This window comes from Larkinella terrae (genome assembly GCF_009668025.1).
GTDB classification, from domain to species: Bacteria; Bacteroidota; Bacteroidia; order Cytophagales; family Spirosomataceae; genus Larkinella; species Larkinella terrae.
In genome coordinates, this window is sequence record NZ_WJXZ01000014.1 from 1,075,846 (window position 1) to 1,306,531 (window position 230,686).

At 52.2% G+C, this 230,686-nt stretch carries 181 protein-coding genes, 2 tRNA genes and 1 pseudogene (1 of these 184 cut by a window edge); 97 read left to right on the top strand and 87 right to left on the bottom strand.

From position 1 onward, the window contains the following. Positions 1–100: 100 nt before the first annotated feature. Together GJJ30_RS26105 and GJJ30_RS26110 are read right to left on the bottom strand one after the other, a co-directional pair. Positions 101–1,663, bottom strand: coding sequence for a sensor histidine kinase (locus tag GJJ30_RS26105; RefSeq protein WP_229313420.1), 1,563 nt, complete (start codon positions 1,661–1,663; stop codon positions 101–103). Positions 1,664–2,076: 413 nt separating this feature from the next. Continuing rightward, positions 2,077–2,466 carry a response regulator gene (locus GJJ30_RS26110; protein WP_205880619.1) on the bottom strand — a complete coding sequence of 130 codons (390 nt, stop codon included), beginning with the start codon at positions 2,464–2,466 and terminating at the stop codon, positions 2,077–2,079. Positions 2,467–2,979: 513 nt separating this feature from the next. Between GJJ30_RS26110 and GJJ30_RS26115 the strand changes: the two genes are divergently transcribed. Both GJJ30_RS26115 and GJJ30_RS26120 read left to right on the top strand, forming a co-directional pair. After that, complete coding sequence (locus tag GJJ30_RS26115) at positions 2,980–3,807, top strand: universal stress protein (protein WP_154178107.1); 828 nt, start codon at positions 2,980–2,982, stop codon at positions 3,805–3,807. Positions 3,808–3,840: 33 nt separating this feature from the next. Then, the gene (locus tag GJJ30_RS26120) at positions 3,841–4,596 is read left to right on the top strand and encodes an SDR family NAD(P)-dependent oxidoreductase (protein WP_154178108.1); all 756 of its coding nucleotides are present in this window, start codon (positions 3,841–3,843) and stop codon (positions 4,594–4,596) included. A gap of 227 nt (positions 4,597–4,823) precedes the next feature. On the opposite strand, the gene GJJ30_RS26125 is transcribed toward GJJ30_RS26120, so the two are convergent. From GJJ30_RS26125 to GJJ30_RS26145, 5 genes are read right to left on the bottom strand one after another with little or no spacing between them, the layout of a single operon-like run. After that, positions 4,824–5,387 carry a YceI family protein gene (locus GJJ30_RS26125; RefSeq protein WP_154178109.1) on the bottom strand — a complete coding sequence of 188 codons (564 nt, stop codon included), beginning with the start codon at positions 5,385–5,387 and terminating at the stop codon, positions 4,824–4,826. A gap of 4 nt (positions 5,388–5,391) precedes the next feature. Further along, positions 5,392–6,069, bottom strand: a complete 678-nt coding sequence (locus tag GJJ30_RS26130; protein WP_229313422.1) for a hypothetical protein — start codon at positions 6,067–6,069, stop codon at positions 5,392–5,394. A gap of 16 nt (positions 6,070–6,085) precedes the next feature. Beyond that, complete coding sequence (locus GJJ30_RS26135) at positions 6,086–6,520, bottom strand: Rieske (2Fe-2S) protein (protein WP_154178110.1); 435 nt, start codon at positions 6,518–6,520, stop codon at positions 6,086–6,088. A gap of 17 nt (positions 6,521–6,537) precedes the next feature. After that, complete coding sequence (locus GJJ30_RS26140) at positions 6,538–7,824, bottom strand: dihydrolipoyllysine-residue succinyltransferase component of 2-oxoglutarate dehydrogenase complex (protein WP_154178111.1); 1,287 nt, start codon at positions 7,822–7,824, stop codon at positions 6,538–6,540. A 27-nt stretch (positions 7,825–7,851) separates the two neighbouring features. Continuing rightward, positions 7,852–8,379, bottom strand: coding sequence for an RNA polymerase sigma factor (locus GJJ30_RS26145; RefSeq protein ID WP_154178112.1), 528 nt, complete (start codon positions 8,377–8,379; stop codon positions 7,852–7,854). Between the two features lie 1,040 nt (positions 8,380–9,419). Here GJJ30_RS26145 and GJJ30_RS26150 point away from each other — a divergent pair. From GJJ30_RS26150 to GJJ30_RS26165, 4 genes are all read left to right on the top strand, one after another. Then, positions 9,420–13,826 (top strand): CusA/CzcA family heavy metal efflux RND transporter, encoded by a 4,407-nt coding sequence (locus GJJ30_RS26150; protein WP_154178113.1) that lies wholly within the window; start codon positions 9,420–9,422, stop codon positions 13,824–13,826. Positions 13,827–13,834: 8 nt separating this feature from the next. Continuing rightward, a complete protein-coding gene (locus GJJ30_RS26155; RefSeq protein WP_154178114.1) occupies positions 13,835–15,037 on the top strand; it encodes an efflux RND transporter periplasmic adaptor subunit in 1,203 nt (400 codons plus the stop codon). 7 nt (positions 15,038–15,044) lie between these two features. Next, positions 15,045–15,755: a VIT1/CCC1 transporter family protein gene (locus GJJ30_RS26160; RefSeq protein ID WP_154178115.1), complete on the top strand. Its 711-nt coding sequence runs from the start codon at positions 15,045–15,047 to the stop codon at positions 15,753–15,755. A 286-nt stretch (positions 15,756–16,041) separates the two neighbouring features. Continuing rightward, positions 16,042–16,374 carry a hypothetical protein gene (locus GJJ30_RS26165; RefSeq protein WP_154178116.1) on the top strand — a complete coding sequence of 111 codons (333 nt, stop codon included), beginning with the start codon at positions 16,042–16,044 and terminating at the stop codon, positions 16,372–16,374. A gap of 158 nt (positions 16,375–16,532) precedes the next feature. Here the strand turns inward: GJJ30_RS26165 and GJJ30_RS26170 are convergent, their stop codons facing one another. The 6 genes from GJJ30_RS26170 to rpoN form a co-directional block, all read right to left on the bottom strand. Then, a complete protein-coding gene (locus GJJ30_RS26170; protein ID WP_154178117.1) occupies positions 16,533–16,877 on the bottom strand; it encodes an LPXTG cell wall anchor domain-containing protein in 345 nt (114 codons plus the stop codon). Positions 16,878–17,037: 160 nt separating this feature from the next. Further along, the gene (locus GJJ30_RS26175; RefSeq protein WP_154178118.1) at positions 17,038–17,502 is read right to left on the bottom strand and encodes a hypothetical protein; all 465 of its coding nucleotides are present in this window, start codon (positions 17,500–17,502) and stop codon (positions 17,038–17,040) included. 495 nt (positions 17,503–17,997) lie between these two features. After that, a tRNA-Arg gene (locus GJJ30_RS26180) sits at positions 17,998–18,071 on the bottom strand. 72 nt (positions 18,072–18,143) lie between these two features. Then, positions 18,144–18,938 carry an enoyl-CoA hydratase/isomerase family protein gene (locus tag GJJ30_RS26185; RefSeq protein ID WP_154178119.1) on the bottom strand — a complete coding sequence of 265 codons (795 nt, stop codon included), beginning with the start codon at positions 18,936–18,938 and terminating at the stop codon, positions 18,144–18,146. Between the two features lie 91 nt (positions 18,939–19,029). Further along, the gene (locus tag GJJ30_RS26190) at positions 19,030–19,719 is read right to left on the bottom strand and encodes a hypothetical protein (RefSeq protein ID WP_229313426.1); all 690 of its coding nucleotides are present in this window, start codon (positions 19,717–19,719) and stop codon (positions 19,030–19,032) included. A gap of 64 nt (positions 19,720–19,783) precedes the next feature. Next, entirely contained in the window at positions 19,784–21,238 is a 1,455-nt protein-coding gene (gene rpoN / locus GJJ30_RS26195) for an RNA polymerase factor sigma-54 (RefSeq protein ID WP_154178120.1), read from the bottom strand. A 256-nt stretch (positions 21,239–21,494) separates the two neighbouring features. Here rpoN and asnS point away from each other — a divergent pair, with 256 nt between their 5' ends. Beyond that, positions 21,495–22,949: an asparagine--tRNA ligase gene (gene asnS / locus GJJ30_RS26200; RefSeq protein ID WP_154178121.1), complete on the top strand. Its 1,455-nt coding sequence runs from the start codon at positions 21,495–21,497 to the stop codon at positions 22,947–22,949. Between the two features lie 147 nt (positions 22,950–23,096). On the opposite strand, the gene GJJ30_RS26205 is transcribed toward asnS, so the two are convergent. Beyond that, positions 23,097–23,606 carry a hypothetical protein gene (locus GJJ30_RS26205; protein WP_154178122.1) on the bottom strand — a complete coding sequence of 170 codons (510 nt, stop codon included), beginning with the start codon at positions 23,604–23,606 and terminating at the stop codon, positions 23,097–23,099. A 179-nt stretch (positions 23,607–23,785) separates the two neighbouring features. Continuing rightward, entirely contained in the window at positions 23,786–24,304 is a 519-nt protein-coding gene (locus GJJ30_RS26210) for a hypothetical protein (RefSeq protein WP_154178123.1), read from the bottom strand. Between the two features lie 183 nt (positions 24,305–24,487). Here GJJ30_RS26210 and GJJ30_RS26215 point away from each other — a divergent pair, with 183 nt between their 5' ends. Further along, entirely contained in the window at positions 24,488–25,687 is a 1,200-nt protein-coding gene (locus GJJ30_RS26215; RefSeq protein WP_154178124.1) for a cytochrome-c peroxidase, read from the top strand. Positions 25,688–25,729: 42 nt separating this feature from the next. Here GJJ30_RS26215 and GJJ30_RS26220 read toward each other — a convergent pair whose 3' ends face one another. After that, a complete protein-coding gene (locus tag GJJ30_RS26220) occupies positions 25,730–27,643 on the bottom strand; it encodes a S9 family peptidase (protein WP_154178125.1) in 1,914 nt (637 codons plus the stop codon). A 297-nt stretch (positions 27,644–27,940) separates the two neighbouring features. On the opposite strand from GJJ30_RS26220, the gene GJJ30_RS26225 reads away from it, so the two are divergent. The 3 genes from GJJ30_RS26225 (at position 27,941) to GJJ30_RS26235 (ending at position 32,629) form a co-directional block, all read left to right on the top strand. Then, the gene (locus GJJ30_RS26225; RefSeq protein WP_154178126.1) at positions 27,941–29,158 is read left to right on the top strand and encodes a carboxypeptidase-like regulatory domain-containing protein; all 1,218 of its coding nucleotides are present in this window, start codon (positions 27,941–27,943) and stop codon (positions 29,156–29,158) included. Between the two features lie 108 nt (positions 29,159–29,266). Beyond that, on the top strand, positions 29,267–31,399 hold the full coding sequence (gene recQ, locus GJJ30_RS26230) for a DNA helicase RecQ (protein ID WP_154178127.1): 2,133 nt from the start codon (positions 29,267–29,269) through the stop codon (positions 31,397–31,399). Between the two features lie 147 nt (positions 31,400–31,546). Further along, positions 31,547–32,629: a lytic transglycosylase domain-containing protein gene (locus GJJ30_RS26235; protein WP_154178128.1), complete on the top strand. Its 1,083-nt coding sequence runs from the start codon at positions 31,547–31,549 to the stop codon at positions 32,627–32,629. Positions 32,630–32,796: 167 nt separating this feature from the next. On the opposite strand, the gene GJJ30_RS26240 is transcribed toward GJJ30_RS26235, so the two are convergent. Together GJJ30_RS26240 and GJJ30_RS26245 are read right to left on the bottom strand one after the other, a co-directional pair. After that, entirely contained in the window at positions 32,797–33,561 is a 765-nt protein-coding gene (locus GJJ30_RS26240) for a creatininase family protein (protein WP_154178129.1), read from the bottom strand. A 215-nt stretch (positions 33,562–33,776) separates the two neighbouring features. Then, positions 33,777–34,166, bottom strand: a complete 390-nt coding sequence (locus tag GJJ30_RS26245) for a hypothetical protein (protein ID WP_154178130.1) — start codon at positions 34,164–34,166, stop codon at positions 33,777–33,779. A 132-nt stretch (positions 34,167–34,298) separates the two neighbouring features. On the opposite strand from GJJ30_RS26245, the gene GJJ30_RS26250 reads away from it, so the two are divergent. The 3 genes from GJJ30_RS26250 to GJJ30_RS26260 all read left to right on the top strand — a co-directional run bounded on the left by GJJ30_RS26250 (position 34,299) and on the right by GJJ30_RS26260 (position 37,871). Continuing rightward, a complete protein-coding gene (locus GJJ30_RS26250; protein ID WP_154178131.1) occupies positions 34,299–35,669 on the top strand; it encodes a cytochrome ubiquinol oxidase subunit I in 1,371 nt (456 codons plus the stop codon). Between the two features lie 105 nt (positions 35,670–35,774). After that, the gene (gene cydB / locus GJJ30_RS26255; RefSeq protein ID WP_154178132.1) at positions 35,775–36,809 is read left to right on the top strand and encodes a cytochrome d ubiquinol oxidase subunit II; all 1,035 of its coding nucleotides are present in this window, start codon (positions 35,775–35,777) and stop codon (positions 36,807–36,809) included. Positions 36,810–37,010: 201 nt separating this feature from the next. Beyond that, positions 37,011–37,871, top strand: coding sequence for a hypothetical protein (locus tag GJJ30_RS26260; protein ID WP_154178133.1), 861 nt, complete (start codon positions 37,011–37,013; stop codon positions 37,869–37,871). Between the two features lie 125 nt (positions 37,872–37,996). Here the strand turns inward: GJJ30_RS26260 and nfi are convergent, their stop codons facing one another. After that, positions 37,997–38,689, bottom strand: a complete 693-nt coding sequence (gene nfi, locus GJJ30_RS26265; RefSeq protein WP_154178749.1) for a deoxyribonuclease V — start codon at positions 38,687–38,689, stop codon at positions 37,997–37,999. A gap of 133 nt (positions 38,690–38,822) precedes the next feature. On the opposite strand from nfi, the gene GJJ30_RS26270 reads away from it, so the two are divergent. After that, positions 38,823–39,536 carry a hypothetical protein gene (locus GJJ30_RS26270; RefSeq protein ID WP_154178134.1) on the top strand — a complete coding sequence of 238 codons (714 nt, stop codon included), beginning with the start codon at positions 38,823–38,825 and terminating at the stop codon, positions 39,534–39,536. Positions 39,537–39,747: 211 nt separating this feature from the next. On the opposite strand, the gene GJJ30_RS26275 is transcribed toward GJJ30_RS26270, so the two are convergent. The 4 genes from GJJ30_RS26275 to GJJ30_RS26290 all read right to left on the bottom strand — a co-directional run bounded on the left by GJJ30_RS26275 (position 39,748) and on the right by GJJ30_RS26290 (position 45,939). Continuing rightward, positions 39,748–41,130, bottom strand: a complete 1,383-nt coding sequence (locus GJJ30_RS26275) for a serine hydrolase (RefSeq protein WP_154178135.1) — start codon at positions 41,128–41,130, stop codon at positions 39,748–39,750. A gap of 73 nt (positions 41,131–41,203) precedes the next feature. After that, entirely contained in the window at positions 41,204–44,158 is a 2,955-nt protein-coding gene (locus tag GJJ30_RS26280) for a M1 family metallopeptidase (RefSeq protein ID WP_154178136.1), read from the bottom strand. A 106-nt stretch (positions 44,159–44,264) separates the two neighbouring features. After that, entirely contained in the window at positions 44,265–45,407 is a 1,143-nt protein-coding gene (locus tag GJJ30_RS26285) for a helix-turn-helix domain-containing protein (protein WP_154178137.1), read from the bottom strand. A gap of 118 nt (positions 45,408–45,525) precedes the next feature. After that, positions 45,526–45,939 (bottom strand): hypothetical protein, encoded by a 414-nt coding sequence (locus GJJ30_RS26290; RefSeq protein WP_154178138.1) that lies wholly within the window; start codon positions 45,937–45,939, stop codon positions 45,526–45,528. Positions 45,940–46,267: 328 nt separating this feature from the next. Here GJJ30_RS26290 and GJJ30_RS26295 point away from each other — a divergent pair, with 328 nt between their 5' ends. The 4 genes from GJJ30_RS26295 to GJJ30_RS26310 all read left to right on the top strand — a co-directional run bounded on the left by GJJ30_RS26295 (position 46,268) and on the right by GJJ30_RS26310 (position 51,832). Then, positions 46,268–48,766, top strand: coding sequence for a DUF2339 domain-containing protein (locus tag GJJ30_RS26295; RefSeq protein ID WP_154178139.1), 2,499 nt, complete (start codon positions 46,268–46,270; stop codon positions 48,764–48,766). Positions 48,767–48,842: 76 nt separating this feature from the next. Further along, positions 48,843–50,048 (top strand): hypothetical protein, encoded by a 1,206-nt coding sequence (locus tag GJJ30_RS26300; RefSeq protein ID WP_154178140.1) that lies wholly within the window; start codon positions 48,843–48,845, stop codon positions 50,046–50,048. Between the two features lie 99 nt (positions 50,049–50,147). Further along, the gene (locus GJJ30_RS26305) at positions 50,148–50,942 is read left to right on the top strand and encodes a sialate O-acetylesterase (protein WP_154178141.1); all 795 of its coding nucleotides are present in this window, start codon (positions 50,148–50,150) and stop codon (positions 50,940–50,942) included. Positions 50,943–50,965: 23 nt separating this feature from the next. Continuing rightward, positions 50,966–51,832, top strand: a complete 867-nt coding sequence (locus tag GJJ30_RS26310) for a CE1 family esterase (RefSeq protein ID WP_154178142.1) — start codon at positions 50,966–50,968, stop codon at positions 51,830–51,832. 9 nt (positions 51,833–51,841) lie between these two features. Here the strand turns inward: GJJ30_RS26310 and GJJ30_RS26315 are convergent, their stop codons facing one another. Next, positions 51,842–52,243, bottom strand: coding sequence for a type II toxin-antitoxin system VapC family toxin (locus GJJ30_RS26315; RefSeq protein ID WP_154178143.1), 402 nt, complete (start codon positions 52,241–52,243; stop codon positions 51,842–51,844). Then, a complete protein-coding gene (locus GJJ30_RS26320; protein ID WP_154178144.1) occupies positions 52,240–52,470 on the bottom strand; it encodes a type II toxin-antitoxin system Phd/YefM family antitoxin in 231 nt (76 codons plus the stop codon). Before GJJ30_RS26320 ends, GJJ30_RS26315 begins: the two co-directional genes overlap by 4 nt. 153 nt (positions 52,471–52,623) lie before the next feature. Here GJJ30_RS26320 and GJJ30_RS26325 point away from each other — a divergent pair, with 153 nt between their 5' ends. From GJJ30_RS26325 to GJJ30_RS26335, 3 genes are all read left to right on the top strand, one after another. Further along, complete coding sequence (locus tag GJJ30_RS26325; RefSeq protein ID WP_310588392.1) at positions 52,624–53,643, top strand: bile acid:sodium symporter family protein; 1,020 nt, start codon at positions 52,624–52,626, stop codon at positions 53,641–53,643. A gap of 194 nt (positions 53,644–53,837) precedes the next feature. Then, the gene (locus GJJ30_RS26330; RefSeq protein WP_154178145.1) at positions 53,838–54,296 is read left to right on the top strand and encodes a type II toxin-antitoxin system VapC family toxin; all 459 of its coding nucleotides are present in this window, start codon (positions 53,838–53,840) and stop codon (positions 54,294–54,296) included. 38 nt (positions 54,297–54,334) lie between these two features. After that, positions 54,335–56,032: an arylsulfatase gene (locus GJJ30_RS26335; protein WP_154178146.1), complete on the top strand. Its 1,698-nt coding sequence runs from the start codon at positions 54,335–54,337 to the stop codon at positions 56,030–56,032. A gap of 111 nt (positions 56,033–56,143) precedes the next feature. Here the strand turns inward: GJJ30_RS26335 and GJJ30_RS26340 are convergent, their stop codons facing one another. Then, positions 56,144–56,581, bottom strand: a complete 438-nt coding sequence (locus GJJ30_RS26340; RefSeq protein WP_154178147.1) for a carboxymuconolactone decarboxylase family protein — start codon at positions 56,579–56,581, stop codon at positions 56,144–56,146. 95 nt (positions 56,582–56,676) lie between these two features. On the opposite strand from GJJ30_RS26340, the gene pdxR reads away from it, so the two are divergent. Continuing rightward, the gene (gene pdxR, locus GJJ30_RS26345) at positions 56,677–58,158 is read left to right on the top strand and encodes a MocR-like pyridoxine biosynthesis transcription factor PdxR (RefSeq protein ID WP_154178148.1); all 1,482 of its coding nucleotides are present in this window, start codon (positions 56,677–56,679) and stop codon (positions 58,156–58,158) included. Between the two features lie 165 nt (positions 58,159–58,323). After that, positions 58,324–59,556 carry a lytic transglycosylase domain-containing protein gene (locus tag GJJ30_RS26350; protein ID WP_170299281.1) on the top strand — a complete coding sequence of 411 codons (1,233 nt, stop codon included), beginning with the start codon at positions 58,324–58,326 and terminating at the stop codon, positions 59,554–59,556. On the opposite strand, the gene GJJ30_RS26355 is transcribed toward GJJ30_RS26350, so the two are convergent. The 3 genes from GJJ30_RS26355 to GJJ30_RS26365 form a co-directional block, all read right to left on the bottom strand. Beyond that, the gene (locus GJJ30_RS26355; protein ID WP_154178150.1) at positions 59,557–60,594 is read right to left on the bottom strand and encodes a DUF4249 domain-containing protein; all 1,038 of its coding nucleotides are present in this window, start codon (positions 60,592–60,594) and stop codon (positions 59,557–59,559) included. Then, a complete protein-coding gene (locus GJJ30_RS26360) occupies positions 60,594–62,951 on the bottom strand; it encodes a TonB-dependent receptor (RefSeq protein WP_154178151.1) in 2,358 nt (785 codons plus the stop codon). The genes GJJ30_RS26355 and GJJ30_RS26360 overlap by 1 nt, the downstream gene beginning before the upstream one ends. A gap of 92 nt (positions 62,952–63,043) precedes the next feature. Beyond that, a complete protein-coding gene (locus GJJ30_RS26365) occupies positions 63,044–64,366 on the bottom strand; it encodes a cryptochrome/photolyase family protein (protein ID WP_154178152.1) in 1,323 nt (440 codons plus the stop codon). Between the two features lie 183 nt (positions 64,367–64,549). On the opposite strand from GJJ30_RS26365, the gene GJJ30_RS26370 reads away from it, so the two are divergent. Both GJJ30_RS26370 and GJJ30_RS26375 read left to right on the top strand, forming a co-directional pair. Then, positions 64,550–65,632 carry a complex I subunit 1/NuoH family protein gene (locus GJJ30_RS26370; RefSeq protein ID WP_154178153.1) on the top strand — a complete coding sequence of 361 codons (1,083 nt, stop codon included), beginning with the start codon at positions 64,550–64,552 and terminating at the stop codon, positions 65,630–65,632. A gap of 56 nt (positions 65,633–65,688) precedes the next feature. Beyond that, positions 65,689–66,960 carry a DEAD/DEAH box helicase gene (locus tag GJJ30_RS26375; RefSeq protein ID WP_154178154.1) on the top strand — a complete coding sequence of 424 codons (1,272 nt, stop codon included), beginning with the start codon at positions 65,689–65,691 and terminating at the stop codon, positions 66,958–66,960. Here GJJ30_RS26375 and GJJ30_RS26380 read toward each other — a convergent pair. Continuing rightward, entirely contained in the window at positions 66,957–67,892 is a 936-nt protein-coding gene (locus GJJ30_RS26380) for a hydrogen peroxide-inducible genes activator (RefSeq protein ID WP_154178155.1), read from the bottom strand. The two genes, GJJ30_RS26375 and GJJ30_RS26380, sit on opposite strands and share 4 nt — an antisense overlap. A 250-nt stretch (positions 67,893–68,142) precedes the next feature. Here GJJ30_RS26380 and hemH point away from each other — a divergent pair, with 250 nt between their 5' ends. Beyond that, positions 68,143–69,210, top strand: coding sequence for a ferrochelatase (gene hemH, locus GJJ30_RS26385; protein WP_154178156.1), 1,068 nt, complete (start codon positions 68,143–68,145; stop codon positions 69,208–69,210). A 304-nt stretch (positions 69,211–69,514) separates the two neighbouring features. Here hemH and GJJ30_RS26390 read toward each other — a convergent pair whose 3' ends face one another. The 11 genes from GJJ30_RS26390 to GJJ30_RS26435 all read right to left on the bottom strand — a co-directional run bounded on the left by GJJ30_RS26390 (position 69,515) and on the right by GJJ30_RS26435 (position 81,518). Continuing rightward, complete coding sequence (locus tag GJJ30_RS26390; protein WP_154178157.1) at positions 69,515–70,021, bottom strand: OsmC family protein; 507 nt, start codon at positions 70,019–70,021, stop codon at positions 69,515–69,517. 33 nt (positions 70,022–70,054) lie between these two features. Then, a complete protein-coding gene (locus tag GJJ30_RS26395; RefSeq protein WP_154178158.1) occupies positions 70,055–70,327 on the bottom strand; it encodes a DUF4242 domain-containing protein in 273 nt (90 codons plus the stop codon). A 208-nt stretch (positions 70,328–70,535) separates the two neighbouring features. Continuing rightward, positions 70,536–70,670 carry a hypothetical protein gene (locus GJJ30_RS32555; protein WP_262885389.1) on the bottom strand — a complete coding sequence of 45 codons (135 nt, stop codon included), beginning with the start codon at positions 70,668–70,670 and terminating at the stop codon, positions 70,536–70,538. Between the two features lie 33 nt (positions 70,671–70,703). Further along, entirely contained in the window at positions 70,704–71,039 is a 336-nt protein-coding gene (locus GJJ30_RS26400; RefSeq protein ID WP_154178159.1) for a hypothetical protein, read from the bottom strand. 274 nt (positions 71,040–71,313) lie between these two features. Further along, entirely contained in the window at positions 71,314–71,952 is a 639-nt protein-coding gene (locus GJJ30_RS26405) for a response regulator (protein ID WP_154178160.1), read from the bottom strand. A 205-nt stretch (positions 71,953–72,157) separates the two neighbouring features. Next, the gene (locus tag GJJ30_RS26410; RefSeq protein ID WP_154178161.1) at positions 72,158–73,162 is read right to left on the bottom strand and encodes a c-type cytochrome; all 1,005 of its coding nucleotides are present in this window, start codon (positions 73,160–73,162) and stop codon (positions 72,158–72,160) included. Between the two features lie 187 nt (positions 73,163–73,349). Beyond that, positions 73,350–73,940: a carboxymuconolactone decarboxylase family protein gene (locus GJJ30_RS26415; protein ID WP_154178162.1), complete on the bottom strand. Its 591-nt coding sequence runs from the start codon at positions 73,938–73,940 to the stop codon at positions 73,350–73,352. Positions 73,941–74,042: 102 nt separating this feature from the next. Continuing rightward, complete coding sequence (locus GJJ30_RS26420; protein WP_154178163.1) at positions 74,043–74,597, bottom strand: peroxiredoxin; 555 nt, start codon at positions 74,595–74,597, stop codon at positions 74,043–74,045. Positions 74,598–75,443: 846 nt separating this feature from the next. Further along, positions 75,444–77,726, bottom strand: a complete 2,283-nt coding sequence (locus GJJ30_RS26425; protein ID WP_154178164.1) for an FAD-dependent oxidoreductase — start codon at positions 77,724–77,726, stop codon at positions 75,444–75,446. Continuing rightward, on the bottom strand, positions 77,701–79,752 hold the full coding sequence (locus GJJ30_RS26430) for a glycoside hydrolase family 2 protein (RefSeq protein WP_154178165.1): 2,052 nt from the start codon (positions 79,750–79,752) through the stop codon (positions 77,701–77,703). The genes GJJ30_RS26425 and GJJ30_RS26430 overlap by 26 nt, the downstream gene beginning before the upstream one ends. A gap of 32 nt (positions 79,753–79,784) precedes the next feature. Then, entirely contained in the window at positions 79,785–81,518 is a 1,734-nt protein-coding gene (locus tag GJJ30_RS26435) for a sodium:solute symporter family protein (RefSeq protein WP_154178166.1), read from the bottom strand. 32 nt (positions 81,519–81,550) lie between these two features. Here GJJ30_RS26435 and GJJ30_RS26440 point away from each other — a divergent pair, with 32 nt between their 5' ends. Continuing rightward, entirely contained in the window at positions 81,551–81,991 is a 441-nt protein-coding gene (locus GJJ30_RS26440) for a DUF6934 family protein (RefSeq protein WP_154178167.1), read from the top strand. A 30-nt stretch (positions 81,992–82,021) separates the two neighbouring features. Beyond that, entirely contained in the window at positions 82,022–82,174 is a 153-nt protein-coding gene (locus GJJ30_RS26445) for a hypothetical protein (protein WP_154178168.1), read from the top strand. Between the two features lie 24 nt (positions 82,175–82,198). Here the strand turns inward: GJJ30_RS26445 and GJJ30_RS26450 are convergent, their stop codons facing one another. From GJJ30_RS26450 to GJJ30_RS26470, 5 genes are all read right to left on the bottom strand, one after another. Next, positions 82,199–84,712 (bottom strand): glycerophosphoryl diester phosphodiesterase, encoded by a 2,514-nt coding sequence (locus GJJ30_RS26450; RefSeq protein ID WP_154178169.1) that lies wholly within the window; start codon positions 84,710–84,712, stop codon positions 82,199–82,201. Positions 84,713–84,800: 88 nt separating this feature from the next. Continuing rightward, positions 84,801–86,603 carry an FAD-dependent oxidoreductase gene (locus GJJ30_RS26455; RefSeq protein WP_154178170.1) on the bottom strand — a complete coding sequence of 601 codons (1,803 nt, stop codon included), beginning with the start codon at positions 86,601–86,603 and terminating at the stop codon, positions 84,801–84,803. A gap of 48 nt (positions 86,604–86,651) precedes the next feature. Next, positions 86,652–87,773 carry a hypothetical protein gene (locus GJJ30_RS26460; protein WP_154178171.1) on the bottom strand — a complete coding sequence of 374 codons (1,122 nt, stop codon included), beginning with the start codon at positions 87,771–87,773 and terminating at the stop codon, positions 86,652–86,654. A 99-nt stretch (positions 87,774–87,872) separates the two neighbouring features. Beyond that, positions 87,873–89,348 (bottom strand): RagB/SusD family nutrient uptake outer membrane protein, encoded by a 1,476-nt coding sequence (locus tag GJJ30_RS26465; protein ID WP_154178172.1) that lies wholly within the window; start codon positions 89,346–89,348, stop codon positions 87,873–87,875. An 83-nt stretch (positions 89,349–89,431) separates the two neighbouring features. Continuing rightward, positions 89,432–92,491, bottom strand: a complete 3,060-nt coding sequence (locus GJJ30_RS26470; protein ID WP_154178173.1) for a SusC/RagA family TonB-linked outer membrane protein — start codon at positions 92,489–92,491, stop codon at positions 89,432–89,434. 325 nt (positions 92,492–92,816) lie between these two features. On the opposite strand from GJJ30_RS26470, the gene GJJ30_RS26475 reads away from it, so the two are divergent. From GJJ30_RS26475 to GJJ30_RS26490, 4 genes are all read left to right on the top strand, one after another. Further along, positions 92,817–93,872 carry a LacI family DNA-binding transcriptional regulator gene (locus tag GJJ30_RS26475; protein ID WP_154178174.1) on the top strand — a complete coding sequence of 352 codons (1,056 nt, stop codon included), beginning with the start codon at positions 92,817–92,819 and terminating at the stop codon, positions 93,870–93,872. Positions 93,873–94,404: 532 nt separating this feature from the next. Then, positions 94,405–97,662: a SusC/RagA family TonB-linked outer membrane protein gene (locus GJJ30_RS26480; protein WP_229313430.1), complete on the top strand. Its 3,258-nt coding sequence runs from the start codon at positions 94,405–94,407 to the stop codon at positions 97,660–97,662. Positions 97,663–97,755: 93 nt separating this feature from the next. Further along, complete coding sequence (locus GJJ30_RS26485; protein ID WP_154178176.1) at positions 97,756–99,237, top strand: SusD/RagB family nutrient-binding outer membrane lipoprotein; 1,482 nt, start codon at positions 97,756–97,758, stop codon at positions 99,235–99,237. An 88-nt stretch (positions 99,238–99,325) separates the two neighbouring features. Next, positions 99,326–99,892 carry a phosphonate degradation HD-domain oxygenase gene (locus tag GJJ30_RS26490; protein ID WP_154178177.1) on the top strand — a complete coding sequence of 189 codons (567 nt, stop codon included), beginning with the start codon at positions 99,326–99,328 and terminating at the stop codon, positions 99,890–99,892. Between the two features lie 105 nt (positions 99,893–99,997). Here GJJ30_RS26490 and GJJ30_RS26495 read toward each other — a convergent pair whose 3' ends face one another. Next, a complete protein-coding gene (locus tag GJJ30_RS26495; RefSeq protein WP_229313432.1) occupies positions 99,998–101,050 on the bottom strand; it encodes a hypothetical protein in 1,053 nt (350 codons plus the stop codon). A gap of 311 nt (positions 101,051–101,361) precedes the next feature. Here GJJ30_RS26495 and GJJ30_RS26500 point away from each other — a divergent pair, with 311 nt between their 5' ends. Beyond that, positions 101,362–101,751, top strand: coding sequence for a BlaI/MecI/CopY family transcriptional regulator (locus GJJ30_RS26500; RefSeq protein WP_154178178.1), 390 nt, complete (start codon positions 101,362–101,364; stop codon positions 101,749–101,751). Then, a complete protein-coding gene (locus tag GJJ30_RS26505) occupies positions 101,741–103,174 on the top strand; it encodes a M56 family metallopeptidase (protein ID WP_154178179.1) in 1,434 nt (477 codons plus the stop codon). Before GJJ30_RS26500 ends, GJJ30_RS26505 begins: the two co-directional genes overlap by 11 nt. Positions 103,175–103,318: 144 nt before the next feature. Here the strand turns inward: GJJ30_RS26505 and GJJ30_RS26510 are convergent, their stop codons facing one another. Continuing rightward, the gene (locus tag GJJ30_RS26510; RefSeq protein ID WP_154178180.1) at positions 103,319–104,188 is read right to left on the bottom strand and encodes a DMT family transporter; all 870 of its coding nucleotides are present in this window, start codon (positions 104,186–104,188) and stop codon (positions 103,319–103,321) included. A 199-nt stretch (positions 104,189–104,387) separates the two neighbouring features. On the opposite strand from GJJ30_RS26510, the gene GJJ30_RS26515 reads away from it, so the two are divergent. Beyond that, a complete protein-coding gene (locus tag GJJ30_RS26515; protein ID WP_154178181.1) occupies positions 104,388–105,266 on the top strand; it encodes an SDR family oxidoreductase in 879 nt (292 codons plus the stop codon). A gap of 88 nt (positions 105,267–105,354) precedes the next feature. Here GJJ30_RS26515 and GJJ30_RS26520 read toward each other — a convergent pair whose 3' ends face one another. Both GJJ30_RS26520 and GJJ30_RS26525 read right to left on the bottom strand, forming a co-directional pair. Continuing rightward, positions 105,355–106,965 carry a carbohydrate-binding domain-containing protein gene (locus GJJ30_RS26520; protein WP_205880620.1) on the bottom strand — a complete coding sequence of 537 codons (1,611 nt, stop codon included), beginning with the start codon at positions 106,963–106,965 and terminating at the stop codon, positions 105,355–105,357. A 212-nt stretch (positions 106,966–107,177) separates the two neighbouring features. Then, on the bottom strand, positions 107,178–107,846 hold the full coding sequence (locus tag GJJ30_RS26525; protein WP_154178182.1) for an FAD-binding oxidoreductase: 669 nt from the start codon (positions 107,844–107,846) through the stop codon (positions 107,178–107,180). 105 nt (positions 107,847–107,951) lie between these two features. Here GJJ30_RS26525 and GJJ30_RS26530 point away from each other — a divergent pair, with 105 nt between their 5' ends. Then, positions 107,952–108,557 (top strand): YbhB/YbcL family Raf kinase inhibitor-like protein, encoded by a 606-nt coding sequence (locus GJJ30_RS26530; protein ID WP_154178183.1) that lies wholly within the window; start codon positions 107,952–107,954, stop codon positions 108,555–108,557. Positions 108,558–108,655: 98 nt separating this feature from the next. Here the strand turns inward: GJJ30_RS26530 and GJJ30_RS26535 are convergent, their stop codons facing one another. From GJJ30_RS26535 to GJJ30_RS26545, 3 genes are all read right to left on the bottom strand, one after another. Then, positions 108,656–108,970, bottom strand: coding sequence for a nucleotidyltransferase domain-containing protein (locus GJJ30_RS26535; protein WP_154178184.1), 315 nt, complete (start codon positions 108,968–108,970; stop codon positions 108,656–108,658). A 5-nt stretch (positions 108,971–108,975) separates the two neighbouring features. Further along, positions 108,976–109,398: a nucleotidyltransferase substrate binding protein gene (locus GJJ30_RS26540; RefSeq protein WP_154178185.1), complete on the bottom strand. Its 423-nt coding sequence runs from the start codon at positions 109,396–109,398 to the stop codon at positions 108,976–108,978. Between the two features lie 126 nt (positions 109,399–109,524). Then, a complete protein-coding gene (locus GJJ30_RS26545) occupies positions 109,525–110,802 on the bottom strand; it encodes a PQQ-dependent sugar dehydrogenase (RefSeq protein ID WP_229313532.1) in 1,278 nt (425 codons plus the stop codon). 289 nt (positions 110,803–111,091) lie between these two features. On the opposite strand from GJJ30_RS26545, the gene GJJ30_RS26550 reads away from it, so the two are divergent. The 4 genes and pseudogenes from GJJ30_RS26550 to GJJ30_RS32620 all read left to right on the top strand — a co-directional run bounded on the left by GJJ30_RS26550 (position 111,092) and on the right by GJJ30_RS32620 (position 116,599). Further along, on the top strand, positions 111,092–112,852 hold the full coding sequence (locus GJJ30_RS26550) for a PA14 domain-containing protein (RefSeq protein ID WP_154178187.1): 1,761 nt from the start codon (positions 111,092–111,094) through the stop codon (positions 112,850–112,852). 5 nt (positions 112,853–112,857) lie between these two features. After that, a pseudogene (locus GJJ30_RS26555) lies at positions 112,858–113,195 on the top strand (tRNA-binding protein). Positions 113,196–113,206: 11 nt separating this feature from the next. Beyond that, positions 113,207–115,207 carry a plastocyanin/azurin family copper-binding protein gene (locus GJJ30_RS26560; RefSeq protein WP_154178188.1) on the top strand — a complete coding sequence of 667 codons (2,001 nt, stop codon included), beginning with the start codon at positions 113,207–113,209 and terminating at the stop codon, positions 115,205–115,207. A 591-nt stretch (positions 115,208–115,798) separates the two neighbouring features. Continuing rightward, the gene (locus GJJ30_RS32620) at positions 115,799–116,599 is read left to right on the top strand and encodes a sensor histidine kinase (RefSeq protein ID WP_205880621.1); all 801 of its coding nucleotides are present in this window, start codon (positions 115,799–115,801) and stop codon (positions 116,597–116,599) included. A gap of 114 nt (positions 116,600–116,713) precedes the next feature. Here the strand turns inward: GJJ30_RS32620 and GJJ30_RS26570 are convergent, their stop codons facing one another. Next, positions 116,714–117,358 (bottom strand): NAD(P)-dependent oxidoreductase, encoded by a 645-nt coding sequence (locus GJJ30_RS26570; protein ID WP_154178190.1) that lies wholly within the window; start codon positions 117,356–117,358, stop codon positions 116,714–116,716. Between the two features lie 75 nt (positions 117,359–117,433). Continuing rightward, positions 117,434–117,844, bottom strand: a complete 411-nt coding sequence (locus tag GJJ30_RS26575; protein ID WP_154178191.1) for an Rrf2 family transcriptional regulator — start codon at positions 117,842–117,844, stop codon at positions 117,434–117,436. A 137-nt stretch (positions 117,845–117,981) separates the two neighbouring features. On the opposite strand from GJJ30_RS26575, the gene GJJ30_RS26580 reads away from it, so the two are divergent. From GJJ30_RS26580 to GJJ30_RS26595, 4 genes are all read left to right on the top strand, one after another. Beyond that, complete coding sequence (locus tag GJJ30_RS26580; protein ID WP_154178192.1) at positions 117,982–118,503, top strand: hypothetical protein; 522 nt, start codon at positions 117,982–117,984, stop codon at positions 118,501–118,503. Next, positions 118,500–118,802: a hypothetical protein gene (locus tag GJJ30_RS26585; protein WP_154178193.1), complete on the top strand. Its 303-nt coding sequence runs from the start codon at positions 118,500–118,502 to the stop codon at positions 118,800–118,802. Before GJJ30_RS26580 ends, GJJ30_RS26585 begins: the two co-directional genes overlap by 4 nt. A 21-nt stretch (positions 118,803–118,823) precedes the next feature. Next, complete coding sequence (locus tag GJJ30_RS26590) at positions 118,824–120,188, top strand: M28 family metallopeptidase (RefSeq protein WP_154178194.1); 1,365 nt, start codon at positions 118,824–118,826, stop codon at positions 120,186–120,188. A 216-nt stretch (positions 120,189–120,404) separates the two neighbouring features. Continuing rightward, positions 120,405–120,872, top strand: a complete 468-nt coding sequence (locus GJJ30_RS26595) for a lipocalin family protein (protein ID WP_154178195.1) — start codon at positions 120,405–120,407, stop codon at positions 120,870–120,872. Between the two features lie 149 nt (positions 120,873–121,021). On the opposite strand, the gene GJJ30_RS26600 is transcribed toward GJJ30_RS26595, so the two are convergent. After that, positions 121,022–124,651 (bottom strand): ABC transporter permease/M1 family aminopeptidase, encoded by a 3,630-nt coding sequence (locus tag GJJ30_RS26600; protein WP_154178196.1) that lies wholly within the window; start codon positions 124,649–124,651, stop codon positions 121,022–121,024. Positions 124,652–124,736: 85 nt separating this feature from the next. Next, positions 124,737–125,639, bottom strand: coding sequence for an ABC transporter ATP-binding protein (locus tag GJJ30_RS26605; RefSeq protein ID WP_154178197.1), 903 nt, complete (start codon positions 125,637–125,639; stop codon positions 124,737–124,739). 402 nt (positions 125,640–126,041) lie between these two features. Between GJJ30_RS26605 and GJJ30_RS26610 the strand changes: the two genes are divergently transcribed. The 3 genes from GJJ30_RS26610 to GJJ30_RS26620 all read left to right on the top strand — a co-directional run bounded on the left by GJJ30_RS26610 (position 126,042) and on the right by GJJ30_RS26620 (position 129,933). Continuing rightward, on the top strand, positions 126,042–127,220 hold the full coding sequence (locus tag GJJ30_RS26610) for a pyridoxal phosphate-dependent aminotransferase (protein ID WP_154178198.1): 1,179 nt from the start codon (positions 126,042–126,044) through the stop codon (positions 127,218–127,220). Positions 127,221–127,309: 89 nt separating this feature from the next. Next, positions 127,310–128,872, top strand: coding sequence for a flavin monoamine oxidase family protein (locus tag GJJ30_RS26615; protein WP_154178199.1), 1,563 nt, complete (start codon positions 127,310–127,312; stop codon positions 128,870–128,872). A 68-nt stretch (positions 128,873–128,940) separates the two neighbouring features. Further along, on the top strand, positions 128,941–129,933 hold the full coding sequence (locus tag GJJ30_RS26620) for a Hint domain-containing protein (protein ID WP_154178200.1): 993 nt from the start codon (positions 128,941–128,943) through the stop codon (positions 129,931–129,933). A gap of 103 nt (positions 129,934–130,036) precedes the next feature. Here the strand turns inward: GJJ30_RS26620 and GJJ30_RS26625 are convergent, their stop codons facing one another. Continuing rightward, positions 130,037–130,804 (bottom strand): SDR family oxidoreductase, encoded by a 768-nt coding sequence (locus tag GJJ30_RS26625; protein WP_154178201.1) that lies wholly within the window; start codon positions 130,802–130,804, stop codon positions 130,037–130,039. A gap of 590 nt (positions 130,805–131,394) precedes the next feature. Between GJJ30_RS26625 and GJJ30_RS26630 the strand changes: the two genes are divergently transcribed. The 6 genes from GJJ30_RS26630 to GJJ30_RS26655 all read left to right on the top strand — a co-directional run bounded on the left by GJJ30_RS26630 (position 131,395) and on the right by GJJ30_RS26655 (position 141,323). Beyond that, the gene (locus GJJ30_RS26630; RefSeq protein ID WP_154178202.1) at positions 131,395–132,021 is read left to right on the top strand and encodes an RNA polymerase sigma factor; all 627 of its coding nucleotides are present in this window, start codon (positions 131,395–131,397) and stop codon (positions 132,019–132,021) included. Positions 132,022–132,095: 74 nt separating this feature from the next. Beyond that, positions 132,096–133,205, top strand: a complete 1,110-nt coding sequence (locus GJJ30_RS26635) for a FecR family protein (protein WP_154178203.1) — start codon at positions 132,096–132,098, stop codon at positions 133,203–133,205. Between the two features lie 131 nt (positions 133,206–133,336). Beyond that, positions 133,337–136,681: a TonB-dependent receptor gene (locus GJJ30_RS26640; RefSeq protein ID WP_229313434.1), complete on the top strand. Its 3,345-nt coding sequence runs from the start codon at positions 133,337–133,339 to the stop codon at positions 136,679–136,681. Between the two features lie 145 nt (positions 136,682–136,826). Continuing rightward, complete coding sequence (locus tag GJJ30_RS26645; protein WP_229313436.1) at positions 136,827–138,245, top strand: RagB/SusD family nutrient uptake outer membrane protein; 1,419 nt, start codon at positions 136,827–136,829, stop codon at positions 138,243–138,245. Positions 138,246–138,450: 205 nt separating this feature from the next. Further along, positions 138,451–139,920: an FAD-dependent oxidoreductase gene (locus GJJ30_RS26650; RefSeq protein ID WP_229313438.1), complete on the top strand. Its 1,470-nt coding sequence runs from the start codon at positions 138,451–138,453 to the stop codon at positions 139,918–139,920. Continuing rightward, positions 139,917–141,323: a sialate O-acetylesterase gene (locus GJJ30_RS26655; RefSeq protein ID WP_154178205.1), complete on the top strand. Its 1,407-nt coding sequence runs from the start codon at positions 139,917–139,919 to the stop codon at positions 141,321–141,323. The genes GJJ30_RS26650 and GJJ30_RS26655 overlap by 4 nt, the downstream gene beginning before the upstream one ends. Before the next feature lie 3 nt (positions 141,324–141,326). On the opposite strand, the gene GJJ30_RS26660 is transcribed toward GJJ30_RS26655, so the two are convergent. Continuing rightward, positions 141,327–143,999, bottom strand: a complete 2,673-nt coding sequence (locus tag GJJ30_RS26660) for an ABC transporter permease (RefSeq protein WP_170299283.1) — start codon at positions 143,997–143,999, stop codon at positions 141,327–141,329. Between the two features lie 293 nt (positions 144,000–144,292). On the opposite strand from GJJ30_RS26660, the gene GJJ30_RS26665 reads away from it, so the two are divergent. The 8 genes from GJJ30_RS26665 (at position 144,293) to GJJ30_RS26700 (ending at position 155,593) form a co-directional block, all read left to right on the top strand. Further along, on the top strand, positions 144,293–145,006 hold the full coding sequence (locus GJJ30_RS26665; protein WP_229313440.1) for an RNA polymerase sigma-70 factor: 714 nt from the start codon (positions 144,293–144,295) through the stop codon (positions 145,004–145,006). Positions 145,007–145,110: 104 nt separating this feature from the next. After that, on the top strand, positions 145,111–146,106 hold the full coding sequence (locus GJJ30_RS26670) for a FecR family protein (RefSeq protein ID WP_154178206.1): 996 nt from the start codon (positions 145,111–145,113) through the stop codon (positions 146,104–146,106). Positions 146,107–146,130: 24 nt separating this feature from the next. Then, positions 146,131–149,574, top strand: coding sequence for a SusC/RagA family TonB-linked outer membrane protein (locus GJJ30_RS26675; RefSeq protein WP_229313442.1), 3,444 nt, complete (start codon positions 146,131–146,133; stop codon positions 149,572–149,574). Positions 149,575–149,593: 19 nt separating this feature from the next. Continuing rightward, on the top strand, positions 149,594–151,090 hold the full coding sequence (locus GJJ30_RS26680; RefSeq protein WP_154178207.1) for a RagB/SusD family nutrient uptake outer membrane protein: 1,497 nt from the start codon (positions 149,594–149,596) through the stop codon (positions 151,088–151,090). Next, positions 151,087–152,403: a hypothetical protein gene (locus GJJ30_RS26685; RefSeq protein WP_154178208.1), complete on the top strand. Its 1,317-nt coding sequence runs from the start codon at positions 151,087–151,089 to the stop codon at positions 152,401–152,403. Before GJJ30_RS26680 ends, GJJ30_RS26685 begins: the two co-directional genes overlap by 4 nt. Positions 152,404–152,417: 14 nt before the next feature. Beyond that, a complete protein-coding gene (locus GJJ30_RS26690) occupies positions 152,418–153,761 on the top strand; it encodes a hypothetical protein (RefSeq protein WP_154178209.1) in 1,344 nt (447 codons plus the stop codon). 121 nt (positions 153,762–153,882) lie between these two features. Then, on the top strand, positions 153,883–154,458 hold the full coding sequence (locus tag GJJ30_RS26695) for an RNA polymerase sigma-70 factor (protein ID WP_154178210.1): 576 nt from the start codon (positions 153,883–153,885) through the stop codon (positions 154,456–154,458). An 85-nt stretch (positions 154,459–154,543) separates the two neighbouring features. Then, on the top strand, positions 154,544–155,593 hold the full coding sequence (locus GJJ30_RS26700; protein ID WP_154178211.1) for a FecR family protein: 1,050 nt from the start codon (positions 154,544–154,546) through the stop codon (positions 155,591–155,593). A gap of 17 nt (positions 155,594–155,610) precedes the next feature. On the opposite strand, the gene GJJ30_RS32225 is transcribed toward GJJ30_RS26700, so the two are convergent. Next, positions 155,611–155,766 (bottom strand): hypothetical protein, encoded by a 156-nt coding sequence (locus tag GJJ30_RS32225; RefSeq protein ID WP_154178212.1) that lies wholly within the window; start codon positions 155,764–155,766, stop codon positions 155,611–155,613. Positions 155,767–155,871: 105 nt separating this feature from the next. Here GJJ30_RS32225 and GJJ30_RS26710 point away from each other — a divergent pair, with 105 nt between their 5' ends. The 7 genes from GJJ30_RS26710 to GJJ30_RS26740 all read left to right on the top strand — a co-directional run bounded on the left by GJJ30_RS26710 (position 155,872) and on the right by GJJ30_RS26740 (position 168,576). After that, entirely contained in the window at positions 155,872–159,177 is a 3,306-nt protein-coding gene (locus GJJ30_RS26710) for a TonB-dependent receptor (protein ID WP_154178213.1), read from the top strand. Between the two features lie 94 nt (positions 159,178–159,271). After that, positions 159,272–160,708, top strand: coding sequence for a RagB/SusD family nutrient uptake outer membrane protein (locus GJJ30_RS26715; protein WP_154178214.1), 1,437 nt, complete (start codon positions 159,272–159,274; stop codon positions 160,706–160,708). 13 nt (positions 160,709–160,721) lie between these two features. Further along, positions 160,722–162,104: an FAD-dependent oxidoreductase gene (locus GJJ30_RS26720; protein WP_154178215.1), complete on the top strand. Its 1,383-nt coding sequence runs from the start codon at positions 160,722–160,724 to the stop codon at positions 162,102–162,104. A 129-nt stretch (positions 162,105–162,233) separates the two neighbouring features. Beyond that, positions 162,234–163,364: a hypothetical protein gene (locus tag GJJ30_RS26725; protein ID WP_154178216.1), complete on the top strand. Its 1,131-nt coding sequence runs from the start codon at positions 162,234–162,236 to the stop codon at positions 163,362–163,364. 12 nt (positions 163,365–163,376) lie between these two features. After that, positions 163,377–164,372 (top strand): FAD:protein FMN transferase, encoded by a 996-nt coding sequence (locus GJJ30_RS26730; protein ID WP_154178217.1) that lies wholly within the window; start codon positions 163,377–163,379, stop codon positions 164,370–164,372. A 142-nt stretch (positions 164,373–164,514) separates the two neighbouring features. Further along, positions 164,515–167,622, top strand: a complete 3,108-nt coding sequence (locus tag GJJ30_RS26735) for a PVC-type heme-binding CxxCH protein (protein ID WP_154178218.1) — start codon at positions 164,515–164,517, stop codon at positions 167,620–167,622. A gap of 18 nt (positions 167,623–167,640) precedes the next feature. Continuing rightward, complete coding sequence (locus tag GJJ30_RS26740) at positions 167,641–168,576, top strand: hydroxypyruvate isomerase family protein (RefSeq protein ID WP_310588423.1); 936 nt, start codon at positions 167,641–167,643, stop codon at positions 168,574–168,576. Between the two features lie 110 nt (positions 168,577–168,686). Here the strand turns inward: GJJ30_RS26740 and GJJ30_RS26745 are convergent, their stop codons facing one another. The 3 genes from GJJ30_RS26745 to GJJ30_RS26755 form a co-directional block, all read right to left on the bottom strand. Continuing rightward, on the bottom strand, positions 168,687–168,998 hold the full coding sequence (locus tag GJJ30_RS26745; protein WP_154178220.1) for an isoamylase early set domain-containing protein: 312 nt from the start codon (positions 168,996–168,998) through the stop codon (positions 168,687–168,689). Between the two features lie 252 nt (positions 168,999–169,250). Continuing rightward, positions 169,251–171,545, bottom strand: a complete 2,295-nt coding sequence (locus GJJ30_RS26750) for a TonB-dependent receptor (RefSeq protein ID WP_154178221.1) — start codon at positions 171,543–171,545, stop codon at positions 169,251–169,253. A gap of 126 nt (positions 171,546–171,671) precedes the next feature. Then, a complete protein-coding gene (locus GJJ30_RS26755) occupies positions 171,672–172,037 on the bottom strand; it encodes a DUF8478 family putative metalloprotein (RefSeq protein WP_154178222.1) in 366 nt (121 codons plus the stop codon). A 284-nt stretch (positions 172,038–172,321) separates the two neighbouring features. On the opposite strand from GJJ30_RS26755, the gene GJJ30_RS26760 reads away from it, so the two are divergent. Together GJJ30_RS26760 and GJJ30_RS26765 are read left to right on the top strand one after the other, a co-directional pair. Continuing rightward, complete coding sequence (locus tag GJJ30_RS26760) at positions 172,322–173,515, top strand: Gfo/Idh/MocA family protein (RefSeq protein WP_154178223.1); 1,194 nt, start codon at positions 172,322–172,324, stop codon at positions 173,513–173,515. A gap of 27 nt (positions 173,516–173,542) precedes the next feature. Further along, positions 173,543–175,198, top strand: a complete 1,656-nt coding sequence (locus tag GJJ30_RS26765; RefSeq protein ID WP_154178224.1) for a sensor histidine kinase — start codon at positions 173,543–173,545, stop codon at positions 175,196–175,198. 2 nt (positions 175,199–175,200) lie between these two features. On the opposite strand, the gene GJJ30_RS26770 is transcribed toward GJJ30_RS26765, so the two are convergent. Then, entirely contained in the window at positions 175,201–175,932 is a 732-nt protein-coding gene (locus tag GJJ30_RS26770) for a GntR family transcriptional regulator (protein ID WP_154178225.1), read from the bottom strand. 130 nt (positions 175,933–176,062) lie between these two features. Between GJJ30_RS26770 and GJJ30_RS26775 the strand changes: the two genes are divergently transcribed. The 9 genes from GJJ30_RS26775 to GJJ30_RS26820 all read left to right on the top strand — a co-directional run bounded on the left by GJJ30_RS26775 (position 176,063) and on the right by GJJ30_RS26820 (position 185,416). Beyond that, positions 176,063–176,854: an SDR family NAD(P)-dependent oxidoreductase gene (locus GJJ30_RS26775; protein WP_154178226.1), complete on the top strand. Its 792-nt coding sequence runs from the start codon at positions 176,063–176,065 to the stop codon at positions 176,852–176,854. A gap of 99 nt (positions 176,855–176,953) precedes the next feature. Continuing rightward, positions 176,954–177,844 (top strand): ROK family protein, encoded by an 891-nt coding sequence (locus tag GJJ30_RS26780; protein WP_154178227.1) that lies wholly within the window; start codon positions 176,954–176,956, stop codon positions 177,842–177,844. A 9-nt stretch (positions 177,845–177,853) separates the two neighbouring features. Next, positions 177,854–178,645 carry a sugar isomerase domain-containing protein gene (locus tag GJJ30_RS26785; RefSeq protein WP_154178228.1) on the top strand — a complete coding sequence of 264 codons (792 nt, stop codon included), beginning with the start codon at positions 177,854–177,856 and terminating at the stop codon, positions 178,643–178,645. A gap of 3 nt (positions 178,646–178,648) precedes the next feature. Beyond that, positions 178,649–179,995 (top strand): FAD-dependent oxidoreductase, encoded by a 1,347-nt coding sequence (locus tag GJJ30_RS26790; RefSeq protein WP_154178229.1) that lies wholly within the window; start codon positions 178,649–178,651, stop codon positions 179,993–179,995. A gap of 157 nt (positions 179,996–180,152) precedes the next feature. Then, complete coding sequence (locus tag GJJ30_RS26795) at positions 180,153–181,124, top strand: phosphotriesterase family protein (RefSeq protein WP_310588395.1); 972 nt, start codon at positions 180,153–180,155, stop codon at positions 181,122–181,124. Continuing rightward, on the top strand, positions 181,091–182,116 hold the full coding sequence (locus GJJ30_RS26800) for a methionine synthase (protein WP_154178230.1): 1,026 nt from the start codon (positions 181,091–181,093) through the stop codon (positions 182,114–182,116). Before GJJ30_RS26795 ends, GJJ30_RS26800 begins: the two co-directional genes overlap by 34 nt. Before the next feature lie 16 nt (positions 182,117–182,132). Beyond that, positions 182,133–183,008, top strand: coding sequence for an MBL fold metallo-hydrolase (locus GJJ30_RS26805; RefSeq protein ID WP_154178231.1), 876 nt, complete (start codon positions 182,133–182,135; stop codon positions 183,006–183,008). A 57-nt stretch (positions 183,009–183,065) separates the two neighbouring features. Next, positions 183,066–184,250 (top strand): FG-GAP repeat domain-containing protein, encoded by a 1,185-nt coding sequence (locus GJJ30_RS26810; protein WP_154178232.1) that lies wholly within the window; start codon positions 183,066–183,068, stop codon positions 184,248–184,250. A 221-nt stretch (positions 184,251–184,471) separates the two neighbouring features. Further along, positions 184,472–185,416: a bifunctional helix-turn-helix transcriptional regulator/GNAT family N-acetyltransferase gene (locus tag GJJ30_RS26820; protein ID WP_154178233.1), complete on the top strand. Its 945-nt coding sequence runs from the start codon at positions 184,472–184,474 to the stop codon at positions 185,414–185,416. A 7-nt stretch (positions 185,417–185,423) separates the two neighbouring features. Here the strand turns inward: GJJ30_RS26820 and GJJ30_RS26825 are convergent, their stop codons facing one another. The 3 genes from GJJ30_RS26825 to GJJ30_RS26835 are packed head-to-tail and all read right to left on the bottom strand — an operon-like array spanning position 185,424 to position 186,628. After that, positions 185,424–185,768: a hypothetical protein gene (locus GJJ30_RS26825; protein ID WP_154178234.1), complete on the bottom strand. Its 345-nt coding sequence runs from the start codon at positions 185,766–185,768 to the stop codon at positions 185,424–185,426. Position 185,769: 1 nt separating this feature from the next. Next, entirely contained in the window at positions 185,770–186,105 is a 336-nt protein-coding gene (locus GJJ30_RS26830; protein ID WP_154178235.1) for a hypothetical protein, read from the bottom strand. A gap of 28 nt (positions 186,106–186,133) precedes the next feature. After that, positions 186,134–186,628 (bottom strand): hypothetical protein, encoded by a 495-nt coding sequence (locus GJJ30_RS26835; protein ID WP_154178236.1) that lies wholly within the window; start codon positions 186,626–186,628, stop codon positions 186,134–186,136. 104 nt (positions 186,629–186,732) lie between these two features. Between GJJ30_RS26835 and arfB the strand changes: the two genes are divergently transcribed. Together arfB and GJJ30_RS26845 are read left to right on the top strand one after the other, a co-directional pair. Further along, positions 186,733–187,260 (top strand): alternative ribosome rescue aminoacyl-tRNA hydrolase ArfB, encoded by a 528-nt coding sequence (gene arfB, locus GJJ30_RS26840; RefSeq protein ID WP_310588396.1) that lies wholly within the window; start codon positions 186,733–186,735, stop codon positions 187,258–187,260. A 5-nt stretch (positions 187,261–187,265) separates the two neighbouring features. Further along, a complete protein-coding gene (locus GJJ30_RS26845) occupies positions 187,266–188,654 on the top strand; it encodes an FAD-binding oxidoreductase (protein ID WP_154178237.1) in 1,389 nt (462 codons plus the stop codon). 48 nt (positions 188,655–188,702) lie between these two features. On the opposite strand, the gene GJJ30_RS26850 is transcribed toward GJJ30_RS26845, so the two are convergent. The 6 genes from GJJ30_RS26850 to GJJ30_RS26875 all read right to left on the bottom strand — a co-directional run bounded on the left by GJJ30_RS26850 (position 188,703) and on the right by GJJ30_RS26875 (position 194,074). After that, positions 188,703–189,734: a DUF3500 domain-containing protein gene (locus GJJ30_RS26850; RefSeq protein WP_229313444.1), complete on the bottom strand. Its 1,032-nt coding sequence runs from the start codon at positions 189,732–189,734 to the stop codon at positions 188,703–188,705. Between the two features lie 155 nt (positions 189,735–189,889). Beyond that, complete coding sequence (locus GJJ30_RS26855; protein ID WP_154178238.1) at positions 189,890–190,588, bottom strand: hypothetical protein; 699 nt, start codon at positions 190,586–190,588, stop codon at positions 189,890–189,892. Next, a complete protein-coding gene (locus tag GJJ30_RS26860; protein WP_229313445.1) occupies positions 190,588–191,133 on the bottom strand; it encodes a hypothetical protein in 546 nt (181 codons plus the stop codon). Before GJJ30_RS26860 ends, GJJ30_RS26855 begins: the two co-directional genes overlap by 1 nt. A gap of 124 nt (positions 191,134–191,257) precedes the next feature. Then, entirely contained in the window at positions 191,258–191,881 is a 624-nt protein-coding gene (locus GJJ30_RS26865; RefSeq protein ID WP_154178239.1) for a PDDEXK family nuclease, read from the bottom strand. Positions 191,882–191,933: 52 nt separating this feature from the next. Then, entirely contained in the window at positions 191,934–192,752 is an 819-nt protein-coding gene (rlmB, locus tag GJJ30_RS26870; protein WP_154178240.1) for a 23S rRNA (guanosine(2251)-2'-O)-methyltransferase RlmB, read from the bottom strand. Further along, positions 192,725–194,074: a GWxTD domain-containing protein gene (locus GJJ30_RS26875; RefSeq protein WP_154178241.1), complete on the bottom strand. Its 1,350-nt coding sequence runs from the start codon at positions 194,072–194,074 to the stop codon at positions 192,725–192,727. Before GJJ30_RS26875 ends, rlmB begins: the two co-directional genes overlap by 28 nt. 215 nt (positions 194,075–194,289) lie before the next feature. Between GJJ30_RS26875 and GJJ30_RS26880 the strand changes: the two genes are divergently transcribed. Beyond that, positions 194,290–195,057, top strand: coding sequence for a class I SAM-dependent methyltransferase (locus tag GJJ30_RS26880; RefSeq protein WP_154178242.1), 768 nt, complete (start codon positions 194,290–194,292; stop codon positions 195,055–195,057). A gap of 221 nt (positions 195,058–195,278) precedes the next feature. On the opposite strand, the gene GJJ30_RS26885 is transcribed toward GJJ30_RS26880, so the two are convergent. Then, entirely contained in the window at positions 195,279–196,163 is an 885-nt protein-coding gene (locus tag GJJ30_RS26885) for an SDR family oxidoreductase (RefSeq protein ID WP_229313447.1), read from the bottom strand. 130 nt (positions 196,164–196,293) lie between these two features. Between GJJ30_RS26885 and GJJ30_RS26890 the strand changes: the two genes are divergently transcribed. Beyond that, positions 196,294–197,427, top strand: a complete 1,134-nt coding sequence (locus GJJ30_RS26890) for a trans-sulfuration enzyme family protein (protein ID WP_154178243.1) — start codon at positions 196,294–196,296, stop codon at positions 197,425–197,427. Here the strand turns inward: GJJ30_RS26890 and GJJ30_RS26895 are convergent. The 5 genes from GJJ30_RS26895 to GJJ30_RS26915 form a co-directional block, all read right to left on the bottom strand. Further along, positions 197,424–198,284 (bottom strand): SDR family oxidoreductase, encoded by an 861-nt coding sequence (locus GJJ30_RS26895; RefSeq protein ID WP_154178244.1) that lies wholly within the window; start codon positions 198,282–198,284, stop codon positions 197,424–197,426. The genes GJJ30_RS26890 and GJJ30_RS26895 overlap by 4 nt on opposite strands. A 161-nt stretch (positions 198,285–198,445) precedes the next feature. After that, positions 198,446–199,612, bottom strand: a complete 1,167-nt coding sequence (locus GJJ30_RS26900) for a cysteine desulfurase family protein (protein WP_154178245.1) — start codon at positions 199,610–199,612, stop codon at positions 198,446–198,448. A 190-nt stretch (positions 199,613–199,802) separates the two neighbouring features. Continuing rightward, on the bottom strand, positions 199,803–201,212 hold the full coding sequence (gene glmM, locus GJJ30_RS26905; RefSeq protein ID WP_310588397.1) for a phosphoglucosamine mutase: 1,410 nt from the start codon (positions 201,210–201,212) through the stop codon (positions 199,803–199,805). Between the two features lie 120 nt (positions 201,213–201,332). Further along, entirely contained in the window at positions 201,333–202,175 is an 843-nt protein-coding gene (locus tag GJJ30_RS26910; RefSeq protein WP_154178246.1) for a transglutaminase family protein, read from the bottom strand. 38 nt (positions 202,176–202,213) lie between these two features. Further along, entirely contained in the window at positions 202,214–202,939 is a 726-nt protein-coding gene (locus GJJ30_RS26915) for a proteasome-type protease (RefSeq protein ID WP_154178247.1), read from the bottom strand. Between the two features lie 224 nt (positions 202,940–203,163). On the opposite strand from GJJ30_RS26915, the gene GJJ30_RS26920 reads away from it, so the two are divergent. Together GJJ30_RS26920 and GJJ30_RS26925 are read left to right on the top strand one after the other, a co-directional pair. Continuing rightward, positions 203,164–203,838: an NUDIX hydrolase gene (locus GJJ30_RS26920; RefSeq protein ID WP_154178248.1), complete on the top strand. Its 675-nt coding sequence runs from the start codon at positions 203,164–203,166 to the stop codon at positions 203,836–203,838. 161 nt (positions 203,839–203,999) lie between these two features. Then, positions 204,000–204,071 (top strand) — tRNA-Arg (locus tag GJJ30_RS26925). A 149-nt stretch (positions 204,072–204,220) separates the two neighbouring features. Here the strand turns inward: GJJ30_RS26925 and GJJ30_RS26930 are convergent. Continuing rightward, positions 204,221–205,477 carry a hypothetical protein gene (locus tag GJJ30_RS26930; RefSeq protein ID WP_154178249.1) on the bottom strand — a complete coding sequence of 419 codons (1,257 nt, stop codon included), beginning with the start codon at positions 205,475–205,477 and terminating at the stop codon, positions 204,221–204,223. A gap of 1,195 nt (positions 205,478–206,672) precedes the next feature. Here GJJ30_RS26930 and GJJ30_RS26935 point away from each other — a divergent pair. The 4 genes from GJJ30_RS26935 to GJJ30_RS26950 all read left to right on the top strand — a co-directional run bounded on the left by GJJ30_RS26935 (position 206,673) and on the right by GJJ30_RS26950 (position 212,395). Further along, positions 206,673–208,067, top strand: coding sequence for a Kelch repeat-containing protein (locus GJJ30_RS26935; RefSeq protein ID WP_154178250.1), 1,395 nt, complete (start codon positions 206,673–206,675; stop codon positions 208,065–208,067). A gap of 57 nt (positions 208,068–208,124) precedes the next feature. Further along, positions 208,125–209,222, top strand: coding sequence for a DUF4249 domain-containing protein (locus GJJ30_RS26940; protein ID WP_154178251.1), 1,098 nt, complete (start codon positions 208,125–208,127; stop codon positions 209,220–209,222). Between the two features lie 17 nt (positions 209,223–209,239). After that, positions 209,240–211,612 (top strand): TonB-dependent receptor, encoded by a 2,373-nt coding sequence (locus tag GJJ30_RS26945; RefSeq protein ID WP_154178252.1) that lies wholly within the window; start codon positions 209,240–209,242, stop codon positions 211,610–211,612. Positions 211,613–211,675: 63 nt separating this feature from the next. Then, the gene (locus GJJ30_RS26950) at positions 211,676–212,395 is read left to right on the top strand and encodes a hypothetical protein (protein WP_154178253.1); all 720 of its coding nucleotides are present in this window, start codon (positions 211,676–211,678) and stop codon (positions 212,393–212,395) included. Between the two features lie 76 nt (positions 212,396–212,471). On the opposite strand, the gene GJJ30_RS26955 is transcribed toward GJJ30_RS26950, so the two are convergent. Both GJJ30_RS26955 and GJJ30_RS26960 read right to left on the bottom strand, forming a co-directional pair. Then, positions 212,472–212,792 (bottom strand): hypothetical protein, encoded by a 321-nt coding sequence (locus GJJ30_RS26955; RefSeq protein WP_154178254.1) that lies wholly within the window; start codon positions 212,790–212,792, stop codon positions 212,472–212,474. Positions 212,793–212,909: 117 nt separating this feature from the next. Further along, positions 212,910–213,377, bottom strand: a complete 468-nt coding sequence (locus GJJ30_RS26960) for a GNAT family N-acetyltransferase (RefSeq protein ID WP_154178255.1) — start codon at positions 213,375–213,377, stop codon at positions 212,910–212,912. Between the two features lie 118 nt (positions 213,378–213,495). On the opposite strand from GJJ30_RS26960, the gene GJJ30_RS26965 reads away from it, so the two are divergent. Next, positions 213,496–214,269 (top strand): MerR family transcriptional regulator, encoded by a 774-nt coding sequence (locus GJJ30_RS26965; RefSeq protein WP_154178256.1) that lies wholly within the window; start codon positions 213,496–213,498, stop codon positions 214,267–214,269. Between the two features lie 127 nt (positions 214,270–214,396). Here GJJ30_RS26965 and GJJ30_RS26970 read toward each other — a convergent pair whose 3' ends face one another. Further along, a complete protein-coding gene (locus GJJ30_RS26970) occupies positions 214,397–215,221 on the bottom strand; it encodes an alpha/beta hydrolase (RefSeq protein WP_154178257.1) in 825 nt (274 codons plus the stop codon). Positions 215,222–215,390: 169 nt separating this feature from the next. On the opposite strand from GJJ30_RS26970, the gene GJJ30_RS26975 reads away from it, so the two are divergent. Together GJJ30_RS26975 and GJJ30_RS26980 are read left to right on the top strand one after the other, a co-directional pair. Continuing rightward, positions 215,391–217,391, top strand: a complete 2,001-nt coding sequence (locus tag GJJ30_RS26975) for a S9 family peptidase (protein WP_154178258.1) — start codon at positions 215,391–215,393, stop codon at positions 217,389–217,391. Between the two features lie 161 nt (positions 217,392–217,552). Next, positions 217,553–217,957, top strand: coding sequence for a hypothetical protein (locus tag GJJ30_RS26980; RefSeq protein ID WP_154178259.1), 405 nt, complete (start codon positions 217,553–217,555; stop codon positions 217,955–217,957). On the opposite strand, the gene GJJ30_RS26985 is transcribed toward GJJ30_RS26980, so the two are convergent. From GJJ30_RS26985 to ade, 3 genes are all read right to left on the bottom strand, one after another. Continuing rightward, positions 217,951–219,222: a replication-associated recombination protein A gene (locus tag GJJ30_RS26985; RefSeq protein WP_154178260.1), complete on the bottom strand. Its 1,272-nt coding sequence runs from the start codon at positions 219,220–219,222 to the stop codon at positions 217,951–217,953. The two genes, GJJ30_RS26980 and GJJ30_RS26985, sit on opposite strands and share 7 nt — an antisense overlap. A 114-nt stretch (positions 219,223–219,336) precedes the next feature. Then, the gene (locus GJJ30_RS26990; RefSeq protein WP_124873068.1) at positions 219,337–219,927 is read right to left on the bottom strand and encodes an RNA polymerase sigma factor; all 591 of its coding nucleotides are present in this window, start codon (positions 219,925–219,927) and stop codon (positions 219,337–219,339) included. Between the two features lie 161 nt (positions 219,928–220,088). Beyond that, positions 220,089–221,738, bottom strand: coding sequence for an adenine deaminase (gene ade, locus GJJ30_RS26995; RefSeq protein ID WP_154178261.1), 1,650 nt, complete (start codon positions 221,736–221,738; stop codon positions 220,089–220,091). A gap of 124 nt (positions 221,739–221,862) precedes the next feature. Between ade and GJJ30_RS27000 the strand changes: the two genes are divergently transcribed. From GJJ30_RS27000 to GJJ30_RS27015, 4 genes are all read left to right on the top strand, one after another. Further along, a complete protein-coding gene (locus GJJ30_RS27000; RefSeq protein WP_154178262.1) occupies positions 221,863–223,530 on the top strand; it encodes a UxaA family hydrolase in 1,668 nt (555 codons plus the stop codon). A gap of 94 nt (positions 223,531–223,624) precedes the next feature. Then, positions 223,625–224,398 (top strand): SDR family NAD(P)-dependent oxidoreductase, encoded by a 774-nt coding sequence (locus GJJ30_RS27005; protein WP_154178263.1) that lies wholly within the window; start codon positions 223,625–223,627, stop codon positions 224,396–224,398. A 282-nt stretch (positions 224,399–224,680) separates the two neighbouring features. After that, positions 224,681–228,004 (top strand): SusC/RagA family TonB-linked outer membrane protein, encoded by a 3,324-nt coding sequence (locus GJJ30_RS27010; protein WP_154178264.1) that lies wholly within the window; start codon positions 224,681–224,683, stop codon positions 228,002–228,004. Between the two features lie 19 nt (positions 228,005–228,023). Next, positions 228,024–229,622: a SusD/RagB family nutrient-binding outer membrane lipoprotein gene (locus GJJ30_RS27015; protein WP_154178265.1), complete on the top strand. Its 1,599-nt coding sequence runs from the start codon at positions 228,024–228,026 to the stop codon at positions 229,620–229,622. 78 nt (positions 229,623–229,700) lie between these two features. Here the strand turns inward: GJJ30_RS27015 and GJJ30_RS27020 are convergent, their stop codons facing one another. Next, positions 229,701–230,686, bottom strand: the 3' portion of a protein-coding gene (locus GJJ30_RS27020) for an FG-GAP repeat domain-containing protein (protein WP_154178266.1). 580 nt of this gene lie beyond the right edge of the window; only the last 986 of its 1,566 coding nucleotides appear in the window; its start codon lies off the right edge, out of view — the gene reads right to left on this strand; its stop codon occupies positions 229,701–229,703.

Below are 230,686 nucleotides of genomic sequence, written 5' to 3' on the forward strand. Positions count from 1 at the left end.
CAGCGGCCGAACTCCTGACGTCCCGGGTGCACCATTGAAAACCGGAGCAATTGAACGTGCGCAAATCCCTTTGACCCGTTCGGAGAAGGAACGGCTGGTGCTAGCTCGTTGGCAGGAAAACCGAAAAGGTCGCTCCCTTTTGAAGCTGGCTGGTGGCCGTGATGGCACCGCCGTGATTGACGACGACCTTCTCGCAGATGGCTAATCCAATGCCCGTTCCGGCATATTTATTCCGATTGTGCAGACGTTGAAACACCTGAAAAATACGATCGGTGTAGTGCTGTTCAAAACCGATTCCGTTATCCGACACGTCGATGTGGTGATAATAGGCGGTTTTGCGGGCCGGGGCCACCGCCGTGGGTAACTGAACGGCGGCCACTTTTTGATACCGAACTTTAATTTCGGGCGCAACGCCATCCTTGCGAAATTTCAGCGCATTGCTGAGCAGGTTCTGAAACAATTGTCCGAGTTGCAGTGCATCGCCGGGAATCGTTGGCAGCGGGTCCGTACTCACCACCGCCCCGGCTTCCTTGATAACCAGTTCCAGATCAAACTGAACATCGTCGACTATCTCATTGAGGTTCACGGTTTTGCTGGTATCCCGCTGCGTGGAAATCCGGGAGAAGGTCAACAGATCTTGGATCAGCGTCGACATGCGGTTGGTGGCCTGCTGCATGCGGTCCAAATATTCAACGCCAGCACCGAGCTGATCTTTGTATCGCGTTTTGAGCACATCGCCGAATTGCTGCACCTTCCGGAGTGGCTCCTGCAAATCGTGGGAGGCCACGTAGGCAAATTGCTGCAAACTGTCGTTGGAACTTTTCAGTTCGTCGATCTTGCTTTCGAGCTGCAGTTGCAAGTGCCTTAACCGCGTGAAATCGGTAAAATGGAGGACGACTTCCTCATCCAGCTTGGACGTACTCATTAAATTGTACAGGTCGAGCCCGTCCTTATCGTAATGAATCTCGAAGGTGAGCGGCTCGCCGGTTGTAAAAGTAATAACCGGGTTGGTGAAGCTCTCGGTTTCGAAATAGCCGGGAAAGACCTCGCCCACCCGTTTCCCCTGCAATTGTTCAGGAGTGGCATTGGCATACGACGCGTAGGCCTGATTGGTCAGTTTAAAGCGGAAGTCAATGATCCGGCCATTCTCAAAAATAGGTTTCAGTACCTGCAGGGGTTCTTTAAAGCTGTTGATAATGGTTTGGAGATACTGGTTGCTCTCGGTCAGCTCAACGAGCTGTACGGAGTTGGTGATATCCTCCACCGAATGAATGATACCGGCTACCTGCTGATCAGGTCCCACGAACGGTTTATTAACCGGTCGCCAGGTGCGCCACTCGAGCACCCCGGTTTCGGCATTGGGCCACCGAAACCGCTGGTCGGACATGGAATGGATCTGTTTGGTGAGAAGCACCTGATCCAGCGACTGGCGGAGTTGCTCCGAACTGGACCGGTTCTGCTCGTCATCGAAGAACACGTCGAACACACTGAATCCCACCAAATTTTCCCGTTGCAGACTGAAAGCGGCCAGGTATTCGTCGGAAACGGCGGCAATGGTGTAGCTCGGCGCATCGGGTAAAAAGACCAGATGCTTGCCGGGCATGGCATTCATCACGAGTGAATAGAAGGCCAGGCTGTCAGGGCTGGTGGGTGGGATACGCATTTTTAAGCTTAATGGTCACATGGGTTCGGTCGAGCCCGCAGGAATGCCGGCGCTGTATACCCGCCATCGGGTCTAAATTAGCCACAAGATAAGTATTTAACTGAACATGATCGAGCTGTTTTCATCAGGTTTCGATTATAAAAACCGCTCTTTCACCCGTCGAAATAAGCCCGCCCGACCGGATTTACATTTTCACCGGACGAATGGAACCCGTTTTTACCAGTCTTTCGTTACTGAGCTGGTGTATAAGAGAGATCTCTTATATTTATTAGTAAATAGCCGGATGGTTTTGCCGTTCGGCTATTTTTTTGGAGCCAAAAAAGCCCGCTTGTCGGGGCGGGCAGATGAGCTGATGAGTTTGGTAGTTGTCCGTCTTTGCGTAAGTTAGCGGTTTTTTAATTGGCCATTTGGTTTCAGTCAATGACTGAAACCGGTTGCAGCAGGGTTTCAATTTTCTTTAACAGCACCGGCAATTCAAACGGCTTGACGAGGTAGGGGATGGGGTTCGATAAAACAACGACCTGTCTGGCAATTGGCAACTCCACCGCAGACATGAGCATGACCGGAATGGTTGGAGACGTTTCCTTTAGCTTCTCCAAAACATCCAATCCACTGTACATCGGCATCAGAAGGTCCAGCAGAATGAGGTCGGGGGGCTGCGGCATGGCCCGGAGCATTCGAATTGCTTCCAGGCCATTATCTGCCAGGATTACCTCGTAACCAGCCCTGTCCAACTGGATGGTTAATAATTTGCGTACGTTACGGTCGTCGTCGGCGATTAAAATTCGTTTTTTGTCAATCATTTTTCGCTCCATGTAAGGTTGTGCATGCTGAATTCAGTTTGTACGTTTTAAATGAGGAGCAGAGAAGTCTGATAAGTATAAAAGCGGTTACAAATGACATTCCAAATAAATTCGAATGCAAGGCAAAAGCCGTGGAAAAGAGAAGTTTAATCGCTTATTAATACGGTAGGAGAGCTGTAACCCGGTTTTAATGGAATTGCCCACGAGGAAGTAGGCAAAGAGCAGGCTTACAAGCAGCGGTTGTCTTCAGTCGGCTACTCAATCACCACTGGCAGCGCCAGTTCCCTTTTCTGAAATTGGAGATTTAGTCACGCAGGGGGCAGGTTTTCGGAGACGTTGAAACGGAGACTTCATTGAAAAAGGCAGTTTGATTGTCAGTGTATTTTACGTTAGTTGGACACGATCAGCTGACGTCTGCCAACTGACAATAATCAACCGGTTTTATGTGATCAGTCATTTTGAAAGGGGCGGTTTTCGACTTGCTTTGGAGCATCAAGCAAACCATCGCTCATCATGAAAACGATCCTGGTTCCCACGGATTTAAGTCCAATGACGGCCTACGCCCTTGATGTCGCCGTCGGTCTGGCTCGTATGCATCGAGCTGAAGTTGTTTTATTACATACCGTGCTTTATCAGCTTATGCCGCAACCAGCCGTTGATTATACGCCGGAAGTGTCAGCACTCTCGGCGGAGTATTATGAGGAAACCCTCAAAGAAGCGGAAGAAAGTCTCTGGAAAATGGCGGCAAATCCGAACTACGCGGGCGTAATGATCAGGACAAAATTGGGCAGCAGCTTCGACGGTTTGATTCGCATGATTAACGAGCAGCCCGCCGACCTGATCGTACTGGCTTCCAAAGGAGCGTCCGGGTTGAAGGAATGGCTGGAGGGATCTAACGCGGAATTCATCGTACGACATGCCCGCTGTCCGGTGCTGGTGGTTAAAAAACCGGTCGAACACTTTCAACCCCAGTCCATTATTTGCGGAATTGATGTAGATGACAAGCTCAAGGAACGTCATCCGCACCCGTTCCAGTTGACGGATCAGGGTTTGCAGCAGTTTGTTTATGTGCTAACCCCCAACGATCCTCGTCAACCCGACGGTATCCGGGAGTGGATGGATGAATTTGCGTTGGCAAAAGGAATGGCTCATTATCAGTTTACGATCTGGCGCGACCAATCCATCCCGACAGGAATCCTGAACTATGCCGATGAGGTAAAAGCCGACCTGATCGTACTCTACACCCATGGACACAAAGGTCTGCGCCATCTGATTCAGGGAAGTGTAGCCGAAGACGTCCTGAACCACGCTGAAGTACCCGTTCTGATTATGCGGGCTTAAATTAAATGATTGAACACCACAAATAAAATAGGTATGGAAAAGGACTTAAAAGGGAAAGTAGCGCTGGTCACCGGAGCCGCTTCGGGTATTGGCGAAGCCATCGCCTTGCTGTATGGTCAACACGGCGCCAGCGTTATGCTTTCCGATGTGAACGAAGAAAGAGGTCAACAGGTCGCCGACCAGGTGGTGGCCGAAGGCGGTATCGCCCGGTTTTTCAAAGCCGATGTCGGCGACCCCGGGCAGTGTCAGCAACTCATTGAGGAAACCGTTTCCGCTTTTGGCGGTTTGGACATGGCCTGCAACAACGCCGGAATCGGTGGCGAACTGAATCAGACCGGGGATTATTCGCTGGAAGGCTGGCAGAAGATCATCAACATAAATCTCAATAGCGTTTTTTATTGCCTGAAGTTCGAGCTGGAAGCCATGCTGAAACAAAACCGTACCGGATCGATCATTAATATGGCTTCCATTCTGGGGCAGGTCGGTACGGCGATGTCGCCGGGTTATGTCGCAGCCAAACATGGCGTGGTCGGTTTGACCCAGACCGCAGCCATTGAGTATGCGCCGAAAGGAATTCGCATCAATGCCGTCGGTCCGGCCTATATCGACACGCCCTTGTTAGGGGTATTACCGGATGAAGTGAAAGCATCGCTGATTGGACTTCATCCCATCGGTCGGCTGGGCCGGGCCGAAGAAGTTGCCGAACTGGTCATCTGGCTCTCGTCGGAAAAAGCTTCGTTCGTGACGGGTTCGTATTATCCCATTGACGGCGGTTATCTGGCCCGGTAGCCGGGCAGATCCAGTTTGTGTCGACCAACTATCCAAAAGGTTGAGCAAAGCCTTTGAAAAAATGCCGGATATTCCGGAGAAATTTCTGACAAGGAAACCGCAGCCCGAAACGGTCGCGGTTGAATAGCCAGGTATTTTTCGATTGTCGTGGTCGTCTCGTTGGGGCCCGCAGTCATGGCCGTGCCCTACCCCAACAATAGAGGTTTAGTCAAGTGGGCAACTACTAGTTACGATGATGGATTGCGGAAGATCAAGTCAAATTTTAGAGTCATGACATCCTCGACTGGCACCATCATTAAAGAGGGTCTGTCAATTAGAAAGTCGGAAAGGCTGACCGGAAAGGATCCTTCTATTCGAAATTCATTTCCGGTCTCCAGTAATTTTGCCTGACAGGTAACCGGACGCGTCACCCCGTGGAAAGTCAACTTGCCGACAATTACCAGGGCTCCCCCGGTATTTATATGAACCTCCTGCGTGGTAAAAGTAACCAGGGGGTATTTCAGTCCTTCCAATACCTCAATGGCGTGTGAATCACGGTTCGCGTTCTTCGAGTCGAAACTGGCTATTTTGATTGCCAGGGCACCGCTTTCGATTTGACGCGTATCGGGGTTGTAAATGAACGCGCCGGATACCTCGTGGCTGACTCCATCCCAGGTATGCATGGGATGCTTCATGGTGTAGGTGACGGTAGAATGTGTTTTGTCAACCACCATTTTCAGGCGGTTCGGCAGGAATGCAAACGGCATTGACTGCGTCAACAACCAGTTCGAAAGAAGCAATAGGTGAAGCATACCGTTAAAATTTAATGGCAATTATAGAGGCAGCAAAAGCGCCAAAGGTAGTGTACGCGGCCGCGCGGTGATAGGGTTTCAGTTCGGGATGAGAATCGATCATACCCGATAGAACGTTCGTCGTAATCATACCCGCAATATGCAGAACGGCCAGGTACTTATGGAGTTTGATAGAGCTGAATCCGGATCGCTCCAATACCATTTTAGGAGGAGCAGCGAGCGACAAAAGGGCCGTTGTGGTATAAGTGATATTGACGCAGGTAGCAAGGGTACTGTGTGTATTGAGCAGTTTGCCAAAGCTTTCTCCTTTTGCGTCGTATAATTTCGCTCCAACGATTCCCTGCGCAATGAAGCCAGCGAGCGTAACAAAACCCATCACCTGATGACTCACCAGCATCGTACGGCGAATCTTTAGTTCGTGCGCCCGCCCCTCTGGCGTCAAGGGGGCAACTTTCAGGTTGCGTAAAACTCCACGAGGTCCCCAGAAAAACCGCTGGGTGAAAATCATATGAGGAGGTAGCAACGCCGGGGTTTCTTTGGAATCAACCAGCTCATTCAATAAGCTATCGGCACTAGTGGCGGAGGTTGTTAGGGAGTCCGGTGTGGAGGTAGCAACCTGAGCATACCCTGATCCGCTCATTCCAAGCAGGAACACTCCGATCAAAACAAGTGATCTTTTCATTTTGAGTCCGTTGCAGTTAAGAAATCGTCAGGGTATTGCCCGCCTGGGTAACCGTATAAACGGTCAGGCCATTTCGTCCTTCCGAATTTAAGCCTTTGCCGGTCAGGTCATAACGGGCGCCATGCTCAGGACAGTAAAACTCGTCGTTTCGTAATTGAACCTTCCTTTGGCCTTCGTGGCTGCAAACGACAGTGACGGCTACATACCCCCTGGAAGTGTTGGCAACCACTACATTGTTGGTAACAATATACCCACCTTGTTTCAGTAAGCCGGCGTTGGCGGGGGCAGTTAAATCGACCGTCACCGTGCCACTAAGCGGAGCTGGGCTAACCCCGTTATTTTTACTACAGGCAGTCAGCGACTGTCCGGCGCAGTATACCGCCAGCAGGGCGGCTCCTTTGATGCCCATTGCTTTCAAAAATTCGTTACGGGAAATGGCATTCTGATTCATAGGAAATTACAGATTGATTAGAAATGGTAAAGCAAAGCGATCCGCCCGCCAAGAGCCGGGAAAGACAGGTAGTAAGGACGATAAGCTGATTGGAAATACCCTTCTGCCTGAAGGAACAACTGGTTGGAAACGGGATAGCTAACGCCCGCATTGACTTGATACACAGCCGTTAGTTCAGGATAACCATTGCCACGTACCTTCATTTCGGGCTGACCGCCGGTTTGATGATACTCGATTTGATAGGATAAGCCTTTTTGAACACCGGCCTCTGCTCCGATAAATGGTTGAAGGCGACCGGCCCAGGGATAGAATCTACCGCCAACGGTCATCTCGAGCGTATGCCAGTTATTAACTTCAACCCGGTTTATGAACGGTTGTGGGTCCGGCTGACCTGGAAAGTGGAGCATCGACCGGTGGTGATCTCCATCGGGCTCGAAGTCATAAGCCGTATTCTGGTATAAAGCGGTTGCGATCAGACTCCATTTTGAATGAAGCGCCCACTCCGCACGAAGGCCAAAACCATTGCCCTGTTGCCTTTCTAACTGGCGCGATACCGGCAATCGCTTATCACCTACCAACCCTAACATAAAGCTTCGGAGCGAAATCGATCGACGGGCAGGCTCGACGGCCGAAACCGCAGTTGTTTTTCGGGAATGAGCCGGTTGTTGGACCGGTTTATCTTCTTCCGGGCTGATGCCCGTTTTTCCAGGTTCCTGCAAACTATCAGCAGCGAGCGAGATCACCGGCCCTGAGTCAATACCTCCGGTTTCTGTACCCGTTTGATGATCCAAAGAAGCTCCGTCGGTTCCATTCCCTTTGACCAGCTTTCGTGCATCCGGCGAGTTAACGTCGGGAGACCGGTTTTCGGGAAGTCGACTAGTTCCTTTTTTGGATGGGTTTCTATTCCATTCTTTTTCAACGGAATAGGACAAGGAATGATCGTCGAATCGGGGCCGCTGCCACAGGGCATTCTTGCCTGCATGGCCAACCGGGTCCTGCTGGCGCTCAGTTGGAAGGTAAACCGTTCGGTACACGGTATCTACCCGGATGAGCTTACGTTCTGCCACGATTCGTTTATTCTCTTGAAGTTGATCCAGTTGTTGGCGGGTTTCCTGAAGTTGGTAGTAGATTACCCCCGTAATACCCAACAGCAATCCGCTAACCACTGGCAGAAGCCACGTGAGCCAACGGAGTTTCCGTTGTAGTTCATAACGCTCCAGCCGTTCTTCTACTTTAGACCACTCACGATCGGAATAGTCGGGTAGTTGCCGGGCAAACTGATCATCGAAATCAAAGTCGTTCATGGGTAAATGTCCTGCATGGAAAGCGGTTTAAAAATCACAGAGTAACTCCTGAAGCTTCTGACGGGCACGCGATAAATTGGACAGGGAGGTGCCGACGGAAATACCCAGCATTTGGGCAATCTCTTTATGATCGTATCCTTCAATGACGTAGAGATTAAAAACCGTCCGGTAGGCAGGCGGCAAGTGCTGGATAAGCCGACTGACTTCCTCCGTCGTGAATCGCCCAAACAAATCCATCTCAACTTCTACCTGTTCAGCTTCGGCTAACTCAGTCAGGATCAGGGGTGGTTGCTGGCGCAATTGATTCAGGGCCGTGTTGATCAGAATCTTTTTGAACCAGTTCACAAACGGCCATTCGGGATTGAAGGTGTCGATTTGCCGGAACACTTTCACAAATCCATCGTTGAGGACTTCCCGGGCAATTTCAACATCGGCAATGTACCGCAGGCATACGGAAAGTCCGTAGCGATAAAACGCCTGATACAATTCCCGTTGTGCCTGCCGATCCTGTTTACGACAACGACTCAAAATCTCTACTAAGCGGTGAGTATCCATACAGCATAGAATACCCGGTTTTTGTAGGGAATATTGCTTCCCGCAAGGGGAGAGTGGGGGATTTAATTATTTTTTAATTGAAACTAAAAAAGAGTGGTAATTAATTGGCTTGCAAATAATTAGACTGGTTTAAAATTGATCAGTTGTCGACTTGAAATACCATAAAAGCCATTGAGAATTCTGCGTACACCTGTTCAATCTGATGAAAGAAAGATCATTGGAATACCAATCAGATTCCTATTTGGTAAGCTTATCCCTATTCCATATCTGCTTTGTTTGTGGTTTGCTGATCGACGGTTTACCAAACCTGACCGATCAGGCGGAACTGGTAAAAATTAAGTCGGTAAGAGTGGTCTATTTCCAAATTACACCGCTTTATTGGTTGCCTCAATCTTTCTGATAAACTTTACGAAAAAGCTGGGCTAGATTCGTTTTTATGAAGGCAATTGTTGCTTTTTTGCTGACGCTCCAAGTACTGGGAAGTAGTTTAGTCCCGGGCTTTGGTATCTCCCAGTCGGTCAGGCTGGTCGATCTGGTTCAGCATTTTCAGCAACACCGGCAAACCGCCCCCGATTTGAGTTTTCTGGATTTTATGCTCATGCATTATGGAGCCAACTCCGAGCACCAGAAGCATCCAAATCATAGCCACCATAATCTTCCAGCGGTCGGCCATGCTACTCCTGCATTTACGGCTCCTTTCATTGTTTTGCTGTCATTAGCTGCCCAAGCGGTCTTATTGCCGGCGAAAACAGCCTGTTTTCGTTACGCTAATCATTACTCATTCCTCTGTGTATTTTCGCTGATTAATCCGCCCCGACCCTAGTTGGGGTGGGCTGGTTGGCCGAATTGTGCCCTTACGGGTAGCAATACATCTGTCTTCTTTTCCGTTTTCTGGTGCTTTTGCCGGTTGTTTTTGGTTAATCGGCTGCATTACGAACCCGTTCTCCTGTGCATACGGTCTTCAGTGGAAAACCGCCGTATTGAGTGCGCACGCTTGTCATTGCCAATCATCCTAAGTTGACTTTTCGTTCCTCGCTACGATGCTGAACGCTATCATTCATTTTTCAATCCGTCATAAATTAATCATTGGCCTGTTCACCCTGGCGTTGATCGGATGGGGCCTCTGGTCAGCCTCTCAGTTGCCCATCGACGCAGTGCCCGACATCACCAACAATCAGGTGCAGGTCATCACCAGCAGTCCATCGCTGGCCGCTGAAGACATCGAACGGCTGGTTACCCTTCCCATCGAAGTGGGCTTGTCCAACATTCCGGGTCTGACCGAGATCCGCTCCTTCTCCCGCTTTGGCCTTTCGATTATAACGGTTGTGTTTACGGATGCAACGGATGTGTACTGGGCCCGTCAGCAGATCAGCGAGCGGTTACAGACGATAACGGGGCAGATTCCACCCCATGTGGGCACACCCGTTATGGCGCCGGTAACGACGGGTCTGGGTGAAATTTTCCAGTATACCGTCGTTCCCAAAAAAGGCTTTGAAAACCGCTATTCGCTGACCGACCTGCGCACCCTCCAGGACTGGACCATCAGGCGGGCGCTTTTGGGCACGCCCGGGGTTGCTGACGTAAGCGGTTTTGGCGGCTTGCTGAAGCAGTACGAAATAGCCGTTGATCCAGACCGGCTACGGAGCTTTGGAATCACCATTACTGACCTCCTGACGGCGCTTCAGCAAAATAACCAGAACACGGGTGGGGCTTACATCGATAAAAAACCGAATGCCTTCTTTATCCGCTCAGACGGCCTGATTCGATCTCCAGACGACATTGCCGACATTGTTATCCGCCTGAATGACCAGGCGTTACCCGTGCGTGTTCGTGACGTAGCACAGGTGCAAATCGGTTCAGCTGTGCGGTACGGAGCCGTTACGCGCAACGGTCAGGGGGAAACGGTGGGTGCCGTGGTGATGATGATTAAAGGCGAAAACTCATCGGCTGTCATTAAGCGGGTTAAGGAAAAGATTGCCCGGATTCAGCAGATGTTGCCTCCGGGCGTGCAGATTGTTCCATTTCTGGATCGTACTAAAATGGTCAACAGTGCCATCGGCACGGTGGAACGGAATCTGCTGGAAGGAGCTACGATAGTCATCGTCGTACTGGTCCTGCTGCTGGGAAATTTTCGAGCGGGTTTTGTCGTGGCTTCCGTCATTCCGCTGGCATTGCTGTTTGCCATCTCAATGATGAACCTTTTCGATGTGTCCGGAAACCTGATGAGCCTGGGAGCCATCGATTTCGGACTGATTGTCGACGGAGCCGTCATCATCGTCGAAGCGACGCTGCACCACATCACCCTGCGCAATCTGGATAAAACGCTCACCCAGGCTGAAATGGACGAAGAAGTGTACCAATCAGCCGGCCGCATTCGTTCCTCAGCGGCTTTCGGGGAAATCATTATTCTGATTGTCTATTTGCCGATTTTAGCCTTGTCGGGCATCGAAGGAAAAATGTTTCGACCGATGGCGCTAACGGTCGCTTTTGCCATCCTGGGTGCCTTTATTCTCTCGCTCACCTACGTGCCGATGGTTTCGGCGCTTCTGCTGAATAAAAAAATCCAGCATAAAGTCTCGTTTTCTGACCGGATTGTAAAGCGGATTCATCGTTTTTACGAACCGGTTCTACTGCGTGCGCTTCAGCACCGGCTATTGATTCTTTCGGGGGCAGTGGCGCTATTGATCGGAGCAATTTTTATGTTTTCCCGGATGGGAGGTGAATTTATTCCCCAACTTGATGAAGGCGATTTTGCCGTCGATACCCGGACCCTTACGGGTAGCTCGCTCTCCGAAACCGTCGACGCTACCCTGAAAGCCCAGCGTATTCTGCTCCGCCAGTTTCCGGAAGTTGAGCAGGTGGTGGGCAAAATCGGTTCCGGCGAAATCCCGACCGATCCGATGCCCATCGAAGCCTCGGATCTGATGGTTATTCTCAAGCCGAAAGACGATTGGACATCAGCTACCACGCGTGACGAACTGGCCGGGAAAATGGCCGAAGCACTGGCGGTGATTCCGGGCGTCACCTTCGGCTTTCAGCAGCCCGTTCAAATGCGGTTCAACGAGCTGATGACCGGAGCCCGTCAGGATGTGGCTTTAAAAATTTACGGCGACGATTTGAATCAGCTCACGCAATTGGCCGATCGGGTAGGTGGCCTGATCCGAACCATTGCGGGCGCGAAGGACTTGTACATCGAACAGGTGGGCGGGCTGTCGCAAATTCTGATCCGGCTGGATCGGGCGCAGATTGCCAAGTTTGGGCTGAACATAGCCGATATAAACCGGGTCATCAATACCGCCTTCGCCGGACAATCTGCGGGAGTGGTATTTGAAGGCGAAAAACGATTCGATCTGGTCGTTCGGTTGGCCGCCACTAAACGCCAGAGTATCCAGGACATCCGGAATGTGTACGTAGCTGTCCCGGCCGGTGTGGGCAGGCCTTCCCAACAAATTCCGTTAGGTCAGATTGCTCAGGTAAGTGTTCAGGAGACGCCTAACCAGATTCAGCGGGACGATACCCACCGGCGGATTACGCTCGGTTTCAATGTGCGGGGACGCGACGTAGAAAGTATCGTCGCGGAGTTGCAGCAGAAAGTCGGTCAGCGCATCAAATTTCCAGCCGGTTATTCGATTGCCTACGGGGGGCAATTTCAGAATCTGGTCGAAGCGAAAACACGCCTAAGCATGGCTGTCCCCATCGCCCTCGGTTTAATATTCGCTTTGCTATTCTTTACCTTCAACTCTGTTCGGCAAAGTCTTCTCATTTTCATGGCCATTCCGATGGCCGCTATCGGGGGCATAGCCGCATTACTGATCCGCGACATGCCGTTCAGTATATCGGCCGGTGTGGGCTTTATTGCCCTCTTTGGCGTCTCCGTTCTCAATGGCATCGTGCTGATCGCGGAGTTTAACCGGCTTCGGTACGAAGAGGGCTTAACCAATTTGACCGAAATTATCCGGCAGGGAACTGAAATCCGCCTTCGCCCCGTCATCATGACGGCTCTGGTCGCTTCGTTTGGGTTCATCCCGATGGCCATTTCGAACTCGGCGGGTGCCGAAGTACAGAAACCGCTGGCGACCGTTGTGATTGGAGGACTACTATCGGCCACGGTACTGACCCTTCTTATTCTTCCCATTCTGTATTCCTTAACAGAACGAAAAGCAGTGGAAAAAGAGGCCAAAACCGCCCGTAAACCGGGATTGACCCCATTGGTGAAAATCGTCAGTGGATTGGTGTTTGTATCACTGGCCGCAGGCAGTTGGGGACAGACCCCTCAACTGGTTACGTTACAGCAGGCGCTTCAGCAGGCAGCGAACCAAAATGGTCAGTTACGAACGGCCGCTCTGCGGGTAAGCCAGGAACAGGCTTTACGGCAGACCGCCTACGACGCCGGTCGGTTGTCGGCCACGCTCATGCTGGGCCAATACAACAGCCGACGATTTGATAATAACCTGGCCGTTACGCAGACCATTCCGAATCCGGCGCTGATGCGTCGGCTGGCGCAACTGAATGATCAGACAGTCAGCGCCCGTCAAGCAGAGGTAAGCGTTACACAAAATGACGTTCAGTACGGTGTAAAGTCGGTGTATTATGAGCTAAACCATCTCTACCAGAAACGCAACCTTTTCCAGCAACAGGATACGATACTTGCCGAGTTTGTGAAGGCGGCCAATTTGCGAATTAAAACCGGTGAAACCGGCGGCCTCGAAAAAGCGACTGCCGAAAGCCAATTGGCCGATCAACGGGTACGGCTAGCCCAAAATGACGCGGCCATAACGGCCAGTCGGAGCCAACTGCAGACGTTGCTCAACAGCCGGCAGCCGGTTGATGTCCCTGTTGATTCACTACCGAAACTGACAATCCGGACCGTTCTGGATAGTACCTCACTGGCCCGCAATCCCGGGCTGCGGCTATTGCAACAGCAAATACAGGTTGCCCGGCAGAGTCGGATGGTGGAACAGGCTCGATTGAAACCGGATTTTCTGGTAGGCTTATTCAGTCAGACCCTGATCGGAAACCAGTTGATTGATGGTCAGGAGTTGTATTTCGGACCTGGTTACCGGTTTAATGGAGGACAGATCGGTATAACCCTTCCCATGCTGAGGCAACCCCAGAAAGCCCGAATCCAGGCGGCCCGCGTTGGCGAACAACTGGTTCAGACGGAGCTTCAAAATCAACAATTTACGCTCGATCAGCAACTGAAACAGGCGGTTCAGCAGTATGAAAAGTACCAACAGGTACTGGCTTACTATGAAATGAATGGTCTCCCCCAGGCGGAATTCATCCGAACCATCGCCCGACGTGGTTTTAACAGTGGCGACATTGGTTACGTAGAATTTTCGCTGGCGCTGCAGCAAGCCCTGACAATCCGGTCCAATTACCTGGATCTGCTCCATCAATACAATCAATCGGTTCTCTACATCAACTACTTACTGGGTAATCCCTGAATAGATCCATGACTTACACCATGTCCAGATACAACCTGCTGATACTTCTGAGCGCTTTCGTGTTCTTAAGTTGCCATTCATCCAATGATCAGAAAGATCAATCCAGGAGTCCGGAAGTTATCCCGACAAAGGTCGATTCGGTCCCAACAGGGCCCTTCCGGGTTTCGCTTACGCAGGCGCAATACGAGGTAGCGGCTATTCAGCTGGGTCAACCTACGTTACGCACCCTTAACCAGACGCTGAAAGCCAACGGAACGATTGATGTACCCGCATCCAATCTCGTTTCCGTCGCCGTACCTTTTGGCGGTTATATCCGAACCATTGACCTGGAACCGGGCATGAAAATCCGAAAGGGGCAACCCCTGGCCCAGTTGGAAAATCCTGAATTCATTCAACTTCAGCAGGATTATCTGGATACAAAAGCCAAACTGGAATTTGCCGATCTTGAATATAATCGGCAACAGGAATTGAGCCGGGATAACGTCAATGCACTGAAGTTATTCCAGCAGGTACGATCTACACGGCAAAGTTTACAGGCTCAACTAGCGGGACTGGCTCAGCGACTGGCCATCATCCATATTGATCCGGAGAAACTCAGTCCCAATCAACTGACGCGCCTGGTAACGGTTCCTTCGCCGGTTTCGGGCTTTGTTACCAGTGTGCCGATTAATAAGGGTCGGTTCCTCAACCCGTCCGACATACTGGTCGAGATCACGAATGTCGATCACCTGCATGTGCGGCTCAGCATTTTTGAAAAAGACATCAGCCGGGTGCATACCGGGCAGGTGGTTCACTTCGGTTTGGGGGATGAAGCATCTTTGGTGCACCAGGGCAAAATTTTCCTGATTGGAAAATCCATAGCGGCCGATCGAACGCTTGCGGTTCTGGCTCACCCGGATGGCTACAGTGCCGACCTGATTCCGGGCGGATACGTCTCGGCCCTGGTCGATGTGAAAACGCAACCCCTGCCCACCTTACCCGAAACGGCCGTCGTTAGCTATAAAGGCAAGTCGCTGGTGTTTGTACTGGAGAAAAAGCAGGGCCATCCGGCTGCTTATCAATTTCGGCAGGTAGAGATAAAAACGGGTATTCAGGAAAATGGTTATGTAGCCGTTTCCATTCCCCCGAACGTCAACCCGGCCGTAACGCCGATTGTCCGGAAGGGCGCCTACAGCTTACTGGCCAAACTAAACAATAACGAAGAAGAATAAGAATAAGATGGCACATACCCCACATGGTCAACTCCACATTGAAAAGCATCTGCGGAGTTCCGCATTTATTTCAGACATCGTCATTGGCATGTCGGACGGATTAACGGTCCCCTTTGCGCTGGCAGCGGGTTTAAGCGGTGCCGTATCGAGTTCTTCCCTGATTGTTACCGCAGGTATTGCCGAGATTGTCGCCGGGGCTATTGCGATGGGATTAGGAGGTTACCTGGCTGGTCAGACCGAGGCCGATCATTATGAATCGGAACGGCGACGCGAAATTAGAGAAGTAGAAACGGTTCCCGAACGTGAAAAAGAAGAAGTACGCGACGTTTTTGCCAGCATGGGCCTTCCTGCCGATCTGCAAACCGCCATTGCCGATGAACTGGCTAAGGATAAAACGAATTGGGTGGATTTCATGATGAAATATGAACTGGGGCTTGATGAGCCGGATCCAAAGCGGGCTACCAAGAGCGCCTTAACGATTGGACTTTCCTACGTAGCTGGCGGGTTAATACCTTTATGTCCCTATTTTATCCTGAGCCATCCCCACATTGCCTTGGGTTATTCCTGTGCCTTGACGTTGTTGTGCCTGTTCATTTTTGGTTATTTCAAAAGTAAAGTAACGGGACAACCCCCGACCAGGGGTGCCATTAAGGTAACCTTGATTGGAGCGTTGGCGGCAGCGGCCGCTTTTGGTGTCGCCCGTTTCCTTAATGCCTGATCCCGAATTTTGGAAGAGAACAATTTTAAATTTGATTCTTAGTGAGGTCCTCCCGGATTTTCAGGCGGTACTGGCAAGCTATCCTGAATCTAAGAATCTGACCAACACACAAACATAAAAGGCGGCCCCGTTCCAAGTAAAGAAAGTGGCTTGGAAACACCCATCTGGCAGCCTGCAATGACTAAATCGAGTTTATTGCACTTATTTTTATAGTAATTGTACTTAATTAGTGCAATTGGCACTTGATTTGTTTATAAAAAAGGCAATAAGCTACGAAGCACAAATCATGAAACGATTCTCATCCGCAGAAGAATTAAACGACTTTTGGTGTTCTTTTACCAACTATGGATTTGTCGGTGGCAACCACATTGTCCAATGGAATCAGAACTTTGCCATTCAGGATGAAGAACGCTTTATTCGAGTTTTTAAAACGGTCCTCTGGCACGTCATGGACACCGATTTGACGGCGGATTTTAATAGTATCTTACTCTATTACAACAAGGGTGATTTGGCGTTGTATATCCGTATCGTGAATGCTTATACTGCCTGGTTTTATACGACTCTTCAAAATCTGTTAGATAAACTCAAAAAACCGGAAGTATCCCCTGATGCAACATAATCCGGCTTTTTCAGTGATTCGGCGGGTTTGGTCACTGACCTCAATCCGTTGAACCCCTTCTCGTAAACGGCCGGTCCGATCCACCGGTTGCGGGCGCCGATTTTAAAGTTTTGCCGATGGAAAAGGCGGTTTTTAACGTCTAGTGCTACAAGGATCAATCAGGCCAATCCCCGCTTCCTTCCAAAATAAATAGCCAGTGCAATCAATAAAAGTCCGGCGAATATTCCAATGCCAGGATCTATGCGGGGGCCAGTGTCGGGTTCATCTCCAATATTCCCATCGGGTGATATGGCTACGATGTGATCAATTTGAGCAATACCGACGCATTTCTTTTTTTCTCCGATACCACAGCACAAAATGCCGTTTGGATGTAGCCCTATATACTCTTGCACCGCATCAACGGTCATACCGGGGCAATCCAATGTGTACCCACTGGCTGTCGTGATTTTTGCACCGAAAGCAAGGGATGGGAACAGCAAAAGAATGAATAGTAATTTTTTCATAAAATGAGTTGATTTAAGTTAAGGGGTTAAAGACCAGGCAATCAACTGTTTAGTCAACAGTTGATTGCCTGGTGGCATAGTCTGTATATCAAACGGTAGAAATCAGAAAAACAATGACTTAATAATAGGATCGAAGCACAATCCCCGATTCACAGTCTATTCAGGGCTTCGACCTGACGCGCTTCTCCACAAACCTATCTCCTCCCCAGGTATCGGCTGCCATTTCTTTCCCGTTGCGGTCGAGCACCTTTTTGAAGCCCGAAAAAAGTAGCGTATCATCCTTTAGCTCCCAGCTCTGTACGTCAGAATAGCCGACCCAGGCCGTGTCGGAATAATAGCGAAATTTCTCGGTGTACTGATTGCCGTCCAGCGTGTAGGTACCACTTCCCGCACCATGAAAGCTTCCGTCCGGATTGTACATGATAAAGCTGAAAAAGCCATCATGAAACATCTTGAATTGTTCGGCACGTCGGGGCTTGGTGACCTTGCCATTGACCCGGTTTTCGACTAACTCCCAACTGCCTTCAATGGACGGCGGCCCGGAGCTTGCCTCGGCTGGCTGGTCTGTTTTCTGGCAGGCAGTTGCCAGGTACCCAAGAAGAATAAAGTAAAGGATAATTTTCATGATCCGGGGTTTGGTTATTCGGTAAACCTACCCAGACAAAGAAGGATTAAATTGTAAAAATGCGACATTTTTGAGCGATCAAACGAGAAGAGTTGACCGGCAGTATAACCGGGTGATCTGGGGCTATGTGATTCTTGCAGGAATGGTAACGGCGACAGTGGAGATTATGGGTCCGGTAACGGCGATAAAAGTAAAAACCACCAGCGTTACTAATCAAAAACACCTGGTTCTTCAATCGCAAGAACCTCACCAGGTATGTCAAAGTTTCAACGGGAGCGATAGCAGGATTCCGTAATTTTACAATTAGTCATTTGAAAAACAAAAAGTCGCTGCTCCCAAAATAAACCCCAATCTCTCTGCTTACCGCTTAATCTGCTGTATCAAAAAAGAAAAGTGGTAACAGGAGGATAAAAAGCCCAATTTTATGTATCAAATCTTGTATTAAACAAAAAAGCCCATTCGTTTCGGAATGGGCTAATGGATTGATTATCAATGTGCACTCGTAGGGATTCGAACCCCAAACCTCCTGATCCGTAGTCAGGTGCTCTATCCAATTGAGCTACGAATGCATTTCCCGTGTTGGGACTGCAAAAGTAAGACAAAAAAGATAAGATTCAAAAAGCCGGTCAGAAATTTATCGGTCATTTTCCCGTAAAAATGGGTTTCCGTTTCATCAGGAACGCCGTAATGCCCTCGGCCGCATCCCGCGATTGGCCCAGTTGATTCTGATACTGAGCTTCTTGCTCCAGTTGCGTCTCCAGATCGGTGTACAGTGATTGATTCAGGGCCAGTTTCATCAACCCAATGGCCTGGGTAGGTGCGGTGGCGTAATAAGCAACGGTTTCGGCCACGGCCGCATCCAATTCCTGCGCCGGAACCGAACGCGACACCAGTCCTAACCGGGTGGCTTCCGGACCATACACCCGCCGACCGGTGCTGCACAACTCAAACGCCTGCTGTGAACCCAACAGGCGGGGTAGAAAGAACGTGGAGCCCGCGTCAGGCATCAGGCCAATGCCTACAAACAACAAGGATAAATAAGCTTCGTCGGCGGCAAGCACCACATCGCAGGCCAGCGCCAGAGAACATCCGGCACCCGCAGCAACCCCGTTCAGGCGACAGATCACCGGTTTTGGCAAATTCCGAATGGCGCGGACCATCGGATGATAGGTGGTTCGCAACAGCTCGCCCATCGAAAAACCGCTGGTGTTCTGAAGCTGGCCAGCCGCTTCTTTCAAATCCGCACCGGAACAAAACGCTTTGTCGCCCATGCCCGTCAACACCACCGCCCGCACGGTTTCGTCGGCCCCGGCGGCTTCCATCGCGCGGGTAATTTCCTGAATCAGGGCTGGACTCAGGGCGTTGTGAACCTGCGGCCGATTGAGCGTAATGCGGCAAATACCGTCCGAAACCGCGTATAAGAGGTGTGCGTACATTTTGGTTTGTTGGTTAAAGTTTATGGTTGAAAAACGTATGCTGTGATTCCCGGCGTACTAAAAACCATGAACGCTGAACCATAAACTAATATCAAACCATCAACAGCACCGTTGCCAGACTGACCGCCAGACCGAGCGCCATGCCGGCCGCGATTTGCGGGGGCGTGTGGGCGTTCAGATTCAAACGGGCGGTGGCCAGCAATCCCGCCAGAACAATGATGGCGACCAGCGGATAGAGCAGACTCACTTCACCGGTTTTGATGGCGATCCCCAGCAGTGCTCCGGCAATGCCGCTGATGCCGACGCTGTGAGCGCTGATTTTCCAGAACAGACTGATCAGGCCAACCAGCGTAACCGAAACGGTGATACTGCCCAGCACAATGCCAATTTCGGGCGCCATATCGGAGAGTTCGGGCAATCGAAAGGTAAATAGTAGCGTCGTGGTCGTATAGAGCAGCGCGGTCATGAAATACGGCAGCCGCCGGTCCTGCAACTCGTTCATGTGCAGGCTGCGGACGTGCCCCGTGCGGTATAACAGGTAAATCAGAAAGGCCGGAACGAAAAACGTACTGATGCAGACCAGCATCAGCAGACTGAGTTTGAACGGGGTGCCAAACGCGCTGACGCCAATGGCGCCCGGCGCGCCAAACAGCAGGATGCTGAATAAGATGGTGGGCATCAGCAGCGGATGAAAAACCGCCGACAGGGCGCGGGAAAGCGTAATGCTCAGGTCTTCAGTTTTCGGTTTTGGCTCTTCGGTCAACCGTTCCTCGTTAATCATTCAACAAAATTAACAAAGCTTGGCGATTTGATCGCAAAAACCGCCAGCTCAAAACCGGAAACCGTTATAATTGCTTCCGCAGCCGGGCCACGGGAATGTTCAACTGCTCGCGGTATTTGGCCACGGTTCGGCGGGCAATGTTGTAACCGCGCTCGTTGAGCATCTTTTCGAGTTTATCGTCCGACAGCGGATTGCCTTTGGGCTCCTGGTCGATAAATTCCTTCAAAATGTTTTTCACTTCCCGGCTGCTGACGTCCTCACCCGAGTCGGTGGCAATCCCTTCGGAGAAAAAGTATTTGAGGGGATAAATGCCGAATTCGGTCTGTACAGCTTTGCTGTTGGCCACCCGCGAAACCGTCGACACGTCCATGTCGATCAGGTTGGCGATGTCTTTCAGAATCATCGGGTGCAGTTTGTTCTCGTCGCCCTCCAGGAAAAAGTCGTACTGAAACTTGACGATGGCGTTCATCGTCTTCAGCAACGTGGCCTGGCGCTGTTTGATGGCGTCGATAAACCACTTGGCGGCATCCAGTTTCTGTTTGACAAACGAGACGGTTTCTTTCAGCGAGCGGTTATTTTTATCGCTCTTTTCATAAGTATCCAGCATGTCGGCAAACGACCGGCTGATGCGCAGTTCCGGGGCGTTGCGCGAGTTGAGCGTGAGTTCAATTTTTCCGGCATTGTTGGTCAGGATAAAGTCCGGAATCAGGTACTGAACCGCGCCGTCTTCGCCCTCCACCGAACCCGGTTTCGGATTCAGTTTCGTAATTACCTGAACCACTTTCTTTAACTGTTCTTCGGTAATATTCAGCCGTTTCTGAATCTTGTCGTAATGCTTTTTAGAAAATTCCTCGAAGAGATCTTCAATGATGCGGATGGCGAGCGGAACGGCCGGATCGCTCGTGTCCTTCCGCTGTAATTGCAGCAGCAGACATTCCTGCAACGACCGGGCGGCAATCCCCGGAGGATCAAAGGTTTGAATCCGTTTCAGAACGGTTTCCAGTTCGTCGGTATCCGTAAAAATGCTGTGCGAAAAAGCCAGGTCGTTCACAATGGCCTGCATCGACCGCCGAATGTATCCGTCGTTTTCAATACTGCCAATGAGCTGCATGCCAATCACTTCCTGCCGGTCATCGAGGTTCAGATAACCGAATTGCTGCATCAAGGTGTCGGTCAGGGTCGAGCGGTTGGCCACCGGCATTTCCCGGTCTTCTTCGGCGTAATTGCCGTCGCCCTGCATTTTGTACCCGTTATAGTCGTCTTCGTTCAGGTAACTTCCCAGATCGACCTCGTCATTTTTCTCCTTATAATCATCGTCGTATTCGTCCGAATACGGGTCGTCGGCATTTGATTCTTCATAGTCCGTATCGAGCCCTTCTTCAAGCGCCGGGTTGATCTCTAACTCTTCTTCGATACGGGTTTCCAGTTCGGCAGTCGGAATCTGCAACAGTTTAATAAACTGAATCTGTTGCGGAGACAGTTTTTGCTGAAGAGATTGGGTAAGGCTGAGTCTTTGCATAATAACGTACTGTATTCGCGAACCATGAAATCCTGACTCGGGTACTCATGGACGCGCCCATCAAATTCTAGACCAATTTTAAAAAAAAATGTTTTACGTCCTACTTAATTTTATTTTAATCAAGCCAATATTTTGATAGTGAATGTGTTATATATTGAAGTTTCTAGTAACTGGTTTTTTGCTTCTTGGAAAAACCGCTTCATATTTCGGCGAATGACGTAACTTTACGGCCGTCTTTCACTTATTACTTTTTAGAATGAGTCTGATACCTGTCAAACAACTACTCGCGTCTGAAACGACCGGTCATATCGTCACTGTCAAAGGCTGGGTTCGCACCAAGCGCGAAAGTAAAAATGCCATTTTTATTGCCATCAACGACGGCTCTACCATCCATAACATTCAGGCCGTGGCCGAACCGGGGCAGTTTGGCGAAGACACCATCCGGCTGGTCACAACCGGAGCCTGCGTGGCCATCACCGGAACGCTGGTCGAGTCGCAGGGTTCGGGGCAGAAAGTGGAAGTGAAGGCGACAGACATTCATATTTACGGCCCCGCCGATCCGGAAAAATATCCGCTGCAACCCAAGAAACATTCCATGGAGTTTCTGCGGGAAATTGCCCACCTGCGTCCCCGGACCAACACGTTCAGTGCGGTTTTGCGGATCCGCCACGCGCTGGCCTTTGCCGTGCATAAGTACTTCAACGACAACGGTTTCTTCTACCTGCATACGCCCATCATCACGGCTTCGGATGCCGAAGGTGCGGGCGAAATGTTCCGCGTGACGACGCTGGACCTCAACAAACCGCCCCGCACGGAAGAGGGTGACATCGATTTTAAGCAGGACTTTTTCGGGCGCGAAACCAACCTGACGGTTTCGGGACAGCTCGAAGGCGAACTCGGTGCGCTGGCCTTATCAAAAATCTATACATTCGGTCCGACGTTCCGCGCCGAAAATTCCAACACCACCCGCCACTTGGCCGAGTTCTGGATGATCGAGCCCGAAATGGCCTTTTATGAGCTGGAAGACAACATGAATCTGGCTGAGGATTTTGTAAAAACCGTCATCGGTTACGCCCTGGAGCATTGCGCCGACGATCTGGCGTTTTTGCAAAACCGCCTGATCGAAGAGGAAAAATCCAAACCCCAGGCCGACCGCAGTCCGATGCCGCTGCTCGACAAGCTCGCTTTTGTGGTTAACAACGATTTTCAGCGCCTGACCTACACCGAAGCGATCAACATTCTGTTGCAATCCAAACCGCACAAGGAAAAGAAATTTCAATATCCGGTGGGCTGGGGAATCGATCTGCAATCCGAACACGAGCGGTTTCTGGTCGAGAAGCACTTCAAAAAACCGGTTATCCTCACCAATTACCCCCGCGAAATCAAGTCGTTCTACATGAAACAGGACGAGGTAAACGACTCAGCGCCGGGCCCGACGGTTCGGGCAATGGACGTTCTGTTCCCCGGAATCGGCGAAATCATCGGCGGTTCGCAGCGCGAAGAAAACTACGAAAAACTGATGGCCCGGATTCAGGAAGTCGGCATCGATCCGTCCAACCTCTGGTGGTTTCTCGAAACCCGGCAGTTCGGCTCGGCCCCGCACTCCGGTTTCGGACTGGGCTTCGAACGGCTGGTACTATTCGTCACCGGCATGGGCAACATCCGTGACGTTATTCCCTTCCCCCGAACGCCAAAAAGCGCCGAGTTTTAAGAACGGTTTACGGCATTCGGTTTACGGTTTTCAGTAGCTGACGCAAGAACTAAAAACGCGTCAGCTACTGAAAACCATAAACCGAATACCGTAAACTATTCACTTATTACTGCTCAGATACCGCTTGTTACCGGCTTTGGTGATGTATTATTTTCCTCCGCGCGGACCGGTGTAAACCGTCTCGCCATTGGGGCCTTTCTGGCTCGCATCGACGGACGCTTTGTAATCGGCAGGGGAGGCCTTGACCTCTTTCTCCGGTTTTTCAGCCTTTTCGGCTTTTTCCTTTTTCTCCGGCTTTTCTTTCTTCTCGGTTTTTTCGGCCTTTTCCGGTTTTTCGAGTTTTTCTGCTTTATCTACTTTTTCTTTTTTCTCCTTCTTCTCTTTTTTCTCCGCTTTTTCCTCATCGGTCATGGCGGCTTTTTTAGCTTTCTTCTCAGCTTTGGCGGCTGCCTTTTGCTCGTCAGTCATCGCAGCTTTGGCGGCCTTTTTCTCGGCTTTCGCTTTTTTCTCTTCCTCAGTCAGCGGAGCTTTGTCTTTTTTCTTGTCCGATTTTTCCTTCTTCGTTTTTTCTTTCTTTTCCTTGGCGTCCTGCGCGAACGAGTCGAGTGTGAAAGTCAGACCCAGCAAGAGCAGCAGAATGGAGAGCGTCTTTTTCATCTTTGGAAGCGTTATGGTGGTTAGTTGTCCTTCGGCCCAGGGTTTTGACCGAAAGAATTGGGTATTTGAAATTAATTGCTTGTCGAACGAAATTTAATCCAATATTTCCGTCCGCCAAAATAGAAGAGGGTGCAAAATCAGATTAAATTTTGCACCCTCGGATTCATCGGCCCGCCGACTTAGTTACTGCTCAAATACCGCTTGTTACCGGCTTTGGTAATGTAGTATTTTCCTCCGCGCGGACCCGAATAAACCGTTTCACCGGCGGGGCCTTTCTGGCTTTTGTCAACCGCGGCTTTGTAATCTTCCGGGACGGCTTTTACTTCTTTTTCAACTTTAGCGGTTTTGGTTTCTGATTTCGCGGTTTTGCTTTTGAACGTTCCATCCGCGTTCCGTTCGGCGGTAGCGGTTTTCGTTTCCGACTTCTCGGCTTTCTTAAAAGTACCATCCGCATTGCGGGCGACCGTAGCGGTTTTGGTCTCCGATTTTTCGGCTTTCTTGAAGGTACCGTCCGGGTTGCGGGCTGGTTGATCGGTTTTGGCTTCCTTCATGGCCGCCTTGTTGTCCGGATTATCGGCGGCTTTTTTTGCGGCTTTGGATTCTTTCTTCGCTATTTTAGCTTCCGAGGGCGTCTGTCCCGATACGCGAACAACCGTCAGCGTGAACAGAAAACAGAGAATAATGAGTGCGTTTTTCATAAGAAAGTAAATCGGTTAAGTGATGAATTGACGCTAAATTCAGGATTAATTATTATTTTTACAGTATTTAATTAGGAAAAACATAGTATTTCAGGCCACAATGACTAAAATCATCTGCTGATTATAGTAAATCCAAAAAACCGGTCGCTTTGTTTTTCAAGTCTGATTACTATTGTGATTGCAATGAAATGTTTGCGTGTGGGCGGTTTGCAATTCCTGATGCTGAGTGCGGTTTTACTGGTTCTCAGTGCCTGCGGTCCGGATCGCGATTCGCGGAAGAAAAAAGTCGAAAAAGTCTCCGAATCCATTGCGGTACTGGGCGCGTTGCCTGCATCGGCCATCGACCCACCGGATAACCCGACGAGCGCGAAAAAAGTGGAACTGGGGCGGTTTCTGTTTTACGATCCGATCCTGTCCGGAAACCGGGATGTCGCCTGCGGCACCTGCCACCAGCCGGAATTCAACTACGCCGAATTTCTGGAAACCTCCATTGGCGTCAACGGCAGCGGCCGGGACAGCAAAAGGCAGTTTCTGACGCCCAACACCATTCCATTCGTCAAACGAAATTCCCAATCCGTCCTGAATGCGGCTTTTAACGGACTGACGAACCACGGCCCCTACAACCCGGTGCTGGCCCCCATGTTCTGGGATTCGCGGGCCAAGGGGCTGGAAGAACAGGCGCTGATGCCGATCAAAACCCTGGAAGAAATGCGGGGACACGCCTTTTCCGAAGAAACCATTATCGACGAAATCATTGCCCGAATCCAGAAAATTCCCGAATACCAGACGCGGTTTGCCGAAGCGTTTACGGGCGAACCGAATCCCGTACACGCCAAAAACCTGGCCCGGGCGCTAGCGGCTTACGAACGAACCCTGATTGCAACCAACACCCGGTTTGACCAGTATATGCGGGGTGACAGCAACGCCCTGTCGGTGAGTGAAAAAGACGGTATGAATCTATTCCTGCGGACTGGCTGCGCTAAATGCCATAACGGACCCATGCTTTCGGATTTTAAACTGCATACGCTGGGCGTACCGGATACCCAAAACCGGAAGGAATCGGATACGGGCGTCAACAACACCTACGCTTTCCGGACGCCGTCGCTGCGGAACCTGCGGTATACGGCGCCGTATATGCACAGCGGAAAATTCACGACGCTGGATCAGGTGATGTTCTTTTACGAAGACCTTGCGGGCGGAAAAATTGAAAATCCGCACGTCACCGCCAGCCAGATAGACACTTTAGCGACCCAGATGAACCTGAAATTCCGGGATATTTCCGGCATCGTGGAGTTCCTGAACACGCTCAACGACGATGGTTTTGACAAAACGGTTCCGAACCGCGTCCCCAGCGGTTTGAAAGTATCGGGGAATTTGAATTGACCCTTCCAAACCGCTGACCGGTTTTAGCGAAAACCGCCCCGATTACTTCAACGTTTCCTCCAGCCACTTGAAAAATTCCCGCTGCCAGACCAGGGCGTTCTGGGCGCTCAACACCCAGTGGTTTTCGTCGGGCAGGTAGAGCAGTTTGCTTTTGATACCCCGCAACTGTGCGGCCTGAAAAGCCTGCAGACCCTGTTCGATCGGAACGCGGTAATCGCGGCCGCCCTGAATGATGAAAATCGGCGTGTCCCACTTGTCCACAAAATTGCTCGGCGACTGGCTGAAGGAGCGCTGGGCCGCCGGATTTTTCTTGTCCCAATACGGCCCGCCGAGGTCCCAGTTCACGAAAAACACCTCTTCGGTGGTGCCGTACATGCTTTTGAAATCAAAAACGCCGTCGTGCGAAATGAAGGTTTTGAACCGTTTGTTGTGAACTCCGGCCAGCGCATAAACCGAAAAACCGCCAAAGCTGGGACCCACGCAACCGCGCCGGTTTTTGTCGACATAGGGTTCTTTGGAAATGTCGTCGATCGCGCTCAGGTAGTCGTTGATGACCTGCCCGCCCCAGTCCTTGCTGACCTGTTCGTTCCATTTGGTGCCGTGCCCCGGCATGCCCCGGCGGTTCGGCGCGACGACGATGTAGCCCTGCGACGCCATCAGCTGAAAATTCCAGCGGTACGAATACATCTGGGTGAGCGCCGATTGCGGCCCGCCCTGGCAGTACAACAGCGTCGGGTACTTTTTGGAAACGTCGAAACCGGGCGGATAAATCACCCAGACGAGCATCTTCTGGTTGTCGGTGGTGGTCACAAACCGGCGCTCGGTTTTACAGATTCCGGTGGTTTTCAGCGCTTCGTCGTTCACGTGCGTCAACTGCTTCATCGAACCGTTGCCCAGATCGACCGTGTAGAGCTCCGACGGGTGGTTCATGTCGTTGCGGGCCACCACCAGCGTGTTACCCGACTGGCCAACAATCGCAGTAATGTCAAAATCGCCTTTGGTGATCTGCGTAATAACAGGCATCATTTTGGTCAGCCCCGGATACGTCACCTTAAACAGCTGAATTGTGCCGTCGATGGGCGCATTGAAAAAGAGCGAACTGCCGTCCTGGCTCCATTTAAAACCGGAAACGTGGATGTCGTCGCGTTGCTGCGTCAGGTTCAGTTTGGTGGTTCCGATCGAAACGATAAGGTCTTGTTTGTCAGCTTCGTAGCCGTCGCGTTTCATTTGCAGCCAGGCGAGTTGGCCCTTGGCGTTGTACTCCGGATTGACGTCGTAGCCTTTATTGTCTTCCGTCAGGTTTCGAGTCGTTCCGGTCGTGATGTCGTATTCGAACAGATCGGTGTTGGTACTGACCGCGTAATCCGTACCGGTTTTTTTCTTCGTGACGTAAACAATGTGTTTGCCGTCGGGATTCCAGATAAAATCCTCGTCGCCCCCGAACGGTTTTTGCGGGCAGTCAAACTTCTCGCCCGGCATGAGGTCTTTGGGCGTACCGGCTTTGCCGTTGGTCAGCGGAGCCACGAAAACGTGGTCATATTTGCCGTCTTCCCAGGTGTCCCAATGGCGGTAATTCAGCGAAGTATAGACGTAGGCATTTGATTTCTTCAGATCGGGATATTTTTCAACACCGGTAATATCCTCCAGTTTGACGGCTTCGCTGCTGATGATGTGCTTGCCGTCCGACGAGATTTTCGAATTCACCAGCAAACTGTCCGCATGGGGGATTTCGACGGCGTTTCCGCCCGCCAGCGGAATTTTGTAGGTTTTTCGGGCGCTTTTATTTTCTTCCGCATTGGGCGTGCTGACGGCGTAAACCACAAACTGTTTGTCCCTGGAAAGGCCCAGCCCCGACACCCGTCCCCACTTCCAGAGCTGTTCGGGTGAGAGCGGTTTTTGGGCTATCGAAGCCAGCGAGAGGAGCAGCATACTGCCCAGCAATCCAATTTTTTTCATGAGAATCCGGAAGAAGAATGAAGCGTTTTCAACTTCAAACATACGGATAATCCGCGATTTTTGGACGGCAATGCGTCTACCGGCTGCGGAGAGCTGCCGTTTGTCGTTCAGCGTCAAAATGGTGAGCGGGCGGGGCGGAAAAACAAATCTTGATTTGTTGTATATGCAATTAAAAACAAGCCTTATGTTTACGGATCGTTTTATGGGATAAGCGGCCGGGATTTCGTATTTTTGGTAATGGATTCCGGTTTTCCCTGACCCCACGAAGCGGTTTTTAAGTACAATATTTTACTCCGCATGAAACGGTTTTCAGGATTGTTTTTCTTCGTGCTTTCAGGGATAAACGGGGCGTTTGCGCAGGGTTATCAACAGATTAAAGGGCAGGTGACCGATCATTCGACCGGAAAACCGGTCGGGTTCGCTTACGTCAGTATCTCCGGCAAAGCCTGGGGGACGCTGGCCAATGCGGAGGGGCGGTTTTTGCTGAAATACCCGAAAATTGATGCGCAGAAAGAAATGGAGGTTTCGGCCGCCGGTTTTCAGAATGGAGTCGTCGCGTTGCGGGAGTTGAAACCGGTCGATTCAGCGGCAGTGAGTCTGGAACCCGTCGTTCGGCCGGAGTTGCCGGTTTCGTTTCGGCGGCAAACCGATGCCCGGCTGCTGGTTTTTTCGGCTCTGAAGTCCATTCCGGCCAATTTTCAGGCGACGCCGACCGTGTTGACCGGTTTTTACCGTGAAACACTTTCCACCGATACGGCCTGCTGGTATGTGCGGGAAGCAACGTTGAAAGCCGAAAAATTGCCCAACGTGCCAACGGAACTGCCGGAAAAGGTGAAACTGGTGAAAGGTCGGCAGTTGGCCCGCCATCCGCTGCCGAAGATGCTGGAAGGATACGCGTTTCCGAACGGAGCCGCCATCGTGACCCGCAGCATGGAGTTGGGCCCACCGGATTATTTCGACGGCGACAATCTGAACGACTATGCGTTTCGGCTGGATTCGCTTCTGACCGGCTGCGACAATCGGCTGGCCTACCGGCTGACCTTTGAACCGGCGAGTGGTCGGCGGGTTCGGGCGGCCCGGAAAGGAGAGATCCTGATCGATACGGCGAGTCGGGCAATAGTACGGATTGCGTATGAATTTACGCCGGAGGCTGCCGGTGAGGTGTTGAAAACCAACCTGAAATCGGTGTTTGACAACCTGACCGGACGCGCCAAAAAGGAGGTCAAGCGGGTTGCCAGCCACACCCATTACCGCCAGTTCAAAGGGAAATGGTATTTGCAGGATTCGCGCCTGGTGCTGGAAACACAGTTTACGTTTGCCAATTTATCACCGACGACGGCGTCGATCCACCTGCATTTCGGGACTACCGAATACGCCAAATCCAACGGACAGGTCGTGGCAGAAACCGAGGTGCTGTTGACAACGGAAAATCTGCCGAAGCAGCGGGTGCCTTATGATGACCGCTACTGGGGCACTGCCAACACGATTCCGGCAACGGCAGATGAAAAGCCCTGACAGCGGTCGGAGGCCCTGTCAGCGGCTGTTGTTACCTGCTATTCAATAATTCTCAACAAATTTTTGCCGCTGACAGGGCCTTTGGCCGCTGTCAGGGCGGATGATAAAATGAACGAAACAGAGATACTGCAACCGGTTGATTTTCTGAAGCAATACTACGGTTACGACCGGTTTCGGCCCATGCAGGAAACCGTCATCCGGACGCTGCTCGACGGCCGCGATTCACTCGTGCTGATGCCGACGGGTGGGGGTAAGTCGGTTTGCTTTCAGATTCCGGCGCTGATGAAACCGGGCGTTTGCATCGTGGTTTCGCCCCTGATTGCGTTGATGAAGGACCAGGTGGAAGCGCTCTTGCTGAACGGCATTCCGGCAGCTTATTTGAACAGTACGCAGGGCAGCCGCGAACAGCGCGAAATCGAGCAGGATTGCCAGGCCGGTCGGTTGAAACTGCTGTATGTTTCGCCCGAAAAACTGATGTCGGAGTCGTTTTTTGTGTTTCTCAAAACCTTGCAGATCAGCTTTTTTGCCGTCGATGAAGCGCACTGTATCTCGTCCTGGGGCCACGATTTCCGGCCGGAATACACGCAGTTGAGCATGCTGAAAACGCAGTTTGCGGACGTGCCGGTGGTGGCCCTGACCGCAACCGCCGACAAACTGACGCGTCAGGATATTGTCAGTCAACTCAATCTGCACGATCCGGCGGTTTTTGTGGCTTCGTTCAATCGCCCGAATCTGAGTCTGAAAGTGTTGCCCGGCCTCAAACGGATTCAGCAGATCGAGCGGTTTCTGGCCCTGCAACCCGACAATTCGGGGATTATCTACTGCCAGAGCCGCAAATCGACGGAAAGTCTGGCGGCTAAACTGCAGGAAAAAGGCTACCGCGCCGGTTTTTACCACGCCGGAATGAGCGCCGAAAGCCGCGCGCAGGCGCAGGAAGAATTTGTCCGCGACGACATTCGGATCATCTGTGCCACCATTGCCTTCGGGATGGGGATCGACAAATCGAACGTCCGCTGGGTGATTCATTACAACATGCCCAAGAATCTGGAAAGTTTTTACCAGGAAATCGGGCGGGCGGGGCGCGACGGTTCGGCCGCCGATACGGTTTTGTTTTACAGCTTTGCCGACGTGGCAAGCTGGAAGGAGATGCTGGCCGAAAATGCCCCGGCGAATCTGGGCCTGCAAATGGCGAAGCTGGAGCGGATTCAGCAGTACGCCGAAGCGCATTCGTGCCGGCGGCAGATTCTGCTTAGTTATTTTTCGGAAGAACTGACGGAACCCTGCGGCAACTGCGACGTTTGCCAGAGTCCGCGGGTGATGTTCGACGGAACGGTTCTGGCCCAGAAAGCCCTTTCGGCCATCGTGCGATTGAAAGAACAGGTGCCGCTCAATACGCTGATCGACGTGCTGCGCGGGTCGCGTAATCAGACAGTAATGCAGAATAATTACCACCTGATCAAAACCTACGGCGCGGGCAGCGACCTGAAGTTTGACGAATGGCGGAGTTACGTCCAGCAACTGATCAATATCGGCGTCATTGAAATTGCCTACAACGACCATTACGCCCTGCGACGCGGCATCCTGGCCGATGCGGTTTTGTTTCAGGACCGGAAAATTCAGCTGATCAAACCGGAGGATGCTGCCCAATTGAAAGCCGAGCAGAAACCGAAAACCAAAACCGAGTCGGTGCGTGACGACCTGTTCGAGCGGCTGCGGGTGTTGCGGAAACAACTGGCCGACGAACAGAATGTACCGCCGTATGTGGTTTTTACGGATTCGACGCTGGAAGAGATGAGCCGGGCGCGGCCCACAACGCCCGAAGCGTTCCGCAGCATCAGCGGGGTGGGCGAGCGGAAATTGCAATTATTCGGGAAACGATTCATGGAAGAGATTGCCACTTTTCTGACTGGTCAGGCGCGCGAAGGCACGAATCTGAAAGGTGCCACGCATTTGCTGACGTATGAAATGTACCAGCGCGGCAGCACCATTGACGAAATTGCCGAGGAACGGAAGCTGTCGTCTTCGACCATTGCGATGCATTTGATTTACCTGGCGGGCAACGGCTACGAGGTCGATCTGGCCGCGCTCGTCGACACCTCCGAACGGCTTGACATTGAGCGCGCAATTGCCCGGGTTGGCGTTGATAACAATGCCTTAAAGCCAGTTTTTGACGCCCTCAACGGCCGGTATGATTACACCAAAATCCGAATTGTAGCCGCCCTTTTGGGACGGATTCTCTGAGTGGTCTATGGCGTTAGTAGAATTGCCGTTTAGTAATTTTACCAGAACGGAAATTTGGTAAAGTCCAGAAAATCAATTAGCTTCGTAGAATTGACTTTTTATTAAACCGTGACCGTCGTGTTGACGTAAACAACAACTAAGTCTGTTTTGATAAAAGAAGCTAGTATTTTTCTGATCCTGTCAACGCTCAAACCGATCGGTTTAGCGACAGCGAAAGACGTAAAATCAAGGGAGTTTACGTCGTATTCCAACGGCACCGTCAGTGTGATGTTACCGGGAACCGCAACAATCCAAAGTTTACAGCCGGTCCAATTTTGCGGGGAGTTTGTCCCCCTCAGACAATCTAATGTTACCCGTCGCTGGGTAACGGTTTTACTACAACAATCCCGGCACCGGGATTATCTGCTCCGGCTCCGGAAACGGGCGGTTAAATTTTTTCCGGTCATTGAACCGGTTCTGGCGAGTTACAACATTCCCAGAGATTTCAAGTACCTGCCACTGGTCGAAAGCGACCTGTCGGGTACGAGCACATCCCCGAAGGGCGCCGGTGGTTACTGGCAATTGATGCCCCAAACCGCCCGCGATTTCGGTCTGGTTGTCAGACCCGGAAATGATGAGCGGAGAGACCTGTACAAATCGACGGTGGCCGCCTGCCGCTACCTGCAGGAATTGCACCGCGAGCTGGGCTCGTGGACGCTGGTGGCCGCGGCTTACAACAGCGGGGTTACCCACGTCCAAAACCGCATCGATCAGCAGGGCATTCGGAGTTATTATAACCTGCGGCTCCACCGCGAAACCAGCACGTATTTATACCGCGTTCTGGCTTATAAGGAGTTGCTGACCCGCCCGCGCATGTACAGTGATATGCTGTCGCCTGCGGTGCTGGCCGACCTGACCCGCCCGCTGCCGGGCGAACGGTTTCAGCCGGGAGTTCTGCCGTTTACCCATTCAACCGGTGAACCCGGTGTAGAACCGGAGCCTACCTGGGGACCACGCAGCCGGAATTTTCTGGAGGAAACCCTGGCGCAGATCGTCGGGGATACGGACGAAAACAGCGGAGCGTCGGATGCCGGTTCGGCCTCGATGACCTCATCGCCCGGCCAAACACCTGCCGCCATGGCCGGATTGGTTGGTCTGCGGGTGCTGCGGTTTCGCCGGACGCGGTTGTGGCAGGTTTTTCTGGCCGCCAAACGCAAGATTCAGCCCCTGTTCGACTGGGACTGGGTGTAGGATCAATCCAGATCATAAAAAAGGGGACGCTTGCGTCCCCTTTTTTATGCCCAACTGGTGAGAAAACCGGAGGTTAAAAGGCGGACTTGAGAATCCGGTTGAATTATTTTCAAGTGCGAAACGAACGCCATTTTCCTGGAAAGCCTGCGCAGACACAGAAGTACAGGTTATTCATACAAATCCTTCATATCCAGATTCGCCAGTTCCACCAGAAAACCGCTGATTTTCTGCGTCACGTCTTCAAAATACCGCTTGCCTTTTTCTGCCGTGGCCTGTTTCGGATTACCGATGCCGGTATCTTCCGTCACCTGCGACCATTTGCGCTCGGCCCATGCCCAGCCTTCACGCAGGGCCTGCACTTTCCATTTTTTGGCCGCTCCGTCACCCGCTTCTTCCAGCGGCAATACCAGATCCGGCCGGAGGTGGAGCAACAGACTGGTTTCCATTTCGTCGGCGTGGTCGCCTTTGGGTTCGTCGAAGTACTTCGATTTATCCAGCGTATGAAACCACGAGCAGGTTGTCAGTAACATATTCGGGTACTGAACGCCCAGTTCGCGCAGCATAGTTTTGAAATCGTTCCCGCCGTGGCTGTTCAGAATCAGGAGTTTGCGAATGCCCTGGCGGTTCAGTACCTCGATGATGTCGTTCAGGATCGCCTTCTGGGTGCTCGGGTACAGGTTGATGTCCAGCAAAATATCGGTCTGGCCAGTATTGACGCCGAACGGAATCGTCGGCAACACCATCACCCTGGCACCCTGTTCCCACGCCAGCCGCGCCGATTCGGCCGCAATCGTGTCCGCTTCGATTACGTCCGTGGCGTAGGGCATGTGGTAATTGTGGGCTTCGGTGGCTCCCCAGGGTAAAATGACCAGATCGATGGGTTGGTCGTGGATGTGTTTCCAGTTGGCTTCGGCAAGAATATACGGGCGCATAGGAATGAGTTGTTTCGCGGAGTTAAGTGGAGTCAAAAAGAGTTAAGCGGAGCTGTTTATTTCTCAGCTTAACTCCGCGAAATAACTCTTTTTATATCAAAGCCCGATCATCCGGTGGGTAAAAGCGCACCAATTCACCTTGTTTGTTGCGGGTATACCATTGACCTTCATACCGAAAATAACCTGGACCATTACCCAAAACCGTTTTCTCTGGTTTAGGTAATGGATTGACGGTATGACTCATATTTTTCCCTGATTTCTTTTTTGTTGGTGGCATAGCTGGTCACAATTACGGCAAAAAGTTGGGGACTGTCTGCCCTCTTTTCTAAATAAAAGACTGTGTAATAATACCGGTTTTTGTAAAACGAAATTGCATAATGTTTGTTACTTCTCGTTTTTGGGACTTTGTCAATCAAAACATTGCCTGAAAGCATACTGGCAATTTCCGAAAAACTTACATCGTGCTGGCGTTTTTCATCGTCCACTACAATCAAATTTTCATGATATTGAAACATGATATGGTCGCAATTGACTACCTGAAAAAATAGTTCCGCCCGGCCAAAAGGGGTGAAAATGGTGGTATTTTTCGGCTTGTGATTCATCATTTGTAAGACTTGTTTCCTGCTGGAAAGTCACCTGCTTTGGCGATTTGAATCATTGGTAATAAATCTTGTTCAAAACCATCTTTTCGTGTTCGGTTGCGTAGTAACTTGCCGCCATTCCCATCTCCACCGGCTATGGACAATGTTGAAATCCTTTCCCGCATTCAATTCGCCTTCACGATTGCCTTCCATTATATCTATCCGCCCCTCAGCATCGGCCTCGGCGTTTGTCTGGTTTTCATGGAAGGGCTGTATTTAAAGACAAAAAATAAAGTTTATGAAGAGCTGACCCGGTTTTGGGTCCGGATTTTTGCGCTCATTTTCGGCATCGGTGTCGCCACCGGAATCGTCATGGAGTTCGAATTCGGCACCAACTGGGCGGTTTATTCCCGTTACGTCGGTGATATTTTTGGGAGTGCGCTGGCGGCCGAAGGCATTTTCGCCTTTGCGCTCGAATCGGCTTTTCTGGGCATCCTGATTTTCGGCTGGAACCGCGTCAGCCCCCGCGTCCATTTTCTGTCGACGGTTTTGGTGGCGCTGGGCTCCATGTTCTCGGCGCTCTGGATTGTGGTCGCCAACTCCTGGCAGCAAACCCCCGCCGGTTACCGCATCGAAGGCGAAGGAATGAAAGCCCGCGCTGTGGTTACCGATTTCTGGGAAATGGTCCTGAATCCGTCGTCCATTCAGCGGTATTCGCACGTCCTGATCGGGGCGTTTCTGGCCGGTTCGTTTCTGGTTCTGAGCGTCAGCGCCTGGTATATCGTAAAGCGGAAATATGTGGTTCATTCCAAAAAAGCCTTCACGATTGCGCTTTGGGTAGCCGCCATTTCATCGCTGGGACAGTTGTTTACGGGGCATCAATCGGCTGAAGTCGTCACGAAATACCAACCCGCCAAACTGGCCGCCGTCGAAGGTCATTTTGAAACCGAACCGGCTGATTTATACCTTTTCGGTTGGGTCGATGTGAAAAAGCAGAAGGTGACGGGGGTGAAAATACCGGGCGGTTTGTCTTTTCTGGTACACCAGGATTTCAAAGAACCCATTCCCGGTTTGAACAGTTTCAAAGCCGAAAACCGCCCCGGCGCCATCAATTTTGTGTTTCAGACCTACCACCTGATGGTCGGCATCGGCATGACGCTGATCGGGTTGTGCTGGCTGGCCATCTTTCTGTTGTACCGCAAAAAACTGTTTGAAACCCGCTGGCTGATGGCGGTTTTTGTCGGCTCGGTTCTGCTGCCGCAGATTGCCAATCAGGTCGGTTGGTACACCGCCGAAGTCGGTCGTCAACCCTGGGTTGTATACGGTTTACTCCGAACGTCCGATGCGCTTTCGCAGGCCGTCAAAGCCGAACACGTCCTGATTTCGCTCATTCTGTTCACGCTGGTCTACGTCATCCTGTTCGCCCTATTCATCTACCTGTTAAACAAGAAAATCCAGCACGGGCTTGATGTTCAACCGGATGATTTGGAATCACCCCGTTCAAAATTTAATCCATCTCCCATTTAATTGGGAATGAGCGAATGAGTGATTGAGTGAATAGCTCCGCCATTTTCTGCTCCCTGAAGAGCTATTCACTCAATCACTCATTCGCTCATTTACTCACTGAAAAACATGGATACGATATTAGGTCTCGATCTCCCCACCTGGTGGTTTTTGCTGATTGGTGCGCTCATTAGTGGGTACGGCATTCTCGACGGTTTCGACCTCGGCGCGGGCGCCCTGCATTTGTTTTTCCGGAAAGAACAGAGCCGCCGGATTGTCCTGAACGCCATCGGTCCGGTTTGGGACGGCAACGAAGTCTGGCTGGTGATCGGGGCCGGAGCGCTTTTTGCGGCCTTTCCGCTGGTTTACGGCACGTTGCTGTCGGTTTTTTACCTGCCGTTTATCGTCCTGCTGGTCGCCATTATTTTCCGCGCCATTTCCATTGAATTTCGGAGCAAGGAAGAAATGAAATGGTGGCGCGCAATGTGGGATGTCTGTTATTGCCTGTCGAGCACCACCATCGCACTGCTGTTCGGGCTGGTGCTGGGCAACCTCATTCAGGGTATTCCGCTGGACAAAGACCACCAGTTTGTCGGCCGACTGCTGGATTTCTTCAACCCCTACGCGCTGCTGATTTCCGTAACGGTTTTGTCGTTGTTCATGCTGCACGGAGCCATGTACCTGGCCATGAAAACCGAAGACCGGCTCTACGCCCGCATGACAGTTTTGATCAACCAGACCAGCAAATTCTTCATCCTGTGTTTCATCACCTCCTCAATGGCGACCCTGATTTACGTGCCGCACATGGAAGCCATTTTTCACAAATACCCGGTTATGTTCGCCTTGCCGCTGACGGCGGTTCTGATCGTTCTGAACATGCGCCGGATGATCGAAAAACGGCGGTATCTGCGCGGCTTCATCTCGTCCGGCGTCACCACGGCCCTGCTGCTCATTCTTTTTGCGTCCGGTTTGTACCCCAATCTGGTGCTTTCCCGAACCGATGCGCGGGGAAACATCAGTATTTACGAAGCCGCTTCGACGGACAGTTCGCTCCGAACCATGTTGCTCTTTGCCGTGATCGGCATGCCGCTGGTGCTGACCTACACGGTTTTCGTTTTCTGGACGTTCCGGGGAAAAGTGAAGCTGGAGGAGACGAGCTATTGAAGGAATAAGTTGGCGCCTGAGATCATTCAGCCAATAAACAGGTAATGCCAAAAAAAACGGTTTAGAGAGCTATTTTATCTCTACTTTGTAAAAGTCTATGTATCATAGGTTTAAAATTTCCTGTTGAAACGTCAGGCAGATGGGTGTTAAATGGCATAGCTTTTGGTTTGTATAAACAAACTATAACATACCATACTCATTATGTCTTTTTTACGCAATTCGGTGGTGGTCTTACTTCTGACTACGCTATTCTGTTCCTGTGAAGACCATTTACCGCTTGAATCCCAGCGGCTTCGGCTCAAAAAAACGGTTGAATCGTTCGGCGGTGAAGCTACGCTTACTACTGAGTTTAACTATGACGCCAATGGTCGGCAAATAAGCCAGCAAGCTACTCCATATCCGGCTAATCCGGATTACCCTGACTTCTTCCATTTTTATTACAACGACCAAAGCCGCGTGTCCTACGCTACCGGGAAGTTAGGACCTTCTTTCCTTTTACCGGTGGAGGAACCTCAACCGAACGGTTATCGATTGGATTACCGGTATGACGGAACAGGTCGATTGGAACGAATCAACTACGCATTCACGTTTAAAAACGTTGCCACTTTGCGACCTTACCGGGTACATTATTTTGAGTACAACGCTATGAATCAAGTCGCTAAGATTATACAAAAAGAGATTAATGTTATTCCGGGGCAAGGCACCGATTACGAAAAAAAATTCACTTATGCCAACGGGAATATTACGCAAGTAGATCAGGTCATTTATGCAGTTGGCACAAAGAACGTCACATTTCGCAATCGGTTTTTGTATACGTATGATAACAAACCTAATCCATACTATGGACTGAGCGGCCTAAATGTACCTTTGGTACTGATGTTCAGCCGCAATCACTATACGAGTTATTCAAGTCAGTCCATCGGTGAAGACGGTTCGGTCGGAGTAAGTACAAATAATTCCCACGAAGTTACTTACAATGCTCAGGGCAATATCGCCAGTTGGCGGGGGTATGTCGGTAACTTTGGCTCAACTAAAATTGACTTTGAGTACGAATCATATTGAATAATCCAATGGTTGAGTCGCGGAGTCAAGCGGAGGTTTTAAAACCTTCGCTTGACTCTTTAAACGCTGCTCAAGGTCGCGAAATAAGTCAACGCTTAAGTCGTAAAAAACCGGCATACCCCGGACTAATGCCCGGCGGTCCGTTCGCCCCGGCGCAGCGCGTTGACCAGGTTGTGCGTCCGGCGCGTCGGTTCGGGAATCCGATAACCGCCATCACAGCGCAACGTCAGATCAATCGCAGTTGGTAAATCAATCAGATGCCCCGGCGACACGTAGACGGGATTCACCCGGTTTTTGGTGCGCAAAGCCACGCCGATGGTTTCGCCGTAGTGCTTCATGAGCGACCACGCGCCCCGCTCGGGAGCCGGTTCGTCGTATTTTCCCACCAGCACCGATTTGCCGCAACCGAACGTCGGGCGGTTCAGGAACAAACCGGCGTGCGACGCAATGCCGATCCGGCGCGGGTGAGCGGTGCCATGTCCATCGAACATCACCACATCGGGCTCCGTTTTCAGTTTCGACCAGGCTTCGAGCAGCGACGGAATCTCGCGAAACGACAGCAAACCGGGTACATACGGAAAGGTGGCCGAACTGATCACGCCCACTTCCTCAATCACTTCCAGCGTAGCCAGCCGCAGCACCACAATCCCGGCGTAAACCGTTTCTTCAAATTTATTAAAGGAAATGTCGCAGCCCGCAATCGTCTCGACCGGTTTGGTCAGCGGCTGAATCCGGATTTCGTGCCGCAGTTGCTGCTGAAGCGCGACGGCTTCGGTGGGGGTGACATGCCAGTCGTGAAGTTGTTGGTAGGTTGCCATCGGTTCGGTTTTGTTGCCTTCTTCTAACTCCATTTTCCACATCGAAGTTTTAAAGACCAAACCCACGCCCGGTTTTTTCTACGGCAATCTATTTTTTCGTTAGTTTTGGTCACAAACCTTCTCTTACATTCTCATGAAAAAAATCATCCTGATCCTGATCCTGTTGCCAGCGCTTTCGTTCGGGGCTTTTGCCCAAACCATGCCCTCGGCAGACGAGATTTTCGCGAAATACGTGGCGGCTATTGGTGGCAAAGATTTCCTGGCGACCATTACCGATCTGAACATCCAGATGTCGACTGAAATGCAGGGCAATTCGATGAATATCACGCTGAAACAGAAAGCACCGAATAAATATTCCCGGGTGATGCTGGCCGGTGGGATGGAGGTTTTCAAGATTACCAGCGACGGCACCAAAGTGGCAATGGGCGGTATGCGCGGAAACGGTCAGGTACTGGAAGGAAAAGACGCCCAGCAAAGCATCCTTCAGGGCACGCTCATCCCGGAATTGCACTTTGCGGAGTTAGGAGTTAAAAGCACCGTGGAAGGAATTGAAAAAGTGGATGGAAAAGATGCCTACAAAGTGAAACATACGGCCGCCGATGGCACAGCGTTGTGGACCGATTATTACGATACAACTTCCGGGCTAAAAGTTCAATCGGTTGCCATGCAGAAATCGCCCCGTGGGGAGATGCAGCAAACGACTCAATATGCTGATTATAAAGATTTTAAAGGTCTTAAGTATCCATCCACCATCTCGCAGGGAAACGGCCAGTTTCAAATGCAGATCGCGGTCGACAAAGTCAAAATCAACGACGGCATCAAGGATTCGGAATTTGTGGTTAAATAACCCTGTCAGCGGCCGAGAGGCCCTGACAGCGGTTGGATTCTAGAAACATCTGCCGAGAGGCCTGGCAGCGGTTGGATTCTGGAAACACCTGCCGAGAGGCCCTGACAGCGGTTGGATTCTGGAAACATCTGCCGAGAGGCCCTGACAGCAATTGGATTTGAACAATCAGTTTCTCCAAACCGCTGTCAGGGCCTGTCGGCCGCTGACAGGGTTAGATTCTCTTCGCGACAATGTCACCGCCCTGGTGCACAACAACTTGCGTGATCGTGCCGCTGGCATCTTTATGAAAGGTTAGCTGGGCTTCCACCGCTTTCAGGAAGAAATTGGTTTCGTTTTCGGCAAACAGCTCAAATTTCGGCTGACCGGTTACCTGCAAAAACAGTTTTCCGGCTTCGAGCGTGATCGCTAGTGTCCGCTCTGGTGCCAACTGGTATTTGCCCACGTATTGCCGGAGCACGGTTTCGCTGACCGCAACGGCTTTTCGGTTTGCCGGAAGTTGGTAGGGCACGTCGTACAGGATTTTGAGCACATCCGTAGCAATGGGATCCAGTGAGGTCAGGTCCGACACATCGTCGACGTTGCTCAGCAGAATTATCACCGCATCGTCTTCCGGAATCTGCACATAGAAAGTGCCAAAACCGTTGATATTTCCGTTCTGGAAGATGAGTTTTTTCGTGTTGTCCATCGTCGTGATTCCCCAGCCGTAACCCCAGCTACCGTTATTTGGGGGCGAAATAGCCACTTCCCAACTTTCCGGTTTCAGCATCCGGCGGTTTTGCACTACCCGCGACCAGCGGTACAGATCTCCAACTGAACTATACATCCCGCCAGCCGCGTAGGCCACCGTGGAATCCACCGGCGATTGCGGCACCAGCACCGAATCTTTCCGGAACGAATACCCGGTTGTTTTCCCACGATCTTTCAGGTTAATGAAATCAAAACCGGTTTTTGTCAACTGCAACGGTTTCAAAAACCGCTCCCGTACGACGGTTTCGAACGGTTTTCCGGTGACTTTCTCGACAATCAGGCCCAGTAGATAATACCCCGAATTGGTGTAATTCACCGCCGTTCCCGGCTTGGCCGTCAGCGGTTTATCCCGAAACTGCTCGATCATCCATTCCTTCGGAACTGGCCGGGTAACCCGGGCGCTGTCCGGGCCGTACAAAATCTTTTTGAAATCGTAAATGCCGGACGTATGCAGGAACAATTGCTCCAGCGTGATCTGGTCGCCTTGCGGATAATCCGGGAAATACTGATTCAATTTGTCGGTCAGCGACAATTTTTTCTCTTCCTGCAATTGCAGAATCACCGCGCCCGTAAACGTTTTGGTGATCGAACCGAGCTGGAAAATGCTGTTGGTATCGTTTGGAATTTGCCGGGCCACATCGTGCCAGCCGTAGCCTTTTTTCAGGAGAATTTCGCCCTTGCGGGCCACGAGGGCCGTGCCGTTGAAACGGTGAAGTTTGGCGGAAACCGTTAGATATTCATCCAGCTTGTCGGCGGTGGTTGGCGGTTTTGCGGTTGGCTGCGCAAGAAGTTGGGCAACGGTGGCAACGGTCACAAGAAGGCTCAGCGCCCAAAAACGTATTTTCATCGGGTTGTTGTTTTTGGCTCAAAACAGCACCAAAACCGGCCCCAAATCTGCTCAAATCCGGATTTGAGCGTTCTTATTGTCGGTTGCTTTGCGGTTCTTCCACTTCCACCTTGACGAAAAACCGGGTTTCGTCCACTTCAAAGTCGTCGATCTCCATATTTGGTAACGTCATCGTTTGCCAGTTCGTCGTGGGTTTGATGAGGTTAAACTGATCCGGCTTTTGGGTCACGGCAATTGGCATCCGAAAATTCGGCACGTCGGCTTTCCAGCGGTACTTGACCGCGAGCGATGAACCCTTTTGCACCAGTTGAACTTCCAGCGTCGGAATAGCGGTGCAATTCAAATATTGGTCAAAAAACCAGGTGTAATCCGTTCCCGTTTTTTCGTTGATATAACCGACAATATCCTTCGTTGTAACGGTTTGTAACCGAAACCGCTGCTGCATTCCTTTCAGGATATCCGCCCAAAGCCGGTCGTTGTTGAGCGCGTGCCGAAAGGTATACAGCATCAGCGCACCTTTGGCGTACATGTCACCGATCTCGTAGTGAATGTGATTCACATCCCGTACCCCGACAATCGGCTCTTTGCCAATCACCTGCGGACGCAGGGATGCGATGTACCCCAATTCGCCCTCTTCCAGCATGGTCGAGTCGAGGTAAAGCCCTTCCGAATAGGTCGCGAACGCTTCGTGAATCCATAGATCGGCCATGTCTCGGCAACTGAGGTTGTTACCCCACCATTCGTGCGACACCTCGTGCCAGACCAACTGCCTATGCCGCAGCGTGTCGGCCAGCGTCAACGGACCGGCACTGTCGTTCGGCATTTTCCCGAATGAAACCGCACTCTGGTGTTCCATCGGATAGAGCGATTCCATCAGTGTAAATCCGTCGCGGGGAAAGGGATACGGGCCGTAGTGCTTTTCCAGCGTTGCCAGCATCGGTTTCACACCGTTGAACACCCAGCGGAATTTCACCTGGTTATAGGGCATGCAGTAGTAATCCAGTGTCAGCGAATCCGGACCGTAGGTTTCGCGCCGGTGGGCGTAGTTGCCGATGTTCAGCGTCACGTTGTAATTGTTGATCGGGTAACTCACGTACCACTCAAATTCCGTCCAATTGTTGGGCAGGGCGGTTTTTTGCCGCAATCGCCCGTTGGCAATAGCCATCAGCCCGTTCGGCACGGTGACGCGGATGCGCAGGCTGTCGGGTTCGTCGGAGAGGTGATCTTTGTTGGGCCACCACAAACTCGCGCCCGACCCCTGACAAACCACCTGAACCCAGGGATGGCCGTCGCGGTCTTTTTCCCACAGAAAGCCGCCCATCATCGGCACCTTGAAATCCGGTACCTGCGGGATTCCCGAATATTCGATTTCCAGTTCCTGTTCGCGGCCCGGCAGGAGTTTTTCGGGAAACTGCACAAAAACCGCATCGAATTCCCGGGTGTAGACCAGCGGTTTTCCGGCGTATAAAATCCGGTGAATCAGCATGTTGACGTATAAGTCCAGTTGCAGTTTATCCAGCGGAGCCAGCACCCGAAACCGCATTTTGTTCCTGCCGCTGACGGCCTTCCTGTCGATATCTACCTTTACGGCCAGGTCATAGAATGTTACATCGTAATTGCTGCGCAAGGGCGTGAGTTTGCCCCGGAGCGTATCGGCGCGACTGAAGCCGTTCTGCCGATTGCCGACGGGTTTCGAAATCCGGTGGTGAACCCGGTTTTGCCCGGAATCCAGTTTCGCCGGGGCCGGAACCATGACCTCAGTTTTTTCAGAAACCGTATCGGTCGGCGCCCGCTGCTGGATGTTGTAGTTTTCCCAGAAATTCGGGTCGTTCTGGTTGCCAATCAGGTGCTGAAATGGACTATTGTTTTCAGCAATGTTGCCTTCGGTAAAAGGTTGAATTCCTTTTGGCCCAACCTCCGTAACGGTCAAACTGGTGGACACTTCCCAGCGTTTGTCGATCAGGTTCCGCGACGGACTATTAATACGAAAACCGTATCGCCTTTCAACGTTGCGCATATTCCAGCGGCCTTCGTGTTGGGCAAACGTAACAACTTCCTTTAAATCGGTAAATTTCAGGGTTAATTTATGGACCGCCGACGCCATCATTTTTAAGAACCAGTCGCGGTTGTTTTCCGCATCAATGGCGGCTTGCGTAGCCTGGAATTCAAACTGAACAAACGCCATCGTTTGAGCATCGATGTAGAGCTTTCCCGTACCAAACGCTTTTCTCTTCCGTTTGCCGGGTTTAAAATCGATGACATACATCAGTCGATCGCCCTTGAGGGTGCTCAGCGTTAAATCGTAATACTCATAATTCCGTTCATTAATAATATTTCGTCGATAAGAAGCCAGTTTTACTAAGTCGCAGTAAAGCAGCAGGTTCCGGGCTCCGTTGCTTAAATTGATAATGGGCGGTAATTGATGAATGGCCCGATCATATTCCTTTTTCCGGCCTTTAATCACCTTCATACCATCTTTGATTTCGGTCTGGTTATAAGCCGCTTTGTAGACGGACAACACGGCTTCGCTGGAAACCACCGGTTTATGGTCGAATTGCTGGTCTTCCCGGTAAAAAGCCGTCATCTGCACCGAGGTCGTGTCGTAATTGCGCGGAATGGCGGCCACGGCTTCCCGCAGAATATCTTCGGCGGTTTTCCGGCGGGCCTGCACCCGCACCTCATCCAGCGTCACGGCTGCGGTTTTCAGGCGAATGAGCAGGGTTTGACCAGTTACCGCCGACACCTGTTTTTTAAACGACTGATACCCGACGCTGGACACGTTCAGGCTGTCGCTCGCATACGAATCCGGCACCTTCAATACGAAGGTGCCGACCACATTGGAAACCGTACCGATGCCCCGGCCCACCACCGAGATACTCGCAAACGGCACCGGTTCGCCGGTGTCCTGATTGATAATTTTTCCGGAAAGCGTCAGGTAGTTGGTCGATTGGGCAATTGCGCAACCGGCGAAAAACGTAAAAAGAAGTCCAAAAAGGGAAAACCGGACGTGATTTGTTGAATACCGCATTGGGCCTGTTTTTGGGTCAAAACAAGTTAAAACAAAGCCCGCAATCTGCTCAAATCCGGATTTGAGAGGTAATTTAGATGCATCACAACCCCTTTGGGGTTGGTGGTCAGGCAGTTTCGCGGTTCATGTACTCCCGGGGCGAAAAACCGGTTAGCTGTTTGAAACTCCGCTGGAAGGTGGCCTGGGAGTTAAAGCCGCATTCGAACGCGATGCCGGTCAGCGTCAGGTTGGCGTAGGCCGAATCGTTCAGCCGCCGTTTCACTTCTTCCAGCCGGTACTCGTTGACGAACGCGTTGAAACTCTTGCCGAGGTGCTGATTTAACACCGCCGAAATGGTTTTGGGCGAAACCTGCAAATGCCGTCCGACTTTCTCGACGGTCAGTTCGGGGTCCAGGTAGAGCTTATCGGTTTCCATCGCTTTCCGCAAACCGCTCGACGTTTCCAGAACCAGTTCATCCGGCAAAACCGTAGCGACTGGTTTACGAACGGGTTCAGTTTGGGGAAGATCGGTGCTGCGCGCATTCAGGTAACCACCCAACCCAATCCAGTAAATCATGATTGCAATCGGGATGTAGAGCGGGTACCAGCCAAACGCGTCCAGTAGCGCATTGCTGGTTTGCGGAAGAATATACGGAATTAAATGCAGCAGCCAGATGGTTTGGAAAACCAGAAAAACCGTAATGAATTGCCGGAGCCAGCGCATTTTGGTCCGTTGCAGTTCTGTCAGTTCCGGATTCGTCTGCTGGAATCGAGACAACCAGCGATTGGTGAGAAACAGATAAATGGCGGCTGAAATCCAGCGGGGAATATCGGCGTATTTATCGTATTCGTCCATCAGCCAACCGACTTTCCGGTTATCGCTATGCTCAAAAAAGCCGAATAGAAGGCCAAACAGAAAGACCCAGGCCATCAGTTTACTGCCAAAATCGAGCACTGTGGGCCAGAAATGCCGCTTTTCCCGTTTGCCCAGCCGAAACTCGGGGTCGAGCATCGAGCGGGTATAAAAATAGACCAGCGGCCCGAACGGCATCGCGATGATCAGCGGAATGAAATCGACAAACAGGTTGATCCAGCCATTCATGATCGGAATCCCGACCGCCAGACTGGCCGACGCCAGCAAACCGACCAAAACCGCCAGCAACCGATTCGACAACCGCCGTCCTTTGGGGTTAAACCACAACAAAACCGCCAGGATAAAACCCTGCGCGGTGCCGAGTAAAAGAATCAGGTCCAGCGGTGGAATAGTCATCCGGCAAATTACCGAAAAGATTGACATCGCTCAACGGAAACTGGGCTTTCCCACAAAAAATAAACCCGCCCTCTCGTTGGAGAAGACGGGTTTGAGATGATAGCTGAACTCGTTCGGATTAGCCCCGGCGACCATACCCATTTCCACGGTCGAAGCGGTTGTTGGATTGTTGGAAGGCAATCCATTTCTGCAATTGTTTTTTGTTCAGCACATCCAGCATTTCCTGCTGTTTCTGGGCCTGCAGACGCTGATACTGCTGGGGATTCCGGCGCTGCATCGTCACCATTTCCATGTGGTCGTAGCGATCCTCAATGCGCTTCAGCTCTTTTTCCTGTTTCCGCGACAGATCGACGATGGCGTCCAGTTTATCGATTTTGATGTCTTCTTTCACATCGTCGAAGCGCGAACCGGGTTTGGTATTGTTGAACGGCGCGTTCGGACGATTGGCATTCGGATTATAGGGACGCTGAGCCAGTGAAACAGTGATGCTTAGGAAGGCTGCGGCTGCGAGGGATAAGATTGTCGTTTTCATGATTGTACGTTGTTTATTTGTGCGTTACTGATTCTTAGAGGGCGGTTTTGGTATGGCGTTTAACCGGTTTTTCCACCACTCGACCGGGAGAAGGTTTTTACCGATCAGCCGGATCATTTTACCGATTAACGCCTGCGAGTTACAAACCGGAGACGGTGATTTGTCAATCCATTTCCGCCAGTTGTCAAGTTGCAGTATTCAATCCCCGCCCCATTCGCAAACTTTACATTGAAAAGGTTTGTCTCAGGCGCGCGCTTCGTGTATCTTACCAGCGTGTACGAGTCAACCCAAACGGACTTTTGCCACCCACCTACCCGCCGACCGCTCTATGGAAGCGTTTCTGTTAGTCATCGTCATTGTCCTGATTCTGATTGGGTTTAGTCGATTCAGCGATGTCAAACAATTGGTTCTGCGACAAAACGAGGAGTTGGGTCGCCTGCGCGCCGACCTGGCCCAAATCCGCAACCTGTTCGAAACCGGCGACCGGCCCGCTTCGACCCAAAAACAGACCATTCTGGACGAGCGCGGAGCGGTGATTGAAATGGTGGACGACCCGGTTCCCCCCGTTATTGTTCCGAACAAGCCAGAACCGGTTGCTGAACCCATCGAAAGCAAACCCCCGGTATTTGATCCGGAAGGCGTGTTGCCTCCGCCGATTCCGCAGGTCAGCGAAGAGCCGGTTGCCCCGGTTTTGCCCACGCTGCCCCCGGTTTCGGCCGAACCGCAACTGTCGTTCTTTCAACGGTTTCTGCGCGACAATCCCGACCTGGAGAAATTCATCGGCGAAAACCTTATCAATAAAATCGGGATCGGAATTCTGGTGCTTGGCATTGGCTACTTCGTCAAATACGCCATCGATCAGAACTGGATCAACGAAATTGGCCGCGTGCTGATCGGTATTCTGGCGGGCGGGGCCTTGATCGGCGTGGCGCATCGGCTGCGGAATTCGTTCGGGGCCTTCAGTTCGGTGCTGGTTGGGGGCGGCCTGGCGGTTTTGTATTTCACCATCGCCATTGCGTTTCAGGATTACCACATTTTCAGCCAGACAACCGCGTTTGCGCTGATGGTTGTCATCACCGGTTTTTCGGTCTTGCTGGCAATTACCTACAACCGGGTGGAGCTGGCGGTGGTGTCGCTGGTGGGCGGTTTTGCCACGCCATTTATGGTGAGTTCCGGCGAAGGGAATTACGTCGTGCTGCTGACCTATATTCTCATGCTGGACGTCGGCATGCTGGTGCTGGCGTACTTCAAAAAGTGGAATCTCGTTCACATTGTCGCCTACGGTTTTACGGTTTTGCTCTACGGCGCCTGGCTGTCGGAGGTGGTCATCGATCATAAACTACCGGCCACGGGCGCGTTTGTTTTTGCCACGCTGTTCTACGTCGTTTTCATGGCAATGAATCTGATCAACAACCTGAAAGAAAACACCCGGTTTTCGGCACTGGAAATCAGTTTGTTGCTCAGCAGTACGGCTTTCTTTTTTGCTGCCGGAATGGTCATTCTGGAAAATAGCGATCACAAAGCGCTTCAGGGCTTATTTACAGTGACGCTGGCCGTGGTCAACTTTGGTCTGGCTACGTTCCTGTATCGTCGTGAAGCCGTCGATCGCAACCTGATTTATTTGTTGATCGGCCTGGTCATCACGTTTGTGAGTCTGGTCATACCGATTCAACTGGAAGGTAATTTCATCACGATGTTCTGGGCGCTCGAAGCCGTGTTGCTGCTGTGGCTGTCGCAGAAATCCGGTCTGAAGTTGATCTCGACGGCTTCCATTCTGGTGCTGGGACTAATGTTCGTCAGTTTAGGGATGGATTGGGCGGCTTTATACGGAGCCAATGTTGTTCCGCAGATGCCCATTCTCCTCAATAAAGCGTTCATCACCAGCGTCGTTTCCGTTGTCGGTTTGGTAGTTACGCTCCGTTTGCTGAACACCCAAACCGAGCCTTTCCGGTTCTGGGTTGGTCAACTGGAGGTGCACAACTACCGGGCGTTCGTGCGGTTTATGCTGATTCTGACGCTCTATTTGAGCGGTATTTTTGAACTGGATTACCAATCGGCAAACCGCATCGGCTTTGGCCCGAACCAGGTCATTCTGATGGGCTGTTACAACCTGGCTTTCGCGACCGGTTTGCTGTTTTGGGCGCAGCGTTTTGGCCAACGCGGTTCGATGTGGATCACCGTCGGGCTCGGTCTGGTCGGTATCATCGCGTATCTGGCCACGTTCAGCCCGGCCACGATGGAACTCTTGAACGATTATTTTCTGGGCTCCGAGCCAAGCCTGATTGGCTTTCTGGTGCATTATTTCAGTGTCGTTTTCGCGCTGCTGATTCTCTGGCTCATCGACCGCAACAAGGCCCGTCTGGAGCCGCTGCCGCCCGTTATTCTCCGCTTGTGGCCCTGGTTTATTGGTTACGTGATCGTTTACATTTCCACTTCGGAACTGTTTGCACACGTGATTTATTTCAGTTTTGCGGGATCAAAAAGCGGTGGTTTGGCGGGTCAGCCCGCGATGGAGCGTTTCGACGAAATCCTGATTCAGATCAATAAAGTCGGGTTGCCCATCCTCTGGGGCGTTTGCGCGTTCGCGTTCATGTGGGTGGGACTGAACCGCAAAAACCGCCAGCTCCGGATTCTGTCGCTCAGTCTTTTTGGCCTGACCATCGCCAAACTCTTCCTGTACGACATTCAGGGCATTTCGGAGGGCGGAAAAATTGCCGCCTTCATTTCCCTGGGCGTGCTGCTGCTGGTGATTTCGTTCATGTACCAGAAAATCAGGAAATTAATTCTTATCGACGACACGCATGCGCCCCAGGAGCCGGTTTCTTAGCGGTTACTCCCAACCCCCTAAAGGGGGCTTTTCCAGCTGGTTAAATGTCCCCTTTAGGGGGTTGGGGGTTGCATTTTTGTTTACATTCCTCTGGACTGCCAGTCGGGCGCAATCCTTCAACTTCCGGTCCAAGCTTCCGGCCGTTCAAAAAACCGGTTATTACCGCATTCTGCTTCCGCCTTCGGTCGTTGGCCAATTGAAGGCAGACCGCAGCGACATTCGGTTATTCGACGAAAAAAAACAGGAAATACCGTACATTCTGAACCGGGAACAACCAAGTCAACAGGTTCAATTCAAGGAATATGAGCTGGTTAGCAAGATAACTTCCGCCGTTTCGACCAAACTGGTTTTGCGAAACGGCAACAAAAATCCGATCAGCTCGCTCGGACTGATCATTAAAAACACGAATCTCCGCAAGAAGGCCCGGCTGAGCGGAAGCAACGACGCCCAAACCTGGTACGGCATTGAGGATAATTACCTGTTGGAACCGGTCGCCAGCACCGAAACCACTTCGGAAGCCCGAATCATCGGTTTTCCGCTGAGCGATTATCCATATTATCAACTGGAAATCAACGACTCCCTGAGCGCTCCGCTGAATATTCTCGAAGTGGGGTATTACACCACCACCGCCGAAGCGGGCCAGTATTCGGCGATTCCCGGCGTGTCGTTCTCGCAGAAAGAACTTCCGGATGGTCATAAAAGTCAGGTTAGGATCCGTTTGGCGGACTTATCCCGGCCGGATAAACTGACGATTTCGGTTGATTATCCGGTGGAATACCGCCGAAGCGTAGAACTGGCCGAACGCCGAACCTGGAAAACGAAACGCAGACGCCTGCAATCGGGATTTGAAACCCTGAAAACGTTCGAACTCAACTCCATCGACAGCTTGCACACGGTGTTGCTGCCCGATTTGCAAACGAAAGAGTTGTACCTCCTCATTGACAATCAGAATAATCGACCGTTGAAAATTGGCGCGATTCAGGCCCAGCAACTGAACACCTACGTGGTAGCGGAGTTGGAGCCGGGAAATTCCTACCATTTTGCGTTCGGCAATCCGGCGGTGGGTGCACCAACCTACGATTTGCCTTATTTTAAAAATAAAATACCAGCTAAGTTACCTGTCATTCAGGCGTATCCATTAAAAGCGGAACCGGTTTCCACGGAATCTTCTCCTTCCTTTTTTGCCGCCAATCCCTGGGTTATCTGGGTCGCTATCGGGCTGGTTCTGGTGCTGCTGAGTTATTTTTCCTACCAGATGGTTACGGATCTGAAAAACCGGTAGCTTTCGTTCTTGCGTAAGAAAAAAGACCTTGAGCCTGAAAAACGGCGGTAAAACACAGTATAATTGGGGTGGTGACGGTTTTTGCTAAAAACGAATGCTATGACTCGAGTCGTCAAAACCGCTTTTTTTGCGCTTATTGTGGGTATCACGCTGGCTTTCCGGCAAGATGTGCCGCCCCGGCTCCACTTATTTTTGCTCATCGGTCAATCCAACATGGCGGGGCGCGGTGTTCCCGAAGCGGAGGATCAGCAGCCGAACCCGCACGTCTGGATGCTCACCAAGGAGCAAACCTGGGTTCCGGCCCGCGACCCGATGCACTTTGATAAACCGGCCGTCATCGGTGTGGGGCCGGGTTTGTCGTTCGCGAAAAAACTGGCTGCGGCTTACCCAAACCTCAACATTGGTCTGGTGCCCTGCGCCGTCGGCGGTTCTGGAATCGATGTCTGGAAACCGGGCGCATACTACGAACCGACGAAATCCTATCCCTACGACGATGCCTTGCGCCGGGCCCGCAAAGCCCTGGAAAACGGTCAGTTGGCCGGTTTTATCTGGCACCAGGGTGAATCGGACTCGACGCCCGACAAGGCAAAAGTTTACGAAGACAAACTGGTGGACCTCGTGCAGCGGTTTCGGACGGAATTGAATGCACCCGACGTGCCGTTTATGATGGGAACGCTGGGCGATTTTGTCGTCAGTCGCAATCTGGACGCCGGGACCATCAACCAAACCCTGCAGCGGGTCACCAGGCGCATTCCCAATTCGTATTGCGTGCTGGCCACCGGCCTGGTTCACAAGGGCGATTCCACCCATTTTGACACGCCATCGGCCCGAACGCTGGGGCAGCGATATGCCGAGGTATTTATCCAGAAGAAACTACTAAAAACCAGACCATAAAAACCGGTCTGTTTCCCAGATTTATGCAACGATTGTTCACCATTCTCTTCTTGGCGTTATCGATCGGATCGGCTCAAGGCCAGCTCGTTAGCGATTCGCTGTTGATAGACGGTCATTACCGGACGTTTCATTTTCTGAAACCGGCGAAACCGATGGCTACCCTGATTTTTGCCCTGCATGGGTCGGGCGGCAACGGGCAGGGCGTTCGGAATGGCGCAAAAAAACTGGAAGAAATTGCCCCCGCCGAGAACCTTCTGCTGGTTTATCCCGATGGTTACAAGCGGTATTGGAACGAGTGCCGGAAAACCGCTCAGTCGGCGGCCAACCTGGAGAATATCGACGAAAATGCCTTTTTTGGTCAAATGATCGACTATTTTTCCGAAAAATACAAAATCGATACCCGGCGGGTTTTTGCCGTTGGAACCTCCGGGGGCGGGCATATGGCGTATAAACTGGCGCTGACCATGCCCGAACGGTTCCGGGCTATCACCGCGCTCATTGCCAATTTGCCCGACACGAACAACTTCGACTGCGTGGAAAAAAGAATTGCGGTTCCTGTCATGATAGTCAACGGAACGGCCGACCAAACGAACCCCTACGAGGGCGGGGAGGTCAAAACCAACGGGATTAGTCTGGGGTTGGTGCGGTCGACAGATCGAACGTTTCAGTATTGGGCGGACCTGGCCGGTTACCGGCAAAAACCGCTGAAAGAACTGCTGCCCGATACCGATCCCAGCGACGGTAAAACCATCGAGCGGTATACGTACAAGGAAAAAGGAAAACCGGAAGTGACGCTGCTGAAGGTGCTGAATGGCAAACACGATTACCCGAACGACATCAATGTGTATCTGGAAGCCCTGGCGTTTTTCAGGCGGCAGATGACGCTGTAACATTGACTATCAGGAAATTACTCGCAATCCTTCCGAACCATATTTCCTTACATTCTCATCATCGCTGATGAATATGTAGTTCGCTTTGATGGCTTGCCAGATCAATAGGCGGTCGAAAGGATCTTTGTGATAATCAGCAGTTAACTGATAATATGAACTGGTTTCCAAATTGGTAAGTGGGATTATTTCAAAACCGGACTCAAGGCAGATTTTTGGCAAATCGTCAGGCCTAAGATCATCTAATCCAATTTTTCCCGAACGGATTTTGATGGAAATTTCCCAAAAACTTACGGCGCTGACATACACTTGATTGTCTCTGCGATTAGTGACAATCGTACGCACCATACCGGATAATTTGCTTGGCTCAAACAAGAGCCAGATCAAAATGTGCGTATCCAATAGATACTTCATATATCAAACTCTTCACTTGATGTTACCCCAAAATCATCTCTCAGAAAGTATTTTTTTCCTTGCAGCAAACCTAATTTTCGGGGTTTGATTTCTTCTTCTTTAGGAATAAGAAATGCTTTTACTACTTTCCTCTTACCAAAGGTGATGGCTATTTTTTCTCCCGCTTCAACTTCTTTCAAAACTTCAGAAAAATGGGTTTTGAGTTCACCCACGCTCATGGTTTTCATAATTCGACAATTAAATTTCTTCACTAAAATAAATTTTTCTGGTCAACTTGACAAGAAAAAGTATTTCTATAGCGGCCAAACCAACTAAAATCAATATTTTTCGACTCCCAAACGGATGATTGCGCAAGGCGGTATCCCAATCGATTTTAGTTCGTGAAAAGCCAACCAACCTCCTCGACGTTTACGTTTGCTTCGCTTCGCCAGTTGGCGGGCCGGGCCGGATTGGACTGGTTTCTGCTGGCGCTGCTGAGCATGATCGGGCTGGCGTATCTCTGGCCGACGCCCGGTATTCAGGAAGGGCCGTTCTCGCTGTCGAGTCTGGCCAATTACGGCGTATCGGTTATTTTCTTTTTCTACGGACTGAAGCTGAACTTCGAGAAACTGAAGGCCGGTTTGAGCAACTGGAAGCTGCACGCGGTGGTTCATTTGTTCACCTTCGTGGTTTTTCCGCTCCTCATTCTCAGCACGAAAGGATTGTTTCAAACCGACGAAGCCGCCCTGTTGTGGCTCGGTACGTTTTACGTGGCCGCGCTCCCGTCGACGGTTTCGTCGTCCGTTGTGATGGTTTCGATTGCGGGCGGCAACATGCCCGCGGCTATTTTCAACGCCAGCATTTCCAGCCTGATCGGGGTGTTTATCACACCGGTCTGGATGGGCTTCGTCTTAACCACCGAATCGGGCCAGTATGATCTGGCTGGCGTGATCGGAAAGCTGGCTTTACAGGTCATTGCGCCCGTGGTGCTGGGCTTGCTGTTGAACCGGCGATTGAGCGATTTTGCCAAATGGACGCAAAAATACCTCAGCCATTTCGACCGGATCGTGATTCTGATGATCGTTTACTGTTCGTTCTGCGAGTCCTTTGAGCGCCGGATGTTTCAGAGCCTGACCGGGCCGGATTTGCTGGTGCTGGGTGGTTTGATGCTGGGGCTGTTTTTTCTGGTCTACGGCCTGATCAGTGTCGTTTGCCGCCTGCTCGGTTTCAGTCGTGAAGACCGGATTACGGCCTTATTTTGCGGTTCCAAAAAATCACTCGTTCAGGGCAGTGTCATGGCCAACGTGCTGTTCCCGGCCAATGTCGTCGGCATTGTTCTGCTCCCGATCATGATGTACCACGCGCTCCAGCTGATTGCCGCCAGTGTGCTGGCGCAGGCCATTGCCCGGCGGAATGGATAGTATTTTCGTATGCAGTTCGTGCGGAAAAATCGTATATTTGAATATGGAACTAAAAGTACAGATACCGTTTCAGCAGTTGGTCAGGATTGTGAAACAACTATCTCCGGCGCAGAAGGCCAAGCTACAAAAAGAACTGATGGCTTCGGAAGCAAAACCGGTATCTAAAAATTCTTCTTTGACCGAACTCCTGCTCAATGGTCCGGTTTTTACTGACGATCAGATTGAAACTATTCAGGAAAACCGCAAAGCGATCAACCAATGGCGGACCGAGTCTTGATACCTCGATATTAATTGATTATTTCCGCAAAACCGATAAATCGAAAACCCGGCTGGTCCGACTCTCACAACGATTCGAGCAACTGTGTATTTCCAGTGTAACCGAATTTGAAATATACAGTGGAGCGAACCCGCAGCAACTCGGCTTCTGGAATCAATTACTGGATAATTCCAGCGTTTATCCGTTTGACAGTCAGGCATCAAAGGTGGCTGTTGATATTCAGCAGGATTTGAAACGTCTGCGAAAAACGATCGACAAGGCCGACTTGTTTATAGCTGCAACCGCTGTCGCAAACAACCTGATTCTGGATACGCTAAACCGTAAACATTTTGACCAGATTGCGAAACTAACGTTGCTTGATAGCCGAATCGAGTAGAATGCCTTAACGTTTACCATTTCGCCCTAAATCTTCGAATGAAAAAGAAACGTTTCCTCACTGTTCTGCTGAGCATTTTCTTACCCGTAACTACGGTTTTCCTGTTAGCGTTTAGCAATCTTATCTCCAAAAAACCGCTTAATCACCCGGTCTCAAGTCAACATTGGCCCGCGCCGAAAGCCGCCAAACGGCCCAATATCGTGCTGATCATGGCCGACGACATGGGCTACTCGGACTTGGGTTGCTACGGTTCCGAGATTCCAACCCCGAATCTCGATCAACTGGCGAGTCAGGGTGTCCGGTTTACGCAGTTTTACAACACGGCCCGGTGCTGCCCCACCCGCGCATCGCTGATGACGGGTTTGTTTCAGCACCAGGCGGGCATCGGCCACATGACCAAAGAACCCAACAACGCCATTAATTACGATTACGGGGTTTATGGTTACCGGGGCGAAATAAACCGCAACTGCGTCACACTGGCGGAGGTGCTCAAATCGGCAGGTTATCATACGTACATGGCCGGGAAATGGCATCTGGGATCCGCTACGGCGGATTTGCGCCCCCGGCAGCGGGGTTTCGACCGGTTTTACGGTTTGCTTTCGGGAGCAAGCAGTTACCTCGATCCGGTTCATCCGCGCGGCATCTGGAGCGACAACGAGCCGGTTGAAAAAGTGAGCCAGCCGTTTTACACCACCGACGCCTTCACCGATCACGCCATTTCGTTTCTGCAGGAGCAGCAAGACCCGCAACCCTTCTTTTTGTACCTGGCCTTCACCTCGCCCCACTGGCCACTGCACGCCCTTTCAGCGGACATTGAGCGGTTTCGGGGAAAATACCGGCAAGGCTGGGATGCGCTTCGGGAACAGCGGTTGCAGAAACAGATCAAAACCGGTATCGTTCCGAAACAGTGGGGCCTTTCGGCGCGCCCGGACATTTACCCGGCCTGGGCTGAGCAGGATACCACTAAACAGCGGGAAATGGATTACCGCATGGCGGTGTATGCCGCCCAGATCTCCCGCATGGACCAGAACATCGGCAAGCTGGTCGATCAGTTGAAGAAAAGCGGGCAGCTCGACAATACGCTGCTGGTTTTTCTGTCCGACAACGGCGCCTGTCAGGAAGGGGGCGTTTTGGGCGGAGGTCAGATTGCCGACATTAACGTGCCCGCCAAATCGGGCGCCATTTCGTACGGGGCGGTTTGGGCCAATGCATCCAACACTCCCTTCAAAGGGTTCAAACACGTTTCGTACGAAGGCGGTATTTCCACTCCGCTCATCGTGCATTATCCGGCCGGAATCAGCCAGAAAGGGAAAATTACGGCAACACCCGGCTACCTGATTGACATCATGCCGACGTTTCTGGAGGTCAGTGGTGCGACTTATCCGACGCAGGGCAATGGCCAGACGATCCAGCCCATTGAGGGAAAAAGTCTCATGCCGGTGCTGACGAAGGGCGCGAAGCAGTTGCACGACTTTATGTTCTGGGAGCACGAAAACCACCGCGCCATCCGGTTTGGCAAGTGGAAAGCCGTGGGCATGATCGGTCAGCCGTGGGAATTGTATGACCTGGAAACCGACCGGACGGAGCGGCAAAACCGGGCGTCCGAAAAGCCGGATCTGGTGGCCAAACTCGATGCAAAATGGAACGAATGGGCGAACACGCACCACGTTTTCCCGAAAGGCACTATGAAAGCCGACTTCCGGAAAGAATGGAATTTCTTTAAAGTGGCTAACTAGTTTCCGGTTTTCGGGTCCTCAGGACAGCCTTTGGATGAAAATAGTGGCTGATAAAACCTCAAAACTGTTCATCCCTCATGAAGAAGCGGAGGCAAATGACTTTTTCCCCGGTCAAGCCGGTGACATCAGCGTACAGACCCCGATGCGGTTCCAGGAATTGATAACGCTGATTGCCAGGATAAGATCCGCAATCTGACTGTCGCCGAAATGAAGCGCCACTTCATTATAAACTTCGTCCGGAACGGTTTGACTGGCAATCCGGGTAACGGCTTCCGTAAGCGCTAAAACCGCCCGTTCGGCATCCGTAAAAAAGGGCGTATCCCGCCAGGCAGTAAGCGCATAAATCCGTTGTTCGGTTTCGCCGTGCTGGCGGGCTTCTCTGGTGTGCAGATCGATGCAGTACGCACAGCGGTTAATCTGAGAACTCCGAATTTTGATCAGATCTTTTACTGTCTGACTCAGATCGGTTTGTTGGACGTATTGATCAATCGCCAGCATGGCCCGATAAGCCGCCGGATTTACTTCTTTGACACGAATTCGCTTTTGCATTTTCAAATCGATTACGCAGTAGTGAGGTAGCAAAAATACCGCTTCAATGGGCTATGTTTGTAGCCCAGAAATGTTAATTCAGGTAGCCCAACAAAATGCTTACACCGCCGTTTTCGATGGCAATTGACCGGAACCTGAATGTGCCGGTTTATTTACAGATTGCCAATGCGATGATCTTCCAGATTCAGCAGGGCAACATCCGGCCCGGCGCGCGGTTGCCCGGAAGCCGGGAACTGGCGGAACAGCTTCAGATTCAGCGGAAAACGGTACGGGCTGCCTACGATGAACTGGTCGCTCAAAGCTGGGTCGAGACCCGGCCCCGCAAAGGCATGTTTGTGGTGTCGAACCTGCCGGACATAAAGTCCCACCCGATCCTGGTCAACCAGCCTGCGGGTTCGTATCCGAAACAGACCTTCTTCCACGTTCCCAAAAAACAAGCAACTCCCGCGCGCTTCGCCACCTCAACCAAACCGGCGGTTCGGGTTTTTAATGACGGTTTTCCGGATACGCGACTGGCACCCACGGATTTACTCATTCGCGAATACCGCCGGTTTGCCAATTTTCAGTTCACCCAGAAATTCCTGAGCTACGGTCCCGCGCAGGGTTCCGAAAACCTCCGCATCGAGCTGGCCCGTTTTCTGAACGAAACCCGCGGGTTGCAGGTAACAGCCAGTAATGTTCTGATTACCAAAGGTTCGCAAATGGCGATGTACCTGATTGCCCAACTGTTGATTTCACCGGGCGATGCCGTTGTGGTGGGCGACCCCGGTTTTTTTGGTGCCAACGACGTTTTTGAACAAGCCGGTGCTCGTCTTCATTGTGTGCTGGTCGATGCGCGCGGGCTGGATCTGGATGCGGTCGAAGCGGTTTGTCGGCGGAAAAAAGTTCGGCTGGTGTACGTCGTGCCGCATCATCACCATCCCACCACGGTGACGCTGAGTCCGGAGCGCCGGATGCAATTGCTCGCGCTTTCGGAGCAGTACGGTTTTGCGATTCTGGAAGATGATTATGACTACGATTTTCATTATGCCTCCAGCCCGGTTTTGCCGCTGGCCAGTGCCGACCGGTCGGGGACGGTGATTTACGTCGGGTCGTTTTGCAAAACCATTGCCCCCGCCATTCGGATCGGTTTTATGGTGGCTCCCGAAAACCTGATCGATCAGGCTACCCAGTTACGTCGGCTGATCGATCGGCAGGGCGAAAGTCTGCTGGAAGAAGCGATGGCTAATTTGCTCAAAAATGGCGACATCAACCGGCACCTGCGGAAAGCGAACAAGATTTACCACGAGCGAAGGGACGTATTTTGTCAGTTGCTGCACGGGCAGTTGCCGAACGAAATCCAATTTGAAGTTCCCGATGGCGGAATGAGCGTCTGGGCGACCTACACGGGCGGGGTGACAAGCAAGGCCGTTGCGGAGCGGGCCGAAGGATTCGGGTTGCGCGTGGACAGCGGAGAGAATTATTCCCATCAGAAAGTCAGCAGCCCGCACGTTCGGCTGGGCTTTGCCTCCATGAACGCCGAAGAACTCGAACAGGCGGTTTTTCTGTTGGCAAAAGCTGTCAGGAGCGTGCGGTGAAGGGTTGGATTGCACGGAAATAAACCCGCAAACGCGGTAAAGTTGGGACTAAATTTAAAATGGGTGTCCAGCAAGCTAAGCGTAACCTTTCCCTAAAAAACACGTCTAAAGTGAACACAAAACCGCCGATGAGCGTTTTTTATGTTGACAACCAAGTGGATAGGCGTGCATCAACGAAGAATCTTCTTTTTAGTAACTCTGATTAATCTCCTCTGCCTTGCCGTTGTAACGACGGTTTCTGCCCAGCGACATGCGCGAAAAGGACCGGCTCGGGCGGTTTCAGTACCTAAACCGGCGGGGGTAAACTTCTGCGGAGAACCGGTTCCGGTGGAAAGCGGGGCCGTGGCCCACAACCTGTCGATGGCGCTCATGCGGAACATTTCGTCGCAAAACCACCTCATCAATTTCCGTCGCCGGGCCATTGCACAATATTTCCCGGTGATTGAACCGATTCTGAAAAAATACCGGATTCCCGACGATTTTAAGTACCTGGCCGTGGTCGAAAGCGGGTTGAAAGCCGATGCGGTTTCGCGAAAAGGAGCGATGGGCTACTGGCAGCTCATGCCCGAAACCGCCGATGAACTGGGATTGAAGTTCAATGACAAAGTGGACGAGCGCAAAGATTTGCTCAAATCAACCGACGCGGCCTGTCGTTACCTGCGGATTCTGTACCGGAACCTGGGTTCCTGGACGATGGTGGCGGCTGCCTACAACGGCGGAATCGGCCGGATGCAGTCGCACATGAAAAAACAGCGGGAGTCGAATTATTATTTCCTTTCAATGAATCAGGAAACGAGCGATTATCTCTATAAAATCGTGGCTGTCAAGGAGTTTTTTCAGTTTCCGGGCCAATACCTGACGAGCAACCTGATGGCGTCGGCGGGGAATTTGTACGAACGGGAGCGGGCGGAAGCGCAGGCGCGGGGCCTCATTCCGATTGACGAACCGGAACCGGTCGGGCTGGCGATTGCCCCGAAAGAAAGCATGGAATTGCGGTACGAAACCGCTTCCGTCGATAGCCTGCTTGGCGCCTTGTCGCAGTTGAAGGCAACGAATGCGGTTTTGTTCAAAGGCGAAGTACAGGCCGAACTGGTAAAACCGGGCAAGCTGGCGGTGGGCCAGACCTGGCAATTCAAACTCACTTCCGAAGTGCAGATTGGCGACCAGAAACTAGGCAAAAACGATGTGCTCTACGCCGTCGTCGACGATGTGGACCGTCAGACCGGTCAGCTTTTTCTGCGTTCGACCAAAATCGTTTCGCCTTCGGAAAAACAGCCCTATAAACTGAATCTCATCTGCCTGAATACGCAGACTGGTCTGGCGGGCGTTCCGCTCCCGAAAGCCGATCAGCTAAAACCGGGCGGTCGTGGCTGGGTTGTCGACTGGAAAGTACTTTAACTACAACCAGCCCGGGGGTTCAACAACGGGGGTCATCAAACCGTAGGTCCATCGGCAATCGCCTTCCGGCACAAGAACCGTACTGATGAAGCCATAAATGGCGGTGCCGTACGTATCGTCGCCCCGTTCCCGAAACCGCTTGCGAACCACCGCCGATGCGCCAAAATAGCCCAGAGCCTGATCTTTGCTGTCGCTGGAATTGGAAATGTTACCGATGACTGACGCCGGAAGCGGATCGAAAATGGTGCCGGTGCGGGATTGCTGCTCCTTGAAAAGTTTCCAGAATTGATAAGCCGTGGGTGTCATACTGTATTGCTGCACCTCAATCAGCGTCGGGCCGGGCGTGTAAATGGGCGAGCGCATCACCTGCCGTTGCCGCAACCGGTTTCCGTTCACGCCATTGTCCGATAAAATATTGATATCCTGACTGAAATACTGCAACCAGCACCGGTCGTAGCATTTTCCCGGGCATCCCAGACAACACGGAATACCGGTCGAACGTCGGGCGGTGTAGGTGTAGGCCGTCCAGCGGTAGTAATTCTGTTGGGTTGCCGGGTCGGTCGCGTCGAGGTAAAAGTAATACTGGTAGGGGAGGGTGACGCTTTCGGTAGCCGTAAACTTGGCATATACGCTGTCGATGGGCGGAACAGCGGGCATTTTTTCGGGTGCCGAAACGTAGGTTTTTCCGTCGGCCAGCCGGATTGTCAGGGTGTAGGAACGGCCGGGTTGACCAACGAAGGACGAATCCGTTGTCTGGTAATAGCCCGGATTGAAAATATTATGCGCCAGGGACGTTGAATGCCCCACATCGTCTTTCAGTGTAACCGTCGCATTCGTAATTTTTTGATCCTGAGGAGTTTCCTGATCGAATGAAAAGCTACCAGAATACGAAAGCCGGACGCTGTAGGGCGGTTTTTCGTTCGTGATCAGCCCATCGACCACCAGCCGGGGCGCTTCGTTGCGGATGGGCAGCGAAACCCGGTCGATGCAGGCCGACGCGACACCAACGATCATCCAGAATAAAATAAGTCGTTTCATCAAAAATTAAAATTATACGTAATCGACGGAATGACGGTTCCGAAAACCGCCAGTCGATAGGCTTCCGATCGTGAATTGGCCCGGTTGAAATACACCGAATACGGATTTTTGCGGGCGTAAACGTTGTAAATGCCGATGGTCCAGATACTGTACCGGGTTTGCCGGTTGCTCAGCCGGGTATCTTTCGAAAATGCAATATCGAGCCGGTGGTAATCCTGCACCCGGTCGGCGTTGCGTTTGGAATAATTCAGCGTCGGCTGGTTGGCAAAAACGTACTGACCGTCAGGGTACGTGGCCGGAACGCCGGTGCTGTAGACAAAGTTGGTCGTAAATGTCCAGTTGTACCGCATCGCTAAGCGGGTCTGGATATTCAGGTTGTGCGGTTTATCGAAATTCGACGGATAATACGCGCCCTGATTGACCTGCAACTCGCTGTACGCCGTCTGCACGGCCACGAGCGAGCGGGCATACGAATAATTGAACTGCCCCGTTAATTTCCCTTTGTTTTTAGCCAGGCTCAACTCCACGCCATACGCCTTGCCGTGTGCCCGCAGCAAATCGGTTTCCAATCGTTCGTTCAAAAGCAAAGTAGCGCCATAGCGGTACTCGACAAGGTTATCGATATTTTTGTAATAGCCTTCCAGAGCGATTTCTATGGCGTTGTCATTCAGATTTTTAAATACGCCGACGGCAATCTGATCGGCCACCTGGGCGGGGACAAACGAATCGCTGACTTTCCAGAAATCGGAGGGCGTGATGGCAGTGGTGTTGGAGATCAAATGAATGTACTGGCGGTTTCGGCTGTAGTTCAGTTTTAGCGACATGCTCGGAGTTACCTGCAAACGCAAGCTCAGCCGGGGTTCCAAACCGCCGTAGGTCTGAATGGTTTTTCCGTCGGCAAAAACCGTCGAATCGACCACGGTTTCGGGCGAGCGGGGTACTTGTCCGGCGTAGCGATAAACCGTCTGCGGACCGAGCTGCGCATAGGCCGAATACCGCAACCCGGCCTGCAGCGTGATCCCGGGTGTCAGAATCCACTCCGTATTGCCATAGACGCCCAGTTCGCGGGCATTCTCGGGTTCCAGTCGTTTCGGGTTGATGCTCGAATTAGCGCCCGTTGGCTGCTGATCGCCCTTCTGGATTTTATACAAAATTCCATTGGCCCCAATCTGTAATTTGTGTTTCTCAAACAGCGTGTAAAACAGATCGGCTTTCACTTCCCGGTGCTGAATGTACGAAGTCAGACGAAACGTGTAGCCTTCGGTTTCGCCATCGACGTGGTATTGATAACCGCTGTATAAGGCGTTGACATTCAGTTGTAAGTTTCGGCGCAGCAGGCTGCTCCAGCGACCCGAAACCACGTTCGATTGCCAGCCGTAAGTGGTGTCGCCCGGAAATTTGAAGCTGTCTCCGCTCCGATAGGCCGACAGTGAGAACGTATTGATCGCGTTGGGCGAATAGGTAAGCCTGAGATTTCCGTCGTAAAAAAACGCCCGGCTTTGTTTGGCTGCGCTCCGTTCCGGAAACGATTTGAGAATCCAGTTTGGGTAGGCCAGCCGCCCGGCCGCCATCAGTGTCAGCCCTTTCGCAATCGGACCATCGACCACCACCCGCCCGCTGACGGGACTAACCCCGCCCGACAACCGCCAGCGTTCGCTGTTGCCCGCTTTGGTATTAACGAGGAGCAGGGACGAAATCCGTCCGCCGTATTGTGACGAAAAACTGCCCTTGTACAAGTTGACATCCTGTACGACGTCCGAACTGATGTTCGTGTAAAAACCGAGCAAATGCGAGGTGTTGTACATGGGCGCGCCATCGAGCAAGACCAGATTCTGGTCGGTACGGCCCCCGCGTACGTTAAAACCGCCCGCGCCTTCACCCGCCGTCGAAACACCCGCCTGAAGCGTCAGCGCTTTCAGAATATCCGGTTCGCCCAGGACCGCCGGCATTTTTTTGAGTTGCCGGACATCCAGTTGAATCTGGCTCATCCGAACGTCCTTCACATTCTGATCCGCGCGCCGGTCGCGAACCTGCACTTCATCCAGTTCAAAAGTTTGGGAAATCAGTTTGAAAACCGCCGTGCGGTTGGCGTTGACGACAATGAAGGGCCGCTCGGACTTAAAACCAACCGCCGACAACTGAATGTGGTAGGAGCCAGGGCGCAGCGAAAAAGAAAACCGGCCCTGTTCGTCGGTAGTTAAACCTGCGCCGGATTCCACTACGAACATACTCGCACCCACGACGGGCAGCGCTGTGTCGGCCCGCATAACCGTTCCGCTTAAGGTAACCCGCTGGGCAATAAGTTGTTGAAGGCTTAGGAATAAGAAAGCAAAACAGTAAAAGTATCGATCACGCATGCACGGCAACAGATTGTATTCGTATAGACACCAAAACGTATGATAAAGTTGTAATCATCCAAGTTACAATTTTATTAATACTATTTTCGGGCCTATTTTGAATCGGCGAGCCCTTTTTTGTAAATTTCTATCGCCCGGTTTCGTGCCATTGTATGTTCGACCATTGGTTCGACGTAGTCTAGCGAATTGAACTCCGGCACCCACCGCCGGATGTACTCGCCTTTGGGGTCGAATTTCTGGGCCTGCAGGCTTGGATTGAAAACCCGGAAATACGGCGCAGCGTCGGTGCCCGAACCGGCCGCCCATTGCCAGCCGCCGTTGTTGGCCGACAGATCGTAGTCGCGCAATTTTTTAGCAAAATACGCTTCGCCCCAGCGCCAGTCGATCAGGAGGTGTTTACACAGAAAACTGGCCGTAATCATCCGGACGCGGTTGTGCATCCAGCCAATTTCGTTGAGTTGCCGCATCCCGGCATCCACAATCGGATAACCGGTTTTGCCTTCGCACCAGCGTTGAAATTCGTCTTCATTGTTGCGCCAGCTGATGTTGTCATAGGCGGGTCGAAATGAGCTGGTTTCGACGTGCGGAAAATGATCGAGGACCTGAAAGTAGAAATCCCGCCAGACGAGTTCGTTCAGAAAAGTAAAATTGTGCTCCCGGGCCTTGCGGGCCAGTTCGCGGATACTGACGGTGCCGAATCGGAGGTGAATGCTCAACTCACTGGTTCCTTTGATGGCCGGAAAATCACGGGTTTCTTTGTACTGCTGGAGGAGTTGAGCGCGTACGGTTTTTGCAGGAAAGGTTTCTTTTAGAGGTTTGAAACCCAATTCTTCCAGCTTCGGAATGGGTTGGTCAGCGGTTTTCAGGAAGTTTGAAAAGTACTTTTGAGTCGGATAGGATTTGAGGTAAAAATCGTTCAGTTTGTTGTGCCAGTTGCGGCTGTAGGGCGTAAAAACCGTATACGGCGAACCGCTGCCGGTCAGAATCTCGTCGCGGTCGAAGATGGTTTGGTCTTTGTACGTATAAAATTCGGCGCCTTTTTCGTACAGCAAATCCGCGATGGTTTTGTCCCGGTTTTTGGCGTATACTTCGTAGTCGTAATTTGTGTAAACCGCCTGAACAGCAAACTCATTGAGTAGTTCCCTGTAAACTTCCAGCGGTTTTCCGTAACGCACGAGCAAGGTCGTTCCGATTTCCCGAAACTCCTGCTGCATCTCCAGAATTGTCTGATGAATGAACGCGAGTCGGCGATCCTGTTTGTCGTCGAGCGCGTCGAGAATGGTCTGGTCAAAAATGAAAACGGGCAAAACCGGAAAACCACTGCGCAGGGCGTGGTAGAGTCCCGCATTGTCGTGCAGGCGCAAATCCCGGCGGTACCAGAACAGGGCGACGGGCTCCTGGATCAATTCAGACATACGATGGGTGATTTGGGTACGCAACCGCGTGTTTGCCGGAAATGTTTGTCGTACCGGCGGACTTTAGTCCGTAATTTAGACCCGGCATCCCTATATTTGAAAATTATTCCGGTATCTGGCTGAAAATCCCAGCAATTTCCAGGGTTAGGACTCAAACACGGACTGCCGTTCGTGGGTACGTATATGCTTGCACTTCCGATATTTTTAGGCATCTCAGTTGGTTTTGTGGTGGTTGGCGTCTACCTCGAACGCAAGGTTTCGGCGTTTATTCAGGACCGGCTGGGACCGATGGAAGTCGGGAAATTTGGCTTGCTGCAACTGATTGCGGATTTGCTGAAACTGCTGCAAAAAGAAGACATTGTGCCCAAAGCCGCTGATCGTAAGCTGTTTCTGCTGGCGCCGATGGTGATTTTTGCGTCGGTTTTTGCCGGTTACGCCGTGTTACCGCTGACGCCTGATTTACAGGGCGCTACCGCCGATGTGGGCGTGTTTTACCTGATGGCGATTGTGTCCGTCGATGTGATCGGGATTCTGATGGCGGGATGGGGTTCCAACAACAAGTATTCGCTGTTCGGGGCGATGCGCTCGGTGGCCCAGATTGTTTCCTACGAAATACCGCTCGGGCTGACGATTCTCTGCGCAGTCATGATTTGCCAGACGTTGAATTTGCAGGACATCAGTTTTCAGCAGGGCATTTATGCGGAAGAAACCAATTACCTGTTTGGTCTGAAAGCGCTGGGTGTCGACGTGACCAACTGGGGCGGTTTTTTCAGCTGGAATATCCTGCGAAACCCGTTTCTGCTGATTGCCTATATCATTTTTTTCATCACAACCCTGGCCGAAAGCAACCGCGCACCGTTCGACTTGCCCGAAGGCGAATCCGAACTGGTGGGTGGTTATAACACCGAATACAGCGGCATGCGGTTTGCGCTTCTGATGCTTTCGGAATATGCCATGATGCTGCTCGTTTCGTTCCTGGGCGCGATTTTGTTTCTCGGAAGCTGGAACACGCCCCTGCCAAATATCGGCCCCGTTCGGCTGGCCGACTGGACGAGCGGTTTGCCCGGTACGGTCTGGGGCAACATTACCGGCGTGTTCTGGCTGTTTTCAAAAGCCATGCTGGCGGTGCTGCTGCAAATGTGGGTGCGCTGGACATTCCCCCGCGTCCGTGTCGATCAGATGATGTTTCTCTGCTGGAAGGTCCTGACGCCGGTCGGCCTGATCCTGCTGCTGATTTCCGGCGTCTGGCGGTTGTTGATGGTGTAATGGCACTTTATTTGTCCTGAACGGGTTGTACAGATAACAGTACCTAACTTTACCACATGTCATTTACGAAATTACCGCTCATTGAGCCCATTTTAAAGGCGTTGAGCGCCGAAGGTTATACCACTCCCACACCCATTCAGGAACAAGCCATTCCCGTTTTATTAGACCGCCACGATTTGCTGGGCTGCGCCCAGACCGGTACGGGAAAAACCGCTGCCTTTGCCATTCCCATTCTCCAGATTCTGAGTGAACAAAAACTGTCGGATCGAGGCCCGAAACCGATTAAAGCCCTGATTATGACGCCGACGCGTGAGCTGGCGATTCAGATCGGCGAGAGCTTTGCGGCTTACGGACGGTTTTTGAATCTCCGTCATACGGTTATTTTCGGCGGGGTTTCGCAACACGCGCAAACGCAGGCCCTGAAAGCCGGAGTAGACATTCTGATTGCCACGCCGGGGCGGCTCCTCGATCTGATGAACCAGCGGTTTATCGACCTGCGAACCATCGAGCTGTTCGTGCTGGACGAAGCCGACCGGATGCTGGATATGGGTTTCATCCACGACGTTAAAAAGGTCATTGCCAAATTGCCTTCGCAACGTCAGTCGCTGTTTTTCTCGGCAACCATGCCGCCGGACGTGGCCAAACTGGCCGATTCGATCCTGCGAAAACCGGTTAAAGTGGAAGTAACGCCGGTTTCATCGACGGCGGAAACCGTGCAGCAATCCGTCTATTTCGTGGATAAGGCGAACAAGAAACGACTGCTGATTCACCTGCTGAACGATCCGACGATTGGCTCGGCGCTGGTATTTGCCCGGACGAAACACGGGGCGGATAAAGTCGCCAAGGACCTTGCCAAAGCCGGAATTCAGGCGGAAGCCATTCACGGCAATAAATCGCAGAATGCCCGCCAGCGCGCGCTGACCAATTTCAAAAACCGCCAGACGCGGGTCCTGGTGGCAACGGACATTGCCGCGCGGGGGATCGATGTCGAGGAACTTTCGCACGTGATCAACTACGAATTGCCGAACATTCCCGAAACCTACGTTCACCGGATTGGCCGGACGGGCCGGGCCGGAAACAACGGTGTGGCCTTTTCGTTCTGCGATGCGGAGGAAAAAGATTATTTGCGCGATATCAACAAGTTGATTTCCAGAACCATCCCGGTAATCGATAACCATCCGTATCCGATGGGATCGGCACCGGCTGTAGCGGATGCTCCGGCTCCGACAAACCGGCCTCAAGCCAAAACCGCTCTCTCGGATAACCGCAGCGAGCATCCCCGCAGCGATTTCCGGAATGGCAACCGGCGTCGTTTCGGACGGCGTTAAATACCGATAACCGTATTTTTTTTCTTTGTGGTCAGCTCGGCGGGCAAATGAGTAACAATTTCCTGTTTGAGGGCATCGATCAGTTTCCGCTTCAGAAAACTGCGGTGCATCACCAGACTGACTTCCCGCACCGGCTGTGGAGCCTCGAAAGGCCGGGTGCGGGCCTTCCGGATGTTGTCCATATCAACCGTTGCAAGCTGGGGGAGGAGCGTAAAACCGTCCTGTTTATCAATCAGTTTGATCAACGTTTCGAGCGAACCGGTTTCGTAACGGAGCGGCTGACTACCGTTCTGCCGCTTGTCCGTTCCGCACAGGCTAACCACTTGATTACGAAAGCAATGCCCTTCCGTTAATAGCCACAAACCGTCCGTTTTCAGGTCTGTAGCCGAGATAGTGGTTTTTTGAAATAGCGGGTGGGAATCGGCGGCATAAACGACGAACGGTTCGTAGAACAACGGGATTTCCAGCAGGCCGTTTTCGTCTAGCGGAGTGACGACAATGCCGACGTCGATCAGCCCGTTTTTCAATCGTTCCAACACCTGTTCCGTCATCATTTCCTGGATCTGCACGGTGACGCCCGGATACCGGTCGATAAACTGACCGATGAAATACGGCAGCAGATACGGAGCCAGCGTCGGAATGATACCGAGCCGCAGTTCTCCGCTGAAATCTTCTTTCGATTCTTTGACAATTTCCGGAATCCGTCGGGCGGTTCGCAGCACATCCCGGGCCTGACTCAGAATCAGTTGCCCGGTTTCGGTGGGAACCACCGGCTGTTTCGACCGATCGAATAGCAACACGCCCAACTCATCTTCCAGCTTCTGGATTTGCATGCTTAAGGTCGGTTGCGTAACGTGGCAATGATCGGCGGCAGTGGCAAAATGGCGATGGGTATCAACGGCAACAATATATTCTAACTGGGAAAGAGTCATTAATGAATGATTTGAATGGTTGGATGGTTAAGAATGGTTGGATGGTTTGGATGGTTAAAAATGGTTGGATGGTTAAATGGTTAAAGCAGAGTGAGCTTTCTCAACCGTTTAAACCATCCAACCATTTTTAACCATCCTAAATATTTATAAATAATTTCGATGTAAAAATAAAACATATTGATTGAGTTGATACGGATAAGGTTGTAATTTTGAAGTGTTATTTCAGTTTCTAATTTGAGCCGTATTTGGTATGGAGATACCCGTTTTGCAAACCACCATCCTCGCAGCGAAACAACCCGGCAAAACCGGTGTTCTGATTGTTAACCTGGGCACGCCCGACAGTCCGTCGGTGCCGGATGTTCGAAAATACCTGCGCGAATTTCTGATGGATGGTCGGGTGATCGACATTCCGGTGGTTTCCCGCACGTTTCTGGTGAACGGGATTATCGCGCCTTTCCGGGCGCCCAAATCGGCGAAGGTTTACAAGGATGTCTGGACAGTAAACGGTTCACCATTAAAGTATTACGGCGAGGTTGTGGAGCGCGAGCTGCAGACTGCTCTGGGCGAGGATTATGTGGTCAAGCTGGCCATGCGGTACCAGAATCCGAGCATCGAAGCGGGTCTTATGGCGTTTCAGCAGCTCGGTTTGACGGAAATCATTGTGATTCCGTTTTTTCCGCAATATGCGTCGGCCAGCACGGGTTCGGTGTACGAAAAAGTGATGGAAATTGTGGGCAAATGGCAGGTCATTCCGCGGATTTCCTTCACCAACCGGTTTTCCGATCACCCGAAATTTATCGAAGGATTTGTTCAGCTGGGCCGTAAATACATGGAACAGCAGGAGTACGATCATTTTCTGTTCAGCTACCACGGTTTGCCCGAACGCCAGATTCTGAAAGGCGATGTAACCGGCGAGGTGTGCAAATTCGGCGATTGCTGCAATTCGCTCCACGCGATGAATCAGTATTGTTACCGTGCGCAGTGTTTCGATACGACCCGGCGGCTGGTGCGGGAACTGGGCATTCCGGAGGGAAAATACACGACTTCCTTCCAGTCGCGGCTGGGCAAAAATCCCTGGATAAAACCGTATACCGACGAAGTCATTCCGCAACTGGTTCAAAAAGGGGCCAAACGGGTGCTGGCTTTTTCCCCGGCTTTCGTGGCCGATTGTCTGGAAACGATCATTGAAGTCGGCGTTGAATACAAGGAGCTCTTCGAGAAAAACGGCGGAGAACACTGGCAACTGGTCGAAAGCCTGAACGACAGCCCGATCTGGATCGAAACGCTGGTCGATCTGGTGAAACGGGCGGCTTATTGACGCCTTTTCTGTAACTTACTCGCTTCAGAACCGACTACCTCATGGAGCCAATTGCCGGAAAAATTCGCTACACCGTTGAAGAATACCTTGCGCTGATTGAGGAATCGGACTCAAGTATGAATTTATAAATGGCCATATCTATGGTATGGCTGGAGGAACTCCGGCACCCGATGCGTGAAATTTACCTCGGCGTCGATGTTCAGGAAGACCTGGAATAGAAAAGGCCCGCCAGACGACGGGCCCTTTTCATTTCACGGCCCACATCTAAGCCATTGAAATGAAGTTCTGTTCACGGTGGTGTTCGTTATTGCCGATCAAAGGAAGTTTTTACAGAGACACCGCGGGTCAATGTCTGATAAACGACACAGTACCGTTCGGTCAGTTTGGCCAGGGACTGAAGCTGCTCCTCCGTGGCATCGGTATCCAGCACGAAGAAAAGGCGGATATTTTTAAAGCCAACCGGTGCGTCCTTTGAAACACCCAGCGTTCCGCGGAAATCCAGATCCCCTTCGGCCCGTATTTTACCGTCTTTTAACTCGACGCCGATTGCCGTTGCGACGGCCCCTAAGGTTACGCCGGCGCAGGCCACCAGGGCTTCCAGCAGCATATCGCCCGAGCAAACCTGCAAACCGCTGCCACCCGTCGCCGGGTGCAAACCGGCTTCCACCAGCGCCCGACCGGTGTCGACTTTGCAGGAGATTCCCGCGCCCAGGTGACCTTCGGCTTTCAGCGTGATCAGGGCAGAGTCGGGTTGTTCCCGGTATTGATCCTTCAGCGGTGCCTGCAGACTTTTTAGTTCTTCCGATTTCATTCGGCAATTTAATCAGTTGTCGACGAAAAGAACTTATTCAGCAGTAGTCGGGTCAATAATCGTGGAAACTTTGCTGACCGAGTTGGCTGGAAAACCGCCTTGCCGGGCGTGTTCATAAATCATTTCCTCGTTCGGAGCATTGTAAACGCAATAGATTTTATCCGTCGTTACGTAGCTCTGAACCCACTGAATCTGAGGGCCCATTTTATCCAGAACACCACAGGAAGTTTGTGAAATTGCTTTTAGTTGATCGGCCGTGAGACTTCCCGCTCCGGGGATTTCTCGCTCAATTACATACTTTGGCATTGTTTTTTGTTGTTTATAGTTCCCTACTCATTAGGCTTTTCAGATACGCCCCGTTTGGTAAGCGGTTTCTGGTCTCCGCTTTTCTTCACTGACCGGTAAGCCGTTACGGTGGGTACCGGATGGGTCAGTTAAAAACTCTTCAAAAGTTAATTTGTATCCGGCAAACACAAACCGGTCGGCTGTATAAAACCGCTTGAATCAGGATTTACTATGGCCACAAATCTTCGTCAATTTCGTCCCAGGTAATCTCGTCGTCATCGCTATCGAAGGGATTAACCCGACCGAAGCCGAGCCAGGTGAGGGCGCAAAGAATTGTGAACAGCGAAATAATTACAGTTTTCATAGGTTGTAAAAGGCATTCAGACTTTGGTGGATTCTAAAGCATCAACAGCCAGGAAACGGGCAGATTAACCTCATTCGCAGGATATAAACGAGCCAGGAAAAGGGCGTTCCGGCAGGCAGAATCCAGGAGGCCACCCGGTGACTGGACGACCTGAATCGACGAAAGTTGCGACCGGGACTGTACCGGCAGGGCCTCATGGTTGACTGGATTAAAACCGTCGCACACCTGAATCGTCAGTGTCGGCGGGTTTGCGTCATAGAACCGCAACCGGGAAATGTGGTCGTCAGTGAATGAAGAAGTTGGCAGGAGGGCTAAAGTCAGAAAGCCCACCATCGTCAGGGAAACGGCGGCAATACTCAGAACTTTCAAAGCGTAAATGTTATGGTGTGTGTATTTAGATGTTTACCGCTGCAAAGGTCTGGTTTCTTGTACTGAAAAAAATCACCTAAATCGGTGATTTACTGTCACTGAATTCGGTGATTTTTAACCAATAGTGGTTTTTAGCTGGCAAATACCAGAGCGGTTTTACGGCGTATCGATTGATTTTGGACCGTAACGCGAAAACGATCAGACACGGGAGGGAGGAATAAAAAACGCCCGGTTTTTCATAAAACCGGGCGAATAATCGGGCTGAATAGCGATTTTAGACCAACTCTTCTTTCTTCATAAAACCCTGCTTCATCAGGTGTTTCATCAGGCCAAGCGCGGTCGTTACACCCAGTTTCTGGTAAATCCGTTTGCGGTGCGTTTCAACGGTATTGAAGGAAATAAACAGTTTATCGGCAATTTCGGTACTGGATAATTCATCCAGAATCAGGCTGGCAATCTGGGTTTCCCGGTCCGATAGCGGATTGTCGTCGACCGGAATCGCAGTGGGTTCTTCCATCGAAAAAACCCGGCTGTCGATGTGCCGCCGACCGGCGGCAACGGCCAGAATCGCGTCAAAGAGCTCAGACTTATCGGCGGTTTTGGTCATGTAACCGTTGGCTCCTGCCTGCATGGCCTGCCGAACCAGCGCGGGCTCATACGAACCCGATAACACCAGAATTGCCATGTGTTTGTACCGGCTTTTCAGCAGGGGAATGAGGTCGGCCGTTTTCAGGGTCGGCATAATCAGATCGGTGATCAACACGTCAACGGGCTCCTGATCCAGCAGATCCTGTAACGAAGCGCGGTCATTGGCCGTTCCGATTACCCGAAAACGGTCATTTGTGGCAAGCAGATTGGCGAAGCTTTCAAGCACAACCTGATGGTCATCCAGAAGGGCAATAGAATAGGTCATCGGCAAGGTTGCAAAAATCCAATGCAATAGTCGGTTTTTTCCCTGAAAAGGGCACTAACTATTTGATTGAACGGCAGTGAGAAAAACCGTACCGCGCTGGAGCATGGTCAGATGAAAGCAACAGGAGGTTGAAGCAGGCCGATTTGCGGTTAAAAAACGAAGGCCCGACCCGTTCGGGCCTTCGTTTTTTTATGAGAAGCGTCTATTAGCGGGAAGCGACTTCTTTGCCTTTCGGAGTAAATTTCACAACCGCATTTTTAACCGGTGCCACCGTTTTCAGGTAGGTATAAATCGCACCTAAATCCTGCTCGTTCATTCCGCCATACATCACCCAGGGCATGATGGTATTGAACTCGGCATGTTCGAGCGTCGCCGGGTGTTTGAAATCCGGTTGCACGGCGGCTTTAAAGCGATCGATAAAGGCCTGTTTGGTCCACGAGCCAATACCGGTTTCGGGGTCCGGTGTTATGTTCAACGAGCGAACGGTTCCCGTAGGCATCGGGAAACCACGGCCACCGGCAAACTCCAGCCCCGGTAGGTGTTGCCCCTTGTCGTCGACGGGCGTGTGACACTCGCCACAGCTGGCGAACGTGACCAGATACTTGCCATACGCAACGGAATCGGCCGGATCCGGACGTTTGCTGCCTTCCGATTTCGTAGGAATTGTATTGATAATCAGACTCATCGGGAAGTCGGATTCCGGTTCGGGAATCGACTTGTTCTCGATCGGTTTCAGGGTTCGCAGGTAGGCAATGATCGCTTTGACATCGTCGGGATCGGTCTGGCCAAAATTCAGGTACGGCATGACCGGAAACAACGGATGGCCGTCTTTGCTGACACCGGTCGTGATCGCCCGGTAAATTTCGCCGTCGCTCCAGCCGCTCAGGTGGGCAGGTGTAATGTTTCGGGCGTAATAACTACCCGGAAAACCCATTTCCCGGGTAAAGGCTTCTCCGCCTTTTCCTTCGGTTCCGGAAATAATCGGTCCGCTCGGCAGTGACCAGTTCCGTTCCGAATGACAATCGATGCAAACGGCAACGTGATTGGCCAGGTATTTGCCCCGCGCAATCTGGGCCGAATCAGCCTGAATAGTCAGTTCCGGCGCTGGACCCACATTGGGCAGCGCCGTTTTAAGGTATCCGATTCCGCCAGCGGCCAGCAGCACAATGACGCCAAGGAAAATCAACAGAATTCGTACGAATTTTTTCATGCTATAGTTTTTGGAAGAGGGAGTAGGTATTTATTCCCTGTAAACATATTGAAAAGGAATTGGAATGAAAGAATAGAAGTTACTTGTTTTATTATTTGGTGAACAAAAAAAACCTGCGGAGCACGAAAGCCCCGCAGGTTTGTCAATGAAGTGTATTTTTTAGTTGATGAACTGTAACTAGGTACTTTTACAGGACGGTAATTAATCCTTTAATGACGGACGCGAGCCGGATGGCGTCGAACACCCGGGCCTCACTGGCACCGTGTTTCAACACACTTTCTTCGTGCGAACGGACGCACAATTCGCAACCATTCACGGCGGAAACGGCGAGGCTCACCAGTTCAAAAAACTCTTTTCCCAAAACCGGATTCATCATGATGCTCATCCGAATGCCCGGCTGGGTTTGCTGGTAATAGTCCTTGCCGGTAAAATGCCGGAAGCGGTAGAAGACATTGTTCGTGCTCAGCAGCGACGTACAGGCCAGCGTTTCCGCAATTTCGGCATCCGTAGTGCCCTCCTGACGGGCCATGCTGGAAAAGCTGTCGATCAGGGGCTGGTGTTTTTCGTTGGCAGCTACCGACAAAGCCAGCAGATACGCGTGCTTTTTCGATAGATTCTGGCTGCTGTTCAGCACATTCCCCACGTTGATTTTCAGATCCCGCAGGTACCGGTGGTCAACCTGTCCGAGTGTCTCCAGCGCGGGATAACTGGCCGAAGTGTCCAACCCCAGATTGGTCAGCAGCGATAATACAGTTTCGTTTTGAACGGAAGTAGTCATGGTTGTTGCGTAGATGGGTGATTGAGTAATTGAGTGAATACCTTCGCAGGAGTTGAAAATTGGCGGAGCTATTCGCTCAATTGCTCATTCGCACAATCACAATTAAGCGCTAAGTGTCTCTTCGCCTTTTACCCAGTTACAGGGGCAGAGTTCGTCGGTCTGGAGGGCGTCCAGAACGCGGATTACTTCATTGACGTTCCGGCCTACCGACAGGTCGTTAACGGATACCCAGCGAACAATACCTTGTGGATCAACGATGTATGTCACGCGGTAAGCGATTTTTTCGTTGGCTTCCAGAATACCCAGCTCTTCGGCCAGTGATTTTGACGTATCCGCCAGCATCGGGAATTTCAGTCCGCGCAGGTCGTCGTGATTTTTGCGCCACGCCAGGTGAACAAATTCGCTGTCGGTTGAAGCGCCAATGACGATGGTGTCGCGGTCGGCGAAATCTTCGAATTTGTTGTTGAATTCGGCGATTTCCGTCGGGCACACAAACGTAAAGTCTTTCGGCCACCAGAACATCACCAGCCATTTGCCGGCATTCTTGTGATCGTCGGACGATATTTCGTAAAACTCATTGCCTTTTTCCAGCGATACTACGGCTAGCTTCTTGAAATCCGGGAAAACGGAACCTACCGAAACAATTTGATTTTTCATAGAATGGATTTATTTGTACAGGTTGTAACGTCTAAATTCTGTACAAAAATGCGAAAAATCGGAGTAGGATGTAAATTCGATTTATTGATGGAGTATAGATAAAATCAATGCGGTTTTTAACTCCTTAAAAACCAGCAGGTCAATTTTATGCTGGTTAAAATAATTAAAGATAATATAATTTTTATAATAATTGAGAAATGTGAATTAATCGGGAATAAGTTAAATAATGGCCATAAATAAAAAAGTCGAAACGGAAGAGCAGAAATGATTGACTCATTTTGCGGTTCCGTTTCGACTTTCGGGAAGTGTAAGTTAAAGTACAATCGGCAGGTTAAGAGTGCCGGAATGAAATACCTTCATTCATCCGACTGCTTACCTAACCGTTATTATTTACGACGCGGGAAATTAGGGGTTGACTGAGGCACCGGAACCGGTTGATATACGGGTGCCGATTCCTGATTCAAGCCAAACAAGCTATTTCCGAGTGCTTTCAATTTCTCCTTCAGCGAATTAATCAAATGTGTCATTTCTATAATTGTTTAATAGTGAATGAGCGGTTCATAAACCGGTCGATAATGGCGGGTAGCCCGATCCAATTCATTAATCAGAATACCTGCCTTAAAATCAGTGCTTTACCGAATGGAAAAGTGACGAGCTGAAGATTTATTTAGCCAGAACGCCAAAATCAAAGATGGAGAAGCAGCGGTTTATACCTGCTATAACGTCAATCAGTCATTATTAGTTATCAAAATAAGGGATTTCTTTTCATATGGCTTGATTTTTAAAGAATTATTCCCGCCCGAAGGGACTCGGGCGGGAATAAAGGAAGGTGGATCGCCGTATTTTCTATTCGGCATAGCAACGCACTTCCAGCAAAGCCGCCGGAACCGGGCCGTTCATGGCTTTCAGGTGAATCGTCAGGCTGCGGGTTTCAGTCGCCTGATCGAATCGAACGGTATTGTGGGTCTGGTGGTTGTCGGTTTTCTGAAAAATGCGCTCTTTGCGATCGTTGCAGAGCATATATTCCCGGACACAAAACGGCACTTCCGTTTCCGGATGCGTCATGATCACGGTTTCGAGCGGATGGTCAAAGTCGCCATCGAAAAACAGCTCAACCCGGCCAATCGTCTGCGTTTCCGGCCAGATTAAGGTAATCGTCGGATTCGGATCGGCCGGATTTGCCACGTAGGCATTCGGTTGATTCGTCGGTCGTTGAATCCCGTTTCGCAGGTTCTCGACGCCGAAAAGCGCAATACCGGATTCGATCTTCATCGCAATATTCTGGCCTTTCGGACGGCGTTCGGGCGTCCAGAATTCAAAGGCATCCACGCCGATGTCTTCCGTCGGCTCCTGTTTGCCAAAATTGGAAACAGCCGCGTTGACCTTGTTAAAAACCGACAGGATTCCGGTTACGCGCAAAGCGCTGTATTGCAGCCGGATGTGTTCGTTTTTCTGGAAAAGCACAAAGACATACCCTGGTTCCTGCAGCGTTGTGTCAAAGTTCAATTCCAGTTCCTGTTTGCCTTTTGCCACCGGAATGCTGAGCGTTTGAAGCGTTACGTCCGGCGTATGGTTGTCGGGTTTGCTACTCCGGCGTAATTCTACGGTCAGCGTCGTGGCCTGATCCGCGCTGACCCAAACCGTCAGTCCCGGCACTTTTCCGGCGGACAAGGGCAGCATCTGACCGGCCGAGGAAGTGAGCGGCAACAGCGGGCCGTCGGGTGGTAACTCACTCAGTAACAGTTCGCTCGAAGCCGAAAGGGTAGCTTTCTGCGTCAAATCGGCAGAGTCGTGAAGCTGCAGGCCGGGAATATGCTGACCGGTTTTCAGGAGTTCCTGCTGCAAATTTTTCATGCGCGCCGGTTCGGTCAGTTCGCGGGGCAGTAAACCGGCTTTCGCACAGAGCGCAGCCGCCATGCCGACGGCCTGTCCGCCGTAGGCACTCGTTCCCATCACCCGCGAAGAGGCAAATGCCACGTGCGACGCGCTGATGATCCGACCGGCAATGAACAGATTTTTGATGTTCCGGCTGTAAAACGAGCGGTACGGAATTTGGTACATGCCCTTGCTGTGCCACTGGTTGCAACCCGGTTTTTCGGAAAAAACGCCATCGGCGGGGTGCAAATCCAGCGACCAGCCCCCGAAAGCCACGGCGTCGGGATGCGTCCGTTGTTCGACTACGTCCTGTTGCTTCAGGATGTAATCGCCCTCAAACCGGCGACTTTCGCGCTTGCCGGGAATTTGCCCGACCCATTCCAGCGTCATGGTTTCGGCTTCGGGAAACTGCCCGGAATTTTTGATGTGGTTCCAGACGCCGTACACCACTTTCCAGAGTTCCCATTTAATGGTTTCGGTATCATGAACGGTATCGAGCCGTCCGCCGTATTCGATCCACCACAGCTGACAGCCGAATTCCTTGGTATTAAACCGGCGGTAGCGCGGAATCTGGGTAATGTCCGTCAGGGCGTAGGAGGGCGGCACGAAGCGGACCGGTTTGCCGGTATCTTTCGAATAAAAATAGAGCGAATGCCCCAGCAATTCGCCGTACTCGGCGGTTGGCGCAAATTTCTCCCCAAATTCCTCCGCCGACTCAGCACCCATCCGAAAGGCGGCTCCGGCCTGAAAAGCCACAATCCCGTCGCCCGACGCATCGCAGAAGAGGGGAGCAACGAGTTCATAGGCCGTGCTGTTCTGGCTGCAAAACGCCTTCAAACCGGATATCGTTTCGGCGTCGGATTTCTCGACTTCATGCACCGCCGTATTCAATAACAGCTTGATATTGGGCTCATTGATTACTTTTTCCAGTACAATCGTATCGAAAATCAGCGGGTTGCCTTCCGGATTCCGGTAGAGATTTTCCAGCAATAACTCGTCGATAAAACCGCCTTCGCGCGCCCAGCGGTTGTTGTTGCCCATGTGCGATGTGGCGCCCAACACCCAGAGCCGGACTTCGCTGGAAGAGTTGCCACCCAGCACGGGCCGGTCCTGCACCAGCACAACGCGGATGCCCGCCCGGGCCGCCGTAACGGCACAACAGGTACCGGAAAGTCCTCCACCTACTACTATCAGATCAGCCTCGTGCCGGACGGTTTTGGGACCTCGTTTATCGGTTGCTTGTTCGCGTATCATTCGTCAGATCAATCGTTTGCGTAAGAATTGTAAAGCCGGTTGGCTTCGTGAGTTCGATGGTAAGTGTTTTGTCAAAACCGCTGACCGGCAGCGTCATATCGACACTTTGGCCGGGTTGCAGATCGGGTAACGTCCGGGTGCGTCCAGCGGTTTTCAACTGGTAATCCCTGAGGGTATACGCCGGGAAATCCTGGCGGGCGGTGATCCGTAGTTTGAGTTGGTGCACCCCTTCCGGCCCCGGTTCCCAGGCGGTTTTTTCAATGATTACCGGCGCCATTCCTTTCTGGTGCGTGTTATACAGCGGGCGCTTCGAACGGTCGTGCCGGACCAGCCCCCAGGGCCGGGTGCCGTCGGGATTGGTTCCGTCGTGCCGGCTGAGGTAATCGTTGTAGGACCACCATGACGCACCCACGACGTAAGGTAGTTGCCGAATGTCGCCTAGGAACTTTTCTAGGTGAGTCACCTGACCCGCTTCGCCGTCTTTGCCATCCGCCCGGGTTCCGTATTCGCTGATGAAAATCGGTTTGTCGGGATAGAGCGAATGGATGTGTTTCAGGATGTTCGCATGGTTGCCGTAGGTGTTGGTCGAAACGAAATCACAATATTGCGTAGCTTCGTCTTCCGGTTTTTTCGGCAGCGTATTCAGGCGCATCGATGCGAACGTATACAGCCGGGTTGGATCGAGTTCGCGGGCGTAGGCAATCATGTCTTTGGTCCAGCGCTGCCCGGCAGGTTGTTCGGAAAGGTATTCATTCCCAACGCTGTAGGCGATGACGCTGGGGTGATTCCAGTCGCGTTCGACCATCTCGCGGAACTGCTGCCGGAACTTCCTGCGAATGGTATCATTGTCCATCTGTCTCGGTGTCAGCTGCCAGTTTCCGGCTTCCGTAATGATCAGCATACCGTTACGGTCGGCCCAATCGTAGACGGTTTCGGAGGGCGTGTAATGCGTCAGTCGTTGAAATTCCATGCCCGCTTCCTTCATCAGCCGCAGGTCTTTTTCAACCACCCAATCCGGTTCGACCGATCCTAAATTGGGATAATCGACCACCCGGTTTCCGCCCGCAACCTTGATCGGCTGGCCGTTCAGCAGCAACTGCGCATTCCGAACTTCCACTTTCCGAATCCCGAAATGGGTTTTAACCGTATCGCTGGCAGCCACGACCTGAACATCATATAAGGTCGGCTGATCAATGCTCCAGAGTTTCACGTCTGCCGGTTTCAGAGCGGTTTCCGCCACCAGAACCGCCGTCTGATTCGGAGCCACGCTGCCTGGTTGCTGTTTCCAGTTGAGCGTCAGTGGTTTGCCATTCTGTTCAACCCGGAAGGTGAGCTTCGGCGAAACCGCCTGCCCGCTCGTATTTCGGATGCGGGTCCGGACCGTTAGCGTTGACGTGCCTTTCGTCAGGTCGGGAATGGCTTCAATTTTTACGTTTTCGGCATAGACTTCCGGCTCCACGGTCAGGTAAACCGGGCGGATCAAACCGCCGTAGTTAATCCAGCCCGGAAACGGGTCGTTGGGTTCGTTGTAGTCTTTTGATCCGGGAATGGTGCCGTGTCGCCAGGTGTTGTTGTTGACCGAAACCGCAATGGTGTTCGTACCTGCTTTCAGAAAATCCGTAACGTCGAAATGAAAGGGCGTATAGCCGCCTTCGTGATTCCCGATTTTGCGGTTATTGATCCAGACGACGGTTTCGTAATACGACGCATCGAAGTGGAGCAACACCCGTTTGCCGGTGGTGGGCTGCCACGGAAAAGTCCGGCGGTACCAGGCAGTTCCGGTATAAAACTGGTAGCGCGGATCGACCGAAAAGCAATGCGGCACGGTCACCTTGTTCCAGCGATTGAGCGGGGCATCTTCCCGGTACCATTTACCGGTTTCGCCTACTTCATTCGGGTCCATCGCAAACACCCATTCGCCGTTCAGCGGAATCGCTTTCGGATCGCGAATGGTGTATTGGGCGAACGACACCGCTGCCAGTTGAAGGAAAAATAAAACCGTAAGTATGACTTGTTTGTGTCTCATTCTGAGAAATATAAAGAATTTTTTACGACTGATTATCCGTGATTCGAATTGACGATTTTCTCCGATTGCTGCAATCCTGAAGGGATTTGAACCCGCCGGGATGCCGACCACGGAATCAGCGACGAAATCAGCACCACAACTGAGATAACCACCGTGATGACGGCTCCCTGCGTGGTCAGGAAACTCAATCCAAGCAGCATGACGCCGGTAAAAACCAGCGAAACCGCAATGACCCGGAGGCCAAACCGGTTTTGTTTCTTAATTTCAATCGCTTCTTCGCTACTTATCGCTTCGGCGGTTTCTTCTCGTTTTAGCTGGGCAGCCGCGCGGTAATTCTGGTATTCGTCCGCTACTTTTTCACGCGATCGTGCCCAGAGTTCGTAGGCCAGCAAAAGCAATAAGGGCAGGCCCACGCCCACGATGGTTTCGGTGCCCCGGCTGAGTTTGAAATCCAGCAGCCAGGGCGAAATGGCTTTGAAAAACAGGTTGACCGTCAGCGCAATGCTCGTAATCCAGAGGGTTACTTTCCCGGTCAGGCGTTTGGAAAACAAGGCCCAGAGGGGAGGAGCCAGCAGCGGGCCACCCGAAATGGATGAAATACTCAAGACCACTTCGACAATACCGCCCGCTTTCGGAACCAGTAATGCAATGACAATCATCCCAAAACCGAAAAACCAAGACGAGCCCCGGGCCACGCGAATCAGCTGTTTGTCAGATGCTTGTGGGTTGATCAGCCCCTTGTAGATGTCGTTGGTAAAAACCGCCGAAACCACATTCAAGGCCGTGTTGGCGCTGGCCGAAGTCGAGAAATACATGCCCGTCAGCATCAGCCCGAGCAAACCGGGCGGCAGGACGAGTTTGCAGATCATCAGGTAGGCGTTTTCGGTGTCCAAACCAGTCAGCGCGGGGTTGATGGCTTTGTAAATCATCGGCGGTAACATCCAGATTACCGGGCTGACGAGGTAGAGTGCCGCAAACAGAAACGCCACTTTTCGCGCCGATTTTGGGCTTTCGACGCTGGTGTAGCGTTGCACAAACGTCCAGTTGCCGCCGATGTAACAGATGTGGTAAATGACAAATGCAGCCACAAAACCGAAGGTGTATTCGCCGTTGAGCAGGTTGAAAAAATCGTCCGGCACGGCTTTCGTAAATCCGTCAAAACCACCGACCCGATCCAGCGACAGCGGCAATAAAATGAAAACGGCCGCCGACAAAACCACGAATTGCAGAATATCCGTCACCATGACGGCCCAGAGTCCGCCGACGGCGGTGTAGGCAATCATGAAAATGCCCAAACCAATAGTACAGGGAATCAACGGCAGGTTCAGCGACGAGCTGACCAGTTTGGCCACTGGGTATAAAACCGAGCCTTTGATAAAAACCGATACGAGGGTAAAAATGAAAATGTACACTTTCTGAACCGTCAACCCCAGCCGTTTCCGGATGAATTCGGCGGCCGTTAAGGCACCGGTTGCTTTCCAGCGGGGGGCCAGGTATAAACCGGTGACCAGGGCGCCAATGCACATGGTCCACTGAATCGTGATGGCGACCCAGCCGTGTTTGTAAGCAATTGATCCCCAAGCCACAAACGTCCCGGCCGAGAAAAAACTCATGAACAGCGACAGCCCGCCGATGAACCAAGGCACGGCTTCGCCCCCCGCAAAGAACGACTTCAGGTTGCGTCCGGTCCGGGCAAATAACATCCCGATTCCCAGCACAAAGGCCGAAAACACGAGGATGACGATGGTATCAATGGTTGTATTCAAGTTTATTATATTTGTATGTAAAAATAAGTTCTGTGAACTATCCGAGTTATTCTTTCCAAAAGAGCCGAAATGCTACCCAATTTTTCTTTGAGAGCATTGGAGCTAATGGCAGTATTCAAAAAATAGTGCTTGTTACGGACACTGGTATCGAAAATGTTTACAACCTAGGTTTAGGTGATTACAACGCACTGAACGATGAAATTGATGATCGCACGATCAGTGACAATAGAGATACCGCTAAAGTTCTAGCTACGGTTTTTAAAATAGCGATGTCCTATTTGGATACCTATCCCGAGCATTTATTAATCTTTGCTGGTAATACACCGTCTCGCAACCGTCTGTATCGAATGGCCATCAATCAGGGGTTTGGGGAACTCTCGCAATTTTTCTCATTGTTAGGTTATCGAAATGGTAAATGGGAGTCGTTTACTCCAAGTCATCATTATGAACTTTTTTTGATTGGTAAGAAATAAATCCCAAATTCATTATAAAAAGCAAAGCATATGGAAACACAAAAGGATACGGGACGAATCGAGATCGTTCCTAACCGAGTTTTGAAGGGAATTGACGGACGTGAACCCTTCGCCGAAAAAATTGAAAAGGCCAATGCGGCTCTTAAAAAAGCAGGTGTGCCCAAAATTCCGTTGAAGAAATAAGCCCTTTTCATTCTTTCTTTCAGGTTACAATTCCTTATTTTCCAACGTCACAATTTCAAATCCAAAAGCCGGTAACTGCTTCGCGGTGGCTTTCTGACCTTTTGCAGTGAGTTGAAAATCAGACGGCTGGGCGCTATTATTCAGCAGAATGACAAATGTCTTGTCCTTCTTTTCGGATTTCGCCAGAATATAATCCACGGACGGATTGTCGATCGTTACCAGATTTTCGTCAATGACCAGGTTCGCTTTTTCGCCATTGACAGTTCCCGCGGCAAAACCGTAAGTCTGGTGCGGCCCCACTTTCGGCGTCACAAAACCGCGCGGAAAAACCACTTTGCCACCCGAACGAAGGTTTGCTTCGGCCAGCAGGTAATCCGTGAGCCAGCCGATTTGCCACCAGGCGTGGTGCGGATACGGCCCGGCGCCCCGGTTCATGGCCTGCCAATAATATGACGCCACGCTGGTTTTGGCATCCACAAACGCATCCCGACCAATGGCACCAGCCCGCGCCATGTCCGCAAAAATGGGTTCTTTCGTCATTCCATACATCCGGATGAACAGTCCCGCGTGGCTGCACAACTGAATCGGCCCGTGCCGACCCGCCGAGCCGAAAATACCGCCATGCTCAAAACTTAAACCCGTCTGGCTGATTTCCCAGTCTTCGCGCGCCATACCGTTGACGGTTTTCGGTTTGTGGCTGGCAATCGGGTGCGTATAAATCGAGGTCGTGTAGATTTTGGCGCATTCAATCGCGGCCGCTTTGTACCGCTCGTCCTTCGTCAGATCGTACAGATCCAGAAAGGCTTGCGCCGACTGTCCGGTGGCAAAATCCGGCGCGTAGCGGGCATCTCCGCAAACGCCCAGAAAGCTTCCGGTTTCAACCGCATTTTTGATCAGCCAATCCGCTCCTTTGCGGGCCGCAGCGAGGTATTTCGGGTCTTTCAGAATGCGGTGCGCAACGATCATTCCGTAGAAAGTTGGCCGGACGTCCTGAATATCTTTGAAAATTTCCTGCTCCGTTTTTTTGTCGTAAGCCACCGCCCAACTGCCATCCGGTTTTTGCCAGGTCAGCAAACGCTCAGCTCCAAACCGCAGCCGCTCTTTCAACTCCGCATCGTTCGGTTCGAATAACAGCATGTTCCCAATATCGAGCATTGTGTAATAGGTTAGGGCAATCGGTTCCACCACCGCGCCCCATTCCTCCACAAACTTCTTGGATTTGGCCAGGTAATATTGCCCTTCGACGGCGCCCTTGAAAAAACCGTTGTTCGTTTCCTGCTGGACGAGCTTGAAGTTTTCGGCATAAGGAAGCACATTTTTCGTCAGCAACGAATCGCCGGTGGCGGTCGCCAGCATCCACATCGCGCCATAATCCGAATTTTTCATGGCATCCTTGTCGGAACCAACCACCCCGCCGAGGTACGATTGCGCCCCAATTTTCTTGCCTTCGAATTCCTCCACGTTCCAGAGCGACGTTTTCGGATCGATCAAATACTGGTGCATTTTGTGGATGCGGTCGGTCAGCGATTGCCTGCTTTTTCGCAGCGCCAGCGACTCCTTAAACTGGTAAATATCGTAAACCGTGTGGTTCAGGGCTTTAAACCAGTCGCCATCGGTCAGGCTGTACCGGAAGGTGTAGGTGATGGTTTCGCCCGGTTTCAGCGTGGATTTTGGTTCGCCCAAAACCGGGTAATAAAGCGTCGGCGACAACTGAGCCTTGCGGTTCATGTGCGACAAACCGATGTTCCAGTCGAGCTGGGTGATTTTGTCGTTGGCCCAGGGATCGCGCGCCAGACCCGGTTCCGGAATTACGGCGAGTGTCAGGCCGTTTTTCGTGCTGATCATCGGCGCCAGCGTACTGGCGCAGCGTTCGCGGTAGACCACCGGCAATTTCGGAATGCCGTGACCGTAGGCATAAGCCAGCACAAAATTCGGCTGCATCTTATTGCCTTGAAAATAACCCGGCACCGTCGCCCACGACAGATTTTGTTCCGAAACCGTGGAAAGGGTAGGGCTGGCCAGCGAGAAAAAACCGCCTTTCTTCGCCGTCAGCGTTTGCTTGACAATGACATCCTGCGGAAACTTCGGGTCGAGCGTCCATTCGGTGTTGATCGTAGCCGCGTCGGTTTCTTGTTTGAATGTCAGACTTTTACCGGTTTGTTGGGCGTCTTTCGGGAAAAAATGAGTGGCTTGTCCGGCAGTGTTCAGCGAAACCGGGCTCGTACATTCGGCCCACTGGACCTGCTGATAGTGGTATTCATGGCCCGGAAACTCTTCGCCCGTAATGGTTTTGAAGGTTTGCTCGGGCTTGTTCGACGGTTTTTCGGCCGAATAGAGCAGGGTGTTTTCGCCCGACGGCTGGGCGAGAGCCTGCCACTGTTTGTTTTTCTGCACCGCTACTTTCTGCAACCGCCAGCCGCTCGCCGTCGATTCCCAAACCAGTTGCACCCGGTCGTTCGACAACCCGACGGTTTTCGGTTTCTGAGAAAAACCGGCCAGACTGACCAATCCCAATATAAGACTAAGGCTGTATTTCATGGTAGTTAGTTCGTTTTTTGACCATTGACGATTGACCATTGACGATGGTCAATCGTCGGCGGTCAATGGTCGATCGTCAATCGTCGATTTACGGCTTTGCCGCCGTCGGTTCATCCTTGATAATCGCCATAAATTCGGGCAAATGTTCCTGATACACCCCGCGCGGTGACGTATTGTATTTCTTCGCAACATAAGCGGCAAAACCGACCACTTCGCCCATCATGCCGCAGGTCCGCATCACGCGGGTGCTGCCAAAGGCCACGTGCGTGGTGCTGATGTTCCGGCCCGCCATGAACAGATTGGGGATGTTTTTGGAATACAGGCAGCGGTACGGAATGGTGTACGGCGCTACCTTGATGTGCTTGGTTCCGGCGAAAAACTCCTGGCCTTCAAAGTGTTTGCTGTTCTGAGTGTCCGGGAAGTGCAGGTCGATCGTCCAGGTAGCCGTCACGGTGCCGTCCGAATATTGTTTACCTTCCTGAATGTCCATCTGGTTCAACACGTAATCGCCCAGAAGCCGCCGGGATTCGCGTTTGCCGCCGATGTAAGCCACCCAGGCCAGTTCGCGTTTGGCGTATTTATCTTTCTTGTGATTCTTCAGGTACGACCAGTTGCCAAAGATCGCGCGCAGGTTGTGATCCCGGATTTTCTCGGCATCGGTGATGGTGTTGAAGTTGCCAAAACCGGTTTCCCACTGCCAGTCCGAGCGGGCTTCGTCGATGTGGTATTCGTCCGAAAACGGCAGTGCCCAGGGCGTTTCGGGAAATGTAGTGGCCGTATCGCGGTCCAGCGACGCCCACAGGTTCGAGGTTCCCAGCGTGAAATCATCCGACTTTTCGGCCGCCAGCGATTCGCCCGTTTCAGCTTTGCTTTCGCGGCCAAAGCGGTAGTCGGCACCGGCCAGGTACCCTAGCGTTCCGTCGCCCGTGCAGTCGGAAAAATACGTTCCTGTAAACCGCACTTCCTTGTTGGTGGCAATGTCACGACCGATCACGGCGGAAATGGCGGCACCTTTTTTCTCAATTTTGTAAACGTGCGTATTCAGATAAAGCGTCATGTTCCGTTCTCCCTTGACGATGGCGGTTTTCCGGGCATCGCCGTATTCCTGGGCATCCGGGTGCCCGTTTCCGGGATCGCCGTTGTCCATTTCGCGGACAATCCGGCCCAGTTTCGGGTAGTGGTTTTTGTCTACATCGCCCCGCAAATGCACCCGGACTTCGGAGCTGTTGTTCCCGCCCAAAACCGGTCGATCCTGAATCAACGCCACTTTCAACCCCATCCGCGAAGCCGAAATGGCCGCGCAGGTTCCGGCAATTCCTCCGCCAACGACCACCAGGTCGAAGTTTCCGGCTTCGGCGGGTTTGTCGGACAGATTCAGCAATTTGTTCCGAAAAGCGGTCAGTTCGGCGGATTTATCGGGGGGCGTAAATTTGGGAACATTCGTAAACAGAATGGCATCGCAGCGGCCATTAAAACCGCTCAGGTCGTGAAGCGCGAGTTTCACCTGATCGGTTTTGACGTCGATTTCTCCGCCGTTATACCACTTCCAGGCATCGGAACCGCTCTCGCCAAAAACCGGATTCAGCGGTTTTCCGTCGACGTCAACCTGAAATTTGCCGGGCCCTTTCGGAAACGGTGCCCAGTCTTTGGTACGAACCCAGATTTGGTATTTGCCTTTTTTGGGAAAACGGACGGTCGTTGTCGCATCTTTCACCGGTCGGCCCATGCCGTGCGCCATGAGGTAAGACGAACCGATGACCACGAACGATTGCTGATCGATCACCCAGCCGCCCTTGTTTTCGAACGATTCGGTTTCCACAAACACGTGGTCCTGAGCCGACAGCCGCAGCGCCATCAGCAGGAAAAAGAGGGTTTTGAGTACGTTTTTCATGGGAACAGTCAGGTTGTAAAGTCAGGTATCGGGGTTAGAAAGTCGGGTTTAGGGATTTTTTGCTTTATAGCTGTTCATCCGGGTCACTACTTCCCGGTTTTTGGGACGAAAACCGGCCAGGACGCGGTAAATTTCAGCCGTATAATCCGGGTTCGAATGGGTCAGATGAACTGCCAGATTTTGCAGTGCTTTCTCCGGTAACTTCGGCTGGGTGGCCAGCAGTTTGAGCATCAGCTTGAATTGTTCCGGGTTGGCGTTGGTCAGTTCTTTCGAGGTCAGATCGGCCAGCGGAGTGCCAAAGGGAATTTTGTTTAGCTTCTTCAAAATGGCAATCTGAATCGGATACGGCGCTTTTCGGAACGTTTCCCACAGCCAGACCTGCCGGTTTGAATCGAAAAAATACGGATCGGCAAGGCGTTGTAAGGCAAATCGGGCCGTGTAAACATTGGTTCCCCGCATGATTTTCTGAACATCCGCATTGAATTCGGTATCCAGATTCCCGTTCTGGTCGATCACCCGTTCCATCGCCCAATATTGGTAATAATGGTTGGCGCTGCTCAGAAACCGGTGCAGTAGGGTATCATCGCGGTAGGTTTCCGTGATCCGCAGGATTTCGTCGATGACGTGCCCGTTGGCAATGTGCCAGAGCGTGTAGCAGGTGTAAACCGCTCCGTCGATCACCTCGTTTTTAACGGTTTTCAGGGTCGCTCCGGCTTTGGCATCAACGGAATCCGCCAGGTTTTCGGTGCCTTTCCCAACCAGATCGTTCATGGCAACGTCTTTCAGCAGCGAGTTTGGTCGGCTCAGAATATCCTGCAACTTGTCGTAATCTTCCTTTTTGAATTCCCGGTGATCCATTTTGGTCAACACCTCGCCCGGCGGAAAATCGTAGCGGAGGTAGTTGCCCACCAAATCCCAGTAAAAGTTGATATACACCGGTTTACATTCACCCGTGAGACAAACCGGGGTGAAGACATTCCGGAAAAAATAAGCGGGATGACCGGTATCATCCAACGCCAGTTTCAGAATATAGGTCGTGGTATCGTTTTCAATGATGGTAAACTCCCGCACTTCGCCCGGCATCTTGGGAAGTGTCGAAGCCGCATCCGTGTGCCGGGGAGACGCCAGAATCGCCATTACCAGGAAAAGAAAACCACTGATTCGTTTCATACTGTTGAAATAGTCGTTGACGGTTTTCTATTTATGGTATTCAGTAGCTGGCGCTTTCTTAATTTTATGCGTCAGCCACCGAATACCGTAAACCGTTACCTATTTCCAATCCGGATTCTGCTCCAGTTTCGGATTGGCGTTCAGTTCGTCCTGCGGAATCGGAAAATACCGGTTTTTCGCGGTGACGTTCCGAACGGGATAAACCGCATTGACCGCTTTGGGGATGACCGTCAGGAACTTGCCCGTGCGGGTCAGGTCATACCAGCGGTCGCCTTCGGCAAAAAACTCCCAGGCGCGCTCCTGCAAAACCGCTTCGATGAACGCATCTTTCGACAGCCCCGTTGCCAGATCGGGCAGTCCGGCCCGTTTCCGAATGGTGTTGATGTAACCGTAGGCGGTAGCCGTCGGTCCGTTCAGACGCGCTTCGGCTTCGACCGCAATCAGGTACATATCGGCCAGTCGTAAGATCGGAATATTCGGGATCAATCCCTGCGTCGAAACCGGGTCCTGGTATTTTTTGATCAGCACGCCGTCGGTGGTGATGGGCGTTACGCTTCGTTGCGGTACGGTTTTGCCATTTTTGTCCACGTACGTTGTATCCAGCAACAACCGGCGTTTGTCCTGCGGATTGAATGAATTGTAGAACGACTGGTAGGCAAACATCGACCCAAAGGTGGTTTTGCCGTATTCCGGTCCACCGCTGGCGGCTGGTCCGCACAAACCGGTCAACTGGTGCGAGCGGCCCGGGGAGATCGGGTCCACTTCGTAGGCCCACATGTTTTCGATGCGCGCGGCATCTTCCTTGTCGTATTTATAAACATCCCGCACATCCGGCATCAGGGAATATTTTCCCGACGTAATAACCGACTGCGCTTTTTCGAGGGCTTTCTGCCATTCTTCGTTATACAAAGCCGCTTTGGCGTACAGGGCGTTCGCTACTTCCTTCGCCGGGCGACCTTTGTCAACCGCCGGATAGGAGGGCAAACCGGCCGCCAGGGCCTGCTCCAGATCCGCATAAATCTGTTTGAAAACCTCGGCTTTCGGGCTTTTTCCCACAATCGCATCCGCTTCCGAATAGCTCGGTGTGTTCTTGATGGGCACATCGCCGAAGTTTTTGACCAGCATCCAGTAGTAGAACGCCCGCAGGAAATAAGCTTCCCCAATGATCTGCTTTTTGCGGGTTTCGTCCATCACCGCAGCCGGAACCTTGGCGATTACCCAGTTGGCTTTCTCAATGCCGTCGTAGCCCGACGACCAGATTTGCTGAGGGGCTTCGTTAAGCCGCGAATTACTTTTCTGGGTCGTGTAATTGACGTCGTAGGTGAAGAGCGTCAGCGTGTTGCGACCTACCACACCCCGCGGGTAGGTCTGGTCGTCGCTAAAGTCCGGCACCATCGTTCCGGCCGGACCGCTGTACATATCCGCAAACGGATCGTAGGCAGCCACAAGCCCTTTCTCCGCATCGGCAGCAGTTTTGTAAAACGCTTCGGTGTAAATAGACGAATAAATCGTTTCGTCCAGTTCGCAGGAAGTCAGACAGACCGCTGCAAGTATCGGGATGAATATTTTCTTCATTTTCAATTGAGTGATTGTGTGGTTGAGTGATTGAGTGAATGGATAGGGAAAACCGCTAACTCACTCAATCACTCATTCACTAATTAGAACGTGACCTGCAAACCGCCCAGGAATGATTTGGCTTGTGGATACACCAGGTTGTCGATACCGATGGCGGTGTTGGAGCCGGCGTAGGTATTCACTTCCGGATCAAAACCGCTGTATTTCGTGATCGTGAACAGGTTGTTGGTGCTGACGTACACCCGGACTAGCTGAAGTCCTTTGATGCGCGGCAGCGTGTAACCCAGCGTCAGGTTCTTGCAACGCAGGTACGAACCATCTTCCACCACCTGGCTGGTGACGGGCAGACGACCAGCCTGAAAACCGCTCACGTACTCGTTGCTCGGGTTGGTAGCCGACCAGCGGTTGGCGAGTCCAGCAAACTGGTTGCGCTGACCCAGCGGCATTTCGAACGACAGACGGGCCGCGTTGTAAATATCGTTCCCCTGCGAACCCGACAGGAACATGTTCAGGTCAAAACCTTTGTACGACAGATTCGTCGAAAAACCGTAGATGAAATTGGGGTTCGGATTCCCGCTGATCACCTGATCGGCCGCCGAGATGGCGCCGTCACCGTTGACATCTTTCACTTTTAACCCACCCAGACGACCGTCGTAACCCGGCAGAATCGTTTCGCCGGTCTGGTTGATTCCGTCATACACGTAGGTTTTGAAAACGCCCAGCGGCTGACCAACTTTCAGCACTGAGTAAGCAGTGATAAACCGCTCCTGGGTCGTTCCACCGTCCAGATCCAATACTTTATTACGGTTCATGGTCAGGTTACCGTTTACGCTCCACTTCAACGCCCCATCCAGAATCCGGGCGTTCACGGCGAATTCCAGGCCTTTGTTTTGCAGCGACGCGAAGTTGCCGGTAATGGTGCTGTAACCCGAGCTCAACGGAAGACCTTTTACGTACAGCAAATCCTTCGTAGTTTTCTGGTACGCATCAACAATGAAGCTAATCCGGTTGTTCAAAATACCGATGTCCAAACCGATGTCGGACTGGGCCGAACGCTCCCAGCGCAGGTCGGGGTTGGCAATCCCCGACGGGTTGATACCAATCTGGTATGTGTGATTAATGTTGTAGTCGCTGCCTGGATTTGGAGCCGAAACCGTTGCCAGCGACTGGTAAGGGTTGAGGCCACCCGCATTCCCGGTAATCCCGTAACTTCCTCGAAGTTTCAGGTCCGAAAGCCAGGAAACATTTTTGGCAAACGGCTCCTCAATGATCCGCCAGGCAGCCGAAACCGCTGGGAATAAACCGTACTTGTGATTCGCTCCAAATTTGCTCGACCCATCGACCCGGGCAGTCAGGTCCAGGAAGTATTTGTCTTTGTACCCATAGTTAACGCGTGCCAGGTACGAATCCAGCCGTTGGCGGCTCCGGCTGCTGGTTACCGTGCGGTTCAGCGCCAGTTGGAGGGCGTCGTTCTGCGTCGCATCGTTCGGAAAACCGTTGGCGTTGATCTGGTTCGAGTTGCTTTGCTCCGATTGCGAGGCAACCACTGCAGTGGCTTTGAACGAGTGAATCTCGGAGAACGTCGTGCTGTACGTCAGGATGCTTTCGTGCAGCAGGGCCAGGTTGTTGCCGTTAACCTTGAAACCGGAACCCGAGTTGTCGTTCAGATCCGATTTGTTGACGATGGAACGGGGCGAATAACCGTCGCGCAAATTGCTCTGCAAGTCGGCGTTGAACGAAGCGCGGTAGGTCAGTCCTTTGATAATATTGAAATCCGCGTAAAAATTGGCGAGCGTCCGCCGGATGGCATTGCGGTTCAAAACACTGCCGAAGTTGAGTGGGTTGGTTACTTCTCGGTATTGACCGCCAGCCTGCTCACCAAACGGAAAGAGCGTGCCGTCGGTCCGGTAAGGCACCAGGGTTGGCGGTGCGCCGATGGCCGCGCCGAGGATCGAAGCCGTGACAACACCCGCATCACCGATGGTTTCCGAACCGGTCGTGATGCCCGAGTTGATGGCGTAACTGCCTAAAATACTGGTTCCTACCTTCACGCGATCGCTGATTTTATGGTCCACGTTCAGGCGGTACGAGTAGCGTTTGAACGCCGAATTGATGATGATCCCGCTCTGATCGAAGTAGTTGGCTGAAAGTGCCACCTGCGTTTTTTCGGTTCCGCCGTTGATCGACAACTGGTGGTTCTGAATGGGTGCCTGACGGAAAATCAGATCCTGCCAGTTCGTTCCTTCTCCCAGCGATGACGGGTTTGGGTAGAAGTTGTTCTTGAAAACTTCGTTCTCCAACTGGGCAAATTGGGCCGCATTCAAAACCGGTAAGGTTTTGTTGACTTTCTGAACGCCATAATAGCTGTCGAACGTAACGCGGGTGGCGCCGGTTTTACCGCGCTTGGTCGTGATCAGAACGACGCCATTGGCCGCCCGCGAGCCGTAAATGGCTGAAGCTGAAGCATCTTTCAGGATTTCGACCGACTCGATGTCGTTCGGGTTGATGGTCGAGAGCGGGCTGACGTCGGTGATACCGCCACTGTTCGAAATCTGAATTCCGTCGACCACGTACAGCGGTTCGGAGCTACCGTTGATCGAGTTGGTTCCCCGAATCCGTACGCTGATGTTACCACCCGGCGCGCCTGTATTCTGATTGACCTGCACCCCGGCCACCCGCGATTGCAGACCCTGGGCGACGTTGGCCACCGGCGTCTGGACCAGATCAGCGGCTTTTACCGAGGCAATAGCCCCGGTGGTTTCGACCTTCCGCTGGGTTCCGTACCCGACCACGACGACTTCATTCAGCGACCGGTCGTCCGACACCAGCGAAACATCGATGGAGGTGCGACTGCCGACGCTGATTTCCTGCGAAACGTACCCGATATACGAGAACGTGAGAACCGCCGATCCGGCGCTGGCGTCCGGGATAGAAAGGGTATACTGACCGTTGGCATCGGTTGTGGTGCCTTGCGTCGTACCTTTCAAAATGACGTTCACTCCGGGCAGCGGCTCGTTGCCGGAAGTGACCCGGCCGCGGATCCCTGCGCTGCGGCCAGACTGGGCGAATGATGAGAAAGAGAGGGCTAGCCAAAGGAGACAGAGAAGTCCGCTCGCCAACCGGTTTGGTTTAGGAAGCTGCATACGTAGATCTGGACATTGTCCTTACAGTTAAAGGTTGGTATTGAAAATTTACTATTTCAAGGAAAAGCGTAGTTCTTTGAAATTGGGTAGGCGGATTTCCCATTGAATAAGTCTTTAACTGGGTTAAAACCTACTAAATCCGTTTTTTTTACTTTTCCTGATTGATATTACGACGGAATGGTAATTTTGAAAAGAAAAAATTGAATTATATTTTTGGGAACATTCCCAATTTTTTGGGAATGTTCCCAAAAAAGAAGTCATTCAGTGGGAAATAAGGATGTAATTCGTTGCTGAAAAACTTGAAAAATTAGAATAGTACTATTTGATGAAGAATCACCAGGCCACCATTGTCGATATTGCCAAAACCCTGAACCTTTCCAAGTCGACCGTTTCGCGGGCATTGACGGGGCACCCGAACGTAAAAGCCAAAACCCGTGAACGCGTGCTCGAACTGGCTGCGCAGCTCGATTACCAGCGCAATCAGCTGGCGATTTCGTTGCTGACCAACCGGACGCAAACCATCGGCATTATGGTGCCGGAGTTCCTGAGTCCGTTTTTTCCGAAAGTGATCATTGGTGCGCAGGATGTGCTGGCGAAAGCGGGCTACAACATTGTCATTTGTCACTCGAATGAGTCGTACGAGACGGAGATTGTCAATACGAAGTTGCTGTTAGCCAGCCGGGTGGATGGTATTCTGGTGTCCCACACGAAGGAAACCCGGAATTTCGAACACTTCAAGATCTTTGATCGGAAGGGAATTCCGGTGGTTTTTTTCAACCGGGTTGTCGACGAAATGAGCGTTTCGAAAGTAGCCGTTGACGATTATGAGGGGGCCTATCAGGCGGTCGAGCACCTGATCAAAACCGGTAAACGCCGGATTGCCCATCTTTCGGGACCGGATTCGTTGCAAAACAGCCGTTCGCGCCTGAATGGCTACCGGGATGCGTTGACAGATTACCGGATTCCGATTGATCCGTCGCTGATTATTTCCTACGACCTGACGCTCGACAAGGCGAATATTTACGTCAATCACCTGCTGAATCTGCCCCAACCACCCGACGCGTTGTTCGCTATCAACGACCCCACGGCGATTGAAGCCCTGAAAGTAATCAAAAGCCGGGGCCTGCGGGTGCCGGAAGATATTGCGATTGTGGGTTTTAGCGACGATCCGATTTCGGCCCTGATCGAACCCGGTTTGACAACGGTTTCCCAGCCGGTCGATGAAATTGGTCGGCAAGCTGCACAACTGTTGCTCAATCAGTTAGGGGCTGAAGAGGAACGCCCGGAACCCGAACTGGTGGTCCTACCCACGAAACTGATTGTGCGGGGCTCAACGGTTTCGGGAGAGAATCCGACCGGTTTTTTCGATCAAATGAATTGAGCTGCTTTCTAAATCCCGGTTTTGACAAGAGTCTTCCCAAAGAGAATTGCCGGATTTGCTAGCTGGCTGATGTATTTTATAGTCTCCATTGACACTTCCAGAGCCTCACAAGTATCCTGCGCGACCTAACCTGCCCGAGCGCCCGGATAGAGCTTTTTATTACCAGTCAACCATTCCTCAACCGGCTGCTGTTCGTTCTGGGGATGGTTAAAACTATTTGGTAAGTATTGAAAAAAATCAGTATATTATTTGTATTTATTAAATAATGCAGGCTTATTTATGTTGATTGGTTAATGAATTGTAAAATTTTGTACTATAATAAATTTCTATAGTATAAAGTTCATAATTCCTTAATAATCACACAATACGTACCGGGTACTTTTGCGGCTTTCTAAAAAGCAATTCCACTTTTTCTTATCCAGCATCCATTGTTCAACTTTCCGCCCGTCGGAACTTCGCTAACTGTACTATGAAAAAAAAATTACCTTCTGACAGCAGGGGTAGGGTCAGGTATCATCGGGTCTTCCTGACCTTGATTATCGCTTTGATGGGTTTGCCGTTGCTGGCGCAAACGATCACCGGGAAAGTGGTTTCTTCCGAAGCCGGGCAGGCCTTGCCGGGTGTTTCCATTGTCGTGAAAGGAACCACTACCGGCACGACAACCCGCAACGATGGGACTTATTCGCTGAGCGTACCGAATTCATCGGCGGTTTTGATCTATTCGTTTATCGGTTTTGAAGCGCAGGAAATTACGGTCGGCGCAAAAACCACGATTGACGTGACCCTCGCGGCTTCGACTCAGGCCCTGAACGAAGTTGTCGTGACGGCACTGGGGATTTCCAAGCAACAGCGCAACCTGGGGTATGTCACTCAGAAAATCGACAATTCGGCTCTTTCGCAGGCGCGGGAAACCAACCTGGTGAGCCAACTGGCGGGAAAAATCGCGGGCGTAACCGTTGTCAATAGTCCGTCGGGAATCGGCGGCTCGTCGCGGATTACCATTCGGGGCGAAAAGTCGCTGAATATCAACGGAAACCAGCCGCTGTTTGTGATCGACGGTTTACCAATCAACAACAACTTTGTCGGCTCCTCGGGCCGTAACAACCAAGACGCTGATTACGGAAATGGCGCCGGTTTTATCAACCCGGACGATGTCGAAACGATGACGGTTTTGAAGGGCGCCAGCGCCACGGCTTTATATGGCTCGCGGGCAGCCAACGGCGTGGTGGTCATCACGACCAAGACCGGTAAAGCCACGAAAGGAATCGGCGTAAGTATCAACTCAAACCTGACGTTCGAATCCGTGCTGCGACTGCCTGATTACCAGAATGTTTACGGTCAGGGATTGAACGGTGAATTTACGTTTAAAGACGGTTCCGGGGGCGGTTTGCGCGACGGTGTGGATGAAAGCTGGGGGCCGAAAATGGACGGCCGTCTGCTTGTTCAGCACGATTCCCCGACGGATAAAGGCTACCGCGCGGGTGATACGAAAGTGCCCGGTGGCCCCGGTGTAGCAACCCCAACGCCCTATATTGCTCATCCCAACAGCGTCCGCGATTTCTTTGAAACCGGTCGGATTCTAACCAATAACGTCGCCGTAACGGGAAGCAACGACAAAGGCGATTTCCGGCTGTCGTACACCAATCTGGAGCAGAAAGGCTACGTTCCGAATACGGATTTAACCAGGAATACCTTCAATGTAAATGCCGGTTACAAACTGACCGACCGGTTTACGGCGCGGACGAACGTGAGTTACATCCGAAACCACAGCGACAACCGCCCGAACCTGAGCTACGGTACGGAAAATATCATGTACCTGCTCAACTGCTGGTGGGGCCGTCAGATCGACATGGCGTCGATGAAAAACTACTGGCAGCCGGGTCTGGAAGGCATTCAGCAATTCAATTTTAACTACAACTACCACGACAATCCGTACTTCAACCTGTACGAAAACACGAATGGTCAGGACATCAACCGGGTCATCGGGAACGTCACGCTGTCGTACCAGCTGACGGACTGGCTGTCGGTGCAGGGCCGGACGCAGGTCGATTACCAGGATGAACTGCGGGTGCGCCAGCGGGCGTTCAGCACGCAGCGGTATCCGTATGGTTCCTACCGCCGGGAAGCCGTGAAAACCCTGGAACGCAACACGGATTTGCTGTTTCTGGTCGATAAACGGCTGAACGAAGATTTCGCCCTCAGCGGGACCCTGGGCGGAAACCAGCGGTTGAACAAATACGATTACATCGACAATTTTGCTCCTCAATTGACGGTTCCGGGCGTTTACAGCCTGAACAACAGCCGGGTGCCGTTGGAATATTCGCAGAACATTTCCGACCGCCGGATCAACAGCGCGTTTGCGTCGGGTCAATTGACGTACCGAGACAAACTGACGCTGGAACTGACCGGCCGGAACGACTGGTCGAGTACGCTGACCTTGCCGCAGGGTGTGGTCGGGTCGGCGGATAATTCGTATTTTTACTGGTCGGGCACGCTCAGTGCGGTGGTCAGTGACTGGGTGAAGTTGCCGGAATGGGTTTCGTTTGCCAAACTCCGCGCGGGTTATGCCCAGGTTGGAAATGACACCGAACCGTACCAGTTTTCGCAGCCGTACAATCCGGGAACGCCCTGGGGAACCACGCCTACGTTCAGCGAATCGACCCGGATTCCGAACCTGGCGCTGAAACCGGAAATCAGCAGTTCACAGGAATACGGTTTTGATCTGCGTTTCCTGAAAAACCGCGTCGGTCTGGATGTTACTTATTACAACACGGTCAGTAGAAATCAGATCATCTTTTTGCCCTTGTCGGGAACAACAGGTTACAGCCAGATTGTGCAGAACGCCGGACGGATTCAGAACAGCGGTATCGAGGTGATGCTGAACCTGACGCCGATTCGCTGGGACAACACCGGTTTTCGCTGGGATATGAACATCAACTTCTCGCGCAACCGCAGCAAGGTGCTGGAACTGGCCAACGGCGTTTCGACCTACGAACTGGCCAACCGGTATTTCTCGGTTCAGGCGCGGGTCAACGAGCGCATGGGCGACATGTACGGTTATGCGTACGAACGGGTGAGCAACGATCCGAAAAGTGCCTACTACGACCCAACGGGTCAGAATGTGGGTAAGCTCGTGATCACAACGGACGGTCGGCCGGTGTCGACCAATGACCTGAAGAAACTCGGAAATTACAATCCCGACTGGCTGGCGGGCATCAATAACTCCTTCAAATACAAAGGCTTCAACCTGAGTTTCCTGTTCGACATTCGGAAAGGCGGAGAAGTTTATTCGCATACCTACGTCGTAGGGCGTGAAGGTGGTCAGTTGGTCGAAACCTTGCAGGGGCGCGAAAATGGCTACTACGATAATTCGGTTGATAAGGAGTTCAAAAATGCGCCGACCGGAACGTATTACGTGGTGCCGGGTGTGGTAAAAACCGGTGAAGGTCAGTTTACGGAAAACACGCGCCGGATTTCGGCCCGCGAGTGGCATACGGCTTTTACGCTCGGTCGCCGGGTGCTGGAAGACGCTATTTTCGACGCGTCATTCACCAAACTGCGGGAAGTGAAGTTTGGGTATTCACTGCCCAATTCGGTGCTGGGTAAGAAGCTGCCGTTCCGTAACGTAACGGTTTCGCTGGTGGGCCGCAACCTGTTTTTGTGGACCAAAGTGCCGCACATCGATCCCGAAACCTCCTCGGTTTCAGGCGGGACCGTAATCCCGGGCGCGGAATCAGTTGCCATCCCATCGGCGCGTAACTACGGTGTTAACCTGTCGTTTAATCTTTAAAGGGTTGAATGGTTAGAAATGGTTGAAAGGCCTGACACTTCGGTAATCATTTAACCATTTTTAACCATCCGACCATCAAAACATAGCATTCTTATGAAAAAAACATACATCCAACTCATCGCTTGTCTGGCGCTTCTGATCGCTGTCGGTACGTCCTGCGACAATAATTTTGAGGAAGTCAACACCAACCCGAACGTCCCGAATACCGTGACGCCGGATTTATTGCTGCCGAACATCATCCGGTCGACGGTGAACGAAAACATGGGAACGGCCTGGGGTATCGGCAACATTGTCATGCAGTATACGGCTAAGATTCAGTTCGTTAACGAAGACCGGTATTTGTGGGGAGAACAAAACGGGATCTGGAATACCACGTACTCGACGCTCCGCGAAGTGCAGAATATGTACAACATTGCATCGGCGACCACCCCGGTTCAGAAAAATTATCAGGGTATTGCGCTGGTCATGAAGTCGTGGATGATGTCGCTGGTGACGGATGCCTACGGTGACGCGCCGTACTCGGAAGCGACCAAAGGAAAAGACAAAGCATTTTTTCCAAAATACGATACGCAGGAAGCCATTTACAACGGCATTCTGAAGGATCTGACGGATGCGAACGCGCTGCTGGCACCCGAAAATGGCGCGGTCAACGGGGATATTCTGTTTGGGGGAGATGTGTCGAAATGGAAGAAAATGGCCAATTCGCTCCGGCTGCGGTATCTGATGCGGATTTCGAACCGGCGCGATGTCAAGGCAGATCTGCAGGCTATTCTCAGCAACCCAACGGCGACACCGGTTTTCACCGCGAACGCCGATAATGCGGCTCTGCGCTACCTGCCGACGGTGCCGAACCAGTTTCCGCTGTATACCTCGCGGGTGGGTTCGTTCGACGAGTTCCGGTTGGGTAAAACCCTGGGCGACAAACTGGCCCAACTGAATGACCCGCGTCTGATGATTTTCGCCCGCCCGACGGTTGCTTCGGTGGCGGCCGGAAAACCGGCGTACGTGGGTGTTCCGAATGGTCTGGACGACGTAACCGCCCTAACTTATAACGGGGGGGCGCAGAACGTTTCCCGCGTGGGAGCAACGTATTACATCGACGGTTTTGGTACGCCCACCGACGCGAATCTGAACATTGCCCGGGGAATCATCATGACCTATGCCGAGTTGCAATTTATCCTGGCCGAAGCCGCTCAGAAAAAGCTGATTACGGGCGATGCCAAGAGCTATTACGAAAAAGGCATTACGGCATCGTTTGGCTTTTACAGCCTGGACGTTCCGGCGGGTTACCTGGCGCAGCCGGATGTTGCGTTTACCGAAGCAAAAGCGCTGGAGTTGATTGGAACTCAGAAATGGATTTCGTTATTTTACAGCGGCCTGGAAGGGTGGTTCGACTGGCGCCGGACGGGCTTTCCCGCCCTCAAACCGGGCGTTTCGAACCTGAACCAAAACCGCATCCCGGTGCGGTTTCAGTACCCGAGTTCAGAACTCAGCCTGAACAAAGCCGCCACCGAAGAAGCCATCACCCGCCAGGGCGCCAACGATATCAACACCCTGGTGTGGTGGGACAAATAATTCATTTAGTGATTGTGTGAATGAGTGATTGAGTGAATACTTATGCTTTATTCACTCAATCACTCAATAGCTAAACCACTCAATGCCAATGACTACCGAGCAAACGATTTCTGAAATAACCGGGCTGTTTGAGCAGCATGGTTCCGATGATTATTACGGCGAACCCGTTTCGCAGCTGGAACACATGCTGCAGTCGGCAATGCTGGCCGAGCGCGCCGGAGCCGATGATGAAACGATCATTGCGGCTTTTCTGCACGACATTGGTCATTTGCTGCCGTCGGATCTGGCGGAAGATCACATGGACGATTACGGGCGCGTCGATCACGAAAAGCTGGGGGCCGACTGGCTGCGCGAACGCGGTTTTTCGGAGAAAGTGGCTCAACTCATTGAACATCACGTGAATGCCAAGCGGTATCTGACGTTCAAGCATCCGGCGTATTTCAACAAGCTCTCGGAAGCCAGCCTGAAAACGCTGGAGTTTCAGGGCGGACCGATGTCGGCCACCGAAGCGCAGGAATTTGAAACGAACCCATATTTCCGGGGAATATTACAGGTGCGTGGCTGGGATGAGCTGGCCAAGGAAACCAATCTGGAAATGCCGCCGGTCGGGAAGTATCTCGAACTTACCCGGAAGTATCTGGAAGATAGCAAATAAGAAAAGCTCCGGTATTGGACCGGAGCTTTTCATTTATGAAAAAGAAATAGCGAATACGGAATTTTGAAATCGGACTCCTTTGCTATTCAATATTCGATATTTACATTACGCAGCAATCCGCAGCTCCGGCTGTTCAGGAAGCAGCATCGGCTCGATGACACTGGTCAGTCGCTCGCGGAGGAAACCTTTCTGCAAATAGGAGGGGAGCTTGGCAATCAACTGTTTATAGCCCTGAATCCCCAGTGCTTTGGCAATATAAGCTTCGTGTACGGCATTGATGTGCGACACGATATTGACCAGACTTTCGTGGAACTGCCGAACGTCGATCTCCGACTCTACAAACCGCTCGATCTCGCGGTTGGTCGACGAAATCCGCAGGCGGCTCAGGGCGTCGAAATAAGTCGTATAACCAATCTGTTTGCCCAGTTGCTTGTATTGATCTAGGCCGAACTTCTGCAAAATCTTACCGGTTTTTTCACTCCGTAACGCCGTTTTCGGGTTGTTCTGAATTGCCTGCCGCAAGGCTTTGATGCGCCGGTCGCGGGAGGTTTTCAGAAACTGGGCAATCTCAATCTGCGCGGCCGATTCCCGCGAAGGCAGGTTCAGGTCCGGTTTCGCAATATCGAATTTTGCCAGCGGGAGCCGCATCGTGCGGTATCCGTTCAAGGGACCCGAAGCGTAAAAACCGATCGAAGCCGGGTAATAGCCGCGTACGACCATGTTTCCGATTCGCCGACGAATGATCTCTTCGTTGCTGATCGGTTCACCCATCGTATGCAGAAAAGCCCGTACGCTGAACAAGACGCTGTAATATGCCTGCGGGAACGTCCAGTGCAACGAACTTTGCAAATACTGATTGTCGTTGACCACCGGCGTAATCCGAAGTGCGTATTCGGCACTCCAGCTATTCAGCAACAACTTTTCCAGCGCCTTGCGTTGCTCGTCGGAAACGGCGGGCGCAAAATCCTGAAACAACGGAAAACGGCGCAGATCGAACAGGTCGTCCTGCCGCTGAATGTGAAAATCAATCGCGAAGAAGTGGTTCAGAAACACCTGCGCCGGAATGGATTTTCGCCATGTTTCGTCCACGGGTTGAGCCGGTGAAAACGGTACCAGTTTACCCTCTTGAGTTGTCGACTTTTCTGTGTTCTCGTTCATATAATTAGAACGAAAAAAACGTCCGCTTTGTTCAAAGGTGCAGAATTATTTTACGAATGTAATGTATTGATAATCAATATATTAAAATCTATTTTTTGAGGTCGGATCAGCTTTTGAAAATGATGCCTGAAAAGTCGCTTTTTATTCGGTAAAAACTGCTTTTGCCGGTGCGGTTTTCAGCCCGGCCCGGCCCGGTTTTGATCCTTCATTTTTACCCCGCATTTACTAGATTTGTATCTTTTAACGTATTTTAACGTTATATAACTGATTAATACGTTGTATAACTGAAAAATGCGTTATAGCTTTGGTTCATGGAACAGCTGACCAAAACGGAAGAGAAAGTGATGCAAATTCTTTGGACCATCAAAAAAGGATTTGTCAAGGACGTTATCGATGGCATGCCCGACCCGAAACCGCCGTACAACACGATTTCGTCGCTCATTCGGATTCTGGAGAAAAAGGGATTTGTGGGGCATAAGGCTTACGGCAAAACTCACGAATATTTTCCGACGGTTTCGAAGCTGGGGTACCGAAGGTTTACATTCACTCATTTTCTGACGAACTACTTTGAAGGGTCGCCGGAAAAGGTCGTTTCATTTATGGTGAACGAAGAAAAACTGAGCTCTTCGGACATTCAGCGAATCGTGGAAATGCTGGATAAGGAAGAAACCGATCCGACCCAAACCGGCCATGCTGACTGATCTGTTCATTTATCTGGCCCAGGGAACGGTTGCGCTGACGGTTTTTGCCCTGCCTTACCGGTTTTTCTTCAGCCGCCTGACGTACTTTCAGTGGAATCGCTTCTATTTGCTCGGTAGCGCACTGCTGAGCCTGCTCATTCCCTTCGGACCAATGCCAGACCTGTTGAGCCCCGGCGAAGCCACAGAAGCGGTTTTTGGGCTAAATCGGGTGGAATCCAGCCAATCGGCCGGGGAGTTATTGCTGACGGAAACCACCACGCCGACGGGATTTTCCGCGATTGACCTGGGCGCAGTTCTGCTAATTTTATACGGACTTGGCTGTCTGTATAAAACCGCCCGTTTCTTTCGAAATCTGAGCGCGATTTTCAACGTCATTCGAACCAGCCGGAAAATAGAATCGGGAAGTTATTCCTCCATTTATGGCCAGTCGCGGTTGCCGACTTTCTCATTTCTGAACGGCATTTTTCTCAACTTCGATGATCATTCTTTGACTGAAGAAGATCGGGTGCAGGTTCTGCAACACGAGCGGCTTCATGTCAGGCATCGACACACGCTGGATTTGCTTTTGGTTGAAATCCTCGGCATCGTCTTCTGGTTCAATCCGGTTGTGCCGTATTTCAGTCGGTCGATTCGGCTGGTGCACGAATATTTCGTCGATTCAAGGATGGCCCGCAGCGGAAAAAATGTCCGGACATACGGCTATTTGCTCCTGAAGTTAACCCTGCAACAATCTCCGAATTCGCTGGTACATTCTTTCTCGACGAAGCCCATTTTTCTGCGTATTCAAATGCTTACTCAAACTCCTTCCAAACCCATGCAAAAGCTGACTTTTCTGCTCATTTTGCCCGTTCTGGTACTCACAACGGCGTTATGCTCCTTTTTCCAACCCGCCGAATCCCGCCCGGGGGTTTTACCTCCCACCGGAAAACCGGTACATGGGACGCCCATCGGACGGATTACCTGGAAAGGAAATACGGTTTATCCAACGGCGGAATTGAATAAAACACTGGGCGTAAAACCGGGCGATCGCTACGATAAAAAGGATTTTAACGACCATCTTTTTAACCGTCTCGGGACGGATGTTGCATCCCTGTACATGGACAAAGGCTATTTGTATTTCAACATCGACGTGAAAGAAAACCGGGTGGGTGCGCGGGTTAATCTGGAGCTGACGGTTTTTGAAGGGCATCCCGCTACCATCGGAAAAGTGGTCGTGAAAGGCAATAAAAAAGTGGCTACCAATAGCATTCTCGCAGCCATTCCCGTCCAGCCGGGCGATTTATTTAACCGTTCCAAATTGATTAAATCCCAGCAGATTCTCGCCGAAATGGGGCCATTTAATCCGACAAAAATTGGCATTAATCCGATTCCGAACCAACAGACAAAAACCGTTGATCTGGAATATGTGCTGGTGGAAAACTAAGCCTTGATTTGGTTGCTGAATTTTTAGCCCCGGCCCTGACAGCGGTCGCAGACCCTGTCAGCGGCAGCTATTGCCGGGGTTTCCAGCCGTTGCCGGGATTTTCAGCCGCTGACAGGGTCTGCGACCGCTGTCAGGGCCGGGACATCAGGGCTTGCGTTTGAATTTATCGCGTTGACCTAAGTATAATCCGACCAGCACCAGCGCCGTGCCGAGGAAGGTGTAAACCGAGAGCGGTTCGTCCAGCAGAATGGAGGAGTAGGTGAAGCCAAAAATCGGGCAAAGGAATAGCCAGAGCGACGCCTTGACCGCGTCCTGCCGGACGAGGTAAAACCAGATTTGCAGCGAGATGACGGAAACGGGAATAATGAGCCAGAATACCGACCCCCAGAACCTGGTGTCAAAATGACTCTGTTCAAAGTTGCCGAAGAGGAACGTAAAGGGTAGTAACAGAAAACCGCCGATCAGCACCTGCCAGCCGTTGATGACCAGATTGGGCAGTTTCCACCGAAACCGGGTGTAATAAACCGTTGCGAGCGAGACGGAAATCATGCCGCCCAGCAGAATCAGTAAACCGGGAACGGTGGCAAAACTGTTTTGCAACAGCGGATACGTCGCCACCAGAACGCCCAGCATCCCAATGAAGATTCCGGCGAATTCGTACCAGCGGACGGGGCGCTTGAGCCAAATAGCGGATAGTAAAGTGATAAACAGCGGGCTGGTGGCCGTTGAAAGACTACCGATTCCGGCGGATACCTGCCGGATGGCCAGGACGAAAGCACCGAGGTAAATGGTCGTATTGAGCAGGGCGAAAAGGGTCAGGCGTTTGAATTCGGTGCGGTTGGGCAACGGCCCGCGCTGAATTCCGTGGGCGACGGCCAGCATCAGCGGTCCCGCAATCAAAAACCGGGTATTGGCCAGCACGAGCGGATCAGCCGATAGAACACCGAATTTGGTAGCAGCAGAAGCTGAAGCCCACAAGGCGGCAAAAAGCAGGCCGGGGAGGAGGGATTTCATGCCGCAAAGGTACGGCGAAGAGGCCGCTTGTCCCAGCCGAACCCGCAATTTCGGTCTCCGATCAGAAAATCGCTCGTCGCCGGGAAAGTAATCTGTGGCGTTTCACCGCTTGCTTTTTCCGTTTCATGGTGTTGGAGGTTGGGTTCCTTGGCGGGTTCATTCAATTTTGATCCCGTAAACAACACGCATCTAATCAACCATGAAAACACTTGTGATTGGCGGTACCGGTACCGTTGGAAGTCTAATTGTTCAGGAATTGCTGCGCCACCGGCAGGATGTGCGCGTATTGGTAAAAACCGCCGAAAAGGCCGCTATACTGCCCGACGGGGTGGAAGCTGCTGTCGGCGATATGGATGAGCCAGGCACCCTGCCAAAGGCATTTGAAGGCATCGACCGCGTTTTTCTGCTCAATCGTCAGAGTCCGGCTGAAGTGGCTCAGGGAACGTATGCCGTTGCTGCGGCCAAACGGGCGGGCGTCCGTAAAATCGTCTACCAAAGTATTCACAATGTGCACACGGGCGATCATATTCCGCACTTTCATACCAAAGTAGCCATTGAAAAAGCCGTCATCTGGTCGGGACTGACCTATGCGTTTATTTGCCCCAATAATTTTTATCAGAACGATTTCTGGTTTAAAGACGGGATTGTGAACCACGGGCTTTATACCCAGCCAATCGGTAGCGCAGGGTTGAGCCGGGTCGATGTGCGGGATATTGCGGAAGCCACCGCCCGGGTGTTAATGACCGACGAATTCGACGGGCAACGGGTGGCCCTGGCGGGGCCGGATAGGTTGACCGGCGATTCGATCGCGCAAGTCCTGACGGAACAACTGGGCTATGAGGTTCGCTATGCCGGGAATGATCTGGAGGTCTGGGCGACGAATGCGAAACAGTGGCTTCCCGGCTGGATGGTCGACGACTGGGTCCATATGTACCGGTTTTTTCAAACCGAGGGATTGAAAGCCTCGTCAGAACAACTCGATTTGTTAACCCACATCCTGGGAAGAGCCCCCCGATCTTATGCCGACTTCGTTCGTGAACACGCCGGAGCGTTTAGCCGGGTTGCGGAATTGGTCTGAAAAACAGCACTATACAAAGAAACCGTATTCCGAAAAGGTTACTGCTACCCGTTCCGGAATACGGTTTCTGCATTAAGTCATTTCCGGATTATCGACCCGGACCTGAACTACCGCCGATCTGGGTAACCATGCTGCTGGCAGTGAAACTGGACGATTGCGTGCCGACGGTGTACGTTCCGGCGGTGTATAACCCGTTCAGATTGGTTCCGGTGGCGACGCTGCCGCCCGTGAAAATCTTGTAGGTCTGGCTGGTTTTCAGTTTCGGACTGGAAAACAGCATCGTGGTGTACGTCCGCGGAATCAGGAAGGTCAGGACTTCGGTGCCGCTGCCAGACTGAATGTGGAAGAGCTGGTTGGCTGTTCCTCCGCCGAGCACGACGGATGGCTGCGTGCTGACGCTGGCCGTTGGAATGCTGGTTGCCCCGCCGATGCCGACCATAATGCCGCCGGTTATTTTGAACGTATTGCGGTCGCAGTCAAAGCCTTCTTCAGGAGATCCGGCCCCAACGGAGACGATTTTTCCGCCCGTTACCGTGAGCGGGCCGTTGGAGTCGATGCCGTCGTTGGAGGTTGCGTACGAATAAATGCTGCCGCCGTTGATGTAAATGGCTTTCCCGGCGTTGATGCCGTCGTCGGCGGTTTTGATGGTGAAGTTTCCGTTGTTGATTGTCAGCGTACTTTTGCTCTCGATGCCCTCGCCTTTGCTCGAATTGATAACAAATGTGCCGCCGTTGATGGTCAGGTACGGGTCAATCGTGTTGTCGGTGTCGTACGAAGCCGTAATTCCTTTGCCGGCCACATTGATCGTGAACGTTCCGCTGTTGATTACGATATAACCTTCTTCGCACTGAATACCGTCGTCGGTCGCGGTGAAGTTGATCGTGCCGCCGTCGGCGATGAAGGCGTCGTTGGTATGAATACCGTCGGTGACCGCATTGGTCACTGTAATCGTTCCGCTGATGATCCGAATGTAGTCGTCGGACGCAATGGCGTGTTTGTAATTGCCTTTAACACTGAGCGTTCCGGTTCCGCTGAAAATCAGTTGACCTTCACTGAAGAAAGCGCCTTTCATGTCTTCGGTACCGCTGGCCGTGTATTTCGAACCGTCGGTCAGGGAGTTGGTCGTGTTGTCGGCCAGCACCACAAAAGCCCGTTTGCCCGATTGAATATTGATCGCCGGACCGTCGGCATTCGTGATGGCGACGCCGTTCAGCGTCAGTTTGAATTTCTTCTCGCTGTAGATTTTCAGAGAACCGTTGGTCGTCGTTCCCGACACCACGTAGGCCACTTCCGCCACGGTTGCGTTAATCACCACGTCGCCGTTGGTTTCGGTAACCGTTACGCCCTTGCCCGCCAGCGGATTGGAGATGCTGACGGTACTGCCAAAGGCGATGGTAACGGTGGAAGAAAAGGTGGAATTTGTGACGATATCCTCCGCATTGGCCGCTGTGCCAGTGTTGCCTTCGGCCTTGCTGGTGGTGGTCGTCGTGCTGTCGATGGAAACGGCGCTGCCGGTGGTAGTCGTTGAGCTGCCGGGCGTGGTGGTTCCGCCCGGGGTCAGATCGTCGGTTTCTTTGGAACAGGAGAAAAGCGCAGCCAGGACCAGCAATTGCATGGTAATCAGCCCGATTGCCCGGCTTTTGGTCATGATTTTCCAAAAACCGCTAAACGGCGGTGCCGCAAATTCATCGATTTTCATTATCTTCTTTTATTTGGTTATCTACTGGCAATACGCCAATAAATCTCCGGATGTTGCTGCCGGGCAAACTTTTGAGGCAAATCGGCCTAATTCGTCTGTCAATAAAGACGACAAACTGTCGAACCGGTTCAAAAGCAGGGCCGCGAAGCAGAAAATCGATTGCCGTAGGCTGAGGTGATTAGTGCGGTTTTGGAACGTTCTGATTCCGGGCTTTATTTCTCAAAAACGACCGATTGTGGATCGGCTCCGTTCCGGGTAACGATGTCGGTTAGGACCTGAATCATGGGGTCAGGGCCGCAGATGTAAAAGGGGCGCTTGAAGTCGTCTACGTGGTTTTTCAGGAAGTTTTCGTCGATGTACGCCTTCTGATGCGGTTCTTCCGGAGGGTTTTGGGTGATCACAAAAACCGCATTGTCGCCCAGCGTCGCTTTCAGTTCATCCGCATAAATAATATCCGCACTGGTTTTATTGGAAAAAAACAGTTTGTTGTTCCCGAGCCGGTTTTCAGTATGCAACTGCCGAAGGATCGCGATAAAAGGCGTAATGCCGGCGCCACCCGCAATGAAATAACCTTCGCCCTGGTATTCGATCGTTCCCCAGGGATCACCGAGAAGTAATTCGTCACCGGCGGTCAACTGCCCGATCTGGTTGGTTACCCCGTCATGGTCGGTGTACGATTTGATGGTGAATTCGAGGTAGGGGTCGGTCGCCAGAGAGGTGAAGGTAAAAGGGCGCTTTTCGTCTTTCCAATCCGGTTTATTAATGGATACATCAGTCGCCTGACCGGGTATGAACGCGTAATTTTCCGGTTTTTGGAGTCGGATACAGTGGACGTTATGCGTAACGGGCGTGATGGATAAAACGGGAGCTAAATAGTCCATAGTCTGATTTTTAAAGTGGTGGAACCCAAAAATTCAATACCAAATTGAGATTTTGGGATAGTTTGGTCTATAATTGCCAAAATATACATCAAACGGAGCCATCAAATGAAAAAAGTTACCCTCGCCTTCGCGCTTTTGATCAGCACCCTTTCAGCGGCTTTTGCCCAGCAACCGGCTCCGGCCACCACGCCAGCCGCTCCGCCGATGCGGCTGACGACCACGGCTTTTGCGGATGGCGGGATTATCCCGATCAAGTTTACGCAGGCGGCTCCGGGAGCGGCACCGGGGGGCGGAACGTCGCCGGAACTGAGTTGGACGAACGTCCCCGCCGGAACGCAGAGCTTTGTACTTCACATGCACGATGTCGACGTGGCCCGCAATAAAACCGCCGATGACAATCTCCACTGGCTGGTCTGGAACATTCCGGGAACGCTCACCAGCCTGCCCGAAGGAATCCCGGCCGGTGCCAAACTCTCCGACGGCAGTTTCCAGGTCAATGTCTTCACGCCCTCGTACCGGGGGCCGGGTGCTGCCGCTTCAGGGCCGCTGCATCATTACGTTTTTGAACTGTTTGCGCTGGATACCAAACTCGATATAATGCCCGGAGCGGATGGCGAAGGATCGGCCATTCGGGTCAAAATCTTAAAAGCAATGGAAGGTCACGTCCTGGGAAAAGCCGCGTACGTTGGTCTGTTCAAACGTCCGCAGTAGTGGAACAAGGGCGGTTTTCTACAGCATCTCTTTTGGGCAGTCTTTGAAAACCGTACAAAATACGGTTTTCGCTTCTGTCTGAACTATCAAAGCGAAGGTTATACGGACGCCGGTTTGGGCCACAGCACTTTGCCGATTCGATCAATATGATCCCGCAGGGCCGGTTCGGTGATGCGGTTATAAATCACCAGGTCGAAACGGATTGGAAGCCACAATTCGTCCAGCGCAATCGATAGATTCAGTACGTCATCTAAATTTAAACCGCTGCCTTTCAGCGCAATGTCCATGTCTGAACCGGGTCGATGCGTGCCTTTGGCTCTTGAACCGAACACAACAGCCTCTTCAATACGGCCGTTGCGGGACAATAGATCCGTAATGGCGTTCAACTGGCTCTCGTTCAATCCAAATGGCATCGGTATCACTGATTAAAAATAGAATCGGATTGACCCTGTTGCTCTTCTAAAAAACGAGCCAGCGCGTTTAATAAGGCCGCGTATTCATTCTTGATTCCAACCGCGATTTCGTCCGCTGTTTCTTCATTGTAGGTATGACTGGTTAAATTACGACTTTTATGCATCCGGACCCAGGCAAATCCATCGATGTAACCGTCCTGAAACGCCTGTTCAATGACCGGTTTTGGGCCAGCAATGTCACCATAACCTTTATCCCGCAAAAAGTCCTGTAATGTCTTCCAGGCTAATTCATACGTGTACTCAAATGCTTTGATCAACCCCTGTTCCTCCAGTTCGTTCAATTCATCTTTCCGGATGAATTTGTTGAGTTGGGTAAGTGCTTTCCTGAAGTTAACAAAACGCTGTTGCCAGCGAATTTCCTGATCCATACTCCTGAGGTTAACGACTCAAACATATAAATTTCCCGGCGGTTTTTAAACACCAAAACTGCCACGGCTCAGGGCGGATTGGCATCCGGGCCGTGGCAGTTGGCTGAAAATTAGCACCGGTTTTCGTTATTTCTTCGCCGTATACAGCACCCGCCAGACTTTGCCTTTCACCGAATCCGTGATGTAGAGCGAGCCGTCAGGACCCTGCGCCAGACCCATCGGACGATGTTTGGCGTCGCCGGGGCTGGCCAGATCGAGTTTGCCTGCATTGACGTCCGTGCCGGGCTGGCCCTGTTCGGCCACACCCGCAAAATTCTCGGCAAATACTTCATACTTGCCCGACGGTTTTCCGTCCTTGCCAAACGGCACGAAAGCCACAAAATAACCGCCCTGTTTCAACGGCGCGCGATTCCAGGAACCGTGGAAACAGATGAAAGCCCCGTTTTTGTATTTGGCCGGAAAGAGGTTTCCGGTATAAAACAGCACGTCGTTCGGCGCCCAGTGGCCGGGAAAAGCCATAATCGGCTTGTCTTTTCCCGCACAGCGGTCCTGGATTTTGCCATCACCGCCGTATTCGGGTGCCAGCATTTTTTTGTTCTGCTCGTGATCGTTGTAGCAATACGGCCAGCCAAAATCCGCCCCTTTCCGAATCATCATAAATTCTTCCGACGGCAGCTCCGCGCTGACTTCGTTGGTGAATTTTCCGCCCCAATTATTAAGGTTGTCGCGCCCGTGCTGGAGCGCGTAGAGCGAGTTTGAAGCCGTGTTCCAGTCGATGGCGACGGCGTTGCGAATGCCGGTGGCGTAGCGGGTTCCGTCGCTTTGCTTCTGGTTCAGTTTGTTGGCGTCAAATTCCCAGATGCCGCCATAATTTTCCAGAATCGGGCAGGGGTCCTGGCCTTTCGAGCCCGGTGTCCGGTCTTTTTCCTGACAGGCATTCGATGGCGCACCAAAGGTAACGTACATTTTTCCGGCGGGCGAAAACGCCAGCGGTTTCGACGCATGCTGGCGTTGCAGCGTGAGTCCCACAACAATCGGCTCCGGTTTGCTGTCGGGATCGACGAGGCCATTGTTCAGTTTGTAGCGATACACCGAGGTGTCCGACGATGCGTACAGATAGCCGTTGTAGATCGCCATCCCGGTTCCGGCGTAATTCCCGAACGCGACGGTTTTGTCGGCTTTGCCATCGCCGTTCGTGTCCTGCAATTCAACGATTCCCTTGCCGTCTTTCAGCTTGTTCAATTTCACAAAAATGGTTCCTTTGGCATCGACGGTGATGTGCCGGGCCGATCCCAGATCGTCGGCGACCGTCAGCGCCCCAAAACCGCTCATCAGTTTTAAACCGCCGTTGTCGGGGTCGGGCGCAGGAAGAACGGCGGTTCCGGACGAAAACCGGCCGGTCATGCTCGAAAAAGCCCACAGCAGAAGAACCACTGCCAGTTCGGCTACCATGTAATTTCGGGTCTTTAAAGAAGTCAACTTTTTCATTGGAGAAAGGGATTTAAGGTCTGCCGAACGAATTACTGAATTAAAAACCGGAATGAACTATTTTTGTACACGTAACCCGCCATGCCCTGAAAAGTTCGGGTTTGGTTTGGGTAAAAAAAGATGGTATTTTCCCTTTTGCAAAGTAAGCAGTCATTCGGTCAGACTTGCAACTAATTGCTTTAAACACTGAAACTTTACCTATTCGATGAATTCCATTCTACGATGGTTCGGCCGGGGAGCCGCCCTGCTTTTGCTGGCGGGTGCACTACCGGTTTGGGCCCAATCTGTTGACGAATCCCTGACGCCTTTACCCACCGATCGGGTTCCTTCACCGCCTGCCAACTGGAAACCGGCGGCCTCAATTCTGGTGAATCCCTTCAAGTCCGATGTGAAAACAAAAACCGGATCGGGCATTCTGGTCGGAACCGCCGGTCAGCCGCTAACCCTACTGACCAACGCCAGCGACGTCCGGCTGGTCATGGACGTGCTGCTTTCGCCGGGTGCGGAAGCCACCCTTTCGTTTGGTTCTACCGGCATCCGGCTGGCCGATACCTGGGGAAAACCGGACGTAAATACCGCTACTTCGGGCGCGATCGAGGGCAGCACGGCTTTGCTGCCGCTGCAAAATGCCGGCAAAGCGCCTGGCTTGTGGCAACAACTGGAAGTGCAGATTCAGGGCGGGGGCAAAGGCCCGGCCACGCTGGAAAAAATGACGCTCAACGGAACGCTGATTCAGGAAAGCCTGGTATTGCCGAAAACGACCGGCGGAACCGGCGGCACGGTCGTGCTGACTGTAAAAACCGGTACGGTGGCGATCCGGAATATTGGTTATCAGTTGATTACGGATCGACCGGTGGCGAAGCTGGCGAACATTCGCTACAAACTATACGAAAACAGAACGGAAACCACCTCCCCGGCGGAGCTGCCCAACCTGCGGCTGGTGAAGGAAGATACGGTTTCGGCCTTAACCTACGAAGTGGCATTCGGACAACCGCGCTGGCACGGCATTGTTTATACGGGCGATCTGGTGGTTGATAAAACCGGTCCGTATACCATTGCGCTGCAGCAGGGCGGTTTTGCCTCGCTCCAGGTCGACGGCAAGGAGATTATTGCGAACAAACGGCTCGATCTGGGCTATATGAACACGGCGAAAGTCAACCTGACGGCGGGAAAACATCCTTTTACGCTCTTTTTTGGCCGGTCGTGGCCCCGGCCGGGTCTGGGATTCTTTATTTCCGCGCCCGATACCAAGTTTCAGGCGTTGCACCCGCGCGCGTCGCTTCCCGAACCCGATCCTGTTGGCGAGATTGCCGTCGAAGCGGGGGCCAAACCGGCGGTGATCCGTTCGTTTGTTAATTTTGGTGCGAAAAAGAAAACGCATTGCCTTTCGGTCGGCAGCCCGTCGGGATTGAACTACACCGTCGATCTGAATCAGGGAGCGCTGTTGCAGGTCTGGCGCGGCCAATTTGCCGATGTAACCGATATGTGGTACGAGCGCGGGGAACCGCAATTGTTGAAACCGCTGGGTACCGTAGCGGTGTTGTCGGCCCAGAATCCGCTGGCGCTGATGGCCAATTCCAGCCAGTACTGGCCCGATAGTCTGTCTGATAATGATTTCAAATACAAGGGGCTGTCGATGGATAAACAGGGTTATCCGATCACACATTTTCAGCTCCGCGATCTGGACATAACCGATGCGGTTTTGCCCGATGGCGACGGCAAATCCATTACGCGCACCCTGACGGTAAAGGGACCGGATAACGAGACGCTGTATTGTCGGCTGGCGGTTGGTTCGACCCTGGAGGAAGTTGCCAAAGGGCTGTACGCCATCGACGGGAAGTATTTTGTCCGACTCGATTCGAAACTAAAACCGACGGTGCGCACCAGCTTCGGGCGGCAGGAACTGCTGATGCCGGTCGGGGTGAAAGGTGGTTCTGCGACGGTTCAATATTCACTTTTGTGGTAGTGTAAATGGAAAACCGCATTACCTGGGCCGACTTCGAAAAAGTGGAGATCCGAACCGGCACCATCATCGCCGTTGACGCTTTTCCGGAGGCCCGTAAACCGCTTACAAACTCACGATCGATTTTGGATCAAACGGCGTTAAACGCTCGTCTGCACAGTTGACCCGGCTGTATCAACCGGACGATCTCCTTGGAATGCAGGTAGTTGCCGTTGTGAACTTTCCACCCAAACAGATTGCCACATTCCAAAGCGAATGCCTGGTTCTGGGGGCAATCGGCCACGATGGTGAAGTGACTTTGCTGCAAACCGAACGTAAAACCGAAAACGGCTCCCGAATTGCCTAGTTATAAAACTCATGAAAAACAGACTCTCATTTCTCCTTTTCCCGCTCTTCCTGTCGTCACTCGCTCTGGCGCAGCGGCCTTTGACGGAAGACGATTATTACCGACTCATTACTATTCCCATGCCGGAGGCCGTTCAACTCGAAGTGGGAGGGATGGCCGTCCTGCCCGATGGTCGGCTGGGCGTTTCGACCCGCCGGGGCGAGGTTTGGCTTATCAGCAATCCGTACATGAAAGGGAGCCGTCAGCCGCAGTTCAAGCGGTTTGCATACGGCTTGCACGAACCGCTCGGATTGGCTTACCATAAAGGCGCTCTTTACGCAACCCAACGCGGTGAGCTGACGAAGATGATCGACACCGACGGCGATGATGAAGCCAACGAATACCAGTCCATTGTGAAATGGCCACTGTCCGGTAATTACCACGAATATTCGTACGGTCCGCTCTTTCTGCCCGACGGCGATATGATGATTACGCTCAATCTCGACTGGATTGGCTACGGTGCGAGTTTAGCCAAATGGCGGGGCTGGATGCTGAAAGTAAACGAAAAAGGAGAGCTGAAACCCTACGCAACGGGGTTGCGCTCGCCATCCAGTTTCCGGCAATTGCGCGATGGCAGCATTTTTTACACCGAAAACCAGGGCGACTGGGTTGGTTCGGGCCGGATGACGCACCTCGAACTGGGCGATTTTGCCGGTAACCCCGCCGGTTTGCGGTGGTCGTCGGAGCCGGGTTCGCCCATAAAACTGAAACCGGAAGATGTGCCAAGCACCGGCAAACCGATGCACGAAGTAGCCAAAACGGTTAAAGGGTTGAAAGTGCCAGCTATCTGGTTCCCGCATACCCTGATGGGAATTTCGACCTCTGATATTCTGGAAGACACCACGGCAAACCGGTTTGGCCCCTTCGACGGGCAGTTGTTTGTTGGTGATCAGGGACATAGCAAAGTGATGCGGGTTTTTCTGGAGAAAGTCGACGGTGAATACCAGGGTGCCTGCTTCCCGTTCCGTTCGGGTTTTCAGTCCGGCATTCTGCGGATGGCCTGGGGCCTCGATGGCTCCATGTTTGTCGGGCAGACAAGTCGCGGCTGGGCGGCCACCGGCAAAGATCCGTTCGGAGTGCAACGGCTGGTCTGGACGGGACAGACGCCCTTTGAAATGAAAGCGATTCGCTCGATGCCCGACGGGTTTGAAGTGGAATTTACGCTCCCCGTTGACAAGAAAACCGCCAGCGATCTGGCGTCCTACAGCCTGAACAGTTTCACCTATAAATACCACCGGATTTACGGCAGCCCCGTCGAAGATGCGCGCCCCGTGCCCATTCGGGGCGTTGTGGTTTCGGATAATGGCTTAAAAGTGCGGATTGTGGCCGATACGGTTTTGCGTGAAGGGTATGTTCACGAGGTCAAAGCCGAGGGACTGAAGTCGGCGGCTGGCCTGTCGTTGCTGCATAATACCGGTTACTACACGCTTAACCACATTGCTCCGGGTACGAAACTGACCATTGCGGCCCCCGTTAAACACAACCACGGCGACATGGCAATGGCTTCCACGAAAACGGAACCGCCGGTTTCGGGCGCAAAAGGAAAATCGGCCGCGGGAGCAAAACGGGTGACCGAGCAGCCCGCCGACTGGACCAACGGCCCCGACCAGGTTATCACGATTGGTACCGTGCCGGGTCTGAAATTTGACAAAACACAGGTGGAAGTAAAAGCCGGTAGCCGCATTCGCTGGGTGTTCAACAACAATGACGATATGCTGCACAATTGCGTGATCGTGAAGCCCGCAACGGCCAATGCGGTCGGCGATGCGGCATTGCGGCTGAACCTGAACGGCTCCAAAATGCAATACGTGCCGGTTACCCCGAACGTGTTGTTTCACACCAATCTGCTTCAGCCCGAAAGCTCTGAATCGCTTTACTTCGTGGCACCAGCGACCCCGGGGGATTATCAGTTTGTCTGCACATTTCCGGGGCATTCCTCTCTCATGCAGGGTGTTATGAAAGTCGTTAAATAACAATATAATTGTATACTTTCCTGAAAGTAGGTGATTAAACTTAGATTTTAATCACCTATTTTTATGTTTGGTTACATCGGAAACGCCTTGAAAAAAACTTTACTCCTTCCCAATTTACGAAACGTTTTTTCCTCGCTGGTTGGCAAACCGGGAGAAGCTACAGTCGAAAGCCGGATATTCAATTCTATTTGTGTGGTGGGAATAGCGGCAATGTTTTATAACATTCCGTTTAATTACTACATCGGATTGACGGAGGCCTCTGTCATTTCAATCATTCTCTGTTTCGTCTTTCTATTTCTGTATTATTTATCCCGAATCAGAAACAAATTTTATATCAGCATCACCGCTGGCGGGATTTTAATTAATATCCTGTTAGGGATTAATTATTTCTTTAACGCCGGAGTTATTGGATCTTCCCTTCTTCTATTTATCCTGATTTATTCGCTGTTATCCATTACCTCTCCCAGACGGCAGCAATTGTTCTGGTTTATGCTAAATCTGGTCGTCGTATTTAGTGTGCTGATCATTGAATATAATTATCCGGAAAGTGTTGTTGGGAATTATTCAAGCCGTTCCAATCAGATTACTGATGTGGCATCAACGTACTTGGTCGGCATTATCTTAATCTACCTGGCAGCGTATTTTTTCAGGAAAGCCTATAAGGCCGAGCAGCAGTTGGTGGAAGAAAAGTCCGTCGTGCTGGAACAGCTCAATGCGGAGAAAAACAAGTTATTTTCCATTATTTCGCATGATTTACGTTCGCCCCTGGCTTCCGTTCAGCATTACCTCCAGATTCTGGGCGAGACCGACGGGGATGATTTGCAAAAAAAGAAAATCGAGTCCGAACTGCTGTTTGTCGTGGGCAATACGCAGGAGATGCTGAATAATTTATTGGCCTGGTCAACGAGCCAGATGGTTGGCAAGAAAGCGATTCTTTCCAGCGTCAGTGTCTCCTCCATTCTTAAACCCGTTCTGGAAATTTATAAGCCACTGGCCGTTAAGAAAAGTATCCAGCTAACGCACTCAATTGATGAGTCGTTATGCGTTTTAGCCGACAGTAATATGCTGGAATTGATTGTGCGCAATCTGCTGGGAAATGCGATAAAATTTACCCCATTGGGCGGATCGATCCGCGTAGAAACCGTTCTGTTTAAAACTGATGTACAGATCGTGATAAAAGACAACGGAGACGGAATCAGCGATGAGGATAAATCGTATATTTTCTCTTTAAAATCACGATCCACGTACGGTACGGACAACGAAAAAGGGGTTGGTCTCGGCCTTTTTCTTTGCCAGGAATACGCGGAAGAGCAGAACGGAAAACTCTGGTTTGAAAGTGAACAGGGCATCGGAACCAGCTTCTACCTGTCATTGCCGATTGCGGTTTTCTGATGCGTGGGAAGAATCGCCAGCGTATTCGATGGAAATCAGATTTAAGAACGTTTTCTGAGCCGGTTTTCGTTGCCCGAATTGCCTCCGGGCAACGAAAAACTCACTCATTCAAACTCAATACCCGATTGTAAACCGCTGGCGGATGTGTTGCGGTTTTTCCAACTCGTCGAGCACGGCGACCGACAGGTCTTCGACCGACACTTTACTGACGCCATTTTCGTCAAAAACCGGTTGATTCAACCCTTTGCGGAATTCACCGGTCCGTTCGCCGGGTTCCAGCAGAATGGCCGGGCTTAAAAACGTCCAGTCCAGATCTCCCTCTTTTTGCAGAATGTTCAGGTAATCACGGGCGCTCAGGGCTCCCGCTTTCCACTCGACCGGAAACTGGGGCGTATCAACCAGTTGAAGGCCCGGCGCAGCTTCCAGACTTCCGGCCCCACCAATCACCAGCAAGCGTTTGATACCGGCTTTTTTCACGCCCTCCTGAATGGCCAGCGAACCCGCCAGGTGGTCGTTGTAAATATTGGGATTGGTCCAGCCGCCGTTGTAAGCACTCAAAACGGCATCGTGACCGGCTACCAGTTTTGCCACTTCGTCCGCGTTCAGCACATCGCCCTGGACGAGTGTCAGGTGCGGGTTTTCAACTGTTACTTTTTCCGGATTCCGGGCAATTGCCGTTACTTCATGGCCACGGAGTAAAGCTTCTTTCAGCAAGTGCGAACCTACGTATCCTGTGGCTCCAATCAGTGCAATTTTCATGGTTTTGTTTTTGTGTTTTATCGTGAAATTAATTAAAACTGTAAGTTATTTTATTACAGTTTTAGGTAAAAAAAATTAATGAAACTGGTTGCTGAACTCCGCCAGCGTCTTTTGGTTCAATTGACCGATCAGGGCTTTCTCGGCATCCTGAAAAAGAACATCGAGGTGGTTATTGATCTGGCGTCCGACCAGACAATCGGGATTCGGACTGTTGCGGGTTTGCCCGAGTAAAGCCGATTGCCGCACGGCCTGGTATACTTCCGACAGCAGGATTTTCTCCGCCGGTTTGGCCAGGCGACTTCCGCCGTTCTTTCCTTCCTTGCTGATTATCAGACCTTTTTTTCGTAAATTACTGACTTCCTTCCGGATCAAAACCGGGTTGATGTTGACACTGCCGGCCAGGAAATCTGACGGTACCCATTCGCCACCGGCTTTGGCCAGCAGCGTCAAAATATGGATGGCGATTGAAAACCGGCTGTTGTTCATTCTGTAATGTTATTTGTTACAGTACAAATCCTGTTGCTAAATAATTCCGGGTTATTGAATTTTTTTGGTAATAGGAGAATAGTTCTCCCGTTTTTCCTTATTATCGGGTAGAATACCAAAATCGTGCGTACATTCCTATGCGATCTGTTCATTTAATTCTGTTTTTTCTGAGTGTTTTGGGAACGGCTTTGGCGCAGCGCCCTGCTGATTCTACCTTTTACCGTCCCGGTCCTGCGGTTCCGGCTCATTTGAAACCAATCGAGCGGTCGTTTGGCTCGTATTATTACGGCGGAAAACGGCTGCGGTCACCGAATTCGCTGGAAATTCCGTTTAATGAATTAAATGATCCGATCGTAAACCGCCATTTTCGGACGTATCGCACATTTGTGGTGATCGGACAGGTGGTTGCCGCGGTGCCTTTGATCTACGTTCTGACCCGAAACCGGGGTACCTACACGCGTTCCGGCGAATATTGGACTGTATATTTTGGCTCCATTGGGGCTACCTTAGGGCTATCACTCATCGGTAACTCGAAAGTCCGAAAAGCCGTTACGGAATATAACCGATCTCTGGCAAACGCGCGCTTCGGGTTTTCGATACAACCGCTTCCGGGAACCACTCAAACCGCCTTTGGCGTAAGTTTAGTCCAACGATTATGAAAGAGCACGAGTCAGAAGAGGAGGCCACCAATCTGAATTTTCGGGAATTGTTTTCCGAAGACGAAACCCGTGAGTTCTACCAACCGGAACTCCTGTTGCCTACGCGCCGGATTGCCTTCTGGTCGCTCGGAGCATCGGTTTTACTGGCTGGCGCTCTGGTGGCTTCCTGGCTGAATGAACAACACCGCGCCGTTGTGCGCCCGAAGCCGATCCCGAGGTTTACCAAAAGTTCGACGCAGCGCCCGACCCGACGCAGTAAAACCGATACGACGCTGGATCTTCGTCAGCAGTCCCATTAACTTAACTCATCAACTTACCGAATGAAATTCGTTCTGTATTCGATTGCACTTCTCCTCTTTTCACTGGGTATGCAGGCCCAAACCACAGTCAATCGCGATCCGGTTATTGCCCGGATGGTCAGCGAAATATCGGCCGATAGCCTGCGGGCGCACGTCACCAGACTCGTCAGTTTCGGAACGCGGCACACCATGAGCAGCGTGGCGCCCCAGCGCGGGTTGAGCGCGGCCCGGCAGTGGGTTTTGAGCCGGTTTCAGCAGTACGCCAAACAATCGGGCGGGCGGCTGACCGCGCAAATCGACACCTGGACGCTGCAACCCGACGGCAAACGCGTCGATGTGCCGACGCAAATGGGCAACGTAATGGCGACGCTCAAAGGCACCGACCCCAACGACGACCGGATTTTTCTGGTGAGCGGCCACATCGACAGCCGCGTGACCGACGTCATGAACCGCACGGCCGATGCGCCGGGCGCCAACGACGACGGTTCGGGGACGGCCGCCGTGATTGAACTGTGCCGCGTGATGAGCAAGGTCCCGTTTCCGGCTACCATTGTTTTCGTGACGGTTTGTGGGGAGGAGCAGGGTTTGCTGGGAGCCAATCACCTGGCGCAGCGGGCCAAAGACGAAAAGTGGAACCTGGAAGCCCTGCTGAACAACGACATTATGGGTTCAAACAATAGCCCCGATACGCGAGTTACCGACAACACGCGGGTGCGGGTGTTTAGCGAGGGGTTGCCCGGCTACCAAACCGATTCACTGGCAGCCAACATCCGGCAATACGGTTTGGAGAACGACGGAAAATCCCGGCAACTGGCGCGGTATACCAAAGAAGTCGGGGAGCGGTATGTCGATCAACTGGAAGTGGTGATGGTGTACCGGAATGACCGGTTTTTGCGCGGGGGCGATCATACGCCGTTCGTGACGCGCGGTTTTCCGGCGGTGCGGATTACGGAGATGAACGAAAATTTTGCCCACCAGCACCAGGATTTGCGGACGCAGGACGGCGTGGAATATGGCGACTACGTGAAGTTCATGGACTTTGATTACCTCCGGAAAAATACCGCCATGAATCTGGCGGTGTTGGCAAATCTGGCGAAAGCCCCATCAATGCCGCAGAACGTGACGGTCGAAGCGCGGAATCTGACCAATTCCACCAGTTTGTTCTGGCAGGCGCCGAAGGCCGGGGGATCGGCCGGACGGAAAATTAAAGGGTATTATGTGCTGATGCGGGAAACGTACTGGCCGTTCTGGCAAAAGAAATTTTTTACGGACAAAGTGGGCCTGACGCTGCCGTATTCAAAAGACCATTATTTTTTTGCGGTTCAGGCCGTTAGTGAAGATGAAAACGAGAGTTTGCCGGTGATTCCGCGCCCGAGTTTGCGGTGAGAATTGGAACCCAAAACCAAGTTTGGCCGATCAGAAATTTGGGAAAAGAAAGCATTGACGCAACATTTTTGCCGTTTTGCACGTACAGTAAAAGAGAAAAATCCGGCTTTTAGGCAATAAATTTACGAGCTGAGCATTTTTTTTGTAGATTTCGTTCACAACGGTCATCTCATCCAATCACACTAAAACAGTTACCTCACAAAAACCTGACAATCTATGAAGCGTTTACTTTATTTAATTAGCGTAGTGGTGTTTGCGGCTGGCCTGAACTCATGTAACAAGAGCAGCGACCCGGCACCCGATCCGGTCGTAGGAAAATGGGAGTTAAGCCGGATTCGTTTCAGCGGCTATGCCACCCCTTACACGTCGTTGAACGGTGATGAAGCTCCTGATGCTTACGGGATTAAAAACTCGTTGACCATCAATAATGATAAGTCTTTTGCCGGAAAAAGTACCAGTAATGGTCGAATTGCGGACTATAAAGGTACCTGGGATGTAGCAAGTACCAAATTGAATCTGAAATACGACGATGGGGATAGCGAAACGCTAAACCTGGATACCAGCGGTCAACCGAATTTGTTGCTGACGGATGCGTTTTCGGCGGTCGATTCGCTACAGAATCCGACGACCAAGAAGATCGAAGCCGTACCGTTCAAGTATCAGTTTATTTACGAAAAGCAGTAACAAACCTGCGCTTTCCCGTTTTTCAAACCCCCGACGGGAGTTGGGGGTTTCTTTTTAGAGTTATTTCGCAGAGTTCAGCAGAGAAAAAAGGAGTTGAGCGGAGTTTATATTTTCTCCGCTTACCTCCGCGAAATAACCCTTTTTAAATCTCACTCTACCGGTTTTACATTGTCATCCGACACCCGGTCGATCAGCTTGTTGTACGGATCGATGCCCGCCTTGGCCGGTTTGCCTTTCACAACGAATTCGAGCGTGTGCGTACCCGGCGCTAACCACTGCTTTTTGAGGTAAAGTGGCACTTTTTCGGTCATGCCTTTCTTGTTTTTAGCATCGGCCGCAAAAATCCCGATTTCGATCAGGTCCTTCGCCTTGCCCACGCCGGTTTCCTTCCCCGCCTTGTCGTAATACAGTTTCTTGGTCTGCACCGTCATCTTCACTTTGTACTGGTCGTTTTTTAACGGTTCGGCTTTGGCCTCCGTAATGCGGTTTTCGTAAAGCGTAATTTTCTCGAAATTGTCGGTCAGGAAATACTGTAACGAATCCGGCGTGGCCGATTTGATGTAGCTGTACCAGTCGCGGCTGGTCGTAAACGGCGCTTTTTGCTGGAACGCGTCGCGCTGAATGTACGCTTTGAAAGCCCGATTGAGCCGTTCTTCACCGATGTAATCCTGCAGGGCAAACAACACGACCGAGCCTTTATCGTACCAGACATACGCCCGCGTGTCGTTGTCGAGGAGCGTTTCCTCGAATTTGTCTTCCGACGAGCGCCCGCGCAAATACCGGTCGAGGCTGTACTTGAGCCGTGATTGCATGATGTTGTCGCCATAAGTCTTTTTCAACACCATCAACGACGAATACTCCGCCATCGACTCCGAAATCTGGTTGGCCCCGCGCGTGTTGCTCGGCATCACCTGGTGGCCCCACCACTGGTGCGCGACTTCGTGAGCGGTTACGTAATAGGCATAATCAGTTTTGTCGGGATCGCGGAAATCGCCCACCCAGCCGAAACTTTCGGCGTACGGCACGGTATTTGGGAACGACTGCGCAAAGCTGGCGTATCGCGGGAACTCCATGATCCGCATCTGCCGGAATTGGTACGGACTGAAATTGGCGTTGTAATAATCCATTGACGCCTTCACGGAGTTGACGTACCGGTCGATGTTCCGTCCGTGCGTCGGGTGGTGATAGACTTCAATGTTGACGGTTTTGCCGTCGGGCGCTTTCCAGACGTCGCGTTTAACAGCATACCGCGCCGAACTGACGTTCATGAAATAGGCGATGGGGGCGTCCATTTTGTACTGGTAATACTTGCGGCCGTTGGCGGTCCATTCCTTTTGCAGGTAACCCGGCATAATGGCAATCTGGTCCGGCGCGGTGCTAACGGTGCCTTCAAATGTAATCCAGTCGCCATCCTGCGTAAACAGAAAATTGCTCCGGCCCCAGGCGTCGGTGTAGGGCGGTTGCTGGTATTGCTTGATGGGTAAACCGAATTTTTTGCGGTATTTATCGCTCGTCAGTTCGCCATTGGGATTGTAGCCAAAAGACGGGAAAATGCCGGTGTCGAAAAACGTGCCGTTATACACCAGCTCCCGGTTCAAACCGCCGTTGGTGAAACCCTTCGGTTGGGCGACAATGGTGATTTCCAGGCGGGCCGTGTCGCCGGGCTGGAGGGTGCGGGGCAGTTTGTAAATGTAATACCGGAAAACCGTGTCCTTGAGCAGAATTTGCGGGTTCTGGCCATCGATCAGCAGCTTTTGGGTTTTGGGGTGATTGTATTCCGGCGAGCTGAACAGCAGATGGAGCGAATCCAGCGGGCGGGCGGTTTTGTTGACCAGCGTGTAACGGCCGTTGGCGGTCACTTTTCGTTCTTCCGGCACAATGTCAATCGTGACTTTGAGGTCCGTAATTTTCGGATGCGCAACCCGCTCGTAGCGGCTGTATTTTTTTTCGTAATCGGCCTGTAACTCCCGGGTTTCGTCGGCGGTAAGGTACTTGTTCAGCACACTGACGTTGTAGTAAATATATGCTCCCGACCCGACCCAGATGAGCAGAAAAACCGCTAAGGCCGTGGCTGATGGTTTGTTGAATCGCCGTTTCGCCAGCCGCCAGCGGGTTTTCAGGTCGCTTTCGCTGCCCCGGTTCCAGAACAGATTGCCGACGACAAGCAGCGCAAAGCCGAACGCCAGCCAGTAGAGGTTGAACCAGAACAGCGGTTTCAGGAAATGGCCAAAACCGTTCATGTCCGAAATCCGGTAGCCGGGCGTGTAACTGTAGAAAAACAGGTTATAATCGAGTTCGGCGAAGTTCCGCAGGGCCACCATCACCACCCAGACTCCAACCGTAATGATGTGTCCCGTAAACTTGCTGTTTACCATGATGTGGACGAAAAACGCCAGCATCAGCAGTTGGAGGTACTCCGGAAACTCGATCAGGTACAGATCCGTGAAGTATTGCCCGAAGTCGTATTCAAAATACCCTTTGACGGTTTGGTTTAATACCCCGCTGACAATCACCAGATTAACCAATAAAAAACAGATCACGGCCAGCGCCAGAAACTTCGATCCGTAGGTGACCCAGTTCGGAATTGGCAACGCATCGGAAATATTGTCGAAATGCACGGCTTTGTCGCGGTGAACGCTCTCGCCGGTATAGAAAATGATCAGAATAAAGACGAACAGAATGTAATCGAAATCTTTGACTTCAATCATGTAATAGGTCGTCGGCAGCGAGCGGGTGCCCATAATCTGGTCGGCAAACCAGCCATCCAGAAACAGAAACAACACGCCCCCCATCAGAATCACCAGAAAATATACGTCTTTGATGATGTTGCCGAACTCCAGTTTCGTCAGCCGGAACAGGTGGCCGAAATAGGCGCCACTGGTGTAGATTTTCTCGGCCACAGGCAGGGTCGTGAGCGGTTTTGTATTTGTAACGACGGCTTCGGCTTTCGACTTTTTACCCAACTTAACAGCCAGAAATCGCTGAAAATCAAACCGAAACAGCGTGAAAAGCAAGGTTGCCAAACCGATGCCGCCCCACAAAAGCCGGTTCAGCAATACGTTGCCTTCCAGCGCGGCATGGAGTTCGTTCTGCTCGGCGGGTGTCCAATATTTGGTCGCGTTGGTAAAGGTGTTGAGCGCAAATGGATCGAGCAGATCGACGATGTCCTTGTTTTCCAGGTCCGACGCCAGCGTGATGCCGAGTAAATAACCAATGAACAGCAGCAAACTCCCGGCATACGTCACAAACACATTGCGCGTTAACGCAACCAGACTGAAAAACAGGCTTCCGGTGAAGAAAACCGTCGGAATGACAAACACCAGCATCGGCTGCACGTAATCCCACAGCCGGATGGGACCGTAGCGTTCGACGTTGTCGGCCAGATTCAAAACCGGTCCCAGCAGCGATCCGAGCGCAATACCGAAGCAGGTGCAACCCATGATCCCGATCAGGATGATGAACGAACCCAGGTACCGACCGAGCAGATAGCCGCGTTCGCTGATGGGGTAGGAGAAGAAATAGGCGCGGGTATTGTGTTCAATGTCGCGGTAAACCGGTACGCCCATGACTGCCGAACTCAGCATCGTGGCAAAAATACTCGTCAGTATCAGCAGGTAGGAAATGGCGTACGGCGAGTTGACATTCGCCTTTTCGGAAGCCGGTCCGTTGCCGTAAATCAGAATGAGAAAGGTGTACAGAAACAGCAGAAAACCATAGAGATAGGTAGCCGGACGTTTCAGGCGGTAAGCCAGTTCAAAACGGAATATCTTGGTAAACATGAGGAAGGTAGGAGTTAAGAGTTATGGGTTAAGAGTTGTTGGCTGACGCATTCAGTCGGGGTAGACAGAGCATAACTCGTCACTCTTAACTCATAACTCTTAACTCTTGATGGCTCGTGATTTTGGAGAAGTAGACGTCTTCCAGGTCGGCTTCGACGGGGTCAAAACCGAGTTGGGGGCTGTCGCTGTAAATATGAATCTGGGTTTTTCCGCCTTTGAGCTGTGTCGAAATTACCTGATGGTTGGCGCGGTAGGTGTCCAGTTCCGCTTTTTCGATGATTTTGCGCCAGATTTTTCCCTGAATACTCGCCACCAGATCGGCGGGATGCCCCTGCGCGATGACGTTTCCGAGGCTAATGATGGCCATATCGGAGCAGAGGTTGGTAACGTCTTCGACGATGTGCGTAGAGAGAATTACGACGGTATTTTCGCCGATTTCCGAGAGCAGGTTGTGAAACCGGTTGCGCTCGGCGGGGTCCAGACCGGCGGTGGGTTCATCGACAATAATTAGGCTGGGGCTGCCGATCAGCGCCTGGGCGATGCCAAACCGCTGTTTCATCCCGCCCGAAAACGTGCCCAAATTCTTCTTTTTGACGTGCGCCAGATTGACTTTTTCGAGCAGGGCTTCCACGATCAGTTTTCGCTCGCGGCTGTTGTTGATTCCTTTCAGGCTGGCAATATGGTCGAGCATGGTTTCGGCCGAGACCTTCGGATAAACGCCGAATTCCTGCGGTAAATAACCCAAGACGCGCCGAATGGAGTCTTTCTGGCGAATTACGTCGATGGTGCCCAGGGGTGTATCTTCGAGCAGTATCTGGCCGCTGTCGGCTTCCTGCAGGGTCGCGATGGTGCGCATCAGCGACGATTTTCCCGCGCCATTCGGTCCCAGCAGGCCAAACATCCCTTGCGGAATGGTCAGGCTCACATCTTGCAGCGCTTTTACACCGTTGGAATACGTTTTATTCAGACCGGTAATCGTAAGATTCATAAGAGGATGGGTTATGTTAAGTAGCAGAATCGGGTACGGTGGATGCCCATTTTGAGTAAGAAGTAAGTATATCAAATATTCGGCATTTTTCAATCCGGAGGGTGAAATCTTTCTACGCATCTGATAAGGTGAAATTACGCGTTTCAAAAAGCAAATTTGAAAAAAGGGCAAGTTGTAATTTGAACCTGCTTAATTAAAATAAATGATAATTTTGTTCGAACTACTTTGGATTTAAAGTAACTTTTTGAAATAATCTCCAAAAAAATATAAATCTGCATTTATTATTAATTCATTTTAGAAATTTTGTTTATTTTTGAAATAACGAAATTGCATTTGGTGTTATTCGGAAATAATAAAATCTCATCGTAGTTTAGTACAAAAAATTACGAAACCTACGAAATCATGGACCTTCCCATCTCTCGCCGAAACTGGTTACGCACGGGTGCGTTATTTACCGCTGGATTTGTCCTGAACAAGTCTTCTTTCGCGATCAATCCGGCAGCGGCAAATGCGCTGCACGAACAAACACTCACCAACGAATTTGCCAGTCTGGGCCGGGAAATGCCGAAGCTGAAAGCCCGGATTGCCTTCAATGAAAACCCGCACGGTATTTCGAAAAAAGCCAAAGAAGCGCTTATTCAGGCGGCTGAAGTCAGTAACCGGTATGCGATGTTCGAAGGGCAGGAACTGAAACAGTTGATTGCGGCTAAGGAAGGGGTCAAACCCGAAAACGTGATGCTTTCGGCCGGGTCGTCGGAATTACTGACGGCGATGGCGGTTTATTACGCCGGAAGCGCGGCCAAGGGCAGTGGCGGTACCATTCTGACCAGCCAGTTTACATACGATGACTTTCTGGGTTGTGCTAAAAAATTCGGTGCTAAAATCGAAGCCCTGCCATTAACGAAGGAATACCGCTATGACCTGGCGGCTATGAAGGCAAAAGTTACTGCGGATACCAAACTGGTCTATATTTGTAACCCCAACAATCCAACCGGAACCGTCGTGCCGGTGGCCGATCTCGTGGCTTTCTGCAAGGAAGTATCGCCGAAAGTACCGGTTTTCATCGACGAAGCCTACATTGATTTTCTGAAGCCCGAAGAGCGGCCAGCCCTGCCGAAACTCGTGGCTGAAGGCTACAACCTGTTCCTGACCCGCACCTTTTCCAAGATACACGGTTTTGCCGGTTTACGACTGGGCTACGCTATCGCTCCCGAAAAATTCCTGCCCGAACTGCAGAACTATTCCCGGGGCGAGTGGAACCCCAGTGTGACCACCCTCAAAGCCGGAATTGCCAGTTATCAGGACGAAGAATGGCAGAATTTCTGCCGCACGGAAAACGAAAAAGCCCGCGAACTACTCTATAAAGGCCTGAAAGAGAAAGGATACGAATACGTTCCGTCGTTTGCCAACTTCGTGTTGTTTCCGATTCGGATGAAAACGAAACAATTCGAAAAGGAAATGTTCGGCAACGGCATCCTCACCTCCACTCGCGAATACAACGCCCAGCCCTACTGCCGCGTCAGCGTCGGCACCGTAGACGAAATGGGCCTTTTTATGGATGTGTTTAAGAAGATTGCTTAATTAAAAATGAACAATGAATAATGAACAATAAATGGCAAAAGTGCTGATAAACAATTGTTTATTGTTCATTATTCATTGTTAATTAAACTATGACCCGACGGAATTTTATTGAATCAACCGGAGCAAGTTACGCAACCTTACTGGCCTGGGGACTGTTAAAACCGGCTCCCGCCGAAGCGTTCGATCTGCCGTCCAACGGACTCAAAGACGGAAAAGCCCGAAAAGTCGTGATTCTGGGAGCGGGGCTGGCGGGGATGACCACCGCCTACGAATTAGGCAAGCTGGGGTACGACTGCACCGTTCTCGAAGCCCGTAGCCGCTCCGGTGGCCGGGTCTGGACGGTTCGGGGCGGAACGAAGGAAACCGAAATCGGTGGACCGGAGCAGGTTTGTAAATTCGCTGACGGCCAGTATTTTAACGGCGGAGCTGCCCGGATTCCGCACAATCATCAACTGACGTTACACTACTGCCGCGAGCTGGGGGTTCCGCTCGAGATTTTCAACGGCTCCAACGAGTCGGCCTGGCTCTACAACGATGGCGGAACGGGTTCGCTGGCCAACAAACGCATGCGCGTCCGGGAATACCACAGCGACATGCGCGGTTACACCAGTGAGTTGCTGGCGAAAGCGCTCGATCAATCGTCGCTCGACCAGCAATTGACGAAAGAAGACGTCGAAAAACTGGTGGATTTTCTGAAGAACGAAGGCGATCTGAATACGGGCAAGCTCTACAAAGGTACCAACCGCCGGGGGTATAAAACGATGCCTGGCGCCGGGCCTGTTCCCGGTGATCTGGTCGATCCATTTGGTTTGACGGAATATTTACGTTCCGGTTACATGCAGCCGGTTTTTTACAACAACGGCGATTACACGTTCGAGCAACACTCGACGCTGCTGCAGCCGGTGGGCGGGATGGATGCCATTCCGAAGGCATTGGAGAAAAAACTGCTCGGAAAGATTCAGTTCAACGCACCGGTGAAGGAACTGCGGAAAACCGAAAACGGCGTTCGGGTGGTGTACCAGAAAGATGGAAAACCGGTTGAAATCAGTGCGGAATTCTGCGTGTGTACCCTTCCGTTACCGGTTTTAAAAAAAATTGACTCGGACTTGTCGCCGATGGTGAAACGTTCGGCGGATTTTATTCCATACATGAAAACCGGCAAAATCGGCCTGCAATTCAAACGGCGGTTTTGGGAGGAAGACGACGCGATTTACGGCGGAATTTCCCGTACCAACATGGATATCAACCAGATCTGGTATCCGTCGTTCGGGCTGATGGGCAGGAAAGGCGTGCTGATCGGGTATTACAATTTCTACAGCCGGGCCGAAGCCGTAGGCGAACTGTCGCTTCCGGCACGCGAAAAAATGGCGCTGGAACAGGGCTATAAAATTCACCCGCAATACCCGCAGGAATTTGAGAACTCGTTTTCGCTAGCCTGGCAGAAAATTCCGTATAACGAAGGCGGCTGGGCGGTTTACGACGATGCCGTCCGTCGGAAATTCTACCCCGCGCTGCTCGAACCGGATGGAAACATTTACTTTGCCGGAGAGCATACTACTTACCTGACGGCTTGGATGGCCGGAGCGTTTACGTCCGCCCGTCGGGTGGTCGATGCGCTGCATGCGCGGGTTGGAGAATACACGAAAAAGTGATATTGTCGTCTCTATCTAAACTATCGAATACTGAATAACGAATATTGAATTTCGAATAAATCTCTACTATGAAAACTAACTTACTTCGTCAATTTCTGGTCATCTGTTGCGTAGCGATTTTACAACTGGTTTCTCAACGCGTTTGGGCGCAAACCGCCAGCATGTCGCTGGATCAGTTGAAAGCCATTAAAGCCGTCAAAATTGGCAACCTGGAAAAGGATACCTATTTCAAATCCGGCGATTTTATTCTGGACCGCTACGAAGAACGCCCGGCTTACGTCTTCAATTACAGCGACGGGGTTCCCCGGAAAATCTATTTGTACAAAATTTTCACGGCGGCCGATACCAAGGAATTGGGTTTGCTGGCGATTTATGAAAATGGAAAAACGAAAGAAACCAAACCGTTCGTTATTCCGGGTGCCAGCGCTGACCGCAAAGCCTGGGATGCGTATATCGATGATCTAAAGTATGTTGGCGAAAAAGAAGCCGGGCTGATGTCGGCGCTTGGATTTGTACTCTCCCGCGAAATGGCGTTGCTGATGGGCGGTGGAACGAAGGAAGAAGGTGGTGAGAAGAAAAAGGAAGAATACAATTTCTGTTTCCCCGCCAACGCGGTGGTAACTTTGGCCGATCGGCAGACGAAAACCATCGATCAGGTAAAAACCGGCGACGAAGTGATGGCGTACGATGCGAAAACCCGCCTGCTGGTCCCGGCGAAAGTGCAGGAAATCAGCATTCACCAAAAACCGGATCTGGCGATCGCGGGCGTCTGGATCACCCCGGTTCAGGAAGTTTCCGCCAGTCGTTCTGCTTCCCTGACCAAACCGGTTTTGCTGGAAGCCACGGCGAACCACCCCGTCCAAACCGCCACCGGCGCGAAAAAAGTCGGTGATTTACAAAGTGGCGATGTGTTGTACCGCTTCGACGGCGCAACCCGCTCGGTAGCCGCCTGGAAAGTCGCTCGCATTGAGTCCAATCTCCGGACGGTCGAGAAAGTATACAATCTCGTCACCGACCGCGGCAGTTATTTGGTAAACGACGTCGTTGTGCTGGATAAATAAGTTTACGGTATACAGTTTACGGTATTCGGTGGCTGACGCATTGAATTCATTTATCCCGCTTCAGCCACCGAATACCGTAAACCGAATACCGAAAATCGTTCGTTTACATCCCCCACGACGTCATCCCCCCGTCCACCGCGATGGTTTGGCCGGTGATGTAGCCCGCAGCGGGCAGGCAAAGAAAGGAGACGGCGGCCGCAATTTCTTCCGGTTTTCCCGTGCGGCCCATCGGCGTCCGTTTCAGAATTCCCTCCAGTTTTTCCGGATTGGTCAAAACCGGTTCGGCCAGGGGCGTGAGCACGTACCAGGGCGCAATCGTGTTGACCCGAATTCCATCCGGAGCCCACTCCACGGCCAGGTTGCGCGTCAGCTGGTGGAGGGCGGCTTTGGTCATGCCATAAATCGAACCGCTGCTCGTGTGCGTCAGGCCGGACACCGACGACACAAAGACAATACTGCCTTTTCCCGAAGCCTTCAGTAGCGGATATGCCGCTTTACTCAGTTCGTAGCCCGCCCGCAGGTTGGTGTTCAGAAGCTGGTCGAATTCCTCCGTTGTGTAGTCGATGGTCGGTTTCCGGATGTTTGTTCCGGCGTTGTTGATCAGAATATCCAGCTTTCCCCAGCGGTTTTTTACGATTTCGATCAGTTCCGCAACGGCCCCGATTTTACTGACATCGATGGCCAGACCGTCCACGACAAAACCGCTTTGCCGGTATTTCGTTAATTTTTGCTGCAACAAATCGTTGTCGCGGGCGACGATAAACACTTCCGCACCAAATTCCAGCAATTGATTTACAATTGCTTCGCCGATGCCTTTGGTGCCGCCGGTGACCAGTGCGCGGTAGCCGGACAGTTGCCAGAACGAATTCATAGTAGTCGGGAATTACACGGTTTTCAAAAACCGCAAGAAACGAACTGCCCACGGCATTTACCAGCCGATCAGGAACAAATTCGATTCGAGAGTAATGTTTACCGGCCCACGGTTTTATGCCCAGCAACTGATTCAATTCCCGAGTCTAATGATAATCGGTTGAACGGTTTTGAGAATGTAGGCTAATAAATAAATTGAAAGGTGGATACGAGCATTTACTGCTGATATGATGCCGCTAGGCATCTAATGTTTGAAGTGATTTCGTATCCTGCTACTCGCCTGCCGTAGGTGGGCAACCGTTGCCTACCTACGGCAGGCGATTGAAAATCATGCCAATTGGGCTACAAATATTTCGTCTCTACGAGACTGAAAAACCGCCATTCAAATCAAACTAACCAATTTATTATCTATAAATGACTCAAAGGAATACGCTCGCGGTAATCCTGCTTTGAGGCTTTCTAAAAAAGAATAAAATATTTTGTACAATCCTGAGTATTATTTGAATTATCGCACCTATTAACCACCAGTCGCGCCGTTCGACCACGGCATTTCGCTGACTATTCATTCTGAATCAGGTAAATCGCTGGATTATGCTGAAACCCGATCTACATTATAAACACCAAAATGCCTGGGAAAAAACCGACGAAACGCTGCTGTGGCAGCAATTTCGGGAGGGATCGCAGGCGGCTTTTCAGGAATTGGTCCAGCATTTTTACCGCGAACTCCATTTTTACGGCGGCCGGTTTACCCGCGATACGGATTTTCTGAAAGATTGCTTGCAGGATCTGTTTCTGGACTTGTGGACTTACCGCGCCAAAATCGTGCAGACGCAATACATCCGGCCGTACCTCTACAAATCGCTCCGGCGGAAAATTCACCGGGAAATCCAGCGCCATTCGTCGGTCGTCAACGAAGACGGGTTTGCGTTCGACGATGTCAGTTCGGAGGAAATTACGGCGGAACAAGCGCTAATTCGGACCGAATTGTCTGATTATCAAACGATCCGCCTGAATGCGTTGCTGGGGCAGTTGTCGGATCGCCAGCGCGAAGCCATTCACCTGAAGTTTTACGGCGAACTCTCGAACGACGAAATCGCGGACATTCTGGCCGTCAATCGGCAGTCGGTGGCCAATCTGCTCTACCGTGGGCTTTGCCGACTTCGGGAAAGCTGGCCTTCGCTGCTGTCGATGATCGGGTACTGGTTTTGGGGTCATTGATAAACTATCCGCACACTGAGTATGGCACCGACAATTTCGCCTATTAACGACCGAAGTAGTTCCACAGCACCTCTATGAAAGCGTATCAACACTTTACCGTCGAAGATTTCCTGATAGATGCCCGGTTTCTGGCGTGGGTCAAACACGATCAGCCTGACGCCCGGCAATTCTGGGAACAGTGGCAGCGGGAAAATCCGCAGCAACGGGCCACCCTGCTGCTGGCGAAAGACATGGCCGAAGCGCTGAAAAACCGCCCGCACAAGCTATCGTCCGAGCAGGAAATGCTGGAGGTGGAACGCATCGTCAAACTGGCCAGATACACCCCGGAGCGGTCGCGCTGGCAGCGGATTCCGCAATCGTTCCGTGCACCATACTGGCAGGTTGCGACTGCGGTTTTGCTGCTGTCGGGAATCGGGCTAGGCTGGTTTCTGTTCCGCGAAAAACCGGATTCGGTAACGGAAACCGTGGCATTTGCCGAAACCGAAAAACTGCATAATGAGCAGTGGATCAGTCAGGTAAACGGTACTTCCCAGCCGGTCGATCTGACCTTGCCCGACGGCAGCCGGATGCGACTGATGCCCAACAGCGAAGCCCGGTATCCGCGCGCGTTCCATGCGGAGCAGCGCGAGGTCCAACTGAAAGGAGATGCGACCTTTGCGGTTGTTCACGAAGGAAAACGCCCCTTTCTGGTCTACAGTGGTCCCCTGGTGACGCGCGTTTTGGGAACCCGGTTTCGGGTGCAGGCCCGCGCCGGCGAAAACCGCATGAAGGTATCGGTGATTTCAGGTAAGGTTTCCGTCATGGACCGGCGAATTTCCCACCGCCCGAATTCCAAGGAAATGCCGGGCGTCGTTCTGACTGCGAATCAGCAGGTTACGTACGATGCCAGCCAGAGCCGCTACCAAAAAGAATTGGTAGAGCAACCGATGGTAGTGGCACAGCCCGAAAACCGGGAGTCCTTTAATTTTGAAGATACACCCGTTGCGGGCGTTTTTGAGCGACTGAAAAAAGCCTACGGGGTCGAAATTATCTATGACCCGACGGTTCTTCGGAACTGCACCCTGACGGCGTCGATGCCGGGCGTGCCGCTCCACGACCAGCTTCGGTTGTTGTGTGCGTCCATCGGGGCCACCTACGAGGTGGTCGATGCCCGGATCATTGTTACCAGCAAGGGCTGTCCATAAACCAGTAATAAAAAAGCCCGCTATGGTGCGAACATAGCGGGTGGAATTGACCGATCCGGCGGCACTTTTCGGGCCTCCGCGGACCGGTGTAGCTACTCCTTTGCCCGGAATAACTAAACCACCTCCAAGTTATGTACAAGTTTACAAACCACGAAACGATTCGGCTGCTTATGCGAATTTCGTTCCTACAAGTCTTGCTGACGGCCCTGCTCATCAACGGCGCGCTGGCCGCGCGGGCGCAGGAATTACTGGATCAGCGGGTGAGCGTTCGGCTGGATAACCACACCATCCGGCAGGCGCTGACGACGCTGGAAAAAACCGCTCACGTCAAGTTTGTCTACAGCCGCCAGATCGTTCAGGTTGACCGGAAAATCTCGCTGGCGGCTTCCGACGAACGACTGGTGGACGTGCTCGACCGGCTGCTGAAACCGCTGCAACTCCGGTACGTCGTGACGGGCAACCAGATTGCGATTGTTCCCGGACCGGTTTCGGAAAGTTCGAACGACGACCCATCGGCCGCGATCACGCCAGTAGTCGAACAACCGGCGGACCGGGTGGTGAGCGGAAAAGTAACTGATGAAAAAGGAGAGGGGCTGCCCGGTGTGAGTGTTGTCGTCAGAAATACGACCCGGGGAACTACCACCGACGGCGATGGGAAATTCAAACTTAGCATTCCGAGCGACGCGGATGCGGCCACGACGCTGGTTTTTTCGTTTGTCGGTTACCTGAATGAGGAAGTGGCGGTGGGAAACCGCTCGGTCATTGACATTAACCTGAAAGTTGATACCAAAAGCCTGGAGGAAGTGGTGGTGGTGGGCTACGGTACCGTTAAAAAGAGCGATTTGACCGGTTCGCTGTCGCAGGTAAAAGCCAAAGAACTCAATGCTTTTCCGAATGCGAATGTGTTGCAGGCGCTGTCGGGCCGGGCGGCCGGGGTGCAGGTTCTGCAAAATACCGGAGCGCCCGGTGCGAGTGTCAGCGTGCGGATTCGGGGGACGAACTCCATTCAGGGCGGTAACGAACCGCTGTACGTAGTCGACGGTTTTCCGCTGTCGGGCAGCAACCCAACGGTTTTGAATAATGCTGATATCGAGAATATTGAGATACTGAAAGACGCGTCTGCAACTGCCATTTACGGGTCGCGCGGGGCCAACGGCGTGGTGCTGATCACAACCAAACGCGGCAAATCTGGGAAAACGACCGTCGATTTCGAAACCAGTTATAGCACGCAGACTCTGCGGAAAAAGCTGGATTTGATGAATGCGAAGGAATATGCCACGTTCTACAACGAACAGGCCGCCAACGACAACCTGAAACCGTATTTCACTCAGGCGCAAATTGACGGTTTTGGGCAGGGCTTCGACTGGCAGGATTTTGTCTTCCAGCGCGCACCCATGAAAACGGCCGCGCTGACCATCAGCGGAGGAAACGAGAAAACCCAGTTTTCCATCTCCGGCAGTCTGTTCGGGCAGGACGGCATCATTCGCGGGAGCGATTACAACCGGTATTCGCTGCGGACCAACCTCAACCACGCCATCAGCAAAAAACTATCGTTTAATTTGTCTTCGACCTTAACCAAAATTACCACCAACGCCCGCAACAGCCAGGGTGGCAACCGGGGCGCGTCGCTGATTGCGGGCGCGATTTCCGCCCCACCGGTTCTGACGCCGTACAACGACGACGGCACCTACCGGGTGTTTGGCACCACCTACGCGTTCATCAACGCGGCCCTGGTCAACCCGATCAACTCGCTGAACGAACAAACCAATTTGACCAAAGGAAACCGGGTGCTGACCAATGCCGCCTTTATTTACAACCCAATTCCGGAACTTACCCTCAAAATTTCGGGCGGTATCGAAAACGCGGACGACCGCACGGATTCGTACACGACCAATAACTACGTCGGCTCGCAGGGCAGCGCGGGCGTCAGCGCCAGCCAGTTTACCAGCCTCCTGAACGAGAATACGATCAGTTATAACAAAACCATCCGGCAAAAACACAGCATTTCGGCGGTCGCCGGTTTTACGTATCAGGATTTTGTCAGTACCTCGCTGTACGGCAGCGGGTTAGGGTTTATCAGCAATGCCAGCCAAACCTACGACCTGGCGGCTGCCGGAACGCCGGGGATTCCGACCTCCAGCTATTCAAAATCAACACTCGCGTCATTTCTGGGGCGGGTCAATTACGCCTTTGACAGCAAGTATCTGGCAACGGTCAGTTATCGGATGGACGGTTCGTCCAAATACAGCGCGGGCAATAAGTGGGGGCATTTTCCGTCGGCTGCCGTGGCCTGGCGCGTTTCCAACGAAGATTTCCTGAAAAACAACGCGGTGGTTTCTGACCTGAAACTCCGGGCAAGCTGGGGCTTGACCGGTAGTCAGGCCATCGGGGCCTACGCGACGCTTAATCAACTGGTGTCGGCCAAAACCATCTTCGGCGATGCGCTGTATACGGCCTATGCGCCCGGCACGAACCTGCCCGGAAACCTGAAATGGGAAACCACCGAACAGAAAGACATCGGCCTGGATGTCGGAATTTTGGGAAACCGCTTCGTTTTAACCGCCGATTATTACCTTAAAAATACCCGCGATTTGCTAAACACCGTGCAGTTACCGTCGTCGCTGGGCTTTATAACGACGCTCAAAAACGTGGGCGAAGTGCAGAATAAAGGTATTGAACTGGGACTGAGCGCGCGCTTATTTTCCGGCGATTTCAAATGGGATATCAACACCAACATTGCCTTTAACCGGAACAAGGTAATCAAGCTCTACGGCGGGCAGGATATTCTGGGCGGTTTTGTCGATATCTCGGCGATAACCGATACGCGGAACATCCTGCGGGAAGGCCAGGCAATGGGACGTTTCTGGGGCTATATTGAAGATGGTTACGATGAGAAGGGAAAGATAAAATACAAGGATCTGGATGGTGATAAGGCCATTACGGTGCGGGATAAAACCTTCATCGGTGATCCCAACCCGAATTTTATTTATGGGTTTAATTCCAGCATGTCTTACCGGAATTTCGACTTAACTCTCTTCATTCAAGGCACGCAGGGGAACGATATTTTTAACACCAGTTCCATCAACAATACCGTCGATTTCGGCTACGGGTTGAACATGCCGCGCGAGGTCTTTCTGGATCATTGGACACCGACGAATCCGAACGCCAAATATCCGGTGGTCAGTAGCACAACCCGCACCAACGTGTCCGACCGGTTTGTGGAAGATGGTTCGTACATGCGGCTGAAAAACATTCAGTTAGCCTATAATCTGCCCATTCAGAAGTGGGGTGCGAAATGGATTCGGAGCGTTCAGTTGTACGCCAGCGGGCAGAATCTGCTCACACTGACGAAGTACTCGTGGTGGGACCCGGAAGTGAATTCCAACGGCGGTGCCAATTCCACCGCACAGGGTTTCGATCACTTCAGTTACCCAACCTCCAAGTCCATCACCTTCGGCCTCCGGGCGGGATTTTAAACTGTATTGAGTGATTGAGCGATTGTGTGATTTTTCATCGTCTTTGCAGAATATAAATCTCCAGTTGCTTCATTATTCATCACTCAATCGCACAATCACTCATACACTCAATAGAAAGATGAAAGCGATATTATTTCTTCTCCCAATGCTTCTTCTCATGTCCTGTGAGGATATTTTAAAAGAGGAGCCGAAGACCTTAGCGGTTGAAACGTATTACAACACAAAAGCCGAAGTTGAGTCGGCAGTGAACGCCATTTATGTGCCGTTGCGGAGTAGTTCGACGAACGGAATGGGCGTTTATCTGGCGGTTTTGGAAGCGCACATTGACTACGCATATGGCCGCGGAAGTTATGCGGTTTTAAATAATTTTCAGGGACTGGATAACGTCAACATCAGCCGGGTTTCGGGTGCCTGGGAAGCGTATTACCTCAGCATTCGAAACGCCAATCTGGTGATTAAAAATGCACCCAACGGGAAAGCTATTAGCAAAGCCGATGTGGCCGGTTATGTGGCTGAAGCGAAATTTCTGCGGGCGTTCAGCTACTTTCATTTAGTCCGGAACTGGGCCGGGGTTCCGATTCGGACCGAAGCCAATATGACCGAAATTGACGCCAAACGGAATACCGTCGAGGAAGTGTATACCCTGATTCTGGCCGATCTGAAGGAAGCCGAAGCGAACCTGCCCGATCAGGTGACGCAGCCGGGACGACCTACCAAATGGTCGGCCAAAACCATGCTGGCGGATGTCTATCTGGAGCAGGGCAAGTTTGCCGAAGCGCGCGACAAAGCCGATGAAGTGATCAAATCCGCTAAATTTTCCCTGATTCCGGTCGCGTCGTCCGAGGATTTTCAAAAAGTGTTCGGGCCCGATCTGATCTCGACACCCGAAGAGGTTTTTTACCTCAAATTCTCCCGCCTACCTGGTCAGGGCAATTTGTTTCCGACGCTGATCAACCATCCCGGGACCAAGTTTCTGGGCGGGGGCGGGGGCGTTTTTGGTCTCCACAGCGACAGCACGAACCCGGTTTACCAGAGCTGGGACAATGCCGATCTGCGCAAGGGAATCTGGTACTCCTGGAACATTGGGATTGGCGCAACGACCTTGCTGAGCAAGAAATTCATCGATCCCAATTCGCTCGAATTTGCCGGGGCCGGAAATGACGTACCGTGGTATCGCTACGCCGATGTGCTGCTGATTTACGCCGAAGCCGCGGGTCGGGCGGGCAGCGCACCAACGGCAGAAGCGATGGAAGCCCTCAATCAGGTGCACCGCCGGGCCTACGGAAAAACCGCTACCACGGCCTCGAACGTCGATTTTAAACTGGCGGATTATCCCACGACAGCCGCGTTTCTGAACCTGGTGGTGAAAGAGCGTGGGTACGAATTTCAGTACGAAGGCAAGCGGTGGCTGGAGTTGAAACGAACGGGAAAAGCGAAGGAAATCATTCTGGCGGCCAAAGGGAAAGCCATTGCCGACAAACATTTCCTGTGGCCAATCCCGGTTTCCGAACTGAATTACAACAAGGCCATCGATCCGGTGAAAGACCAGAATCCGGGGTATTGATTTTTACCAACTTACCAGTGAATTTGATCTGCCCCAACCCCTAAAGAGGCTTAAATATCCGGATTTGAGAGCCCCCTTTAGAGGGGTGGGGGCAAAAAGGGGCCGGAAATTGGCACTTTGTATGATAATCACTCGAGCACTTGATAGCCCTGCCCTTTAGGGGGGTGGGGGCAGATCCAATAAATGTTGAACATCTTTATTCATCATGGAAACCAACGATAAAAAACCGGAAATCACCGGAATGTTTAACCTGAACCGCCGGAAATTCCTGCGTTCGACGGTCGTCGGCGCAACGGCTCTTTCCGGTTTGGGTTTACCCGAAAACGGGTTGGCCCAAAATCAGAATCCGGCCACTTTCCCGGAACCCGCCCGAAATCTGCCCATTAAAGGCGAGGTCGACGTCCTTGTCTGCGGGGGCGGCCCGGCCGGAATTGCGGCCGCCATTTCGGCCGCCCGCGCCGGAGCCCGCACGCAGTTGCTGGAAATCCACGGCTGTCTGGGCGGGGTCTGGACGGCCGGTTTGCTGACCTATATTTTCGATTTCAACAAACCGGGTCTGACGAAAGAAATCATCAAAAAACTCGACGAGCGCGATGCCCGGCGCAACAAGGTACCCGATCAGTTTGTCTATGCGCCCGATGAAATGAAAGTGCTGCTCGAAGAAATGTGCACCGAAGCCGGGGTGAAATTTTTGCTGCATACCCGCGTGGCAGCTGCTTACAAGGATAAAAACCAGGTGACGACCGTCATTACTGAATCGAAGTCGGGGCGGCAGGCCTGGAAGGCGAAGGTGTTTATCGATACCACCGGCGACGGCGATCTGGGCGCGCAGGCCGGGAATAGCTGGGAGATCGGGCGGGGGGGCGATACCTGCCCCTGTCAGCCACTGACGCTCAATACATTAGCCGTTGTGAAAGATGCGGCCGCGCTCAAACCGTATATTTCGTTTTACCAGGACGACAATGGCAAAGCCAACATGGACTGGCACGTCAAGGCGACGAAAGCGTTTATGAGCGAGATCAACCGGGCCGGCATTACACCTTCGTACGGCATGCCGACGCTCTTTCTGATTCGCGATAATCTGGTGATGGTGATGGTCAATCACGAATACAACATCAAGGCGTTCGACGCCGACGAAATCACGGAAGCCACGGTTCGGGCGCGGGCGGAAGTCTACAACATCGTTCGCGGACTGAACAAACTCGGCGGGCCGTGGGAGGGAATCCAGATTGTGGCAACGCCGGAACAGATCGGGATTCGGGATGGACGACGGATTCACGGCCGTTATACCGTCACTAAAGACGATTTGGCGATGGGTGCCCGACATGAAGATGCGGTTGTCCGGCCAACGTTCGGGGTTGATATTCACGCGTCGGATCGCAAAACCAACGAAACGGAAACGATCTCGCGGGGCGGTATCAAGATGAAACCGTACGACATTCCGTTGCGGGCGCTGATCGCCAAAGATGTCGATGGGCTGATGATGGCCGGGCGCTGTATCAGTGGCGATTTTACGGCCCACGCCAGTTACCGCGTGACCGGCAATGCCGTGGCGATGGGCGAAGCTGCGGGGGTGGTAGCCGCCCTGGCCGCTAAAAGCAAACGATTGCCCCACGAAGTCGAGTGGAGCGAAGCCCTGGCGGTTTTGACCAAACTCGGTATGCGGGGTTCATGAAAACCGCCCTCTTGCTGTGGCTTGGGCTTGTTTTGGCCGCGAAAGCCGATGTCGTTTTGCCATCTATTCTGGCTTCGGACATGGTTTTGCAGCGAGAAACCGAGGTTGCCATTTGGGGCTGGGCCGATCCGACCGAGAAAATAACCGTCACTGCCAGTTGGGATAACCGGGCCGTGAGCGTTACCGGTGGGGCGGACGCGACTTGGAAAATCCGGCTGCGAACCCCGAAAAGTGGTGGCCCGTATGCGATTACCGTCAAGGGCAACAACACAGTTTTGCTGACCAATATTCTGATTGGCGAAGTCTGGCTTTGTTCGGGCCAGTCGAATATGGCGCTGACGGCGGCTGGAGGGGTGAAAGACGCCCGTGCCGAACTGCCGACGGCATTCAACCCGAACATCCGGTTTTTTAAGATGGACCGACGCGCGGCCGCAACGCCCCAGATCGAGGTTGGCGGAAGCTGGGCGGTTTGTGATTCGGTGAGTCTGAAGCGGTTCAGCGCCGTTGGTTACTTTTTCGGGAAAAAACTGCAAACCGCCCTCGGCGTTCCGATTGGCCTGATCGACCTGTCGTGGGGCGGTTCCAAAATGGATACCTGGCTGCCGGAATCGCTCGTCAATCTGTATCCCGAAACCTGCCACTCGGGCCGAACGATGGTCAAAACGCCCTGGGCACCGAACGTGCCGGGCGTTCTGTTCAACGGCATGGTCGTCCCGATTACGTCTTTCGTCATTGCCGGGGTGATCTGGTACCAGGGCGAGTCGAACCGGCATTATGCTCCAGCGTATGACCAACTGACGCGCTTGCTGGTGGAGAGTTGGCGGAGCCATTGGCAGAACGATTTTCCGTTTTATTATGTCCAGCTCGCGCCGTACCGCTACGGTGGTACGTTTGAAACCGCCCTGGTTCGCGAAAACCAGACGAAGGCGATGGCTATTCCCAAAACCGGCATGGTCGTGACGACCGACCTGGTCGATAACCTTGACGATATTCACCCTGTTTACAAAAAAGAAGTGGGCAACCGGCTGGCCAACTGGGCCTTAGCCGAAACGTATCATCAAAAAGTCGAACCATACAAAAGCCCGCAATACCGTTCGATGCAAATTGTGGGAAACCGCATTCGATTGTCGTTCGACAACGCTCAGAACGGTCTGATGGCGAAAACCGGGCCGATTACGGAGTTTGAAATTGCCGGAGCCGACCGAATTTTCACGAAAGCGCAGGCCCGGATCCAACACAACACCGTCGAGGTCTGGGCCGATGGTGTTGAAAAACCGCTCGCCGTCCGGTTTGCTTTCCGCGACGCCCCCGAACCCAATTTATTCAACCAGGCAGGACTACCGGTCATTCCGTTCCGAACGGATAACTGGGAGTTGGGGCTGGATCGACAGGGAAATGATTGAGAATCATTCGCTTCGCAAACTTTTCACCGGATTCATCAAAGCTGCTTTGAGGCTCTGAAAACTGACCGTAAGCAACGTTATCAGCAAAGCTCCCAGGCCGGATGCGGCAAAAATCCACCAGGAAATCTCCGTGCGGTATTCGTAGGTCTGGAGCCAGTTGTGCAGAAAATAATACGCCACCGGGGTCGCAATCGCCAGCGAAATAACGACCAGGAAAACGAAGTCTCTGGAGAGTAATCCCCACAGATTCAACACCGAAGCGCCCAACACTTTGCGAACGCCAATCTCTTTCGTCCGCTGTTCGGTCATGTAAGATGCCAACCCGAACAGGCCGAGACAACTGATGAAAATGGCGAGGATGGCGAAGACCGACGCCAGTTTGCCAATCCGCTCCTCAGCCGCAAATTTCAAGGCGTATTGCTGATCCGAGAACTTGTAGTCGAATGGACTGCCGGGGCTGAACTGGCGGAAAACATCCTCGATTTTTGCCAATGATTCGCTGGTGCTGCGTTGTGGATTTAATTTGATATTGATGACACCCGCCCAGTCATAATTTAACACGAAAACGGTTTGGTAAACGGGTTCGAAAGGGGAACCCATTACCATGTCTTTGACAATGCCCACAACCCGGAAAGGCTTTCCATTCCATTTGACAATTTTTCCCACCGGATTTTTCAAACCCATGTAGTTGGCCGCCGTTTCATTCAGAATCATACCCGACGAATCGGTCGAAAAGCTCCGGGAGAAGTCCCGCCCGGCCACGAATTGCCACCCCACGGTTTTACCAAAGTCATGGGTTACGGCAACCGTCCCAAACTGCTCTTTGAAATTCGGATCTTTGCCTTCCCAGTCGAAACCGACATTCTGCGATCTCAACTTCGTTACCGGCGTTGAAGAAGTCGACATTTCCGCCACGGCGCCCGTTTCGATCAGTTCATTTCGCAGCGCATTGTAACGGCCGTGCAGCTCCGGCGAGTTCATCGCAATTGTAATCAGCCCGTTCCGGTTGTAACCAATCGGGCGGTTTTTGGCATATTGGATTTGACGAAAAACGATGATCGTGCCGATGATCAGCGTCACCGAAACCGTAAATTGAACGATGACCAGCACCTTCCGGGGCAGGGACGCAAACCGGCCAATCCGGAAGGTGCCCTTCAACACGTTTACCGGCTGAAAAGAGGACAGGTAGAGTGCCGGGTAACTGCCCGCCAGCACACCCGTTAACAAGCTGAATCCCAAACCGGAAAGCCAGAAAAGTGGCTCATCCCACAGAATCGACAGTTTCTTGTCGGCCACTTCATTGAAGGGAGCAAGCAGCAGCAACACCAGCAGGAACGACAGCACAAACGCCACCGCAGCCACCAGCAGCGATTCGCTGAAAAACTGACTGATGAGCTGGGAACGGACGGAGCCAACGGCTTTGCGGATGCCCACTTCTTTCGCCCGCTTTTCCGAGCGGGCCGTTGAGAGATTCATAAAGTTGATGCAGGCCAGCACCAGCACAAAAACGCCGATGATGCCAAATAGCCAGACATACTGAATCCGGCCTTCCACGTTCCCCGATTTATCCCAGCCCGAATACAAATGCCAGCGACTCATGGGATGCAGAAATACTTCCGGTTTTGCGAAAGCCACTTCCGGGACATGCTTCAGCCGGAGGTCTCTGATTTTTGCCGAAATCGCATCAAAATCAGCTTTGGGAGCGATCTGGACCAGAATCTGGAACGAGTTATTATCCCAACCGGCATTATTTTTTATCCAAGGTTCCGACGAAACGTACAAATCCCAGGGCGCAATAAAGTTCATGTCCCTGAATTCAGTGTTGTAAGGTAGGTCTTCATAGACACCGGTCACCTTGACATTCAGCTTGTTATCGATCTTTATGATTTTGCCCAGGGGCTCATCCGTGGTTCCAAAGAGCGCCTGTGCAACGGATTCAGATACTAAAATGGAAGCCGGCTCCTGCAAGCCTTCCCGTGATCCACTGAGCATCTTCAAGGTAAACATATCCGGCGCTTCCGGACTCAGGAACGTACCGGTTTTGATAAATTTTCGCTCCCCATAGGTCAGAATATGTTCGCGGGTCCGGGAAGACATAACCACATGGCTAAAATTGTCCGCGTAAGCTGTCCGAAGTTCGGTTCCCAATGGGATGGGCATGGCCTCGCCCACGCCATAATCGCCGTTAATGGTCGCGCTTTGCAGGACTTTCGCAATGCGGTCATAATTCTGGTGATAGGTGTCGAAGGATAATTCATCATACATCCAAAGACCAATCAATAGGGCTACTGCCATGCCGGTGGCCAGCCCGCCAATGTTGATAAACGAATAACCTTTGTGCTTGGCAAGGTTTCGGAAAGCGATTTTGAAGTAGTTGCGTAGCATAGCTGTTTGGGCAGGTTTGGGGTATTCTTCGCGAGGGCTGGTCGCGTACGACGGTTCAGGCCGGAGCGGTTTATAAAAGAATGGGGTTAAGCACTGCAAAACGGCCCGGCAATACTCCCGGCGAGCCTGCGCAGGACTTACCTCCCGGATGCGTTTGTAGAACATTTCATGCAAATCGCCCTGGATGTACTCCAGCAGGTGTGGGGCCACAAACCACGTCAGCAGACGGTCGGCCCAGCGAGGTGGCTCAATTGGCTTCGACGGCCTGGTCGGATTGGACGGCTTTTCCATCAGCGAAAAGATTTATTAGATACAATAAGTTAAATCAAATCTGGTGCCAGACGCAAAAAAACGCTCTCAGGCTGCGCAATGCCCGATAATAAGGAAAAGCTGTCCAAAAACGGACGTATTCTTGTCCAAACGTGGACAGTTGTTATTGAATAATGACCATCGACGATGGACCATTGGCCTCGTCAATGGTCTATCGTCAATCATCTTTCTGCTTTCCGCCAAACTTTTTCTAAAAAAATCCCAACCCTCACTACGTATATTCGGCTTTGAATTTGTCTTTATTCCAACGGGTTTTGAAAACCGGGAAACAGCAGTTTAAATCGTCGAGTATGCGGGCCGCTTTTACGCAAGAAACTTCGGAGAACACCGATCCAACGGATACCAGCCGACCCGTCGGACTGAATGAATCGGAACCGGTGCCAACCCTGGACTCTGAGCTTTTCATCCGGAAAACCTTCGAAACTGACCCGAAAAAGGGTTGTGAGTTGCTGTTCCGCCTGTACTACAAACCGCTGTGTACCCACGCCGTCCGGTTTGTCTACTCCCGCGAAATTGCGGAGGATCTGGTCGCTGATATTTTTTATAACTTCTGGAATACGCAGGCATTCAGTCAGGTACAGCATTCTTACCGAGCGTACCTGTTTCGTTCAGTTCGGAACCGGGCTTACAATTACCTGATGAACGAGCTGAAAAAAAACGATCCGCTGGAGACGGTTTTGCAACTGGAATCGCCTTCGTCCGACGCGCCGGAGCGAATGATGCAGTTTGAGGAATTATACCGGAAAATCGATGAACTGGTGGCGACGCTGCCGCCCCAGTGTCAGAAAGTGTTCATCATGAACCGGTTTGAGGGCAAGAAGAACCGGGAGATTGCCGACGAACTGCACCTTTCCATCCGTACCGTTGAAACCCACATTGGCAAAGCGCTGGCGCTGCTGCGCAACGGCCTGAAACACCTCTGGGCCTGGGCCATTGTGCTGGCCGGAATGGGCAATTTACCAAACTGACGCAATTTTTTCTCTTCCGACTACGTGTGTTACCACCCATTTTTGTCTATCTGAAAACGGCGTCCGAACCGCAACCGCTTCCGACGAACCAAAGCTAAAATCCGATGATCAACAAGGAACTGCTATTCGCGCATTTTGCCGGTAAAACCACTCCCTTGCAGAAGCGGCTGATCGAACAGTGGTTGCAGGACGAAACCAACCAGGAATCGTTCTACCGGTGGTTGGTGGAATGGGAGCACCAGTCGCCCTCGTATGCGCCGAATCTGGACTCGGCCCTGGAACGGTACGTACAACATATGGAAGTCAATGCACCGGTTTCTTCGGGCCCTGTTGAAACCGGAACCGAACCCATTCGACGGAGCGGTTTTTCCCGGCACTGGCTGGCTGCCGCTGCGGTTTTTATTGGCGTCCTGCTGGCGGGCTGGCTCGGTCGGGAGCGGATTCTGTACCAGACCTACCAAACCGCCTTCGGCCAAACCCGCTCGATTACGCTGCCGGATGGCAGCCGGGTGACGCTGAATGCCAACTCCGAATTGCAGGTGCCGCGCTTCGGTTTTGGCAACCAGACCCGGGAAGTGATCCTGTTCGGCGAAGCGTTTTTTTCGGTGACGCACCAGCCCGGGAATCAGCGGTTTCTGGTGAAAACCCGGGAGAATTTTAACGTAACCGTACTCGGAACCGAGTTCACCGTCTACACCCGGACGCGGGGGGGCAAGGTCATGCTTCGGCGGGGGAAGGTGCAGCTGAGTTACACCGAAAACCGGCAGCAACGACAAGTGATGCTGAAACCGGGTGATCTGGCGACGTTTGGCACCCGAAATCACCTGCAACTGCGGAGCCAGGTCGAGCCCGAAAAGTACTCGGCTTTTACGGAACGCCGGTTTGTTTTTGAAGACATGCCGCTCCGGGAATTTGGCGAAATGCTCACGGAAAATTACGGTTTACAGGTCGAAATCAGTGACGATACGCTGGCCCGGCGCACGATTGTGGGCTCGTTCCGCGCCGACAATGCGGACGATTTGCTCAACACCATTTCTGAACTCTTCGGCATCCGGGTCATTCGGGAGAACAACACCGTCCGGTTTGTCGAGGATCATTAATTAGTCCTAAACCCTTATTTATCAATGAAAAGACCCTTACGAAAAACGCTTTGGGGAGGTTTTCTATTCACCTTATTTTCCCTCACGAGTTTTCCGAACTGCGCCCAGACGTTTGCTCGCGTGCAGCAACCCGCATCCCGGCAGGAAAACGCTCCGGAAGTCCGCAAACTGCGCGATGTACTGAAGGATTTGAAAAACCATTACGGGGTCGATATTCTGTTCGAAGGTGGTTTGCTGGAGGGCGTTACGGTTCCGTCGGGCGCACTGAATCTGAACCGGAAACTGGAGTTTAATCTGGGCAAAGTGCTGAATTCGACCGGTTTATACTTCAAGAAAACGGCAAACGGTGCGTACCTGATTCTGGACAAAAAGCAGGACCGCCGGAATGCCGACGGCCCGGAAGTTTTGCAGAAAGCGACCGAAGCAAGCCCCGGTTCATTGACTCCGCTGACGGCCCAGATCCCTTCCGCTCCGGAGCCGGTTTCGTCTGGAGAAGAAAAAACGATTGATGATCAGGTGATTACGGGGGTCGTCAAAAGTGAAACCGGTTCGGGATTGCCCGGCGTCAGCATCGTCATTAAAAATACCACGCGCGGAACCACGACCGATGGCGATGGAAAATTCCGGCTCACTATTCCCAATAACCAGGTGACGCTGATTTTTTCCTTTGTGGGCTATCTGAATCAGGAACTGGAGGTCGGAAACCGAACGGTTTTCGATGTTCAACTGGCACCCGACACCAAAGCGCTGGGCGAAGTGGTGGTGGTGGGCTACGGCACCCGAACCAAAAGCTCGCTGACTGGTGCCATCGCGTCCGTCAAAGCCGATGAACTGAAAGCCACGCCGGTGGCCAACCTGGCGCAGGGGCTGCAGGGACGCGTGAGCGGGCTGGACATGCGGCAGAATTCGGGAACACCCGGTGGTAACATCAGCGTGCGCATCCGGGGCACCAATTCCATCAACGGGACTTCGGAACCGCTTTACGTGATCGATGGCATCCAGATTTCGGCTTCGTCGGGTGTCAATGCCGCCAATCCCCTTTCGCAGATCAACCCCTCCGACATCGAATCCGTGGAAGTGCTGAAAGACGCGGCTGCCACCGCCATTTACGGCGCGCGGGCGGCCAACGGCGTGGTGCTGATCACGACCAAACGCGGCAAGGACGGCGTGACGAACGTTTCCTACGACGGTTACATTGGCCAGCAGGCCACCACGCGGCAATTGGGCATCCTGAATGCGACGCAGTTTGCGGAGCTGGAAAACGCGACTTACAGCCCCACCGTCGTGTATCCGAACCCAGGCGCGGTGGGTGCCGGAACGAATTACCTGTATCTGATTTTTCGGAAAGCGATGATTCAGAATCACCAGTTGTCGGTCAACACCGGTACCAGCAAAACCCAGATTGCCCTCGGAGCGAATTATTTTAGCCAGGACGGCATCATCAAAAAAACGGATTACGAACGGTACGCGCTCCGGGCCAACATCGACCACCGGATCAGCGACCGGGTGAAAGTGGGCACGAGCCTGTATTACACCGTGACGGGCGAAAACCGGGTGAACGCGGGCGGAACGGGCGTCAACGTCACCAGCGCCCGGGAGGGGATTCTGGGCCGGGCGGTGGCGGCTCCGCCCACCTTGCGGCCGTACCGGGCCGATGGCAGCGTGTATTCTTTTGCCGATCAGTTCAACGGGCGTTACCGCGAAACCGTCAATCCGATGGGCGAACTGGCGAAGAAAAACTACACCAACGGAAACCGCTTTCTTGGGAATCTCTACCTGGAAGTCATGATTATCAAGGGCTTGACGTACCGGGCCAGCTTCAACGCCGATCTGTCGTCGAGTTTGCAGGAACAGTATTCACCCCGCTCCATTGTTGACTCAATTTCGTTGAACAACCCCAACGCCGTGAACGGTTCGGCGAGCAACAACAGCAGCTACGCCCGAACCTTGTTGCACGAAAGCATTCTGACCTACAAAAACCAGATTGGTCGCAACCACTCCCTCAACGCCACAGTCGTTTACGCGACGCAGTCGGATGTGTTGCAGCAAAACAACCAGACCGCATCAGGTTTTGGGAACGACTTCACCGAAAACTGGTCGACCGCGAATGCTACGGTGTATGCGCTCTCGAGTTTTCGGAACAAAAGCAGCCTGAGTTCGTGGCTAGGGCGGGTGGGATACGGTTTTAAGGACCGGTTTTTTCTGGACCTGACCGGTCGGGTCGATGGGTCCAGCAAATTTGGCGCAAACAACAAATACGGTTTTTTTCCGGCGGTGTCGGCGGCCTGGCGGGTGATTGAGGAGGAGTTTATGAAACCCGTCAAATTCATCAGCGACCTGAAACTGCGGGCCAGCTACGGCGTCACCGGGAATGCAGGGGCCATCGGGCCGTACCAGTCGCTGGCGACGGTGAGCGGGCAGGGCTACAACTACAATTTCAACAACGTCACCCAAACCGGTATCAACCCGAGTGGGATCGCCAACCCGGATCTGAAGTGGGAGCAAGCCACCCAGCTCGACATCGGTCTGGATGTGTCGTTCCTGAATAACCGCCTGAACGTTGTGGCCGATTATTACCACAAACGTACCGATAACCTGCTCTTTACCAAAGCCTTGCCGATGTCGTCGGGCTACACCACGATCACCGGGAATTACGGATCGATCCAGAACAAAGGGCTGGAACTGGGCCTAAACGGCAAGATTCTGACCGGGGCGGTTAAGTGGGAAGCGTCGGGGAATATCACGTTCAACAAAAACAAGGTGCTGGCGCTGGACGGCATTCAGAACGAAATTGCCCTGTCGAGCTACTCCATTCTGAAAGTTGGGTATCCGCTGGGCATCTACCGGACTTACATCCTGGACGGCATCAACCAGACCGGCGAAACCTTCCTGCCTGGTTACGACGCCCGAACGGGCGGTTTCAAGATCAAGGATGTGAATGGCGATGGGAAAATCAGCACGGACGATCAGGTGATTGTCGGCAATGCGCAACCCAAATACTTCTTCGGTTTTTCGACGCTGGTGAAATACCGGAATTTTGAGCTGAGCGGTTTTGTGCAGGGCGTACAGGGGAGTCGGCTGTTCAACGGGTTTCGCTTCACGTTCGAAACCCCATCCGGGCAGGTCAACCTGCTCGAAGGAACGGCCAACCGCTGGTCGGCGACCAACCCGAACAACGAGTATGTGAAACCGGCGCAGGGCACGAACCTGCCCGTTGGCGACCGCTGGGTGGAAGACAATTCCTACATCCGGGTCAAGAACCTGACACTGGCTTACAACCTGCCCCGCGTTAAATTCACCAAAGGCATTCGGGCGTATGTGGCTGGAAACAACCTTTTTACCCTGACCAAATACCAGGGCTGGGACCCCGAATCCAACAATTACGGCAGTGCCAACGCGCTCTTCTACGACAATGGGACGTATCCGGCCGCCAAATCCTACGTAGTGGGTCTTCAGTGCACCTTCTGATTCGAAAACCCTGACTTTTATGAAACGATCTTTTTCAAAATCCATTTTGGTGGCGGTTTTGGCGGCCTATTGTTCCAGCGCCTGCCAGGAATTAGACGAAACCGTGTATTCGTCGGTGATTACCAACAACTTCTACAAAAGCGCGCAGGACGCCGAAGCGGCTTTGACGGCGGCCTATGGCTCGATCAACGATCTGTTTGACCAGGCTCCGATTGTTTTTGCGGGCGATTTTGCCGGCGATCAGCTCTGGGTAAAACCGGTCGTGGGCCGCAATGTCTTTGCCGTTTACAGCTACGACACCGATTATTCGGGACCGAAAAGTTTTGGCCGCACCGCCGAAAGCCCCTACGGATTGTGGCAGTTCTGTTACAAAGGCATCGAAAACGCCAACTGGGTGATCGACCGGGTGCCGTCGATTGCCATGGAAACCAACCGTCGGAACGCCATTGTGGGCGAAGCCCTGTTTCTGCGGGCGTTCTACCATTTTACGCTGACCAAAAACTTCGGCGACGTGGTCATCCGGATTGCGCCCAGCCAGAGTGAATCGGACGCGCTGGTGGCCAAAAGTGCCAAAGCGGAGGTTTACAAACAGATTTTCAAGGATCTGGATGAGGCCATTGCCAAACTGCCTTCTTATTCTTCGTCTACGATCAAAGGCCGGGCTTCCAGAGAAGTCGCCATCGGTTTGTACGCCAAAGCGGCTTTGTACGCCGAGGATTGGACAACCGCCAAAACAAAGTCACTCGAAGTGATCAATTCGGGAAAATACGCGCTGATGCCGAATGCAGTCGATGTGTTTGACGTCGAAAAAGAGGATGCGGCCCGGCAGGAAAACATGTTTGCCTTTGAAGGCGACAATGCCACGCGGGCGCGCGGCACGACCTTGATGGGATTCTGCGGACCCGCCAACAGCGCCAGTCGCGATTACGGGAACACGACCTTCGGTTCCATTTTTGCCTTCCAGGCTTTCTACGATTCCTTTAATCCGGTTGACAAACGGCGGCAATTGCTGGACACGACGTTCATCAGCGTAGCGGGAAAAGTGGTGCCGCAGAAGGAAATTACGCCCTACACCGTAAAAGGCGTGCTGATCAAGAAATACATGGATAAAAACTCCGTTGGGGCCAAAGGGCGGAACAACGTTCCGATGCTGCGGTTGGCGGATTTGTACCTGATTGCGTCGGAAGCCGAAGCCCGGCTGAACGGGCCGACGGCGACGGCCTATCAATACATCAACGCGATTCGGACCCGGGCGGGGCTGGCCAATCTGCAAACCGGCCTGAGCAAAGACGATTTTATCAAGGCGGTTTTGCAGGAACGGAGTTGGGAGTTTTTTGCCGAAGGCGACCGCTGGTACGACCTGACCCGCACCAATACGTTTCTGACGGTGATTCCGAAAGCGGTCAACGAAGTGTATCCGACCCGGACGCCTTTGCCCAAACACCGTTATTATCCCATTCCGCTGGATGAAATTCGGGCAAACCCCAAATTGGAGCAAAACCCGGACTGGAAATGACGCGATTCCGGCAAAAAACGGCCAGCGGTTTTTTCGGGCTAATCCTGCTGCTGGTGAGTTCGTTTCCGACCAAAACCGCTGCGATTTCGGGGCAAAAATCATGGGCGGAAGACAGCCTGAATGTGGAGAAATCGCACCAGGAAATCTGGCACCGGTTTGTGGATGAACATTCCATTCTGATCGATTTTGCGGATTTCGACGGGCGGTTTGACCGCCCGACAGCGGCCGAGTTTCGGGAAAATAAACCCAACGCGCTCGGCTGGTGGACGCCCACCGAAAACGGTTCGATGTTCAACGGCTTGTACCTGGACGGTATCTGTCAGCGCTGGATGTACCGACGCAACGAAGCCGACCGGCGAAAAGCGAAGCGACTCGCGCAGGGGCTTCTGTTGCTGGCTTCGATTGGCGACACACCCGGTTTTATCGGACGGGGCGTGGCGACGGACGGCAAAACACCCCCGGCGATGGGTTCGAACGACCAGACCTCGCCCTGGTTTTACGGACTCTGGCGCTACCTCGATACCGGGTTGCCCGACCCGCCCGAACGGCGGCAGATTATTGCGAAGATGGTGAAGGTCGCCAACGCGCTGCTGGCCAACAACTGGCGGTTGCCGACCATGTCGTATTCGCCGTCAAAGTACCGCAATTCGTTTGCGACCTTCAATTGGGAGGGGGCACCCCGGCTGTTGTTTATCCTGAAAGCCATGCACCAGTTGACCGGCGACGCCAAATGGGAAAAGCTGTATCAGGACGCGGCCCGCGAAGTTGGCGGAGAACCCCGGCGGAGTCGGCTGCAGATCTGTGCGGAAGGCATGAAATTCGATGTTCCGAAGCAGTTTCGCTGGACGGGCGTGTCGAGTACCGTGGATGTGCGGGCGCTCTGGGAAATGGAGAAAGACCCCGACATGCGAAAAGCCTACGAAGAGGGTCTGAATGCCAGCGCGCGCAGTGCGGCCACCGGCATCACGCTCTGGCACCAGTTCGATCTTAACGACCAGAAACCGTTTCTGCACGACTGGCGGACACTGAACCAGTGGTGGAAACCGCAACACAGCGAACAGGACGCGCTGGATGTTTCGCAAACGGAGCTGAATGAACTGGTAAAGTTGTCTCCGCGCCGGAATCAGGAGCTGGGATTTGTCCGCGAACCGCTGTGGATGTCCTGGATTGTGACAATGGCGCCCGACCGCCAGCTGGTTGAGCAGCACCGTTCCGAAATCCGGGGTGCTTTGAGCCATTTCCGGGCCGACAAGCTCTATTATTCCCAATTCTTCCCCGCCGAAGCCGTCTGGTTTCGTCTTCAAAACAAGTGAATAATTAATTAGCCATGAAACAGCATTGGCGGTTTTTCGGGATCGGTTTTTTCGTTGGAATGGGTTTATCCATTGGCTCAGTTGCGGCTCAGAATCAGGCGGTTTTGCCTTCAGATGATTCGTTGCAACGGCAGATTGACCTGGCTCATCAGGAAATCAACAGGCGGTTTTTGAGTCCACAAACCGGCGTTCTGTACGATTATGCCGGTCGGGACGGAAATACGTTGATTCCAACGCCGGAGGAATGCCAGGCGGATCAACCGAACGGCTTGTCTTGGTGGTCACCGATTGAAAACGGAGCGTTTTTCAACGGGATTTACCTGGACGGACTGTGCAATCGCTGGAAACTGACAAGAAAGAAAGCCGACGCGGAGGAAGCCCGGAAAATCGCCAATGGACTGGTTTTGCTGGCATCGGTCGGAACCATACCCGGTTTTATTGCCCGCGGCATTTCGACCGACGGAAAAAGCCACCACGTCGCCGGTTCCGACGACCAGACCGGGCCCTGGTTCTACGGCATCTGGCGGTATGTCAAAAGCGGGATCCCCGACGCGGCCGAGAAAAAACGCCTGATCGGCCTGATGGAGCGAGTGGGGCAGGCGCTGGAAAAAACGAACTGGCAATTGCCGTGCGACCGGGACGGCTACGGTTTTCGGGGTAATCTGACCGACAAAGGCTGCCGGATTTCGGCGCGGCTGGTGTTTATTTACCGTGCCCTGTATGACGTGACCGGACACAAACGCTGGCTGGACGGCTACCACCAGCGACTGAACGAAATCCCCGAAGGCGACTCGCTCATTCGGCTGGAATTGTGTGCGCAGGGCATACCGTACGAAACCGCAAACCCGGAAAAAGGCAATAAAACCGAAAACGAATTCTGGATCACCGGTATTTCGCAAGCCAATCTGAAGGCTTTGTATGAAATGGAACAGGACCCGGTTTTGCGCGAAAAATTCCGGAAGGGCTTGACAATGAGCGCCGAGCTGGCGGTTTTGCATTTATCGCGGTACCGAAACTTCGACAACAATCACCAACTGACGTTCAACGAAAACTGGCGGCTGCTGAATACCGGGTGGAAACCGCAGCCCAACATTGCCACCACGCTTGAGGTGGCGCTGCAACAGGGGCGGGAGTGGAGTAGACAGTCGCCCGCACGGCCTTACGAAGACAAACACATGCGCGAACCGCTGTTTGCGGTTTGGGTGGTGCTGTTGTCCGGGAATAAAGAATTGATTGAGAAATACAAACCGGAGTTGAAAACCGCCCTGATGCATTACGACTGGAAACGTCTCTACACCGCCCGGTTTTTTGTCGTAATTCCGGCGTATTACGAAGCGATGGTGAACCGGTTATTTTAGACCTTTCATACGGATTAAATCGCTTCTATTGCCTGGAAACCGGTTGGCGAAAATTAAAAAAACCGCTACGTTTTGAAATATTTTGGGATTTATTACAAATTTGATAATAAATCCCAACGGAATGCTTCCCCAGAAACTCACCGATACCGAATTGTTAGACTTGCTCCGGGACGATGACGAGCAGGCTTTCAGGGAGTTGTACGATCGGTACTGGTACAAAATGTACGTGGTGGCGCACCGCAAACTCCGGCGGAAAGAAGTGGCGGAAGAACTGGCGCAGGAACTGTTTGTGATGCTCTGGCAAAAACGGGATTCGCTCCGAATCCTGAATGTACCGGCTTTTCTGGGCATCACGCTGAAAAACCTGATGGTGGATTACATCCGCCGGAACATTCTGGAAGAACACTACCTCGACCAGCTCCGGCAATTTTTCCCGACCGAAACGTTTACGACCACCGAAACCGTCCAACTGAACGAACTGACGGAAGCCATTCAGAACACGCTCGCGCAATTGCCCGAGAAAACCCGGGAGGTGTTCATCCTCCGGCGGTTTGAACAGCTTTCCATCCGTGAAATTGCCCAGCGGCTGGAGCTTTCCGAAAAAGCTATCGAATACCACCTTTCCCGTTCTACTACTTTTTTACGCCAGAACCTGCGCGATTTCGTCGCGGTTTGGGTGCTGTATTTTCTCTCCTGAGCGGTTTTTCGCTATCCGGCCAAAAAAATCTCAAAAAAATCGAATTTGGTCTTAGGGACTTTTCGGAGTTGTTCGTCTATGCCTTTTGAACGAACCACTCCGCCCGATGGATAGCGCCAAATACCAGGAATTGCTGGCTAAATACCTGAACGGTGACTGCTCCGACGAAGAGCGGGCGCTGATCGACGAATGGTATGCGTCACTGGATACTGAGGTTGAACTGCCTGCCACGGCCGACGAAAAGAAACAACTGCTGGCCCGCAACTGGCAGAATCTGAGCCACCGAGCGCTGAAACCAAAACCGGTCAAGTCGCTCCGTTTCCGGCCTTATTGGGCTGCCGCTGCGGTTCTGGCGGTTTTGCTCGGACTTGGCTGGTATTTCCAGATATGGAAAACCGGCGATCTCCCGGCCAGCCAGCCGGTGGTTTCCGACGCCCAACCGCCTTTCGTTGAACGGAGCAATACCGGACGAAAACCGGAACGGGTGATCCTGACTGACGGGAGCGTGGTGACGCTGGAACCCGGCAGCAAAATCCGGTACCCGGCTGCGTTTGCCGCGCAAAACCGGGAAGTGACGCTGACCGGCGAAGCTTTTTTTGAGGTGCAGAAAAATCCGAACAAACCGTTTCTGGTGTATTCGCACGACCTGATTACCAAAGTGTTGGGAACCAGTTTTCGCATCAAAGCCAATGCCGCCAACCGCAACATCACGGTTTCGGTTCGAACGGGGCGCGTATCGGTTTACTCACCGGCCCTGACCACGGCGGCCAAACCTAAGTCCGATCCAGAAACCATCGGTGTAGTGTTGACCCCCAATCAGCAGGTGACGTACCTGAACGAAGAACACCGGCTGGTGAAAACACTGGTTGAAAAACCGGCCATGCTGATTCAAAAGGCTGAAATTCCGTCGTTTACGTTTCAAAATGCGCCGATCTCGGTGTTGATGACGGCACTCGAAAAAACGTACGGAGTGGATGTTGTATACGACGAAGAGGTGATGAGTAAGTGCTTCATTACGACCTCGCTGGAGCAGGAAGACCTGTACGACAAACTCAACATTGTCTGTAAACTGCTGGGCGCGTCCTACAAAGTAATTGATGCGCAGATTGTGATTTCCGGTCCCGGTTGTCCGTAATCAGGGATAGCTGATTTCTAACGAACCAATTCCCGGTAACTTTTCAATGAACCATAAACGCCAATAAACCGAAAACCGTATACCAAAAACCGTAAACCAAAAAGAAGGTCGGCGATGGGTCCAAGCATCACCGACCGGATAAAGCCCAACCGCCGGATCGTGTTCCGACGCATCTTTTCAGATGTGCAGGGCTTCGTTGTCTTTGCCTAAATCCTCAAACAAAAACGTCCAAAGGTATGAAATTACCTCGAATCTCTCACGCATTCGTCCTTACCCTTATGCGTATTACGTTTACCCAACTGCTCTGCGCCCTATTCTTTGTAGGAGTCACCTACGCAAAAACCGCCCGAGCGCAGGCTTTGCTGGAGCAGCCTGTTACGCTGTCGGTTGATAATAAGGAAGTTAGTGTTGTTCTGGCCAAAATTGAAAAAGTAGCGAAAGTGACGTTTTCCTATATCCCGCAGCAAATTCAGGCCGACCGCCGGGTGTCGATCAACGTCACGAACCAGCCGCTGTCGGCGGTGTTGGACCAGCTTTTTCGGAACGCGGCCGTTAGTTATGAAGTCGTGGGACGAAAGCAGATTCTGCTCAGCAAACCGCCGGTTTCACCCCCCGCCGTCCCGGGCATTTCGCCGAAAAGTACCCAGCTCGAAATTGAAAAACCGCTCGACCGGGCGATCACCGGAAAAGTGACGGACGAAAAGGGCGAAGGGCTGCCAGGCGTCAGTGTGGTGGTCAAAAACACCAGCCGGGGCACCAGCACCGACGCCGACGGGCGGTTTAAGCTGAATGTGCCCGATGAGGCTACGACGCTGGTTTTTTCCTTTGTCGGGTACCTGAGCCAGGAAGCGACAATTGGCAACCGCACGACCATCGACCTGAATTTGAAAGTGGATACCAAAAGTCTGGAAGAAGTGGTGGTGGTCGGCTACGGAACCGTCAAGAAAAGTGACCTGACGGGCTCGCTGGCGCAGGTGAAAGCCAAAGAACTGAACGCTTTCCCGAACGGAAACGTATTGCAGGCGTTGTCGGGCCGGGCGGCCGGGGTGCAGGTTTTGCAGAACACAGGCGCACCGGGTGGCGGGGTCAGCGTTCGGATTCGGGGCACCAATTCCATTCAGGGCAGCAATGAGCCGCTGTACGTGGTGGACGGTTTTCCGATTTCGGGCAGTAACCCAACGGCGCTCAACAACGCTGATATTGAAAGCATTGAAATTCTGAAAGATGCCTCGGCCACAGCGATTTACGGTTCGCGGGGTGCCAATGGCGTTGTCATCATCACCACCAAGCGGGGAAAAACCGGTCGGACCAGCGTCGATTTCGAGACCAGTTACTCCAGCCAGAAACTGATCAAAAAGCTGGATCTGATGAACGCGAAAGAGTACGCGACGTTTTACAACGAGCAGGCTGTCAACGACAAGTTAACGCCTTATTTTACCCAGGCTCAGATTGACGGTTTTGGCAGCGGTTTCGACTGGCAGGATCTGGTTTTTCAGAAAGCGCCCATGGTCACCTCGGCGCTGAACATCAGCGGGGGAAATGAGAAAACCCAGTTTTCGTTGTCGGGGAGCGTTTTCAATCAGGCCGGTATCGTCAAAGGAAGTGATTACAAGCGGTATTCGCTCCGGGCCAACATCAGCCACGAAATCAGTAAGAAGTTCAGCGTCAACCTCTCCAGCACGCTGACGCGGCTCAACACGGGCCGTAAAGACAGCGGGGGCGGAAGCCGGGGAAACTCGATGATTTCGGCCGCCATTTCGGCTCCGCCGACGCTTTCGCCGTATAATGACGACGGCAGTTACCGCATCCTGGCAACGTCCTACCCGTTTGTGGCTACGGATTTGATCAATCCGCTGAATTTTATCAACGAACAAACCGACCTGATTCGGGCGAATCTCGCGCTGGTGAACGCGGCCCTGATTTTTAAACCGATTCCGGACCTGACCATCAAGATTTCGGGCGGTGTCGAAAACCGCGATGACCGGACGGATTCGTACCGAACCCGCAATTTCGTCAATTCCGCCGGGGTTGCCAATGTAAGTACCAGTCAGACAACCAGCCTGTTGAGTGAAAATACGATCAGTTATCTCAAGAAGTTTCAGAAACACTCGGTGTCGGCGGTGGCCGGTTTTACCTACCAGGATTTCGTAAATACCTCCCTGACCGGAACCGGCAACGGTTTTCTGAGCGACATTTTTGGAACCTATGACCTGAGTGCTGCGATTACGCCGGGCATTCCCAACTCCGGGTATTCCAAATCGGTTTTATTGTCGTACCTGGCGCGGGTCAATTACAGCTACGACAACAAATACCTGGTGACGGCCAGCTTTCGGCGCGACGGTTCGTCGAAGTACAGCGAAGGCAACAAATGGGGGGCTTTTCCGTCGGCGGCCCTGGCCTGGCGGGTTTCCAACGAAGATTTCCTGAAAGAAAACTCCCTCATTTCGGATCTGAAACTCCGGGCCAGCTGGGGGCTGACGGGCAGCCAGGCCATTGGCGCTTACGCGACGCTGAATCAGCTTACGTCGGGTAAAACCGTGTATGACAATACGCTTTATAACACCTTTTCGCCCGGCACGCGCCTGCCGGGAAACCTGAAATGGGAAACCACCGAACAGAAAGACATCGGCCTGGACCTCAGCATTCTGAAAAACCGGGTCAATTTCACCCTCGATTATTACGTCAAAAATACCCGTGATCTGCTCAATACCGTCGTTTTGCCGTCGTCGCTCGGGTTTACGAGCACCATTCAGAACGTCGGACAGGTGCAGAACAAAGGGGTTGAGATTGGGGTCGATACCCGGGTATTCACCGGCGATTTCAAATGGGACCTGAATGCCAATGTCTCGTTTAACCGGAATAAAGTGGTGAAACTTCAGGGGGGCGAAGACATTCTGGGTGGCAATATCAACGTCGTTGCCATCAATGACGTGACGAATATCCTGCGCGAAGGCCAGCCGATTGGGCGCTACTGGGGCTACGTGGAAGACGGGTACGACGACAAAGGCAAAATCAAGTACAAGGATGTCGACGGCGACGGCGCCATCACCATCAAGGACAAAACTTACATCGGCAATCCGAATCCTAATTTTACGTTCGGCCTGAACTCGGCCATGAGTTACAAGAACTTCGATCTGACGATCTTTCTGCAGGGCGTGCAGGGCAACGATCTGTTCAACGCCAGCTCGATTGTCAACACGATGGACTACGGTTTTGGTCTCAACATGCCGAAGGAGGTTTTTTACAACCACTGGTCGCCTACGAATTCGAACGCTAAATACCCGATTATCAGCAACTCCAGCCGGACGAGTGTCTCCAACCGCTACATCGAAGATGGTTCGTATCTGCGGCTGAAAAACATTCAGATTGCCTATAATTTCCCTCTCCAGACCTGGGGTGTCAACTGGATTCGGAGTGCGCAGCTGTATGCCAGTGGGCAGAATTTACTGACGTTCACGGAATACACGTGGTGGGACCCGGAAGTGAACTCAAAAGGAGGGTCCAATTCAACCGATCAGGGCTTTGATTTCAACACGTATCCATCCGCCAAATCCATCACATTCGGCGTTCGCGTCGGCTTTTAAAATTATTGAGTGAGTGTGTGATTGAGCGAATAGAAATGTCAACTCGATCAACAGATTCACTCAATCGCTCAATCACACAATCGCCATTGAAAAAATGAAAAAGATACTCCTATTCCTAATCATACCGCTGCTGATCACATCCTGCGAGGATGCCTTGGTGGAAGCACCGAAATCCATTGTTGTTGAAACGTTTTTCAACACGGCGAGCGAAGTCGAAACGGCGACCAACGCCATTTTTTCGCCCTTGCGGAATTCCAATTATTCGGTGTACGAAGCGACACTCGAGTGCATGGTCGACTACGCGTCGGGCCGGGGAAGCTGGGCACCGCTGGGTGATTATCAGGGTTTTAATGATGCCAATATTACGCGGGTGGCCGGTTTGTGGAATGCGTTTTACCTCAGCATCCGCAATGCCAATCTGGTGATCCAAAATGCACCGACCGGCAAGGCCATCAGCAAAGCCGATGCGGATCGCTTCGTGGCCGAATCCAGGTTTCTACGGGCTTTTAACTACTTTCAGCTCGTCCGGAACTGGGGGGGCGTGCCGCTGCGGACGGAAAGTAACATGACCGATATCAACCTGAAACGGAGTACGGCCGATGAGGTGTATAACCTGATTCTGGCCGACCTGAAAGAAGCCGAAACGACCCTGCCTGAAAAACCGGCCCAGATTGGACGGCCCACTAAATGGGCGGCCAAAACCATGCTGGCCGACGTATATCTGCAACTGGGCAAGTACGCCGAAGCGCGCGATAAAGCGGACGAAGTGATCAAATCCAATCAGTTTTCGCTGGTTCCGACGGCCACAAAAGCCGACATTCAGAACAAGGTTTACGGGCCGGATCTGGTGTCGACCACGGAGGAGATTTTTTACCTGAAATACGCCCGGCAGGTCAATCAGGGTAATTACATGCTCTGGATCAGCAACCACCCGGACACGAAATTATTCAACTTCGGCGGAGCCTACGTGATTTACGTCGATGTGACGAGCGCCTATTACAAATCCTGGGACACCGGCGATCTGCGGAGAAGTATGTGGGACCTGATCAATTTCGGTTTGGGAGCCAATACGCTCGTGAGTTCAAAATTCATCGATCAGGCGGCCGTGAGCCAGGTCGGAGCCGGAAACGACGACCCGGTTTACGGTTTTTCCGATGTGTTGCTCATCTATGCCGAAGCCTCGACCCGGGCCGGAAACGCGCCAACGGCCGCCGGTCTGGAGGCACTGAATCAGGTGCACCGCCGGGCGTATGGGAAAGCGCCCGCCGTTACGTCGTCGGTTGATTTTAAACTGGCCGATTACAATGCCACCACCTTCGTGGACCTGGTCATGCGGGAGCGAAGCTACGAATTTCAACTGGAAGGCAAACGCTGGCTGGACATCAAACGGTCGGGAAAAGTGAAGGAAATCATTCTGGCCGCCAAAGGAAAAACTGTGCTGGACAAACACCTCCTGTGGCCCATCCCGGTTTCGGAAATGAACTATAACAAAGCACTCAATCCCGCAACGGACCAGAATCCGGGGTATTGAAAACCTGAAAAACATGGAAAAAATAAAAAGAAGATCGGCTTTATCATCGCTGGGCGCGTTGTCGCTGGGCGTAGCGGCACCGGTTTTGTCGAAGGGTGAGGTGCTGAGCCATCCGTATAAACTCACGAAGCAAACCCTGAAAACCGACATTCTGGTGATCGGGGGCGGCACGGCGGGCGTGGTGGCGGCCATCCAGGCGGCCCGCGCCGGACGCAAAACAATCCTGGTCGAAAACGGCAGCCAGCTCGGCGGCACCACCACCACCGGCGGGGTGGCATATCCCGGTATTTTTTTCGCCTGGGGCAAACAGGTGATCGGCGGCATTGGCTGGGAAATGGTTCAGGAAGCGGTGGCGTTAAACGACGATACGCTGCCGGATTTTTCGATTCCCCACGGCAAAAACCACCCCCGGCATCAGGTCCGGTTGAACGGGCAGTTATACGCCATGCTGATCGAGGAAAAAGCCGTCGAAGCGGGGGTGCAGATACGGTTTTATGAAACGCCGACGAGTGCGGTTTTCCAAAAGGGTAACTGGATGGTGCAAACCGTTGGAAAAGGAACCAGCACCCAGATTGTCTGCAACCAGCTGATCGATTGCACGGGAAACGCCTATACTGCGTCGCTCGCCGGTTTTGATCTGTTGCGGGAAGCAACGACGCAGCCCGGAACGCTGATGTTTAAACTGGAAGGCTATGACTTTAAATCGCTGGATTTAAAGGTGATTAAAAGCCGGTATGACGAGGCTGTCGCGAAAGGGGAACTGGTCAAATCCGATTTTCGGAACAACATTGTCGGCCTGTTAAAAAGCGCGGGCGACAACATCCAGCACGTGCTGGGTGCCGATTCGACGACTTCCGAAACCCATACCGTTGCCAACCTGAAAGGACGCTCTTCGCTTTTGCAAACCCTGCGGTTTTTGCGAACGCTGCCCGGTTGCGAAAAAACCCGGCTGGCGGATGTCCAGAACGAAACCGCCGTGCGCGAAACCTACCGCATCGACGGGCATTATAAGATTACGCACGAGGATTACGTGACCGGAAAAATATTCGATGATTCGGTGTCGTATTCCTATTACCCGATCGATGTGCACGACGAAAATGGCGTGGTTCCCGACCACTTGAAAGAAGGCGTGGTACCGACGGTTCCGCTGCGGGCGCTGATTCCGAAAAACAGCCGGAATTTCCTGGTCGCCGGGCGGTGTGTGAGCAGCGACCGGCTGGCGAATTCGGCGCTTCGGGTGCAGGCTTCCTGCATGGCCATGGGGCAGGCCGCCGGAGCTGCTGCGGTTTTGGCGAGTATGCAAAACAAAACCCCGCTCGATGTCCCGATGAAAGACCTCCGGAAACTGATTGAAGAACACGGCGGAATTGTGCCGGTTTCGACGCAAAAAGGCTAACCCATCAGGATGCGACGGATTCACGGAATTGGTTTAATCAACGCGGTTTTTAGTGTAGCGATCCTGTTTTCGGGGTTTTTACAAGCGGCCCCTAAATCCCCTGAAGGGGACTTTTGGCATCGTATCGATTTGATATCCAAGTCCCCTTTAGGGGATTTAGGGGCTAAGCCATTCCAGAGTCGTGACCGGATTCGCTATTTCCACGCGCAGACGATTCTGCTGCAACCCGATACGGTTCAGGCGTTTGCAAGCCAGTTTCAAGACGATGCGGGTAACGATACGCTGTTTCAGATCCGCTCGAAGGAAGGTTATCCGATTTCGTATTTCCGGAAAATAAAAACCAGTGTTTGCTTCGATAATAAATGCCGCTTGCTGGATATTGTGCTGTACTGGAACGTCACCGGGCGGTATCTGGGATTTGAACTGCCCGAAGGCGAGTTCCTGAGCAAAACCGAACACGAGCCGTTTAAACCGGAAGAATACACGCGTCTGAATGACCTGCTGGCCGATCCGTTTTCGCCACTGGCCAATTTTTCGTACGAAGAGCTGGTGCCGAAAACCGATCCGGCGGCAGCGGGACTCGATGCGGTTTCGTCGGCTACTTCGAAAAACGTGCTCGATTACGTGGTCGTCGGAGCGGTGTATACGACCTATAAAATGTGGCATTTCGTGTACGGTTCGGCGCAGAAGGAAGTGATCAGCCTAACCGAGAAACGCCTGTCGCCCGGTTTTCTGTTGAAAATTCTGGAAAGCCCGGATTCTGGCGATAAAATCTGGGCGCTCAACCACATTCGGGGCCAGGTCGAACTGACGCCGGTTCTGCGAAATACCGTTCTTTCGTTCATCGACAACAACCGGTTTAATCTGGCCGAACGCGCCATCAATGCGCTGAGTCCGTCCGAATTGAAATCAGATTCGCTGCAGCAATTGCTGTTTCAAAAATTCCCTCAGGTCAATTACACGCTTAAGAATCTGATCGTTACGAAATTCAAAGATGCACCCCAGCTAACGAAAACCGTAAAAACCGCCCTGGCCATTCAGTTGAAATCGACTAATGGCGAGTTGCTGAGTAATATTCTGGACCTCTTCAAGCAGCAGAAAGTTGCGGACCCCGAAACCGGGCGGATCATCGCCGGTTTGCTCCGGAGTGAAAATAATTTCCTCGCGCAAAAAGCGTTTTCCTTCCTGAAAAGTGCGAATATTGACGACAAACAAGTCGTGGAGCAACTCAATGCTTACAAATCGAAACACCAGTTATAGCCCCAAAACCGCATGAACGGACTGACCATGCTGATCGTACTGTTGGGGTTGGCAGGTAAAAAACCGGCGGTTCCCCAACGGGCGGAGGTGCCGATGGTGACGCTGGAAGGCGAAACGCAGGGGACGACTTACCACATTAAATACCCGGACGAGCGGCAGCGCAACTTCAAAAAATCAGTCGATTCACTGCTGATGACGATCGACCGTTGCCTGTCGACCTACCGGCCCGATTCGGAGATTTCGGAGTTCAACCGCGCTGAGTCTCACCGGTTTCGGTTGCCGTATTTTTACCCGGTTCTCAAAAAATCGGAAGAAGTATACCGGGCCACTGATGGCGCTTTTGATCCGACAGTCAAACCGCTGGTCGAAGCGTATGAACAGGGGAAAAAGTCGCTTGAACTCTGGCTGCCCAATGTCGATTCCTTATTGCAATACGTTGGTTTCCAATACATAAAATACGATGCGGTTTCGGTTCGAAAGCTGAAAAAGAACGTTCGGCTGGATTTTAACGCGCTGGCGCAGGGCTACACCGTCGATGTGATTGCGGTTTTTCTGGAATCCAAAGGCATCAACCGCTACATGGTGGAAGTTGGCGGAGAGGTCCGGTGCCGGGGCGAACGCAGCCCGGGGCAATGGTGGAATGTCGGCATTGAAAGCCCCACACAGCCCGGCGGCTTGCAGACGACGATTCGGATGGCCAACCGGGCGATGGCGACTTCGGGGAATTACCGGAATCAGTACCGGCAAAACGGACAAACCTTCGGCCACATCATCAATCCGAAAGTCGGTTTCTCCCAACAAGGCGCTCTGCTGAGCGTTACGGTTTTTGCGCCGGATGCCATGACCGCCGACGCCTTTGCAACGGCTTTTATCGTCATGGGGCTGGACGAAAGCCAGCGGTTTCTGGCCAGCCACCGCGAGCTGGATGCCTTCCTGGTTTACAAAGATGAGTCGGACAGTCTGAAAACCGTTGCCACTCCCGGAATCAGGGAGTTCTTAAGCCATTAAAAACGGAGAATAAATGCAGGAAAACCGGTCGGAATGAGGAGTTTTTCGATCGGTTTGACTTCTCTTGCTGCTAAGCGGTTTTTTGGGTTTTATTACTACATTTACACGATTTATTCCAACCCCTCAACCTTACGGGTCGTTTATGAACTCAACTCGTTACTCATCTCTATTCCGGATGTCCCGCCGGGCTTTGGCCCTGTCTACCGCCGGACTCATCGTCGGGGGCGTTCTCATCGGCGCCTGGCAAAACGACAACCTCAATCAGGCTTCCCGTGCGTACCTCGACCGACTATTTGCCGGACTTTCGGATGATGACAAACACGATCCGAAATACGCGGTAGGTAGCCTGAATGTGGCGCCGGGGCTGGAAGCTACGCTCTTCGCTTCGGAACCGATGCTGAGTAACCCGACGAACATCGACGTCGATGCGCGGGGCCGGGTCTGGGTGTGTGAAGCCTATAATTACCGGGCCAACATTACCGGCAGCGCCACCCGCCCCGAAGGCGATCGCATTCTGATTCTGGAAGACAACAATGGCGACGGCAAAGCCGATGTCAGCAAGGTTTTTTACCAGGGGCCGGAGCTGGTTGCTCCGCTGGGCGTCTGGGTGCAGGGCAACAAGGTGATTGTGTCGGATAGCCCGAACGTGTACGTTTTTACGGACGAAAACGGCGACGACAAAGCCGATAAAAAAGAGATTTTATTTACGGGAATCAGCGGTGCCGACCACGACCACGGTTTGCATTCTTTCCTGTTCGGGCCGGATGGAAAGTGGTATTTCAACTTCGGGAACGAAGGCAAACAAATCAGGGACAAAGACGGCAAAGCCATTTTTGACCGCAATACCGGCAAGGAAATCGACCTGAAAAACTACCGTCAGGGCATGGTTTTTCGGTGTAATCCCGACGGCAGCGAAATGGAAGTGCTCGGCCAGAATTTCCGGAATAACTACGAAGTCGCGCTGGACTCATACGGAACCATGTGGCAGTCGGACAACGACGATGATGGCAACAAGGGCGTCCGGATCAACTACGTGATGGAGTACGGCAACTACGGTTATACCGACGAAATGACCGGCGCGGGCTGGCGCGTCAACCGGACCAATCTGGAACCCACCATTCCGCTGCAGCACTGGCACCTGAACGACCCCGGCGTGGTTCCGAATCTGCTGCAAACCGGTGCGGGTTCGCCAACCGGTATTATTCTTTACGAAGGAAAATTGTTGCCGCAAGTATTTCAGGGCCAGATCATTCACTGCGACGCGGGCCCGAATATCGTTCGGTCGTATCCCGTAACGAACGACGGCGCGGGTTACAAAGCGACGATTGTGCCGCTTCTGGAAGGCGCCCGTGATCAGTGGTTCCGGCCTTCGGATGTCTGCGTGGCCCCCGACGGTTCGCTGATTATTTCCGACTGGTACGATCCCGGTGTGGGTGGTCACCAGGCTGGTGACCTGAATCGGGGCCGGGTCTACCGCGTCGCTCCGCCGAATACGCCATATAAAATTCCGAAAGTCGATCTGGCCACCAACGCCGGAGCCATTGAAGCGTTGCAAAACCCGAACATGGCGATCCGGTCGGCAGCCTGGAACAAACTGCACGATCTGGGGGCAAAAGCAGAAAAAGACCTGGCGAAGCTGTACAATACGTCTCCCGATCCGCGCATGAAAGCCCGCGCGCTCTGGCTATTGAGCAAGTTATCCAATGGAAAGAAATACATCGAAACCGCCCTGAAAGATGCGAATCCGAATCTGAGGATCACTGGTTTACGGGCGGCCCGCGAGCTGAAAACCGATGTGATTCCGTACGTGAAGCAATTGATTAACGACACTGATCCGCAGGTGCGCCGGGAGTGCGCCATTGCCCTGCGTCGGAATAAATCACCCGAAGCACCGGATTTGTGGGCGCAACTGGCCGCCAAACACGACGGCAAAGACCGCTGGTACCTGGAAGCTCTGGGCATTGGTGCCGACGGCCAGTGGGATTCGTATTACAGCGCCTGGCTGAAACGGGCCGGGGCGAATCCGACGGCGACCGATGCCGGAAAAGACATTGTGTGGCGGGCCCGGACCAAAGAATCCGTACCGCTGCTGGCGAGTCTGGCGGGTGATTCAAAAACCGATCTGACGGGGCGTCTGCGGTATTTCCGGGCGTTCGATTTCAACCCCGGTTTGACCGAAAAATCGAATGCGCTGCTGACTTTGCTGAAAAACAACCCGAACGACGTTCAGATCACGAAACTGGCGCTGCGCCACCTCGATCAGGATTTTGTGAAGAAAACGCCGGAAGCGATGGCGGCTTTGACCAAATTGCTGGACGAAACCTACGGCAAACCCGAATACATGGAAATGGTGATGCGGTATGAACCCGTTGCCGAAAACCAGCGCCTGCTCGAACTGAGCAAAAAACAACCGAATGATCTGATGGGCCGTGATGCTACCCGGCAATTGCTGAAGCAGGGCGGGGGTAAGATGGTTTGGGACATTGTCGACGGCAGCAACCAGGACGCGGCTCTCGGAATGATATCCGCCCTGCGTTGGGTGGGCAGCAAAGAATCGCTGGACATGCTGCAAAAAGTGGCCCTGGATGATAACCGCCCGAGTCTGTTGCGGAAAGAAGCCACCCGCGCCATTGGCGGCAGCAACGACGGCGAAATGGTGATTCTGACGCTGTTGCGGGAAGGCAAGATCAAGCCGGAATACAAAACCGCAGCCGTACAGGGCGTCAGTACCACCTGGCGGAAAAAGGTCCGGATGGAAGCGGCCAGTTACCTCGACGGTGCGAAAGGAGCCGAAGGCAAGAAATTACCGGCCATTCCCGACCTGCTGGCCATGACCGGCGATGCCAGCCGGGGCGTGGCGCTTTTCAAAACAAACTGCTCGATTTGCCACCAGATTAACGGAGAAGGCATGGATTTTGGACCGAAACTCTCCGAAATCGGTAGCAAATTGCCGAAAGAAGGCCAATATTTGTCGATTCTTTATCCGGATGCCGGGATCAGCTTCGGGTACGAAGGCTTCGAGGTGAAACTCAAGGATGGTAGTACGGTTTCGGGCATCATTTCCAGCAAAACGGAAACCGATTTGCAGATGAAGTTTCCGGGTGGCGTTGTCACGAACTACAAGATGAGCGATGTGGCTTCCATGAAGCAGATGGATGCATCGATGATGCCTTCCGGTTTGCAGGAAAACATGTCGACGCAGGAATTGGTGGATTTAGTGGATTACTTGTCAAGTTTAAAAAGAAAATAGAAACCTTCCCTACTTATGATTCAACGTCGCGATTTTGTTAAATCAACGTTAGGTCTTGCCGGTGCCGCTTTGGCTGGTAAGGCCGTGGCCGGAAACGAGTCTGCACAACCCCGAACAGTGGCTAAAAACCAGTTCAAACTGCTGTATGCGCCCCACTTCGGCATGTTTACCAACAGCGCCGGAAAAGACCTGATCGACCAGCTGAAGTTCATGGCCGACAACGGTTTTCAGGCAATCGAGGACAACGGGATGATGGGCCGACCGGTTGAGGAACAGGAAAAAATTGCGAAGGAAATGGCGCGCCTGAACATGAAAATGGGCGTTTTTGTGGTCGATAAAGGCGGGAACGGACAAAACACCCTCGCGGCTGGGAATAAAGATTACGTCGACATTTTTCTGAACGGTTGCAAGCGGGCGGTGGATGTCGCCAAGCGTGTGAATACGAAGGTGATGACGGTGGTTCCCGGTGATTTTCAGCGCAATCTGCCCATCGGTATCCAGACCGGCCACGTCATCGACGCCTTGCGCCGGGGCGCGGATATTCTGGCTCCGCACGGCTTGACGATGGTGCTGGAACCGCTGAGCGATACGCCCAACCTGTTTTTACGGACGTCGGACCAGACCTACGAAATCTGCCGCGCGGTGAACAGCCCGGCCTGTAAAATTCTGTTCGATGTGTACCATATGCAGAAAAACGAAGGCCACGTGATTCCGCACATCGACTGGTGCTGGAGCGAAATCGGTTATTTCCAGATTGGCGACAATCCGGGCCGGAAGGAGCCAACAACGGGCGAAATCAATTACAAGAACATTTTCAAGCACTGTTACGAAAAAGCCAAAGCCGAAAACAAAGAGTTCATCTGGGGCATGGAACACGGGAATTCGCAGCCGGGTAAAGAAGGCGAAATTGCGCTGATCAAAGCTTACGTCGAGTCCGATAGCTTCGCAGTCTAACGGTTAAGTACCCAAGAACCACCCGGCGATCCATAGGTACGCGAAAAGCCCGGCCAACTGGTCGGGCTTCCTTTTTTGTAGAGCTTTTTTGCAGTTTCTTGGAAAACCGGTTACAGGACAACCACCGAATTTTCGTCCGCCGAAACGCCACTGGTTACATACTTATCAGCTTCCTGATCGTTCAGCCAGGTTTCGCCATCGATCAGGTACCGGAATTGACTTTCCTGACCTACCGGTAGTTCAACCGTCGTTTTATAAGAACCGTCTTTTTGTTTCTTCAGAGCAGTAGCCGAAGGATCCCAGCCGTTAAAATCACCAACCAGAGCAACCGCTGTAGCACCGTTAACGGCGTCAGCAGGGAGCGTAAACGTTACTTTGCAAATTGTAGGCTTGCTTTTTACATATTGTTTTGCAAGTGCCATATGGAGTAGTTTGTTTGGTTTACGGTTGCAAATTTATATGGAAAAATTAGTAATATAATGGTTATCAAAGTATTAAAACCGACTATTCTTGCAATTGTTCAATTCTTCGGTGCAATAATTTAAAAACCAAAGTACAAAAACTGACTTTTGCAATTAAACCGCTTTGAATAATGAAATGTTTAAGCGGGTAATGCCTGCCACCGGAATAATGGACAGCCGTTGCCGGACAACCGTTGCATGCTCCCTTGGTTATTATCGTACCGTATACCGAACGCCCAGAAAACCGCGGATTCCCTGGTTGGGCGCAAAGACATAATTGGGGTCGAACGTAAGCCGGTACGGATTGTCGGGCGTAGCCACCACCTGCCCGGTTCGGTCAAAAATGACGCGCTTGTCGAACGGATCGTTAGCCCGGGCGATGCTGTTGGCGGGGGGCGTAAAGTTCAGCAGATTTTTGACCCCGCCGTAAATCTCAAAACCGTTATCAAACTTCTTGGTCAACTGGATATTCTGAATGCTCCAGGTGGGCGAATACGGCGCGCGCGGATCGTCGGAACTCAGCCGGGGCAGCCGCATCGGGCCGTACAGATTCCCCGTGTAGTCAGCCGAAAAACCGCGTCCGAAATCATACGAGATGGTCCAGGTACCTGTCACGCGTTCGGTCAGCAACTGGCGGGTCCGGACGTCCCGACCGTCGGCCCCGGTTTCCACTTTATAAACATCCATGACCGTAAAACCGACATTGGCTTTCAGCGGGAAGCTGAAATTGGCGTCCAGATTGACACTGAACCCTTTGGAAGTCGAGTGACCTTTCAGGTTGTCAAAAAAGATTTTGTTGGGGTCGGTATCGTAATCGGCAATAATCCGGTTGGTGAAATAGGTGTAAAACAGCGACGCGTCGATGCCCAGAAAACCGCTGCCGAAAACGATCTGGCGCGTATAATTGAGATTCACATTCCAGCTCCGTTCGGGTTTCAGCTCGTCCTTCACCACCACCTGCCTGGCACCCGTCAGGGCCGCGTGGTCTTCGGTAAAAAGGTTGACAACCCGGTAACCGGTTCCGGCATTCAGCCGCACCACGTTGTCTTTGTTGGGCGCCCATTTGTACGAAAATCGGGGCGTCAGGATGTTGCCGTGCCGCGAATTGTAGTCGTACCTCAAGCCAATTAACAGTTTGTGCTGATCATTGAACGTAAACTCCGGCTGGGCAAAAATGCCGGGCAGCACGGTTCGGTCGGGCTGGTTAACCGGAACCGCATCGTTTGATTGCGTGGCCGGTGTGCTGTCGTCGTAAAACGTGTAACGAAACGGCGTTCCGACCAGCAAACTAAAGTGACTGTTGAAATCCTTGGTCCAAAGCAGTTGCGCAAAGAAAATCCGCTGCGTTGCAATGAAAGCCGTCGTGCCGTAATACGAGTTCTGGTGGTGGCTGTTGAACGACGACTGGAGCGTAATGTTTTCCGTGGTCGGTAACTGGTAGGAGCCGATCAGCTCCAGGCGTTTGGTGTAAATACTCTCCGCATAGAGGCTGTCGGTTCCGCGAAACTGCGGTGTCCAGTTGGTTTGCCCGCCCCAGCGATCTTCGTAAAAATACCGCCCCGCGATGCTGGCCTGGCGGTTTTCTTTCCGCTGAAACTGCCACTTGTTAAAAAGCGAAATCCGGTGCTGCAGCGTCACATCCGTAAAACCGTCGTTGTTTTTATCGATGGGTTTCTGATAATTGTAATAGTTCAGGCCAACCAGCGAATTGGCGCTCCCCGCCCGGAATTTCACGCCCAGATCCGCATTGTATTCCTGCCAGCTGGTTCCGAAAACGTCCGCTGTCACGGTAGGCGCTTTCAGGGGATTTTTCGTAATAATATTGATCAAACCGGCAACAGCTTCTGAGCCGTACAGAGTCGAAGCCGGTCCTTTCACCACCTCGACCCGCTCGACCAGTGAATTCGGAATGCCGGATAAGCCGTAAACAGTTGATAATGAACTCACAATCGGCATGCCGTCGAGCAGTACCATCGTGTAGGGGCCTTCAAGGCCGTTGATGTGGATATCGCCGGTATTGCAAACGTTGCAGTTCAGCTGCGGACGCACGCCGTTGATGGTTTGAAGAGCGTCGTAGATGTTGGGCGTGGGGTTTTTCTGGAAGAATTTTGGGGTGTAAATTTCCACCGGAACCGGACTTTCCAGCTTCGAAACTTCCTTCATCGTTCCCGTCACCACTACCTCACCCAGCGTGTTGGCGGCTTCGTGCAGGTCGATGTTCTGGGTAAAAGTCTGGCCAGCCGCCAGGTTGACGGTTCTCTGATACGTGTCGAAACCAACCTGCGAAACCACCAGTTGGTAGCGTCCCGCCGGAATGCCGGTGAGCTTAAATACGCCCGCGCTGTCGCTCAGCGTGCCGAAACGCGTTCCCTTTAACGCGACAGTCGTGAGTTCCAGCGGTTTTTGTTTGGCTAAAACTTTTCCCACAATTGTGGCGGTCGATTGGGCATTTATAGAAAGGGCACTGCATAGAAAAATCAGAACCGATAAGTATACCGTTTTTTGCATGGTTGTGTTGGATAGAAAGTAGGAGGGACCCGTTGTCGCGCAAACGCGATGACGCATGGATTTTGCACCACAACGCATCAGCGCCAATGACAACCGGGTAGTAAACAGGTAGTGATCAGGAAGAAATTATCCGACAACCGGCGGACCCCGATGGGAGAAGAAAGGGAAGAAGTGGGTGCTAATGCGCTGATAAAGAGCCAGGAAATACGGTAAAACCGGTATCGCCAGAACCGCGCAGGTAAACACAAACGGGACCAGGCCGTCGTAGAGGGCGTTGGTAAAGTTCTCGAGCCAGAACAACTCGCCGTAGGAGTGCGTGTTGGGCTGGTACGGGCTGTCGCCAATGGGTTTGAAAGGGTGCGCGTGGACGATAATCCGCCCGCTGGCGAGCCGGTGAGCGTGCCGGAAAACGACCGAATTGACCATCATCAAGCTGAATAAAATCAGCAGGACGCGGGCAATTTTTCGTCGATAAACCGGTAACCAGTGCATGACCCCTTATAACAAGTTGAGAAATGGTTTAGTAACCATTTTAGCAAAGATAGAACATAAATTTAGACAAGTCTAAATTTTGCCGATTATTTAATTTATTGACTCGATATTTCAACCTTTTACCTTGGAAAACGGTTCAAGAGACTATATTTGGTGAGAAAGAAATGATGAATTAGGAATGATGAACGATGAATGAAACTAAATTATAGTCATCAGTTTTAGAAACTCATCGTTCATCATTCCTAATTCATCATTTCCATTTTCCATTTCATCCCTTTCCTTTTATGCGAAAAATTGCGATGCTGGGTTCCGGCTTCATTGGCCGGTTCTACGCTGAATCCATTCACGGTCAACGGGGCCGCGACCGTGTGGTGGCTATCTACGCCCGCCGGGAAGAAAGTGCCAAAAAATTTGCCGCCGACTACGGCTGTTCCATCTGGGGAACGAATATGGAAGAGGTGATTGCTCATCCGGACGTTGACATGGTTTGCATTGCGCTGCCCAACAACATCCACGAGGCTGCGGTCATGCTCTGTGCCAAACACAAGAAAGCGGTGGTGAGCACCAAACCGCTGGGGCGCAATGGCGAAGAAGCCCTGCGGATGATGAAGGCCGTGGAAGAAGCCGGAATTTTTGCCGGTTACCTGGAAGACCTCTGCTACACCCCCAAATTCCTGAAAGCCCTGGAAAGCGTTAAAAGTGGAGCCCTGGGCCGGATTCTGTGGGCGAAATCGCGCGAAACCCATCCGGGGCCCCACAGTGACTGGTTCTGGGACAAGGAGCAGGCCGGTGGTGGCTGTATGCTCGACCTCGGGTGCCATTGCGTCGAGATTTCCCGAAATTTTATCGGAAAAGATGTAAAACCGGTCGAAGTGATGTGCTGGGCGGCCACGCAGGTGAAACCCATCGACGCGGAAGATCACGCCATTGCGCTCGTGAAATACGAGAACGGCGCCATCGGGCAGTTCGAAGTGAGCTGGACGTTCCGGGGCGGCATGGATTTGCGCGACGAGGTGATGGGAACCGAAGGCACGATCTGGATCAACAACTTCCTGCGCACCGGTTTTGAGATGTTTACGACCGGAAAAGGCGCCGATTACGTCGCCGAGAAAGCTGAAAGCACGACCGGCTGGCTTTTTCCGGTTGGCGATGAAGTGAACGATCTGGGTTACAACCACATGTTTACGGATATGTTCAACGCGGCCGATCAGGGGCGCGAACCCGCCGAAACGTTTTACGACGGTTACGTGGTCAATGCGGTGCTGGATGCGGCCTATCGTTCGGCTGAAACCAGGCAGTGGGAACCGGTTCATTTGCCGGTCTGGCGGGGCCGCGAAGGGTTGACGCAGGAATCGACACTGGTGGAGTACGACGAAAACTTCTACCTGATCAAGGAAGAGGTGACGCACGACGGTCGCCATAAGGTGATTCTGAAAGACAAAGAAACCGGACGGATTCTGGAGCGCGATTTAACGTAGGCAACCAAGAATTTAAAAGCCACTACCTTGTCGGCAACTTCCAACAGCCCGGACACCGATTCCGGCGAGCTAACCCTGATTTATTTGCCCGGTTACGCCCAATTCCTCCTGGATCACCATCTGGAGGAGTTGGCAGCCGAGTTTATTCGCCTGTTCCGGGAAGTCAACCTTCCGATGCTGGCCTTTTTTGAGTCCATGCCGGAAGACCAACTGCTGGAACTTTCGAAGAAAACCACGGCGCACCTGCTGACGGCTTTTGTGAAAAACCGGGCGGTTGAAAACATCGTTGCGACCGTCAATCGCTGGTCGCAGGACCAACTGCCCAATATCGGCCGGAACCAGATCGCGACGAACGATATCGGAGCAGTCAGCTACGTTCGGAAACAGGCTCTGACTTCTTTTTTAACGCGCTATTCGGCTGATCCGCAGGTTATTATTCAGGTGGTCCGGGAAATCGACCGGTATGTGCTCGAATTGCAAAACCGCATGATTGCGCAGTACATCAGCGTGTTGAACGAGCATTTGAACCAGCAACTGCATTTCACTGAAAAAATAACGGATACGGCCCCGGCCATCATTGCCACTTTCAACGCCCATACGGGGAAGTATTTATTTATTAGTCAGGGGTTTGAAGTTCTGCTCGGTTTTTCACCGGAGCGGGTCCTGGACGAAGGCATCGGTTTTTTGATGAACCTGATCCATCCCGACGATCTGGTCAAATTGATGGACGAAAATGCCCGGGCGCTGGAAAAGGTAAATCGGCTGCCGATGGGTGCCGACGAGGTGCAGGTGTCGGAATTTAGATATCGGATTCGCCACCAGAACGGAAACTACCGGTGGTTCCAAACGTACGGTACGGTTTTCGACCGCAACAGCGAAGGAAAGGTGGAGCATATTCTGAACATTTCGCTGGACATTACGGATCAGGTGGACGCGGAACATCAGGCTCAGGATAAAAAACGGCAACTGGAACAATCGAACGCCAGTTTGCAGGAGTTTGCCTACATCGCCAGCCACGATCTGAAAGAACCGCTGCGGAAAATAACGGCTTTCGGCGACCGACTGTTGCAGAATCAGGGCACCAAAATGGACGAGGAAGGGCAGCTTTATTTGTCAAAAATCATCGACGCGGCCCAGCGAATGCACGAAATGATCGGTGATGTCCTGTCGGTTTCGCTGATTTCGTCCGACCAGACGTTCGGCAAACACAGTCTGCAACGGCTGCTGGAAGAAGTTCTGCAGGCCCTCGAACACCAGATTGAGCAGGTGAACGCCGATATTCAATCCGACCAATTGCCGGAGGTAATGGTTGTGGCTTCGCAATTCCGCCAGCTTTTCCTGAATTTATTGACCAATGCCTTTAAATTTGCCCGGAAAGAAAACCCGCCCGTTGTCCGGATCACGCACCGGTTTTTACAGCCGGCGGAAATCGCTCAGCCCGGCCTGACGCCCGCCCGACGTTACCTGGAACTGAAAATTGCCGACAACGGAATTGGGTTCGACAACCGGTACGCCAACAAAATCTTCGCGATTTTCCAGCGGCTGCACGCCAAAAAAGAATTTGAAGGCACCGGAATCGGGCTGGCGATTTGCCGGAAAATCGTTGAGAATCACGGCGGTATCATCTCAGCGAGCGGCATTCCGAACCAGGGCGCCACGTTCACCATCGTCATTCCCGGCTGATGTCAAAATCGGCCGTGCAGAATGTAACTATCGGTTTTGGCGTACAGGGAAGAATAGAAACTGAAATCGGGGCGGTTCGTGTCGAGCCGTTTATCGAGCCGCAACAACGGGCTACCAATGGGTACATGTAACTGCTTCGACAGCTCCCCGTCGGCCGTGACGGCCAGCACTTTCTGTTCTCCGCCTTTCACCAGCAATCCGTATTTGGTGCGCAGCAAATCGAACAGCGAGCGGTTTTCGAGCCGCTGGCGGGAAAAACCGGGCAAATAGCGGTTTGGCAAAACGACTTTTTCGTAAAAAACCGGTTCGTCCTCCATCGCGCGCAGTCGCTCCAGGTAATAAAAACCGACTTTGCTGTCGTCTTCAGTCGGGTTGAACAGAAAATCTTCCGGGTACGGATGCAGCCGGGGTTTGGTCAGAATGGTGGTCGTCATCCGCTCTGCCCGCGTCGCATTGGCGGTATTGGCCAGCCGCCCGACTATCGACATCACGCCCAAACCGATCGGTAGGGGCTGAACGATGCTGCCTTTTCCCTGGTGTTTCCGGATGTAACCGTCCTGAACCAGAAGCCCCAGCGCCTGCCGAATCGTGGGTTGGGTTAGCCGAAACTGATTCTGAAGGTCTTTTTCGGACGGTAACAAGTCGCCCGATTTAAAATCGCCACGGATAATTTGCTGGCGGAGTGATTCATACAAATACTGATACTGCGGGATGCGGGTAGGCCGATCGTTCATAGGGAATAGAGGTTGGTGGGCAAGTATACGAAAATCTGTCCGATCTGAAACTTATTATAATAAGTTATAGGAATACTGAAATTGCCTTTATACCTTCGTTACCTCTATTTCATTCTACTTTTTTTATAAAATGGATCAACTTTGGTTGGCCAATAAGCGAATTGTCATCGTTGGCGGCACGACCGGCCTGGGTTTGTCGGCGGCTCATGCGTTTGTCGCGCAGGGTGCGCGGGTGGTGGTGGTTGGCCGGAATGAGGAAAGTTGCAAAGCGGCCGAAGCGCAGCTGGGCGGTTTTGGCATTGCGCTGAACGGCGACGCTACCGATCCGGCCACGGCGGTTTCGGCCATTGCCATTTGCCAGGGCGAGTTTGGCGGTTTCGACGGACTCTACCACGTGGCGGGTGGCAGCGGTCGGCGGTTTGGCGACGGCCCGTTGCACAATCTGACGCTGGAAGGCTGGAATAAAACATTTGAGCTGAACCTGACGTCGCTGATGCTGTCGAACCAGGCCGCTGTGCATGCGTTTCTGGATCAGAACTCGGGCGGAACGATCCTGAACATGGGTTCGGTGCTGGGTTTTTCGCCCTCTCCGAAGTATTTTGCGACCCATGCCTACGCGGCCACCAAAGCGGCCATCATCGGTTTTACGAAATCGATTGCCGCTTATTACGCACACAATGACATTCGGATCAATGTTTTAGCGCCCGGTTTGGTGGAAACGCCGATGGCGCAACGGGCCGCGAACGACGAAACCATCCTGAATTTTATCGCCACCAAGCAACGTCTGGATGGCGGTCGGATTGGTCAGTCAAGTGACCTGGACGGAGCCGCAGTGTATTTTATGTCTGATTATTCCCGGTTTACCACGGGTCAAATCCTGTCGGTTGACGGTGGCTGGTCGGTGAGTGAAGGGCAGTATTAGGGAACGGTTTACGGTTTTTGGTTTACAATGGCTGACGCGTTTTTTTGAATGCGTCAGCCATTGTAAAACAAAAACCGTAAACAGAAAACCGTTAAAAAAATGAACGCAATTGGCATCGACATTGGTGGCACCCGGATCAAAGGCGTCCTGATCGAAACCGAAACCGGAGCGGTTTTGCACCGGGTCGTCTGTTCGACCAATGACGGTGAAGGCGGGCAATGGAAACAGGCAGTTGCCGACACGTTCCAGCAGTTGAAAACCGCAGCCGGAGAATCGGTGTTGCGGGTTGGTTTGTCGGCGCCGGGTTTGCCAACGCCCGCCAACGACGCCATAGCCTGCATGCCGGGCCGACTGCCGGGGCTGGAAGGTTTTGTCTGGTCGGATTTTCTGGGCACACCGGTTCGGGTTTTGAACGATGCGCATGCCGCTCTGATGGCCGAAGCCCGCTACGGAGCCGCCAAAGATATCCGAAATGCGCTGATGCTGACGCTCGGCACGGGCGTTGGCGGAGGATTGCTGATCGATGGAAATCTGTACCAGGGCTATTACCAGATGGCGGGTCATTTGGGCCATGTGACGGTCGATGCGGGCAATAACCAACTGGGAATCACGAATATGCCGGGTAATCTGGAAGATGCCATCGGCAATGCAACGGTGGTTCGGCGGTCGTACGGGCGGTATCAAACCACGCAGGAACTGGTCGATGCCTACCGGAAAAACGAACCGCTGGCCACGCTGGTCTGGCTGACGTCGGTTCGGCAACTGGCCGTGACGATTGCGGGTTTTGCCAATGCTTTTTCGCCGGAAGTCGTGGTGTTGGGTGGCGGCATTATGCAGGCTGGCGATGCCTTATTCGGGCCGCTGGAAGCCTATCTGGAGGTGTTTGAATGGCGTCCGGCGGGTAAGAAAACCGCTATTCGGAAGGCCCATTTTGAGGATTGGGCCGGGGCCATTGGTGCCGCCGGTTTTGTTGGGAATGAGATGTATTAATGTAATCCTATGATAGATAGCTATTTAGAAAAGTGTCGCCAACTGATTGACACGGTTGAACGGCAGACCACGCAATTGCAACAGGCCGCCCAATGGTTTGCCGATACGATTCTGGCGGGCCGGATGGTTCACGTTTTCGGATCGGGCCACAGCCGGATTATGGTCGAGGAAATGTGGCCGCGCTACGGTTCGTTTCCCGGTTTCAACCCGATTGTCGAACTGTCGCTGACCTTTCACAATCTGGTGGTCGGGGCCAACGGACAACGTCAGGCGATGTTTCTGGAAAATGTCTCCGGATTGGCCGAGCGAATTCTGCGTAACTACGACCTTTCGGAGCAGGACACGGCGCTGGTCATTTCGTCGAGCGGCTGCAACGTCGTACCCATCGAAATGGCTGAGGAGTTTCAGAAACGGGGCGTAAAGGTGGTCGCTTTGATCACGAAAGAACATTCGGACCGGAGTACGAGCAAACGCCAGGACGGTTTGAAACTGAGCGATTTTGCCGATTTGATTCTGGATACGGGCGCACCCGTTGGCGACGCGATGGTGTCGGTTCCGGGCCTTGACACGCCGGTCGCGCCGGGTAGTACGGTAGGTGGAGCCCTGATTATCAACAGCATCAAAGCCGAACTGGCCCGACTGCTCACCGAAGCCGGTCATCCGCCCAAAGTCCTGACAGCGGGCGTCGTTGCGGGCTCCGAACGCGCTACGGAACTGTTCGAAGCCGCCTACGACGAACACGCTCACCGGCTGGCGAAACTGTATGCCCAGGTTGGGAAATCGACTCTTGTCCGTGGGTAGGTGATGCTGAACCATCTACACCTACCGCTCATCGCAGAAACCGACATTCTGGTCATCGGGGCTGGGTCGGCGGGCTGCGTGGCGGCTTTGTCGGCTGCCGCTGAAAAGCGGTTTTCGGTGATGCTGGTCGAGCGATACGGTTTTCCCGGTGGCACTTCCACCCAGATGCTTGATACGTTTTACGGTTTTTTCACGCCAGGTTCCAGCCCACGGAAGGTCGTCGGCGGCTGGCCCGATCGCGTGGTGAATGAACTGCATAAAACCGGTGATATTTTTCTGCGTCCCAACACCTATGGTGCCGGAACGGGCGTCAACTATAACCCGGAACGGTTGAAACGGGTGTGGGATCAGTTGATTTTGCAAAGCAGTATTCGGTATTTGTTGCACACCTCGCTGGTCGATGTCGGGCAGGAAGGGGAGCGGTTTATCGGTATTTTCTGGAACAAAGGCGGTTTTGGCAAGGTCGTCGCCCGGCGGGTCATCGATGCCTCGGGTGATGCCGATTTCTGCCATCTGGCCGGTTTGGCGTACGAAACCGCCGGAGAACACGAACCCGCCCAAAGCCTGACCACGACCTTTAGGATGAGCAACGTCGATCTGGAATGGTATGAACGCGAAGGCGGCAAGAAAATGCTGGCCGGGAAAATGCGGACTGCCGTCGAAACCGGAACGCACGCGTTGCCCCGCAAGGAAGGTTCGGCCCACCGAATGAACGCAAAAGGTTGTATTTCGACAGTGGCCGTAAAAGTCAGCGGGCTATCGGCTTTGAAGGCCGATGAACTGACCCAAGCCGAGGTGGAAGGCCGTCGGCAGGCGTTTGTCTACGAGGAGTTTTTTCGGGATGCGGTCCCCGGTTTTGCCCAGTCGAATATCATTGGGCTTTCGCACCAGATTGGCGTTCGCGAAACCCGGCGCGTCTATGGCGAGCATCGGTTGACCAAAGACGAATGCCTGTCGGGCAAGTTGCCGACGGACCGAATTTTTCTCTGCGGAGCGCCGATTGAAGATCATCGCCAGGGCCTGAACGGCGAAGACGAAACGCATTGGGAATACATTCCGGGCGCAGGGGTGTACGGCGTTCCTTACGGCACGATTGTCCCGAAAGGAAGTCAGTCGGTTTGGGTCGTCGGGCGGTGTTTTTCGGCGACCCACGATGCCCACGCTTCCTGTCGGTCGATGGCCCAGACCATGTCGATGGGGCAGGCTGCGGGCTTGGCGGCTGTTCAATCGCTGGTACAGGATGAACCAGCCAATCAGTTGGATACGAAAGCATTGCAGGATAGTTTGTGTCGAATTGGGGCGGTTTTGGAAGTACCGTCAAAGGACTATGATTACGATGATTGGCAATGATAAAATGATTTTTATTCTGGAGGGATTGGTTATGATAAAAATGATTTTTTGCCATGATGCAATGAGAAATCAAATTCATTTGATCAAATCATTTTTATCATCAACAACCGTATAATCACTGTAATCATAGGCAGTCAATCACCGTAATCATAGTCTAGTGAGCTTCGTCAGAACAATTCTCGGAGATATTGACCCGGACCAAATCGGAATCACGTATGCGCACGAGCATATTGTGATCGAAGATAGCTTTCCGACGCGCAGCAACCCGGATTTTCTGCTGAACGACGTGGCCAAAATATCGGAGGAATTGCAGCGGGTGTACGACGCGGGTGGCCGGACGATGGTGGATACCATGCCCGCCAATTGCGGTCGGAACGTGCTGAAACTGGCGGAGGTTTCGCGGAAAACCGGTATTCAGATTCTGGCACCGACGGGCATTCACCTGGAAAAATATTACCCGCCCGACCATTGGCGGTTTCGGTATTCCGAAGACCAGTTGACGCGGCTGTTTATCGCTGATATTGAGGAAGGAATCGACCGATACGATTACGGCGGACCGGTTGTCGAGCGCACTTCGCACCGGGCCGGGTTGATCAAGCTGGCGACGGGCGACGAAGCGTTCACCAGCCATCAGGAAACGGTTTTTCGGGCAGTAGTAAACGCACATCGGGCCACGGGAATTCCGATTCTGACGCACACCAACGAAGGGCGGTTTGCGCTGGAACAGGCCGAATTGTTCGACCGGTTGGGAGTCAATTTGCAGCACGTTGTGATTTCGCACGTTGATCGGAATCAGGACGTTGACTACCACCGGGCGGTTTTGCAAACCGGCGTTCGGGTCGAATACGACAGCGGTTTTCGCTGGAAAGCGGGCGAGCCCAATGGAACCTACCGGCTCCTGCAGGCGCTGTTACCCGATTTCCCGGATCAGATTACCGTGGGCATGGACGCGGCCCGGAATACGTATTGGCAATCATACGGCGGAAAACCGGGTTTGACGTGGCTGCTGACCACTTTTTGCGACGATCTCCGGCGACTGGATTTAGCGGATTATTTTCAAAAGTTATTCATTGATACCCCAAAACGACTTTATACATGCAACCGAACCCCATCCGCACGACCGTCATAGGCAGTTACCCGTTCCCCGGCTGGCTGGAATTTGCGTCCCAGAACCTCGACAAATTCGGTGCGGCCGACATTGAGGAGATGATCAACGACGCTGTCATTGCCGCTATTCACGATCAGACGACGGCCGGTCTGGATGTCATTACCGACGGTGAACAAACCCGGCTGGACTTCAACCTGTCGTTTTACGGCTACATCAAAGGGCTGAAACCCAATCATTCCGAGACGCGCAAATTCGGCCCGCCCGCGCACGATCAGCGCGGCAAACATTCAATTGTGGAGGAATTGACGGCTCCGAAAGGCTTGGGCGTCGTCAGCGAATACGAGCGGCTGAAACGGCTGGCTCCGGCGGGTCCGACGCTGAAAGCATCGGTTCCGGGGCCGTATACCCTAAGTGGCCGGATGTTGCCCAACGACCGCTACCAGGATCGGTACGACATCACGGAAGCGTTGCTGCCAATTGTGCGGAAAGAACTAGAGGATTTGGTGGCGGCTGGCTGCACCGAAATTACCGTCGACGAGCCCTCAATGTCGTGTTATGCCTACAAGGAAGACACGAAGCGGTTTGTCGATATTTTCAACCGGACGGTGGCGCCGGTGGTCGGGAAATGCCGGTTGTCCACGCACCTTTGTTTCGGAAATTTCAAAGGCCGCCCGGTCGGGTACCGGAAAATTCACCCGATGCTGCCGGATTTTCTCGATCTGTCGGTCGATGAGGTGCACGTTGAAATGGCTAACCGGGAGTTCGACGAAATTGAATTGATTGCGGAATTTGCTCAGAAAATGGATGTGGCCGTCGGTATTATCGATGTGAAAAACTATTACATCGAAACCGTTAAAGATGTCGTGGAACGGATCGAAACGTGCCTGAAATACATTCCCGCCGAGAAACTGGCCGTAGCACCCGATTGCGGTTTGAGCCAGACCGCTCGCTGGGCCGCTCGTCAGAAGCTGGTCAACATGGTGGCCGGAGCGAAGAAAGTAAGGGGAAACTGAGAAAGACATCCGTTTTATGAAGGAATTAATTCCGGCATTTCAAAAAGACGAAACATTTCTGGCGGACCTGGAAACCGCTCGTTCCCGGCCCGACCAGCTTCACGTCTGGTGGTTGGGGCAGAGCGGTTTTTTGGTTCAATGGCAGAAGCGGTTTTTGCTATTTGATCCCTACCTGTCTGATTCTCTTTCGATTAAATACGCGAACACCGACAAGCCGCACGTTCGGATGTCGGAGCGGGTTATCGATCCGGCGCTCCTGACGATGATCGATGTGGTAACGTCGAGCCACAATCATACCGACCACCTGGACGCCGAAACTTTAATTCCGCTGTTCATCGCCAGCCCGAACGTGCAGTTCGTGATTCCCGAAGCCAACCGGTTTTTTGTGGGCGATCGGGTGAAACGCGATGCGGTTTTTCCGGTTGGTCTGACCGACGGCGAAATCGCTCAAGTCGCCGGATTCACGTTTCACGGCGTTCCGGCGGCTCACAACGCTCTCGAACGCGACGATCACGGTCGGTGTAAATTTATGGGATTTGTGGTGCAGGCCGGGCCGTGGACGCTCTATCACAGTGGCGATACGCTCTGGTACGACGGCATGGTGGAAATTCTGAAACCGTTTAACATTGACATTGCCTTTTTGCCGATCAACGGAAATAAACCCGAACGACGCGTGGCCGGGAACCTCAACCCGGAAGAAGCCGCTCGGCTGGGGAAAGAAATTGGTGCGGGGCTGGTGATTCCGCACCATTACCACCTGTTTGAGTTCAATACCGAAGACCCTGCCAACTTTGTTCGCGAAGCCAAGCAGTATCAGACGCCTTACCAGGTGCTTCAGTTAGGCGAGCGCTGGAGCGGTAAAAAGGATTTGGGAGGAACTGTTGAAAATTGAATGGCGAATGCCGAATATTGAAGAAAGGTCCTGTTCCGAACCCATCCTTTCTTCCGTATGAAAAAAATAGCCGCTTTTTTTCTGCTTTTTGGGCCGCTCTACGCTCAAAATCCCAATTTTAAACTTCAGGTTGTCGATAATCAGATCGCGATTGGCTACGGTTTGGCCATTGGTGATGTCGACGGGGACAAAAAACCGGATATTCTAATGGCGGATCAGAAAGCCATTGTCTGGTACCGGAATCCGGGAAAACCGGGCGATGCCTGGCAGCGGCACGTCATGGCGCAGGACCTGACCCCGCAGGACAACGTTTGCATTGCCGCCCGCGACATCGACGGTGACGGCAAAGTGGAAGTGGCCGTCGGCGCGGGCTGGAACCCTTCCGAAACAAACGATACGACGAAATCCGGGGCGGTTTTTTACCTGATTCGCCCCAATGATCCCACGCAGAAGTGGGAATCCGTTCGGCTTCACCACGAAATCACCACGCACCGGATGCGCTGGGCGCGGATTGCCCCAAACCGCTATCAACTTATTGTCGTGCCGTTACACGGTTTGGGTAACAAAAACGGGGAAGGTAAGGGTGTGAAAATTTTTGGGTACGAAAAACCGAAAGATCCGCGCAATCCGTGGTCGATGCAACTGGTCGATTCGACGATGCACATGACCCATAATTTTGAAATTTGGGAAGATGGTGCCGAAACCCAGTTGCTGATTGGCAGCAAGGAAGGTGGCAAAAATCTGGCTTTTCGGAACGGGAAATGGACGCCGATTGACCGCTGGATTGGAGCCGGAAACGGCATGGGAGAGGTACGTCGTGGTTTTCAGGGCGGGAAAGTACCTTTTGTCGCAGCTGTTGAACCGATGCACGGTAACAAACTGGTCGTCTACAAAAACGGTCCGATTGCGGATGCGCCAAACAAGCTGATGTACGGCGTTCAGCAAACGCTGAGTGAGCAACTGAACCAGGGCCACGCGCTCGCTTGCGGAGATTTCCTGAAACTTGGTTACGACCAGATTGCCGTCGGCTGGCGAAACCCGAATGCCGAAAAGAAAGTGGGCGTGCGGCTTTTTGTGCCTGACAAAACCCTGCAAACCTGGAAAGAGCAATCGCTCGACGATAGCGTGATGATGGCAACCGAGGATTTGCAAGCCGCCGATCTGGACGGTGACGGCGATCTGGACCTGATCGCTTCCGGCCGGGCGACGCTGAACGTGTTGATTTACTGGAATTTGAGATGAGGACGCGGATCAGTCGGTCCTGAACTGGGATTACGCAGATTAAAAGGTTAACTGGGATTGGCTAGTGCAACCTTTTATATCCTCTTAATCTTTTAATCCGCGTAATCCCAGTTCAGGACTAATTAATTCGGTTCCTATCCCCTTAAAATTTGCTAATTTAAAAATCCGTTTCAATATTTGTGTAATTAATTACGTAATTTAAAACGTAAACTGTTAAAGATATGGATTTGATGGCGCAACTCGGCCCATTGGCTTTTGGAAGCCGCCTGAGACGGCTCAGTGATTTAATATCGAAGCAGGCATCAGCGGTTTATGAATCGTTTGGGATCGACTTTGATCCGAAGTGGTTTACGCTCTTTTACCTGCTTTCCCGAAAACCGCCCCTGAGCGTCACCGAAATCGCGGATGAGCTGGGTTTTTCGCATCCGGCTATTATTCAACTCGCGAAGGAACTGGAACTGGCCGGTTTAATCCGTTCGGAAAAATCGGGGAAAGATAGTCGGAAACGGTTGCTGTCTTTGAGCGACAAAGGCCGGGAATTGCTACCGGAACTGGAGAAAATCTGGCAGGCTATCAACGAGCTAAATACCAAACTCATTAATAAACAGCGCCATAACCTCATTTTTGCGATGGAAGAAATGGAAGAAACGCTGGCGGAAGAGCATTACCTGAGTCGTTTCAAAACCTATTTCAAGATGAAACAGCTCGACGAAGTTGAAATCATCGATTTTGATCCGGCTTACCGGGAGCAGTTCAAACAACTGAATCTGGCCTGGATCGAGAAGTATTTTAAAGTGGAAGAACCGGATATTCGGGCGCTGAGCAATCCCGAAGGATACATTATCGACAAGGGCGGACGCGTTTTTTTTGCCCGCTACAACCACGAAATTGTCGGAACCTGCGCCCTGTTGAAACAAAGTGAAGGGGTTTATGAGCTTGTCAAAATGGCGGTTTCACCGGAAGCGCAGGGGAAACAGATCGGCAAGAAACTGTGCATTCACGCCGTGGAAATGGCCCGGCAGATGGGAGCCAGGCAGGTGTACCTCGAATCGAACACCCGCCTGACCCCCGCGCTCGAGCTATACAAAAAAGTGGGATTCTACAAGGTGGAGTCCAGCCCGTCGCCCTACCAGCGGTCGAACATCAAAATGCAGATGGATCTGTAAAGCCGGTCTACGAAAGCTGAACGCCCAGGTTGCGTAACGCAGCCGAAAGCCCTTCCAACTGGGTAGGCATCTCGCCCTCGGGGCCAACTTCGGAGCTGAACTCCTCGGTGGCGTCGGCAATTTCGTTCAAAAGCCGCTGAATCGTTGCCGTATCGGGCGATTCTTTTGATAATGTTTCGCTTAGTTCGGTCAATTTGTTCCCCAGCGGGCGGGTGTTTTCGGCCTGATTCAGAATACCAATCCATTGCTGAATCAGGTTTACGCTATCGTCGCCCGGAACTTTATTCTGATCATTGCTCAGAATTTCAATGGTATCGTCCAGCAGGTTGGTTGTATTTGCGATTGTGGCCATGTTATAAGGAAGTAGCTAGGGTCTGAATTGCGTTGGCCAAATTACGAAGCGGTACGCGGAAATCCGAATCAGCGTTGGACGCCAGCACGCTTAATTGTTCCGACATATCGAGTAAAATAGCCTTGACCGTGACCGTATCGGGCTCTTCGCTTTCCAACTGACTTTTCAGTTCCTCCAGTGACGTAACCACCTGCTGGTTCGCGGGCGAACGATCGAGTTTTTCCAGCCACTGATTGATCAAAACCGGGCCGTCGACCGGCACAATGCTGGTGATTCCGCCGTCATTCAGGGCCGAGGCTGTTGTTTGAATAAGATCGGTGAATGATTGCTCTGTCATATCAAATCTGTTTAATACCTAACTAAATCTACCGGCCGCTCTGACCGGTTTTTTCGTCGGCACTATCCATTTTTTCCGAAATGGCCGGGTTAAATCCGGGGTTGCCCGCAGCACTTCCCGTACCGGTTTGGGTAAAAATCTGCGCCCGCCCGTGTTTCTCTTCCAGCGAACCGCCTTCTCCATTGACGGTTCGGCCGAAGTCGCGAAGGGTTTCCGACAGGTCATGGAGTTGTAATTTTGACTTGTCATCAGCCGATCCGGCAACTTTTTGAGTCTGATCAGCCAGTTCATTGAGGATGACTTTTATTTGCCCGCCATTCGGATTATTTTCCTGCAATTGCATTTTTAACTCGCTGAGGGTGTGGGCAATGGGATTTAGATTTTCATCCGAGTCTCCGCTTCGGAGGGCCGTCAGCCAGTGGTCGATGAGTGAAATACCGTCGGTGGTCGAAATAGACGTGGTATCCCCATTGAAGGTGTCCATCGTCGAACTGATCAGGTTAATTGCCTGTTGATTTGCCATTTAGCGTTGTTGGTTATGGTTTTCTGAAAATTATTTGGCCATCGCCATATTGAAGTTCGGTAAGATGTCAATCAGTTGATTCAGCGCCTGCCGCTGTCCACCCATTGCATCGTATCGATTTTTCGTGGTGTGCCATTGTGCTGATCCGGTTGATTTTCGGGTACGGAATTGAACGCATGATCCGCCGTATTGTTCGTACCTTTGCGATGTTTTTAGCTAAACGACGGATGGACCCAACGCAGCTTTACCCCGAAATACAATTCCAGTTTGCCCGCAGTGGCGGGAAAGGCGGTCAGAACGTCAACAAAGTTGCGACCAAGGCCGAACTCTATTTCGATATTCCCAACTCAGCGGTTTTAACAGCGGAAGAAAAGGCGGTTTTGCTCGAAAAACTGATCAATAAAGTCACGACCGAAGGGGTGCTGGTCTTGTATCACCAAACCGAGCGGACGCAACTCGCCAACCGCGATAAAGTAACCGAGAAATTCTACCAGCTCATTCAAAAAGCCTTCGAAAAAGCCAAGCCCCGGAAAGCTACCCGCCCAACGAAAGCGTCGCGCGAGGAAAAACTAGCTGAAAAGAGAAAAAGGGGCGAAGTGAAAGAACGACGGAAAAAGGTCGATTTTGACTAAAAAACATGGAAACACTTCAGACTGAACGCATTTCGTCGGCTTTTCAAATCCTGCTGGGCGACCGGTTTACGGGTCAGCTCGACGTCCGGAAGGAGCACGGTTCCGGCTTTAGTTACCACACCTGCATGCCGCCGGATTGGGTAGCCTTTCCGCGTTCGACGGAAGAAGTTGCCGCGATCGTGGCCATTTGCAGTACCTACCAGCTTCCCATTATTCCGTTTGGCGCCGGAACGTCGATAGAAGGTCACATCTTGGCTGTGAATGGGGGCGTTTGCGTTGATCTGCGGTTGATGAATCAGGTGCTGGAAGTCGATACCGCCAACATGTGCGCGACCGTTCAGGCAGGTGTGACGCGCAATCAACTGGACGACGTCCTGGAAGGCAGCGGTTTTTTCTTTCCGATCGGTCCCGGCGTCAACGCCACTTTGGGCGGAATGGCGAGTACCCGGGCGTCGGGAACGAACGCCGTTCGCTACGGAACGATGAAAGACAATGTGTTGTCGCTGACGGCGGTTTTGCCCAGCGGACAGGTCATCAAAACCGCCAGCAAAGCCCGAAAATCGTCGTCGGGCTACGACTTGACCCGCTTACTGATCGGTTCGGAAGGAACGCTCGGCATTATTACCGAGTTAACGATCAAACTGCACAGTTATCCGGAAGCGATTTATGCCGCGATTTGTTCGTTTCCTGAGGTCGAAGCGGCCGTTAATACCGCCATTAAAACCATTCAGAATGGCATCGCAATTGCTAAAATCGAGCTGCTGGATGCACTTTTGATGCGCGCCGTCAACCGGTTTTCAAAGCTCGATTACCCGGAAAAACCGACGTTATTGCTGGAATTTCACGGTTCGCCCGCCGAAATAGAAGGGCAGATTTCGAAAGTACAGGCGATTGCGCGGGCATTTGGCGGGGACGATTTTTGCTGGGAAAAAGATGAAGTCGCCCGCTTGCGGTTGTGGCGTGCCCGAACCGATGCCGCTCCGTCGGCTCAGGCGATGGTACCCGGTTCCAAAATCATGTCAACCGACGTTTGCGTGCCGATTTCCCGACTGGCCAAATGCATTGTCGATACCCAAACTGATATTGCCGAAACCGGTCTTTTCGCGCCCATTCTCGGGCACGTTGGCGATGGGAATTTCCACCTGTCCATCCCGCTCGATCCCACCGACCCCAGCCAGTTTGAGCGGGCCAAAGCCCTGAATGAACGGCTGGTACAGCGGGCTTTGGCGCTGGAAGGAACCTGTTCCGGCGAACACGGCATTGGGGTTGGAAAACTGGCGTATATGAGCCAGGAACATGGCGAAGCGGTCGAAGTGATGCGTGCCATCAAAACCGCCATTGACCCGGCCAATTTGATGAATCCCGGAAAACTGCTCCCGCCCGAAAAAAAATAACCGGTACCTGCCGTTGGGCCGATACCGGTTTTGATGAGGAGTCGCTCCTTAATGATGCGACTTGTAATGTTCGGCCAACACATCTTCGCCAAAATCGCTCGTCAGATCCCGAACGACGGTGTGCGTGTGGTTCGCCTGATTCTGCGCGTTATCGTATTCGATCAGAATCGTCGGGCCGTGAATCCGGTAATACTGGCCTTTGCCGGGACCAAAACCGGGTTGGCGGTCGCCCGCCCAGGCAAACACCAATTTATCCAGACCAACTTTTTTCAACTTTTCCAACTGCTGATTTTTCAGCGTCACGTGGTAGTTGTTCAGGTACGTATCGAGCAGTGTCAGGAACGTTTTCTGCTGACTTTCCGTCAGTTGCGGAAATGGAATGCCCTCCATTTTCTCAATCGATGCCTTCCGAACGTTGGTCGTGATGATCTCCTGCGGAGACGTTTCGCTGAGCAGGGCCAGCTTCATCTGATCGCTGTTCAGGGAGTTCACCAGCGCGAAGCCGAGCTCGGCTTCTTTTTTCAGAATTTGTTTGCCTTTCTGCGGGACGTCGATCCGGACAATGTCCGGGTTACTGCCGAGGAAGGTTGGCGTCATGCCGGAAATTTTGCCAGTCAGGGACGAAAACTGCCACAGGAGATGGTGGCCATTCAGGCGCCAGCCCCAGGGTTCTTTGGCATTGGGCTCACCAAAAAAAGTAAAAAAGTAATTCACCGGATCGCGGTGCGTATCGTTGGGAGGGCGGTTTTCCTGCACACGGAGCACGTTTTCCATGTCCATGATAGCCGTGGTTTTCTCGTAGCCCTGTTCACTCATTGCCAGTTTCACCAGCGCCATGGCGGCTTTCTGCTGCTCCGGATTCATTTTCTTCATCGACAGGCCTTTGCGCGGAACGGGCGTATAAAACCAGACATACCGCTCATCGTCGCTGAACGGATAGAGCGCCAATTTGCGCTGCTCTTCGTCGAGGGTTTTGATGAAGGCGGTAACTGCTGCGGCCATTTCCTTCCCAATGGGTTCGCGGGTAGGGGGCGTAAAGGCCAGCAGGAACCCGGTCAGGAGAATCAGGTATTTTTTCATGAAGGCTTAGGAATTTTGGTCGGAAGATACGGATTTTTGCGTTTTGTGTTACTATGTAATCCATTTGGAAACGATAATCTCACCAACTTTCAAATCCCGGAAAAAGTACATGTGAGCTAAGTGCAACGGAATACGTATCGAAGATCCGGTTCAGCTCACCAAACCGTTTTAATAAAATTATCCCAGATTGTCAGAATGCGCTGGGTCCGTTGGCCTGAAGTAGAATATTCTAAGTGAACGGATATTCCTTCTTGTATGTCCGGGTGATTCAGGAGATTCTTTAATTCTTTAGCAAGGTACTTGCGGACGGAGACCGGGCTATTTCTGATTTCATTCTCAATTTCGATCCGGTTATCGAACACATAAATAATGTCTTCAAAATCACTATTCATCCGAAAGTCTTTTCCATGTCGATAGGATTTAAATGCTTCGAGTTTGGAGGCTAGAAAATAGGGAGCTGTGAAAATATATATACTACTCTCGCTATCAATTGGATAAAGAATAGCTTGATTGATCCCCTCAGCATACCAACGATTGCTAAAACCCAAACTGGAAGATTCTGTCGGCATAACGTCTACCACAATATCCTGGTATATATATCTACAAATTACTCCAGACATTACATCGTTCTTAAAACCCAGATTTACTAATTTTCTATCTAACTCCGTCGAATCGCTGTAGCTTACCAATGCTATGACAACGTCAATATCCTGAGTTGGTCTTGATTCGGTGGCCGCATAACCTGATGCGTATAATTGAACCGTTGCTCCTCCGACAAAAACAGCTTTCTCTTCCAGGTTTTCCAATGCCATGGCTACGGCACGTATGTCGGTTAAATTCACATAGTCAGCCATCAGTTCGATAGGATTCGCTTTTTCAATTCCTCGATAGCAATAGAGGCTTCCCGGGATTTTCCAACTCGTACGGCATCAGTCAGCGCTAACAATTCGTACATGCGCTCATCATTCTGGATTGCGGTTTCAACGGTATGATAAAGAGGTTCTATCGCCTGACCTCTTGCCAAACCGTTCGCATTAGGCCATACGTAGACTTCATTTGAAGAAATAAGGTCGGATAGTGGTTTCGCTGAGTGAGCGGTGGGAATTCCCCGAACTAAAGCGCCAGGTTGCTGCGGAAATACATATTTAAGACCATATTGCAGGAAATCCATTAATGCCAATGATCGGACTTTCTTATTGGTTGCATCGTATAAACCGGCGTAAGATGAACGATTTAATGATTCAGTCACTTCTGCCGGACTGATCCCAAGTTCGGAGGCAATGTCTTTTTTAACGAGTGGCGCATTAAAAAAGAGTTCGCCGGGACGATTTTTTAAATGTGAAGCTACTTTCAGCAAGATAACTATATCCTGCGGTCTCATTCCATTGTGTTTTTTCATAATTTGCGATTTGCAAATCGCAAATTATGAAAAAACTGATTAAAATTTATAAAGAATGGGATAAAATGAAAGCCTACTTTAAACACGTCTAAAATGTATAAAGCAGTGCTTATTGATCGATCAATTACTCAACAATAATGCCCTTTTTAGCCAGGTATGTTCCGATATTAAATTTCTGGCCATCCATCAATTCAATATCCTTATCCCAGCTAAAGGTCTCAATTCGCTCTTTGGTTGCAACCATCACTACCTGGGCTTCGGTCAGCACCCAAATGATTTTTTCGACGCCAAAGTCCAGCAATTTGCCGGTTTTCTTGTAGATGTAGCCGGTTTCGGTTAGCTCCGAGATCGCAATACTGATGTCCACTTCAACAACAATTTTGGGCGGAACGTCAGCGTATTTTTTGGATATGCTAGTACCCGGTAGAACTGACTGATCAAAAATGGCAATGTCATTTGAAACATTATCGCGACGATCAAGATGGACGCCAGGCTCGCTGACTAATACATTGTATTGATCCTCATCAATGAATTTCGCTATAAAAGCCGTGAGGTAATAAACAATACTTGCCTGTAAGCTACTCGAGCCCATGATCTCTTCCAGTGTTTTTTTTCCAGCCAATACGTCCTCGTAGCCCTTGTAATACAAGGGTTTTCCATCCAGTACCTCGCAAATCAGGTAATCGGGAATCTTACGTTTTGATCGGGAAACCGGTGTCTGCCGGGCTTGCCTTACCGCAACTGCCATCTTCTTTGGTTTACTTAACTTGAAATACGCAAAATCCGGTCTTCAAATCGGATTAAAAACCTTCATCAATCGGCGGCTCGTTGTCACTAAAAATCCGCTGCCGGACGGCTTCGTACAACACCACGCCCGTTGCGACGGAAACGTTCAACGATTCGACCTGCCCCACCAGCGGAATGCGCGCGTGGTGGTCGGCCAGCCGCAGCAGTTCGTCGGAAATACCGTCATCCTCCGAGCCCATAATAATGGCCGTTGGGCCCGACATGTCGACGTCGTAGAGGTAATGATCGGTTTTTTCGGTACAGGCAACGACTTTAATACCGGAATCTTTCAGGTATTTGATCGTCTCTTCCAGATTGACTTCGCGGCAAACCGGCAAGTGACTCAACGCACCCGACGACGTTTTCATGGCGTCGGCGTTGATGAGAGCTGCGCCCCGCGCCGGAATCACAATTCCTTGTGCACCAGCACATTCGGCCGTCCGGGCGATGGCTCCAAAATTACGAACATCAGTAATCCGGTCGAGCACCAGCAGCAGGGGAATGTTGCCCTTTTCGTAAACGCCAACAATCACGTTCGAAAGTTTGGCGTAATAAATCGACGAAACAAAGCAAATCGCGCCCTGATGGTTTTTGCGCGTAATCCGATCCAGTTTTTCCACCGGAACCCGCTGAATCGTCACCCGCCGTTCGAAGGCCAGTTGCTGAATTTCGGGGAAACTGCCTTCCTTGACCAGATAAAGACGGTCGATGTCTTTCCCGGAACGCAGGATTTCGGTAACGGATTGAATCCCAAACACCATCTCATCGCTGGAATATTGTTTAGGCTTCTTGTTTTGATAGGTATTTACTCGCGAATTGCTCCGGTTCTCCATGCTTCGACTACGGGATACCAGACGGGTTGATACTCAACGTATCGCACCAGTTCGTAGTGATCCTCCACAAATTGATTAGGTTTTCGATTAAAGGTAAAGTTAATTTCCGACACATTCGCCCGCTGGTTGTAGACCCAGACTTCGCGGTCGCGGCTGCGCTGGACGCGGTCGGGTGGCCCGAGAACGATGTAAATCATACCTTTGTCGGTTTTCCAGCCTTCTTTATAGGTCGTAAAAAGCCGGTTTGCTTCCTCAACCCGTCCGTAATAAGCCTTGATGGCGCCCTTCGCCAGACTCTGGTCGCCCGCCATCAAGGTCAGCCAATACCGGTCGAGCGCCTTTTTGAAATCCGGCGCATTGTTCAGACTGGTAATTTCGGTGTTGGTACTGACGTACAGAATGGGCTTGATCAGTTTTTCGGGGCGGGTGATTTTCGGGAAACGGTTGTCGGCCACAACCAACCCCATTCCGAAGGCATCGGCGGTATCTTCCAGAAAATAATACAGCCCTTCTTTTGGCAACGAAAACGGCTGATTCGTCATAACGGTCATGGCCGAGTCGAGTCCGAGAACTTTTGCCGCCGGGCGGGGTGTGGTGTTCATCGGCGATTGCGCGGGATCAAAATCGTGCTGGTAGCGGTACAAATGCAACGATTTCGCAACCGAGCCCAGAACATCCCGAACGATAACCGTATCACCGACATTCACAAAATGTTGTTGTTGAGGCAGGTTAGTCCTGGGGTCGAAAAACGCAAACCGGTCGCTGAGCTTGGTGGCCTTGAACCGGATCGGCATATCGTTCAACACTTTCCGGCCGCTGCTGATCTCGGTAATTTCGGCCAGCATCACCCCATTGACGGCGTTGGCCGGTTTTTTAACGTCGAAAAAGATCGTCAATACATCCCCCGACTCCGGCGAAGTTTCCCGAACGACCGATTCGGCCGTCAGCGGGATGTTTCCGTAGCCCAACCGCTCCCGGCTGTTGTAATCCGGGTAGATAACGTAATTGAGCATAAACCGGGAGGTAAAATCTTCGACGGTGGCATGCTCGCTGCCTTTCCGAACCGTCAGATTGATATAGACCCGAATGGAGGTAGAGTCTTTGCCCAGAAACCGGGCTTTGGTTGAAACCACCCGCCAGTTGGCCTGCGCCGGTTGGGCGGCTGGCTGCGCGGGAGCTGGCCGGTTTGCTGACCGATCCCGATCGGAGGGGTCGGTAGACCGTTCGGTTTGATTCGTGTTTCTTTCCGCCATTTTGCTGCGCTTTCCGGAAGCACAGGCCCCGAGCAAAGCCGCACAAAGTAAGATAATTGCTATTCTCATACCGCTTTTATACTGTTCAAACTTAAAACGAACAAAACGCCCAATCCCGTCAAATCCAATTCGTTTTTTCAAAGCTTCCACAAATGAAGTAACTTTACGGAAAAAGAACTATGATTGAAATGATTAATATGATTCCTGTGATTGAATGCCGGTTCTATTGGTAACGGTTTTTCATATTTATCATCTGCATCACCGTAATCATAGTCCGGAGCTATATGTATAAAACCACTGAAATTACCTCTGCCGAAATCGCTTCCGATAACCCCGTTCACCAGCGGTTGTTGTTTCCGTATGTCGAAGCCGCTAAAATCGTAAGCGGTAACGTGCTGGAAATTGGCTGTGGCTGGGGGCGCGGGCTGGAATTGCTGACACAGGCGGCTGAGCATTATACCGGTATCGACAAAAATGACGCCCTGATTCAGTCGCTTCGTCAGGAATATCCGCAATCTACGTTCATTCAGGCCAATATCCCACCGCTGAGCGGTTTGGCCGATAATACCTTCGACTACATTGTTACCTTTCAGGTGATTGAACACATTCAGAACGACGATTTGTTCATCAGGGAAGCTTTTCGGGTTTTAAAACCCGGCGGGAAACTGCTGCTAACCACCGTAAACCGCCTGTTTTCGCTGACCCGTAATCCGTGGCATGTTCGGGAATATACGGCCGACGAGTTAAAGCAATTGATGCTGCGGTATTTTTCGACGGTCGAAACCCGGGGCATTCACGGCAACGGGAAAGTGATGGCGTATTACGAGCAGAACAAGAAATCCGTTGAGCGAATTACGCGGTACGATATCTTCAATCTGCAACACCGCCTGCCCCGCTGGATGCTTCAGGTGCCTTACGATTTGTTAAACCGCCTGAATCGCAATAAGTTACTGCAAGCCGATGGAATAGCCGCCGAAATTCAATACAAAGATTACATCCAGACCAATACCCCCGCCGGAAGCCTCGATTTCTTTTATCTGGCGAAGAAATGAGTGAAGTCTTTGGCCGCTGACAAAGCCGCTCACCCTGACAGCGGTCGAAGACCCTGTCAGCGGTGAATAATCAACAGACCAATACCCCCGCCGGAAGCCTCGATTTTTTTTATCTGACGAAGAAGTGAGTGAAATCGTTGGCCGCTGACAGGGTCTTCGACCGCTGTCAGGGCTGCCCACCATGACAGCGGTGAATAGGCAAGAGGCCAAAACACCGGAATCTATTCCTTTGCCGGGCGATTCGCCTGCTTGATGGCCAGCCCGATGGCGTCCCATTGCTCCGAACTTACGTTTTCCAGGTGGTTAAATTCGCCCGCCGAAAGGACTTCACCGCCATCGATTGTAATGCATTCCCCGGTAACAAACGACGAATAATCGGACAGCAGGTAAGCCGCTACATTCGCCAGTTCCTGGTGCTCCCCGACGCGCTTGAGCGGAATGCGGCTGGTGGGGTCCATCATTTTGACCAGCGGTTCCGGAAAAAGCCGGTCCCAGGCACCCTTCGTGGGAAAAGGACCCGGCGCAATGGCATTCAGGCGAATACCGTACTTCGCCCACTCGGCCGCCAGCGATTTAACCAGGATCAGGGCGCCACCTTTGGCCACCGCCGACGGTACGACGTAGCCGGAACCCGTTGTGGCATAGGTGGTTGAGATATTTAAAACCGTGCCCGGAATCTGGTTCTCAATCCAGTATTTGCCGACCGCCAGCGTAAAATAATAGGTTCCTTTCAGTACGATGTCCACCACAACATCGAACGCCTTGTACGACAACCGCTCGGTTGGGCTAATGAAATTTCCCGCCGAATTATTCAGCAGACTGTCGATCCGACCGAAACGCTCAATGGTTTGCGCAATGACGTTTTCGATCTCCAGCGGGTTCCGAACGTCGCACGCCATTGGTACGACCCGGCCTCCGGTTTCGTCCATCAGCTCAGCGGCAGCGGCTTCCAAAACCGGTAATTTTCGACTGCAGATAACGACATTCGCCCCGAGTTGTAAAAAATACCGCGCCATCGATTTTCCCAAACCCGTGCCTCCGCCCGTAACAATAATTGTTTTATCTTTCAACGCGCCTTCGCGCAGCATGCCTTCCGCTTTGATCATCTGGTTTACAGTTTAGGGTGTATGGTTTATTGTTTAAAGAGCACCACCATGGCGTTGTAAGCTAACTTTACACCCTAAACGATAAACACCGCTTAAACTAACCTTATTTTCGCTCGTAATCCAAAACCGTATGCATCCTGAAACGCTCGCTATTTATCAAAACCGCCTGGCCGATGCCAACGCCGGTGCCGTGGCTCCCCCTATTTCCCTCAGCACGACGTTTGAGCGGGCTGCCGACGGCTCTTTCCCGCACGGACACGTCTACGCCCGGACCAGCAATCCCACCCGGGATGCGCTCGAAACCGCTCTGGCAAACCTGGAGGGCGGTTTTGCCGGACTGGCGTTTAGTTCGGGGCAGGCCGCTACCTTAACGCTGCTGCTGGCCCTTCGGCCGGGCGATCATGTCATTATTGGCGACGATGCCTACCACGGAACCCCGGCTTTGCTTGAAGAACTTTTTCATCCGTGGGGACTTACCTACACGCGGGTTGACATGACGAATCCGGAGGCTGTTCGCAGCTCCATTCACGAGAATACCCGCCTGATCTGGATCGAAACGCCGTCGAATCCGCTGCTGAAAATTGCCGATGTTCAGGCCATTGCCGACCTGGCGCACGAAGCCGGAGCCTGGTGCGCCTGCGACAATACCTGGGCAACGCCCATCCTGCAACGCCCGCTCGATCTGGGTTGCGACGTGGTGATGCACTCCACGACCAAGTACATTGGCGGGCACAGCGACGTGCTGAGCGGGGCGCTGGTTTTCAAAGAAGATGGTGAACTCTATCAACGGGTTCGGCGGTATCAGCTGATTGGCGGAGCCGTTGCGGCTCCGTTTGATAGCTGGCTGCTGTTGCGGGGTATTAAAACGCTCACGACGCGGGTCAGGGCGCAATCGGCCACGGCTTTTCAGGTGGCTGAATTTCTGAGCCGTCATCCGGCGGTCGAAGCGGTGCATTACCCGGGCCTGGAAAGTCATCCCGGTTTTGCTGTGGCCCAGAAACAGATGTCGATGTTTGGAGCCATGCTGTCTGTTCAGATCAGGGATGGTGCCGAAGCCGCCGTCAATGTGGCCGGTCACGTTCAGATTTTCACCCGGGCAACGAGTCTGGGCGGGGTCGAAAGTCTGATTGAGCACCGCGCATCGGTTGAAGGACCCAACACGACGACGCCCCAGAATCTGCTGCGGATTTCGATTGGACTCGAACACGCCGATGACCTGATTGCCGATCTGGAACAGGCGCTATTTCACGCAAAACCGGTTTAGATAGCTACCAGATGCTTTTTTAACTGCGTTAACCGTTCGCTGAGTGCCCAGAGCTGGCTGGCGTAAAAGGCACTCTGGGCGGCCGCACTGGGTATTTTAGGTCGGCATTTGGCAAAATACAATCCCGTTACCTTTTCGACCTCGGGCGCGGAGGCCAGGTAGATGCTGGTTTCGGCTCCTTTTTCGGGGCTGATGAAAAAGGGGCGCATCAGGTTGAAAACAACCCCGCGAAAATTGCTGTAATTCTGCGCGAAGTTGGTTTTGACAACGCCCGGATGTACGCTGTTCGAGGTAATGCCATCATCCGCCAGCCGTTCAGCCAATTCTCTGGCGAACAGAATGTTGCAAAGTTTAGAAGCACCGTAGGCTTTCATGCCGTCGTAACTTTGGGGCGCTGCTAACTCGTCGATAATAAAACCGCTGTCCCAGCGGTGCGCTTCAGACGAAACCGTAATGACGCGGGAATGGCTCCCTTTTCGGAGCAAACCCACCAGCAGGTTGGTCAGCAGAAAAGCGCCGAGGTGATTGGTGGCGAATGTCAGTTCAATGCCTTCGGCGGTATAGTGCTCTTTTTCAATGTATAACCCGGCATTATTGATCAGCACATCGAGGTGATCGTACCGATCGATGACTTCACGAGCCGCCTGAACCACCGACGATTGGACTGCCATATCGCACCATAGCAGATCGACCTGACCGGTTTTGCTCACCCGTTTGATTTCCTGCCGAACGGGCCGCGCTTTCTCCAGATTTCGGCAGAGCATGATGATATCGAACCCTTTTCTGGCGAGTTCCAAAGCCGTTACGCGCCCAATACCCGAATTGGCACCGGTAATCAGACAAACCTTTGCTGGCATTGGCAGGAAAGTTGGTTATGCTCTGGTAACCGGATGTGGAGGAGAGAAGTTTTGAAATGGAATGAAATATCGAACACTGAATAACGAATATTGAATATCGAAATAGATCCCTTCGACATTCGGTGTTCATTATTCAATATTCGATATTAATACAATTAAAATTATAACAGTTGTTTTTCCCGCTTAAACAACCCCACCAGCGTATCAACCACATAATCAACTTCTTCGGCGGTATTGTACTTGCTGAAGGAAAACCGGATAGCTCCGCGTTCGGGATCGTTGCCGGGGAGCGCAGACAGGACGTGGGAGCCGAGGTTGGATCCGCTGGTGCAGGCGCTCCCGCCGGAAGCTGAAATGCCCGCAATGTCGAGGTTGAACAGCAGCATATCGCTCATGTCCGACGCGGGCAGGCTGACGTTCAAAACCGTATATAAACTCTCGGAAAGGCTGCCCGACAGGCCGTTGAACGAAACACCATCCAGCCGCTCGCGGAGCTGACCGATCATCCGGCTTTTCAGGGTTTCGATGTAGTTCCGGTGGCTATCCATTTCATTGTAAGCGATTTCCAGCGCTTTGGCCAGCCCGACAATACCGTAGACATTTTCCGTTCCTCCGCGCATGTTGCGTTCCTGCGAACCGCCGTGAATGAACGGATGAATGGCCCCGCGCCCGGATTTGGTGTTGGCATTGACGTACAGGAAACCGACGCCTTTCGGCCCGTGAAATTTATGAGCGGCCCCCACGATAAAATCGACCGGAAGCTGGTGTAAATCATGGCGATAGTGGCCCATCGTCTGCACCGTATCGGAATGAAAAACCGCCCGGTGTTCCCGACAAAGATTGCCGACGGTTTCCAGATCGAGCAGGTTACCGATTTCGTTGTTGCCGTGCATCAGCGACACCAGCGTGTTCGGATTGGATTTCAGCAAAGCTTCCAGATGTGCCAGGTCAATACGCCCGTCTTCGTCTACATCCACCAGACTTAGCTTGACAACACCCTGTTTATCAAGATGCTGGAGCGTATGGAGAACAGCGTGGTGTTCGAGCGGGGACGTAATGGCGTGCGTCAGACCGTAGGTCTCGATGGAACTCCGAATGGCGGTATTGTCGGCTTCGGTGCCGCCGGACGTAAAGAAAATTTCGGCTGGCGAGGTATGTAGCAGCGTTGCGACGGTTTTCCGGGCCCGTTCCAGAGCGGTTCGAACTTTCCGACCGTGAGAGTGAATCGACGACGGATTCCCAAACTCCTCGGTCATCAGGGGAAGCATGGCTTCCAGCACTTCCGGATCGAGCCGGGTCGTGGCTGCATTGTCAAAGTAAGCGCGCATGTGATGTTGTGTAATGGCCACAAAGGTACAAAATTAGCAGGAACGCCCATCCCGGTGTGGCCCAATGTTACCAATAGGTAACCCTCAAACGAAAAACGGCGGGAAGCGAGTTCTGTAAAAGGGTCAGAACTTACTTCCCGCTGTTTGCCAAAACCGGGTGGCGGTTTAAAAAAAGCCGTTGGCCGGGTACTTATCGTTTATCGGCAATGACTTCCTTGATATCCGAAATAATTTTGTTGGCGAGGTAATCCGCCGTCGAAAGCGTATCGGATTCGGAGTAAATCCGGATAATGGGCTCGGTGTTCGATTTGCGCAAATGAACCCATTCCTTGTCGAATTCGATCTTGACGCCGTCGATGGTGTTGATGGGGTTTTTGGCGTATTTGGTCTTGATCCGATCCAAAACCGCATCGACGTTGATGTCGGGCGTCAGTTCAATTTTGTTTTTGGAAATGTAATAATTCGGGTATGTCCGGCGGAGGATCGAAGCGGATTTGCCAAATTTGGCCAAGTGCGTCAGGAAAAGCGCAATGCCCACCAGCGCATCCCGGCCCAGGTGCAGATCGGGGTAGATAATCCCGCCGTTGCCTTCCCCGCCAATGGCTGCGTCGACTTCCTTCATCATCTCGACGACGTTGACTTCGCCGACCGCCGAAGCCGAATGTTTGCCGCCGTATTTCTGGGTGACGTCGCGAAGAGCCACCGTCGACGACAGATTGGAAACCGTATTACCCGGTTTCAGGTCTTTGGAGCGGTTTTTTAGCACATAATCCGCCACGGCCACCAGCGTGTATTCCTCCCCAAAGGGCGAGCCATCTTCGCAAATCAGCGCCAGCCGGTCGACGTCCGGATCCACCACAATACCGAGGTCGTATTCGTTTTTCTTGATTTCGGCGATAATATCCCGCAGGTTTTCGGGCAGCGGTTCGGGGTTGTGCGCAAATTGCCCCGTCGGTTCGCAGTGTAACCGGTGGATCGTTTCAACGCCCAGTGCTTCGAGCAGCATCGGGACAATAATACCGCCGGTGGAATTGACCGCATCGACAATCAATTTAAATTTCCGGGCGGCAATGGCTTCTTTATCAACCAGCGGTAGGGCCAGAATGGCGTCGATGTGTTTTTGCAGCCAGGTATTGTCGGTTCGGTAACTGCCCAGTTTCCGGACATCCGCAAAATCAAACATTTCCGATTCGGCCAGTGCCAGGACTTCCGCGCCATCTTCTTCGGAAATAAATTCCCCCTTTTCGTTCAGTAACTTGAGGGCATTCCACTGAATCGGGTTGTGACTGGCCGTCAGAATAATTCCCCCGGCGGCTTGCTCACCCGTAACCGCCAGCTCGACCGTTGGAGTCGTCGACAAGCCCAGATCAATCACATTCAACCCCAGGCCCTGAAGAGTGGCTGATACCAGTTTGGAGACCATTTCCCCCGACAGGCGACCGTCCCGCCCAATCACTACCGACCGGTTTTCCGGATGACGTTTTTGGATCCATTGGCCATAAGCAGCTGCGAACTTCACTACATCCAAAGGTGTAAGGCCCTCGCCTGTACGCCCACCAATTGTTCCGCGAATACCGGAAATCGACTTTATTAATGCCACGTTGAAAAGAGAATAGGTGTTAAGGAGCCGGAGGAGTCAGCACTTGAACGTACACCTGAGCGTCCAGCTCCTTAATTCTTGAATTGAAAACAAATATAGTTCCTTTTTCCGATCCGGTATCTATTCCAATCCGGTAATCGAAAGCGCAACCGTCATGGTCGAACGGGCCTGTCCCCGAAAACTTCCGGCCAGCGGAGCCAGCCGATCGTGGAAAAAAGAAGCGGCCAGGAAGACGTGGTGATTGATGACCACGGAGCCCTCGGTCGGGTCGAAACCGCGCCAGCCCGCGCCGGGCAGGTAGACCTCCACCCAGGCATGGAGCTCGTGTTCCTGCATGGGGTCGCCGTAGAGATAACCGCTGACAAACCGGGCAGCAATGCCCAGGCTCCGGCAGGCAGCAATGTACAGCACGGAATAGTCGCGGCACGAGCCCTTGCGCGAGATCAGGGTCATTTCGGCGGAGGTGGCCGGACCCACATCGCGGACTTCGTAAACGAAATTATTGCGGATCGTCGTGGCCAGGTGCGACAAAAACGGCACGGTTTGCCACTTGGCTTCGGCCGCGATCTGGCGCGCATACTGTTCCACCAGCGTCGTTACGGCCGTGCGTTCGAGGTACGGTTCGAGCAGTTTTCGATCGGCTTCGGAATATTGAAACGGGATGCGCTGGGTTTCGAACGGAAACAGAAAAAAATCGTAGGCGTTGTACAAATCCGATTCCACTTCCATTTCGGCCCGGACGACCAGCGAATCAGTTGGCTGGTTAAAATAGATAACCTGCTGGATATTTCCCTCAATATCGATATTATTGACCAGTTTACTGGGCTGAGGGTCAACGTTTAAGCTGTACCGATTTAGCCGCTGATGCGGGTAAATTTTGGGGTACAGATACAGCGTATGCGGATCGAGCGAAACCGCTGACGAATACACATACCGGAGTTCATGGCTGACCCGAAGTTTCATGGATGTGCGGAGACGTTTAACTCAAATCGCTTTCCGAATTAGACTATTTTATTGAAAATGGGATTCATCCAGGCCGTTGGAAGTTTCCGAACCGAATTGTTCAGTAACGCACTCCACTGGTTCGAAACTGATTCCATATCCTCTTTTTCGAGTCGGTGCTCGGTCAGGTGGAAACTGTCTTTGGCATAAACGACCACGTCCAGCGGATAATCCACATCGTTGGCGCTGACCCGTGTCGCATCGAAGGCCAGAAAACCCATTTTCAACGCATCCTGCAGGGAGGATTCGTACGTCAGGTTGCGGTATAAAAGCGGTTTTCCGTAGCCCGAATTGCCGATGATTTTAAACGGCGAGCCCTGGTCTACTTCCACCCAATTGCCTTCCGGGTAGAGCAAAAACAGCTTGTGTTCTTCGTCTTCTTCCAGTTGTCCGCCCACGATGGCGTTCAGATTGAAGTGCATACCGGCGGCTTCCAGAGCCGCCCGGTCTTCAATGGCGACCCGCCTGACCTGCTCGCCAAAAGCATTGACGGCTTTGTATAACTTATTGAATGAACGGTCTTTCTCGCCAATCACTTCCCGAAAATAAGTGATGGCTTTGTCGCGCACGGAACGCAGACCGGAGGTCATGATAAACAGGGAATGATTTTCCAGTTCATGGACCGAAATCTTACGATTACTCGAAACTTCGGAGCCGGAGGTAAGTCGGGTGTCGGCAATGGCGACTAAGCCGGTGGCTACTTTGATACCTAAACAATACGTCATTGAATTTGTAAACTACAAGCTATGGCGAATGGCAAATATACACGTTTCCGAAATTTGACTTCCGATTTAGACCGGTTTTTGCAAAAACAACTCATATTTGTTTTTGCATGGTAACTACAAGGAGCAAGAATCGTTCCCTGAAACACTTTTTGGTTACACATTAAAAAGGTTTGTTACTTGCGGGTCGGCCAGTACCGAAAACAAAGGCTTCAAAACGAACACATATGAAAAAAGAATCACTCGCTGATGCACCCAAATTCCGGTTTTGGAAGCAGCAGGCCGAAACGAATGGGTTGGTAATCAACAACATTGATGAGTTTTACGTCCGCCGACGCCACAACGGTGAAGTGCTTTTTGCCATGCTGGAAGTGGACGCCGACACGCCCGAAGGTGACAAAATACCTCCCGCATTGTTTCTGAAGGGCCACGCGGTTTCGGTGCTGGTGTGTCTGATCGATCGGGAAACGAAAGAAAAATACGTCGTCCTGGTTCGGCAACGGCGGATTTGCGACGGATCGCACACCTACGAACATCCGGCGGGCATGGTCGACGCGGGTGACGATCCCTGGGAAGTGGCGGCCCGCGAGGTGGGTGAAGAAATCGGTCTGGACATCAAACCAGCCGAACTGACCCAATTAAATAACCGGCTTTTGTTTCCCAGTACCGGCACCAGCGACGAAGCCATGCATTATTTCTTTGTCGAACGCGAGCTTCCGCGTCAGCGGATCATGGATTTTCACCACAAGGATATGGGCGTGGCGTCGGAATTCGAACGGATTACGACCGCCGTTACCACGCTCCCCGAAGCGCACAAGCTGATTACGAACATCAACGGGTTGCTGATCCATTTTTTGTACCTGAATACGGTGGGCGATTATGAAACCATGAAGTTGCTGTAAGTGAGGGAGAAAAGGTTGGAGCAGAGGGTGCGTGGCATAGGGTAGGAAGGGTGATAGGAGCGGTTTTTGGGTAAAAAAGAAGAAAAAAGAAAAAGTGGGCTTGTGAAAAAGTAGTAACAATCACTATATTTGCAACCCGAAACGGGCATCCGCCCGCGAATGGACCCGTAGTTCAATGGATAGAATTTCGGTTTCCGGTACCGACGATAGGGGTTCGAATCCCTTCGGGTTCACTTTTTTTCATAAAAACCGCCAGATCTCGCTGATTTGGCGGTTTTTATGTTTCAAACGGATTTGACGTCCGCCCATACGGGCACCTTAAGTGCAAATGTTTCAGGTCGTGGTCGGGCTGTACCGGAGTTGCCGGAGCTGGTGTTCGACTTTAGTCAAAATTCCGCCTTGCCTTATTTTTAACGTGAAAAAAAGACTGAAGTTTTGCAAACAAGCCCGGCTGACTTCCCTTGCCCACTCCCGGATTCATGGCGATTACACTGGAAAAGAATAAGCCACTGGCCAGAAACGCTTTATCCACGACGTACCAGTCGCTCCATTGAAAGGTCGTACCCGAAAAGTGCGGAATACGGATAACCAAAAGCAGCAGGATGGCCGGTATCAGGATCAGAATCCGGGTTGCTGAGAAACGTGGCCAAGTAGATTGAAACGAGTCAATTTGACTGGAAAGCAGGATGACGGAGGTAATAAACCCCATCGACAGCCACCGCCCATAATCCATCGCAATCACGGACAGGGCGCCCGCCATGACCAGTATAATGCCCAGCGAAAGAATAAGGCCTCCCGGTTTTTTAAACTTGATCCGAAGCCCTGACAAGGAAGATAGCCCGTAGAGTACCCCGAAAGTCCCAACGTACAGGAAAAGATAAACGACCGGATTCAGACCGGAAAGATTGGCGTTGGCATTGGTCAGATTCTGCGAAAAGGAGAGCTTTTGAAAGTATTCAAACCCGTCAAACTGGTCTTTCTGAAAACCCATATGTACCAGTCTGTCAATCAGTAAATCCGTCACTTCGCCTGGCATTCCCGGTGTCACCGATAAAAGGATCGTCACCGTAATTCCTGTTGCCAGCAGGGTAAGCATGTGCCAGATTTTGCCGTGGTTTAACCAGTGATAACAAACCAGGAAGGGCAGGAAGAGGAAAAAGAAGCTTTCGTGAATCAGCGAGCCGATAACGATGAGAAGTACATTTCCGAATAAACTCTTTACATTATAAAGCGTCACCAGATAAAAAAGGAGAAAAAAGAAGAGTTCTTTCCGAACGGCCAACACATCCTTAAGGCAAAGCGCCGTGCCGAATGGGCAGAAAAAGGCTATCCAAAACAGGATCGGCACCCACCCCGATTTGAACGATCGGATGATTAGCAAAGGGCAAATCAGACAGAGCGAGTAGGTACCTGCAATGGCCAATTGAAGGAAAAACCGGTTATGAATCGGCCCAAATAGATTGCCCACCAGCGCGCGCCGATAAAACCCATTCTGGTAATTCAGCATCGTTTCTGCGACCGTATAGCCTAGCTGATCATGCGTAATGGGGAACCAGATCACCCGAAAACAAAAGGCGAACGCGAAAAAAATAAAGAATAAGGCAATCAGGGGTGTCAACTTTCCAGCGGGCAGAGTCATTTTCGATCAAATCCTGACAGCAATCTAAGGATTTTCATCGCACCATTCAAACTATTCGCAAGCTGCCCGCAATTCCGAAAGTCATTTCTCGCATTTGATATGATTCTGCCGTTTTAACCGATATACATCTTAACAGGCTCAAAAAAGTTAAAAACTACCACATCTTGCTGGTTCAACAACTTTTCTATTTTTCAGCGGTTTTAGACAGACTGTCTAAATTTTAAAATTTTCCCTTCCGCTCTGCCCCCAACCCCCTGAAGGGGGCTTTGAGACCCCGATGAAAGCCCCCTTTAGGGGGTTGGGGGCAGAGCTTTACGGTAGAAGATGAGCTTTTTAGACAGTCTCATTAAATTCGAAATTTACGATTCCGCTCATTTCGATTGAACGTGTATTGGTGACCCCTGGAAACACCCATCATTTGGCCTGATAAAATTAATCCAAAATTCGCTCCGGCTTAATTTTATTTAACCTGTGATTTTTCTTTTTGAATAAATTAGTAAAGGAATTAACTGCTATAGATTCCATTTAAAACCGTAACCGTATTTCGTATGCTTCCTATTTATCAATCAGTTCTCACAGAGCCTCTTTCGCCTTTTGTAGTTTAAGCGGTCGGTCAGGTTGCACTTTAATCGACAGAAAAATGGATAAATTTGATTTGGAAAGAAACCAGCAATATCTCCGGAAATTTCAGGATCAAAGTGATTTGATTATCGAAAAATTGCATCGGTTAATTGCGCGAAAGGATCGGTTTTGTAATCAGATTCATCAGATCATAAAATAGAATATAGAAATAAATAAAGAAACAAAAGAACTGTTGTATTACATTAGTTACTTATTTTAACAGGTACGGTTGTTGAATTGAATCTTTTTTGTATACTCAGGTTGTCCCTTTTCAAGGTGTTTTATTTAGGATTTCAGAATAAAGATCCACTTTGGTGGGGATACTAAAATACGCGGTCACCCGGTAAGCGCAAAAGTTGACTTTTATGAATCGACACAAGTGCAAAATTCGATGCGCATAAATTTTCGTCGTCAGCTGCCTTCAAATAGAATTAGTTTTATTTCTCCTTTCTATATTGCAAATTAGTGGGCCCTCCGGTTTGCTCCGTGTGGACGAGCGGTTTATCGGAAAGGGTTTCAATGGATACTCAGCAAGGCGGATCAAATTTTCGGATTTTACGCTTGAATCACACGAATGGATAAGCTGTCGCGGTGGTATACTTCAATAAAGTGCATTGCCCTGGCAGTGGTAGCGGTGGCTTGCCGGACAGGTGGAGATCTCGTGCCAATACAACAGCCCGATCCCGTTACGGCGGCTCAGGCATCGCTCGTAAGTGTACTTCCTACGGGGGCTACAACGGCGGAAGTCATCGTAAAAAGCATCCGACTCGAACCGACGGGCTGGCAAATAACGGCTACCTCCGCCGAGGGTGGCAACCTGACAATCCCGCCCGGGGAAACCAAAGACTTCACCGATTTCGGGTTGACGACTTTCCGGCTAAACGGATTGGTCAATGGGCAAACGTACCGGTTTCGACTGGCTTTTAAATTTGCCGATCAGGATTCGATAACCGCCCTGCGCTCGTATACGCACCGACTCCCAACCGCCCCCCGCTGGACCCGACTGGCGCCTGCTCCCTTCAGCGGGGGCGATTACACCGCTTATCCTGTGGCCGTGGATGCCATTTGTGGGGCCAATCCGGATAATGGCTGCGGCCATCCCGGCACGGGCGCGTTCGTGGGAAACCGGGTGCAATTGCTTCGGTATGCGGGTCCGCAACAGGATCGCATGCAGCGCTGGATTTACGACCGGGCGACCGATAGCTGGCCATTTTATCCGACTGCCGACCTCCGGATACCGCGTCAGGGTGCGGTTCAGTACAACGTGTTTTTTATGGGTGTAGACCGTTACCAGTTCAGCGGTTTGGGGTACATTGCCGAAGAACGGGCCGCCAGCAAATATTTTTATTACCGCGATATGGCCGTGCTCCTGCCCGTTGGCGGCAGTCCGCTCAAACCGTTGTATGCGGGCGAGGATGGTGAAGTGGCTTTTTTTACCACCACTGATGAAGCCTATTTTTTGACCCAGTTTGGCTCACCCGCCATGCGGAGCATTCACGCGACCTTCACGCAGACGGAACGCGCGCCCCTGCCGGAGCCGCCCGGAACGCTCGCAACCTTTTCCATCCGGAACATCGGATACGTGGTCAACCAGCGTTTGGGCCAGCCCATCCGACTTTGGGCCTACGACCCCGTCGCCGACAAATGGACCCGGCGGGCCGACTTTCCGGGACCGGCCCGGCAGCGGGGAACGGGTTTCGCGCTGGCCCGCAACGGTTATTTTGGCCTGGGCCTGACGGCTGACGGGCAGGGACTGCGCGATCTGTGGCAGTATGATCCGGGAACCGACCGCTGGCAGTACGTCACGGAATATCCCGGCCAGGGGAATCAGTTACTGGCGGTTTTCAGCGCGCCGGATGGAGCCAAACCCGAACGGGCGTACCTGGGTTGGGGCTACGAGTCGCAAAAAACCAGCACGGGCGTTAACCGAATCGTTGGCTGCACCGACTGGTGGGAGCTGACGCCCTGAATGAATCGTTTATTGTTACCGGTTTAGCCAAAGATGGACAACTAACCAGTCGACCCAATGATGAAAGAGATACCTAAATTGACCGGTCGGGGGCAACAGTTTAGGGCTGTCGGCCTGCTGTTGTTCCTTGTATGGGGCTGCGTCGACCCGGTAGAGCTGCCCATTCGGCAAACCGAGCGCCGGTTGGTCGTGGATGGGTTCATTACCGACGAACCTCCTCCGTACATCATTAAACTGACCTATTCGGGAAACCTGAACCGGGCGCTGCTGATTCCCGACGAGCTGGCTATCAACGGCGCTGTGGCCACGGTGGAAGACAACCTCGGCAATCAGGCCCAGCTACAACAAGACCCGCTGAATCCGGCTTTCTACTGGATGCGCGACACCCGGCTTCAGGGCGTGCTCGGACGAACCTACACCTTGCGGATTCAGTTGCCGGATGGCAGCCGCTACGTTTCCCGGCCGGAACTGCTGGCCCCGGTTCCAGCCATTGAGAAGTTTTACGCAGAATACAAAGTGTCAGACCCGAACCTGCTGGCATTCAATTCGTTTCAGGTGCGTATCGATACCCGTGATCCGTCTGAACCCGGCAATTTTTACCGCTGGCAGGCAATGAGTTACATGCCAATCTGGGGGGGCGGCAACGATCCGCAGGGCTACTACAATCGGTCGCGGCCAGCGGGGGAAGGGGCCTATGCGCCTTTTTACGGTCCGCTTACCAACGTCCTCAGCGATCAGCTCATCAACGGCAACCGGCTCGAAGGGCAGTTGGTGTTAACCGCTCCGCTGGTTGCGTTAGGAACCCAGTACATGGAAGTCCGGCAGTATTCGCTTTCCAGGGCGGCTTATCAATATTGGGTTCTCTACCAGGAACAGCTTTCGCGTGCGGGTACGATTTTCGATCCGCAGCCCGCCAGCATTGAGGGCAACGTGCGGTCGGTGGAGGATACGAATAAGCTGGCGCTGGGGTTCTTCGGCGCTTCGGCCGTGAGTCGGCAGCGGATGGTCATTCACACCGACACCATCAATTACGCCCGGTTTGTTTCGCGTTTCGGACCGTTGCTGTTTGACGATGTCAGCCCGACGGTTCCTGGCCTGGCGCGGGACCAGGCTCAGGCGGCTCCGCCCACGAAATGGCTCACGGACGGGAAATGACTTTATTTTTAACAAGTATGCGCCAATTTTCCCTTCGTTTGCGTTTGACTACGGTTCTGCTGTTGCTGGCCGTACCGGCTTTGCTGGCCCAAAACCGGTACCTGATCCGGGGCAGAATTACCGATGGCGCTTCAGGGCGTGGACTGGCGAATGTGTCTGTCAGCCTCAGGAAGCAGGGGATAGGCACACTCAGTGACAGCACCGGGGCCTACAGCCTACGGGTATTGCCCGGACTGTACAGCCTGACATTTTCCCGCTTGGGGTATTACAGCCGCAGCCTCCCGGCGGAGGTCAGCCGGGCCGACGAAGTCGTAGACGTGACGCTCAATCCCGACATCCGGCAGTTGGAAGAGATCAGCGTAACGGGCCGGGCTCCCGACGCTAATGTCTCGGCGGCCCAGATGAGTGTCGTCAAGCTTGACATGAAGAATCTGCGCAACATTCCCGTCGTTTTTGGGGAAGTCGATATTCTGAAAGCATTGACGCTGCAACCGGGCGTTTCTACGGTGGGCGAAGGCGCTGGCGGTTTTAATGTAAGGGGTGGGCGGACCGACCAGAATCTGGTGCTGTTAGACGGCGCACCTTTGTTCAACACGAGCCACTTGCTGGGATTGCTGAGCAACCTCAATGCCGACGCCATTCAGGACGTAACGCTGTATAAAGGTGGAATTCCGGCCGCGTACGGCGGGCGCCTATCCAGTCTGTTACTTATGAATACGAAAACGGGCGAAACCGACCGGCTTAGTGTCAATGGCGGAATTGGTTTAATTACGAGTCGGTTGCTGCTGCAGGGGCCAGTAACGAAGAATAAAAAACTGACTTTTCTGGCCGGAGGTCGCATCGCGTATCCATCACTGTTGCTGGGGCTTTTTCCTGCCCCGACCAACCGAAACCGGGCTTCTTTCTATGACCTGAACGGCCGCATCACGTACCACTTTAGTCCGAACGGCCAGCTAACGGGCACATTTTACCGATCGTTTGATACGTTCAAGTTTCCGCAGGACACGCTTTACACCACCCAATCGACCCTGCTCACGGCCCGCTACAGCCAGCGTCTTAACCCGAAATGGTCGTTCAATCTGACGGGTACCCAGAGCGATTACCGATTCTTTTTAGATGGTCAACGAGTGGCTAACACGTACCGCTACCGCTCGACGATCCGGCAGCGTGACGCCCGTCTTGACTGGCAGTGGACGCCTATACCAGCCCACCGGATCGAGTTCGGAGGTTCCCTGACGGCTTACGCGTTGTTGCCCGGAGCCATCAATCCAACGGGCGAAGGCTCAAACATTACCGCCCAGAGGTTATCAAATGAGCAAGCCCGCGAATGGGCGGGTTACCTTTCCGACGACTGGACGCTGATGCGGAACCTATCGGTTCAGGTGGGGATTCGCTACGCCCGGTTTACCAATATCGGGCCGGGAGCCGGTTTTCAATACGCGGAAGGATTGCCCCGCAGCCGGGAAACCATCACCGATACGCTGAATTATGGGAGCGGAAAACCGGTCGTTCGCTACGGCGGCTGGGAACCCCGCATGACGGTGCGGGTCAACCTGACGAGTGTCAGTTCCGTCAAATTCAGTTATCACCGCACCCGCCAGTTTTTGCACCTGATCTCCAACACAACGGCTATTTCGCCGGTCGATTTCTGGAAGCTCAGTGATCCGCTGGTCCGGCCCGCAGTAGCCGATCAGTGGGCCGTTGGTTACTTTCGCAACTTTCGGGACAATATCTACGAAACCTCGGTGGAAGTATACGGGAAGCAAATGACCAGCCTGGTCGAATACCGCAACGGCGCAACGCTTTTGCTCAATCCGGCCCTGGATGCCGACCTGCTGGCAGCTCAGGGGAAGGCTTACGGGGTGGAAATAAGTTTGCAGAAAACACGCGGGTTGCTGACCGGCCTTTTGGCCTACACCTACGCCCGGACGCTGGCCCGGGTGCCGACGACGTACGCCCGCGACCGCATCAACGGCGGGGCCTGGTATGCGTCGACCTTCGACCGGCCCCACAACCTGACCGTCGCTACGCAATGGAAATGGAGTCGGGGGTGGACCTTTGGGACTAACTTCGTGTATACCAGCGGCCGACCGACGACGTATCCCGACGGAACCTATCGGCTGAACGGCACCAAAGTACTTGATTATTCCCAGCGCAACGTCGACCGCATTCCGGACTACCATCGGCTGGATGTGTCGTTTACCAAAGACGGTCGACGGGCGCCGGGTCAGCGTCGGTACAGCAACTGGTCGGTGTCACTCTATAATGTGTATGCCCGCAAAAATCCGTATTCGATTTATTTTCAACGGGTAAACACAACCACCCGGAGCTACCAGCTCTCGGTTTTTGGTACGGTTATTCCCTCGTTAAGCTGGAATTTTACCTACTAAATGTGTATCTTGATTAAAAATTAAAAAACCGCATCGTCGTTTAGCGACCCATTTTCTGTCCCTATGAAATCCCGTTCGGCCCAACTGGTGGTGCTGTTTGCCCTGCTGAATTTGTCGGGCTTTAGTCAGTGTGTCGTATCGCAGGATGCTCAGAAGCGGGTGATCACGACCTGCCAGTATTACGCACCCAAAAACGGCTTGCTGGTCAACCGGCCGGATCGCAGTCAGGCGCTTACGCAGGTTACTTTTCTGGGCAGCGAGTATTTGACCTATCCCATCTGGCAGGATGGCACGCTGGAGTCCGGCGATCCGAAAAAACCGATACCGTGCCGGATTGCGTTCAACATTGCCACCAACGTCGTTAAATGCCGGTTTGCGGGCGACGAGCGGGAATACGAAGTGCTGCCGGAAGGGTTTACTATCAACGATATGCGGTTTACCAGTCAGGTAAGCCGGAAAGTCAACAAGACGAACCGTGTGTACTATATGGTTTTGTACGCGGGCAAAACCCGGTTGCTAAAGCAAATTCGCAGCAATCTGAGTGTCGTAAAAAGAGACGCCTATTCCATGGAGCAACCGTTCGACGGAACTTTCATCCACAGTAAAACCTACTTTATTCAGCGGAATAATGAAAAACTCCGGGTGGTGAATTTGTCCAGAAAGTCCGTTCTTGGCGTTCTGAAAGACCCTACCAATCAGTTAGACCAATACCTCACCCAGCGTAAGCTGGATGACTACCAACTCGTCAATGCCGTGGCGTATTACGACGGAGTTCAAAAATAAGATTTTAGAAAAGAGACGGTTTTGGATGAGGGCGTCTTCAGGAAGTAAAAGCTGTCCAGTTAGGTTGACGGCTCGTTTACGCTTCTGCTTCAAACAACTCCACATTCGTTACTGCCCACTCGCCCGCAATCATGGGCATGCCGCGCAGCACTCCCCGGTTATTGGTACAAATCAGATAGAGATCGCCGGACTGGAAGATGGCGACGATCGTTTCGCCGGACGTCTCCGACGGTTTGCCAACGGTTTCGGTCAGGCTAAATCCGTTGTCGTCGAACGTAATTGAATAAATCCGCAGATCCGTGGTTTCATAGCGGTGTTTCAGCATGGATTTCCGCAGAATGCCATGCACTTTCTCAGCCTCTTCGGGATTTTTGGTCGCGGGAACAAAGAATTTCATTGTTTTTGATTTAAAGTTTACGGTTTTCGGTGGCTGACACATTCCACTAACGTAATGCAAGAATCCTTCTCAAAGCATGCGTCAGCCACCGAAAACCGCATACCGAAAACCGTAAACCTATTTTTTCCACATCAGCGTACTGCGTTCCTGATCGACGAAGTCGACGGATTCGTACAACCGCTTCGCGCGGGGATTGTATTTTTCGGTTTGTAAAAGAATAACTGAAACTCCCAGTTCGTCGGCGGTTTGCTGAATCCGTTGCAAAACCTGACGACCCCGACCACCACTTCTGTGGCTTTCTTCAATAAACAGTTCGTCCACCAGAGCGGTTTTTCCGCCGAACTCCAGGGCAAAACCGTACGTCAGCACCACATAACCCACCGGGCGGTTTTCGTCCATCACCAGCCAGAGCGAGCCCAGCGACGGATTTTCCTGCATTTCCCGAATAAGCTGCTGCCGGAGCGGCCGGTCGAACGGATAGCCGAAATGATGGCAAAACGTTTCCATTAGTTGCAGTAAGGCGTCAACATCCGCGGGTTGGGTAGCCGGACGAATCAGGTCGGGAATGGGGGTTCGATTTTCCACTTGCGTTGAGAACGGCGGTAAAATACGGCAAAGTTTAAAAAAAACTTCACTTTTTTCTTGACTCTTCCCTTACGTCATAGCCTACATTTACAGCGTCAACATCGGTAACGCAATGAGTATGAGAACCTATTCGGTCAAACAACTGGCAAAACTGGCGGGAGTCAGCGTGCGCACGCTGCATCATTACGACCGCCTGAGCCTGCTGAAACCGTCCGTTCGCACGGAAGCCCGGTACCGGCTTTACGGCGAGAAAGAGTTAATCCGACTGCAGCAGATTCTCTTTTACAAGGAACTGGATTTTCCTCTGATGGAAATCCGGCAGGTTCTCGACGATCCTGACTTCGATCTGGTAGTGGCGCTGAAAAGTCACAAAACCGCCCTGAAAGACCGCCGGGATCGGCTCACGACCTTGCTGAGCACAATTGACAAAACCATTTCAAAACTAAAAGGAGAACAGATCATGGTAACAGACGAAGAATTATACGCCGGTTTCCCGAAAGAAACCGCGGAATCGTACCGGCAGGAAGCCGTCGCCAAGTACGGGGAGAAAGTCGTGGCTGAATCGGAGAACAAACTCCAGAAATTAACCAAAGATGAACTGACGCAGGTCAAAGCTGAGGGCGAAGAAATCGCCGGTGCGCTGGCCGGATTGATGCACAAAGATCCGACCGACCCGGCTGTTCAGCAACAGGTTGCCCGGCACTACGCGTTTATCCGTAAGATGTGGGGGCCATCCGTCGGCAACGGCGATCCGTTGGCCGCATACCGCGGACTCGGGCAGTTGTACGTCGATGACCCGCGCTACACCAGCCAGAACGGCGTCCCTAATCCCGACTATGCCCGGTTTCTGTGCAAAGCGATGCAGCATTTTGTAGACGGGCAGAGGGTATAGGGCGTTGGGCAGTGGGCAGAGGGATTTGGGCCTTTGGCAAAGGGTTTGTATCACAGGCTGTTTGACTAAGGACAAGCATTTTTACTTTCACCCTTTGCCCCATGCCCACTGCTAAACGCCCAAACCTCTATCCCCTCTTATCAAAATACGCCCGCATGAACAGAAGCTGGTAGTTTAGGGCATTGTTCCAGTAAGTCCAGTTATGGGCGCCGGGGCGGGTGATGAAGTCATGGGCGATGTTGAGGTCCAGCATTTTCTGGTGCAGATTCGAGTTGACCCGAAAGAAAAAATCTTCGGTTCCGCAGTCGATGATCAGCGCCTGGGAGTTTGGCGTCAGCAAATGGAGCAGGTTAATGACAGTATTTTGCTCCCAGCGTTCAGGATTCTGGGCGTAGGTTCCCAGCCATTTCGCCATGTTCCAGTTGTTCGGGAAAGGCCGGATATCGACGCCCCCGCTCATGCTGCCCGCGGCCCCAAACACGTCCTGATGCCGAAATCCCAGGTAAAGCGCTCCATGACCGCCCATGCTCAAACCGGTGATGGCCCGGCCCGAGCGGTTTTTGATGGTTTTGTAATGACCATCCACCCAGGCCACCAGTTCGCCGGAAACGTAAGTTTCGTACCGGGATGACGGATCGACCGGGCTATCAAAATACCAGCTGGAAACGTTCCCATCGGGACAAACGATGATGGATTGGTAGGTATCGGCGGCTTTCTGAACCGACGGTGCTTTTTTCACCCAATCGGCGTAGTTACCGCCGTGACCGTGCAGCAGGTACACCACCGGGAACTCCGGTCCGTTCGCGTACGAATCCGGCGTAATCACCACCGCTTTGATGGTTTTCTTCATGGATGCGCTGTAGGTTTCCACGGTATCCACTTTGGACGCCCGAACGGTTTGATGAATAAAAAGGAAAAGAATTAGAACTTGAAAGATACGTTTTGTAGTCATTAGGGTACTTTGGATTTGTGGTTTGGGCGAGGGGCGTTAGGCAGCGGGGTAAGGGCATAGAGCTCCAAATCTGCCCCATGCCCTTACCCCGCTGCCCAACACGCAACACCTCCCCGCAAAATAAAAACTTTTCGTATCTTCATGGGCTTATTCCTCTTCAAAACAAACCATGAAATCCATTTTTCTTTGCCTGTTTTTGACCGGCACCTTACTGGCACAGCCTCCTGCCAAACGTTCCATTCAACCTTCTGACATTCTGAGATTGCAGAACATTGCCGATCCGCAGGTTTCGCCCGAAGGAACCTGGGTGGCTTTTACGCTTTCGTCGGTCGATAAAGAGAAGGATAAACGGAATACCGATGTCTGGATGGTGAGCTGGGACGGCAAACAGACGGTTCAGTTGACGAGCAGCCCCGACGGCGAATCGGCGCCCCGTTGGAGTCCGGACGGCCGCTACCTGTCGTTTGTGGCTACCCGCAACGGCGACAAAGACGGCCAGCTGTGGCTCCTCGACCGACGCGGTGGGGAAGGCAAAAAACTGACTGACCTGAAAAGTGACCTGGAAGCCTACGAATGGGCACCTGACGGCAAATCCATCGCGCTCGTGATTCGCGATAAAGATTATTCGGATTCCGCAAAAACCAAAATTCGAAAACCGTACGTCATCGATCGCTATCATTTCAAAGAAGACACCAAAGGCTACCTCGATCGCCGGGCGGCCCACCTGTATCTGTTCAACCTTGAAACGAAGAAACTCGATACGCTCACAACCGGTAGTTACGACGAAACCGCGCCGGTCTGGTCGCCCGACAGCAGGCAGATTGCGTTTGTGAGCAACCGCACTTCCGATCCCGACAAAAATGAAAATACGGATCTGTACGTCATCGAAGCCCGTGCTAAAGCCCCGATGAAGCAACTGACTACCTGGGGCGGTTACGATAACAACCCGGTCTGGAGCCCCGATGGCACTCAGATTGCCTATTTGCGGTCAACGGCTGCAACGAATTTTATCATGTACGACCAGCCGGTTTTGTCGGTGATTTCGGCCAATGGTGGCGAACCCAAACTGGTATCCGTCGCCCTGGATCGCCCGGTTCGGAATCCGCGCTGGTCGGCCGACGGAAAATCGATAGCGGTTTTAGTAGACGACGATCGCCGGACCTACGTCGGCGCCTACGATCTGGCATCGGGCAAACTAAACCGCCTGGCCGGGGGTGATCTCGCCTTTGCCGATCTGGAACAAAATTCAAAGGGTGGCTGGGCTACGCTGATGAGCAAACCGCAATTGCCGACGGAAATTTACGCCGTCGAAAATGGTGAAACCCGCCGACTAACGACCTTTCAGGATGCTTTTGTGGCTCCGTTAACGCTGGCGTCGGTTGAAGGATTTACGTCGCGGAGCAAAGACGGAACGCAGGTCGAAAACATGCTTTTCCGCCCCGCCAATGTTCCGGCCAGGCAGAAATCGCCGACGATCCTGTTCATTCACGGCGGGCCGGTTGGGCAGGATAATTTCGGTTTCGATCTTTCGCGGCAACTGCTGGCCGGGGGCGGTTACGTCGTTGCGGGCGTCAATTACCGGGGCAGCAGCGGCCGTGGACTGGCGTTTTGTAAATCCATCTACGGCGATTGGGGCAATAAGGAAGTGGCTGATATTCTGGGCGCTACCGATTATCTGGTGGCCAATGGCATTGCCGATCCAACGAAGCTGGGCATCGGCGGCTGGAGTTACGGCGGTATTCTAACCAATTACACCATCGCGACCGATCAGCGGTTTAAGGCGGCCGCAAGCGGAGCCGGAAGTTCGCTGCAACTGACCATGTACGGTTCCGATCAGTACGTTACGCAATATGAAAACGAGCTGGGTCTGCCCTGGAAGAATACCGATAAGTGGCTGAAAGTGTCCTATCCGTTCCTGAAAGCCGACCGCATCAAGACGCCGACGCTGTTCATGGGGGGCGAAAAAGATTTCAACGTGCCGATTGCCGGAAGTGAGCAAATGTATCAGGCGCTGAAGTCGCTGGGCGTTCCGGCACAGCTCATTATTTATCCCGGACAGTTTCACGGTCTTTCGGTGCCGAGTTACCAAACCGATCGGTTCGAGCGGTATTTGAAGTGGTTCGACCAGTATCTGAAAACCTCAGTAGCGGTTTTGGGGACGGGTAAATAAGTGGGCAAATCCCAGGCAGCGGTTCTGAAAAATGATATAAAACAGAGACAGCATTGTAATCATTTAACCCCATTCCCTAAAATAGCCTATTTTATATGGGCTATTTTCGTGTTATTACATTCGATTTGGTAAGTGGATCGTGTACCACTAAAACGTAATGAATGAAAAATAAACGCGTCTGGGGAATCTTCCTTCGCAAGCCGACGATGGCGGAATGGATGATTTTTGGAATGAGCGCCGTGCTGATTCTTGTTACGATCCTGCCAACGGTGTCCGCAAAAACCTACCGAATCTCGGGCGTTATCTGCTGTTTGGGATTTATTGCACTTTTTGTGCGGGAAACGCAGAGTGATTATCCCCGGTATTTTTATAAATGGCTCTGGGCGTTGTTCGGGATCGTTAAAGTCAACGTAAAGCTGGTGGACGAAATCTTTTTGCGCCAGACCTGGCAGTTGTTCGACCTGGTGCTCATCATCGTCCTGCTCCGTTCCATTCACAGTTACAATACGGAGAATGACCGAAAACCGCTGTTCTTTCGCCGACCTTACCGGCCCGTGACTCAGTAATCGTACCAGTCGCCCCACCAGCGCTGCAATTGCTTCCGGATGTCGTTTTCCCGCGCATTTTGACCCGGTTCATAGAGTTTTGTTCCTTTCAGGTCGTCGGGCAAAAAGTTTTGCTGGACAAAATTTCCTTCAAAATCGTGCGCGTACTGGTAATTTTTTCCGTATCCAATCTGCTTCATCAGTTTCGTCGGCGCATTCCGGAGATGTAGCGGCACCGGCTGGTCGGAGGTGCGTTCGGCCAGCGCCATCGCTTCGCCGATAGCCATGTAACTGGCGTTACTTTTGGGCGAAGTGGCTAAATAAACCGCTACCTGCGAAAGAACGATCCGGCATTCGGGATAGCCAATCGCCTTGACGGCCTGCATCGCGTTGGTCGCCATGATGATGGCCGTCGGATTGGCGTTGCCGATGTCTTCCGACGCCAGAATCAACATCCGCCGGGCAATGAATTCGGGATCTTCACCGGCCACGATCATCCGCGCCATCCAGTACAGGGCTCCGTTAGGGTCGCTGCCGCGCAGGGATTTGATGAAGGCCGAAATGATGTCGTAGTGCTGTTCGCCGGATTTGTCATACCGCGCAATCTGGTGTTGGGCAACGGCGGTCACCAGCTCATCGTCGATCGTCATTTCCTGGTTATCGGGTCGGGAAGTTACTACTAACTCCAATAAATTCAGGAGCTTACGACCATCGCCCCCCGAAAGCCGCATCAGCGCATCGTAGGAGTCAACGGTTATTTTTTTCTCTTTCAGATAACTGTCTTTCTGAAGCGCGTTATCGACCAGTTGCTTGAGTTCGTTCGCGCCCAGCGATTCCAGAATGTAAACCTGGCAGCGCGACAGCAGGGCCGAGTTGACCTCGAACGACGGATTTTCAGTCGTCGCACCGATCAGCGTAATGGTTCCTTTTTCAACCGCGCCGAGCAGCGCATCCTGCTGGTTCTTGTTAAACCGGTGAATTTCATCGATAAAAACAATCGGAGGAAACAAACCGGATGGGCGACTCAGCACATCCCGAACTTCCTTGACCCCGGAACTGATGGCGCTCAGGCTGAAAAACGGGCGTTTGGTCGCTTCCGCAATCAGCTGCGCCAGTGTGGTTTTCCCGACGCCCGGCGGCCCCCATAAAATCATCGATGGAATGCGGTTGGTTTCAACGGCCCGGCGCAAGGCACTTTTTGGACCAATCAGTTTTTGCTGGCCAATGACATCGTCGAGGGTGCGCGGACGCATGCGTTCGGGTAGGGGCGTGGTAATGGGGTTCATGCAGAATTTGCCGTTTGATGTTTACCGGTTCTGGTTACAAAGGTAGCCAAGCTTAGTGGGTAAACTTCAAACGGCAAACAATAGTTAACACGCCAGCGAACGGGTTAGGTTGCGTTACAAAACCACTTTTTCGGGCGAGATGTATTTCTTGAGGTTGGTCAGCGCGCCAAAGATCAGGTTATAAACCGATTGGATGTTGATCTGCATCAGCGACGAAATTTCCTCGTTGCTCAAATTCTGGTAATAGCGCAGATAAACAGCTTCGCGCTGACGGCGGGGGAGTTTTTCGATGGCTTTGGCCACGCAGGAATTAACGTGGTCGTCTTCTTCGTACGAAATCAGCGTCGATTCGTAGGAGGGGGCGCAGCCGGGGAGCCATTCGCGGTCGTTTTCGACATCGTCCTGGCTGCTGAATTTCATCTCGGCGTTCAGGTGGCGAACCAGCTTCCGCTTGATCGACGCCATGAGATAAAACCGCACCGAAGTGGTCTGGCCGATGGTTTGCCGGTGTTTCCACAATTCGACAAACAGGTCGTGAATACAATCTTTGATCAGCGCCCGGTCGGCGGTGAAATGGGCGCAGTAGTGATACAGCACCTGAACATATTCCTTGTAAAGCCGGGCGAAAGCCACTTCATCGCCACTCCGGAACTGATCCCAGAGTTGCTCTTCGTCTATACCGGACGGGGTGCGGTAGCGAGGCATAGTTAAGGTTTAGGATGGGTCGAAAGAATGTACTCAGTGTACAGAATGTAAACTTATTAACAAATCTTGGTAATAAAAACAGTCCAGGCATTTTTTTAAAAAATCTTGTATTAATTGGATTATTTTTATTCTGGTATGCTTGCATACGGTTTTATCAACCGTTAGATAACAATTGGCGTAAATCGGAAACTTTCTCCGTCAAAGAGACCTTTGTCGCTCAACTTCAACGACGGAATCACCAGTAACGCCATGAAGGAGAGGGTCATAAACGGCGACGTCAGTGTGCTGCCCAGTTTGTCTTTCACAAACCGGTCGATCGCGGTATACTGTTCAGCCACAGAATATCCGTTCGCGTCCGTCATGAGTCCGGCGATGGGGAGGGGGATAAATTGAGAATCACCCGAACCGGATTCCGTGTTGCCGGAAACCGCACTGAGACCGCCTTTGGCTTCAATGACCCGATTGACCGCCTGAGCAATACTTTCGTCGTCGCAGCCAACGGCAATGATATTGTGGGAATCGTGGCCAACCGACGACGCGATTGCGCCGGTTGTAAGCCCAAAATTTTTGATAAAAGCCAGCGCCGGAGCCGAATCCTGGTAGCGATTGACCACGGTTATTTTCAGAATGTCGCGGGCCGGGTCGGAAACAATCCGGTTTTCAATCAGCGTAGGAGGGAGTGTTAACCTGTTGGTAATCAATTGACCGTCGAGGCACTCGATGACCTGAAGTTGTCCGACGGATTCGGCAATGACTTCAAAATCGACCGGTTTTTTCGGTTGGCAATTGAACTGATTGACGTGTTCGCTGCGCAGATCCGGCAGTTTCGAAACGCCATTTTCGGCCACGATTTCTCCGTTGATGAAGGTTTTCAGGATCGTTAGGTCCGAAATCGAATCCACGACGATAAAGTCAGCCGGGTCGCCTTCGCGCAGCAAGCCCACCGGCAAACGGTAATGCAGCACCGGATTCAGACAGGCCGCCCGCAGCACATCGAACGCATCATGTCCTTTGGCCAGCCCCCGCTTGACCAATTGATTGATGTGGCCTTCCAGCAAACTGTCGGGGTGTTTATCGTCGGAACAGAACATGATTTTCTCCGGAAAACCGCTCAGCAGTGGAATCAGAGCCTCGAAATTTTTGGCCGCGCTGCCCTCCCTAATCAGAATGTTCATCCCGCGCTGCACTTTGTCCAGCCCTTCCTCGTACGTAAAACATTCGTGATCGGTGGTCATTCCGGCGTCGATGTATTGCTGGGCGTCGTTGCCCCGCAAACCGGGCGCGTGGCCGTCGATGGGCTTATTAAATGCCTTCGCCAGGGCAATTTTTGCCATCACGTCGGGGTCCTGCTGCAACACGCCCGGAAAATTCATCATTTCGGCCAGATAGCCTATTTCCTTTAATCCCAGTAATCTTCTTACATCCCGAACGCCGATGATGGCTCCGGCGGTTTCGAAGGTGGTGGCCGGAACGCAGGATGGCGCGCCAAAGCAGAACTTGAACGGAACGCGTTTGCCGTCGGCAATCATGTATTCGACTCCTTCGACGCCCAGCACGTTGCCAATTTCGTGCGGGTCTGAAACCGTGGAAACCGTGCCGTGCACCACCGCCATCCGGGCAAACTGGGCGGGCGTGAGCAGGGAGCTTTCAATGTGGACGTGCGCGTCGACAAAACCGGGCAGCAAATACGGTTTTCCGGGTTGTTCAGGTCCTAATTCATCAATTTGATGAATCCGTCCCTGTTCAATGGTCAACTGACTAAAACGGATGGTGCGGTCGAAGAGGTTTAGGAGATTGCCGGAAACTTGCATGAATAGGGAAGAATCTTGATTTTTTTATTTCAATATTAGTGATAATTCACAGACTTTTGTCTCTTGTATTAAACCGAGGGCTCCTGATCCATCAGCACCCACCGAAATTCCTACTCGAATAACTATGCAACATAAAGTTCTGAAAGTACACCCTGCCGATAATGTAATTGTGGCCCTGCAAAATTTCAAACCGGGCGAACAAATTGATTTTGAGGGTCAAACGTACACGCTGCCCATTGGCGTTGGCATTAAACATAAATTCGTAACCGAAGACCTGCAAACCGGTGACTCGGTTATTATGTACGGAGTTCTGGTTGGCAAGGCAACGCAACCGATCAAGCGGGGCGAACCCATTACAACGTTCAATTTGAAGCACGATGCCGATCATTACGGTATCGAAAAAAAACAACCGTATTCGTGGCAGCCGCCCGATGTGTCGGCCTGGAAAAACCGGACCTTCATGGGCTACCACCGGGCCGATGGGCAGGTGGGAACCGCCAATTACTGGCTCGTCGTGCCGCTGGTTTTCTGCGAAAACCGCAACATTCTGATCCTGAAAGATGCTTTTGAGCGGGAATTAGGCTACGCCCAATCGGAGATTTACCGCGAACAGGTCCACGAATTGCTGCAACTGTATAAAGTCGGCGACCTGGATCGGGTTCATAAAATGGAAGCGTTCCTGGATCCCTCGCAGGTGCGGACGCTCGACGAACCGGTAACGAAGCGGCCGTTTAAAAACATTGACGGCATCAAGTTTCTGACGCACGAAATGGGTTGTGGCGGCACGCGGCAGGATTCCGAAGCCTTGTGCGGTCTGTTTGCCGGTTTTATCAATAACCCCAACGTGGTTGGTGTCACGGTTTTGAGTTTGGGTTGTCAGCATACGCAAACGTCGATGCTGGAAGACGAGGTTCGGAAACGGAATCCGAAATTCAACAAACCGATGCTGATATTCGAACAGCAGGACGGCACCGAATACGCAATGCTGACCAACGCCATTCGCGAAACGTTTCTGGGGTTGATCGAAGCGAATAAAATTGAGCGGAAACCGGCGCCCCTGAGTGCGCTGACTGTCGGATTGAAATGTGGTGGTTCAGACGGTTTTTCGGGCCTTTCGGCCAACCCGGCCATCGGACATCTATCGGATATTCTGGTCACGCTCGGAGCCAAAACCGTGCTGGCGGAGTTTCCGGAACTGAACGGCGTGGAGCAGGAACTGATCAACCGCTCGACTTCGGACGAAAAAGCCCTGAAATTCATTCACCTCATGCAGGATTATTCGGCCAAAGCCGAAGCCGTGGGTTCCGGTTTTGACATGAATCCGTCGCCGGGAAATATTCGGGATGGGTTGATTACCGACGCCATTAAGTCGGCGGGAGCGGCCAAAAAAGGCGGCACTTCCCCCGTTACCGACGTTTTGAATTACACCGAACCGGCTACCACGCCCGGCCTGAACCTCCTCTGCACCCCGGGCAATGACGTGGAAGCGACGACTGGTATGGCGGGTTCGGGTACGAATATCATTCTGTTTACTACTGGTTTGGGTACGCCAACGGGAAATCCGATTTGTCCGGTTGCCAAGATTTCGACCAATACTGCCCTGCTCCGGCGAATGCCCGACGTCATCGATTTCGACTGCGGCCCGATCATCGAAGGAGAACAAACCATTGAAGCCAACGCCGAAGAAATGCTCGAATACGTCATCCGGCTGGCCAGTGGCGAAGTGAAAACCAAAGCCCAACAACTGGGTCAGGACGATTTTATTCCCTGGAAACGGGGCGTTTCACTTTAATTTTATTGAGTGATTTTGTGATTGAGTGATTGAGCGAGTTTTAAAAGATTCGCGTCACTCAATCACTCAATCGCTCATTCACACAATAATAAAGATGTTTAGCTTAAAAGATAAAGTTGCCATCATTACGGGTGGGGCCAGTGGGATTGGGCTGGCGATTTCGCAGACGTTTGCGCAGGCGGGTGCGTTGGTTCACATCCTTGAATTGAATACTGATCTGGCGAAAACCGTGGCGGAAGAAATCAACGCTACGGGTGGTCGCGCGTACGCGCACGCGGTCGATGTGTCGAATCAGGCACAGGTGATCGAGGTAATTGGGCAGGTTGCCGCGGGCGGACCCATCAACATCTTGGTCAACAACGCCGGTATTTCCCACATCGGAACGGTGGAAACCACCACCGAAGCCGACTTCGACCGCGTTTTTACGGTCAATGTGAAAGGCGCTTACAACTGTTTGTATGCCACCATTCCCCACTTGAAAGCCAATGGCGGGGGCGTCGTGCTGAACATGGCGTCGATTGCGGCCACGGTGGGCATTCCCGACCGGTTTGCCTATTCGATGACCAAAGGCGCGGTGGTGTCGATGACGTTGTCGGTGGCGAAGGATTACCTGAAACACAACATTCGCTGCAACTGCATTTCGCCCGCCCGGGTTCACACACCCTTTGTGGATGGTTTTATCGCGAAAACGTATCCCGGAAAAGAAGCCGAAATGTTTGCCAAACTGGCGGCCACGCAGCCAATTGGCCGGATGGCAAAACCGATCGAGATTGCCGCCCTGGCCCTCTATCTCTGTTCGGATGAAGCCGGTTTTAATACGGGTTGTGATTATCCGATCGATGGCGGTTTTGTCCGCTTGAATAACTAAAGAGACAGGAGAGGTTAGAATTGAGACAGGAGACCGGTTTGCGGGGAGCAATTGGTCTCTTTTCTCACGTCTAACTTCTTGCTTCTTCCAACGCAAACGGGCGTACCGGATATTCCGGTACGCCCGTTTGCGTTGGGAAAAGTTTCCATTTACTATATTTTTTATAAAAAAACAATATCTAAATCATATTTAATAAATATTTTATAGTATGTGCTTATATTTTAAAATATTTTATTAATCTTGTGTTAAATTTCTTGAACATCTATTACACTACATCTTTCTATGGCAAAAAATCTACTGAGGCTTATTATCTTATGTTTGATAATAAGTACTCCCACGTTCGCGCAGACGATCACGGGCAGGGTGACGGCGAGTACCGACGGGCAGGCATTGCCGGGCGTTTCGATCCTGGTAAAAGGAACGACAATGGGTACTACGTCAGACGCGAGTGGCAAGTACAGTGTTTCTGCCGGTAAATCCGGAACGTTGGTTTTCTCTTTTATCGGTTACAAATCGAAAGAAGTAGCCATTGAAAACCGCTCCGTGATCGATATTACGCTGGACGAAGATGCCGGAATTCTGGACGAAGTGGTCGTTACGGCTTTCGGTGTTTCGCAGGAAAAACGCGCATTGGGTTACGCTACGGCAGTTGTTAACAACGAAGCCCTGGTTAAAACCGCATCGCCCAACTTTGCCACGGCACTTTACGGAAAAGCGCCCGGTGTAACGATCAATGCCACGCCGGGTGGTGCGACCAGTGCGGTGAGCATCAGCATCCGCGGGTTAAGCTCCATTACCGGTAACACGCAGCCCCTGATCGTAATGGACGGTATTCCCATTCGCAACGGCGAGGTTCGGAACAACGATTATTGGGGTGACCAACGCATTCGCGGAAACGGTCTGCTGGATTTGAACCCGGCCGATATCGAAAACCTCTCGATTCTGAAAGGTGCTTCAGCGGCCGCACTGTACGGTTCGGAAGCCGTGAACGGGGTCGTTCTGGTGACTACCAAACGCGGAAAAGCCGGAAAAGGGCTGGGCGTTGATTTCAGCGCAAGCTACAGCGTTGATAAAATTGCTTACCTGCCTCGCTATCAGAACGTCAGAGGTCCGGGTTACATGCTGAACTATTCGAATGGTGGTCAGGATGCCAACGGTTTTATCTCCTACGATACCAACGGCGACGGCGTGGGTGACACCCGGGGTTTGCTGAATGCGACGGTCAACTTCGGACCTAAATTTGACGGACAGCCGGTAATGGCGTTCGATGGTGTGATCCGTCCGTATTCTCCTTCCAACAACAGCTACGCTGATCTATTCCAGAACGCGAGCAGCTCGAACATCAACCTGGCGGTTTCGCAGGCCACGGACAAATCCAACCTGCGGTTTTCCTACACCCGCCAGGACAACGGAATGATCAGCTACAACGCGAAGAACAGCAAGAACATCATGAACCTGAACTCCAGCTTTCACATTAACAAGAAGCTGACGACGGATTTGATGGTGAACTTTGTGAACCAGACGACGCATAACCGCCCGTATAAAGTCGATCGGATGATCAACAACTTTACGGGGATGATGAACCGGTTTGAAAACGCCGACTGGTATTTTAACAAGTACCAAACCAGCCAGGGCTACAAGTTCGTAACCGGGACCAACCAGAGTCTGACGCCGGGTGAAAATATCATCCGCAATGGTTTCAAATCGGATATCGGTGATTACGTGTGGAGTACGCGGGCCAACACCTACGATGAATACAGCAACCGCGTGATTGCCTCGTTGACGCAGAACTGGGAGATTATCGACGGGTTAAACCTCCGGGGCCGGATCGGGACCGATATAACGTCGGAGCGGATTGAAGACAAGCAACGGAGTTCGATTCCTCTTGCCTTCGGTTATTCAGGTTCTTTTGCGATGAACAATAACCTGTACAATAATGTCTACGGTGACGTGTTGTTGAGCTATTCCCGGAAATTGAATACCGACATTACACTTTCGGCAAAAGCGGGTTACACGGCCAACAAGCAGTTAAATACTTTCGTAAGCCGATCGACGAACGGTGGTTTGAGCACGGAGAACTTCTTCGACATTTCGGCATCCGTAAATACGGCAGGTGGTAGCAATACCCGCGATCGTTACGTCCGGGACGCTTACTTTGGAACGGTAAATTTTGATTACAAAGGCTCATTCTTTGTTGAAGGTACAATCCGGAGAGACCGTACCTCGACGCTTATTTCGGGCAACAACGCCTTTACGTACCCGTCCGTGAACGCGAGTTTCGTATTCAGCGACTTGCTGGATCTGCCGGTGGCGGTTTCATACGGAAAACTGCGGGCATCTTACGGAATCGTAGGGAATTATCCGATTATTTACAGCGCCAACAACGCTTACAACCAGGGTAACCTGAGTTTACAGCAAACCGGTGGTAGTTCCGTATTGTATACGAACATCAGCAACGCCTACGGGAACGATAAAATCCGTCCGGAGCAAAAACGGGAATATGAATTCGGTCTGGAAGCCCGGTTTTTCAAAAACCGCCTGGGCTTAGACCTGTCGTATTATAATGCGCAGATCGTCGATCAGATTCTGCCGTTGTCAATTGCTGCCAGCTCGGGTGCCAGAACGGTTCTGGCCAACATCGGTACGCTGAGAAACCAGGGTGTGGAACTGGCCCTGAATTACTCACCCATTAAAGGCGCCGGGCTGAATGACTTCAACTGGGATATTATTCTGAACCTGGCTAAAAACAGTAACAAGGTAGAAAAGCTGGCCAACGGTTCGACGGAGCTACTCCACGCGGATTACGACGGAAACGCGGCTCAGTTGCGGTCGGTTGTCGGGCAACCGATGGGTGATATTTACGCGCACGGTATCCTTAAAAATGCCAGTGGACAGCCTGTCGTTGGAACGAATGGTCTGTATCAACTGGATGGCGCTAACTGGATCAAAGTTGGAAATGCGATGCCGAAACTGACGGGCGGTTTGATCAACAGCGTGAGCTATAAAGGCTTTAACCTGGATGTCGTGACGGACTTCCGGTACGGTGGTTATATCATGCCGACCGGTATCAACTGGTTGACTTCCAGAGGGTTGACGGAAGAAAGCTTGACGGCAATGGACGCGGAACACGGCGGCTTGAGCTATTACATTGATGCCAACGGCAAAGGAGTTCAGACGTCGGCAGCCGCCGGACCAAACGGTCAGGTTGTTTACCACGACGGGATGCTGATGAGCGGGGTTCTTGCCAACGGGGAAGCCAATACCAATGTAGTTTCTCAGGCTACCTATTACAATGCAACCTACAACTGGGGTGGACCGCAGTACGGCAACGCCCGCTACGAGCTGTTCGTGAAGGAGAATTCCTACATCAAGATGCGGGAAATTTCACTGGGCTACCGGATTCCGGCCAACTTCACCCGGCGCATTGGCACTCAGAATCTGACGCTGTCGGTGTTTGGACGGAACCTGTTCTTCATTTACCGGACCATCAAGGATCTGGATGCGGAACAGACCAACTCCAGTACCCGGTGGACGGATAACATCAGCAACGCTGGTAACAACCCGTCATTCCGGACGATGGGCGTGATGCTGAGAGCCAGTTTCTAATTCTAACTTGATCTTAAAAATGAAAAAAATATCAATCTTATTAGTAGCCGGGTTGCTCCTGGGAACCGTGTCCTGCAAGGAATCCGAGTTTGCCGAAGCGTATCCAAATCCGGCCAAAATTTCGGAATCGACCGTTGAAAAGCAGTTTACCGGCGTGTTGTATTCCAACCGTGAGTATGTTCTGCCGGGCTATACGCACTACTTTACGACGCTGCGGCTTTCCCTCAATCCGTACACCCAGGCGATTGGTCGGTTGAATCAATCCGGTCTGTACGTTCCGGGCTCCGCAGGGGTCGAAAACGTGTGGTACAGCTACTACGATATGATGGCCCAGTATCGGGAACTGCAAAAAATCTACGCTTCCAAACCGGCGGATCAACAGGCCGATCGTAAAATTTTCATGCTGGCAGCTACGGTTTACGTCTATGATCACACGCAACGGCTTGTTGACGTTCACGGCGCGATTCCATTTACTCAGGCTGGTATGCTGAGCACCAACGGTGGAGAGTATGAAAAGTCGACGGCGAAATTCGATACTGCCGAGAGCATTTACGCTTTTATGCTGGATGATCTGAAGCGCATCGCCACCGAACTGAACGGCATTACGCTGAACGCCGGGTATCAGAAATCGTTTCAGACGCAGGATTTCATCAACAAAGGTGACATCACAGCCTGGAAACGGTATACGAACTCGTTGCGGCTACGCATGCTGAACCGCGTATCGGATGTTGAAAGCATGAAAGCACGGTCTAATTCCGAAATCGCGGAGATCCTGGGCAATGCCGCGACGTATCCAATTGTGGAAACCAACGCGCAGAACATCCAGATCAACGTGTTCGACATCAACACCGACATCAACTCGAAAGGGTTCCAGGCCGGTTTGGCTTCGGATGGCTGGTATGGAAATACGGCAGGTAAGGCAATGATCGACAACATGAACGCCAATAAAGATCCGCGTTTGCCGATTCTGTTCGAGCCGGGTGCCAATGCCGCCGGGAAATTCAATGGAATCGATCCGCTGGCGACCGAAGCCGTGCAAACCGCTCAGTTCAACGCCGGACAAGTTGCCATTTACAACCGGTATACGACGAGCAATAACCAGTTTTTCCCCGGTGTGATCATCAATGCTCCGCAGATGAACCTCATCAAGGCGGAATATTATTTGCGGACGGGGAACGATGCGCTGGCAAAAACCGCCTACGAAACCGGCATTACGCAGTCGGTGGAATTCTACAACAAGATTCTGTCGCTGACCAACGCGACCGGAATTACGGGTTCCACGATTCCAACGCCGGCAACGTCCGCTTCCGTGGCTGCTTACCTCGCGGGTGATGGCGTAAACTGGAGCAAGGCAACGACCAATGCCCAGAAACTGAGCCTGATCGCGACGCAGAAATGGCTGCATTACAACGTGGTTCAACCCTACGAAAACTGGGCCGATCTGCGCCGTCTGGACATGCCAGTATTGAGCTTCCAGACTGATAACGCCAATAACCAGACGCTGCCGCCGGTAAAATGGACCATTCCGGGTAACGAGGTTACCTATAACACGGCGAATTATGAGACTGTTCGTGCCACGGATAAGCTGACCACCAAGCTATTCTGGGATGTGAAATAAATCTGGAATTTTCGATTTGGTTGGATACAAAAGAGGCAGACCTATTGGTTTGTCTCTTTTTTTGTTGAAAACCGGTATCTATTTACCCTGGTTTTCCAGCACCAGCAATTGAGGGAATGACAGAATGCCTTTGAAAATCAATTGCGTCATTTCACCGACAGTGTGGAAATAAGAGCCCAGCACGATATCCACATCGCCGTCGCGGTCGAAATCGGCAGCTTCCATCGTCAGCCATTTGCCGTTGGCCCCTTCCGGAGTAGTAAACGGTTTGAAATTCAGACGACCTTCGTTTTTTAGATAAACAAAACCCTGTTCGGGCTGCGCCAGATTCGAGTAAAAGGAGGTGGCGGCAATGTCCAGATCGCCGTCCTTGTCAAAATCCCGCGCCACGGCTTTGCTGGCGCCGTACAACGGATAAAACCACGCTTCTTTGAAGTTGTCTTTTTTGTCGTTCAGGTAAATACGGACGCCGTGGTAATTTTTGCTAACCGACGAATAATCCCAATTGTCGCCGTTGGTCAGCAGAATATCCTGAAAACCGTCCTGGTTAAAATCCGCCAATTCAAAATAACTGGCACCGAAAAGCGGAGAGAAGCGCAGTACGGTTTTTTCCTTAAACTTCCCGTTTCCCAGGTTATAAAAAATCGATATTTCCTCCCGCGCCTGGGCCATCACAACCATAATATCCGATTTCTTGTCGCGATTGAAATCCGCAATTTCCACTTTTCGGGCGCCGGGCAAGGCTTTCAAAACGTGCTCTTTCGTCGGTTCAAAACCGTCGAGCCAGAACAGCTTTCCGGCATTGTTACCGAATCCGCAGATCACCGCATCCTCTTTGCCGTCGGCATTCAAATCGCCGGAAGCAAACTGCACCGGCCGGGGCAAGTCCCGAATGTTGATGGGTTTGGTGCCCGGTTTGGCGGATTTATCCATCGTCATCAAGCGGCCCAGGTGTTGGTCGGAGGGGCTGAAAAGACCGATGGTAAGCAGGCGGGGAGCCGCATTTTTGGGAAAATCGATATCTGTCGGTGGCGTGTCGATCCACCAGGTATTTGTCAGTTGCA

Coding starts and splice junctions, on each gene's coding strand:
- GJJ30_RS26105 (WP_229313420.1), bottom strand. CDS start 1,663: ATGCGTATCCCACCCACCAGCCCTGACAGCCTGGCCTTCTATTCACTC.
- GJJ30_RS26110 (WP_205880619.1), bottom strand. CDS start 2,466: ATGATTGACAAAAAACGAATTTTAATCGCCGACGACGACCGTAACGTA.
- GJJ30_RS26115 (WP_154178107.1), top strand. CDS start 2,980: ATGAAAACGATCCTGGTTCCCACGGATTTAAGTCCAATGACGGCCTAC.
- GJJ30_RS26120 (WP_154178108.1), top strand. CDS start 3,841: ATGGAAAAGGACTTAAAAGGGAAAGTAGCGCTGGTCACCGGAGCCGCT.
- GJJ30_RS26125 (WP_154178109.1), bottom strand. CDS start 5,387: ATGCTTCACCTATTGCTTCTTTCGAACTGGTTGTTGACGCAGTCAATG.
- GJJ30_RS26130 (WP_229313422.1), bottom strand. CDS start 6,069: ATGAAAAGATCACTTGTTTTGATCGGAGTGTTCCTGCTTGGAATGAGC.
- GJJ30_RS26135 (WP_154178110.1), bottom strand. CDS start 6,520: ATGAATCAGAATGCCATTTCCCGTAACGAATTTTTGAAAGCAATGGGC.
- GJJ30_RS26140 (WP_154178111.1), bottom strand. CDS start 7,824: ATGAACGACTTTGATTTCGATGATCAGTTTGCCCGGCAACTACCCGAC.
- GJJ30_RS26145 (WP_154178112.1), bottom strand. CDS start 8,379: ATGGATACTCACCGCTTAGTAGAGATTTTGAGTCGTTGTCGTAAACAG.
- GJJ30_RS26150 (WP_154178113.1), top strand. CDS start 9,420: ATGCTGAACGCTATCATTCATTTTTCAATCCGTCATAAATTAATCATT.
- GJJ30_RS26155 (WP_154178114.1), top strand. CDS start 13,835: ATGACTTACACCATGTCCAGATACAACCTGCTGATACTTCTGAGCGCT.
- GJJ30_RS26160 (WP_154178115.1), top strand. CDS start 15,045: ATGGCACATACCCCACATGGTCAACTCCACATTGAAAAGCATCTGCGG.
- GJJ30_RS26165 (WP_154178116.1), top strand. CDS start 16,042: ATGAAACGATTCTCATCCGCAGAAGAATTAAACGACTTTTGGTGTTCT.
- GJJ30_RS26170 (WP_154178117.1), bottom strand. CDS start 16,877: ATGAAAAAATTACTATTCATTCTTTTGCTGTTCCCATCCCTTGCTTTC.
- GJJ30_RS26175 (WP_154178118.1), bottom strand. CDS start 17,502: ATGAAAATTATCCTTTACTTTATTCTTCTTGGGTACCTGGCAACTGCC.
- GJJ30_RS26185 (WP_154178119.1), bottom strand. CDS start 18,938: ATGTACGCACACCTCTTATACGCGGTTTCGGACGGTATTTGCCGCATT.
- GJJ30_RS26190 (WP_229313426.1), bottom strand. CDS start 19,719: ATGATTAACGAGGAACGGTTGACCGAAGAGCCAAAACCGAAAACTGAA.
- rpoN (WP_154178120.1), bottom strand. CDS start 21,238: ATGCAAAGACTCAGCCTTACCCAATCTCTTCAGCAAAAACTGTCTCCG.
- asnS (WP_154178121.1), top strand. CDS start 21,495: ATGAGTCTGATACCTGTCAAACAACTACTCGCGTCTGAAACGACCGGT.
- GJJ30_RS26205 (WP_154178122.1), bottom strand. CDS start 23,606: ATGAAAAAGACGCTCTCCATTCTGCTGCTCTTGCTGGGTCTGACTTTC.
- GJJ30_RS26210 (WP_154178123.1), bottom strand. CDS start 24,304: ATGAAAAACGCACTCATTATTCTCTGTTTTCTGTTCACGCTGACGGTT.
- GJJ30_RS26215 (WP_154178124.1), top strand. CDS start 24,488: ATGAAATGTTTGCGTGTGGGCGGTTTGCAATTCCTGATGCTGAGTGCG.
- GJJ30_RS26220 (WP_154178125.1), bottom strand. CDS start 27,643: ATGAAAAAAATTGGATTGCTGGGCAGTATGCTGCTCCTCTCGCTGGCT.
- GJJ30_RS26225 (WP_154178126.1), top strand. CDS start 27,941: ATGAAACGGTTTTCAGGATTGTTTTTCTTCGTGCTTTCAGGGATAAAC.
- recQ (WP_154178127.1), top strand. CDS start 29,267: ATGAACGAAACAGAGATACTGCAACCGGTTGATTTTCTGAAGCAATAC.
- GJJ30_RS26240 (WP_154178129.1), bottom strand. CDS start 33,561: ATGCGCCCGTATATTCTTGCCGAAGCCAACTGGAAACACATCCACGAC.
- GJJ30_RS26245 (WP_154178130.1), bottom strand. CDS start 34,166: ATGATGAATCACAAGCCGAAAAATACCACCATTTTCACCCCTTTTGGC.
- GJJ30_RS26250 (WP_154178131.1), top strand. CDS start 34,299: ATGGACAATGTTGAAATCCTTTCCCGCATTCAATTCGCCTTCACGATT.
- cydB (WP_154178132.1), top strand. CDS start 35,775: ATGGATACGATATTAGGTCTCGATCTCCCCACCTGGTGGTTTTTGCTG.
- GJJ30_RS26260 (WP_154178133.1), top strand. CDS start 37,011: ATGTCTTTTTTACGCAATTCGGTGGTGGTCTTACTTCTGACTACGCTA.
- nfi (WP_154178749.1), bottom strand. CDS start 38,689: ATGGCAACCTACCAACAACTTCACGACTGGCATGTCACCCCCACCGAA.
- GJJ30_RS26270 (WP_154178134.1), top strand. CDS start 38,823: ATGAAAAAAATCATCCTGATCCTGATCCTGTTGCCAGCGCTTTCGTTC.
- GJJ30_RS26275 (WP_154178135.1), bottom strand. CDS start 41,130: ATGAAAATACGTTTTTGGGCGCTGAGCCTTCTTGTGACCGTTGCCACC.
- GJJ30_RS26280 (WP_154178136.1), bottom strand. CDS start 44,158: ATGCGGTATTCAACAAATCACGTCCGGTTTTCCCTTTTTGGACTTCTT.
- GJJ30_RS26285 (WP_154178137.1), bottom strand. CDS start 45,407: ATGACTATTCCACCGCTGGACCTGATTCTTTTACTCGGCACCGCGCAG.
- GJJ30_RS26290 (WP_154178138.1), bottom strand. CDS start 45,939: ATGAAAACGACAATCTTATCCCTCGCAGCCGCAGCCTTCCTAAGCATC.
- GJJ30_RS26295 (WP_154178139.1), top strand. CDS start 46,268: ATGGAAGCGTTTCTGTTAGTCATCGTCATTGTCCTGATTCTGATTGGG.
- GJJ30_RS26305 (WP_154178141.1), top strand. CDS start 50,148: ATGACTCGAGTCGTCAAAACCGCTTTTTTTGCGCTTATTGTGGGTATC.
- GJJ30_RS26310 (WP_154178142.1), top strand. CDS start 50,966: ATGCAACGATTGTTCACCATTCTCTTCTTGGCGTTATCGATCGGATCG.
- GJJ30_RS26315 (WP_154178143.1), bottom strand. CDS start 52,243: ATGAAGTATCTATTGGATACGCACATTTTGATCTGGCTCTTGTTTGAG.
- GJJ30_RS26320 (WP_154178144.1), bottom strand. CDS start 52,470: ATGAAAACCATGAGCGTGGGTGAACTCAAAACCCATTTTTCTGAAGTT.
- GJJ30_RS26330 (WP_154178145.1), top strand. CDS start 53,838: ATGGTCCGGTTTTTACTGACGATCAGATTGAAACTATTCAGGAAAACC.
- GJJ30_RS26335 (WP_154178146.1), top strand. CDS start 54,335: ATGAAAAAGAAACGTTTCCTCACTGTTCTGCTGAGCATTTTCTTACCC.
- GJJ30_RS26340 (WP_154178147.1), bottom strand. CDS start 56,581: ATGCAAAAGCGAATTCGTGTCAAAGAAGTAAATCCGGCGGCTTATCGG.
- pdxR (WP_154178148.1), top strand. CDS start 56,677: ATGCTTACACCGCCGTTTTCGATGGCAATTGACCGGAACCTGAATGTG.
- GJJ30_RS26355 (WP_154178150.1), bottom strand. CDS start 60,594: ATGAAACGACTTATTTTATTCTGGATGATCGTTGGTGTCGCGTCGGCC.
- GJJ30_RS26360 (WP_154178151.1), bottom strand. CDS start 62,951: ATGCGTGATCGATACTTTTACTGTTTTGCTTTCTTATTCCTAAGCCTT.
- GJJ30_RS26365 (WP_154178152.1), bottom strand. CDS start 64,366: ATGTCTGAATTGATCCAGGAGCCCGTCGCCCTGTTCTGGTACCGCCGG.
- GJJ30_RS26370 (WP_154178153.1), top strand. CDS start 64,550: ATGCTTGCACTTCCGATATTTTTAGGCATCTCAGTTGGTTTTGTGGTG.
- GJJ30_RS26375 (WP_154178154.1), top strand. CDS start 65,689: ATGTCATTTACGAAATTACCGCTCATTGAGCCCATTTTAAAGGCGTTG.
- GJJ30_RS26380 (WP_154178155.1), bottom strand. CDS start 67,892: ATGACTCTTTCCCAGTTAGAATATATTGTTGCCGTTGATACCCATCGC.
- hemH (WP_154178156.1), top strand. CDS start 68,143: ATGGAGATACCCGTTTTGCAAACCACCATCCTCGCAGCGAAACAACCC.
- GJJ30_RS26390 (WP_154178157.1), bottom strand. CDS start 70,021: ATGAAATCGGAAGAACTAAAAAGTCTGCAGGCACCGCTGAAGGATCAA.
- GJJ30_RS26395 (WP_154178158.1), bottom strand. CDS start 70,327: ATGCCAAAGTATGTAATTGAGCGAGAAATCCCCGGAGCGGGAAGTCTC.
- GJJ30_RS32555 (WP_262885389.1), bottom strand. CDS start 70,670: ATGAAAACTGTAATTATTTCGCTGTTCACAATTCTTTGCGCCCTCACC.
- GJJ30_RS26405 (WP_154178160.1), bottom strand. CDS start 71,952: ATGACCTATTCTATTGCCCTTCTGGATGACCATCAGGTTGTGCTTGAA.
- GJJ30_RS26410 (WP_154178161.1), bottom strand. CDS start 73,162: ATGAAAAAATTCGTACGAATTCTGTTGATTTTCCTTGGCGTCATTGTG.
- GJJ30_RS26415 (WP_154178162.1), bottom strand. CDS start 73,940: ATGACTACTTCCGTTCAAAACGAAACTGTATTATCGCTGCTGACCAAT.
- GJJ30_RS26420 (WP_154178163.1), bottom strand. CDS start 74,597: ATGAAAAATCAAATTGTTTCGGTAGGTTCCGTTTTCCCGGATTTCAAG.
- GJJ30_RS26425 (WP_154178164.1), bottom strand. CDS start 77,726: ATGATACGCGAACAAGCAACCGATAAACGAGGTCCCAAAACCGTCCGG.
- GJJ30_RS26430 (WP_154178165.1), bottom strand. CDS start 79,752: ATGAGACACAAACAAGTCATACTTACGGTTTTATTTTTCCTTCAACTG.
- GJJ30_RS26445 (WP_154178168.1), top strand. CDS start 82,022: ATGGAAACACAAAAGGATACGGGACGAATCGAGATCGTTCCTAACCGA.
- GJJ30_RS26450 (WP_154178169.1), bottom strand. CDS start 84,712: ATGAAATACAGCCTTAGTCTTATATTGGGATTGGTCAGTCTGGCCGGT.
- GJJ30_RS26455 (WP_154178170.1), bottom strand. CDS start 86,603: ATGAAAAACGTACTCAAAACCCTCTTTTTCCTGCTGATGGCGCTGCGG.
- GJJ30_RS26460 (WP_154178171.1), bottom strand. CDS start 87,773: ATGAAACGAATCAGTGGTTTTCTTTTCCTGGTAATGGCGATTCTGGCG.
- GJJ30_RS26465 (WP_154178172.1), bottom strand. CDS start 89,348: ATGAAGAAAATATTCATCCCGATACTTGCAGCGGTCTGTCTGACTTCC.
- GJJ30_RS26470 (WP_154178173.1), bottom strand. CDS start 92,491: ATGCAGCTTCCTAAACCAAACCGGTTGGCGAGCGGACTTCTCTGTCTC.
- GJJ30_RS26475 (WP_154178174.1), top strand. CDS start 92,817: ATGAAGAATCACCAGGCCACCATTGTCGATATTGCCAAAACCCTGAAC.
- GJJ30_RS26485 (WP_154178176.1), top strand. CDS start 97,756: ATGAAAAAAACATACATCCAACTCATCGCTTGTCTGGCGCTTCTGATC.
- GJJ30_RS26490 (WP_154178177.1), top strand. CDS start 99,326: ATGACTACCGAGCAAACGATTTCTGAAATAACCGGGCTGTTTGAGCAG.
- GJJ30_RS26495 (WP_229313432.1), bottom strand. CDS start 101,050: ATGAACGAGAACACAGAAAAGTCGACAACTCAAGAGGGTAAACTGGTA.
- GJJ30_RS26500 (WP_154178178.1), top strand. CDS start 101,362: ATGGAACAGCTGACCAAAACGGAAGAGAAAGTGATGCAAATTCTTTGG.
- GJJ30_RS26505 (WP_154178179.1), top strand. CDS start 101,741: ATGCTGACTGATCTGTTCATTTATCTGGCCCAGGGAACGGTTGCGCTG.
- GJJ30_RS26510 (WP_154178180.1), bottom strand. CDS start 104,188: ATGAAATCCCTCCTCCCCGGCCTGCTTTTTGCCGCCTTGTGGGCTTCA.
- GJJ30_RS26515 (WP_154178181.1), top strand. CDS start 104,388: ATGAAAACACTTGTGATTGGCGGTACCGGTACCGTTGGAAGTCTAATT.
- GJJ30_RS26520 (WP_205880620.1), bottom strand. CDS start 106,965: ATGAAAATCGATGAATTTGCGGCACCGCCGTTTAGCGGTTTTTGGAAA.
- GJJ30_RS26525 (WP_154178182.1), bottom strand. CDS start 107,846: ATGGACTATTTAGCTCCCGTTTTATCCATCACGCCCGTTACGCATAAC.
- GJJ30_RS26530 (WP_154178183.1), top strand. CDS start 107,952: ATGAAAAAAGTTACCCTCGCCTTCGCGCTTTTGATCAGCACCCTTTCA.
- GJJ30_RS26535 (WP_154178184.1), bottom strand. CDS start 108,970: ATGCCATTTGGATTGAACGAGAGCCAGTTGAACGCCATTACGGATCTA.
- GJJ30_RS26540 (WP_154178185.1), bottom strand. CDS start 109,398: ATGGATCAGGAAATTCGCTGGCAACAGCGTTTTGTTAACTTCAGGAAA.
- GJJ30_RS26545 (WP_229313532.1), bottom strand. CDS start 110,802: ATGACCGGCCGGTTTTCGTCCGGAACCGCCGTTCTTCCTGCGCCCGAC.
- GJJ30_RS26550 (WP_154178187.1), top strand. CDS start 111,092: ATGAATTCCATTCTACGATGGTTCGGCCGGGGAGCCGCCCTGCTTTTG.
- GJJ30_RS26560 (WP_154178188.1), top strand. CDS start 113,207: ATGAAAAACAGACTCTCATTTCTCCTTTTCCCGCTCTTCCTGTCGTCA.
- GJJ30_RS26570 (WP_154178190.1), bottom strand. CDS start 117,358: ATGAAAATTGCACTGATTGGAGCCACAGGATACGTAGGTTCGCACTTG.
- GJJ30_RS26575 (WP_154178191.1), bottom strand. CDS start 117,844: ATGAACAACAGCCGGTTTTCAATCGCCATCCATATTTTGACGCTGCTG.
- GJJ30_RS26580 (WP_154178192.1), top strand. CDS start 117,982: ATGCGATCTGTTCATTTAATTCTGTTTTTTCTGAGTGTTTTGGGAACG.
- GJJ30_RS26585 (WP_154178193.1), top strand. CDS start 118,500: ATGAAAGAGCACGAGTCAGAAGAGGAGGCCACCAATCTGAATTTTCGG.
- GJJ30_RS26590 (WP_154178194.1), top strand. CDS start 118,824: ATGAAATTCGTTCTGTATTCGATTGCACTTCTCCTCTTTTCACTGGGT.
- GJJ30_RS26595 (WP_154178195.1), top strand. CDS start 120,405: ATGAAGCGTTTACTTTATTTAATTAGCGTAGTGGTGTTTGCGGCTGGC.
- GJJ30_RS26600 (WP_154178196.1), bottom strand. CDS start 124,651: ATGTTTACCAAGATATTCCGTTTTGAACTGGCTTACCGCCTGAAACGT.
- GJJ30_RS26605 (WP_154178197.1), bottom strand. CDS start 125,639: ATGAATCTTACGATTACCGGTCTGAATAAAACGTATTCCAACGGTGTA.
- GJJ30_RS26610 (WP_154178198.1), top strand. CDS start 126,042: ATGGACCTTCCCATCTCTCGCCGAAACTGGTTACGCACGGGTGCGTTA.
- GJJ30_RS26615 (WP_154178199.1), top strand. CDS start 127,310: ATGACCCGACGGAATTTTATTGAATCAACCGGAGCAAGTTACGCAACC.
- GJJ30_RS26620 (WP_154178200.1), top strand. CDS start 128,941: ATGAAAACTAACTTACTTCGTCAATTTCTGGTCATCTGTTGCGTAGCG.
- GJJ30_RS26625 (WP_154178201.1), bottom strand. CDS start 130,804: ATGAATTCGTTCTGGCAACTGTCCGGCTACCGCGCACTGGTCACCGGC.
- GJJ30_RS26630 (WP_154178202.1), top strand. CDS start 131,395: ATGCTGAAACCCGATCTACATTATAAACACCAAAATGCCTGGGAAAAA.
- GJJ30_RS26635 (WP_154178203.1), top strand. CDS start 132,096: ATGAAAGCGTATCAACACTTTACCGTCGAAGATTTCCTGATAGATGCC.
- GJJ30_RS26640 (WP_229313434.1), top strand. CDS start 133,337: ATGTACAAGTTTACAAACCACGAAACGATTCGGCTGCTTATGCGAATT.
- GJJ30_RS26645 (WP_229313436.1), top strand. CDS start 136,827: ATGCTTCTTCTCATGTCCTGTGAGGATATTTTAAAAGAGGAGCCGAAG.
- GJJ30_RS26650 (WP_229313438.1), top strand. CDS start 138,451: ATGGAAACCAACGATAAAAAACCGGAAATCACCGGAATGTTTAACCTG.
- GJJ30_RS26655 (WP_154178205.1), top strand. CDS start 139,917: ATGAAAACCGCCCTCTTGCTGTGGCTTGGGCTTGTTTTGGCCGCGAAA.
- GJJ30_RS26660 (WP_170299283.1), bottom strand. CDS start 143,999: ATGGAAAAGCCGTCCAATCCGACCAGGCCGTCGAAGCCAATTGAGCCA.
- GJJ30_RS26670 (WP_154178206.1), top strand. CDS start 145,111: ATGATCAACAAGGAACTGCTATTCGCGCATTTTGCCGGTAAAACCACT.
- GJJ30_RS26675 (WP_229313442.1), top strand. CDS start 146,131: ATGAAAAGACCCTTACGAAAAACGCTTTGGGGAGGTTTTCTATTCACC.
- GJJ30_RS26680 (WP_154178207.1), top strand. CDS start 149,594: ATGAAACGATCTTTTTCAAAATCCATTTTGGTGGCGGTTTTGGCGGCC.
- GJJ30_RS26685 (WP_154178208.1), top strand. CDS start 151,087: ATGACGCGATTCCGGCAAAAAACGGCCAGCGGTTTTTTCGGGCTAATC.
- GJJ30_RS26690 (WP_154178209.1), top strand. CDS start 152,418: ATGAAACAGCATTGGCGGTTTTTCGGGATCGGTTTTTTCGTTGGAATG.
- GJJ30_RS26695 (WP_154178210.1), top strand. CDS start 153,883: ATGCTTCCCCAGAAACTCACCGATACCGAATTGTTAGACTTGCTCCGG.
- GJJ30_RS32225 (WP_154178212.1), bottom strand. CDS start 155,766: ATGCGTCGGAACACGATCCGGCGGTTGGGCTTTATCCGGTCGGTGATG.
- GJJ30_RS26710 (WP_154178213.1), top strand. CDS start 155,872: ATGCGTATTACGTTTACCCAACTGCTCTGCGCCCTATTCTTTGTAGGA.
- GJJ30_RS26715 (WP_154178214.1), top strand. CDS start 159,272: ATGAAAAAGATACTCCTATTCCTAATCATACCGCTGCTGATCACATCC.
- GJJ30_RS26720 (WP_154178215.1), top strand. CDS start 160,722: ATGGAAAAAATAAAAAGAAGATCGGCTTTATCATCGCTGGGCGCGTTG.
- GJJ30_RS26730 (WP_154178217.1), top strand. CDS start 163,377: ATGAACGGACTGACCATGCTGATCGTACTGTTGGGGTTGGCAGGTAAA.
- GJJ30_RS26735 (WP_154178218.1), top strand. CDS start 164,515: ATGAACTCAACTCGTTACTCATCTCTATTCCGGATGTCCCGCCGGGCT.
- GJJ30_RS26745 (WP_154178220.1), bottom strand. CDS start 168,998: ATGGCACTTGCAAAACAATATGTAAAAAGCAAGCCTACAATTTGCAAA.
- GJJ30_RS26750 (WP_154178221.1), bottom strand. CDS start 171,545: ATGCAAAAAACGGTATACTTATCGGTTCTGATTTTTCTATGCAGTGCC.
- GJJ30_RS26755 (WP_154178222.1), bottom strand. CDS start 172,037: ATGCACTGGTTACCGGTTTATCGACGAAAAATTGCCCGCGTCCTGCTG.
- GJJ30_RS26760 (WP_154178223.1), top strand. CDS start 172,322: ATGCGAAAAATTGCGATGCTGGGTTCCGGCTTCATTGGCCGGTTCTAC.
- GJJ30_RS26770 (WP_154178225.1), bottom strand. CDS start 175,932: ATGAACGATCGGCCTACCCGCATCCCGCAGTATCAGTATTTGTATGAA.
- GJJ30_RS26775 (WP_154178226.1), top strand. CDS start 176,063: ATGGATCAACTTTGGTTGGCCAATAAGCGAATTGTCATCGTTGGCGGC.
- GJJ30_RS26780 (WP_154178227.1), top strand. CDS start 176,954: ATGAACGCAATTGGCATCGACATTGGTGGCACCCGGATCAAAGGCGTC.
- GJJ30_RS26785 (WP_154178228.1), top strand. CDS start 177,854: ATGATAGATAGCTATTTAGAAAAGTGTCGCCAACTGATTGACACGGTT.
- GJJ30_RS26790 (WP_154178229.1), top strand. CDS start 178,649: ATGCTGAACCATCTACACCTACCGCTCATCGCAGAAACCGACATTCTG.
- GJJ30_RS26800 (WP_154178230.1), top strand. CDS start 181,091: ATGCAACCGAACCCCATCCGCACGACCGTCATAGGCAGTTACCCGTTC.
- GJJ30_RS26805 (WP_154178231.1), top strand. CDS start 182,133: ATGAAGGAATTAATTCCGGCATTTCAAAAAGACGAAACATTTCTGGCG.
- GJJ30_RS26810 (WP_154178232.1), top strand. CDS start 183,066: ATGAAAAAAATAGCCGCTTTTTTTCTGCTTTTTGGGCCGCTCTACGCT.
- GJJ30_RS26820 (WP_154178233.1), top strand. CDS start 184,472: ATGGATTTGATGGCGCAACTCGGCCCATTGGCTTTTGGAAGCCGCCTG.
- GJJ30_RS26825 (WP_154178234.1), bottom strand. CDS start 185,768: ATGGCCACAATCGCAAATACAACCAACCTGCTGGACGATACCATTGAA.
- GJJ30_RS26830 (WP_154178235.1), bottom strand. CDS start 186,105: ATGACAGAGCAATCATTCACCGATCTTATTCAAACAACAGCCTCGGCC.
- GJJ30_RS26835 (WP_154178236.1), bottom strand. CDS start 186,628: ATGGCAAATCAACAGGCAATTAACCTGATCAGTTCGACGATGGACACC.
- GJJ30_RS26845 (WP_154178237.1), top strand. CDS start 187,266: ATGGAAACACTTCAGACTGAACGCATTTCGTCGGCTTTTCAAATCCTG.
- GJJ30_RS26850 (WP_229313444.1), bottom strand. CDS start 189,734: ATGAAAAAATACCTGATTCTCCTGACCGGGTTCCTGCTGGCCTTTACG.
- GJJ30_RS26855 (WP_154178238.1), bottom strand. CDS start 190,588: ATGGCTGACTATGTGAATTTAACCGACATACGTGCCGTAGCCATGGCA.
- GJJ30_RS26860 (WP_229313445.1), bottom strand. CDS start 191,133: ATGAAAAAACACAATGGAATGAGACCGCAGGATATAGTTATCTTGCTG.
- GJJ30_RS26865 (WP_154178239.1), bottom strand. CDS start 191,881: ATGGCAGTTGCGGTAAGGCAAGCCCGGCAGACACCGGTTTCCCGATCA.
- rlmB (WP_154178240.1), bottom strand. CDS start 192,752: ATGGAGAACCGGAGCAATTCGCGAGTAAATACCTATCAAAACAAGAAG.
- GJJ30_RS26875 (WP_154178241.1), bottom strand. CDS start 194,074: ATGAGAATAGCAATTATCTTACTTTGTGCGGCTTTGCTCGGGGCCTGT.
- GJJ30_RS26880 (WP_154178242.1), top strand. CDS start 194,290: ATGTATAAAACCACTGAAATTACCTCTGCCGAAATCGCTTCCGATAAC.
- GJJ30_RS26885 (WP_229313447.1), bottom strand. CDS start 196,163: ATGATCAAAGCGGAAGGCATGCTGCGCGAAGGCGCGTTGAAAGATAAA.
- GJJ30_RS26890 (WP_154178243.1), top strand. CDS start 196,294: ATGCATCCTGAAACGCTCGCTATTTATCAAAACCGCCTGGCCGATGCC.
- GJJ30_RS26895 (WP_154178244.1), bottom strand. CDS start 198,284: ATGCCAGCAAAGGTTTGTCTGATTACCGGTGCCAATTCGGGTATTGGG.
- GJJ30_RS26900 (WP_154178245.1), bottom strand. CDS start 199,612: ATGCGCGCTTACTTTGACAATGCAGCCACGACCCGGCTCGATCCGGAA.
- GJJ30_RS26910 (WP_154178246.1), bottom strand. CDS start 202,175: ATGAAACTTCGGGTCAGCCATGAACTCCGGTATGTGTATTCGTCAGCG.
- GJJ30_RS26915 (WP_154178247.1), bottom strand. CDS start 202,939: ATGACGTATTGTTTAGGTATCAAAGTAGCCACCGGCTTAGTCGCCATT.
- GJJ30_RS26920 (WP_154178248.1), top strand. CDS start 203,164: ATGAAAAAAGAATCACTCGCTGATGCACCCAAATTCCGGTTTTGGAAG.
- GJJ30_RS26930 (WP_154178249.1), bottom strand. CDS start 205,477: ATGACTCTGCCCGCTGGAAAGTTGACACCCCTGATTGCCTTATTCTTT.
- GJJ30_RS26935 (WP_154178250.1), top strand. CDS start 206,673: ATGGATAAGCTGTCGCGGTGGTATACTTCAATAAAGTGCATTGCCCTG.
- GJJ30_RS26940 (WP_154178251.1), top strand. CDS start 208,125: ATGATGAAAGAGATACCTAAATTGACCGGTCGGGGGCAACAGTTTAGG.
- GJJ30_RS26945 (WP_154178252.1), top strand. CDS start 209,240: ATGCGCCAATTTTCCCTTCGTTTGCGTTTGACTACGGTTCTGCTGTTG.
- GJJ30_RS26950 (WP_154178253.1), top strand. CDS start 211,676: ATGAAATCCCGTTCGGCCCAACTGGTGGTGCTGTTTGCCCTGCTGAAT.
- GJJ30_RS26955 (WP_154178254.1), bottom strand. CDS start 212,792: ATGAAATTCTTTGTTCCCGCGACCAAAAATCCCGAAGAGGCTGAGAAA.
- GJJ30_RS26965 (WP_154178256.1), top strand. CDS start 213,496: ATGAGAACCTATTCGGTCAAACAACTGGCAAAACTGGCGGGAGTCAGC.
- GJJ30_RS26970 (WP_154178257.1), bottom strand. CDS start 215,221: ATGACTACAAAACGTATCTTTCAAGTTCTAATTCTTTTCCTTTTTATT.
- GJJ30_RS26975 (WP_154178258.1), top strand. CDS start 215,391: ATGAAATCCATTTTTCTTTGCCTGTTTTTGACCGGCACCTTACTGGCA.
- GJJ30_RS26980 (WP_154178259.1), top strand. CDS start 217,553: ATGAAAAATAAACGCGTCTGGGGAATCTTCCTTCGCAAGCCGACGATG.
- GJJ30_RS26985 (WP_154178260.1), bottom strand. CDS start 219,222: ATGAACCCCATTACCACGCCCCTACCCGAACGCATGCGTCCGCGCACC.
- GJJ30_RS26990 (WP_124873068.1), bottom strand. CDS start 219,927: ATGCCTCGCTACCGCACCCCGTCCGGTATAGACGAAGAGCAACTCTGG.
- ade (WP_154178261.1), bottom strand. CDS start 221,738: ATGCAAGTTTCCGGCAATCTCCTAAACCTCTTCGACCGCACCATCCGT.
- GJJ30_RS27000 (WP_154178262.1), top strand. CDS start 221,863: ATGCAACATAAAGTTCTGAAAGTACACCCTGCCGATAATGTAATTGTG.
- GJJ30_RS27005 (WP_154178263.1), top strand. CDS start 223,625: ATGTTTAGCTTAAAAGATAAAGTTGCCATCATTACGGGTGGGGCCAGT.
- GJJ30_RS27010 (WP_154178264.1), top strand. CDS start 224,681: ATGGCAAAAAATCTACTGAGGCTTATTATCTTATGTTTGATAATAAGT.
- GJJ30_RS27015 (WP_154178265.1), top strand. CDS start 228,024: ATGAAAAAAATATCAATCTTATTAGTAGCCGGGTTGCTCCTGGGAACC.